Source organism: Kribbella sp. CCNWLW201 (assembly GCF_037203805.1).
Taxonomy (GTDB): domain Bacteria; phylum Actinomycetota; class Actinomycetes; order Propionibacteriales; family Kribbellaceae; genus Kribbella.
In genome coordinates this window covers 341,312-570,009 of record NZ_JBBCBQ010000001.1, presented here as the reverse complement: position 1 = coordinate 570,009, position 228,698 = coordinate 341,312, and the positions used below count along the sequence as shown (strand labels likewise).

Genomic DNA, 228,698 nt, shown 5'->3' with positions numbered 1-228,698 from the left:
ATTGGCCAAGCGAGGGTTGGCCGAGCTGAGCCTGGACAGCGGCGATCCGGCGGCTGCGCGGGCGGTCCTGGACCGGATGTTGCGGCGGTTCCCTGCCGGATCGGTCGGTCGCGCTTGGCCTCTCGAACTGCTCGTGCGAGCCGAGGCGGCGTTGGGTGAGCTGGATGCGGCTGCCGTTCATCTGGAGGAGTTCTGCTCGATCGCCTCAGCGGTCGGGACCCGGCCGCTGCATGCGGCGGCGCGATTCCTGGAGGGCGTGCTCTCGGCTGCTCGCGGTGAGCGGGAGAAGGCCTGTCTTGCCTTCGAGGACACTGTCGAGTTGTACGACGGCCTGGCGCCTTTCGAGGCGGATCGGGCCCGGGCGGAGCTGGCTCGGGTCGAGTTGGCTCAGGTGCCGCCTCAGACGATGCTCACCGCGCGGCAGGTCGCCGTACTTCGGCTGGTGGCTGCTGGTCTCGGCGACCGGGACATCGCCGAGAGGTTGGTGATCAGCGAGCACACAGTGCACCGGCACATGGCCAACATCTACACGCGTTTGGGCTGTTCCACCCGCGCTGCGGCGGTGTCCCGGGCTACTCAGCTGGATCTGATGGCCTGAGCAGGCCATCTCGCTGAACTGGCCTGTTCAGGCGAAGCGGTTCGGGCTTGCGGTGTCGATGCTGAGAGCTATGCAGCAACTGGCGCAGTACAAGGAATCAGTGCGGACGACCTGGTCGACCGGGGACTACGACGCGATGATGCGTCAAGAGGGCTTGTACGACGTGGGGTCGCGGCTCGTGCAGACCGTGGGTGTCCGGACCGGTGAGGACGTGCTCGACGTCGCCTGCGGGACCGGGAACGCCGCGATCCCGGCCGCGGAGACGGGAGCGCGGGTGACCGGGCTGGATCTCACTCCGGCGATGCTTCGAAAAGCACGGGAACGTGCGGCCGGGCTCGCGATCGAGTGGGTCGAGGGTGATGCCGAGGAGCTGCCCTTCGAGGACGAGCGCTTCGACGTGGTGCTCTCGACCTTCGGCTGTATGTTCGCGCCTCGGCACGAGGTGGTCGCCGACGAGATCGCCCGGGTACTGCGGCCGCGCGGGCGGCTGGGCATGTGCACTTGGACGCCGTCCGGGGTGATCGGTGAGTTCTTCAAGATCGTCGGCGGGTACGTTCCGCCTGATCCGTCGTACGTCGATCCGCCGCTGGGCTGGGGCGAGGAGAACCACGTGCGCGAACTGTTCGAGGGGACCGGGATCGAACTCTCGTTCAGTCGCGAGGTGTCACTGATCCGCCACGAGTCCCCTGAGGCTGCGGTCGAGTGCTACGCGACGAAGTTCGGGCCGGTCGTGCTGGCGCGGGAGGCGCTGGACGATCGGTGGCCGGCGCTTCGCTCCGACCTTCTCGAGTTGTTCGCCGCGCACGACGCCGTACTGCCGGCCGAATACCTGGTGATTCAGGGGCGGCGGGCCAGGAGGGCGTAAGAGTTGGGGAGTCGGCCGGACCAGGCGGCGGCGTTGTGGCCGTCGGCGGGGCGCCAGAAGGGCTCGGCGTACTCCTCGAGGGTCTCGACGTGCATGCCGGCGGCGCCGACCGCGGTGACGATCTGGCCGAGGGTCCACTGCCATTCCTGGGCGCCGTTGGCCGGGTACGTGTCGTTGATGTGCGACTCGGCGAAGTAGCTGCGATCCGGCCGGATCCGCGGCTCGTCCTCGTCCCAGGTCCACAGCGGCACGGCCGGGTGAGCTTCGTAGACGAACAGGTGGCCGCCTGGTCGCAGTACCCGCGCGGCATCCCGTGCCCAGGCGTTGATGTCGCGCATCCAGATCAGTGCGCCCTTGCCGGTGTAGACGAGGTCGGCACACCCGTCCTTCACGGGAACGCCGGGAACCTCGGCAACGACGTACTGGCAACGCAGGCCGAGCTCGACCGCCCGCCGCTGAGCCGACCCGGCCGCCACCGCGCTGTAGTCCACCCCCACAACCTGGCGAGCGCCAGCCCGCACCAGCGCGAGATCGTCCAACCCGTGCCCACTCTGAAAGTGCACAACCGTCGGCTGCTCGTCGAGCAGTGGCTGCAGAAGCTCAGTCTCCCGGTCGAACAGCCGCTCCCCCTGCCGAGCCCGCTCCAACAGCTCGTCGTGCTCGTTCACATACTTCGCCGACGCCGCCTCCCAGGCCACCCGATTCCGCTGCACGACTCTGTCCATGCACGAGAGTCTTTCGTACGACGAGGGTCGCGGTCAGCCGGTTTATTCCGATTGGATGATCCAGCCGGCCCGGTGCGCGGCGATTGACACCAGCGCGGCGATTGCCAGCTTGATGCCATGTCGTCTGGCCAACGCGATCAGGCCGGCGCCGTACGTCGTACGCATGGATCGTGGTCCGACCGAGACATCGCCGCTGAGTCCATGCATGACCTTCGCGGCGCGTCCGGCAAGGAACCGTCCGCGGCAGAACCCTTTGATCGTGTAGTTCCCGGCATGGGTGACGATCAGGTCGGCGTCGTACGCAATCGTGTGTCCGGCCAGGACCGCACGCCGGGCGAGCTCGCGATCCTGCGACTTCCGGAACGCGGGGTCGAATCCACCGAGTTCCCGGAACACCTTCGTCCGGAATCCACAGTTGCCACCGTTGACGTAGTCGACCTGCCGGGCGTTGGCGTTGTGAACGTGTCGATGCTCAAAGGCCAACGCCCGCAGGCGATTCAGCACCGCATCCCCGGACTCGACGACCCGTCCCGCCACGGCCGCATCCGTGCCGGACAGGTCGAGCGTCAACCGCCGCAGCCAGTCCGGATCGGGCACCGTTTCGTCATCCAGAAACCCGAGGAACTCTCCCGTCGCCAGCTCCACCGCCCGATTCCTGGCGACGCTCACGCCGTACGACGCGCCCAGTTGCACGAGCTGCACTCGCGCAGGAACCTCTTTGAGCTCAGCCGCGCCATCAACCGCCACGATCACCTCGAACCCCGGCGCCCGCTCCTGCCGAGCCAGAGCCTCGAACACCTTCCCCAAGTCCCGCCCTACCGTGGGCACCACCACTGACACCCGGACCACGTCACTCAGCTCATGCAGCAGGTCGAGATCGTGCTCATCCTGCGGCGTGAGTACGTAACCCTGGTGGGTGTGGAGCTGTGTGCTCAACGGCAGACAGCGCACCTGCCGCTCACCGATGCGGCCGACGACAGGCGGCGGGATGTAGTAGACGTTGTCGTCGAAATCGAGCTGCTCGCTGCCTCCATCCGGATGCGGCGTGCTGGGATGAAGATCAACCCGCTGCCCGTCGACGGTGTGCGTCAGTTGAACAGTGACCTCGCGGTAGCGGTCGTCGCTGACGGCGTACCCAGCACTTGCCAGTGCGGCGATCGCCGCATCGAGGTCAGGCCGGGCGACCCCCAGATCAAGATCCGCATGCACCCTGGTCTGCCGCCCGACCAAGGCATCAACACCCCACCCACCATCCACCCAGACGTCGACCTCCGCCACCGCCAGCAGATCGAGCAAACTCAGCGCCCGCTCTGCTGTCATCACCTGGGCGAGCATAGCCAGACGTCACTCGTTGTGGAGCACCTTGGCGATGGTGGTTTGGGCGGCGGAGCGGGCTGGGATGTAGGCGCCTAGGGCGGCGATGGCAACTCCGGAGAGGACGAAGACGGCGAGCAGGGGGAGCGGGTAGACGTCGAGCATGAAGTCGGGGAAGTCCACCTGGGCGCCGTTGGCCATGGCGGGGACGACGAGACGGTGGGCGATGATGCCGAAGGGGATGCCCAGCAGGCCGCCGAGAGCGCCGAGGGCGGCCATTGACGTCACCACCATCACCGTGACCTGGCCGGGGGTCATCCCGATCGACTTGAGCATCCCGAGGTCGCGGCGTCGCTCTCGCGTGTTCAGTACGACGGTGTTGAAGACGCCGAGCGCGGCCACGGTCCCGAGCATCAGGGTGAGTAGCAGGACGGTCGCCAGCACGATCGCGACGAACGAGCCAGGTTCCTGACCGGGGACCTCCTCCAACCCGGAATCGCCGGCCAGCACGGCTTTGACGTAAGCATCGATGTCGGTGCCGGGCTTCAGCTGGATCTCGTACGTCGTCGCCCGGAGGTTCGGGTCGATCAGCGCCAGCGTCTCCCAGTTGGAGAGCACTTCCTCACTCGAGTTGTAGAGCGCCTTGCCGACGATCGTGGCCTGCGTACGCTTCCCCTTCGACTCCAGCGTGATCGTGTCGCCGATGGACAGACCACGTTGCCGAAGGAACCGTTCGGACACGACCACCTGACCCGGTCCGTCGAACCAATGCCCCTCCAGCACTCGGTAGCCGATCTGGTCCGAATCACCGCGGTAGAAGGTGACCCGGAGGTCCTGGTTCGTCCCGGCGAGCCGCATCAGCATGGTCCGGCTGGGCGTCACATACGCGGCTCCGGCTGTCGACCGCATCAGCGCCTCGTCCGCCGGATCGCTCAGCTTCGCGACCGGTCGGGGCGGTCCCGCACCTTCCGGAGCGAGCTGTGGACCCTCCTCGACCGTGCCCGCGAAGATCGTCACGTCGACAGCGCCGGTACGACTCGCAGCGGTCTGGTAGTTCGTCAGCGACTTCCCGAGCCCCACCGCCAACGTCACACTCGTCACCCCGAGCACGACGGCCGCCAGCGTCAGCGCCGTACGCGCAGGACGAGCGAATGGCAGACCGAGCCCCAGACTGACGGACCGCGGCAGTCGCGTACCGCTCAGCCAGCGCTGAGCCCGTAGCCCTCGACCGGCCCGCGGTGCGCTCCCCGCACTGATCGCCTCAGCTGCCGACAGGCCCCGGGCTCGCAGTGACGGCACCAGAGCGGACAGCGCCACCAGCAGAGGTACGCCGAGCAGTGCAGCCACGTCCACCCAGATCGGAACACTCACACCCTCCGCGCCATAGTTCTCGAAAGCCCTTGCTATCAAGGACTCCGCGAGGACATTGCCCAGCACAGTCCCGAGTGCACACCCCACGATCGCCGGAATGGAGATCATCGCGAGATAGACAGCCATCACCTGCGTCGGCGTGAACCCGAGCGCCTTCAGTACGCCGATGTGCTTGAACCCAGCCACCACCGCACCACTCACCACGTTGGCCACGATCAGTACGGCGACCGCCAGTCCGAGCCACCCGAACACCATCAGGAACGGAACGAACGTGTTCGGCTCACCGGTTGCGACTGCCCGCAACGCAAGGTAGGACTGGGTGCCCAGCAGCGCACCCTTCGGCAGACCCGTCGTCACCGCGGTCTGCCCCGCCGAGACCTGCGCATCGGTCGCGGCCTGCGCGAAGCGGTAGAGCATCTGACTGCCGGTCGGCTTGAACGCCGTCATCTGTTCAGGAGTGACCCAAGCGTCGGCAGACCCGCTGACGCTGTAGGCGAACCCGACGACGGTCACTGTGGTCCCGCCGCTCGTCAGCTTGGTCCCCAAGGTCGCGGCGCCGCGTTGGTTGGTGGACGTGACCGGGTTCCGGTTGAGCACGATCTCACCCGGTTTGTCGGCCCAGCGGCCGTCCCACACATTGAGGCGGTCGACAGCACCACCAGCGTCCGCACGGCCCACCACGACCAGCGGGCGTCCATTCACGTCCAGGTCCACAGTTGCCATGGCGAACGGTCCTGCCACGGCCTGGACCGCCGACTGCTTGGCGGCGTCGGTGAGCTGGCTGTCCGTGGCCTTGCTCCGGTCGTACGACGCCACCAGGTGAGCACCGCTTTGACGCGAGTACGCCTGGTCGAACGGCCCTGACGAGGCTGCCAGGAGTCCTAGCGCCACCACGATCATCGTTGTCGACAATGCGACAACGACACCGATCACGATCGTCTGGAGTCTGCGGCGTCGTACCGCTGCTCGAGAGACCGGCCAGACGGCGCTCACGGGGTGCGCTCCAGAGTGCGCTCGTGGGCGACCTGTCCGTCGACTACCTCGATCACCCGGCTTGCGCACCGGGTGGCGAGCTGTTGGTCGTGGGTGACGAGCAGCAGGGTCTGGCCGATCTGGTTGAGGTCGAGCAGGAGGTCCATCACCTGTTCGCCCGCGCGGGTGTCCAGGGCGCCGGTGGGTTCGTCGGCGAGGAGGATGGCCGGGCGGTTCATCAGCGCCCGGGCCACGGCGACCCGTTGCCGTTCGCCACCGCTGAGCTGGGCCGGGTAGGTGTTGCGTCGTCCGGCGATGCCGAGCTCCTCGAAGAGCTCCAGTGCGCGCTTGCGGGCGGCCGACGCGGAGGTCCCGGTCAGCTGCGCGGCCAGCGCGACGTTGTCGAGGGCCGACAGGTCGTCGAGCAGATTGAAGAACTGGAAGATCATGCCGATCCGACGGCGCCGGTACAGCGCCAGGCCCTTCTCGTCGAGCGAGCCCAGGTCCTCGCCGTGGACCTCGATGGATCCCGACGTCGGCCGGTCCAGACCGGCGACCATGCTGAGCAGCGTCGACTTGCCGCTGCCGGACGGTCCCATCACCGCTACGGCCTCGCCGGCGTGGATCTCCAGCGACACCCCGTCGAGCGCGACGGATTCGCCGTACTCCTTGCGGACTTCGGTGAGCCGCACGACCGCCTGTTCGTTGCCTTCTGCATCCGTCATGCGTTCACGCTAGGGCCGGCGGCGCGCGCCGGACGTCAGTCTGCGGGCGTAACGTTCGCGCCCTGTCATCCTGGGGATGTACCGCGTGCCACCTGCGAATGATGCGGAATCGGTGGCCCCTTGGGACAGTGGTCCTTGTGATCACGATCTGGCTGCTCGTCCTGGCCTGCCTGACGGCCATGGCGCTCGCGGCCGCGCTCATCCGCGCCCGGCGCGCGCATGCCCGGGCGCTCGAGGAACGCGGCTGGTTGCTGGAGCGCGAGCGGGAGAGCGCGGCGCAGAACGCGGTCGACGCCGAGCGGGCCCGGATCGCCCACGATCTGCACGACATCGTCAGTCACAACGTGAGCGTCATGGTGATCCAGGCCGGCGCCGCGCGGCACGTGCTGGCGACGGAACCGGCCGAGGCCGAAGCGGCCCTCCTCGCCGTCGAGGCGGCCGGCCGCGACACGATGGCCGAGCTCCGGCACCTGCTCGGCCTGCTCGCGCCGTCGTCGGACGGCTCGGCCGAGGAACTGTCGCCGCAGCCCAGTCTGAGCCGGTTGAGCCCGCTGATCGACCGGATCGCGTTCGCCGGGCTGCCGGTCGACGTACGCATCTCGGGTGAGCCCCGACCGTTGCCGGCCGGTGTCGACGTGACGGCGTACCGGATCATCCAGGAGGCGCTGACCAACGCGCTCAAGCACGGCGACGGGGTGAAGGCAGAGGTGACGGTCCGGTACGCCGACAACGCATTGCGGGTCGAGGTCCTCAACACCGGGCCGAGCGTGCTGTCCGGTGGACGTTCGCCCAGGCCGGATGGGGAAGGTCGAGGGTTGCTCGGGTTGCGTCAGCGGGTCGCGGTGTACGGCGGTGATCTCGACGCGAGGCGGAGACTGGGCGGCGGGTTCCGCGTGCGGGCCAAGATCCCGCTGGAGCGGCCGTGAGCGAGCCTCGAGTGGTGATCGCGGACGACCAGGCGCTGGTGCGGATCGGGTTCCGGATGATCCTGACCGCGCGCGGCATCGACGTGGTCGGTGAGGCCGGCGACGGCGGCGAGGCGATCGAGGCGGTACGGCGGCTGCGACCGGACGTCGTACTCATGGACATCCGGATGCCGACCATGGACGGTCTGGAAGCCACCCGCCGGATCCTGGCCGAGTCACCGGACTGTCGCGTGCTGATGCTGACGACGTTCGATCTGGATCGGTATGTGTACGCCGCTTTGGCCGCGGGAGCGAGCGGGTTCCTGCTGAAGGACGTGACCCCGGAGCATCTCGCCGCGGCCGTCCGCCTGGTCAACACCGGTGACGCGCTACTCGCTCCGTCGATCACCCGGAGGCTGGTCGAACGGTTCGCGGTCGGTGACCACGGTCCGGTCCAACCCGCCGTACACCGTGATCTCGCCGTGCTGACGCCGCGGGAGCTCGAGGTGCTCACCCTGATGGGCCACGGTCTGTCGAACGGGGAGCTGGCGGCCGAGCTGACCCTCAGTGAGGCGACGGTCAAGACTCATGTCGCCCGGATCTTCGCCAAACTCTCCCTCCGCGACCGCGCCCAGGCCGTCGTCCTCGCCTACGAAACCGGCCTGGTCTCCCCAGGTGACCGCACCCCCGGTGCCTGATTACGCGCGTCCACCGCTGTTCTGGGAAAAAATTCCGCGTCACCTGTAACGCTGACCTGGTCTGGACCGATATGGGTCCGGGGATCGGGCGAGTAAGTCAGGGGAAACGCATACATGTTCCGCAAGCTGATGGCGGCTGCTGCCGCCGTGCTGGTGGCGGCTGCGGCCACACTGTTCGTCGTGCGGTCGGCTGAGGCGGCCGGTGCGGATGTCACCATCACGGCCACCGCGGCTACGAACGGTACGACGACCTTGACGTACCGGGCGACCGTGCTGCGGGCCGGGATGGTGCGGGACATCGTCTTCTCGATTCCGTCCGGCTCGACCGGGTCGATCACGTCGATCAACGGCACAGTGAGCACGGTGTCACCCGGCGTACTGCGGTGGCGGCCGAGCAAGACCGTGGTCGTCGCCGTCGGCGCCCGGTTCGCCATCCCGCTGTACGGGCTGCGGCTGCCGGCCGGCGGACCGTGGACCCTCAGCTTCAAGGCCACCGGCACCACGGGCGCGATCCTGACGTCCGGCACCGGAGTCCTGCAGCCGTTGAAGACCTACACCCCGAACGTGGCGATCACGGCGAGCAACCCGATCCCGGCGCAGAAGACGAACCTGGTGTACGCCGCCACGGTGACCAAGGCCGGCGTGCTGGCCTCCGTACGGATGCAACTCCCGGCCGGCGCGACCGGCGCGGTGACGACCATCAACGGAACCCTGTCGACCTCGCAGGGCTACGCGACCTGGAAGCCCAACGCACCGATCAGCGTCGCGGCCGGAGCCCGGCTGGGGATCCCGATCAACGGCGTCCAGCTGTCCAAGTACGGCGGCGTCCTGACGCTGGCGATGTCCGCCAGCACGTCGACCGGCGTCCTCCTGACGTCCGGCACCGGGACCGTCTCGCTGATCGCGCCGCCGGCTGCGATGCCGGCGGTCACGGCCGCCGGGTTCGCGGCCATCCCGGCCGGCTGCCCCTCGAGCTGGCCTTCCACGAGCACGGAGAACGCGAAGTCCGGCACCGGCGACTGGGTCATCCCGACCTCGATGACCGGGCCGCTCGCGGCCTACCTCACCAAGGTCTCGGCGACCTGCGGGGACACCGTCGACCTCAAGGTGACCTCGGGTAACCCGGTCAGCGTGGTCGCCTACCGGATGGGGTACTACGCCGGTCTCGGCGCGCGTGAGGTCTGGCGACAGGACGACGTACCGACGGTGGTTCAGCCGGCGCCGATCACGGGCGGCACCGCCGACGGCAAGGACCTGCGGATGACGTCCGCGGCGCACTGGACGAAGACGCTGAGCATCCCGGTGGACAAGGACTGGATCCCGGGCACGTACCTGATCAAGGTGAGCGACGGGACCTACGCGTCGTACGCGCCGCTGACGGTCCGGGACGACACCGGGACCAAGCACGACCTGATGATCCAGCAGGCGACGACCACCTGGCAGGCCTACAACAGCTACGGCGGCGTGGGCTTCTACTCCGGTGGGGTGAGCGGAGGCTCCGGCCGGCTGACCTTTGATCGCCCGTACAACGAGGGCCAGGGGTCTGGGCAGTTCCTCTCGCTGGAGCAGGGGCTGGTGTTCTGGGCCGAGTCGAAGGGTCTCGACGTCACCTACTGGACCAACAACGACCTCGACGAGTTCGGCGGCCAACTGCCGGCGCGGGCCGGCACGATCTTCCTGCCGGGGCATGACGAGTACTTCTCACTGGAGATGCGGGCGGCGCTGAGCCAGGCGATCAACCGTGGCGTGAACGTGGCCAACCTCGGCGCCAACACGGCGTACCGAAAGATCACGTTCACCGAGGACGGCCGCGCCTGGGACATCGACCGGTACACCGACGGCTACAACTCCACGACCTGGCGCTACCACGGCGACGCCTACGCCTCGCAGCCGCTGCTCGGGGCGGAGTACATCTGCCCGGTCCTCGGGAACACGTTGACCACCGGGACGAGCTGGATGTTCGACGGCATCCCGGCCGGCACCGCCATCCCAGGGTTCATCGCGGGCGAGATCGACTACGTCTGGCCGGGGCTGTACAAGCACCCGGGCCTGACCACGGTCGCCAGCGGGACCGGCAACTGCCGCTCGAACGGCAACCCGGTGCCGATGCACACGACGACGTACGTCGCTCCGTCCGGCGCGCGGGTGCTGAACGGGTCGACGTTCGCCTACGGCTGCTTCCTGGTCAGTCGCTGTCCGTCCAACTGGACCGTGCCCGCGCCGTCTGCCCAGTCCCGGCAGGCAGTCGGAACCATCGTCGCCAACATCGCCGAGTGGGTCAGCAACGGCGCGATCCAGGTCCCGGCCGACACCACGGTCGCGGCGGCGAAGGTCGCCGTACCGAAGTTCAAGCTGGAGACCGAGCAGCCCTAGCCATTGCCCGCAGCCTTCCGTACCGTCGAGTGAGGGGAATCATCGCTGGCCTTGGGGGGAACCATGGCCCGGAGGGTGTTGGCTGCCGCATTGTCTGTCGTCATCACGGCGGCATCGGTTCTGTTCGTCACGACGTCCGCTTCGGCAGTCGTCCCGAATGTCACGATCACGGCCTCCGCGGCGTCGAACGGTACGACGACGTTGGTCTACCGGGCGTACGCAGTACGGGCCGGGACGCTGCGCGACATCGTCGTCACGATCCCGGCCGGTTCGACCGGATCGGTCACCTCGGTCAACGGCACGGTGACCACCGTGTCGCCCGGCGTACTGCGGTGGCGACCGAGCACGACCGTCGTCGTCGCCGTGGGCGCCCGGTTCACCATCCCGTTCTACGGCTTGCGATTGCCGCTCGGCGGGCCGTGGACGTTGAGGTTCACGGCGACCGGCACCACCGGCGCCATCCTGACGTCCGGCACCGGCGTCCTGCAGCCGCCGGCCAACGTGAGGATCACCGCGACCAATCCGATCCCGGGGCAGAAAACGACCCTGGTGTACGCCGCCACGGTGACCCGGGCCGGTGTGCTGGCCGCCGTACGGATGAAACTGCCGACCGGAGCGAGTGGCCTGGTGACGTCGGTCAACGGAACCCTGACGACCTCGAGCGGGTACGCGACCTGGAGGCCCAGGGCGCCGATCAGTGTCGCGGTCGGGGCCCGGTTGTCCATCCCGATCTACAACCTCGTGCTGTCCAAGTACGGCGGGATCATGGCGCTGACCGTGTCCGCGACGACCTCGACAGGCACGGTCCTGTCCGCGGGCACCGGGACCATCGCGTTCATCGCGCCGCCGGCCCCGATGCCGGCCATCGCCGTCACCGGCTTCCCGGGCATCCCGGCCGGCTGCCCGTCGAGTTGGCCTTCGACCACCGCGGAGAACGCGAAGCCCGGGACCGGCAACTGGGTGATCCCGACCTCGATGACCGGGACGCTGGCGGCGTACCTCACTCGGGTGTCGGCGACCTGTGGCAACACCGTGAGCCTCAAGGTGACGTCGGGCAAGCCGGTCAGCGTGGTCGCTTACCGGATGGGTTACTACCAGGGCCTCGGCGCGCGTGAGGTCTGGCGGCGGGACGGCGTACCGACGGTGGTTCAGCCGGCGCCGGTCACGGGTGGTTCCTCCGGGGGCAATCCCCTGCGGATGACGTCGGCGGCGCATTGGACGAAGACGCTGGACATCCCGGTGACCGCGGCCTGGATTCCGGGCACGTATCTGATCAGGGTGAGCGACGGGCAGTATGCGTCGTTCGCACCGTTGACGGTCCGGGACGACACCGGGACCAAGCACGACCTGATGATCCAGCAGGCGACCACGACCTGGCAGGCTTACAACCGGTACGGCGGCCTCAGTTTCTACTCCGGTGGGGTGACCGGAGGCTCCGGCCGGCTGACCTTCGATCGCCCGTACAACGAGGGCCAAGGCTCCGGACAGTTCCTCACCCTGGAGCAGGGCTTGGTCTTCTGGGCCGAGTCGAAGGGACTCGACGTCACCTACTGGACCAACAACGACCTCGACGAGTTCGGCGGCCAACTGCCCGCGCGGGCCTCGACGATCTTCCTGCCCGGCCACGACGAGTACTACTCGCTGCGGATGCGGGCGGCGTTGAGCCAGGCGATCAACCGTGGGGTGAACGTGGCGAACCTCGGCGCCAACGCGGCGTACCGGCGGATCACGTTCACCGACGCGAGCCGACGGGCATGGGACATCGACCGCTACACCGACGGGTACAACTCGACGACCTGGCGCTATCTCGGTGATGCGTATGCGTCGCAGCCGCTGCTCGGTGCGGAGTACTTCTGCCCGGTCGTGGGGAACACGTTGATCACGGGGACGAGCTTCATGTTCGCGGGCATCCCGGCCGGAACCGCCCTACCGGGCTTCATCGCGGGTGAGGTCGACTACGTCTGGCCCGGGCTGTACAAGCATCCGGGCCTGACCACGATCGCGAGTGGGACCGGCAACTGCCGCTCGAGCGGTGATCCCGTACCGATGCACACGACGGCGTTCGTCGCCCCGTCGGGCGCGCGGGTGGTCAATGGGTCGACGTTCGCCTACGGCTGCTTCCTGGTCAGCCGGTGCCCGTCCAACTGGACCGTGCCCACGCCGTCGGCCGCATCCCGCCAGGCGGTCGGGAAGATCGTCTCCAACCTCACCGAGTGGGTCAGCAGGGGCGGGATCCAGGTCGCGGCCGACACCACGGTCGCTCAGGTGCGGGTCGCCGTACCCAAGTTCGCGCTTCCGACCGAAGAGCCCTAGCCATTGCCACGGACAACGGTACGATCTACAGTCCGCAACTCGCCCACTAGGGACGTGTATTCATGGCTGATGGATCGTGCATCCTGTGCGCGACGAGTGGACCGTTCCGCCCGCGTGGGGCGAAGGACGGCTACGGCATCGAGGAGTGCCCGGCGTGCGGGCTCGTGCAGCTCGTGCCGACGCCGACTCCGGCGACGCTGCGCGCTTTGTACGAAGGCGATTCGTACTTCGACGGTGACGGTGACTCGGGGTACTCGCAGTACGAGAGTCAGGAGGTCGAGTACCTGGCGACCTTCCGCGAGGACGTCAAGCGGATCGCCTCGTTCGTGCCGTCGGGCCGGGTGCTCGAGGTGGGCTGTGGATACGGGTACTTCCTGCAATGTGCGTTGGAAGCCGGATACGACGCCTACGGCATCGACCTGTCACCCGCGGCCGTCAAGTGGGCCGCCGAGCGCCATCCCGGCCGTGTGTTCTGCGGGTTGCTCGAAAAGGTGCCGGAGATCCAGGAGCAGCAGTACGACGTCATCTTCGGCTCGCATCTGATCGAACACCTCACCTCGCCGGGCGAATTCCTGGAGACAGCCAGCCGTCTTCTCCGGCCGGGCGGGCTGATCGTCATGGTCACGCCCAACATCAAGAGCCTGCTGGCGCGGGTCTCCGGTCGCCGCTGGGTTTCGTTCAAGATCCCCGAGCACGTCAGCTACTACGACCCGACCACCATCACCACGCTCCTGACCCGCGCGGGCTTCACCGTCTGCGCCATCGACCCCGCTTACCAGTACTACGCCCTTCCGTTCGTCACCTCCCGGGTGCGAGAACTCCTCGATCCCGTCTCGCGGCTGATCCCGCCTTTCGAACGGTTGAAGTTCCTCCGTGACCGCCGCATCCGGGTCACGAGCGGTTCGATGAGAGTCGTGGCCGCCCTCGACCGGTGACCCCGGCGGGTGGGCACAATCCCCGCATGCTCATCAGCCGTCGCGCTCTCGGGACCCTTGCCGGCGGCGTCGTACTGGGCCTCGTTGCGGGCTGCGGCAAGAAGACTCCTGAGCAGGCGTCTGCGGACCGGCTCGAATGGTTGCGCGGTCTCGACGGTGTCGAGAAGGCAGAGCTGGTGGCGCCGGATGGGGAGCAGATCCGGCTGACCTTGACCAGCCGTCTCCCCGATGCAGACGTCAGCGCGTTGGTCGACAAGATCAAGCGGGAGTTCCGGCCGCACGACGAGGGCTACAACGACAGCATCGAGGTTGCCATTGACGGCTACCACGGTCGGTTCTACCCATCTGCCTCCACGAAGCGCGACCCCGACCTGGAACGGGCGCTCTGGCTGCGTCGTGACGGTCGGGCTACTGGGTCGACGTACGGCGCTTCCGGTCTGATCGTCACCGCTCCGGCAGCCGCGGTGGCTGCGGTGGCCCTCGGGTTCGATCAGGTCGTGCCCAGCGAAGACGCTCGACGTACGCACCGGGTCGAATCCGCCGACCTGCAAGTGGTCGTCGAGTGGACCGACAGCCCCAGCCTCGGCTTTCGCCTCGATCGTTCCGCTACGCAGTACTTCGCCGACCTACAGACGAAGTATCCCCACCTGACCGGCTGGATCGAGGGACCTCAGCGCCGGGCCGGCGTCTATTTCGCCGCCACGGACGTCGCCTTGGACGCAGTGCCGAAGTTGGTGGACGCCAAGCGGTTTGGCGAGCTCACCCTCGGCTGGGGGCCTGTTCGGGCACCGCACGCGGTCTTCGCCAAGGCGCTCACCCCGCAGGTCCGGATGCTGATCGGCCACCTGATGAAGATCCCCGGTGTCACCGGGGTCGAGATCGACGAGGACGGCGAGGTCGCATCGGTCACCGTCAAGGACCGCGCCGGGTACGTCGCCGCCGTCAGCACCCTGCGCAAGGTCTGGGACTATCTGCCGATCCAGCTGATCAGGCGCCCCTCCCGACTCGTCGGGCGGCCGGGCAACGCGGTCTTCCGCAGCTCAGCCTTCGACAGGGACCGCCAGTTCCGGATCTACGCCACGCTCGCCGACCTCACCGGTGTGACCCGGGTCGAGATCGGCCCGGAATCTACCAACCTGACCATCGCGCCGGACATCACCGACGCCGACCTTGTGACAACCCTCCAGGCCATGGCCCAGCTCCCGCCGGCGAACCCGATCCGCCTGTTCGTGAGCGACGGACCAGACGACGTAGGCGTTACCGCCATTGGCAGCATCACCAACCGCAAGTACGTCCCCAGGCAACCCGTCCCGTCGAAGATCGACCCCACCCTGATCACCCGCCTCACCACCACCTGGCCCCGCGCAACCCGCTGATCGGACGCAGCATTGCGCTGCCCTGGCCGCAACCCCGCCGCCACCAATGCCTTCGTCATCACGGACGACCTAACCCGCTGACCAGGGTTCGCGAGGTCAGGCCTCGTCGTGGGTATCGAGTTCGGTGTGGGCGAGAAGGTCCACCAGGTGGCCGACCGTTCGCTGCCCCAGCAGAGCCTCCGGCAGGGGTTTGTCGATCTGGACTTCGTAGCGGTTGCGGCGGCCGTTCTTGCCCTTGACGACATATCCGGCTTCCACCAGGTCGGTGACGATGCCGAACGCCGCGCGCTCCGTGATGCCGAGCGCGGTTGCGATCTCCCGCAGCCGCACGCCCGGATCGTGGGCGATGCACAGCAGTGCCCGCGCGTGGTTCGTCAGGAAGCCCCAAGTCATGAGACGGAACATACCGGATGGCGAAATCTAGGAACTGTATTGCTAGTATTGAAATACTAGCGTAGGTTCAGTGGTGGAACTGGTTTGCGGTTTACGCAAGCCGCTCCGCAACAGGAAGGCACACCATGCGCTGCACGCGCGTCGCTCTCTACGACATCAAGACCGGCACTTTCGACGAGGCCGTCAACCAGGCCAAGTCCGGGATGGTTCCCTTGTTCAAGGACAGCAAGGGCTTCGTGTCCTACGGAGTTGCCCAGGTCGCGAAGAACGCTTTCGTCTCCATCAGCACCTGGGAGACTCGGGCACAGGCTGACGCGGCCGCCGCAAAGGCCGCGGACTGGGTGAAGGCCAACAGTCGGGACCGTTTCACCCTTCGCGACAACTACGTTGGTGACCTCGCCATCGACACCGGCCACCGCGAGCCGGCGCCGACCACCCGCTAGACCGTCCAGGTACCGAGCCCCGCCGCGTCCCGCGGCGGGGCTCGCCCTGCGCCGCCCTCCTCGATCACTCGGGATACGTGAGATCCATCCGGGCGAGCTGAGTGTCCCGGCCCTCGCAGAGGGTTAGATCCATCAAGCTGGAGGCGACGGGTAGCCGAGTCTGCTGGCCAGTGCGGCCACATCGCTTCTGGACGTCGTACCTGTCTTGCGAAGCAGGTTCGAGATGTGCGTGCTGACGGTCTTCTCGCTGATGAACAGGGCCGCTGCGATCTCGGCGTACGTCCGGCCGGCGACCAGGTGGGCGAGGATCTCGCGCTCCCTTCGAGTCAGCGAACGCAAGGCTTCCGGGGCCTCGTCGAGCGTCGCGGGATGCGGCTCGTCGAGGGAGATCCTGGCAACCCTGGCCAGTTTCTCCACCTCGTGCCGGAGCGGCGCGGCAGACATCTCGTCAGCGAGGCGGTACGCCGTTCGCAGCGGTACCGCGACGGCGTCTTTGCTCGCGCCATCGGTCAGTAGGGCCTGCGCCCAACGACGGGAGGCGACTGCCTCGTCCCAGCGCAGCCCGGCAACGGCGCAGCGATGAGCCGCGTCCTCCCAGAGGGTCGAGGCCTCTCGTTGCCCCAGGCAACGAGCGGTCTCGGCTGCGTGGACCGCCTCGATGGCCGGGGTGACCAGATCATCGCTCGTGACGCGAGCGAACGGGGGCGGTTGGAGCTCACGGCGCAGCTTGTCGATGGCGTCCAGCGATCGCTGGGCGCGCGTCACGCCATCGCGGTCTCGACGGTCCCGCGCGCGGTCGGCGAGGTCGGCGGCCGCACGTGCGCTCAGCATGAGCATCTCGTCGGCAATTGGTGGGCGGGCGATGTGGACGTGCATCGTCTGTGCGAGCAGCTCGAGGGCTTGATCCGGCCGGTCCTCGGCGAGCAGGTGTTCCGCGAGGGTCGGGGGCGCCCACAAGCCTGGGCGGTGCGCGAGGTCCGGGATCAGCTCATGGAGACGCCGTATGTGCAAGCGGGCTTGGTCGAGGTCACCTCGGCGTACGGCGAGCAACGTCGCGGCCAGCCGGACGACAGCGCGCATGGTCGCAACCCTGGCGAGAGTCAGGCCTTCACGGACGGCTTGGTCGGCCTCTGCATGGCGTCCGAGCATGAGGAGAAAGCGGGCGAGGTTGCCGGCGTGGAAGCCGGCCACGTTCGTGACCCCTTCGTCGAGTGTCTCGCGCAGCCCGTCGATGTCTACCTGCACGATCTCGGCAAGGCGGCGTCGAGGTGAAAGGTAGCCCGTTGCGGCCCACCGGGCGTTCAGCATGCGGCCTGGGTTGCCCGTGAGCCGAGCGTGGCGAAGGGCTTCAACGGAGTAGGCCTCCGAGCGCTCGTCTCGACCGTAAGCTTCGGACAGAGCCCAGTAGGCCAGTGACAACGCCTCATGCGTTCCTGAGCGATGGGCCGCCCGCGCGGCTTCGTCGGCGTACCGCTGCGCAGCCTCGAACGCCTCGGTCCAGTTGAGGACAATGCTGAGCCGAGCAAGCGCGGCGGCATACTCCTCGCTGTCCGGGAACCGCTCGGAAAGTCTGACGGAGTGCTCGAGGGCCTCGAAGGGTGCGCTGCTGCGCCGGCCCATCCAGAACTCCGCGAAGGCCGTTTCTCGCACGATCCGGCTGGCCCGAAGTGGATCCCGTTGTTCGTCGACGAGCTGCAGCGAGCGACTCCACGCAGCCAGCGTCTCCTCGCCGTCTCCGACCAGATCCGACACGGAGGCCAGGCGCTCGAGCAGATCGAGTTCACCATCCGGCACAGCTGCTGCATGGACGGCCGGCCACAGGCGCGCTGCCCGGCGCAGATGAACCGCCTCCTCGGGCAGCGCTTTCAGCTGTCTGGCGAGGTCCGCGGCGCGCAGCGACGCCGCCAGGCTCGCGGCTCGATCGTGGGCACCCTCGTAGTGACTCGCGAGCTCGCCGACCCGGCGCAGTTCATCAATGGCTGTGCTGGTTCGGCTCTCCAGCACCTCGGCCCAGGCGGCATGGACGGGCACTGCCTCGCCCGGCACGAACGTGGTGTTCAGGACCTCGGCGAGCAGCGGATGGCGGAACCAGCACAGCTCAGCACCAGGAGCCACGCAGATCCCGTTCTTCGTTGCGTCGACGAGCGCAGCGGTCACCTTGTCGGCATCGATGCCACGTGCCGCGGCCACCTCGACCAGATCGTCCACCGAAGCCGGGCGACCGCAGACCGCCAGTAGTCTCACCACCTCGCGGGACGGGTCATCCAATCGGTGCCAAGCGGCCAGCAGCGCGCCGGTGAGCTCCGCGGGCAGATCGGCAGGCAGGTTCTGGTCCGCGGCCGTCAGCCCATGGACCAGCAGCTCCGTGAAATAGGGGTTGCCGTCGGAGCGCCGTACCACCGCGGAGACGAGGTCCGGATCGGCCTGACCGCCGAGCAACAGCGACAGCTGCTCCTCGGTCTCATCGCGGCTCATTCTGGTCAGGCGCAACGAGGACACCGAGGGCAGCCGGAACAGATCGGCCAGCCACACATTCAGCGGATCCCCAGCCGCCAGCTCCTCATCGCGGTACGTCGTCAGTATGGCGAGCCGCTGGCTGCGGAAGCCGGCGATCAGATAGGTGATCGCGTCTCGCGAGGCCAGGTCGGCCCACTGGACGTCGTCCACGACCAGCACCGCGGGCCGCTCCGAAACCAGCGCTTGAAGCAGGCCGTCGATGACTGGAAGCAGCCGGACCGTGCCTCGCGTCGGCTGCCCACCCAAAGAGGGCAGCAGCTCGGAGGCGGCCGGAACCGCCTTGAGCGCCCTGGCCCGCTCCGAGGGTTCGGCCGACTCCAGCCAGCCCTCCAACGCACCGATCAGCGCGACGTACGGCGCGTCGACCGCACCGAATCGAACACCCCGACCCCAAAGGACCGCCGCGCCACTTGCCGCCGCCTTGTCACACACGGCCCGCACCAGGCGCGTCTTTCCCACGCCGGCCTCGCCGTGCACGAACACTGCACCCGGTCGTCGCCCGATGGCAGCGCTGATCGCCCCCGCGAGGACCTTCCCCTCCTCGACGCGGCCAGCGATACCCGGCAGTGGCGGGACTGCGACCCCACCCATCTCAGCAGTCTCCGTCGTCTGCAGGCCGCAGGCCAGCCCGTGCGAGCGATCTAAGGGTCCGCCCACCGCTTCTAAGGATTCGTGCCCGATGTGGCCGTAGCGGCCTGGAGCCGAATCTGAAGCCAGAGCGGCGCTCCCGCCGCCACCACCCACAGGAGGAGTCATGAACCGCACGCACACAACTCTGGCCGTATCGGTACTCGCACTCGGCGCCATCGGGCTGACCGCGACCGAAGCAGCGGCCCGGGTTCCCGACGACGTCCCGCGGGGCACCACGGTCACGCGCCAGGATCCGAAACCGCCGAACTACCCGAAGTACGACCCCAAGTACGAGGTGCCTCAGGGTGTGACGGTCACCCGTGACGACAACGGTGCCGAGGTTTTGCAGGCCAGCGCGTCTGCGCTTGGCGGCGCAGCCATCGCCTTCGGTGCAATGTGGCTACACCGCCGTCGCCAGGCGCCGGCGGTGTAGCCATCTACTGGTGCAGGATGCGGGATCTCAGGGCGAGGTCGTCCATCGTCTCCAGCACCTGGAGACGATGGACCCGCACCTGCATCCGAGCCGGCTGGAAGGTCGCCACCAGGTCGCGGAGCTCGGCGTAGTTCTCGCCGGTCACGTCCGCGGTCAGCTGGAGGTATCCCGCCAGCAGCGGTCGCTCCGCGGCGAGTGCGAGTGCGGATCGTTCGTCGGCCGGTTCCACCGGAAGGTAGATCCGCCCGGTGTTGATCTGCCCGATCCAGGGACCGCGTACGACGAGATCGATAGGCGCGTCGAGGGCCCGAGGCTCGTCGCTGCCGTGCACCAGCGTGGCGTGGACGCGGTCGGCTCTCAGTTCGAGTCCGCGCCACCACACCAAACCAGCCAGGCCCGACTCAGCCAGCGCCGACAGGAACGCTTCCGGCCGCGGGTCGGGCAACGGGACGACCAACGACCGCGCAGGCGGCCAGAATTCTCCCGGCCCACAATCCGGCCCCAGCGGCCCCCGAGCCCGCTCACTCAACAACGGAAGATGCCGCGCCCGATACCGCTCATCCAACCGCAGCGAGTCGTGCCTACCCCACTCATACTCCTGCCCCGCCAACACACTCAGCACATCACCCATCGCGATCTCCCGGGAGTGGTGGAGGATACGAGATTCGGACTCAGGTCGGCTTGACCGCCAGGGTCGCGAAATAGTGGGACATGTATTGAGCGGATGCGTTGGATTGGTGTGGCGCTTCCGCGAAGCCGGTGAGGACGAAACCCGCGGCGAGTTGCCCGCCGATCTGGTCGGTGAGGGTGTGGCTGTATTCAAGAGCGGCGTCCGCGCCGAACTTGATGGCGCGTTCCTCGGCGGAGTACTGCGTGACATCGCTGTAGGGCAGCTTGTGTACGACGATCAGCTCGCCGCGCTCGTCGAGCGCCTCGTGGTCGAACAAGTACGCATCAGGGTTGAGGAAGCCCGCGAGCAGAGTTCCGCCCGGTCGCAGGACGCGGAAGCACTCACGCCACACCGGTGCCAAGTCTGGTACGAACAGGTTGGAGACTGGATGGAACACGACGTCGAAGGTTGCGTCGCCGAAGGCGCTGAGGTCGCGCATGTCGCCTAGGACGGTGCGCAGTTCGAGTCCGTCGCGCGCCGCCACCAGCTGGTCCTGGCCGAGCTGGCGGGGTGAGTTGTCGAATACGGTGACCCGCGCCCCTGCGGCGGCGAGGATGGGACCCTGCTGGCCACCGCCGGAGGCCAGGCACAACACGTCCTTGCCGGTCAGGTCCGTCGGCAGCCAGGACCGGTCGACTGGCTCACGCCCGATGAGAACAATCGACCAGTCGCCCCTGCGGGCGCGTTCGACATCCTCAGCACTCACCGGCGTCGACCACTCGTTGCCCTCTTGGACGTACTTGTCCCACGCGGCCCGATTGTGGGCAGCGGGGTCGACAACATTGTCCTGCACGTTCACTCCCTGCTACAGCCAAGCGGACACCTGCTTCGGTGCCGCCAGCCAACACGATCGCAGGGTGCAGACTCAACGAAATTAGCCGGCAAGAAGCGGAAGAAGGGCCGGCCGCTGAGCGCCCGGCCCCTCTGTCGTTCTCGCCCGCAGGCTCTGAACCACGCTCTGACCTGCGGAAACGTGGTTCCCTGTGCCTCTTGGGAGGTGGCGGAGGATACGAGATTCGAACTCGTGAGGGGTTGCCCCCAACACGCTTTCCAAGCGTGCGCCCTAGGCCTCTAGGCGAATCCTCCAAGCGGAGAGGATACGCGAGGGGGTGGAGGTAGTGGAAATCGGGGCGTGAACCTGGCGGCGGGCTCGGGCGACTGTGCTGTAGGAGGTGAGCGTGGAGCCGGAGTGGGTGGCGGTGGTGGTGCGGGCGCAGGTTGGGGAACGGGAGGCGGTGGCCGAGCTGGTGCGGGGGTGGCATGAGGCGGTGTGGGGGTATGTACGGCGCATGCTCGGTCGGGACGACGTAGCGGACGACGTGTCGCAAGAGGTCTGGCTGGCGGTGGTCCGCGGACTACCCCGGCTGAATGATCCGGAGCGGTTCGCCGCCTGGTTGTTCACCATCGCCCGCCGCAGCGTCGTCAACCAACTCAGAGGCCAGTACGCCGACCAACCGCAGCCACCGTCGTACGACGAACCGGACCCGGCGGATCAGGTGGTCGACCGCGTGGATGTACGGCGCCTGGTCGACAGCGTGCCGGTGGTCGAGCGGGAGGTGCTCGTGCTGTTCCACCTGGAGGATCTGAGTCTCGAGGAGTGCGCCGAGGTACTCGCCGTGCCCGTAGGCACGGTGAAATCGCGGCTGCATCGAGCGCGGCGGATGTTGCGGGAAGGAGCGGGGTCGTGATTTCTGTCGACGAAACGATCGCCGGGCTCCAGGACACGCTGTCGCTGCGACGGCGTGTCCGGTCGGTGGTGCAGCTGTCGGGGGCCGCCGCCGTGGTCGCGCTCGTCACAGGGCTCTGGCTGACCGAGGACGGCTTGCCGGTCCGTACACAGGTCGGTTTCAGCGCCGTCATCATCACCGGACTGCTGACCATGGTCGGAGCGGCCAGTGCGCTCCGCCGCCGAGGCCACCTGTTCGCGCGAGACCGCGTCATCGCAGGCTGGATCGCGACGGGCTTCGCGGTCCTGCTAGCGGTCGGATTCGCCCTTGCCGGTCGCGGCCTCCTCGGGCTGCCGGCCGCGCTGGGGGCCATCGGGTTCCTGGTGTTCACACATCATGCACGGAAGCGATTGGAGCGACGACGATGAAACCGATCGGCCCGTTGGGCATCGCGATGAAGCGCCTCGGCACCAAGAGTGCCGCGTTGGCAGTCGCGGTGGTGTTAATTGTGCTGCTGGTGGTCGGCCTGCTCATCTAGGGTCTCGGACATGGACGGAGCTCCGGATCCGAACGTTGTGCATCCGATGCCTGCGGCTGAGCGGGTGGTGTTGCTGAAGGCGGTGGTGACGTCGCCGCTGATCGAGGTGGGGGACTACTCGTACTACGACGATCCCGACGACCCGACCGCGTTCGAGACCCGGAACGTGCTGTACCACTACGGCCCGGAGTGGCTCCGGATCGGCAAGTACTGCGCTCTCGGTGAGGGCACCACGTTCGTCATGAACGGCGCCAACCACCGGATGGACGGGCCGTCGACGTTCCCGTTCCCGATCATGGGCGGCGCCTGGGCCGAACACTTCGGCCTGATCACCGGGTTGCCGGGCCGCGGCGATACCGTGGTCGGGAACGACGTGTGGTTCGGGTATCGCAGCCTGGTGATGCCCGGGGTGACGATCGGGGACGGCGCGATCATCGCGTCCGGTGCGGTCGTGGTCGACGACGTACCGCCGTACGGGATCGTGGGCGGGAATCCGGCGAAGCTGATCAGGACGAGATTCCCAGCTGAGGACGTCGAACGACTGATGAGGATCGCCTGGTGGGATTGGCCGGTCGAGCGGATCACCGCGAACGTGCGCGCGATCATGGCCGGCAGCATCGAGGAGCTCGAGAGATGAACCTGGTACTGCGGCCGATCGCGCCGGAAGATGTGGATGCCCTGCAGGAGTTGATCGAATCCGATCCGGGCTACACCGAGCGGATCACCGGCTATCCACCCGGATCGTCGGACGCGCAGAGCCTGTTGATGATGCGGCCGGAGCACCTGCCCGAGGACGCCAAGATCGTCCTCGGTGCGTTCCAGGACGATCGCCTGGTCGCCGTGGTCGACCTCCTCCGGGGTTACCCGAACGACCACACCGCGTTCATCGGCCTGCTCGAGGTCCACTGGAACCACCAGGGCCTCGGACTCGGCAAAGCGACGTACGAAGAGGTCCAGCGGTACGTCGAGACGACGTGGACCGAGGTGCGCACACTGCGTCTCGCAGTCGTGGACACGAACGCGCACATCGCGACCCCGTTCTGGCTGCGACAGGGGTTCGAGCCGACGGGCGAGGAGCGGCCGTACCAGTACGACAAGCTGGTGTCGACCGCCCGCCTCTACGAGAAGCAGTTGACCTGAGCAACGACCCCCATCAGGCTAGCAGCGTGCCGGCCAGGGCGCGCCACTGCTCGATCGGCTGTGGGCCGGTGACGCCGGTGATCACGTTGATGCCGACGTGGTCGGCGCCGGCGTCGAGGTGTTCAGTCAGCTTCGCCTTGATGTCGGCCGGCGTACCCCATGCGGCCAGCGCGTCGACCATGTGATCCGGCAGCTCCACGAGGTCAGCGTCGCTGTACCCCTGCCGCTTGAGTGACGCGGCGTACCCAGGGATCCGGGGGAAGAAGCTGATCGTGTCCCGCGCGATCGCCCGGGCCTTGTCCGCGTCCGTCTCCACCACGACCAGGTGGCTCACCGAGAGCAGCTTGTCCGGGCCGAGCACCTTGCGCGCCTCGGCGGAGTACGACGGGGTGATCAGGAACGGGTACGCGCCGGCCGACCGGTCCCGGGCCAGTTCGAGCATCCGCGGGCCGAGTGCGGCGAGCAGACGACGCTCGGTCGGTACGGCGTTCAGTTCGTCGAGGAAAGCGTTGAGCGTGGCGATCGGCTTGGGCCCATGTGCGCCACCAAGGCCCACGGTGAACCGCCCCGGCGCTGATGCTTCCACCGAGGCGTACGTCGTACTGACGTCGGAGGCTCTGTATTGGTCGACGGCGATGATGCCGCTCACGAAGTTGATCGATTTGGTCGCGCCGATCAGGTCGGCGATGGTCTGGAGCCCTGGCAACCGCCCACCGGACAGCCAGATCGCGGGATAGCCGAGCTCCTCGGCCGCCACCGCGGCGGCCAACGACTCGGGGCTGCTGTCAAGGCCCGTGGTGATCCCGAACGGACCGAATTGATGATTCGTCACCTAAACAGCATAGGCACCTCACCAGTCCAATCGTCGTCGGAAGCGGGTCGGGCTGTTGTGCCGGGCGGGGACGATGTTTCACGGGGTCCGGATTTCGGGCCTGGGGATGAGATCACGTACACTTCTGGCTGGTTCCCCGCGTGGCGGTATCTCGCCCAACTCCCCCAGGGCCGGAAGGCAGCAAGGGTAAGTGAGCTCTTCCGGGTGCGCGGGGAATCCTCATGTCCGGGTGTCTACGCTGGTCCAGCCAACACCTGATCGTGAGGGAGCCCGATGAGCGACGAACGCCGCTACCTGCAGGAACTGATCATCGCCGAGCTCGGCGTCACCGCGTCGTTCGATGCGGACACCGAGATCGAGCGGCGGATCGAGTTCCTGGCCGACCAGCTCCGTCGCACCGGCGCGTCGTCGTACGTGCTCGGCATCAGCGGCGGCGTCGACTCGGGTACGGCGGGACGCCTCTGCCAGCTCGCGGTCGAGCGGATCCGCGCTGAGGGCGGTCAGGCGACGTTCGTCGCGATGCGGCTCCCGTACGGCGTCCAGGCCGACGAAGCGGATGCACAGCGGTCGCTGGAGTTCATCCGGCCGGACGAGACGCTCGTGGTCGACGTGAAGCCGGCCACCGACGCGATGGTCGAGTCTGTCCGGCACGCGGGGCTCGGTGAGCACCGCGAGGACTTCCACGTCGGCAACATCAAGGCCCGGCAGCGGATGATCGCGCAGTACGTCGTCGCCGGGGCACGCGGCGGACTCGTGGTCGGGACGGATCACGCAGCCGAGGCGGTGATGGGGTTCTTCACCAAGTACGGCGACGGTGCGTGCGACCTCACGCCACTGTCGGGGCTCACCAAGCGGCGGGTGCGGGCGGTCGCATCGCGGCTGGGTGCGTCCGACGAACTCACCGGCAAGGTGCCGACGGCCGACCTGGAGACCAACAACCCGGGCGTCCCGGACGAGATCGTGCTGGGCGTGACGTACGACGAGATCGACGACTTCCTCGAGGGTCGAGAGGTCGACGACAAGGCCGCGGCCACGATCATCGCGATTCATCGCCGCACCGCCCACAAACGCGCCGTACCCCTGGCGATCTGATCAGTCGAGCACGAACCCGGTAACGAGCCTGGTGTAGTCGCCTGGGGTCTCGGCGTGCACGAAGTGGCCGACGCCGGGAGCGTGGTGGTAGATGCCGCCCGCGACGTCGGCCCGGAAGCGCTCGATCTCCTCGGGGCTCGTGACCGGGTCGTGCTCACCCTTGATCAGCAGGGCCGGCTGGGTGACCCGGGCGAGGTCGGGCAGCAGCGATTCGACGAAGCCCGGTGTCCTGGTGATCTCGGTGGCGAATCGACCGGCGCGGGACTGGATCTCGTCGGAGAGTTCGGTGTCGGCCGGCAGGGCGAGGTCCTGCGTGTGCGGGCCGAGGTAGATCTCCATCTTGCGGTCGCCGAGCCGTCCGACCAGAGCGAGCCGCTCGTCCCACATTTGCTTCGTCGCCGGGCCTTCGTGGGTCGGGAACTCCACGCCTGGCAGGAGTTTCAGCGCCGCGCGTACGAGAGTGTCGGTGACCAGAACCATGTCCCATGGCGGGTTCTCGAAGATCACCTTGTCGACGGTCTCTGGGTGCATCACGGCGTACCGGAGCGCCAGGCGGCCGCCGTACGAGTGACCGAGGATCGACCAGCTGTCCAGGCCGAGCGTGGTCCGAAGGGCTTCGAAGTCCGCGATCAGGTCGTGCTCCGTCACCGGACCGTCGAGCGGGTCGGACTGCTGGACACCACGCTGATCCACGCCGATCAGCCTGAGTCGGTGGGAGAGACGGTCGCCCTGAAACGACATGAAGTCGTAGGAGCCTGAGCCCGGGCCGCCGTGCAGATAGAGGAGTGCGGGTGCGTCGTCGGGGCCGCGCTGGTCGACGTACAGCCGGGTGCCACGGATCTCCACCAACATGGGCGTGAGCCTAGGAGGTGCAGCCGCGTGTTGTCAGGCGCTGTGGGCGAGTTGGCGGACGCGGTTGGTGAGGCGCGCCAGGCGGATGGTGGCGACGTTGCGGTAGGCGGGGCGGAGGACGGCGGCCAGCGGGCCGGTCTGCTCGAAGGTGTGGGTGACCTGGCTGTCCGCGGTCACGGTCCAGGTGCCGACCTCGCGGAAGCCGGGGACCTGCCAGGTGATCTCGATGCGGTCCGGCTCGATCACTGTGTACTGCAACTCGCCGGTGAGACCGGGGCGGACGCGGAGGGCGTAGTGGTCGCCGTCGTGGGGGCCTTCGATGGCGAGGAAGGCCTCGTTCCACTCCGGTAGGGCGAGCGCGTCCAGGAGGACGTGACGGATCGCTGCCTGGCTGGCCGGGATGGTGTCGGTGGCTTGTTCCATGACTATCTCTCCTGGGCGAGGGCGTGGTCGTACTCGGGATCGCGCCGGCGGGCCAGGGCGGCTCCGGCGGGAAAGGCGTCGGCGACGGCTCTCAGCGTCGCGATGGTCTCGTCGAGGGGTTGGCCGGCGACGAGGGTGCTCATGGTCCGGTGCAGCCGGTTCTCCGCGGTGACGATCCGGCGGTGCAGGGCGCGGCCCTCGGCGGTCAGGCTCAGGGCGAGGTAGCGCCGGTCGACCTTGTCGATACCCCGTTTCACCAGGCCCTGCGCGACCAGGCGGTCGACCAGGCGGCTCGGGCTGTTGCCTGTCTCGCAGACCAGGAGTCCGCCGAGCGCGTTCAGGGTCAGCGGTCCGTGGTCGCGGAGGACTCGCAGCACCTCGGCCTGTGACGGCGTGATGCCCAGCGGGCGTAGCTCGGCGGCGAGCAGCCGGTTGCCCTCGCGCTGGATCGCCAGCACGAGATATCGCAGCTCCTCGACGACCTTCATGACCTAAATGTTACACGACACGTATGTCCTGTCATCTGTTTGCGCCGGCAACTGTTCGGGTGGATCTGTGGGCGGACCCTGAGCGCGGTCGGGAGTGCACGAAGAGTGCGTGAGAAAGTCCGGTTTCGGTCATGGTCAAGGTGACATCGCGACTGGCAGAGTGGGCGCATGAAGGGTCTGATGCAGAACTACCAGCTGTCCCTGGACTCCATCTTCCTCCGGGCCGAGCAGTTCTACCCGGACAAGACCGTCCACACGGGAGGTCCGGCGCCATGGACACTGACGTACGGCGAATGGGCCACGCGGACCAGACGATTAGGCGGCGTCCTGGACGCGCTCGGGATCAGCGCGGACGGCCGGGTGGCGACGTTCGCGTGGAACTCGGGGCGTCACCTCGAGCTGTACTTCGGTGTGCCCTGCACCGGTCGCGTCCTGCACACCCTCAGTATCAGGCTCTTCCCCGATCAGGTCGTCTACATCGCCAACCACGCCGAGGACGAGGTGGTCTTCGTCGACCGATCGTTGCTCGGGCTCTTCCTGCCACTGCTCGATCGGTTGCCGTTGCTCAGACACATCGTGGTGATGGACGATCTCCCAGCCGGTGCGCCCGGGGTGGAGGTGCCGGGCGATCCACGGTTCCACGACTACGAGGAGTTGCTGGCCGCTGCGGAGCCGGTCGAGTTCCACGTCGAGGACGAGAACCAGGCGGCCGCGATGTGCTACACGAGCGGTACGACGGGCCATCCGAAGGGCGTCGTGTATTCGCATCGATCCACCTGGCTGCACTCCATCGGCGTGCTGACCAACGCTGGGATCGGGCTGGCCGAGACCGACACCGTGATGCCGGTGGTGCCGATGTTCCACGCGAACGCGTGGGGTCTCGCGCATGCGGCGCCGATGGCCGGTGCGTCGCTGGTGTTCCCCGGGCCGGACATGAGTCCACAGGGGATTCTGAAGCTGCTGCAAGAGCAGGAGGTCACGCTGGCGGCCGGTGTGCCGACGATCTGGCAGGGCCTGTTGCCGTTGCTGGACGGGGTCGAGTTGCCCAAGCTGCGACGGGTTCCGTGTGGTGGGTCCGCCGTACCGATGGCGTTGTCGGAGGCGTTCCGGGAGAAGCTGGGCCGGCCGATCCTGCAGGCGTGGGGGATGACCGAGACCAGCCCGGTGGCGACCGCGGCGCACGTGCCGGCCCGGTATGAGGACCTCCCGGAGGACAAGAAGGCGCGGCTGCGGGCCCGGCAGGGGCAGCCGCTGCCCGGTGTCGAGGTGCGGATCGTCGAGCCGGGATCGATCACGCCATTGCCGTGGGACGACGAGGCGACTGGTGAGTTGCAGGTGCGCGGGCCATGGATCGCGGCCGAGTACTACCGGCCCGACGAAGGCGTCCACTTGAGTACCGAGGACGGCTGGATGAAGACCGGTGACGTGGCGGCGATCGACCAGTTCGGCTCGGTGCGGCTGGTCGACCGGACGAAGGACCTGGTGAAGTCCGGCGGCGAGTGGATCAGCTCGGTCGAGCTGGAGAACCTGCTGATGGCCCACCCCTCGGTCAAGGAGGCCGCCGTCATCGGCGTACCGCATCCGAAGTGGGACGAGCGCCCACTGGCGTGCGTCGTACTCCAGGAGGGCGCTACCGCGACGAGTGACGAGATCCTGGAGTACTTGCGGCCGTTGGTGGCGAAGTGGTGGCTCCCCGACGCGGTCGAGTTCATCGACGAGGTCCCCAAGACCTCGGTCGGCAAGTTCTCCAAGAAAGACCTCCGCACCCGCTTCGCCGACTACCACCTGGAGTAGTGCAGGAGCTCGGCACACCCAAATTACGGAATTTCCGGATTTTCACCCTAGGATTGGCGCATGGTGACGTACACGATGACCGAGGCCAACAGGCGTACCGCGGAGATGGTGAACGAGGCCCGCTACACCAATCAGCCCGTGTTGATCACCGACCACGGCAAGCCGGCGGCGGCCGTGATCTCTCCCAGCCTGCTTGCTCACTACCAGGCACTCGAGGACGCGGCCGACCTGGCCGCGATCGAGCAGATCAAGGCCGACGGCGGCCCGCGCTGGATCCCGAACGACGACGCCCAGCGCAGGATGGACGAGATCGAGACCGCCGCTGACGACTCGGACATCGGTCGGTGATCGAGCGGACCATCCTGTTCGACACCGGCTGGTTCAACGGCTACCGCGATCTGTACGCGAACGACCGCCTGACGGCGAAACGCGTCCGCGCGGCGGTCAACGCACTGGCCCGCGACCCAGAGCCGCCGGGCAACGTCCACCTCACCGGCAGCTCGTTCCAACGCCTCAACATCGGCAACTACCGAGTCCTCTACGAAGTCACCGACAACACCATCCGGGTATGGTCCCTCGGCCACACCCCGGACTGACGGACTACTCAGTTCACCCGAAGTCGACGCCGAAGTGTTGGTGGAGTCAGTTGTGCGTCGTCACTCTGACGGTGGGGTCTGCTGGTCCTGTGACGGTCAGCTGGATTCGAGTCCGGGTGCTCAATCCGTCGCTGATCTTGGGAAACCTGGCTTCCAGTTCGGCCACGGGTGCGGCTTGTTCGGCCTCTGTCGCTGGGTGGTCGAGGTTGCGCACTGCCTTGAGAACGGCGTCGACGACTGGTCGAACCCCGGAGGCGTGGCACGCAAACCCCAGCGTCTGCGCAACGTTGGTATGGGCCAGATGGAGCTCGATCGCCTCGTTTGCGTATGTGGCCGATATGAACTCCTGCACATCGCCGTAGGCCAGTGTCAGCGGTGTCTCGAAGATCAGGTCGTACTCCGGCAATTCCAGCACCGCGCGCACCATCCCGCACCGTCCGACCCGGTGGCCGGAGAGGAATAGGTTGGCGCCCCTGCGCTGGATCAGCTCGCCGATGCCGTCAAGGTTCGCGCGCAGCTGGTCAGACAAGCGCAGCAGGATGGCGGGTCTACCACTCACCCCGACGTAGAGCGGTGCGTCGCACCTGTCCGACAGCAGGTCGAGGTACGGAAAGATCCGAATGTCTTCCCAGCGCTCGACCGGCGAGAGGCGCTCGCGCGCGTCCTCGGCCGTCAGTTCCGTCACGCTGGGCCGGACAACCGGAGGCAACCGTGCCATGAGGTCGCCGCTCGCCGAACTCTTCCTGCCGAACCATGCCATGCCTGCAGGCTAAGACCCGCCCAACTCAGATCGGCGGGCCTGTCATGATCCGGTCACGTGACGGGCGACGCGGCGCAGGCCGGGCACACCGAGCTGGGTGATGCCGCAGTCGGGTGCGACAGCGTAAGGCTTAGGTGTAGAGGGACTCGATTACTGTTGCGTGGTTGTTGGCGACCGCTTGGCGCTTTACTTTCATGCTGGGGGTCAGTTCGCCGGTTTCGACGGTGAGGTCGCGGTCGAGGATCGCGAATCGCTTGATCTGGGACGCTTTCGAGTAGCGGGCGTTGACCGCGTCGACCACCTCGGTGATCACCTTGAGTACCTCGTCGGGTCCGGCCGCTCCGGCGGCGTCCGGATCCACGGTCAGCAGGGCGATCGGGTACGGCCGGCGGTCGCCGTACACGATTGCGTGTGAGATCCACGGCGACTGGCGCAGGTCGTTCTCGAGGTTGGCCGGGCTGAGGTTCTTGCCGCCGGAGGTGATGATGATGTCCTTCGCCCGGCCGGTGATCCGGACGAAGCCGTCGGCGTCGATCTCGCCGAGGTCGCCGGTCCGGATCCAGTCGCCGGTCATGATCGCCTCGGTCGCGGCAGGGTTGTTCCAGTAGCCGGCGAAGACGTGCGGGCCGCGCATCTCGATCTCGCCGTCCACACCGAGCCGCAACTCCACGCCGGGTGTCGGCCGGCCCACGCTGCCCGCCTTGAAGAGGTGGATCTCGTTCACCGTGCCGACGCCGGTGGTCTCGGTCATGCCATAACCCTCCAGCACCGGTACGCCGGCCGCGTGGAAGAACTCCAGCACCTCCTGAGCGATCGGCGCCGCACCGCACAACGCCTGGCGGAGCCGCCCGCCGAAGGCACCGCGGACCTTCGCGAACAGAGGTTCCAGCTCGGTCTGCGCGGCAGCGAGCTCGGTGGGCAGCGGTGTCCCCTCTCGCTGGAGTTGCTGGATCCGCAGGCCGACCGACACCGCCTGGCGGACCGCGGCCGGGTCCATCCCGGTGGTCATTGCCGCGTACAACTTCTCGAAGATCCGCGGTACAGCGGGCAGGAAGGTCGGGCGTACTTCGACCAACTCGGGGACGATCCTGGTGATGTCGCCACCCCAATAGACCAGCGTGGCACCGATGCTCAACGACGCGAACTGGACCATCTGGGCGAACACATGCGCCAGCGGCAGGAACAGGTAGACGACATCGCCGGGGCGGACGTAGTTCAGCTCCTCGGTCAGCTCGCCGATCCGCAACCAGTTCCGATGGGTCAGCACACAGCCCTTGGGTGGTCCGGTCGTCCCGGAGGTGTAGATGATCAGGGCCGGGTCCGTCGGCTGCACGGCCGCGCGCCGGTCCTCCAGGTCTTGACCGGCACCCAGCTGGGCCAATGACTCCAGACCGCTCTCGAGCGAGATGACCTGAGCCGCGAGCCCTTCGATCCGGTCGCGCGCGGCGTCGGTGCAGACCACGATCCGCGCGCCGGAATCGGTGATCACCCAGGCGCACTCCTCCGCCGAACTGGTCGCGTAGATCGGCACGACCACGCCAGCCGCGGACAGGACGCCGAGTGCGGCGAGAGTCCACTCCGGTGTCGTCTCAGCCAGGATGCACACCCGGTCGCCAGGGCCCACGCCGGATGCCGCGAACCCGCGGGCCAGCGCATCGACCAGTACGCCGACCTCGCTGAACGACTGTTGTTGCCAGCCGCCGCCGGACCGGTACTGCAGGGCCGGCCGGTCGCCGAAGCGCTCCGCCGAGACGAACGGCAGCTCGGCGATCGTGCGGATCATGAGGCCTCCTGTGGATCCAGCACAAGCTTGCCCACGGTGCCGCGGCCAAGGATGTCCTGATGCGCGCGAGCCGCCTCCGCCAGCGGATACTCGCCGCCGACCACCGGCCGCAGTACGCCGTCCAGCGTGAGGCGGAACAACTCCTCGAGGGGCTGGGCGATCGTCGCCGGGCGGCGGAAGCAGTGCCCGAGCCAGAACCCGATCACCCCGCGAGACGCGGCCATCAGTTTCACCGGATCGATCGCCTTCGCCGCGGTCCGCGACGCCTGGCCGAACGTCACCAGCCGACCGAACGGCGCCAACGCGCGGAGCGACTGGTCGAACACGGGCCCGCCGATCATCTCCAGAATCACGTCGACCGGCCGGCCTCCATTCGCCTCGATCAGCTGGTCCCTCAGGTTGGCACCGGCTTCCAGAGCGAGGTCGGCGCCAAGCTCTTCCGCAAGCTTCCGCTTCTCCGCGGTCGAGGCAGTGGCGATCACCCGGCCCGCGCCGTAGTGCTTGGCGAGTTGTACGGCGACTGTCCCGACGCCACCCGCGGCGGAGTGAACCACCACGGACTCGCCCGCGGCCAGGTGGGCGCTGGTCTGCAGTAGGTGCCAGGCGGTCACGCCCTGCAGCACCAGTGCGAGCGCCTGTCCGTCAGTGATCCCGTCCGGGATGTCGAAGATCAGATCGTCGCGGGCGACGGCCAACTCGGCGTAGCCGCCACCCGGTACCAACGCGACCACGCGGCGTCCGTCCGGCGTCGTACCGGCGACCTCCCCGCCCGGAACCGCGGGTAACTGGGTTGGAGTGATGTAGGTGTTCTCGGTGGTGTGCGTGTCGGCGTAGTTCACCCCTGCCCGGGTGACGCGGATCAGGGCGTGGCCGGGACGCTCCACGGGCTCCGGCAGATCGACGTACTGCAGGACTTCTGGGCCGCCGTACGCCGAGATCTGGATCGCCTTCATGAGCGGACCTCGGCGGCATCGAGGGCGCGGGCCAGTTCCAGCCGGGACGAGATGCCCAGCTTGTGGTAGATCCGGGACAGGTAGACCTCGACGCTGCGCGGGCTGTAGTGCAGGCTCTCGGCGATCTGCCGGTTGCGGAGGCCCTGCTGGACGAGGCGGGCCATGCGTTCCTCCGCCGGCGTCATCCGGCCGAGCCGCCGGACGGCCGTTTCGACGGGTGTCAGGATCTGGGTCATCGGCGTACCCCTTCGACGGACTGTTGAGGAAACACGACTGTTGCCGCGGCCGCGGCGGTGCTGTGCTGGACAGAGAGCACTCTGAGGAGGCTGGGATGACGACCGACGGCATGTGCGCACCGGAGTTCGCGGCGGTCCGGGAGGCCTTCGAACGCAACTTCACCGAGTACGGCGACGTCGGCGCGGCCGTGCACGCGACGGTGGACGGACAAGCGGTGGTCGACCTGTGGGGCGGACAGCAGGACCCGGTCGCCGGAGCACCGTGGCAACGGGACACGTTGGTGCACATCTGGTCGGGTACGAAGGGTGCGGTCGCGCTCTGTGCGCACCTGCTCGTTGCCCGAGGCAAGCTTGACCTGACCTTGCCGGTGGCCAACTACTGGCCGGAGTTCGCGGCCGAGGGCAAGGGCGGCATCCTGGTGCGGCAGCTGCTCAACCACCAGGCCGGGCTCCCGGCGGTGAGCGAACCGCTGCCGCCAGGCGCCTTCTACGACTGGGACCTGATGGTGGACGCCCTCGCGCGGCAGCGGCCGTGGTGGGAGCCGGGGACCAGGCACGGCTACCACGGTCTGACCTTCGGCTTCCTGATCGGTGAAGTGGTACGGCGAGTTGCCGGGGTGCCACTGGGTGAGTTCTTCCGGACGGAGATCGCCGAACCGCTGGGACTGGACTTCTGGCTCGGCCTGCCGGAGTCGGAGGAGCATCGGGTGGCACACACCATCCCGGCCGACCTGAGCGCCCCGGGTGCGCCGGTGCCGAGCCTGTTCATCGCCGCGATGACGGATCCAGCGTCGGTCGCCGGCCAGATGCTGCTGAACAACGGCGGCTACATGAACCCCGGTGAGGCGGACACCCGTGCCGCACATGCCGCCGTGATCGGGGCGACCGGTGGAATCACCAACGCTCGTGGGCTTTCCGGGCTCTACACGCCGCTCGCCAATGGCGGTGGCGGTCTCGTCGACGAATTCCAGCCCGCGGCTATGGGAGCCGTGAGTTCGGCCAGTTCGGTCGATGCCGTCGTACTGGTGCCGAGCCGGTTCACCCTCGGCTTCGTGAAGGCGATCGACAACAGCCACCTGCCGATCGCCGACGCCGAGGGGATCCTGCTGTCCGAGGAGGCGTTCGGGCACTCCGGTTTCGGTGGCTCGATCGGGTTCGCCGATCCGCGGGCGAGGTTGTCCTTCGCCTACACGATGAGCCGGCAGGGGCCGGGGATCGGCATCAACGAGCGGTGTCAGGCCTTGGTCGACGCGACGTACGCGGCGCTCGGGTATCGGCGGCCGGCCAGTGGCGGACTGTGGGTGCATCCCTAGTCACCGCAGCTCGTAGAGGTCGTAGGTCAAGGTGCTGCCGGTCAACGTGCCCTTGCCTACGGCCTGCAGCTTGTTCAGCCAGCCGTAGCGCGGATCGCCGGTCTCGAACCTCGGCGTCGCGTAGAGCGGGGCGGAGCCGCCGTCGGCGAGATCGACGCGGCCGTTGTACTGCAGGAAGAGCAGTGCGCCGTCGTCGGTCTCCACCAGCGACCTGACGTCCAGAGTGCCGGTGCCGTCCGGTCCGACGAGCATCCAGTCCGCTGACGAGCTGCCGGCGAGCTTCGCGTTCAGCCGGTCGCCGCTGATGTGGCCGGCCGCGACCTCGTAGATCATCCGGGTGCCGGCGGGGGTCCGGGAGAGCACCTTGGGCGGCCGGAGCTCGGCGACCATGGTGGCGAGCGGGACCAAGGTGAGTGCGCTAGACATAGCCGCCGCCACTGACGGACAGCGTGTGACCGGTGACGAACGACGCGTCGTCGGAGGCGAGGAAGGCGACACAGGACGCCACCTCTTCCGGCGTACCGCTGCGTCCGAGCATCGTGCCTGCCACCATCGCCTGCCGGATCTTGCGGCCGAGGCCGGATCCGTCGAGGCCAGCCAGCATCGGGGTGTCGATCGGCCCCGGCGCGACCGCGTTGCAACGGACGCCGTAGTGCGCCGCCTCCCGCGCGATCGCCTTGGTGAACCCGAGGACACCGGCCTTCGCCGCCGAGTACGTCGCTCCGGCCGCCAACCCGGCCCGTCCGGCCTCGCTGGCCATGTTGACGATCGCGCCCCGCCGGCGGTCTTGCATGCCCGGGAGTACGACGTGCGTACAGGCCATCGTTCCGCGCAGATTCACCGCGATCCAGTGGTCCCAGTCGGCGGGGGAGCTGTCGACGAAGTACGCCGTACGGTCGCCGCCCGCGTTGTTCACCAGGACGTCGACCGGCCCGATTGCGGCCACGACTTGTTCGAACGCGGACTGGACCGACGCCAGGTCCGCCACGTCCAGCCGGACGCCGTACCCGTCGATCTTCGCCGCGACCCGGCCGGCGCCGGACTCGTCCAGGTCCGCGACCGCGACGGTCGCGCCCTCGGCGGCGAGTCGCCGGGCCGTGGCGGCGCCGATCCCGGAGGCGCCACCCGTCACCAGGACAGTACGGCCGCTGAAGCGTAGGATTGACATGCCGTCGACGATATTTGACACTCTGTCGACAAACAAGAGGAGGACCGATGATCGACTTCGGACTGTCGGAGGAGCAGCGCGCGATCCGGGACGTGGCCCGCCGGTTCGTCCGCGAGCAGCTGATGCCGCTGGAGTCCGAGGTGCTCCGGCGCGAGCGATCCGGTGGCGTCGGGATCGAGCCGGAAGAGGTCGCGGAGCTGCGGCAGCGGGCCAAGGAGTTCGGCTTCTGGGGCCTCGGCACACCGGACGAGTACGGCGGGATGGACCTGCCGGCCGTCGAGCAGGCGCTGATCACGGCCGAGCTCGGCCGGACCTTCATCCCGTTCAGCTTCGGCGGCGAGGCGGACAACATCCTGTACGAGGCCGACGAACGGCAGACCAAGGACTATCTGCTGCCGACCATCTCCGGTCAGCGGCGATCGTGTTTCGCGATCACCGAGCCGGGCGCCGGGTCGGACACCCGGGCGATCCGCACCAGCGCCCGCCGCGACGGAAGCGAGTGGGTGATCCGCGGTGAGAAGACCTTCATCACCGGCGGCAACGAGGCCGATTTCGCCATCGTCATCGCGGTCACGGATGCGCTGCGCGGTCCCAAGGGCGGGTTCACCGCCTTCCTGGTCGACCGGGACCGTGGCTGGACGTCGAGCCCGATCGTCACGATGGGCAACGGCGGTCCGGCGACGCTGGTGTTCGACGACGTCCGCGTCCCCGACGACCACGTGCTCGGCGAGGTCGGGGCCGGGTACGAGCTGGCGATGCGCTGGATCATGAAGGGCCGCTACCTCATCCCGGCCCGCGGTATCGGCGCGTGCGAACGGCTGCTGGAGATGGCGATCGAGCACGCGAACACCAGGCACACGTTCGGCCAGCCGATCGGCGAGAACCAGGCGATCCAGTGGATGATCGCCGATTCGGAGGTGGACCTGGAGGCCGCCCGCTGGCTGGTGCTGCGGTCCGCCTGGGGTATCGATCAGGGGCAGCCGCCACAGCACGACTCGGCGATCGCCAAGCTGTACGGCACGAACGCGGTGAACCGGGTCGCGGACCGGGTGCTGCAGATCCACGGCGGCATGGGCTACACGAAGGAGCTACCGATCGAGCGGTGGTTCCGCGAGGTCCGGCTGTGGCGGATCTTCGAAGGCACCGACGAGATGCAGCGCCTGATCATCTCCCGCGACCTCCTCCGCGGCTACCGCAAGCCAGGCGGCCACATTTAGCTGCCGTAGATCGAACGCAGCCAGATCGTGGTGAGGGTGTCGACGATCTCGCGGTCCGCGGTGGCCGACCGGCGGGATCTGGAGTGGTGGTAGAAGACCTCGTCGTTCATCGACACCAGCGCCAGCGCCAGCGACTTGGCCGCCGGTGGTCCGGGCAGCGCCCGGCCGGCCGCGCGTTCGGCCTCGATCCGGTCCGCGACCGCGGTGATGAACTTCCGCGCCATGTCGCTCCAGAACTGCGTCATCGGCGGGCTCGTCTCCCGGGCCCGGGTCGCGGCGCGGAGGACCGGGCCGCTGCGACGCCAGATCGCGACCGAACCGGCGGTGGCGTCCCGGAGCGCGTCCGCGGCCGGCGACGCGGAGGACCCGGTCCAGGCGCTGGCGGTGTCGTACAGCTCGGCCACGATCTTCTCCGCGAGCACGTACAGCACGGCTTCGCGGGATTCGAAGTGGAAGTAGAACGCCGAGCGCGAGATCCCGGCGCCGGTGGTCAGATCGTCGATGGTGATCTCGCTGAGATCCCGCTCGGCCAGCAGTTTCTCGGCGGTCTCCAGGATCGCCTGTGAGGTCAGATCACCCTTGCTCGGCTTGCGTCGCCGTACCCCCGGCGTCCCGTTCGACATGTGTCGATTCTCCCCGACACTGCGTCCATCCCGCACGACACCCCGTCGATTTCCGGGCGGCCGCGGGCTTGGGGAGGAAATGTCGGGGGTCGGCGCTAGGGTTGCGGGCGTGGAAGCACCCCTTGCGTTGTACCGCCGGTATCGCCCGGAGACGTTCGCCGAGGTGATCGGGCAGGACCATGTCACGGCGCCGCTGCGGAACGCGCTGAGCAACAACCGGGTCAACCACGCCTATCTGTTCTCCGGCCCGCGCGGGTGTGGCAAGACCACCAGCGCCCGGATCCTGGCCCGCGCGATCAACTGCGAGAAGGGCCCGATCGCCGAGCCGTGCGGGGTGTGCAAGTCCTGTACCGACCTGGCCCGCGGCGGCCCCGGCAGCATCGACGTGATCGAGATCGACGCCGCCTCGCACGGTGGTGTCGACGACGCCCGGGATCTGCGCGAGCGGGCCTTCTTCGCGCCGGTGGAGAGCCGCTACAAGATCTACATCATCGACGAGGCGCACATGGTGACCACGCAGGGCTTCAACGCCCTGCTGAAGCTGGTCGAGGAGCCGCCGCCGCACCTCAAGTTCATCTTCGCCACCACCGAGCCGGACAAGGTGATCGGGACGATCCGGTCCCGGACGCATCACTATCCGTTCCGCCTGGTCCCGCCGAAGGTGCTCGGCGACTACATGGCAACGCTGTGCCAGTCCGAGGGCGTCGCGATCGAGCCGGCTGCGCTGCCGCTGGTCGTGCGGGCCGGTGCCGGTTCGGTCCGTGACTCGCTGAGCGTGCTCGACCAGCTGATCGGTGGGGCGGGGCCGGACGGGGTGACGTACGAGTTGGCCGTCGCGCTGCTCGGGTTCACGCCGGACTCGCTGCTCGACGGGTGTGTGGACGGGTTCGCGGCGCATGACAGCAAGGCCGTGTTCGAGTCGATCGAGCGCGTGATCGAGACCGGCCAGGACCCGAAGCGGTTCGCCGAGGATCTGCTCCGGCGACTGCGTGACCTTGTGGTGCTGTCCGCCGTACCGAACGCGATCGTCTCCGGCCTGATCGAAGCCGCCGAGGACCAGGGCGAGCGGTTGCAGACCCAGGCCGCCGGGATCGGTGCGGCCGAGCTCACTCGGGCCGCGGACATCGTCGCGGCCGGTCTGCTGGAGATGCGCGGGGCCACGGCGCCTCGGCTGCAGCTGGAGCTCATCTGCGCCAAGGTCCTGCTGCCAGGTGCCGACGACTCCACCAACGGCATCCAAGCCCGACTCGACCGAATGGAACGCCGCCTCGCCATCGGAGTCCCCGGAGTCGCCAGTACGGCGGACGCGGGTCAGCCGGCCGGGTCCGCTGGTGCTCCTGTGGGTGGTGCTGGGCCGGACGTGGCGACGAGCCGAGCCGCAGCCCGCGCTGCCGCGGGGGGAGGGTCCACCGCAGACGCCGGTACGGCGCCTTCGTCAGGTGGCTCGGACGCAGGCGGTCCGGCCAGTGGTGCCGCGCCGGGACCTGATGCGGGCTCAGGGCAGGTCGCACGCGGTGATGCTGGTTCAGGCGATGCGCAGCCGGCCGCTCGTGCTGCCGACGCTCCACCAGCTGCTCGTGCTGCCGACGGCCCGCCAGCCGGTGCGGGGGCACGGTCTGGGGCATGGGCGGATGAGTCGGCCTACTCGGTGACCTCTGCGCCTGGGGCTGCAGCTCCCGCGCCGCAAGCCGCCGGCGCTCCGCCTGCCGCGGCCCCTCCGTCGGCCGGATCCGTTGGGTTGGCCGACGTACGGCGGTTGTGGCCTGAGGTGCTCGAGGCGGTGAAGGCGAAGCGGCGGTTCGCGTGGATCATGCTGAGCCAGAACGCGCAGGTCATCGCGGTCGACGATCAGACGCTGACGCTCGGTCTGGTGAACGCGGGGGCTCGGGAGAGCTTCGCCCGGTCCGGGAGTGACGAGATTTTGCGGCAGGCGATGATCGACACCATCGGTCTGAACCGCCGCATCGAGGCAGTCGTCGACCCGTCCACCGACCCGGGTGCCGGAGGTGGCGGCGGTCAGCACGCAGGCGGCCCACGTTCCGGTGGCCCCCAGGGCGGCGGCGCGGGTGGGTCGGGCGGTGGTGCGGGTGCTGGCACGGACGGCGGCAGCTGGGGCGCCGACGGAGCTGGCTCCGCTGGACCCGGCGCAGCTGGTGGGTCCGGTGGTGCGGGCGCTAGTGGAGGGCCCGCAGGTGGTGGGCCGGGTGCGAGCGGAGGTGTCGCAGGCGCCGGTGGGACGGGTGCGGGCGGGGCTGGAGCGAGCGCTGCTGGGGCTGGCGTTAGCGGGGCGGGTGCCGCCGCGGCGGGTTCGGGCGTGCCACAAGGGTCGCCGGGTCAGTCGGGCAACCAGGCACCGGCCGGTGTTGGATCCGGTGGTGACGGCTTCTCGCAGGATGCTGGTCGGGGCGGATCCGGTTCGGGCAACGCCGCGAGCGGGTTCGGTGGGCCGGGTGGCTCGGGAAGTGCCGGGCAGTGGTCTGACGGGCCTGATGCGGCGGTCGCCGTACAGGATCCGCCGCCGGAGTACGACGTACCGCCGGAGCCTGACCCGTGGGACGACGGACCGGCCTCGCCGCCGGGGCCACGAGCAGGGCAGCCGACGGGACCGGCGACCTCAGCCGCACCGGGGGCGCCAGGTGGGGCGGCGCCGGCGGAGGTGGACCGTCGGGAGCAGGCGGCGAGTAAGCGGCGTGCGGCGGAAGCGGCCGTAGCTGCTGAGCAGGCTCGGAAGGCCGCCGCGGCTCCCGCAGCGCCGGAGGTACCGCTGACGCCTGAGGAAGAGGCGGACGCGATCGGCGAGGACGACATGGTGCTGGAGGAGGACTCCCGCTCCCACACCGACCTCCTCCGCGAGACCCTCGGCGCCCAGATCATCACCGAAGAACCCAACTGACGGCATAGTCCCGGCCGGTTTGTCGGTGGCCGGTGGCAGATTGCCGCGTATGGGTTTCCGGGGCTGGACCGACGCGGCGTACGACGTACTGGAGGATCTCGAGGGCGAGCTGAGCCCGGCTCAGCTGGAGACGCACCGCGACGACCTGGAGCGCCACGTCCGCGGGCCGTTGCAAGAGCTCTGCGATGCGCTCAATGAGAAGGACGAGTTCGGGACGTTCTGGCTGAGCGGGCTGTCCGACCGGCCGGCCGCGTGGCAGCACCAGCGCGCGACGTGGTGGATCGCCCGCCGGATCCGGATCACGTTCACGTTCGACCTCGACGGGTTCACGCTCGGCGGCGGTTCGGCGAGCCCGGCCGGCGATCAGGTGGAACTGTTCCGCGCGATGGTCGACGCCGAGGCCAGCGGCGGCGAGCTCGCCGGGGTCGTCGAACGGCTGCGCCGCGACGGATTCGGACTCACCGGGCCGAGCAGGCTTCGGATGCCGGGCAAGTACTCGCCCGACCACCCTCGCGCCGACCTTCTCCGGCTGCGTTCGGTCTACGCGGAGAAGCCGATCGACACCGACGACATCGGCCTCATCACGCAGGCTCTGCGGCCCGTCGTCGAGCTCACGACCTGGTACACGGACTACGTCGTCACCACCGGCTGGGAGAAGCCGTAACCCGGGGGCGGTCCACACGGGGGTGTGGGTGAAAGGGGAGACTGCGGGCGAGGGATATCCACAGGATTCACAGGGTGTGGATAAGTCTGTCCACAAAGCTGTGGAGAGACTGGGGAGACTGGTCGGTTTCTGGTTGCGGGACGGCGGCGCTGGGGTTGTCCGGCGGACCGGCTAGGGTTGAGGCTCGGTAGCAGATGGCGACTCGACGAGGAGATCGCGGTGTTCGACGGTGGCGGTGCTGGCGGCTTCGACATGTCCGACCTGCTCGCGCAGGCGCAGGCGATGCAGAACCAGCTGATGGAGGCCCAGGCCAACCTGGAGAGCCAGGAGATCGAGGGCTCGGCCGGTGGTGGGCTGGTGACCGCGCTGGTGTCGGGGACCGGTGAGCTGCTGAGCCTGACGATCAAGCCGGAAGCCGTCGACCCGGATGACACCGAGACGCTCGCCGATCTGGTCGTCGCCGCCGTGCGGGACGCCTCCGAGAACGCCAAGGAGGCCGCGGCCCGCGCGATGGGCCCGCTGGCCGGTGGCATCCCGGGCTTCGGGTCCGAGGGGCCCGGTTTCGGCGGCGGTTCGTCCGCGCCGGCCGGCTTCACCCTGCCCGGCGCCTCGGCTCCGGGCGGAAGCATCGCGCCCGGCACGGGTGAGACCCCGGATGAGAGAGGCCCAGGCCCGAGTGGCCCGAGCGCCGGCGGAACTGGGTTCGTGAACCCGGGTGGCGGGGCCGGGTCATCCGGTCGGAACCCGGGCTGACGTGTACGAGGGGGCCGTCCAGGACCTCATCGACGAGCTCGGCCGGCTGCCCGGCGTCGGTCCGAAGTCCGCACAACGCATCGCGTTCCATCTGCTGGCCGCTGACGAGACCGACGTACGGCGGCTCGCGCATGTGCTCGTGCAGGTGAAGGAGCGGGTCAAGTTCTGCGAGATCTGCGGCAACGTCTCGGAGGAGGCGCAGTGCCGGATCTGCCGTGACCCGCGCCGCGACCTGAGCCTGATCTGTGTGGTCGAAGAGGCCAAGGACGTGGTCGCGATCGAGCGGACGCGGGAATTCCGGGGCCGGTACCACGTGCTCGGCGGGGCGATCTCGCCGATCGAGGGGATCGGTCCTGACGAGCTGCGGATCAAGGAACTGATGCAGCGGCTGGCGAGCGGTGAGGTGACCGAGATCATTCTGGCCACCGACCCGAACCTCGAGGGCGAGGCGACCGCGACGTACCTGAGCCGGTTGCTCCGGCCCATGGGGTTGCGCGTCACCCGATTGGCTAGTGGACTTCCAGTAGGCGGTGACCTCGAGTATGCCGACGAGGTCACACTCGGACGGGCGTTTGAAGGGCGACGATCGATCGATGACTGAACCAACAGATATTGCAGAGCGCGCGCTGGGCACGGACTCCGAGGATCTCGCCGAGTTCGCCGAGCAGATCGCCGACCAGGTGCAGAGCTTCCTGATCTCGGTGCGCGACATCGCGGCACAGCCGGACGAGGACGGTGTCGACGAGGGGCTCGCCTCGCTGCCGTACCTGCTGCTCGAGGTGAGCCAGTTGCTGCTCGCCGGCGGCCGGCTGGGCGCGTTCGAGGACTTCGTGCCGGAGGAGCGGTTCGAGAGCGACGCCGGCCCCGACCCGGACCTGGACGCGATGCGGGACCGGCTGGCAGTGCTGTTCGAAGGCCTGGACGAGTACGCCGAGGTCTTCGATCCGTACGCCGCTCCACCCGAGATCACCGTGAACCGGCTGTCCGACGACCTCACCGCGATCGCGACCGACCTCGTGCACGGCCTGGCGCACTACGAGGAGGGCCGGATCATCGAGGCCCTGTGGTGGTGGCAGTTCTCCTACGTGTCCACGTGGGGTGCCGCGGCCAGCGCCGTACTGCGAGCCATCCAGTCGCTGATCGCGCACGACCGGCTCGAGCCGGCCCACGACGCCGAAACCGAGGCCACCGACCGCGAACTCGTCGAGGTCGCCGAAGAGGTCGTCCAGCGCCGCTGAGAGTTATCCACAGCCAGCCTCCGACCGGCCCCGCGAGGGGGTCCTCAGCTACTACGGTGAGGATCCGATCCCGGTCAGGAGGCTTGTATGCAAGGGCAATTGGATGTCGGCGGGGACTTGCGGTGGCCGTGGGTGGTGGCCTTCCTGGATCCCAGGTTGCGCGAGGTTCGCGGGGCGATCATGGGGCATCGGCGCCGGTATCTCGACGTGGCCTGATGGGGCCGGTTGAATGGGGCGGTGTCAGTTTTCGACGTCATTCAGCGGTTGCCGGACTTGCAGACCACCAGGCGGGTCAGTCGGGCGTTGGCGGTGCTTGATCTTGTGTTGAACGAGTACGACGACGCCAACTACTTCTCGTTCGACGCTCGGTGGTCGGAGACCGAGGAGGCCGCGTTGATGCGAGACGGGTCGGGGAACGAGTACTCGATCGTGTTCTCGGCCGACGGTGCGTTCGGGTATGGGTTCGATCACGAGTCGCCGATGTCGCCGTACGCGAACGACATGCAACCTTGGCCCGGGCTGATCGATGGAGTGCCGGACGTGTTCCAGCACGCGCGGGACGACAAGGCGTTCTGGGATCCGATGGGTTCGCCGCGCGCGACGGTTGCCTTCTGGCGTACGACGGCCGATACGCAGTGGCGATGTGGTCCGGTCGAAGGTGTCGACAAGGACGGCGCGGACCAGCTCTTCGAGGTGCTCGCGGACGGTCGCCCCGAGGCGTACCTGACGTTCGCCGAGGACTACTACGAGCTGGCGCTCGACCTCGAGCCGATCCGGCACGTCTACGCACTGATGCCACTGACCGAGTACGTCGTGACCTCGCTCAACCGTCAGCGCCGGCTACCGGATCTGGCCGAAGGCATCGCCGAGATCGGTTACCCGCGCTCCTGAATCGCGTTAGCCTGACTCCCCGATGACAACGCACCCAGGGGATCCGGTGACGATCGGGTCGTTCGCGATCCAGGGCCGGCTCGGTCGCGGTGCGATGGGTGCGGTGTACCTCGCCCGATCACCCGGCGGCCGCCTGGTCGCGGTCAAGGTGGTCCGCGACGAACTGGCCGGTGACGAAGGATTCCGGGCCCGGTTCGCGCGCGAGATCGAAGCCGCGCGGAAGGTCAGCGGCGCGTTCACGGCAGCCGTCGTCGATGCCGATCGATCCGGACGCGCAGTATCCGTGGCTGGCCACCGAGTACCTGCCTGGACCGACGCTGCAGAAGGCGATCGACACGTTCGGCCCGCTGGCGCCCGGTGGAGTGCGATCGCTCGCGGGCGGCCTGGCCGAGGCGCTCGACGCGATCCACCGCAGCGGCCTGATCCATCGCGATCTCAAGCCGTCGAACATCGTCCTCACCGACAACGGCCCGCGGGTGATCGACTTCGGCATCGCCCGCGCCCTCGAAGAAGCCAACCTGACGGCAACCGGAGTGGTCATCGGTACCCCGGGCTACCTGTCACCCGAGCAGGTCACCGGTACGGCGATCGGGCCGCCGAGCGACATGTTCGCGCTGGGCGCGGTGCTGGTGTTCGCGGCGTCCGGCCGCGGCCCGTTCGCGACCGGCAACCCGGCCTCGCTGCTGCACCGGATCGTCCACGAGCAGCCCTACATCCCGCCGCTGCCGGATCCGTTGCAGGACCTCGTACGCCGTTGCCTGGCAAGAGATCCCGCTCATCGTCCGACCCCCGCCGAGATGCTCCAGATCGTCGGCTCACCGGCGAACACCGCAGTCATCCCTCCACCGGCCGCCACGATCATCGCCCCCACCAAGCTCCTCCCCGAACCGCCGACACCCGCGCAGCAAGAGCCGCCCGTACAGCACCCGACGCCCATGCAGCACGACATGCCAGTGCCGCACCCAGGAACCCTGCAGCCCCGGCCTCCGCAGCAGACCGGTGCCACCTTCACCACCACCAGGACGAGACCGGCGATCATCGCCGTGATCACCACCCTGCTCGCCGCCATCTGCCTGCCGCGTCAGACCTTCGCAGCCGACCCATCCGGCGTAGTGATCGGCAGCATCGCGACCGCGATCAGCCTGTACTTCGCCATCCGCTACTGGCGCCTGGTCCTCAGGCGTCGCGTCGTACTCCACCTGTCACCGGAAGGCCTGGCGATCACCAGAGCATACGAACAGGCAGCCATCCCGTGGTCGTCGGTGACCCGCATCCGCATCGCCGGCGACGTCCGCAGACCCTGGCTGGTCGCGTGGCTCAACCATGAAGCCACCCTGCCGACGCCAATACGCTCCCACCACGGCGGCCGAAAGCTCTACCCCATCGCCCACGGGCGGTCCGGCAAACGCCGCAACCAACAACTCCACGAGCTGCGAGCCGCCCTGAACTGGTACGCCGGCCACCTCCACGACACCAACTACTAGGGCCGTGCCAGAGAGGTTGGGGTGCTGACCGTCCCCGGACAGCGGCACCGCCGGCAACGCTCCCCGGCAGATGGGTCAGCCCACGAGAAGGGGGGTTGGCCCACCAGATTCCGGTTGGCTAACCCCTCTCCTGGTGGGCGGACCCACCAGAGCGGGGCAAGGGGACGCGCGGGCTGGCGAGCGGTCGGCCTGGTGCACATCGACAGGACGTATACGTCCACTACCGGTCACTCGCCGCCTGGACCCGACCAGGTGTCCGACCCGATCGCCGGACACCACCTGTCGAACTGCACCAACCACCTAGAACTGGTCCGCGCGGAGGCGAGGTGCGGCTCAACTCTTCTAGGCGACGCACTAGTCCGGCAGCATCGGCACCGTCAGGCCCTGGTCGCGGCCGAGCAGGATTCCGCGTGTGATCGCGTTCGTGCCGAACTTCTCCTTCACCTGATCGAGCGCCGAGTCGAGCTCGTCGTTCGACGCCTTGTCGAACGGCAGTGCCAACTGCAAAGCCGCCTCGTTCTCCAGGTTGCCCACCGAGATGCCGATCATGGTGATCCCCTGCGTCGCGATCAACGGGCGCGCCGTGGACAGCAACGCCCGCGCGGTGATCAGGATCGCCCGCGTCTGATCCGTTGCCTGTGGCAACGTGTGCGACCGGGTCGCCCGGCTGAAATCGTCGAACCGCAGCCGCAACGTCACCGTCCGCCCGGCCCGCCCCGCCGTCCGCATACGTCGCGTGACCCGATCGACGAGCCCAGCCAGTACGGCGTCCAGCCGCTCCGGAGACTTCGGCGATCGACCGAGCGCCCGTTGCGACCCGATCGACCGCCGTCGGCGCCCCACCTCGATCGGCCGCGGATCGCGGTTGTGCGCCAATGCATGCAGATGCCGCCCCGATGCTCGCCCGAGCATCGCCACCAACGCGGCCTCGGGCAGCATCGCGACATCGCCGACCTTGGTCAGCCCGCGGTTGCGCAGCTTCTCGGCCGTCACCTCACCCACACCCCAGAGCCGCTCGACATCGAGCGGATGCAGGAAGTCCAGCTCCCGGTCCGGCGGCACCTCCAGCAGTCCGTTCGGCTTCGCGACGCCGCTGGCCACCTTGGCCAGGAACTTCGTCCGCGCCACTCCGACCGTGATCGGCAGCCCGACCTGCGACATCACGTCGGCCCGCAACCGCTGGGCGATCTCCAGCGGCGTCCCGGAGATCCGCCGCAGTCCGCCCACATCGAGGAACGCCTCGTCGATCGACAGCCCCTCCACCAAGGGTGTGGTGTTCTCGAAGACCTTGAACACCGCCTTGCTGGCTTCGGAGTACGCCGACATCCGCGGCTCCACGATGATCGCGCCGGGACAGCGGCGGAGCGCCTGTCCACCGTTCATCGCGGTCCGGACGCCGTACGCCTTGGCCTCGTAGCTGCAGGCGAGGACCACGCCGCCGCCGACGATCACCGGCCGGCCGCGCAGGCGCGGGTCGTCCCGCTGCTCGACCGACGCGTAGAACGCGTCCAGGTCGGCATGCAGGATCGTCGCCGCGCGCTGGTCCGACACGAACATATGTTCGCATACTCGCGTGCCGTCGGGATAGGGAGAATTCCCGAGGCGCCGAACCGGTTTGTCAGGACAGAATGCGCTCTATGGACCTGACGGCGTACCGCGATCTCTGGAAGACCCCCGGGGTGATGGCGCTGCTGGCGGCGGCCCTGGTGGCGCGGATGCCGGTGATGGCGGTGATGGTGCCGCTGGCGTTCCTGGCCAAGGACGCCGGGGGCAACTTCGGCTGGGCCGGGATCGTCGCCGGTGCCTACGCCGTCGGGATGGCGATCGCCAGCGTGGTGTGGTCGCGGCGCGCGGACCGGAAGGGGGCGCGCTGGGTCGTGATCGGGACCGGGATGGCGTGGAGTGTCCTGATGGCCGTGGTCGCGCTGCTGCCGTACAGCTGGTACCGGGTGCTGCCGATCGCCGCCGCGCTGGCCGGCATGTTCGTGGCACCGATCACCTCGGCCTTGCGGGCCAGTTGGCCGCAGCTGGTACAGGGTGCGCGCCTGCGCGCGATCTACGCACTGGACGCGACCGCGCAGGAGTTGCTGTTCGTCATCGGCCCGATGCTCGGTGCTGTGGTGGTCAGCTTCGCCAGTCCGCGAGCCGGCCTACTGGCCTGTGCGGGAACGGCGGCCGTGGCGATCTGGTGGTTCGGTCTCAAGCAGCAGCCGCGCACACAGCGCGTGGAAACCGATGAGCCCCGGCCGACCGCGCGGCAGTTGGTGATCCACCGGCACCGGCTGGGCCTGCTCATCGCATTCGCTTGTCTGGCCACGGGTTTCGCGTCGCTGTCGATCGGCATCGTCGCGTTCGCCGATGAGCACGGCAACCGGCTGATCGCCGGTGTGCTGGAGATGGTCGCCGCGATCGGCAGCCTCATCGGTGGTCTGGTCGGCGGTGCGCTGCCGGGCCGGCGCGCCTCGTACGTCTGGCGGCGGATGCTGGCGCTGGCGGTGCTCGTCACCGGCTGTGTGTTCGCCACCTCGTCCGTGGTCGCACTGACGGTGATGCTGTTCGCGTTCGGCTGCCTGATCGCGCCGACGGTCGGCGCGATCTACGAGCGGCTGGGCGTGATGACGCCGGCCGTGGCGCGGACCGAGATCTTCGGCTGGATGCTCAGCGGCGGCATGATCGGCAACGCGATCGGATCCGCGGTCGCCGGCACAGTGGTCGAGACCTTCGGTGTCCCCTACGCGTGGGTCCTGATGGCCGTCCTGTCGCTGGTCGGGACGCTCTCGGTGCTCCACGTACCGCCCCACCGCCCGGCCGACGCCGACTTGGAAGCGGTCGCGGTCGCCGCATAGTCCACCCGATAGCTCGCCTCCAGTACGCCGGAACCACCTGCGCACATCGAGATCAGTCGCAGCCCGCGCCGGTCCTCGAACAACGGGGTACCGAAGCCGGCCTGGACCGGATGGATGAGCAGCGACACCTCGTCGATCAGCCGCCACCGGAGCAGCGACCGCACCAGCTTGACGCTGCCGACCACGTGGATGTCGGCACCCGGCACGTGCTTCAACGCCCGCAACACCCGGTGCGGATCCCCTTGCAGGACCTCGGTACGAGGCCGCGCGATCACCGGCCTGGACGCGACCACCAGCTTGCGCGCCCGATCAAGCGGTACGACGGCCTCGTCGGGCCGGCCCACCAAGGCGGCGTACCGCTCGAACGTGGTCCGCCCGAGCAGCACCGTCTCCGCGCCGGTCACCAACTGGTCGAACACCCCGGCCAGGCCGGGCTCGGGCATCCAGTACTCCGGCCGGTCCACGATGCCGTCCTCCGACATGCACAGCCTGGCGACGATGTTCCGCATCTCTACTGCTCCTCTGGGTCTCCTTACCAACCCAGATGCAGTCCGCGGCCCGAATGTTTCAGGCCGGATCGGCCTCAGCCGCTTCCCGGCGGCCGCGGCGGATCTCGGTCTCGAGTGCGTCGAGCCGATTGGTCCAGAACTTGCGGTAGCGGTCCAGCCAGCCGTCGATCTCGCGCAGCGGTCCGGGGTCGACGGCGTACAGCCGCCGGGTGCCGTCGACGGTGACGGTGGCGAAGCCGTTGTCGCGCAGCACCTTGAGGTGCTGGGAGACGGCCGGCTGGCTGATGCCGAACTCGGCACCGATCGTCGCGGCGATACTGCCGGCCGGCAACTCGCCGTCGGCCAGCAGTTCCAGGATCCGGCGCCGGACCGGATCGCCGAGGATGTCGAACGCGTGCACGGACCGAAGTATTTCAGTGATGACTTATATGAACAAGAGGCCGGACCGGCCGGACGCTTTCCGGCCGCTCCCGAGCCTGGCCGTGGAACCTACCGGCGGTGTCCGGATCGGCCGGACAGCCGGCCCGGCTGCTGGTCAGCGGGTAGGCAACGATCGAGTCACGGCTAGAATGAGGCCCGAGACTACGCCTGGTGCAACGCCGCACGGCGTACCGCAACCAGTGGTTTGAGGAGACACACCTGTGGGACGCGTCGTGCACAAGTACGGCGGTTCTTCGGTCGCTGACGCCGATTGCATCAAGCGCGTGGCCCAACGGATCGTCGCGACGAAGAAGGCCGGGAACGACGTGGTGGTGGTCATCTCCGCCATGGGCGACACCACCGATGAACTGATGGACCTGGCCCAGCAGGTCTCCCCGCTGCCGCCACCGCGCGAGCTGGACATGCTGCTCACCTCGGGTGAGCGCATCTCGGCCGCACTGCTGGCGATGGCGATCGCGAACCTGGGCTACGAGGCCCGCTCGTTCACCGGCTCGCAGGCCGGTGTCATCACCACCTCCGCGCACGGCAACGCGCGCATCATCGACATCACCCCGGGCCGGATCGAGGAGGCGCTCGGCGAGGGCCACATCGCGATCGTGGCCGGCTTCCAGGGCGTCGCCCAGGACACCAAGGACATCACCACGATGGGCCGCGGCGCCTCCGACACCACCGCGGTCGCGCTGGCCGCCGCGCTGGAGGCGGACTACTGCGAGATCTACACCGACGTGGACGGCATCTTCACCGCGGACCCGCGGATCGTGCCGGCCGCGAAGCAGATCCCGAAGATCTCCTACGAGGAGATGCTCGAGATGGCCGCCTGTGGTGCCAAGGTGCTGCACCTGCGCTGCGTCGAGTACGCGCGGCGCTACAACGTCCCCGTCCATGTGCGCTCCTCCTTCTCGCAGAAGGAAGGCACCTGGGTCGTCGATGCGAAGGAACTGAGTCAAATGGAACAGGCGATCATCTCCGGCGTGGTCCAGGACCGCAACGAGGCCAAGATCACCGTGGTCGGCGTCCCCGACAAGCCCGGTGAGGCGGCCCGGATCTTCGAGACCGTCGCCGGTGCCGAGACCAACATCGACATGATCGTGCAGAACGTGTCGGCGGTGGCCACCAACCGCACCGACATCTCCTTCACGCTGCCCCGCGTCGACGGCGCCCGGGCGATGTCGGCGCTGGCCCGGATGAAGGACGAGATCGGCTACGAGCAGCTGCTGTACGACGACCAGATCGGTAAGGTCTCGGTGGTCGGTGTCGGAATGCGCTCCCACCCGGGCGTGTCCGCGAAATTCTTCTCCGCGCTCGCCGAAGCCGGCGTGAACATCGAGATGATCTCCACCTCGGAGATCCGGATCTCGGTGGTCGTGGACGAGAACCTGGTGGACGTCGCCGTGACCGCGGCGCACACCGCATTCGACCTGGACGACGAGCACACCCAGGCTGTCGTGTACGGAGGAACTGGACGGTGACCCCTGTGAGCGCTTTGGACAACGAGACCGATGACCGGACGGGCCTGCCATCGCTGGCGGTGGTCGGTGCGACCGGCGCCGTCGGAACGGTGATGCTGGCCCTGCTCTCGACCCGGGAGAACGTCTGGGGAGAGATCCGGCTGATCGCGTCCGAGCGCTCCGCGGGCAAGAAGCTCAAGGTCCGCGGCGAGGAGGTCGAGGTCGTCGCGATCAGCGAGCAGGCCTTCGACGGCATCGACGTGGCGATGTTCGACGTACCCGACGCGGTGTCCGCGCAGTGGGCCCCGATCGCGGCCGCCCGCGGCGCCGTCGTGGTGGACAACTCGGGCGCCTTCCGGATGGACCCGGACGTCCCGCTGGTGGTGCCCGAGGTGAACGCCGAGGCGGCCCGCAACCGGCCGAAGGGGATCATCTCCAACCCCAACTGCACGACGCTGTCGATGATCGTCGCGATGGGCGCGCTGCACCACCGCTACGAGCTGGAGCAGTTGGTGGTGGCGTCGTACCAGGCCGCCTCCGGGGCGGGCCAGGACGGGATCGACGCGCTCTACGACCAGCTGATGAAGGTGGCCGGCAATCGCGACCTGGGGACCACGCCGGGCGACGTACGACGGGTGATCGGTAACGACCTCGGTCCGTTCCCGGCGCCGCTGGCGATGAACGTGGTCCCGTGGGCCGGCTCGCTGAAGGACGATGGCTGGTCGTCGGAGGAGCTGAAGGTCCGCAACGAGTCGCGCAAGATCCTCGGGCTGCCCGACCTGAAGGTGTCCGCGACCTGTGTCCGGGTGCCGGTGATCACGACTCACTCACTGTCGGTGCACGCCCGGTTCGCCCAGGAGGTCACCGCCGAGGGTGCCCGGGAGGTACTGCGGGACGCGCCCGGCGTGCTGCTCTTCGACAACCCGGCCGAGGGGGAGTTCCCGACCCCGGCCGACGTGGTCGGCACCGACCCGACCTGGGTCGGCCGGGTGCGCAAGTCGCTGGACGACCCGCACGCGCTCGAGCTGTTCGTCTGCGGCGACAACCTGCGCAAGGGTGCCGCCCTGAACACCGCCCAGATCGCCGAGGTCGTGGCCAAGGAGTTCACTACCGCTGCGTCCTGAAACCCCAACGAACAAAGGGCTCCCGGCACGCGCCGGGAGCCCTTCGTTGTCCTTGGCAACTACAGCCAGTTCTCCCGGGCGGCGTGCAGGGCGAGCTGGAAGCGGGTGCTGGCGCCGGTGCGGTTCATCAGGCGTTCGAGGTAGCGGAAGAAGGTCCGGCGGCTGATCCCCAGGGTGCGCGCGATGGTGTCGTCCGCGGCACCGGTCGCGAGCAGGGCCAGCAGCCGGCGCTCGATCGGCTCGAGCCGATCGTCCTCGGTGCCGACCGAGGCGTGCAGTGGCAGCGCGTTGCGCCAGCACAGCTCGAACATGCCGATCAGCGCCGTCAGCAGGCTGCTCGGCCGGATGATCAGCAGGGACCGGTTCACGTCGGTGTCGCGCACCGACATCGACACGAACGCGATCGAGCCGTCGATGATGGTCAGCTTGGCCGGTACGTCGGGCAGCACCCGAGCCTGCTCACCGGCCTCGACACAGGGCAGGATGTTCTCGGTCAGGTAGCCGGGCACCTCGACCGACTCCGGTGAGTACACGACCCGGTAGGAGACACCCCGCTTGAGGTGCTCGATCTCCTCCTGGTTCGGGCCGCCGATGTAGTACGGCGGGGAGTCGATGGCCAGGATCTCGCGCTGCGCACCGCCCTTGATCTGGCGGATCCGCTCGACGATCGCGTTCCCGGTGACGACCTCGATCAGGTGGGTGGTCGACTCGTTGTGCACGGTCCGGCGGAACTCGTCGTACGCGTTCAGGACCTCGATCCGGGCCTGCTTCAGCTCGGACTCGCGGCGCAGCGTCATCGCCTCCAGACCGGCGTCGGGAGGCACCGGCAGGTACCGGGAGTGGTCCGAGCCGGACCGCCGGGCCAGGCCGGCCTGCACCAGCCCTTTGAGGGTCGCGTCGATACTCTCGTCCCGGTCCGGGACCGCCTCGTCCAGTTCGGTGATCGACGACGGGCCGGTCCGCAGCAGGTGCTGGTAGACCTTGATCTCGTCGTCGTTCAGACCGAGCACACGTAGGTGGTCGGCACGCTCCGTGTCGGTTGTGCTCACCACTGGCCCCTCCCTTCCGAGCGCGGTCACTTTCTGCTACCGCCACTCCAGAGTAGGGCGGTAGTTCCAGCGCAGTATGCACTGTCCGTGTCGTCGTGAATGCACCCAGCGATATTTGTTGTCCTGTCAGCATTCTTGTGCCGTGTCACCATCTGGCCACCATTTCCGCGCAGTTGTGAGCGAGAATTGAGGTCCAGCAGCCCGGCGACGGACCACCTGAGCGCCGCCGGGCTGCTGTTCCAATTCTGGCCCGAGTTCGCTGCTACGTCAGCGGAGCCCGTTTCGGTTGGGTCTCGATCCCGGCGCATCGGTGCCCTCGCACTCCCGTGCCATCACCGGCTGTGCCGGAGGGTGTACAAACTGTGCATCTCCATCGTGAGGCCGATGAGGAGGAGAGTCCGATGCAGGCACCGTCTCGTACTCCTGTTGGCCTTGGCGCGATGACCGCCGCCCTGGTCATCGTGCCGGCCGATCCGGTGTGTGCCACGTCCGCTTCCGCCCATGGCGGACGGGTTCCCGGATCGTCGGTGCGGGCTGCGTTTTCCCGGACGCGGCCTGGGCCCCGGGAGGTGCTGAGCGGAGCTCCGTGGATGGTGAGGCTGTCCATGGGGTGCGGGGACCTGATGTCCCCGGCCCGGCTCGCCCCGGCCAGGAAGCACCCCCTGGGGCCCCACCGGTCACACCAGGCATCAGCGCCCACCGGCTTCACAGTCGCGGTGGGACACGTCACCTCGCGCGCGGCAACTTCCGCCCGGCGGCAGGCGTCGTACCACTGAATTAACCGCGATCTGACCTTGATCGCTGTTGTTCGCACGGCGCTCACGTGAGCATGAAACCGTCCGCGTTTCCGTGCTGTGGCAGGCGTTTTGGCCGACGAAGGCCGTCAAATGTATATTCCAGATAACGATCGGCGAAGGGCGAACCTTCGGCGGAGCCGAGAATGGCACTTCGGGGCCTTGCGCGACGTTTGGTAGCCGTGTGTACGTCGTTGCTCACTATGGAGGACCACTGTGTCGTCGGTATTGACGCCGATCCGCTACTCTGCTTCCCGGTCTGCGTGGCCCGCCGTCGTACCGGGCGGCAGCCGCCGAGCCCCAGTCGGATACCGGGCAAAGAGAGGCGTCGCCTGAATGAACGCGACTAGCGTCGACGAGGAGTTCAACCCGTCGGTGCACGTGTATGAACCGCACAAGGTCGGCCTGCCGGCGCTGCGTCCCTACTTCAAGGCGCTGTGGCAGCGCCGGGAGTTCGCGGCCGAGATGTCCCGGACGAACATCCGGGCGGCCAACACCAACACCTTCTTCGGACAGGTGTGGCTGGTCCTGAACCCGCTGCTGCTGGCGGCGGTGTACTACCTGCTGGTCGACATCATCGCCGGCGGTAGCTCGAAGGTGGACGCCGCGGAGCGGTTCGCCCACATGTGCGGCGGCCTGTTCGCCTTCTACTACTTCTCCGGCGCGATGACCGCCGGTGCGGCCAGCGTGGTCGGCGGCGGCAAGCTGCTGATGAACCAGTCGTTCCCACGGATGCTGCTGCCGCTGTCCGCGGTGCGGACGGCGTTCTTCCGCTTCCTGCCGACCCTGGTCGTGTACCTCGCCATTCACCTGGCGATGCGTCAGCCGCTGGGGTGGCAGATGCTGCTGGCGCCGGCGTTCCTGATCATGCTGACGGTCTTCGCGGCCGGGATGGGGATGATCTTCGCGGCCCTGCAGGTGTACTTCCGCGACACCACCAGCTTCCTGCCGTACTTCGTCCGGATCTGGCTGTACCTGTCCCCGGTGCTCTGGTTCGCCGAGCAGGCGCCGGCGAAGTTCAAGGGCTTCATCCAGTACAACCCGCTCTACTCGCTGATCGGCGGCTGGACCGACCTGCTGGTCCGCGCCGACATCCCGGACCTCAAGATGTGGCTCGGCGCCGGGTTCTGGGCGCTCGCGGCGTTCGTGATCGGCTCGTTGTTCTTCATGTCGAGGGAGCGTGAGTTCGTTGTCCGTCTCTGAGGCAGAGAAGAAGGCCATGCAGAAGAGCACGTCGGGCATGCCGGCCGTCAAGGTCCAGGACGTGTCGATCACCTACCGGACCACGTTCGAGCGGGTGCCGACGTTCAAGAGCGCGCTGGTCCGGTTCGGCCGCGGCGAGCGCGCGGTCCGCGAGGTCAAGGCGGTCCAGAACGTCTCCTTCGACGTCGACCACGGCACCACCATCGGCATCATCGGCGCGAACGGCGCCGGCAAGTCGACGCTGATGCGCGCGGTCGCCGGCATCCTGCCGCCGACCACCGGCCGGATCGAGGTGCACGGCCGGGTCTCCACCCTGCTGTCGCTGGGGGTCGGGTTCAACGCGGCGCTGTCCGGACGGGAGAACGTCGTCCTCGGTGGTCTGGCCGCGGGCTTGAGCCGCAAGGAGATCCAGGCGCGGTACGAGGAGATCGCCGAGTTCGCCGAGCTCGGTGACTTCATGGAGATGCCGATGCGGACGTACTCGTCCGGCATGTTCAGCCGGCTGGCGTTCTCGGTCGCCGTGCACATGGACCCGGACATCCTGCTGATCGACGAGGCGCTGTCGGCCGGTGACGCGTCGTTCAAGACCAAGGCCGCGGCGAAGATGTCGGAGCTGGTCACGAACAGCCGGACCATGTTCCTGGTCAGCCACGCGATGAGCAGCGTCCGCGAGCTGTGCAACGACTGCATCTGGTTGCACAAGGGCAAGCTGATGATGCGGGGCCAGCCCGACGAGGTGATCGCGGCGTACACCAAGTTCCTGCAGGTCGGCGAAGCGGAATCCGTCTCACTCGAGGACCTCTGACCAATGTCACGCAGCACGGCGCCGGACGTGGGGATCATCACGACCGGTCACGACGTGGCCGATGCGCGCCTGCACAAGATCACCGCGGCCCTGCAGCACCGGGGCCTCAACGTCGAGCTCTGGGGCCTGGGCGAGGCTGACGGCGGGCCGGCCGGTGCGGTCGTGCACGCCGGTCCGCGCGGCAACCTGGTCCAGCGGCTGGCCCGGACCGCGGTACTGCCGTGGCGGACCAACGCCAAGGTGGTGATGACGGTCGACCCGGACATGATCCCAGTCACCCGCCTCGTCACCACCCTGCGCCGCCGCAAGATGGTCGCCGACGTGCACGAGGACTACGGCCGGCTGCTCGCCGACCGGGCCTGGGCGAAGGGGCCGGCCGGTCTGCCGGCCCGCCTGATCGTCCGGGCCAGCTCCAAGCTGGCCGCTGGCGCCGACCTGACCGTCGTCGCCGACTCGCATCTCGCCCCGCACGAGGCGAAGCGACGGCTGGTCGTGCAGAACTTCCCCTACGTCCCGTTCCTGGCCCCGACGCCGCCTTCGGGCACGCCGCGGGCCGTGTACGTCGGGGACCTGCGGGCCAGCCGTGGTCTGTTCGACATGGTCGAGACCGTCGCCGCGGCGACGGACTGGTCTCTCGACCTGGTCGGCCCGGTCGCACCCTCGGACCGGGACCAGCTCGAGGCCCGGATCGGGCAGCCCGACCTGGACGGCCGGGTCCGCCTGCACGGGCGCCAGCCACCGGCCGACGCCTGGCGGATCACCCAGGGTGCCTGGGCCAGCCTGGCCATGCTCCAGCCGACACCGGCATTCGTCGAGGCGATGCCGTCCAAGATCTACGAGTACCTCGCCAGCGGTCTTCCCGTCCTCTCGACCCGGCTGCCCCGGCAGACGAGGGTGATCGAGGAGTCCGGTGGCGGAGTCTTGGTGGACTCGGTGACAGAGGCGGCCGAGACGCTGCGGCGCTGGTCCGCGGATCCCGGTGAGCTGGAGAAGCTGCGCGACCACGCGCTGCAGTGGGCGGCCGACCATCTGCCCGCGACCACGCCGTACGACGAACTGGCCGACGCGATTCTCGACCTGCTAAGAGGAAATGAATGACCGACCGCCCACATATGTTGTACGTCGCCTGGGGCTTCCCGCCCTGTCGAGGCGGCGGTGTCTACCGGGCCCTGGCCACGGCCAACCGGTTCGCCGCGCTCGGCTGGAAGGTGACCGTGCTGACGGCCGAACGCGAGACCTTCCACCGGTTCACCGGTGCCGACCTGACCTTGGAGGAGCGGGTCGACCCGTCGGTCGAGGTCGTCCGGGTCCCGTTCGAGTGGCCGATTCTCGAGGCCGACCTGCGCAAGTGGTCCAAGCGCCGCGCTTCGAACCCGAAGCTGTGGAGCAAGTGGCGGACCAAGCAGGACCAGATCCCGTTCCCGGAGACCGGGTACGGGCCGTGGCGCTCGATCATCGAGAAGGCCGCCGAGCGGATCCACCAGGCGCACAAGGTCGACCTGACCGTCGCCACCGCGAACCCGCACGTCGCGTTCACCGCGGCGTACCACCTGCACAAGAAGCACAGCGTGCCGTACGTGATGGACTACCGCGACGCGTGGCTGCTGGACGTCTTCACCGGTGACCGGCTGCACGAGCCGAACAGCCGGGCGGCCAAGTGGGAGAAGAAGCTGGTCGAGTCGGCCCGCGAAGTGTGGTTCGTGAACGACCCGATCAAGGAGTGGCACGAGAAGCTCTACCCGGCCCAGGCCGGCAAGATGCACACCGTCGCCAACGGCTTCGACCCGGACCTGGTCCCGGACACGAACGACCGCGGCCCGGTGACGGATCGCCCGCTGGTGTTCGGGTACGTCGGCACGGTGTCGCCGAAGGTCCCGCTGGCCGAGTTCGTCGAGGGCTGGCAGATCGCCCGCTCGTCGTCGGAGGAGATGGCCGGCGCCAAGGCCAAGATCCACGGCTACCTCGGGTACTACGCCCAGCCGCGAGCCGACATGCTGGCGACGATCAACAACGCCAAGGACGACGGGGTCAGCTACGAGGGCCCGGTCGGCAAGGCCGAGATCGCCAAGGCGTACGACGAGTTCGACGTCCAGCTGCTGATGCTCGGCAAGGGTCGCTACGTGACCAGCGGCAAGGTGTTCGAGTACCTCGCGACCGGATTGCCGGTGGTGTCGGTGCACGACCCGGAGAACGCGGCGTCCGACGTACTGCGCGGGCACCCGTTGTGGTTCCCGGTCACGGAGGTGACGCCGGAGGCCATCTCGGCGGCGCTGATCGAGGCGGCGCACGCGGCCCGGACGGCTGACGAGGGGATCCGGGCCAAGGCGCGGGAGTTCGGTGCGTCCTACCGGCGGGATCTGCAGCTGGATCCGCGGATCGAAGCGCTGGCTGCTGCGGTGAAGGGGGTTCGGGCGTGAAGAACGTCGTACTGCTGAGCACGCGCCGGCTTCCGCCGGCGTACTTCGACACCGTCCGCGAGGACCTGGGCGACCCCAACGTGACGCTGGACGTCGTCGGCTGGGTCGCCCCGGCCGGCCCAGTCGAAGACAAGGTCCACAGCTTCACCCTGATCGGTCCAGGCCGCATGCCGGTCGCCCCGACTCCTGAGCCGGTTGCGGATCCCACCGACGAGGCTCCGGATGCCGTGATTGCTCCTGAGGCCGTCGCGGAGCCGGAAACCGTCGTCGGTGAAGCCGAAGTAGCACCCGCTGCGGCCGAGGTTCCTGCCGATGCGGCGGATGAGGCTGCTTCCACCTCCGCCGCTGCCGCCGAGGAAAGCGCTCAGGCGAAAGCCGCTTCCACCACCACCCCACCTGCGGCTGCGGCGAAGCCGCGGCCTACCGGGGTCAAGCGGGTTGTCAAGGCTGTGCAGTGGCGGGCTCGGAAGGGGAAGAAGATCGCTGGGCGGATGTTGCCTAAGGCAATTAAGACTTCCGCGCCGGTGAAGTTCCTGCGCGGGAACCGGGCCAGCAAGGATCTGGGGAAGACCTACTGGGGTCGGGTTCTGAGCCGGCGGGATGTGATGGCGACGATCGAGAAGGCTGATGTCGTCGTCGCGCTGGACGCCGGTGCGATCTGGGCCGGGTGGAACCTCGGTCAGCGTCGGGCCAGCACCCCGGTGGTGCTAGGTATCCCGGCCGCCCGCCGCGAGCTGGACATGCTGAAGGCACCGGCAGGTAATGGGTGATTCGATGACGGTGTCGCGTTCGATTCGCGAGCACCTGCCGGCGCCGATCGCCCGGACCGCGGGAGCGGTCCGGCGGCGCCTGCGTGGCTTGCGGTACTCGTACGCGCAGCTGCCGGCGTTCCCGCCGGTGGCGACGACCCCGGTGCGGATGCTGGTCGGACCGACCAACTCCGCCGGTCAGGGCTACGCCTGGGCGCAGGCCGCCCGGACCGTGCCCGGGGTCAGCGCCGTCTCGTTCTCCTTGCACCGCAAGGGGCAGTTCCAGTTCAAGACCGACTACGGCGTCCCGCTCGCGTGGTTCGGCCAGCCCCGCTGGCAGCGCGCGCAGGAGCAGCACGTCGTCGGTTCCTACACCCACGTCCTGGTGGAGTCGCTGCGCCCGATCTTCGGTGCGCGCGGCTTCCCGGACGCGTCCGCCGACATCGCCGCGATGCGTGCGGCCGGCGTCAACGTCGGACTGCTGTTCCACGGCTCCGACATCCGGCTGCCCAGTCGCCATGCGAAGCGCGAGCGCTGGTCGCCGTTCACTCCGGGTGACGACCTGACTGAACGTCTCGAGAAGCAGGCTCGGCGGCACGCCGACCTGGTCGAGGGCCTCGGCCTGCCGGTGTTCGTGTCCACGGTCGATCTGCTGGACGACGTACCTGACGCACAGTGGTTGCCGGTGGCGATCGACCCGGCTCCGTGGCGGCAGGCGGCGCGTCCGTTGTTCACGGGTGAGCGTCCGGTCGTCGTACACGTTCCGTCGAACGCGCAGCTCAAGGGCACCGACCGGATCGACGCCGTTCTGACCGAGCTGCACGACCGTGGCGTCATCGAGTACCGGCGCATCACCGGCGTACCGCACAGCGGGATGCCAGGGGTCATCGGCGACGCCGACATCGTTGTAGATCAGCTCAGAATCGGCCTGTACGGCGTGGCGGCGGCCGAGGCACTGGCAGCCGGGCGGATCGTCGTCTCATACGTCGGTGACGCGGTGCGCCAACGGGTGCGTACTCTGACTGGGCGAGAGGTGCCGATCGTGGAGGCAGACCCCGACACCCTGGGTGATGTCGTCACCGGCCTGATCGCCGATCGTGACGCCGCCGCCGAGCGGGCGGCCGCCGGCCCCGGCTACGTGGCGGAGCTGCACGACGGAAGCCGCTCAGCCGTTGCACTCACCAGCTGGCTCACTTCGAAGGAGACCTTGTGACGTCCCGCATCGCAGCATCCGCTGACGTCGACGACAGCGCCCAGATCGGCGACGGTTCGTCGGTCTGGCACCTGGCCCAGATCCGCGAGAACGCGGTCCTGGGGGAGAACTGCATCGTCGGTCGCGGAGCCTATGTCGGGACCGGGGTCCGGATGGGCGACAACTGCAAGATCCAGAACTACGCGCTGGTCTACGAGCCGGCCTCGCTCGAGGACGGCGTGTTCATCGGCCCGGCCGTGGTGCTCACCAACGACTACTTCCCGCGCGCGGTCAACCCGGACGGTTCGCCGAAGAGCGGGCACGACTGGGAGCCGGTCGGGGTGACCATGAAGCAGGGCTGCTCGATCGGTGCGCGCTCGGTCTGCGTGGCGCCGGTCACCATCGGCCGCTGGGCCACCGTCGCCGCGGGTGCGGTGGTGACCAAGGACGTGCCAGACTTCGCGCTGGTCGCCGGTGTTCCGGCCCGCCGGATCAAGTGGGTCGGCAAGGCCGGCGTACCGCTGCTCGACGTCGGGAACGGCGAGTGGAAGTGCCCGAACACGGGCGAGACGTACATCGAAACCGACGGACGGCTGCGGCCGGCCGGTGAAGACATGGAGGAGAACTGATGGTGCAGCCGATTCCGGCCGCGAAGCCGATCATCGGGAAGGAGGAGCGCGAGGCCGTCGACCGGGTCATGCAGTCCGGGATGCTGGCGCAGGGCCCCGAGGTGGCGGCGTTCGAGCAGGAGTTCGGCGCAGCGCTGGTCTCCGGCCGGGCGTGCGTCGCGACGAACTCGGGCACGTCGGGTCTCCACCTCGGCCTGCTGGCCGCGGGCGTCGGCCCGGGTGACGAGGTCATCGTGCCGTCCTTCACCTTCGCCGCGACCGCGAACAGCGTCGCGCTGACCGGCGCCACCCCGGTGTTCGCCGACATCGAGCCGACGTACTTCTGCCTGGACCCGGCCGCGGTCGAGGCCGCGATCACCGAGAAGACCAAGGCCGTCATGCCGGTGCACCTGTTCGGTCACCCGGCCAACATGACCGCGCTGCAGGCGATCGCCGACAAGCACGGCATCCAGATCTACGAGGACGCCGCGCAGGCGCACGGCGCGACCTGGAACGGCGCTCCGGTCGGCACCTTCGGCGAGTTCGCCATGTTCAGCCTCTACCCGACCAAGAACATGACCTCCGGTGAGGGCGGCATGAACTCGGTCGCGAACGCCGACGTCGAGCGCCGGATGCGGCTGCTGCGCAACCAGGGCATGCTCAAGCAGTACGAGAACGAGCTGGTCGGCCTGAACAACCGGATGACCGACCTGCACGCCGCGATCGGCCGGGTGCAGCTGGGCAAGCTGGCCGGCTGGACCAAGCAGCGGCAGGAGAACGCGGCCTTCCTGGACGCGAACCTGCAGGGTGTCGCGGTGCCGGCGGTGGCCGCCGAGGCGACCCACGTGTACCACCAGTACACGATCCGGGTGACCGAGGACCGCGACGGTTTCGCCAACGCGCTGCGCAACGAGTACGGCGTCGGCTGCGGTGTCTACTACCCGATCCCGAACCACCGGCTCCCGTCGTTCCAGCGCGAGCTGGACCTGCCGGAGACCGAGAAGGCCGCGGCCGAGGTGCTCTCGCTGCCGGTCCACCCCTCGCTGTCCGAGGAAGACCTGAACCGGATCGTGGCCGCGGTGAACACCGTGGCGAAGGCTGGTGCGTGAGATGGCGAACCTGAAAGCCGGACTGATCGGCCTGGGCATGATGGGGCGGCACCACGCCCGCGTGCTCGCCTCCCTCGAGGGCGTCGACCTGGTCGCCGTCGCCGACCCGGGTGGTGACAAGTTCGGTGTCGCCGCCGGTCGCCCGGTGCACGAGAACATCGAGCAGTTGATCGCCGAGGGCATCGACTACTGCATGGTCGCGGTCCCGACCCAGTACCACGCCGAGATCGCGAAGGCGCTGGCCGAGGCCGGCGTGCACGCGATGATCGAGAAGCCGCTGGCCGGGTCCTCGGCCGAGGCGACCGAGATCGCCAAGGCGTTCGAGGCGGCCGGTCTGGTCGGCGCGGTCGGTCACATCGAGCGGTACAACCCGGCGCTGCAGGCGCTCCGGGTCCGCTTGGAGGCTGGCGAGTTGGGTGACATCTACCAGATCACCACCCGCCGCCAGGGCCCGTTCCCGGCCCGGATCGCCGACGTCGGCGTGGTGCTCGACCTGGCCACCCACGACATCGACCTGACCGCCTGGGTGACCCAGTCGCCGTTCGTCTCGGTGTCCGCGCAGAGCGCGCACAAGAGCGGCCGCCAGTTCGAGGACCTGATCGCGGTGACCGGCCGGCTGGCCGACGGCACCGTGACCAGCCACCTGGTCAACTGGCTGTCCCCGATGAAGGAGCGGCTCACCGTCGTCACCGGTGAGAAGGGCGCCTTCATCGCCGACACGCTGCTGGCCGACCTGTCCTTCCACGCCAACGGCACGGTGGCCACCGCGTGGGACGACGTCGCGCACTTCCGCGGTGTCAGCGAGGGCGACATGATCCGCTACGCGATCAGCAAGCCGGAGCCGCTGCGCACCGAGCACGAGGCCTTCCGGGACGCCGTGCTGGGCAAGGAAGCCGACATCGTCACGCTGCAGCAGGGTCTGGCCACCGTCGCGGTGGCCGAGGCCGTCATCCAGTCGGCGGCCGAAGATCGCACCATCAAGGTCGCCCAAGGGGAGCCCGCCGCGTCATGAAGGTCCTGAGCGTCGTCGGGGCACGACCGCAGTTCGTCAAGCTGGCACCGGTGGCGGAGGCGTTCGCCGCCACCGAGCACCAGCACGTGATCGTGCACACCGGCCAGCACTACGACAAGAACATGTCCGACGTGTTCTTCGCCGACCTGCGGATCCCGGACCCGGATGTCCACCTGGGTGTCGGGTCCGGCAGCCACGGGGTCCAGACCGGATCGATGCTGTCCGCGATGGACGCCGTACTGGATGAGCACCAGCCCGACTGGGTGCTCGTGTACGGCGACACCAACTCGACGCTGGCCGGGACGCTGTCGGCGGTGAAGATGCACCTGCCGGTGGCGCACCTGGAGGCCGGGCTGCGGTCGTTCAACCGGCGGATGCCGGAGGAGCACAACCGGGTCCTGACCGACCACGCGGCCGACATCCTGCTGGCCCCGACCCAGGTGGCGATGGACCACCTGGCCAACGAGGGCCTGACGGACCGGGCGCGACTGGTCGGCGACGTGATGACGGACGTGTGCTTCCGGGTTCGCGACGCGGTCAAGGACAAGCCGCTGGACGTGCCGTTCAAGCGTGGCGAGTACGTCGTCTCGACCATCCACCGGGCCGAGAACACCGACGACCCGGAGCGGCTGGCCGCGATCGTCGAGGGGCTCGCAGCGGCCGGTTCGCCGGTGCTGCTGCTGGCCCACCCGCGGCTGGTCGCCAAGTGCGCTGAGCACGGGATCAAGCTGGAGCGTCCGGACGGTTCGCTGCACGTCCGGGAGCCGCTGGCCTACCCGGAGATGGTCGCTGCCGTGCTCGGCTCGGCCGGTGTGGTCACCGACTCCGGCGGCCTGCAGAAGGAAGCGTTCCTGCTCGGCCGGGTCTGCACCACGCTGCGCACCGAGACCGAATGGGTCGAGACCCTCGAGGACGGCTGGAACGTCCTCACGTCCGACGTGAGCAAGCTGCCCGAGCTGGCCGCCCGGCCGGTACCGGCAGCCGACCGCCCCATGCCCTACGGAGACGGCCAGGCCGCCGGCCGCGTCGTCGCCGCTCTCGCGGAGTAACTACATGACAAAGGCCGCCGAAGAAGACCAGACGCAGCCGCCGCTCCAGGAAGCCCCTGGGACGGCGGCCGCCGCCGCTGGGTCGGCGGTGGCCGCCGCGGAAAGTACCGCGGCCCCGCGGAAGAGACTGCCGCGGGTGGAGTCGCTCACCGGTCTGCGTTGGTGGGCGGCGTTCTTCGTTTTCGCCCACCACATGACCAACCTGGCGCCGCTGCCGATCTACAAGTTCCTGAAGTACGGCACGTCCGGGGTGACGTTCTTCTTCGTGCTGTCCGGTTTCGTGCTGACCTGGTCGGCCCAGCCGGGGACGAAGATCCGCACCTTCTACCGGCGCCGGTTCGCCCGGATCTTTCCGCTGTACTTCCTCACCCTGATCGCGGCGATCTTCGTCTTCTACCGGTTCGAGCCGCCGGCCGGGATGGCGTGGATCAAGCCGGTCTCGGTGACCGTGCTGGTGCTGTCGGGCCTGCTGCTGCAGGGCTGGTCGAACAACCCGACCACGCTGTACGGCGGCAACCCGGCGGGCTGGACGCTGTCGGTGGAGGCGTTCTTCTACGCGTACTTCCCGTTCGTCTGGCGGGCCACGCAGAGGCTGAAGGCGGCCGGCGGCCTGATCCTGTGTGTCGCGGTGCTGGTCGCGGGCGGGGCCTATCGACTGGCCCTGTTCCACTGGCCGGACGTCGTACCGGTGCTGCCGCAGCCGATCCTGCACTCGGTGGCGTTCCTGTTCGGCATCGGCCTGGCGATCGCGCTGCGGTCCGGCTGGAAGCCGCGGATCCCGGTCTGGTTCGCGTTCCTGGTCACCTCGGTCGGGCTGTACACCCTGTACTACTCCGGTCTGCACCCGGCCAAGGTGCCGTTCGCGATCACCATGGGCCTGTGCCAGAAGGAAGTCCTCACGCTGCTGTACGGCTTCCTGATCTTCGCCGTCGCGTCCCGGGACATCCGGGGCGGCCGGTCCTGGCTGCGCAGCAAGCCGCTGGTCGCGCTCGGCCAGTGGTCGTACGCCTTCTACCTGACGCACGCCACCATCCTGTACGCGATCAAGGAGTACCACGGTGTGGCCGGGCCGATCGGCTGGTCCAACCTGACCTGGTACGCCGGTGTCGGCGCCATCTCGATCCTCGTTTCGTGGCTGTTGTACAAGTTCGTCGAGCACCCACTCGAACGGAAGCTGCGAGGCCCCCGATGAAGAATCACTACCTAGTGGAGTTCCTGTGCGTGTCAGTGTTGTTGCCTTAGGCAAGATCGGACTGCCGTTGGCGGTCCAGTTCGCCGCCAAGGGTCATCAGGTCGTCGGCGTCGACATCAACCCGAAGACGGTCGAGCAGGTGAACGCCGGCCAGGAGCCGTTCCCGGGTGAGGCGCACCTGGCCGAGCTGCTCGCCGAGACCGTGGCCGACGGCCGCCTGCGGGCGACCACCGACTACGCGGACGCCATCCCCGGCAGTGACGCGGTCGTGCTGGTCGTGCCGCTGTTCGTCGACGAGAAGACCGGTGAGCCGGAGTTCGGCTGGATGGAGAGCGCGACCCGCTCGCTGGCCGAGCACCTGAGCCCGGGCACCCTGGTCAGCTACGAGACCACCCTGCCGGTCGGCACCACCCGGAACCGGTGGAAGCCGCTGCTGGAAGAGGTCTCCGGCCTGAAGGAGGGCGAGGACTTCCACCTGGTGTTCTCGCCGGAGCGGGTGCTCACCGGCCGCGTCTTCGCGGACCTGCGCAAGTACCCGAAGCTGGTCGGCGGCCTGTCCGAGGAGGGTGCCAAGCGCGCCACCGCGTTCTACGAGGCCGTGCTGGACTTCGACGACCGTCCGGACCTGGAGCGTGGCAACGGCGTCTGGGACCTGGGTACGGCGGAAGCGGCCGAGCTCGCGAAGCTGGCCGAGACCACCTACCGCGACGTCAACATCGGCCTGGCGAACCAGTTCGCCCGGTTCGCCGGTGAGCACGGGATCGACGTACACCAGGTGATCGAGGCGTCGAACTCGCAGCCCTACAGCCACATCCACCGGCCCGGTATCGCGGTCGGCGGGCACTGCATCCCGGTCTACCCGCGGCTGTACCTGTGGACCGATCCGGAGGCAACCGTTGTCCGGGCCGCCCGCGAGGCGAACCTCGGCATGCCCGACTACACCGTCGGCCTGCTCGAGGGCGCGTACGGCGACCTGGCCGGAGCCAAGGTGGTCGTGCTCGGCGCGGCGTACCGTGGTGGTGTCAAGGAGACTGCTTTCTCCGGTGTCTTCCCGGCCGTGGAGGCGCTGAAGGCCCGTGGTGCGGAGGTATCCGTGCACGACCCGCTGTACACCGACGAGGAGCTCCAGCAGCTCGGCTTCACGCCGTACGCGCTGGGTGCGCCGGTGGACGCGGCTGTGCTGCAGGCGGACCACGCCGAGTACGGGCAGCTGTCCCCGGCCGACCTGCCGGGTGTGAAGGTGCTCGTGGACGGTCGTGACCGTACCGACCCGGCTCGTTGGGCGGGCGTGCGGCGGATTGTGATCGGAAGGTCGGTTCGCCAGTGACAACTGCCGACCTGCGGGTCGTGATGATGGTCGCAAACGACGTCACCAACGACAGTCGGGTCCGCAAGGAGGCCGCAGCACTGGCCGAGACCGGAGCAGAAGTGACTGTGCTCGGTGTCTCGGCCAGCGGTCTGCCGTCGAGGGAGATGCTCGACGGCGCGCTGATCGTCCGGGTGGCGGTTCCGTTCAGCCTGCGGGAGGAACGGAAGCGGAGCCGCAAGGCCCGCCGGGACTGGCGGCCGCCCTTGGTGGGGTATCGCCACCGGTCGACGTACGTCGCTCGCAGCCAGCGGATCCAGGCTGAGCTGAAGGAACTGAAGGCCGACTCCGGCCATGCCATCGCGGCGGCGAAGGCGGGCCAGGGCAATCCGCTCAAGTTCAAGGCCGGCGTGGCCACCCGGTTGCTGCGCAAGTCCCGCTGGCAGGCCGCGAAGAAGGCGACCTGGGTACGCAAGGGTGTCGGCAACAAGGCCGACGCCCCGTTCAAGTTCGGCTGGCGCGCGTACGACGGGGTGATCCACCGGCTGCCCTGGCCGGCGCCGTGGCGCAAGCTGCACCCGGAGGCGCTCGACCTCGAGATCGCCTTCGGTGACTTGATCGATCGACTCGAGCCCGACGTGGTGCACGCGCACGACATGCACGTGATCGGTGTCGCCACCCGCGCCGCCGGCCGGGCCAAGCTGCGCGGCAAGCACCTCAAGGTCGTCTACGACGCGCACGAGTACGTCGCCGGGCTGTCCCGGTACGGCGCTCGCACCCGTCGGTCGATCGCCGCCTGGGCCAACCACGAGGCCGAGTACATCGGCCAGGCGGACCACGTGATCACGGTCAGCCCGGCGATCGCGCAGCGGCTGCAGCAGGAGCATAAGCTCGACCACGAGCCCACGGTGATCATGAACACGCCGAACCCGGCGGACGTGTCGGTCGAGGTGTCCGACATCCGCAGCCGGATCGGCCTGCGTGCCGAGGTGCCGCTGCTGGTCTACAGCGGTGGCGTCACCCGGGCCCGGGGTATCCACACCGCCGTCCAGGCGCTGGTGGATCTGCCGGACGCGCACCTGGCCGTCGTGTGTGTCCCGGGTGTCGGGACCGACGCCGTACGGGAGTTGCAGGCTCAGGCTTCGGCGCTCGAGGTGCAGGACCGGTTGCACTGCCTCGACCCGGTGCAGCCGGACGAGGTGGTCGCGTTCCTGCGTACGGCGGATGTCGGGCTGATCCCGATCCTGCGCTACCCGAGCCACGAGATGTCGCTGCCGAACAAGCTGTTCGAGTACGCATTCGCCGGTCTGCCGGTGGTGGTCAGCGACATGCCGAGCATGAAGGAGTTCGTCGACCGGATCCGGATCGGCGAGGTCTTCGTCGCGGCCGACGCGCACGACCTGGCGTCGAAGGTGCGCACGGTCCTCGGTGACCTGGACACCTATCGCGAGCGCGTGGCTGACCCTGGTTACCAGCAGGAGGTCTCCTGGTCCGGGCAGGCGGACAAGCTGCGCGGTCTGTACGGCGAGCTGGTCGGCCGTCAGCTGGAGATCGTCCAGCCCGGTGGCCGGGTGGTCAAGGAGCAGCGCCGGTTGCTGCTCGGTCCGGTCAACAGTGCCGGGCAGGCCTGGCTGTGGGCGACCGCACTCGAGCGTGAGGTGCCTGCGATCAAGGCCGAGTCGCTGACCACGGGCAGTGGCGCGTTCGACTTCCGGGTGCACCGCACCGGCACGTACCGCCAGTACCGGTCCGACCTGCGCTGGCAGCTGGAGCTGACGGCGTACGCGTTGCGCGAGGTCACCCACGTGCTGTTCGAGGCCGGCCGGCCGATGTTCGGGCAGCAGCGCGGGCAGATGTGGACCACCGACGTACCGATGCTGGACCAGGCGGGGATCAAGCACGGCCTGGTCTTCCACGGCTCGGAGATCCGCGACCCGGCACAGCACCGGGCGCGGTACCAGTGGTCGCCGTTCCGGAACGCCGACGACGAGCTGACCTCCCGCCTGCAGGCCGCGAACGATCTGATGCGGACGCACCTGGAGGACTACGAGGGGACGATCTTCGTCACCACGCCGGACCTGCTGGAGTTCGTCGACAACGGCATCTGGTTGCCGCTGACGGTCGACACCGGGGAGTTCAACTCGACCGCACCGGTGCTGGAGCGGGAGGTGCCGGTGGTGCTGCACGCGCCGTCGGCCAGCGCGTTGAAGGGGTCCGTGTACGTCGACCCGGTGCTCACGGACCTGGATGCGCGGGGCCTGATCAAGTACCAGCGGGTCCAGGGTGTCCCGCACTCCGAGCTCGCCGAGATGGTGCGGAACGCCGACATCGTGGTCGACCAGCTGCTGCTCGGCTCGTACGGCGTCTTCGCCTGCGAGGCGATGGCGGCCGGGCGGGTCACCGTCGGGCACATCGCGGACCCGGTCCGCGACCTGCTGCCGACCAACCTGCCGATCGCGGAGGCGACCCCGGACGACCTGTCCGAGGTGATCGAGCGGCTGGTCGCCGAACGCGACTCGGCCCGCAAGATCGCCGACGCGGGTCCGGAGTACGTCCGCGAGCTGCACGACGGGCGCAAGTCGGTCGAGGTGCTGTTGCCCTTCCTTGGCGGAAGGTGACATGCGGGTTCTGATGATCGCGCAGTCCCCGATCGCCGGGGACTCGCGGATCCTGCGGGAGGCGACGGCTCTGGTCGCGGCCGGTCACGTGGTTCATGTGATCGGCCGGGACGTTCCGGAAGGCTTCGAGGTCGGTCCGGGCGTCACGGTCGAGTCTGTCTCCCGCTCGGCCGGACTGCGGGGCAACAACGGTGGTCCCGCGGTCGGTCACGGCCGGAACGGGCCGAAGGTGCTGGTCCAGCGGTTCGGCCGGTGGCTGCTGCTGCCGGAGCACCGCAACCGGACCGAGAAGCAGTGGCGGATCGCGGCGGCCCCTCGAGTGGCCGCCGCAGGACCGTTCGACGTCGTCCACGCGCACGACTTCAACACCCTCGAGCTCGCCGCTACTTACGCTTCAGAGTGGTCGGCGGCGCTGGTCTACGACACCCATGAGCTGTGGTTCGACCGTGCGTTGCCTGGTCGGCCGACGCCGTTGTGGCGGGCTCGTGGGCGGCGGTCCGAGGTTTCGCTGGCTGGTAAGGCGCGCTTCGTCATCACGGTGTCGGACGGCATCGCGCGCCGGTTGCGCGAACGTGGGTTGGCTGACGTTCGCGTCGTACGCAACACGTTCCCGCAGGCGGACGACGTACCCGAGGCGTTGGATCGGCCGGAGGGTCTGTTGTACGCCGGTCGCGTCGGAGCGGGCCGTGATCTGCCGACGGTGGTGGCCGCGGCGCGTGAGTTGGCGCCGTTCCGGACGGTGCTGATGGGGTCGGTGGATCCCAACTATCGCTTGGATCTCGGGCCGGTGGAGACCGTCGCCGAACGCTCCATCGACGATGTCGACGACACCCTGCGCTCGTACGGCATCTCGCTGGTCACGTTGACGAACACCTGCGAGAACCACCGGTTGGCGCTCCCCAACAAACTCTTCCACGCCGTCCGCGCCGGCGTCCCCGTGGTGGCCGCCGATCTCCCCGAGATGCGGGCAGTCGTCACGCAGTACAAGCTCGGAACCCTTTACACACCAGGTGATTCCGCCTCGCTGGCAGCCGCCGTACGCGAGCTGATCGAGAACTACGGCACCTACGCCGACGGCGTCCGCGCAGCCGCCAAAGACCTCAACTGGGAATCCGACGCAGCCACCCTGGTCGCCGCGTACGCATCCCTCTGAACCCCGCAACGTCCGAAGAAGTGTGGGCTATAACCCTCACTTCTTCGGACGTTGGCGCTTGGGTCAGCGGGATGCTTCTACCATCTGGCGCATCAGTTCGGCCGGGTCCTTCTCCGGCTCGGGTTGGGCCAGCTGGGTCGAGGCGATGCGGGACTGCGGGACCTCGGCGGTCTGCAACCCTGCGGTGTAGCCGGTCAGCGGCAGTGTCAGCGAGGACCGGGACGGGTCCAGCGTGATGGTGGCGCCGGTGAAGGGGATGGACGGGTTGTCCGGTTCGACTGTGAGGACGAGACCGAGGCGGTGGCCGGCGGCGAACACCACGTCGTCCGCGTTCAGCTCGAAGCTCAGGTCGACCCACTTGCCGGACTGCAGCGACTCCTTGGAGTACAAGGACTTGTAGTGCCCGACGTCCGCGAGTGTCCGCACCGCCACCGACGTGTCCGACACGGCCGTGTTGATCTGCGTGTCGGCGTAGCAACCGGTGTCGGCCGCGTTCCCGTCACCCCAGCACACGCGGGTGTCCGGGACGTTGGTGACATTGGTGTAGCGGTTCGCCGTACCGTAGTCCACCAACCGGGCTTTGATGCCTGCAGCAACCTTGTTGACCTTGACCCGGACCGACACCTTCCCGGTGCCGGTGACCCGGACGGCTTTCTCCAGGTCGTCGCTCAAGAACACCGCGCGATCCGGCCGGGCAGTCGTCGGATCGAGTACGACGGTGTCCACGGACGGCTCGTCCGTTCCGGTGAAGCTGACCGGATCACTCGATGCCGCGGCGATCGACAGTCCACCGGTCTTGGCCCCGGACGCCTTGCTGAGCTTCAGCGTGGTCTGTCGCGCGCCGACGGCCGGCCAGCGCGGCTCGTCGTAGAAGGTGCCGTCCTCGCGCTGCACTGTCGCCTGCGGGGTCTGCATCACGCCGTTCTGCAGGCCCTGCAGCCAGTAGTCGAACCACGGGTGCAGGTTGTTCACCCACTCGTCGCGGAAGCTGAAGCCGTCCAGGTGGACGCCCTGGTGCAGGAAGATCTTCCGCGGCACGTTGTAGCGAGCCAGTTGGTCCCACCACTCACCGAAGTGCCGGGTCTTCACGTTCTCATCGCCGAGGCCGTGGACGACGTACACACTGGCGTGCACGTTGCGCGCGTCCAGGTTGTAGTTCCGCGGATCCCACCACTTGCTGTAGCTGCCGGTGCGGGTGTCGGAGTCTTGCTCGATCTCGTTGGTCATCTCGACACAACGTGGTGACGCGTCGTTGCTGACGTAGTCGTGCAGGAAGCCCATGTACTCGTCGTAGAAGGGCACTCCGAAGCCACGGGTGTAGTCGTACCAGCTGGAGATCGCGGCGATCGGGACGATCGTCTCCAGGCCGCGGACCCCGGTGCTGGCGACCGAGTTGGCGATGGTGCCGTTCCAGGAGACGCCGATCATGCCGGCCTTCCCGGTGGACCAGTCGGCCTTCGCGCGGCTGCCGTCGGCGTTGTAGCCGGGCACCCGGTTGTTCAGCCAGTCGATGACAGCCTTGGTGCCGAGCACTTCCAGGTCCGCGCCGACGTCACTGCAACCGGTCGACCGGAACGTGCCGGGCATGTCGACGAACGCGACGGCGTACCCGCGCGGCACGAAGTAGTTGTCCAGCCAGCTGCCGAACACCTGCCGGACGCCGTTGCTGTCGAAGTAGGCCTTGTTGTCACCGGCGTAGTACGGCGACGCCTGGATGATCACCGGGACGTCGACCCCGGCCTGAGCCGCCTCACCCGGCCGGATCACGTCGACGGTGATCCGGTCGATGATGCCGTTGTCGTCGCCGTCGAGCTTGGGTACGTCGACCTCGATCCGCTCGCGGATCGCGTTGTCGTAGTCATAGGCCGCGACGGTGGTCGTGCCCTGGATGAATGGTTTGGCCGGTACGGCGGTAGGTCCGGCGGTCGCGGTCAGCGCGGCCACTGGGGCCAACGCGGCGACGACCAGAAGGGTGATCCCGGTCCGGAACCGAGTTCTGCGCATGCGTGTCTCCCCCTAGGGCGGTAGGTGAAGACCCCATTTTGCGCACAGATCTCATCCGAGCGGTCACTTCCCGTACACAGCACGGGAAAAACTTCGCGCAACTTCTCGTGCACGCGCTGCATCGAGATGAGCGAGACCAGCTACCAAGGGGAGCAACCAGATATGTGGCGACAGATAGTGGGTGTGGGGTGCGGCGCCGTACTGGCACTGGGGATGGCATCCCCGGTCGTGCAAGCGACGGGCACGGGCAGTACGGCCGTGAGTGAAGCCTGCTCGGCCGGGGTAGGGAGCGTGACGGCTGCCGGCGGACACACCGGCCGCACCGTCACCGCGACGGCACCGCCGTCGATCAGCAAGGGTGGGTTGACCGAGGGCGTCTTCAGCCCGGGCAAGGCACGGGTCACGAGCCACTGGGAGAGCTACCCCAAGTCCGGTGCCGGCAGTGTGAATTCCGGTTACGTCATCATCGGGGACTCGCTGTACAGCGCTAGCTACCTGACGAACGGCCTCGGCGAGATCGAGTCGCCGGGTCCGCAGTTCCGGCGGATCGGCGGCGGCTGGTCGAACTTCAGTCTGGTCGAGTGGGCGACTTACGACACGATCGAGGCAGGTGACGTGTCGCGGACCGAGGTGTACGCGCTGCGCAACGACGGTGTGCTGTTCCGCTGGCACGTCACGCAGAACGGCTGGCGTGCGACGGGCTCGTACCCGGGGTTCTCGGCGGTGAAGACGATGGCGGTGATCAGCAAGCGGCCCGGGTACGACACCTTCCTGGCGAACACCAAGGGCGGTGCGCTCTACACGATCCGGATCCCGGTGACGTCGCCGATGAAGCCGGTGGTGAAGCAGGTCCGCAGCCGCAGCTGGCAGGGCTTCGAGACCCTGATCGCGGACCGGTGCGGTCAGTACGGCACTCTGCTGGTGGGCATCGACAAGGACACCAAGACGGGATACCTGTACGCCGTCGGGCACGCGAACGGCACCTCGACGGTGATCAACAGCCTGGGCAAGATCGAGGGCGGCACCTTCGCCGACCCACTCGACTTCCGTTGGTCCATCGTCTCCTACTACGACTTCCTCAACGGCGAGTGAGGACAATCGTAACTGTCAGTTCGGTGATCTCCACGCCCGACGTCTACACACCGCCGCACAGCGTCGGGCAGCCCACCACGTTCACCGCGATCCCGGCGGGCGCGGGCAAGACGACCCGGATCGGCAAGGTCGTGTACGGCGCTTCGGCCCCGCCTACGATCTCCTCAACGGCGCCTGATTCCGCAGTCTTCAAACGGAGTTCACGTGCGGGTGCCTTGGGCAACCTAAGGTCGCGGTCATGATCACGACGCGACGTACGTTGCTCAAGGCCGGTGCGGTCGGAGTCGGTCTGGCTGCGACTCCGGGGTTGTCGTTCGCGGCCCGGCCAAGGCGGACTCGGGTGCTGTTGGCAACGAATGAGCCGTGGGGTACGTACCACGCGCAGCCGTTGCTGGCTGAGGCTGCTCGTCGTGGTTGGGAGTTGGTGCAGCTGGTGCCAGATCGGTCGCGGATCACGCCGACCGACCCGGTGACGGTGGCGACGCTGGACGACGTACCTCCGGCGGATCTGCTGGTCGTCAACGGGGCCGAGCCGTGGCCGGCGGACTGTGCGGCGGCGTTGAAGCGGCTGCCGTTGGTGGCGAGTTCGCTGGCCTATCTGAAGCCGGTGGAAGCGCCACGGGCCAAGGAGTTCCGGTCGCGGCTCGAGCTCGTGACGGCGGCGTCTCCGGCCGAGTCGAAGGTCTTCGCGGCGTACCTCGGCTGGCCTCGTCGGGTCCGGATGGTCGGCTCGGCGCAGACGGACAACTTGCCGGAGTACACGCCGCAGGCCGACCGTGTGCTGGTGCTAACCAGCGTGACTCGTCCGGATCCGACCGGCGGCGCGGCTCCCGGTACGCAACTGCTGCTCGATGCGGCCGCGAAGTTGGAGGCTGCGGGCAAGCACATCGTGGTCGGTCTGCACCCGCGCGAGGACCGGAAGCTGTGGGAGCGGTACGAGATCAGCCCGCTCGGGTCGGTCCCGGCCTCGGCCACGGCGGAGTGTGCGGTCGGCATCCCGGGCACGGTCTTCCCGATCGTGGCGGCGGTCGGCGTACCGCTGGTGGGTTGCGTCGACCCGAAACTGCAAGTGCCGGACTACATCCTCGACGTGTGCTCGTCGACAATCGACAGCCCGGAGGCGGCCATCAACGCCGTGGAGACTGCGCGGCCTGCCAGCCGGGGTGATGTCTTCGCGGCGGTCGGCCCGATCGGCGGCTCGGCTCGGCGGCTGTACTCCGCCTGGCAGGCAACCATCTCGTGCGCTCAACGAGCGGCTTGACCGGAGGTCAGTCGTCGGTGGTCGGGAACGCCGTACCGAGGATCGCGAACACGATCACGAGCAGGCCGACGCCGATTGCCGCGATCGCGACGCGACGGTGAGTTCCGCCCAGGCTCTGGAGGCCGAGAGCGACACCGGCGCCGGCTACGACGACAGGGAATCCCAGCCAGGACAACGGAATCGCCAGTGCGAGGGCGACGCCGCTGTGGATCAGTGCGTCTCGGTGGACCGTCGCCGGGTGGGCGGCGGCGCGCCGTACGGTGATCCCGAAGAGCAGCACAGCGGCGGTCACGATCAGGGCGAGCGAAATGAAGAAAGTTGCCGGGTCGACCGGGAACGAGTCATCCGGACCACGATCATTGCCCCACAGGTGGTCCCACGCCATCAACCCGATCGCGAGGCACGTCGCCCCCGACGCCACGATCACGGTCCGGCGGTGCTGTTGGTCAGGTTCGCTGTCAGCCATCGGCCGATCCCTTCCGTACGCCGATTGTGCCCCGGACGGACGGCGTACAGAAGGGCTCATCTGACCAGGTGGAGACGGGTTTCGGCGACGCTGAGGTCGAGGCGCTGACCCCAGCTGAGGGCGAGGGTGTCGGACTCGATTCCGTCGCCGAAGACGACCAGATCGGATTCGGCGATCACGGTGAGCTGCTGGTCGGTCTTCAACAGGCCTTCGGTGCAGGACGTGCCGGTCGCCGGTGACGGCCAGGCTTCGCGGACGAACCAGCTGAGTGTCGACTCGGTTGCTGTCGGCAACGTGAGTGGACTGTGCCGCTCCTGCCAGGCGGAGCGGCACCAGCCGGTCGAGCCGGTGCCGGTCCCCACCAGCAGGCCGGACGACGACTGGCGTTCTTCCAGCGCGTCCGGCGAACGCAGCCGGTAGCGGGCGGACTGATGCGTTCGATGACCGACGTACACCTCGTTGAGAGCGAGGAGCCGCTGCCCGTCATCGGTGCCGGCGGCCACCATCGTCCTCAGTTCGGCAGCCGCGGACAGGTCCGTACGCAGCAGGTCGGCGATCGCGGCCGGTTCGTGCGGCACGAGTACGCCGGGATTGCGCCCGGGCTCCGGGTCGACCCCGATCACCGGCTGGCCGTCCAGGTACTTCGCCACGTTCGCGACCAGTCCGTCCTGGCCGACCGCGATCACCACGTCCTCCGGCCCGAACCCGAATCGATCCAGGTCGTTGCGCTCAGCAACAGCACGCCGCCAGTCCAGCGGGATCGCGGCCGACACCATCGCCAGCGCGTCCTGCTGGGCCTGATGGCGGGCGTCGAGCTCGGCCAGGTCTCGCCCGCGGCCGGCCAGGAAGAAGCCGGCCTGCTGGCGAGTCCCATGCCGGGCGACCAACTCGGTGAGCTCGGTCGCCCGATGCACCAGCACCGCCCTAGGAGGCAAACTCATCCACGTCCTCGCTTCGCTCCGGGCGCGGATGAGGCACAAGACGCACTGTGCTGTCTGATGAACTCGCTCCGCTCGTTCATGGCGCTTCCGTCAGCCTGGTGAGCAGCGGGGTGATGAGGTCCGGGGTCAGGTTCAGCGTGCCGATCTCCGGCAGCGCACCCTGCTTGATCGCCATCGCGAGGATGGTCCCCTGGTCCAGCTCGGCGTACGCCTCGAGCATCGCCTTCTCCGCGGCGGCTTCGGCGGCGCCGATCACCCGCTTGGCATCCGCTTCGGCCTCGCTCAGCGCCCGCTGGCGACCCGCCGCGGCGGCTGTCTCGATCTGCCCGGCCGCGGCCGCCTCGGTCGCCCGGAGCCGCTCGTTCTGACCGCGCTGGTTGACCAGCTGCTCCTCACGGCGGGCCAGCTCGATCTGGTTCTGCAGCTCGTTCTCCGCGATCGACCGTTCCCGCTCGACCGCCATCGCCCGCCGCTCGTACGTCGCCTTGTCGGCAGCCTGCTGCACCATCTCCCGAGTGGGTGTCTGCAGGGCCTTCTCGACATCCCGTTCTGCCCGTACGGCGACCACGCGGACGTCCTCGACTCCGATGCCCAGACCGGTGAGCCGCTGATCCGCCCGCAGCCCGGTGCCGACCGCCTGGCGAAGCGCGGTCATGCCCTCGGAGAGCGCCTCGGTCAGGCTCATCCGGGCCAGCAGGTCGAGTGCGGTCTGCTGCGCCAGCTCGGTCAGCAGACCGCCGAGCTGCTCGAGCGGCGTGGACCGCCACAGCCCGCTGTCGGGGTCGATACCGAAGTCCAGCCGGGTCGCGGCCAGGCCCGGATCGGTCACCCGGTACGTCACGGTCGCTTGGACCACCACGTCCTGGAAGTCCTGCGTGCGGCCGTGGAACAGCAGCGGCTGCTCGCGGTCGTCGACCGGGATCTCGCTCAGCGACGAGTTCAGCGCGCGGAACCAGAACGCCTGGCCGGCACCGTCGTGCACCAGCTTGCCGTTGCGCAGATGTCGCACGTGGGTGGTCGGGTTGGCCCGCAGGTGGCTGATGAAGCGGAACCGGGTGATGTCTGCCATCTGACTTCTCCTCTTTGTCGTCAGTTTGACGATAAGGGCTCGGATCGCTTTTCGTCAAGGTGACGATTAGAGTGCTGTGTCATGGACTTCGTGCCGCTCGGCCTGGCCGCCGACCTGGTCATCCTGACCGTCCGCGACGGCGCCCTGAAGGTGCTGCTGATCCGCCGCGGCATCGCGCCGTACCAGGGCCGCTGGGCGCTGCCGGGTGGATTCGTGCGGCCGGACGAGGACCTGGAGGAGACCGCCCGCCGCGAGCTCGCCGAGGAGACCGGCCTGTCCTCGGACCGGATCCACCTCGAGCAGGTCGCGACGTACGGCGCTCCCGATCGCGACCCCCGTGGCCGGGTCGTCAGCGTTGCCTACCTGGCGCTGGTGCCCGACCTGCCCGCTCCGGTCGCGGGCACGGACGCGGCGTCAGCCGGCTGGGTCGACGCGGGGGAGGTGCTGGCCGATCCGGGAAGGCTTGCCTTCGACCATCACCGGATCCTGTCCGACGGGGTCGAGCGGGCCCGGGCCAAGCTCGAGTACTCGCCGCTCGCTGCCGCGTTCTGCCCGCCGGAGTTCACCATCTCGGAGCTGCGCGGTGTCTACGAAGCGGTCTGGGGTACGCCGCTGGACCCGCGCAACTTCCATCGCAAGGTCACCAAGACCCAGGACTTCGTCGAGCCCTCCGGCGCCACCACCACCCGCGACGGCGGCCGCCCTGCCCAACTCTTCCGCCGCGGCACGGCGACAACCCTCCACCCCCCGATGACCCGCGGTTGACTTCCAGTCAGCTTGAAGTGGTTCGCCGACCCGGAGTCGGTCGAGCGACCGTCGGTCAGCCGCGCGACTGCTTCATCCGATCGTTTTGCTTCGAACAGCCAGCTCCTCGGCCGTGATCAGGTCGGTGTGGGTGCCAGGGGAGCCGCACGCCCACGCGCCCGCGATGGATCCGGCGAGTGCGGCGTCGTACCAGCTGACGCCGTCGAGCCGGCGGGCCAAGAAGGCCGAGACGTAGGCGTCGCCGGCGCCGTTGGAGTCGACCACCGGCCGGTCGGGGAGCTGGACAGCCGGAATGTGTTGTGGGGCTTGGTCTCTGACGTGCAGGTAGCTGCCGTCGGCGCCGGCCATAGCGATCACGACCTCGGCCCGGCCGTTGGCGAAGATCCAGTCGATGGCGTCGTCCGGCAGGGCGCTGGTGGAGACGAACACAATGTCGGCAGTGGTCGCGAAGTCCTTGTGATAGTCGTTCCGGCCGTCCCAGTCGTGCAGATCGGTGGAGACGGTGCAGCCCGCCGCGAGCGCGTCGGGCAGTGCGTCCCGCGCGAAGTCCATGATCGAGACGTGCACATGCCTGGCGCGTACGACGTTCGTCCGCCAGAGGTCCGGGTCGACCCGCAGTCCGGCCGGGTGCCGGGCGTCGTACATGGACATGCGCCGCCCGTCCGGTGCGACCAGGTTGACCGATCGTCGCGTGCCGCTGGGATGGAAGGCGACGTGCAGTGGCATCCGGAGTTCGTCGTACAGGCGCCGGATGCGGCGGCCCTCGTCGTCGTCACCGATCACGTCCGCGAGACCGGCGCGCAGGCCGAGCAAGTGGCAGCCGAGGGTGACGCCATGCCCGGTGTGGGCGACGTACGACTCGACCGGCTCGACGCGGATCGTCTCGACCGCGGGCAGGGGCAACTCCGGCACCCGCACGATCGTGTCGATCCCGACGCCGCCGATCACGAACACATCCAGTTCCATGAGTCCCGTCATACCCGACTTTCGGCGAGGGCGTCAGGTGCCTTTCGCACATGTGGACACCGCGCGGGCGGCGGCCAGGCGAACAAGGGGTGCTCGCCTGGCCGCCGGGTCGCTACCGGGACGTCTCGACGAACTGGCGGATCAGCTCGGCCGGGTCCTTCTCCGGCTCGGGGTGCGCCTTCTGGCGGGCCGTCACAGTCTCGGCCGGACCGGCGGTCCGAAGGTTCGTCGTCGCGCCGGTCAGCGGCAGCGTGAGCGAGGAGCCCGCCGGGTCGATCGTCAGCGACCTGCGCGTCACGGTGTCGTCCGGGTTGCCCGGCTCGACCGTCAGCACGAGCCCGATCCGATGGCCCGCGGCGAACACCGCGTCGTCGGCGTTGAGCTCGAAGGTCAGGTCGTACCAGACTCCGCGCTGCAACGGCTCCCGTTGGGTCAGCGAACGATAGTGGCCGATGCTCGCCATCGTGCGCGCCACCACGTTGAGATCGGACGTTGCCGTTGCGATCCCGGTGTCGGCGTAGCAACCGGTGTCGGTCGCGTTCCCGTCACCCCAGCAGGTCGACGTCGGCTTGTTGAAGTACGACGTGTAGCGCGTGGCCGGACCGTAGTCCACCAGGCGTGCCTTGATCGCCGCCGACGGCTGGGACGACTGGACGCGGACCTTCACCGTGCCGGTGCCGGACAGTCGCACCGCGCTGGTCAGCTCGTTCGTGAGAAACACGGCTCGGTCGGACCGAAGCGTAGTCGGGTCGAGGACGTAGTCGTCATCGGAGTCCTTCCGGTCTGCGAAGGCGACCGTGCCAGACGTCGTCACCGCATCCGTCGTCAGCGTGCCGGCCGTCCGGTCGGCCGGCGCGGCCAGCGACAGCTTCGTCTGCTGGGCGCTCGCGGCCGGCCAGGTCGCCTCGGTCGTGAAGGTGCCGTCCTCGCGCTGGACCGTCGCCATCGGGGTGTCCATCACGCCGTTGTCGAGACCCTGCAACCAGTGGTCGAACCAGGGGTGCAACCGCTGCACCCAGGTGTCGCGGTAGCCGAACGAGTCGATGTGGACGTCCTGGTGCAGGAAGATCTTGCGGGGTACGCCGTTCTTCGCCAGCTCGTCCCACCACTCGCCGAAGTGCCGCGTCTTGACGTTCTCGTCGTTCAGCCCATGGACGACGTACACGCTGGACTTCACGTTCGCGGCGTCGAGGCGGTAGTTGCGTGGGTCCCACCATGGGCTGTAGCTGCCGGTCGCCGAGTCGGACGCGTCCTCCAACTCCTTGGTCAGTTCCGGGCAGCGAGGGCTGACGTCGTTGCTGACGTAGTCGTGCAGGAAGCCGATGTACTTGCCCCAGAACGGAACGCCGTAGCTGCGGGTGTAGTCGTACCAGCTCGAGATGGCGGCGATCGGCACGATCGTCTCGAGGCCCTCCACGCCGGTGCTGGCGACCGAGTTGGCGATCGTGCCGTTCCAGGAGACGCCGATCATGCCGGCCTTGCCGGTGGACCAGTCGGCCGGCGCGGGCGCGCCGGCGGGTGTGAAGCCGTTGGCCCGGCCGTTCAGCCAGTCGATGACCGCCTTGCCGCCGGCCACCTCGTAGTCCCCGCCGACGTCGTCACAACCGGAGGAGCGGAAGGTACCGATCAGGTCCACGAAGGCCACCGCGTAGCCGCGCGGAACGAAGTAGTTGTCCAGCCAGGTGTTGAACACCTTGCGGGTGCCGTTCGCATCGAAGTAACTCGCCGGGTTCGAGGCGTAGTACGGGGACGCCTGGATGATGACCGGTACGTCGACTCCCGCCTGCGCGGCCTCGCCCGGGCGGATGATGTCGACCATCACCCGGTCGTTGACGCCGTTGTCGTCGGCATCGACCGGCACCTCGACGGAGACCTGTTCGCGGATGGCGTTGTCGTACTCGTAGACGGCTGTCGTCTGCGAACCCGAGACGAACGGCCGGCTCTCGGTGAGCTGGGGTTGTGGTGGTGGCGCCGCAGTGGAACTGAGCGGGCTGACGGCGATCGCGGCGAGGACTGCGGCCGCTGTGGCGACCGTGGTGGTCCGGCGTGGTCGCCGGAACGAGCTGAGCAGCATGGGCGGACTCCTGAGCTTGGCGGACACGCCCAGCGCTGTTCGGCGCAGGACGTGCCCGAACATTAAGCCGTGTCCACGACCCGCGCCAGGGCACGGACGACGTACGTCACTTGATGTCGTCGCTCAGGTCGAGCAGGTCTCCCGGCCGGCAGTCCAGGGCGTCACAGATGGCTGTCAGGGTGGAGAAGCGGATCGCCTTGGCCCGGCCGTTCTTGAGGACCGACAGGTTCACGACGGTGACGTTCATGCGCTTGGCCAGCTCGGTCAGGGTCATGTCCCGCTCGGCCAGCAGGCGACCCAGGTTGACCTGGATGCGGTGGCTGTCCTCCGGTGGCATCAGACCAGCCCTTCGGTGTCCCGGCGGAGCTGGACGCCGACCCGGAACGCCTCGGCGAGCGCGGCGACCAGGAGGGCGATCCCCAGTGGCACGAACGAGATGTGGAGGGAGAACGGCACGTGGCCCTGCAGCGTTGTGCCGGCCACGAGCCGGTTGGTGGTGATCGCCGTCAACAGGCTGTCGCCGACCGAGCCGACGGCGATCAGTACGGCGATCCCGAAGAGGCGCGACGGGTTGCGGCTCGCGAACGGTTCACCCGCGCTCAGTGTCCGGGCCACCAGGATCAGCCAGTAGAGCCCGAGCAGAATCAGCAGGGTGTCGAAGATGGTCGGCAGCATGAACAGGATCCGCTGGCCGAGGTCCGCGTCCGCGATGGCGAGTCTCGCGGTGTCGGAGACGGTGAGTTTCGCCGGGCCGTCCGCGACCAGGCTGGTGCCCACGCCGGCCACCTCGACGTCGCGCTGAATCACGGGATTGGTTCCCACGCCGGCCACGGCGATCAAGGGGAGCATCAGGCCGAGGACGACCTCGATGGCGAAAGCCGCGCCGAGCAGGACCTGCAGCAGGTTGCTGTCGGTGCGGCTCCACCGAACCCGGCCGAGGATCTTCATCGCGGACACCCCATATCGTTTTTCGATAACATCGATAGTCGATGGTAACGATAAACGATATGGTGGTGTCAAGCGGTGCGGCTTACTGCTTGATCGGTGCGCCCGTCTTGGACTGGAGCTCGTCGAAGGTGACGCCGTCGGCGAGCTCGACCAGCTTCAGGCCATCCTCGGTGACGTCGAGTACGGCGAGGTCGGTGATGATCCGGTCGACCACGCCGCGGCCGGTGTAGGGCAGGTCGCACTCCTCCAGGATCTTGTGCGAGCCGTCCTTGGCCACGTGCTCCATCAGCACGATCACCTTCTTGGCGCCGTGCACCAGGTCCATCGCGCCGCCCATGCCCTTGACCATCTTGCCCGGGATCATCCAGTTCGACAGATCGCCGGTGGCCGACACCTGCATGGCGCCCAGGATGGCGGCGTCGATCGCGCCGCCGCGGATCATCCCGAAGGACAGCGACGAGTCGAAGAACGATGCCCCCGGCAACGTCGTGACGGTCTCCTTGCCGGCGTTGATCAGGTCCGGGTCCTCTTCGCCCTCGACCGGGTACGGGCCGACGCCGAGGATGCCGTTCTCGCTCTGCAGGACGACGGTGACGCCGTCCGGGATGTAGTTCGGCACCAGGGTCGGCAGGCCGATACCGAGGTTCACGTACGAGCCGTCCTCGAGCTCGGACGCGGCGCGGGCGGCCATCTGCTCACGGGTGAGTGGCATCTCAGGCCTCCATCTTCTCGCGCTGGGCCTCATAGGCCTCGCGGGGCTGAACCGTGCGCTTCTCGATCCGCTTCTCGATGTTCTTGCCGACGGCAACGACGCGCTGGACGTAGACGCCGGGCAGGTGGATCTCGTCCGGATCCAGCTCACCAGGCTGGACCAGCTCCTCGACCTGCGCGATGGTGACCCGGCCGGCCATCGCGGCCAGCGGGTTGAAGTTGCGCGCGCTCCGGTCGAAGACCAGGTTGCCGTGGGTGTCGCCCTTGAGTGCGTGCACCAGGCCGAAGTCGGTGGTGATCGATTCCTCCAGCACGTACGTCGTACCGTTGATCTCCCGGGTCTCCTTCGGCGCGGAAGCCTTCGCCACCGAGCCGTCCGCGTTGTACTTCTGCGGCAGCCCGCCCTCGGCCACCTGGGTGCCGACACCGGCCAGGGTGAAGAACGCGGCGATCCCGCAGCCGCCGGCCCGCAGCTTCTCGGCCAGCGTGCCCTGCGGGGTCAGCTCGACCTCGAGCTCACCGGACAGGAACTGCCGGGCGAACTCCTTGTTCTCCCCGACGTACGACGACGTCATCTTGGCGATCCGCTTGTCCGCGAGCAGGATCCCCAGACCCCAGTCGTCGACACCGCAGTTGTTCGACACCACGCTCAGCCCGGTCACCCCCTTGTCGTGCAGGGCGCTGATCAGTTCCATCGGGTTGCCGCACAGCCCGAAGCCGCCGACCGCGAGGCTCGCGCCGTCGCCGATGTCGTCGACCGCGGCCTGCGGCGAGTCGTACGTCTTGTCCATCCGGCTGCTCCGTTGCAGTGTCGTGGGCTGGGTCGTCTTGACTCTAACCAGCCAGCCGCGAGTCCGGCGATAGCCACCTCCTGTGGCCACTGCCACAGGTGTTCTGCCGCCCTACACCGAGGTGTGGCGGGGCACTATGCGGAGGCTTCGGAGCTGATCAGCAGGTTCAGCTCGTGCATGGCCTCGTACCGGGCGTCCTCGAGGGCTTCGGAGTCGCGGGACAGCACGATGGCCAGGTGCTCTCTGGCCGTGAGCAGGTCGCCACTGCCGCGGGCGACCCGGGCCAGACCGATGTGTGCGGCGGCAGCGGTTTCCGGCAGGTCGGCGTGCTCAGCGAGAGCCAGCGCCCAGCTGAAGTCCTCACCGGCCGCGTCCAGGTCGCCCTGGTGGCGGTAGAGCTCGCCACGCTGGCACAGGAGCAGCCCGGACTCGTCGTCCGCCCGGAGCTTCTCGGCCAGTTCCAGGGCCTCGCTGATGATGTCCACAGGGTCGTCGACGATCTCTCTGAGCGCTGTCAGCGCCAGGAACATCCCCCAGCGGTCGTCGAGCATCCGGAAGCGTCCCAGCGCCGTACGCAAGGCCTGAGCGGCGTCACCCGGCGTGGCAGAGGTCAGACCTGGGTAGCCGCGGCACAGCTCGACTGCAGCCCTGGTCCAGGCGTCGCCGTCCTCGTTCCGCGCCAGTACCTCCTCCACGGCCGAGGCGGACTCGAACGGCCCGAATACGAGCGACCACAGCAGCACGGTCACCGAGTACCGGAAGGGCCCGGTTGTGGTGGCAACGATCTGCTGAGCCAGCTCTAGCTGCTCCTGCTCGGCTGAGGCTGCTCCGTGGAGCACTGCCAGCAGGTACTCCTCGTCCAGCCCGACAGGCACGGTCCGGCCCAGCATGCTCAGCACACGCTCGGCGGCCGCCGCGGCCTCGTCCTGCAGCCCTTGGGACCACCAATAGCTCGAGTACTCCGCGACCAGTCGCAGGGCGGTCCGGGGGTCGGTGTCACAAGCGCGCTCGATCGCGCTTACGACCTGATCGTCGTACAGGTCGTCACCCCCGAAGTCCACGTACCTCATTGTCTACCGGTCGTGTTAACGCCGCGTCACCGGGTCAGAACCGGAGTACTCCCCAGCGGTCCGGGCGGTGCATGTCGACCACGTACTGCGGCGACCAGACCCAGAAGCTCAGCTCGGTCCCCTTCACGTACGCACCGTCGACGATCTCATGCGGCCACTCGCACCGCATCAGGTTCATCCGCCACTCGTCGCCCGGGTTGGGCGGCGTTGCGCGGCCCTCGTTGTACGAAGCCAGGTCGGCCCACGGTACGGCGATTTCCACTGTCCAACCAGTGTCCGTGTCGGACGGATCGTTCAGCGTGCCGTCGATGTGGAGCGCGGTCCGCAGCCCGGGCAGGTTCGTCGGGTCCACCGGTACGCCGCCGTCGACGTACGGCTTGGGCAGGGTCAGCTCCCAGATCGTGCCGAGCGGGTTGATCTCGAACTCGTAGTAGTTCAGACCGTCGCCGTCGGGGTCGAGGAACAGTTCGAAGTTGTTCTCCTCGAACAGCTTGGTGTTCTTCTCGCTCATCGTCGACCAGACGTGCGGTTCCTCGAGCTGACCGCCGACGTACAGGAACTGGTCGTCGTACATCAGCTTCGCCCGGGTCCGGAACCGCGGCACCGGACCCTCGCCGCCGATGTCGACGAAGTCGGTCGTCCAGGGCGCGATCTCCCAGGCCGGGTCGGTCAGGGTCCCGTCCAGGGCCGGGGCGGTCGGCGTACGCGGGCAGTCGTAGACGGGCAGGTCAGGCATCGGCACGCTCCAGCAGTCGGGCGACGAGGTTGGCGACGAGGAAGGTGATCGCGGTCAGCACCGGTACGACGGCCAGCGTCCAGGGCGACGACAGGTTCTCGGTGAGGAACGCGAGGACGACGATCAGCATGAAGGCGACGCCGAGGAACGCCACCAGTCGGGGATGCGGCATCGCCAGCCGGCTCAGCGCGAGCCCGCCGAGGACGACGGTCACGACGACGATCAGCACCAGCAGCGGGAGGCCGAGGGCGCCGCAGCTCGCGGTGTCGCGGACCCGCTCGCAACCGCGCTCGCTCAGCCAGACCAGCGCGATGGTCGCGAACCCGCACAACAACCCGACGACCCCGAGGATCAAGAACGGCGGCAACGGCGGCGCATCAAAGCGCCCCTCATCCGCCTCCTCGGCCTCTTCCTCGTCCGCAGCTTCCAGAACGGCCTCGAGATCCTCCGGCATCCGCCCGTCCTCGTCCTTCTGGCTCATTGCCGAAGGCTACCGACTCAGGCTGCGCCAAGCGATCGGGCGATCGCGTCCCGTACGTCGGAATCGGTCGGAGGGGTGAGACCGCGCTCAGCCGCCAACTCGGCCAGCGACACCATTGTGACGTCGTGCAGGCCGCAGCTCGTGAACGTGTGAAACACGCTCATGTCCGGGTCCACGTTCACCGAGAAGCCGTGACTGGTCACCCCGCGCCGGATCCGCATCCCGATCGAGCACAGCTTGCGGCCGTCCTCGGTCCACACCCCGACCAGACTGCTCGCGCCCTTCGGCGTGTCCCGTCGTACCAGCGGAAACCCGAGCGACCCGAGCGCCTCGATCAGCCCGTTCTCCACCCACCGCACGACGTCCACCGGCCCGCGCTGCTTGAGGTCGATCACCAGATAGCCGACCAGCTGCCCCGGCCCGTGGTACGTCGCGAACCCGCCCCGATCCACCGCCACCGCCGGAATCCCCGCGGTCTCGGCCGGCAACTCCTCGAGCACAGTCCGCGGCCCATACGTGATCACCGCCGGATGGCTCAACAAGAACAACCGATCCCCAGCCCGCCCCTCGACCCGCTCCTCCACCCACCCCCGCATCTCCTTGGCCGCAACCTCATACTCGACCTCACCCAAATCCACCCGCTGCATACCTTCAGCGTAGGTCGGCGGAAACAGCACGAGGGCGGTGACCGGAGTCACCGCCCTCGATTGGTCGGGCTGACAGGATTTGAACCTGCGACCTCTTCGTCCCGAACGAAGCGCGCTACCAAGCTGCGCCACAGCCCGAAGCCGGAGTTAGCTTACATGCGCGTGCGGCTGGGACGAAATCGGGTTAATTCGCGGGACCAGGGTGAGCAGTGTGGCCTCTGGTCGGCAGGCGAAACGGACCGGGGCGTACGGCGAGGTGCCGAGGCCGGCGGACACGTGCAGAGCCGCCTGGCGGCCGTCGTGGCCCCAGGTGGACAGGCCCTTCACCCGGGAGGTGTCCAGGTCGCAGTTGGTCACCAGGGCGCCGTACAGCGGCACCGCGAGCTGGCCGCCGTGGGTGTGGCCGGCCAGGACCAGCGGGTACCCGTCGCCGACGAAACCGTTCAGGACCCGCTGGTACGGCGCGTGCGTCACGCCGACGGACAGGTCGGCCGTCGGGTCCACCTCGCCGGCGACCTCGTCGTACCGGTCCCGCTTGATGTGCGGGTCGTCGGTGCCGGCGAAGTCCAGCCGGAGGCCGTTCACCTTGAGCGTCGCCTTCGCGTTGTTCAGGTCGGTCCAGCCGGCGTCGGTGAAGGCGCGCCGCATCTCCTCGTACGGGAGGTCCGGGCCGTGTGGCTTGTGCCGCTGCTTGTGTGCGGGCAGTAGGTACTTGCCCGGGTTCTTGAAGTGCGGCTTCCAGTAGTCGTTGGAGCCGAACACGAACACCCCCGGTACGTCGAGCAGGTCGCCGTACGCCCGGATCAGTGGCCGCACCGAGGCCTCGTGGGAGATGTTGTCGCCGGTGTTCACGATCAGGTCGGGCTCGAGCGCGGCCAGATCGTTGACCCAGTTGATCTTGCGCTCCTGGGCCGGCATCAGGTGCAGGTCGGACAGGTGCAGCACCTTCAGCGGCGTGGCGCCTTCCGGCAGCACCGGGACCGTCACTCTGCGCAGCGTGAACCAGCGCACCTCGATGCCGGCCGCGTACGCGACACAGGCGGCGCCCACGGCGCCGACGACCGCCGTGGCTTTGAGGGTGGTGGTGGCAAGCCCGCTCAAACTCATTTCACCAGCCTGCCACAATCGTGGTCATGTCCAACCCCGGTATGAAGCAGCGGCTGCACGACGACATGACCGCGGCCCTCAAGGCGCGCGACGAGATCCGCAAATCGACCCTGCGGATGGCACTCACCGCGGTCACCAAGGCGGAGGTGGCCGGTAAGGAGGCCCGCGAACTCAGCGACGCCGAGATCGTCGACGTACTGAGCGCGGAGGCGAAGAAGCGCCGCGAGTCCGTCACCGCCTACCGCGAGGCGGGCCGCGCCGAGCTCGCCGACAAGGAACAGGCCGAGGCGGACATCCTGGCCGAGTACCTCCCCGAGCAGCTCACCGAGGAGGAGATCGTCGCCCTGGTCACCGAAACCATCGCCGCCACCGGCGCCGCCGAACTCGGCCCCCGCGGCATCGGCAAAGTCATGGGCGCCCTCCAACCCAAAACCAAAGGCAAAGCCGACGGCGCCATCGTCTCCGCCGAGGTGAAGCGCCAACTCGGCGCCTGACGCAACGAACCCCCAACGTCCGAAGATCTGAGGCCTATAGCGCACGGATCTTCGGACGTTGTTGCTTCAGCGGCCGCCGCAGTTGGGGTATTTCGGGTTCCAGGGTGGGCAGTTGGGGTTGATCGTGACCGGTGGGGTGACCGGGGGTTTGGTGGTTGCCGAGGGCTGGCCAGTGGTGGCCGGCGGGGTCGGCTGGTTTTTCTTGCTGCCGTTGGAGATGTGGATGGTGACGGTGGAGCCCTCGGGGGCGCCTTCGCGTTGGCGCGGGGTGGTGTAGGCGACCGTGCCGGCGGTCTCCTCGGAGTTCACCGTGCCGGGGGCGATCGCGACCTCGAAGCCCGCCTGCCGGATCTTGTTGGCGGCGTCCTCGGGGTTCATCCCGTTCACGTACGGCAGGTCCTTCACATCACCGCGAACGGTCTTGTCGGACGGCGCGACGAACTTGGTCGTCGGGTAGCCGCTCAGCGCACCCTGCATCGCGGTCATCCACAGCGGTCCGGCGGTACCTGAGCCGGAGGCGTCGTACATCTTCTTGCCGTCGAGTGTCTGGCCGATCAGCGGGTAGTACGGCGGTGACGCGTCGGCCACCACGGCGGCCGCGGCGAGCTTCGAGGAGTAGCCCGCGTACCACACCGCCTTGGCATCGTTGATCGTTCCGGTCTTGCCGGCCAGGTCGCTCTTGCCGAACTTCAGCTTCGACCCGGTGCCGCCCGGCTCCATGACCTCGTGCAGCACCGCGTTCACGCCGTCAGCGACCTCCGGTGCCAGCGCCTGCTTGCAGTCGGCGCCGGGTGACCCGACCGCCTTGCCGGCTGCGTTCTTGATCGAGGTGACCAGCCAGGGCGTGCAGTACATGCCGCGTGCCGCGAAGGCCGCGTACGCGCCCGCCAACTGCAGCGGACTCACGGTGTCGACGCCCAGGGTCATCGACGGAACCTGCTTGAGCGGCTCGGTGGTCTGCGCGTCGTACAGGCCCAGGCTGGCGGCGATCTTGGCGATCGGGCAGAGGCCGGTCTGCTGCGAGAGCTGCAGGAAGTACGTGTTGGTCGACTTCTGCGCCGCCTGGATCATGGTCGGAACCGGGACGTTCTTGGTTGAGTTGCCCGGGGTGTAGTCGGGGGCGGAGGTCGACCCGTCGCAGGTGCTGAACTTCTTGCCGCTCAGATTGATCGTGTTGGGTGAGTTGATCTTGTAGTTGAGCGGGAAGCCCTTCTGGATCGCTGCCGCGACCGTGAAGGCCTTCATCGTCGAGCCGATCTGGAAGCCGCCGTAGCCGCCGGGGTAGGACTTCACGACGTTGTAGTTGTACGACGACTGACCCCGCTTGTTGCCGTACTTGCGGCTCTGCACCATGGCCTTCACCAGGCCGGTACCTGGCTCGACGATGGTGATCGCGGCGATCGCCTGGTCGGTCGGCTTGGAGTGCTCGTCGATCGACTTCTGCGCGGCCTTCTGCATCTTCGGGTCCAGCGACGTACGGATGGTGAGGCCGGCCGTCTTCAGGTAGTTTTCCCGATCTTTGTCGGTCTTGCCGAAGGCCGGGTTCTTCTCCAGTTCGGAGACGACGAACTCGCAGTAGAACGGGTACGGCCCGTTGGCGCAGCCGAGTTTGTTCGGGCTGACCTTGGCCGGGTCGATCACCGGGGTCTTGAGGGCGGAGTTGGCCTGGCTGACCGAGATGACCTTGAGCTCGAGCATCCGCTTGATGACCACGTCACGGCGGTCCTTGGCGCGCTTCATGTTGTTGGTCGGGTCGTAGCCGGTCGGGTTCTTCACCAGGCCGGCCAGCAGCGCCGCCTGCGGCAGGGTCAGCTGGGACGCGTGCACCTGGAAGTAGTGCAGGGAGGCGGCCTCGATGCCCCAGGCGCCGTCGCCGAAGTTGGCCAGGTTGAGGTACTTCTCGAGGATCTCGTTCTTCGAGTATTCCTTCTCCACCGCGATCGCGTAGCGCAGCTCGGCGACCTTGCGCTGGTACGTCTCGGCGGTCGCGGCCGCGACCTCCTCGGGCGTGTTCGCCTTCTCGACCAGGCTCATCTTCACGTACTGCTGGGTGATGCTCGAACCACCCTGCTGCACCGAGCCCTCGGACTGGTTCCGCAGCAGCGCGCGCAGGGTTCCTTTGAGGTCCAGCGCGCCGTGCTCGTAGAACCGGTCGTCTTCGATCGCGACCATCGCCTTCTGCATGATCGGCGCGACCTGGCTGAGCTTGACCGGAACCCGGTTCTGCTCGGCCAGGGTGGCGATCAGGCTGCCGTCGGCGGCCAGGATGGTGCTCTTCTGCTTGAGCGGCACCTCGTCGAACTGCTGCGGAAGGTCCTGCAGGGTCTCTGAAGTCTTCTCGGTGGTGAAGCCGGCCAGGCCGGCGAACGGGATCGCAAGACCGGCGGCCAACGCGCCCGACAGCACGCTCACCCCGAGGAACAGAACCACAGATTGGACGACTCCCCGGTCGTCCTTTTCCCTGACGCGCATGGTTATAGAGGGTACGGGATCGCGGTGACAGTCCGAATCCGAAAGTGTGAGACACGTCACGTCAACCTGAGCGTCAATCTGCGCGTCAGGAAGGCCCTTTCGCGACCCTTTCAAGCCACTCGGCCGAGCACATTTCATCCAAAAGGACGAGGGCCGGACCGCCCCTGTTTCAAGGGGTGGTCCGGCCCATCCGGTACGACGCTCAGGCGGCGTACTGGTGTGCGTCGACCTGAGCCGGTTCCAGGGCCAGGTCGAGGACCTCACGGACGTCGCTGACCGGGTGAACCGTCAGCTCCGCCAGCACGGACTCCGGCACGTCCTCCAGGTCCGGCTCGTTCCGCTTCGGGATCAGGATCGTGGTCAGCCCGGCCCGGTGTGCGGCGAGCAGTTTCTGCTTCACCCCACCGATCGGGAGGACCCGTCCGGTCAGCGACACCTCACCGGTCATCGCGACCTCCGAGCGGACCGGCCGCCCGGAAAGCAGCGACGCCAGCGCGGTGGTCATGGTGACACCCGCGGACGGCCCGTCCTTCGGGACCGCACCGGCCGGAACGTGGATGTGCGCGTTCCGCTCGGCCAGGTCGCCGACAGGCAGCCCCAGCTCCGCACCGTGCGAGCGCAGGTACGACAGGGCGATCTGTGCCGACTCCTTCATCACGTCACCGAGCTGTCCGGTCAGTGTGACTCCGGTCGGGCCGGTCTCCTTGTCGGCCAGCGACGCCTCGACGAAGAGCACGTCACCACCCGCACCGGTCACCGCCAACCCGGTCGCCACACCTGGAAGCGCCGTACGCTCGCCGGACTCCGGTGTGAACTTCGGAGAGCCCAGGTAGCCCTTCAGGTCGCCGGAGCCGACTACCAGGGAGCCAACCTCTTCACCGAGCGCCAGGCGAGCCGTCACCTTCCGCAGGACGCGGGCGATCGACCGCTCCAGCTGCCGTACGCCGGCCTCACGCGTGTACTCACCAGCCAGCAACCGCAGTGCCGAGTCGTCGACAGTCACCTCGTCCGCCGTCAGGCCCGCCCGCTCCAGCTGACGCGGGAGCAGGTGATCACGGGCGATGACGACCTTCTCGTCCTCGGTGTACCCGTCCAGCTGTACCAGTTCCATCCGGTCCAGCAGTGGCGCCGGGATGGAGTCCAGCACGTTCGCCGTGGCCAGGAAGACCACGTCGGACAGGTCCAGCTCGACCTCCAGGTAGTGGTCCCGGAAGGTGTGGTTCTGCGCCGGGTCGAGGACCTCCAGCAGAGCGGCGGTCGGGTCACCCCGGTAGTCCGCACCCACCTTGTCGATCTCGTCCAGCAGCACCACCGGGTTCATCGACCCGGCCTCGGTGATGGCCCGGACGATCCGGCCCGGCAGTGCGCCGACGTACGTACGCCGGTGACCGCGGATCTCGGCCTCGTCCCGGACACCGCCCAGTGCAACCCGGACGAACTTCCGGCCCATCGCACGGGCCACGGACTCACCCAGCGAGGTCTTACCCACGCCAGGAGGACCGACCAGGGCCAGTACGGCGCCACTCCGGCGTCCACCGACCACACCGAGACCACGGTCCGCACGACGACGCCGTACAGCCAAGTACTCGGTAATGCGCTCCTTCACGTCATCCAGGCCGGCGTGGTCCGCGTCCAGCACGGCCCGGGCCTCCCGGATGTCGTAGCTGTCCTCGGTCCGCTCGTTCCACGGCATCTCCAGGACGGTGTCCAGCCAGGTCCGGATCCAGCCGACCTCGGGGGACTGCTCCGCGGTCCGCTCCAGTTTGTCGACCTCGGCGAGCGCGGCCTTGCGCACGTGCTCGGGCAGGTCGGCCGCCTCGACGCGGGCCCGGTAGTCCTCCTCCTCGGACTCGGCCTTGCCGTCCAGCTCGGCCAGCTCCTTGCGGATCGCGGCCATCTGCTGGCGCAGCAGGAACTCCCGCTGCTGCTTCTCCATGCCCTCCTGGACGTCCTTCTGGATCGTCTCGGACACCTCGAGCTCGGCCAGGTGGTCGCGGACCCAGCCGATCAGCTTCTCCAGCCGCTCGGTCACGTTCGCGTTCTCGACCAGCCAGGACTTCTGCTCGTTGCTCAGGTACGACGCATAGCCTGCCAGGTCAGCCAGCTCCGCCGGGTCGTCCACCTGCTTCACCGAGTCGATCACCTGATAGGCGCCGCGGCGCTGCAGGACCGACGTCACCAGGCTCTTGTACTCCCGCGCCAGCTCGGCCGAGCGGGCGTCGGTGATCTCGTGCAGTACGGTCGCGCCGACCCAGAGGGCGGCACCCGGACCAGTGGTCCCGGCGCCGATCAGGACTCGCGCCGTACCGCGGATGACGGCCGCCTGGGCTCCGCCCGGCAGCCGGCCGATCTGCTCGATCTCGCCGAGCGTCCCGGCCTTGGCATATTTCCCGTCCAGCCGCGGTACCAGCAATACCTGGTCCTGGCCGGAGGCCTGCGCCGCGTCGATCGCGGCCCGGGCCTCGCTGTCGGCCAGTCGGACCGGCACGACCATTCCCGGCAGGACCACGATGTCGTCCAGCGGCAGAACAGGAAGATTCAACGTATCGGTCACGCTGTCACACCCTTTTCAAGATTGAGTCTGACTGGCTCAACCAGGTGTGTAAGCAAGTAATTCCCGACGTTCGCTGAGGGTGAACTCAGGCTGTCAGCAGCTCACCGATCTGGCGTAGACCGGTGAGGTCGTGGACGTCGTCGGCCAGCGCCGGGACCTCGACCGTCGGGATCGAGCGGTGCCCCCGGACGAACCGGTCGGCCCGCTTGCGGTCCCCGACCACCTGCTGCATCTTGTCCGCGTGCAACCGCAGTACGGCGGCCGCCAGTGGAGACTTCTCCGCCTCGTCCAGCCGCTCCGCCGCGGCCAGTGACCGCTCGGCCGACAGTTCCGACGCGTGCGTGATCGTCACCCGGTTCAGTACGACGCCGGCCAGCGGCATGCTCTCCTCACGCAACCGCTCAGCGAAGTACGACGCCTCCCGCAGAGCATCGTTCTGCGGAGCCGCCACCACCAGGAAGGCCGTGTGCGGCTCACGCAACAGGGCCACCGTCTGCTCGGCCCGCTGCCGGAACCCGCCGAACAACGTGTCAAAGGCCGCCACGAACGTCTGTACGTCGGTCAGCACCTGCGCACCGAGTACCTTGTTCAGCACGGACATCGCCATGTTCACGCCGGCAGACATCAACCGGAACGGCCCACGCGCAGGCGCGAGCAGCAGCCGCAGGAACCGTCCCTCCAACAGCGACGCGAGCCGTTCGGGCGCATCCAGGAAGTCGAGCGCCGACCGCGATGGCGGGGTGTCCACGACGATCAGGTCCCAGTCGCCAGTCCGCTCCGCTTGCTTGTGCAGCTGGCCGAGCTTCTCCATCGCCATGTACTCCTGCGTCCCCGCGAACGACGACGACAGCGCCATGTAGAAGGGGTTCGCCAGGATCTGCTCGGCCTTCTCCGGCGTCGCATGGGCGAGCACGACCTCGTCGAAGGTCCGCTTCATGTCCAGCATCATCGCGTCCAGCCGGCCGCCGTTCGCCGCGTTCACCTCGGCGACGGCCCGCGGGGTGTTGTCGAGCTCGGTCAACCCGAGCGACTGCGCCAGCCGCCGGGCCGGATCGATCGTCAGTACGACGACCTTCCGCCCGCGCTCCGCCGCTCGCAACCCCAATGCCGCAGCCGTGGTCGTCTTGCCGACCCCGCCGGCGCCGCACGTAACGATGATGCGCGTGCCCGGGTCGTCGATCAGGGCATCCAGATCCATCGCGCTCATCCGCGTCCTCGCTTCGCTGCGGGCGCGGATGAGCTTTTGGCGCTGCGCTTATTGATGAACTCGCTCCGCTCGTTCATGGGCGCAGCTCCTCGGCCAGGTCGTACAGGGCGCCTTGGTCGATGCCCTCCGGCAGCAGCGGGAGCTGGGTCACGTGCTTGCCCAGGGCATCTATTCGGTCGCGGTTCTCGCGTTCCAGCCCGACCCGGACGGCGTGGTCGTGGGCCTCTGCCGCGAGGGTGGCAGCGAGCTCCTTGGTCACTGTGATGCCCGCCGCCCGCAGCCCCTTGCTGATCTCGGTGACGGGCAGTTTCTCCTTCACCGCAAGGGCGAGCGCGTCGTCGTCGAGCGGGCTGTTGCGGACCATGTTCACCACGACCGACCCGATCCGCAGATCGAGCGCCTCCAGGTGTTCGACCGCGTCGAGGGTCTCCTGGACCGGCATCTCCTCGAGCAGCGTGACCAGGTGGATCCGGGTCACGTCGGAGCGCAGCATGCCCATGATCGCGTCCGCCTGGTTGCGGATCGGCCCGACCTTGGCCAGGTCGGCGACCTCATGGTTCACGTTCAGGAACGGCGCGATCCGCCCGGTCGGCGGGGCGTCCAGCACGACAGCGTCGTACGCGAGCCGCCCGTGCGACTTGCGCCGGGTCGCCTCGTACACCTTGCCGGTGAGCAGTACGTCGCGCAGCCCCGGTGCGATCGTGGTGACGAAGTCGATCGCCCCGACCTTGTCGAGCGCTTTCCCGGCCCGGCCGAGGTGGTAGTACATGTCCAGGTACTCCAGCAGCGCCGCCTCGGCGTCCACGGCCAGCGCGAACACGTCGCCTCCGCCGGGCCCCTGCGCGATCCGGCGTTCGACGTACGGAAGAGGCGGTACGTCGAACAGCTGGGCAAGCCCTTGTCGCCCTTCGACCTCGACGAGCAGGACCCGTTTGCCCTGCTCGGCCAGTGAGAGCGCCATGGCAGCCGCAACAGTCGTCTTCCCGGTGCCCCCTTTACCGGTGACCACGTGCAGCCTCGCCATACGGTCCAGGGTAGGACGTGGCCCACAGCACACTCCCTCAGGCGCCCGTTAGAGTCCATCTCATGAAGAAGTTCGAGTACTTCACCGCGCCGCTGCTGGTCCACTCGACCAAGGAGATCCTGGACAACTTCGGCCAGGACGGCTGGGAGCTGGTCCAGGTCGTCCAGGGCCCGAACCCGGAGTCCCTGGTCGCGTACCTGAAGCGGGAGATCGAAGAGTCATGAGCCACCCCGAGGAGAAGCTCGCCGAGCTCGGCCTGAAGCTGCCCGAGGTGGCCAAGCCGGTCGCCGCGTACGTGCCGGCGGTGCGGACCGGGAACCTCGTCTACACGTCCGGCCAGCTGCCGCTGCGTGAAGGCACCCTGATCGCCACCGGCAAGGTCGGCGACGCCGTCAGCGCCGAGGTCGCCAGCGAGTGCGCCCAGCAGTGCGCGCTGAACGCGCTGGCCGCGGTCAAGGCCGAGATCGGCGACCTGGCGAACATCCGCCGGATCGTCAAGGCGGTCGCGTTCATCGCGTCCACGCCGGACTTCACCGGTCAGCCGCAGGTCGCCAACGGCGCCTCGGAACTGTTCGGCCAGGTGTTCGGCGCGGCCGGTCAGCACGCCCGCAGCGCGGTCGGTGTCCCGGTCCTGCCGCTCGATGCTCCCGTCGAGGTCGAACTGATCGTCGAGGTCGCCTGACCGCCCGCATGGTGCGCAACCTGAAGTCCCAGTTGCTGTCCGGCCGGATGGCGTCGGTCGCGCTGGAGTTCGCCCGTTCGGGCCAGGCGCCGGTCGAGCCGCGCCCGGCCTCGACGGTGATTCTGCTGCGTGACACTGCCGCCGGACCGGAGGTCTACCTCCTCCGGCGGCAGCGCACGATGGCCTTCGCGGCCGGGATGACGGTCTTCCCGGGCGGCCGGGTGGATCCCGGTGACGCTTCGGTCGCCGACTCGTGGGCCGGTCCGTCGGCTGACTGGTTCGCCGACCGGATGGGCTGCTCGGCCGAATCCGCGGCCGCTTACGTCGCGGCCGCCGTACGCGAGACCTTCGAGGAGTCCGGCGTACTGCTGGCCGGTCCGTCGGCGACCTCCGTCGTGGGCGACACGACCGGGGACGACTGGGAAGCGGACCGGGTGGCGCTGGAGGCGGGGGAGTTGCGGTTCGCCGACTTCCTGCATCGGCGGGGCCTCGTGGTGCGGGCCGATCTGCTTGGTGCCTGGGCGCACTGGATCACGCCGGAATTCGAGCCCCGGCGGTACGACACCCGCTTCTTCGTCGCCGCCCTCCCGGCTGGCCAGGTCACCCGCGACGTGACCAGCGAATCCGACCAGGTCGCCTGGATGCGCCCAGCCGACGCGGTCGCCGCGGTCGAGTCGGGCGAGTTGCTGATGCTCCCCCCGACGTACGTCTGCTGCCGCGACCTCACGCCGTACGGCGACATCCCGGCGATCCTGGCCGCCGCAGGCGAACGCGAGATCCGCCCGGTCCTACCCACGGTCCGCGTAGCCGGCAACCAGGCCTACTTGGAGACCACATGACCGTGGTGCTCGCCGACAACCCCGGACCCATGACGCTGGACGGCGCCCGGGCCCACCTGGAGACCACATGACCGCCGTCACGGACTTTGCCACCCTGGTGCGCGCCGACAACCCCGGGGTGATGACGCTGGACGGGACCAACACCTGGATCCTGCGAGCGCCGGGTTCGGACCAGTCGGTCGTCGTCGACCCCGGCCCTCAGTTGGAGGACCATCTCCGGGTCGTGCTCGACGCCGCCGGCGACGTGGCCGTCGTACTGCTGACACACAAGCACCCGGATCACTCCGAAGGAGCAGCCTGGTTCGCGAACCAGGCTGGTTGCGGGGTCCGAGCGGTGGATCCGGAGTTCCGCCTCCCCACCGACCATGCCCACGGCCTCACCGAAGGCGACGTCATCACCGCCGGCAACCTCCGCATCGAGGTCCTCCCGACCCCCGGCCACACCATGGACTCGGTCTGCTTCTGGCTCCCCCAGGACGGCTCCCTCCTCACCGGCGACACCGTCCTAGGCCGCGGCACCTCCGTCGTAGCCCACCCGGACGGCGCCCTCGGCCCGTACCTCGACTCCCTCGACCGCCTCCTCGCCTTCGCCAACTCCCCAGTCGGCGTATCCCGCCTACTCCCCGGCCACGGCCCAGTCATCGAAGACCCCACCGACGTCCTCACCTACTACATAACCCACCGCCAAGACCGCCTGACCCAAGTCAAAGCCGCCCTAGCCGCCGGCCACACCACCCCCGAAGCCATCATCGAACACGTCTACACCGACGTACCCCCCACCCTCCACCCCGCCGCCAAACGCTCAATCCAAGCCCAACTCGACTACCTCAACCACTGACCCCGCCCGGTTGCCCCGTCACATGTGGGGTCGCCCCCTCAGATTTTCAGTGGGCAACCCCCCAACCGAGCAGGCAACCCCCCAACCGAGCAGGCAACCCCCCAACTGAATGGGCAACCCCTCATGTCGGTGGGCAACCCCTCATGTCGGTGGGCAACCCCTCAGATCGGGGGTTGCCCGTCGAGATTCTCAGTGGGCAACCCCCGATCTGGGTGGATGACCCCTGAGATTGGGGGTTGGCTCGTGGTGGAGGTTGTCCACAGGGGTGGGGTTGAGGGCAGCGCGCGGTGGGTGGTTCGGCCGATGCTTGACGGGTGAATCCGAAGTTGAAGTTGCTGGCCGGCCGGCAAGGTGGGGTGTTCAGCCGTGGTCAGGCCGGTGAGTGCGGGTATACGCCGGACCAGATCCGCGAGCGTCTCGCGGACGGCCGTTGGACGCGGGTCCGCTACGGGCAGTACGCCGAAGCGGTCGACCTGAGCCATCTCGCGCCCTGGGACCAGCAGAGTGTGAGACACCGGCGGCTTGTCCACGCGGTGATGAACTCGATGCGTCCTGGCGCCGTTGCCGTCAGCCACCAGTCTGCGCTGGCCTTGTACGACGTACCGCTGTGGGGACCGGATCTCGCGGAGGTTCAGGTCAGCCGTCTGGACCGCAACCGCGGCGGTCGCATCGCCGGCGTACGTCATCATCGAGGGAAGTTGACCGCGGCGGATCTGACAATGGTGGACGGTTTGACGGCGACGACACTGCCGCGGGCTCTGCTCGAAATGGCCTGTACGTCGTCCTTCGAGGCAGCCGTGATCAGCGCGGACGCCGCACGCCGCGACCACCCGATCAGTGTGGACGACGCGCAGCGTTTGCTGGAGGTGACCGAGTTCTGGCCGGGGAGTGCGACGGCGCGGGCCGCCTGGCGATTCAGCGATCCGTTGTCAGAGTCTGTCGGCGAGTCGCGGCTGCGAGTCGTGATGCACAACTACGGCCTTCCGGCGCCCGTACTCCAAGCCTCGTTCGCCGATGCTGGAGGGTTTGTCGGCCGGGTCGACTTCTACTTCGCCTTCCAGCAGACAGTCGTCGAGTTCGACGGTCTGGTGAAGTACTCGGGTGGGACACGGGAGAGCCTGATCCAGGAGAAGCTTCGCGAGGACCGTCTACGCGCACTCGGTTTGCAGGTGGTGCGGATCACCTGGGCCGATCTCGACTACCCCGACCAGGTCATTGCCCGGATCCACCAGGCCTTCGCCCGCTCCCGCCGTACCGCCTGACCACGAGGGTTGCCCCCCGAGGTGAGGGGTTGCCCATCGAGATTCTCAGTGGGCAACCCCCGATCTGAGGGGATAACGACTCAGATCGGGGGTTCGCGCGAAGGCGGGGGTGCCAGCGCCGGCCGGGGCCGGGGCGCGCGGGGTCGCCGGGGCGGGTGCGGCGGTTAGCGGGCGCGGGGGCGCCAGCGCGGAGCCCGGGCCGGGACGCGGCGGCGGGGAGCGGCGGGGGCGCCGGCCGGGGGGTGCGGGGTCGCTCGGGCGGTTGGGGGTGGGGGTTAGCGGGCTCGGCGTTGGAGGCGGTCTACGTCTAGGAGGACTACTGAGCGGGGTTCTAGGCGGACCCAGCCTCGGGAGGCGAAGTCGGCTAGGGCTTTGTTGACGGTTTCGCGGGAGGCGCCGACGAGTTGGGCCAGCTCCTCCTGGGTGAGGTCGTGGTGGACGTGGACGCCGTCGTCGGCGGTGCGGCCGAAGCGGCTGGCCAGGTCGAGGAGGGCCTTGGCGACACGGCCGGGTACGTCGGAGAAGACCAGGTCGGCGACTACGTCGGAGACCTTGCGGAGCCGGGAGGCGAGCTGGAGCAGCAGGCCGCGGGCCACCTCGGGGCGGCCGGCCAGCCAGCGGAGCAGTTCGTCGTGGGTCAGCGACATCAGGGAGGCGTCGGTGACGGCGGTGACGGTGGCGGACCGCGGACCCGGGTCGAACAGCGACAGTTCGCCGAACATCTGGCCCGGGCCGAGGACGGCGATCAGGTTCTCCCGGCCGTCGGCGGAGGTGCGGCCCAGTTTGACCTTGCCCTCGACCACGACGAACAGCCGGTCACCGGAGTCGCCCTCGTGGAACAGGACCTGGCCGCGGCGCAGCCGGTTCTCGGTCATCGACGCGGCCAGCGCGTCGGCCGCCTCGTCGTCGAGCTGACTGAACAGCGGTGCCTGTCGGAGCACTGCGGCATCCACTTGGGCCTCCTAGGACCTTCGACCACGACTTACGGGCGGGGTCCGGCCTCGCCCGGCACCGGGCCGTTACCACCCGGTTGCCCCAAAACCGTAGCCCCTCAGGTGTCGGCACCGCCACGTAGGCCTCCCGAGACTCGCCGGAGCACAGTCCGGGCACGCATTCCCGCACCCTCCGTGAGCGACCCGCCGTCAGCCCGCGCCGGTGGGTCGACGCATGGTCGAGGATTGGCTGTCGGCCGATGAGGGGGAGAGCGTGGACGACGGACAGCGCAGCGGTGAACTCGATGAGCTGGCGGCCAAGGCTGACGGCTACCCGGCCGGCGGCCTGGCCGGCTGCATGTGGTGGGCCACTCTCCTCGCGGGCAGCCAGGACGTGGCGGCCACCGCGGCGCAGCACGAAAAGAACAGCGCCTGGTACGCCGGACGGGACGCGACCGCCCGGGTCATCGATCTCCTGGTCGAGAAGGGTCGCATCGACACCGCCATCGCCTTCGCCCGGCTTCGACTCGACGCCGGTGACGAGTGGGCGATCGCCTGGGTGCCGAGACTCCAGGCTGCCGACCGGGATCAGGTCTCGGAGATCCAGTACTTCCTGACCAGGAGGGCGGACGCGGCCCTCCCGGATCTGCTGAGCGGGGAGGGCAGTACGAAGCTCTGGATCGCTGACGTCGACTACGCGGCGTACGGCGACCTCCGGGTGCGCCAGGTCGAGGCCGGGGCCGAGATCGCACTGGCCTGCTGGCACGTCTACATCGACACCGCCCGCTACTTCGGCGACAACCCGCCGAACGACGCGGAGACCGAGCTGCGGCCGGCGGGTACGGCGATCACGGAGCTCGGGCTGACCGTCGCCATCGTCAATGACCTCGCCGCCCGGTGGAACGCGCTCGACGTACCGCGGCCGCACGCCAACGGCAGCCATCTCGCCATCACCGTTCCGCTGCCCACGACCTAGGTATCTCGACGTGGGTTGTCGGAGGCCGGACGTAGGCTGGCCTCCATGCCGACCCAGCGTGTCGAGGCGCCCGCCTCCGTCGAATCACCCGTGAAGCTGCCCCGGAAGGCGCCCGTCTTCACCGACGAGACGAACACCCAACTGATCCGGCGTGCCCGCAAGATGCACCGGGTGCTCACCGAGACGTATCCGGACGCTCACTGCGAGCTGGACTTCACCAATCCGCTCGAGTTGCTGGTGGCCACCATCCTGTCGGCCCAGACCACCGACGTGATGGTGAACAAGGTGACCCCGACCCTGTTCGCCAAGTACCCGACCGCCCAGGCGTACGCGGAGGCCGACCGCGAGGAGATGGAAACAATCCTCAAGCCGACCGGTTTCTTCCGGGCGAAGACCAACAGTGTGATCAAGCTCGGCCAGGCCTTGGTCGACGAGTACGACGGTGTCGTGCCGGGCAAGCTGGACGAGCTGGTCAAGCTGCCGGGCACCGGCCGCAAGACGGCCAACGTGGTGCTCGGCAACGCGTTCGGTGTCCCCGGCATCACCGTCGACACGCACTTCGGCCGGCTGGTCCGCCGGTTCGGCTGGACCACCGAGGAGGACCCGGTCAAGGTCGAGCACCTCATCGGTGCGCTGTTCCCGAAGAAGGACTGGACGATGCTGTCGCACCGGCTGATCTTCCACGGCCGCCGCCGCTGCCACGCCAAGAAACCGGCCTGTGGCGCCTGCCCGGTGGCCCAGTGGTGCCCGTCGTACGGCGCCGGCCCGACCGACCCCGAGGTCGCCGCGAAGCTGGTGAAGGTCCCGGCGTGAACCACAAGCTCGGATCCCGTACGACGCTGTGCCTGATCGCCGGTCTGGTCGCCCTGACCGGCGTGGTCGCGTGCGGACCCGAGCAGGCAGGAACCGGGCAGTCAGGATCAGGGCAGTCAGGAACCGGGCAGACCGGCGGCTCCCAGGCCCCGAACAGCGCGATCGCCGGTGCCGACAAGTTGGCCGCCTGCCCATCGACACCGTCGAAGCCTCCGGTCAGCAACGCGCTCCCGGACATCACCCTCCCGTGTCTCGGCGAGGGCCCGGACATCCGGCTCGCCGACCTTCGGGGTCCTCTGGTCCTGAACGTCTGGGCCCAGTGGTGCGGTCCGTGCCGCGACGAAGCGCCGTACCTGGCTGAGCTGGCCAAGAGCGGCAAGGTGCAGATGCTCGGGATCGACTACGCCGATCCGCGGCCTGAGCTCGCGGTGAAGTTCGCCACCGACGAAGGGCTGGCCTATCCGCATCTGGTCGACGCGGACAAGACGATCCAGCGGGCGCTGAAGGTCGCCGGTCCGCCGTTGACCGCGTTCGTCGACAAGGATGGCGCGGTGGTCTACGTGCATCGTGGCGTGCTCACCTCGCAGCAACAGCTCGACCAGTTGGTGCGGGACAAACTGGGAGTGACCCGATGACCTTCGGCGATGTGTGGATCCCGGAGTGGCTGAAGCCGTTGGCGAAGGCGTCCGAGGAAGTGGATCCGAGCGAGCTGTCGAGGTTCCTGCCGCCCGACGATCCGTCCGTGCGCAAGTCCGCCGTACTGATTTTGCTTGCTGACGGCAACGACGGACCCGAGGTGCTGCTGACCGAGCGGGCCTGGACGTTGCGCCGGCATGCCGGGCAGATGGCATTCCCCGGTGGCGGTGTGGATCCGGAGGACGGCACCGGGGATGCGGGGTTGGTGCGGACCGCGCTGCGTGAGGCCGAGGAGGAGACCGGGGTCGATCCGGCCGGGATCGTACCGTTCGAGGTCTGGCCGGCCTTGTGGGTGCCGGTGAGCAACTTCGGCGTGTCGCCGGTGCTCGCCTGGTGGCGGGAGCCGTCGCCGGTCGCGGTGGTCGACCCGGCCGAGGTCACGTCGGTCCACACCGTCTCGGTGAACGCACTGGCGGATCCGGCGAACCGGATCAGCTGCCTGCACCCGTCCGGGTTCACCGGGCCGGCCTTCACCATCGGAGAGCTCTACATCTGGGGGTTCACCGCCGGACTGCTGGACAAATTGCTGGTCCTCGGTGGATGGTCGCGCGACTGGGACCCCTCGGTCGTCGTACCGTTGCCCGACCGGCTGGTCGAGGCGGCCTGGCGGAGTGAGGGACGGCGGCCGGAGGACGTGCGGCGGCTGACCGCCATCGAGCACGACCTCGGCCGGTCGAGAGGTCACGAGCCGGAAGGTGTGGAGTGAGCAAGCTCGACTACGCGCTGCTGATCATCACCGGGTTGGTGGCGATATCCGGGTACATCGAGGGCTTCGTGCTGGGCGCGTGCGCGACCCTGGGTCTGCTCGGCGGAGCCGCGGTCGGGGTGTGGGGCGTGCCCCGGATCCTGGACAACTTCTCGCCGAGCGTCTCGGTGTCCTTCGCGGCCCTGGTGCTGGTGGTGATCCTGGCCTCGATCGGCCGGACGATCGGTGCCGTACTCGGCTCCAGACTCAGGAACAAGATCTCCTGGACCCCGGTCAAGGCAGTCGACGCACTCGGCGGCGCCGCGCTGGCAGCGGTGTCGGTGCTGATCGTGTCCTGGGTGCTCGGCGTCGCGGTGAGCGGTGCGCGGATCCCGAGCGTGACGTCCGCGGTGCGCGGCTCGCAGGTGCTGGCGAAGGTCGATCAGGTGCTGCCCAACCGGGCCGATCAGGCGCTGCAGGCGTTCAACGACGTGGTGAACACCGATCTGTTCCCGCGGTTCCTGGACCCATTCGTGCCGGAGCGGATCCGGGAGACGCAGCCGCCGGACGGCGAGATCGCCCGGCAGCGACCGGTCCGCGACGCGTACAGCCGGATCGCCAAGATCACCGGCGTGGCCAACTGCTCGCGTGGTCTCGAGGGCAGCGGGTTCGTCTACGCCCCGCAGCGGGTGATGACGAACGCGCACGTGGTCGCCGGTGTCGGCGCGCCGCAGGTCGAGGTCGACGGGCGGTCGTACGAGGCGACGGTGGTGGTGTTCGACCCCGAGGTCGACATCGCCGTGCTGTACGTCCCCGAGCTGAAACTCACGCCGCTGAGCTTCGACTTCACCGCCAAGGCGGACGACCCGGCCGTCGTCCTCGGCTACCCGGAGAACGGCCCGTTCGACTCCGAGCCGGCCCGGATCCGGTCGGAGGAGCGGCTGCGCGGTCCGGACATCTACGGCGACAAGACGGTCACCCGGGAGGCCTTCTCGATCTGGGCCTCGGTCCGCCCCGGCAACTCCGGCGGCCCGCTGCTGTCCAGCAAGGGCACCGTGTACGGCGTGGTGTTCGCCGCCTCGGTCGAGGACAACCGCACCGGTTACGTGCTCACCGCCGAGCAGGTCTCCGACGACGCCAAGGAAGGCGCGACCGCCACCCAGGAAGTCTCCACCCGAACCTGCACCTGATGCAGCAGAACCCGGGTCCCGTCGCGTTGTAGGGATGTGACGGTGACGACGAGTGGGACGGGGCGGACGTTGTCGTTCGACGAACTCGTGGTGTCGAACGAGCGCCGGCTGCTGCGCCTCGGCCTGATGCTGACCGGTGGCGTGCACAGCGCGGAGGACCTGGTCCAGACGGTGTTCGCCCGGGCGCACCGCAAGTGGGACCGGATCGAGGCGCTGGACAACCCCGAGGCCTACCTGCGGACGATGGTGGTCAACGAGTTCCTCAGCTGGCGCCGCCTGCTGAAGAACCGGGAGCTGCCGGTCGCCGAGCCGGCCGACCTGCCGTCCGCCGAGGACATCGGTGCCCGGCAGGCCCAGCGGGACGCCGCCTGGCGGTTGCTGGCGGAGTTGCCGCGCCAGCAACGCGCCGTCCTGGTACTGCGGTACTACGAAGACCTGCCCGACGACGAGATCGCCGCCGTACTCGGGTGTGCGACCGCCACGGTCAGGTCCAACGCAGCCCGCGGGCTGGCGGCATTACGGAAGAACCTGCCCGCCGAGGAGGATCGCTGAGATGACGGACCAAGACCTCGAGCAGCTGCTCCGGGAAACCTTCGCGGACAAGGAGGACCTGGTCGACAGCTTGCCCCAGGCAACCAAGCGCCGCCGCCCGGTCGGCCCGGTGCTGTTGGCGGCCGCGGCGGTGCTCGTCGTACTCGGCGGCATCCTGTACGGCGTGAACCGCGATGGCGGTGCTGACCCGGCACCACCCCCGGTCGCGGTGGCACCTGCCGGGGACGACGCCGAGATCTGGGGTGCGGCGATCGCGACGATCACGGAGCGGTTCCAGTCGAAGTACGACCTACGGACGGTGGCCTTGTCAGATGGGTTCCGGGCCGCCAGGTTCCAGGAAAACACGGGCACCGTCCGGGCATTCTCCGTGGCGGAGAAGGACCGGATCGCAGACCTGGTCGCCAAGGCAGCCGGCGTCCAGGTGACGTGGTCCGAAGCAGGTCCTGAAACCGCACAGTGCATTCGGACGCTCGCGCGTGTCGGGGTCGGCGACGTGGTCGACAAAGGCGACCACAAGGAGGTCCGTACGAGCATCGCCTACAACTGTGGATACGCCTACCTGCTGACCTACCGCGTCGAAAAGCGGGGTGACACTTGGACCGTGACCGGAACCGTCGGCGTCGCGGAGGGCGTTATGCCGGCCTCGGGCTGTTCCCTCAGCGGACAGACGCCAGCCAGTCCACGACAAGGTTGTTGAACAGGTCGGGTGCTTCCTCGTGGGGGAAGTGGCCGGCCGGGGTGAGGAGTTCGTGGCGGAGGGGAGCCGTGACCAGGTGAGGTGGGGTCACCGCGGTCGGGGACAGCGCCGGATCCTGGGCTCCGTGGATCTGCAGCACCGGTACGGCGACCGGCGTACGCATCCTGGTTGAGTACTTGCGACCGTCAGGGCGCAGCCGGGATCGGGCGAACCAGCGGTGGTACTCCAGTGCGCAGTGGGGAGCCGGCCAGACCTGCAGTGCGGCGCGGTAGCGGCGGGACGACTCGGCGTCCGGGAACGTGCCGCCGGGCGCGGACCAGGCTCGGAGGAGCCGCTCGATGTGGATGCCGTCGTGGGCGAGCAACCGGCGTTCCGGCAGGATCGGCAGCTGGAACCAGGCCGTGTGGATCAGCGCCTTCCGCTGACCGGACCGGGCCAGGAACAACGGGTGCGGCGCGGAGACGACCGCCAGTCCGCGGATCTGTCGTGGCGTGAGTACGGCGGCCGACCAGCCGATGAACCCACCCCAGCCGTGCCCGACGACGACCGCATCGGTGGCGCCGAGGGAGCGGATCACGCCGGAGACGTCCGCGGCGGCGGTGTAGGGGTCGTAACCACGGGGGGTCTTGTCGCTGGCGCCGTACCCGCGCAGGTCCATCGCGACGGCGCGGTAGCCGGCCGCGGCGACGACCGGCAGTTGGTGGCGCCAGGCCCACCAGAACTCGGGGAAGCCGTGCAGGAACAGCACCAGCGGACCGTCCGCCGGTCCGCACTCGGCGACATGGAACCGGGCCCCGTTGGCCGCCACCAGCGAGTGCGACCAGGGCCCGTCGACCAGCAGGTCGACGACACCCGCCGGGCTCAGCGCCGTACGCCTGACTCGGACTCGTCGCCCTTGCCGATCGCCTTCAGCGCCTCGACCGACTCCTTCGAGGTCTCGATCGCACGCTGCGGGCCCTTCGCACTCTTGAGCGCACGCATCCCGACGAACACCAGCACCGCGCCGATCAACAGGTAGAAGCCGGCAACGATCAGGAAGGCCCAGGCCGGGTGCAGCCCGAGCGCAGTGAGCCCGTAGGCAGCCGCAATCGACAGCAGGATGATCGCCAGCAGGGCGAGAAAGGCGGCAGCGGCGAACAGACCGGCGCCGGTCCCGGCCGCCACCGCGGTCTTCTTCAGCTCGGTCTTCGCCAGCTCGAGCTCGCTGCGGACCAGGTTGGACAGATCCTTGCTGGCGTTCGCGACGAGCTGCCCGACCGTGGGCTCACTCCCGTTCGGCCCCATCGACATGGCACTCCTTCCACGCTCCGAACCCCGACACTACCGCCGACGCCACCCAACCACGGGTACCCGGCGCTCAGTCGGCGTACTCGCGATTGCGCCGGGACAGCAACACCGCCGCGATCAGAGCGGCCAGCAAGGACGCGACCAGTACGGCGGCCTTCGCCCGCTCGACCTGGGCGACATCGTCGCCGAAGGCCAGCTGGGCGATCAGCAGCGCGACCGTGAACCCGATCCCGGCCAGCACCGACACCGCGGCGACATCCCGCCACGCCAGGTCGGCGTTCAGCTCGGCTCGGGTGAACCGTGCGGTCAGCCAGGCTCCGCCGAACACGCCGGTCACCTTACCGAGCAGCAGCCCGGCGACGATCCCGATCGCGACCGGATCGGTCAGCGTCTCCCGTAATGCGCTCCCGCTCAGCGTCACCCCGGCCGCGAACAGTGCGAACACCGGTACGGCGACGCCCGCGGACCACGGCCGGAGCCGGTGCTCGATCCGCTCGGCCGGTGCGTGCTCCTCACCCGGATCCGCGACCACCCGGGTGACCAGGCCGAGCGCCACTCCCGCGATGGTGGCGTGGATCCCCGACTCGTGCATGAACCACCATGCGGCGATCGCGATCGGCACGTACAGGAACGGCGTGCGGATCCGGCGCCGCTGCAGGACGTACCAGACCCCGATCAGCGCGACCGCGGCCAGCAGCCAGAGCAGGTGGAACCCGTGGGAGAAGAACACGGCGATGACCAGGATCGCGCCGAAGTCGTCGACCACCGCCAGGGTGAGCAGGAACGCCCGGAGTGCACTCGGCAGCGACGAGCCGACGATCGCCAGCACGGCGAGCGCGAACGCGATGTCCGTTGCCGTCGGCACCGCCCAGCCGCGCGGCCGGCCGTTGTCGGCGGCAAGGTTCACCACCAGGTAGATGATTGCCGGGAGCACCATTCCGGCCAGGGCCGCGACCACCGGGACGACCGCCTCGCTGAGCCGCGACAACGTGCCGACCACGAGTTCGCGCTTCAGCTCGACACCGGCGAGGTAGAAGAACAGGGTGAGCGCTCCGTCGGAGGCCCATGCCTCGAGCGTGAGCGGACCGACCTCGACCTCACGCAGGTGGTGATAGGCGTCCTGCCAGGGGGAGTTCGCCCAGGCCAGCGCGACCACCGCGGCCGCGAGCAGCAGTAGACCACCGGTCGTCTCGGCGCGCAGGGTGTCGGCGAGAAACGCACGCTCGCGCCCCAGGACCCGGGGGAACGCACGCTTCTTCTGCCGGATCCGCGGGGTCTGGCTCATGGTCAGGCGCCCTTCGGTTCGGGGTCGTTCGGACACAACGCCGACCAGGCTTCCCGGCACACCATTCACCACCCGGCGGGCGGCGAATCCAACCCGGCCGATTCTAGCGGTTCTGGATTGCCCGGGCAGGGCCGATTGCGGCAGGGTGGGGCCGGTGCGCCGGGAAGTCTGGTCGGCATGCCCGTGCCCTGACCGGCGCGGGCTTCGCTGCCGCGTCCCCGGAGGTGCCGTGCTCCGTCAGAGCCCTGTGAGAGACGTCACGTGTCCCGGCGATCTCGGCGTACGCTGCAAGCGTGCACGGAGAGCAGATGGCCGAGGACTTCCCGGTGATCAGTCTGGACGACGACGCCCGGCAGGCGGTCGAGCTGCTCGCGTCCCGGCGGTTGCCCGGACTGATCGTGACCCGGCCCGACGGCAGCCCGTACGCCGTACTCCCGGCCTCGCAGGTGGTCCGTTTCCTGGTGCCGAGCTACGTGCAGGACGACCCGTCGCTCGCCCGGGTGATCGACGAGTCGCTGGCCGACCGGGTCGCCGACAAGCTGGCCGGTGTGACCGTGCGCAAGCTGCTGCCGGACGAGTCGTCCGAGATCCCGGTGGTCAATCACGACGACACGATCCTGGAGATCGCCGCGATCATGGCCCGGCTCCGCTGCCCGTTGGTGGTCGTCGTCCGCGACCATCACATCATCGGCGCGATCACCGCCTCCCGCCTGCTCGAGTTCGCCATCACTCCGCACTGACGGACAGCGCGGTGGCCGGATGACGGTCATCGCGATCACCGTCTTCGTCGTCGCGTACGTGCTGATCGCGACCGAGTGGACGCACAAACTGCTCGCCGTACTGGGCGGTGCGGGCATCCTTTTCGCGCTCGGGGTGACGGACTCCGTCCACGCGTTCTACTCGCCCGAGACCGGCGTCGACTGGGATGTCGTCTTCCTGTTGCTCGGGATGATGGTGATCGTCGGCATCCTGCGCCGTACCGGGGTCTTCGAATACATCGCGATCTGGGCCGCCAAACGCGCCAAGGGATCGCCGCTGCGGGTAATGATCCTGCTGACACTGATCACCGCGACCGCGTCGGCGTTCCTCGACAACGTGACCACCGTGCTGCTGATCGCGCCGGTCACGCTGCTGGTCTGCGACCGGCTCGGAATCAACCCGGTGCCGTTCCTGATCGCCGAGGTGATGGCGTCCAACATCGGCGGTGCGGCCACCCTGATCGGCGACCCGCCGAACATCATCATCGCCAGCCGGTCCGGCCTGACCTTCAACGACTTCCTGGTCAACATGACGCCGCTGGTGGTGATCGAGCTGATCGTGTTCACGCTCGTCCTGCCGCGGTTGTTCAAGGGCTCGTTCACAGTCGACCCGGACCGGGTGGACGGCGTGATGCGGCTGAACGAACGGGAGGCGATCGAGGACCGGTCGCTGCTGATCAAGAGCGGGGTCGTGCTGCTGCTCGTGCTCGTCGGCTTCATCGGTCACTCGGTACTGCACCTGGAGCCGTCCGTGGTCGCGCTGCTGGGTGCCGGCGTACTCGTGCTGATCTCGAAAGTGCCCACCAAGGACTACATGGCCGCGGTCGAGTGGCAGACGCTGCTGTTCTTCGCCGGTCTGTTCGTGATGGTCGGCGCGTTGGTGCGGACCGGCGTGATCGCGAAGCTGGCCGGCTGGGTCGGCTCGGCGACCGACGGGCACGCACTGCTCACGGTGATGCTGATCCTGGTCGTCTCCGGGATCCTGTCCGGCATCATCGACAACATCCCGTACGTCGCCACGATGAGCCCGGTCGTCCTCGAACTCAGCAAAGGCCTCGCCGACCCCGCGCACGGGGAGGCGCTCTGGTGGTCCCTGGCGATCGGCGCCGACTTCGGCGGCAACGCGACCGCGGTCGGCGCGAGTGCCAACGTGGTCGTGATCGGCCTGGCGCTGCGAGCCGGTCACCCGATCAGCTTCTGGGAGTTCACCCGCAAGGGCGTGATCATCACCGCGATCACCCTCGCCGTCGCCGCGCCGTACCTGTGGCTGCGTTACTTCGCCTTCGCCTGAACGGTCTTCACGAACTGTGCATGGCTCATAGGGTTCGAGCTACCCCCGGCCCGGGAATCGCCCAGTGTGCCCGGTCACTGGCCGTGAACCGGGAGCTGACGTTACAGTCTGGCTGACAAGGTCGTCCGCGACAGCGGTGTCGCGGGCAGCCGGCACAACCGAACGATCAGGAGCACGCCCCGGCTCGCGTCCCCCGGCAACCGGTTTGCCGGGCACATTCCCAGGGATACTGACCTCATGGCCCGCCCAAGGAACAACCCCGGCGACCTCGCCGAACTCCCCACGGAGCTTCGGACCGATCGGCCGAAGGGTGACCAGATCCGCGAGATTCTGGAGAAGCTCACCCGTTCGCTGGCCGTCGGCACCGTGCTGCCGTCCGAGCGTGTCCTCGCCGAGCGCTTCGGCGTGGCCCGGATGACGGTGCGGCAGGAGGTGGACCGCGTGGTGGCCGAGGGCCTGGCCGCCCGGCGCCCCGGCGGCGGCACCTTCGTGGCCGAACCGCGCCCGTCCCGGATGCTCGCCTCGTCGTTCAGCCAGGACATGATCAACCGCGGCATCAAACCCGGCGCCAAGGTGCTCGAGCACCGCATCGGCACCGCCGACGAGGACCTGGCCCGCGAACTCGAAGAGCCGGTCGGCACCCCGGTCCTGCACCTGATCCGGCTCCGCACCGCCGACGGCGAGCCGATGGCAGTCGAGCGCACCGCGCTGTCCCTGCACCGGTACCCCGGACTCGAGGACGTCGACTTCGCCGAGAACTCCCTGTACGGCGAACTGTCGTCGCGCTGGGGCGTCACCCTCGGCATGGTCTCCGCCTCGATCGTCGCCGCGCCACCGGACCCGGTCGACGCCGAACTCCTCGAGATCGACTCGGCCACCCCGTGCCTGATCATCACCTCAGCCCCCCGAACCGCCTCCGGCGAGGTGATCGAGTTCGGCCGCTCGGTCTACCGCTCAGACCGCTACGACATCACCGTCGCCTACCGAGCCACGTAGCACGCGTGGGATCGACCCGTTCCTACACGTTCAGGCTTCGTAGGACGTTGGGAGTCAGACCGCGCGCGGCCATGCGAGTGACGATTTCCACGGTGAGGGCCTGGACCAGCATCGCACCGACCATCGTTGACGTGGCGCCGGTTCGTTCCGGGCTGCCTTCGACGGCGATCATCGCGTCGCCCGGTTCGCCGCAGTTGTCGATGACCACGTCCGCCACCTCGAAGAGCCGCTGACCACCGGGCGCTCGCGAGCTCACCGCCGTACTGTGTGCCAGCGAAGTCAGCGCGATCACCTTCGCCCCCTTCGCCCGGGCTCCGATCGCGAATTCCACCGGTACGGCGTTCCGCCCCGAGTTCGACACGATCAGTACGACGTCGCCCGGGCCGATGTCATTGGTCTGCAGCAGTACGTCGGCCAACCCGGTCAACCGCTCCAGCAACGAGCTCTTCTCCAACCCCTCGTGCAGCATCAACCCGGGTTCGAGCACCGCCCGCACATCCGCCAACCCGCCGGCCCGTCCGTACATCTCCTCGGCGATTACATGGCTGTGCCCGGTCCCGAACACCCAGAACACCTTGGCGTCCACCACTAACTCGGCGGCCCGCGCGATCGCGTCGCCTTGTGTCTCCGCGGCCCGCGCCGCAACCTCCAACGCCCGCCGCATGAACTCCTCAGCCCCAGCCATGCCCCGAACCTACCGGCACCCGCCACACGCTCCCAGCAACCCGGCTAGACCACTCCGAGGACCTCGCGCTGGTGAGCCGCGCGCTCGTACTCGTCAACCAGCGCGATGGCGAAATCGGCGTACGACGTCAGGGCGGTCAGATCGCCGGGACCGAGGCGGTAGGTGCCGGTGCGGGTGGGGTCGGCGTGGTTGAAGTCGCCGGCGGGGGCGAAGGCGACCCAGTCGAGGGTCGAGGCGGCGAAGGTGTCGAGGGCGGCTCGGTGGGCCAGGGAGAAGGAGCGGTATTGCTCGGGAAAGCCGGGGGTGTCCATCACGAGCGTGCCGTCCGCGGCCGGAATGAGGGACGCCAGGCTCACCCAGATCAGGCGGGTTTCGCCCAAGGCGTCGACCAAGGCCCGGGCGGCGTTCGGGAAGAACTCGGATCCGCCGTCGTACACGGTCGCGATCACCGCGTCGTGCCCGGTGACCAGTTCGGCGGTCCGGGCCACGTCGGTCACGTCTCCCGGGACCGCGCCGGCCGGCGCGCCTTCCGTCGTACGGGCGACCGGTGTCACCTCGTGGCCGCGGCTGCGTGCCTCGTCGACGGCGGCACGGCCGGCTCGTCCGCGTGCGCCGATGACCAGAATCTTGCCCATCACAACCTCCTCGGTTTCGCTGATGCCGTGACCGTAGAAGGCGACCTGGTTACCGATCGGATACCGTGAAAAGCGTGGAGACGTTGCGGGCGGACATGTTCGACGAGATCTGCCCGTCGACGTTGCTGCCGTTCCGGATCGGCGGGGACAAGTGGGCAGCGCTGGTGCTCGTCTGCCTGGAGGACGGTCCGCGCCGGTACTCGGAGCTGCGAGTGCCGCTGGCCCGCGTCACTCCCAAGGTCCTCACCCAGTCGCTGCGCACCCTGGAGCGGGACGGGTTCATCCTTCGGAAGCAGTACGACGAGCCGGTACGACGCGTGACGTACGAGCTGACCGACCTCGGCCGCAGCCTGCTCGAACCGATGCGGGTGATGTGCGACTGGGCCAGCGATCACTGGGACGAGCTCCTGGATGCCCGCGAATCGTAGGTGCGGCCAACGGTAGACTGCCGGTTGTGGACGAGCAGACGCCAAGTGTGTTGTTGCAGACGCCCAGTTGGTTGCTCACCCAGAGCGCGGCCCACGCGGGGCGGATCATCGGCGAGGCGTTCGCCTCCGCGGGCGCCCGGGCGTACCACTTCCGGCTGCTCGCGACCCTGGTCGAGTTCGGCCCGGCCAGTCAGGCGACCCTCGGCCGGCACAGCGGCATCGACCGCAGCGATGTGGTTGCCGCCCTCAACGAGCTCGCCGCCGACGGGTACGTCGAGCGCACTCCGGACCCGGCGGACGGCCGCCGCAACATCATCACCCTGACCGCGTCAGGCCGACGGCACCACAAGCGCCTGGCGGCCCTGGTGGCGCAGGCCCAGGACGAGATCTTCGCCCCCCTCACGCCCACCGATCGAGCCCGCCTGACCACCCTTCTCGGCCGGCTGCTGGCCCATCACCAGACGGGCAATTGAGCCCGCGCGGCCTTCTGAGTACGACGGACGCGGTACTCGCGGGCGTGGACGCGCCGCCGGGCCGCCCGGGAGATCTTCCGCCTGAAACCTTCTGCCGTCTCCACCGGTTGCTGATCCGTCTGCATCGCGTTCACACCCTTACCGATGCACGATCCGCCCGAACGGTTCCGTCGTACCGGAGGGTGGTACCGGGGACGTCGTACCGTGAAATGGTGCCGTTCGGCTGAAAAACCGATCTGTTGGGCGCAGATCGGGTGCTGCTGGGCGATACGGCGGTTCCGTGGCCGGGGCGGCATTGGTAGAAAGGGGACCGGGCGCTCCAGCGCGCCGAAGCTAGCGAGGAGGAGTCCGCGACGTGACGAACGCAGAGTCACCCCAGTCCGAAGCCACCAATTCGGAAGCATTGTCGAACCTCATGCACGAGGAGCGCCGGTTCGAGCCGCCCGCCGACCTGGCCGCGAACGCCAACCTCAAGGCCGACGCCTACGAGGCCGCCGCAGCCGACTTCGAGGGGTTCTGGGCCGAGCAGGCTAAGCGGGTGACCTGGGCGGTCGAGCCGACCCAGACGCTGGACTGGAGCAATCCGCCGTTCGCCAAGTGGTACGCCGACGGCAAGCTGAACGCGGCCTACAACTGCGTCGACCGGCACGTCGAGAACGGTCTCGGCGACAAGGTCGCGTACTACTTCGAGGGCGAGCCCGGCGACACCCGCGAGATCACCTACGCCCAGCTCAAGGACGAGGTGAGCAAGGCAGCCAACGCGCTGCTCGAGCTCGGCGTCCAAGCCGGCGACCGGATCGCGATCTACATGCCGATGATCCCGGAGACCGTGGTCGCGATGCTGGCCTGCGCCCGGATCGGCGCCCCGCACACCGTGGTGTTCGGCGGCTTCTCCGCAGACGCGCTGAAGGGCCGGATCCAGGACTGCGACGCCCGCGTGGTGATCACGTCCGACGGCGGCTACCGCCGTGGTGCTGCCGCCGCGCTCAAGCCGGCCGTCGACACCGCGCTCGAGGAATGCCCCGACGTACGGAACGTCCTGGTGGTACGCCGTACCGGCCAGGGCATCAACATCGTCGAGGGCCGCGACCTGTGGTGGGACGACTTCGTCGGCAAGCAGTCGACTGAGCACACCCCGGAAGCGTTCGACGCCGAGCACCCGCTGTACGTGATGTACACGTCCGGTACGACAGGCAAGCCGAAGGGCATCCTGCACACGACCGGCGGCTACCTCGTCGGTACGGCGTACACCCAGTGGGGCGTGTTCGACCTCAAGGCCGACACCGACGTCTACTGGACGGCCGCCGACATCGGCTGGGTCACCGGCCACAGCTACATCGTGTACGGCGCCCTGGCGAACGCGACCACGTCCGTGCTGTACGAAGGCACCCCGGACACGCCGCACCAGGGCCGCTGGTGGGAGATCGTGCAGAAGTACAAGGTCTCCATCCTGTACTGCGCTCCGACCGCGATCCGCACGTTCATGAAGTGGGGCTCGGACATCCCGGCGAAGTTCGACCTGTCCTCGCTGCGGGTGATCGGGTCGGTCGGTGAGCCGATCAACCCGGAGGCCTACATCTGGTACCGCGAGAACATCGGCGGCAACCAGGCGCCGGTGGTCGACACCTGGTGGCAGACCGAGACCGGGATGCACATGATCTCGCCGCTGCCGGGCGTGACCGCGGGCAAGCCGGGCGCTGCGATGAAGGCGATCCCGGGCGTCAGCGTGGACGTCGTCGACGACGCGGGCAACTCGGTGCCGGACGGTTCCGGCGGGTACCTCGTCATCACCAAGCCGTGGCCGGCGATGCTGCGCACGCTGTGGGGCGACGACCAGCGGTTCGTCGACACCTACTGGTCCCGCTGGCCGGGCGTGTACTTCGCCGGTGACGGGGCCAAGAAGGACGAGGACGGCGACCTGTGGCTGCTCGGCCGGGTCGACGACGTGATGAACGTGTCCGGCCACCGGCTGTCCACCACCGAGATCGAGTCCGCGCTCGTCTCGCACCCGAAGGTCGCCGAGGCCGCGGTCGTCGGCGCCTCCGACCCGACCACCGGTCAGGCGATCGCCGCGTTCGTGATCCTGCGGTCCGAGGCCGGCGACGGTGGTCCCGACGTGGTCCAGGAACTCCGCAACCACGTCGCCAAGGAGATCGGCCCGATCGCCAAGCCACGCCAGATCATGGTCGTGGCCGAACTCCCGAAGACCCGCTCCGGCAAGATCATGCGCCGCCTGCTCCGCGACGTCGCCGAGAACCGCGAAGTCGGCGACGTCACCACCCTCGCCGACTCCACCGTAATGGACCTCATCAAAACCAACCTGGAATCCGGCAAGGCCGACGAGGACTGATCCGCAGTAGCACCTGCACGCACGTGAAGGCCCCGGGAAGAAATCTCTGAACCCCTTCCCGGGGCCTTCGCGTGGATCGGGGATCAGACCTGGTCGGCCTTTTCGAGGGCGGTGCAGCAGGTGTTCACGAGGAGGCGGGTGACGTTGTAGGGGTCGATGTTGGCGTTGGGCCGGCGGTCCTCGATGTAGCCCTTCTTATCGACCTCCACCTGCCAGGGGATGCGGACCGAGGCACCGCGGTTGGAGACGCCGTAGCTGTAGACATCGTGCGGGGCGGTCTCATGCTGGCCGGTGAGGCGATCTTCGATGCCGTCGCCGTAGCCGGCGATGTGCTCCTCGACCTTGCCGGGAGCGCCGAGGGACTCGCAGGCAGTGATGATCGCGTCGTAGCCCTCGCGCATGGCCCTGGTGGAGAAGTTGGTGTGCGCGCCGGCGCCGTTCCAGTCGCCCTTGGCCGGCTTGGCGTCCAGGGTCGCGGCGACGTCGTACTCCTCGGCGATCCGGTAGAGCAGCCAGCGGGCGACCCACAGGTGGTCGGCGACCTCGACCGGGCCGGCCGGGCCGATCTGGAACTCCCACTGACCGGGCATGACCTCGGCGTTGATGCCGGAGATCTGCAGGCCCGCGTCGATGCAGGCGTCCAGGTGCTTCTCGACGATCTCGCGGCCGAAGACCTCGTCGGCGCCGACGCCGCAGTAGTACGGGCCCTGCGGGGCGGGGAAGCCGACGGCGGGGAAGCCGAGCGGGCGGCCCTCCTGGAAGAAGGTGTACTCCTGCTCGATACCGAACCAGGAGTCCTGGTCGGCGAACCGCTCGGCGATCGGGAGCAGCTTGGCCCGGTTGTTGGTCGGGTGCGGGGTGCCGTCGACGAGGTAGACCTCGCACAGCACCAGCTTGTGGTCGCCGCCGCGGATCGGATCGGGACACGAGAAGACCGGCTTGAGCACGCAGTCCGAGTTGTCACCGGGCGCCTGGTTGGTACTCGAACCGTCAAAACCCCAGTCCGGCAGTTCGGCGCCGTCGGCGAGGATCTTCGTCTTCGAGCGAAGCCGTGCGCTCGGCTCGGTACCGTCGATCCAGATGTACTCGGCCTTGTAGGTCACCGTCTGTCCCTTCGTCGTGGCCGTCCCCTCAGGTGGTCCTGAACAGCCGAGACCGACAGTGTCAAGCAGCAATTTCGGTCCTGTTGCTCGTATGTGACGAGCGTGTTAACCGCAGTGTGACTAGGGTTGCGTCGCGTGACGACGATCGATGTGCTGCTGGCGATAGCTCATGCGGGTCTCGCGGCGGCGTGGGTCGGCGGAATGGCCTACTCGCTGTTCGTCGTCCAGCCCAAGCTGAAGAAGTACTTCGGTCCCGATCAGGACGGCCGGGAGGCGCTCACCACGGTGATTGCCTCGGGCAATCGGTGGAAGGTGGTCGGGCTGATCACGGCGATCGCAGTGACCGGGGTGGTGCTGCTGGTGCTCGAGTGGGAGCACTGGTGGGTTCATGCGGTGAAGGGTGCTCTGCTGCTCGGTGCGAGCGGGATCTTCTGGTACGTCTCCTGGCGCCACTGGCCGCGTCGGGTCTTCGCGACCGAGGCCGAACAGGTCGTGCTGCGGCGGCAACTCGTCGTACTGGCCGGCACGATGCTCGGTCTGACCGGTACGGCGTTCGCGCTCGGGGTGGCCGCCGTACGTCTGTGACCGTGGAGATCGGTCCGGACGTGTGCCAGGATGGCGCATCCGCCCCGGAGGAGGTGATCGTGATGGCACAAGACACGCTGCAGCTCCTGGTGAGCATGCACCGGATTGTCAGGCACCTGCGCCGGAGTCGTACGACGACGGTTCTGCACCCGACCCAGTTCCTCGCGCTGATGCTGATCGCCGACGAGCAACCGCTGCGGATCGGCGAGATCGCGACCCGCGTCCCGTGTTCGCAGCCCACCGCGACCACCACCGTCGCCGGACTCGAGGAGGCGGGCCTGGTTCGTCGCGAGCAGGACCCGGTCGACGGTCGCGCGACTGCCGTCGTACTCACCAAGGCGGGCGCGGAGATGGTGGAGGCCTCCGGCCGGCAGGCCGCGGAGGAACTCGCCAAGCTCCTCCGCCGCCTCGACGAGGCCGACCGCGACCTGGTGCTGCGCGCCGGCACCGTCCTCGCCCAGATCGCCGACGACCTCTGATTCAACGGTTACGTTCCTCCGTGTCCATCTATCTCAGGCCGGGGACGACGGAGACCGTGTACGGCGGGGTGCCCGGCGCGGCATCCAGTTGGCTGTTGACCCACAGCAGCCGATCGCGATCGCGAGCAATGGTGGTCGGCGTCGCGGTACTCGGCACCGAGTCGGCGATGATCGTCGCTTGCGTCCAATCCCGGTTGAGCACGGCCAGCCTGGTCACGTACTTGCCGCCGCCCGCGTTGTAGACGGCGTACAGGCGACACCCCTCAAGCAGGTATCCGTCGCCCGACAGGATCCCGTTGGTCACCTCGACAGTGCTGACCTGCTTGCTCCTCAGATCGATCCGGTAGGTCACGTCCTGACCCTGTTCGCCGACCAGGAGGGTCCTGCCGTCGGTGACGATGCCGTTGAGGAAGTACGGCGTCGGCTGGATCTTGTCGCGGGTGAGCCAGGGTTCGAGCTCGCCCAGGCCGTGCTCGGTCAGTGGGGCGCGCCAGATCTGGTTGTGCGCCGAGTCTGTGACGTAGACAGCGTCGCCGGCGAAGGTGAAGTCGTTGAGGAACGAGCCGGGCGCCGCCTGCCGGGTGGCGAGGAGTTTGCCGCGAGCGTCGTACAGGAAGAGCTTGGACGTACTCGCGCCGGCGACGAGGACGCGGCCCCAGCGGTCGACGTGGATGCCGGTCGCGGACGTCCGGCCGTCGCTGCCGGCGGGGAGGAACGGCTTCAGGCGTGGATCACGGGTGCTGCCGCGGTAGACCGCGCCGGTCCCGACGCTGGTCACGTACATCGTGCCGTCACGCGTGACTTCGATGCCTTCGGGAGTGTCACCGGGGGTCGTGGAGACGATGTACTCGGTCGGCCTTTGAGGTACGACGTGAGCCGCGGCGGGCTGGATCGTCGCGATCAGGGTCAGGAGTGAGAGGACTGCCAGGCGTTTCATCGCGCCAGATTGCGGCGCGGGCCCGATCCGTCGCGACCGGATTCGGTCAGAACCGAAGTAGTCGGCGGGATGACCTCCGCGCGGGCACAATCGGGAGATGATCCGGATCCACTTCACCGCGGCGGACCTCGGCCGGGTGGCGTTCCCCGACGAGCCACAGCCGCTGTGGGAGGCGGCGCTCGCGGCGCGGGCGTTGGGTGACCGCGCGATCCCGCCGGTCGCGCGTCGGTGGAGGCGTGAGGCCGGTCGTCGCGTCCGACCGTCGATGCGGCCGCTCTTCAAACTGATCGCCCCGGCCGGTCAGTTCCCCGACTTCCTCACCCCGCCGGTGCCGGCGCCCGGTCTGGAACCGGCCGTCGAGGTGCTGATGAACACCCCGTCGGAGGTGGTCCGCGCCGAACTCGGCCCGTGGCTCCCACCGGAGATCGACAAGTTCATGCAGGGCCTGCTCGCCGGCCGCGCCGGATCACGCCGAGCGCTGGGCAACGCCGTACGCGACTTCCATGTCGAGGTACTCGCGCCGTCGTCGACGGAACTACAGCGACGGTACGGCGCCGACCTCGCACTCAGGTCACGCGCCGTACTGCATGGCGGCGTCGATGCGTTGCTGAGTTCACTCCACCCCGACATCGAGTGGTCCACCCCGGTTCTGACCACCTACGGCCTCACCGCCGGCCCCACCCTCGACGTCCACCTGAACGGCCGCGGCCTCCAGCTCTACCCGTCCTCCCTCACCGCGGAATGCCTGGCCCTCGACGCTCCCGACCGCCGCCCCGTCCTGGTCTACCCGTGCGCTGATCTCCCCACCGACGACCTGGCCGAGGTCGACCCCTTGGCCGACCTCCTCGGCCGCACCCGAGCCACCGTCCTCCGAGCCCTCACCCACTCAGCCACCACCACCCAACTCTCCCGCCGCACCGGCATCTCCCTCCCCTCCACCTCAGACCACACCCGCATCCTCCGCAACGCCGGCCTGATCACCACCCACCGCACCCAGGGCACCGCCCTCCACTCCCTAACCCCCACCGCCCACCACCTCCTAACCGGGGCAACCCGGGGCATCACGGGGCAGATCCCCAAAACAGCTGTGAGAGGCGCCGACAACCGGTAAAGTTCTTCTTGCCGGGGGACACGAGTCCCTCGGAAGTGGACCCGGCAGCCTACCGGACGGTGGACGAGCCGGGTCTCGCGCTTTCACAGCTCTTTCAGCTGGCAGAACGGCGCGACTGCACGCTTCCAGGCGCCGCCCCGCATCCAGCTCCAAGCGACAGCATCCGGCACCCAGAGCAACGGATCCGATTTCGCGACGAGGACATCCCAGCGCAGCGTCTCGTGACAGCCGAAGCGACGCGCGGCTTCACGCAGCCAACGGCGGCCGTGCTCACAGGTCGACTCCTCCATCTCGACCACCAGCCGCTCGGCAGACGTCGCATTGTCCCGGACGATCGCCTCGAGGCATCTCCGACGATCAGCGTGCGTGTCCGCATCTGCCTTGTACAGATCCACCATCAGATGGAGTCCGGCGATGACCTCGATGATCTTCTTGCGGCGTGCCGGCTTCTCATGGTTGAAGTGAAGCCGTTCCTGCCCGGCCAGCAGCAAGCCTCGAAGTGTTTTGCGGGCGACTGCGACGTCACCGGATGGGCAACAGGCTGCGGCCATGAGAAGGCCTCGCACCTTGTTTTCATCGACGAACACGTGGATCGGCATTTCCCCGCCCTGTTGAGTGCGAAGGTTAGACCTTCGCACGCGGGAGGACGGGGCAGATGCTGGAACACCGGGGCATCTCGGGGCAGCTTGGGGCAGATCGCGAAAGACGCAGACAATGCGCCGAAGAAGCCGCTAACTTTGTGTCTGCCTCGGGATAGAAGAATCCCTTGGAAGTTGGTCGGGCAGCCCTCCGGACGGTGGACGAGCCCGGTCCGCGAACTGCCGGGCGCAGAATAGTTTCCGGAAGTGGCTTGGGTAGCTCACCGGACGGTGGACGAGCCCGAGTTGCGATCTTGGCCAGGGGCCGCCCTGAGGATGCTCGGGCGGCCCCTGGGCCGGGTTAGTTGCGGGTGAGGGTGAAGGTTGTGGTGGTGTTTTGGATGTCGACTGCGTTGTTGGTGAGGGTTAGGTTGTTGAAGGTGGCGGTGCCTCTTGCGGGGCCTTCGCCGGGTTCGGGGAGTTCGTTGGCCCAGATGCCGTAGCCGGACTTGGCGTCGAAGGCGTCGCCGGACTTGCGGGCTCCACTGATGGTGGTGTTGGTGAAGATGGTGTCGGCCACCGGGAAGAGTGGTTGGCCGCCCACATAATCGGTCTGGAACATGATTCCCGAGTACGTCGGATCGACGATGTCCAGATCACTCACGCGAATTCCCTGGAAGACCTTCGTGGCGGAATAGATCCACAGGGCGGGGAATGTCTGGTTACCCCAGAAATGCCCACCCGAACGCACCAGGCTGACATTCTCGAAACGGGTCGGCGGGGTCGCGCCGAAACCGTTCATCGGGATACCGAAATCGAGTGACGAGATCGTGACACCGGGATAGGTGAGCATGTCGGCGGCGTACAGGTTCCGGAACACGTTGTTCGTGCCGCCGTACACCGCGAATCCGGCTGCCCGCCACGTCAGTGTCGCGGTCAGGTTCTCGAAGACGTTGTCGCGGACCTCGCCGCCGCCGGAGTCGGTGGCGTTGAAGAGGGCGAAGCTGTCGTCGCCGGTGGCCCGGGCGTCGTTGTTGCTGACCAGGTTGCCGGCCGACCCGTTCGTCATGTTGATGCCGTCGGCAAACATGTTCCGGATGCGCGAGTTCTTGATCACCGAGGTGTCGGTGTTCGCACCCCAGTACAGGCAGACCATGTGCTCGACCCAGATGCCGTCGATGGTCATGTTGGCGGTGTTGGCGAAGTCGAACACCTTGCCCGGACCGTCGATCCGGGACGTGTAGTTCCCGAAGTAAGCGAACCCGGTGAACGACGATCCGTTCGACGACGCCTCGGTGCGGAACCCGACGTCGGTGTTGTCTTGTGTCGCCGGTGCCCGGAACCGGGTGAACCAAGGCCCGGCGCCGACCACGCGAACCGCCTTGCCGTACACCTGGAACTTCGAAGAGGTCTCGTAGTCACCCGGCGGCAGATAGACACCCTGCAGCGCACTGTTCTGCCGCACCTGGTCCAATGCGTTCTGCACATCCTGATGCGTGAAGCCCGTGGGTGTCACGAATCCCGTGCCAGGGTTGGCGATCGGCGCGACCTCTTCGGTGTCGATGAAGTCGATCGCGTACGTCGTACTGTTCGCCGGATCCTTCTGTAGCTTGATCTTCGTGCCGGCCGGGAACGTCGAGTCGAGCATGATGTTCGCCTCGTCGTAGATGTGCCGGGCCGGCCCGGAGCCGGGCGAGTTGTTCGGACTCGCGTCCGCGCCGTACAACCAGGCATAGCGAGAAGTCAGCGGCAGCGCCTTGTGGAAGGTGCCGTTCACGTACACGTTGATGCTCGAGTTGATCCCGCCACCGCCGGCCGAGTCCGGGATGGAGAACCGGGTGACGAGCGTGTTGGTCCGGGCCCGGGTGGTGAACTCGACGAACGAGCCGTTCGAGTTCAGTGTCACCGCGCGCCGCCCGGAGGCCTCGCCGGCCAGGTCGCCGATGGTCCGGTTCGGCCCGACCACCACCGCACCTCCACCGACAGACGCGTCCTCGGCCTCCAGGTGGTCGTACGGCATGTTCGCGCCACGACCCACGAAGAACGGTCGCTCACTCGTGTTGTTCGTCCGCTTCACCGGCAGCTCGTTAGCGTCATCAGCGAGTACGACGCGCACGGTGTACCGCCCGTTGGCCGCCGTCCAGTTGCCGAGGGCAACCGAAGGCGTGGTCGCACCTGCGGCGATCGCACCGCTGTACGAGCCGGTCAGCGTGGCAACGACCGAGCTGCCGTTCAGGATCGTCAGCGTGATCCCGTGTGCACCGGAAGCCGACGCGACACTGCCTTGGTTCTTCAACGCGACCGAGAAGGCGACGCTGTTCCCGGCGGACGGGTTGCTGGGCGTCCAGTTGACCGCTGCCGCGACCAGATCCGAACTCGCAACCGGCGTCACGACCAGGGGACCGCCCGCAACCCCGGTGTTGTTTGCGTCGTTCTGCTCGATCACGGCATTCGACTCGTCGACCTTTGCGCTCAACGCGTAGCTTCCTGCGTCCCGCGCGCCGACCGACGCACTGACCGTGGCCGACGCCCCGGCCGCGAGCGCCCCGACGGCCGCCGTACCGACCTTGGTCGAGCCGAGGTAGAAGTTCACGTCGGTCGCCGCGGATCCGGCCGTACCGGAGTTGCCGACCGTCGCCCGGACCGTGATCGCGTCCGTCTCAACAGGGGATGTGGGCGTCCAGGACACTCCTGACACTGTCAGATCCGGGTTCGGCGCGGGCACGCCCATCACCTGGAGCTCGGCGACCTGTCCGGCCGGGGCGCCGGTGTTGGCGGTGAAGTTCAGCCGTACGTCGGCCACCCGCGCACTGACCGGGATCGTCACCGAGTTGCCACTCGCCGGATCGAAGGGGTACGACGCCGACGCGACGATCGTGGTGAACGCGGAACCGCTCTGCTCCCGGCCGAGGATCGAGAGCGTCTGCGTCCGCGCACCCCAGGCCGGGTCCGGGTTGAGCCGGATCACGATCGAGCTGAGATCCGCGTTCGCGCCGAGCTCCGTGGTCAGCGTGGCCGGGTTGGCGTTGCCTTCCCAGTACGTCGTCACGTTGTCGTCGTTGGCGTTGGTCGCGACGAAGGTGTGCACGAACCCGGATGCGGTGATCGGCTTGCCGAGGGCGAGGTTGCTGCCCGGGCCCGAGCTGCCGCCCCGCGTCACCGTGTTGCTGTTCGCGGATTGGTTGCCTGCAGCATCTTTCGCGCGGACGAAGTACGAGACGGATGCACTGGCCGGCTGGTTGTCGGTGTAGGTGAGGACGTTGCCGGCCAGGCTGGTCCGCAGTTGTCCGTTGGCATAGACGTCGTACCCGGTGACGCCGATGTTGTCGGTCGACGCGGTCCAGGTGAGCCGGATCTGGCCGGCGGCGGGTTCGATGTAGGCCAGGTTGCCCGGGGCGGTGGGAGCCTGGGTGTCACCGGTCGCCGGTCCGTAGACCTCGAGCTCGGACAGCTGCCCGGCCGGCCAACCGGTGTTCGCGGTGATCCGGATCCGGACGTACCGCGTGGTCGCGGTGCCGTAGTCGATCGTCACGGTGTTGTTCGGCGGGTCGAATGCGCGCGCGGCGGAAGCGGAGAGGTCGGTGAAGTTCTGCCCGTCGGTGCTGCCCTGGACCGCGAGGGTCTGGGTACGAGCGCCCCAGTTCGCGGTCGGCAGCTTGAGCACGACCTGGTTGGTGGCGACCGACGAGCCGAGATCCACCTGCACCCACTGCGGGAACGCGTTGTTGGCGCTCTCCCAGTAGGTGCTCTGGTTGCCGTCCGTCACGTTCGGCGCGGCGTAGGTCTGGGTGACCGTGCTGGCCGACGCGGTCTTGCCGGCAGCGAGGTTCGGGCCGGCCAGTACGGCGGCCGTCGCGGTGCTGCCGGGTGGCGAGCTGAGCAGCGGGCCGGTCGACAGTGCCAGGCTGCCGGCCAGCAAGGCGGCGAGCAGCCGCCCTAGCCGGACTCGGTACTGCGGGGGCGGATTTCTCATGGCCTCTCCTGATTGGGCGGGGGTGAGGGCGCAAGGGAGCAGTCGTCGCACGAGAGTCCAGAACTTGCTCAACTCTTGCCAATTTCTTGCGCGACGCTGGCTCATTGTTACGGCATGGCAACGCGAGCGTCAACGGTTCATGACGCCGGGTTGGTGAATGGCTCAGCGGCCGAGGAGCTTGAGGATTTCGGCTCGGGTCGTGTTCCAGATGTCCTCGCCGACCCGGACCGGGTTCGTGTTCGGGTGGTCGATCCCGGGCAGGGTGATCAGCGTCGCCGGATCACCGAGTTGCTTGGCGCGGTCGACGTACCGGCGGGACTGCTCGATCGGGATCACCTGGTCCGCGTCACCGTGCAGGCAGACGACGGGCACACCGGTCGGGAGCAACGCGTACGGCGAAGCGGCCGCATACCGATCGGGGTAGCGCTGGGGCGTGCCGTCGAGCAGGTGGGTCGAGGCGCCGAAGTTGTCGCTGTCGTAGATTGCACCAACAGTCAAACCGCGTGGCGCCGGATGGCTGCGAGTCCGAGCCGCAGCCGGAAAGCAGTCCGGCGGCGGCCGCGGGCATCAGCCCGAGGAACCGCCGCCGACTCTGCATGCAGAAACGCTAAGCCCGGCAAGGGTCGCGGCCCCGACGGGTGCCGCGAACCCTCGACTAGTGCTTCGCCGGGCCCTCGGCGCCGGCGCCGGTGAGGGCGCGGACGGAGAGCTCGTTGTAGCGGGCCTCGCTGGTCCGGTCGCGACCGAGGAAGGTGCCCAGGACGCCGAACAGGAAGCCGAGCGGGATCGACACGATGCCCGGGTTCGACAGCGGGAAGTAGGAGAAGTCCGACCCGGTGATCATCGAGGTCGGCGACCCCGACACGACCGGCGAGAAGACGACCAGTACGACGGCCGAGACCAGACCACCGTAAATACTCCACGCCGCACCGGAAGTGTTGAACCTCTTCCAGAACAGGTTGAACAGCAACGCCGGAAGGTTTGCGGACGCGGCGACGGCGAAAGCCAGCGCGACCAGGAAGGCGATGTTCAACCGCTGCGCCGGGATCGCCAGCCCGATCGCGATCGCTCCGATGCCGATCGCGGCGAACCGGGCCACCCGCAGTTCGCTCTTCTCGCTGACCTTGCCCTTGGCGATCACGTTCGCGTAGAGGTCGTGCGCGAACGACGAGGCGGATGTCAGGGTCAGCCCGGCCACCACCGCGAGGATGGTCGCGAAGGCGACCGCGGCGATCAGTGCCAGCAGGATCGACCCGCCGAGCGAGTCGGCGCCACCGCCCACGGACTCCGCCAGCAGCGGCGATGCCACGTTGCCCTTCGACACCTCCACCGCCGAACCCTTGGCCGTGTCAAGCAGCGCCGCCGCGCCGAACCCGAGCGCCAGCGTCATCAGGTAGAAGGCCCCGATCAGGCCGATCGCCCACTGCACCGACCGGCGCGCGGACCGCGAGTCCGGCACGGTGTAGAAGCGGATCAGGATGTGCGGCAGACCCGCCGTACCGAGAACCAGGGCGAGGCCGAGGGACAGGAAGTCGATCTGGCCGACCAGGTCCTTGCCGTAGAGCAGCCCGGGCTCCAGGAACGCCTCTCCCTTGCCGGACTTCGACGCGGCCGCTCCGAGCAGCTTGGAGATGTTGAAGTCGAACTTCAGCAGTACCAGGAAGGTGATCAGCACCGTGCCGCTCATCAGCAGCACGGCCTTGACGATCTGCACCCAGGTGGTGCCCTTCATACCGCCGATCGTCACGTAGATGATCATCAGCGCGCCGACCAGGATGATCACGCCGGCCTTCACGCCCTCGCTCTTCACGCCGAGCAGCAGCCCGACCAGCGAACCGGCGCCGACCATCTGGGCCAGCAGGTAGAAGATCGACACCACGATCGTGGAGGTCGCGGCGGCGGTCCGGACCGGCTTCTGCTTCATCCGGAACGCCAACTGGTCGGCCATCGTGAACCGGCCCGAGTTCCGCAGCAGCTCGGCGACCAGCAGCAGCGCCACCAGCCAGGCCACCAGGAACCCGATCGAGTAGAGGAAGCCGTCGTACCCGAAGAGGGCGATGGAGCCGGAGATGCCGAGGAAGGACGCCGCCGACATGTAGTCACCGGCGACGGCGAGGCCGTTCTGGGCGCCGCTGAAGGATCGGCCGCCGGCGTAGTAGTCGGCCGCGCTCTTGTTCTGCCGGGACGCCCACCAGGTGATGTACAGCGTCACGGCGACGACCGCGCTGAACAGCGAGATGGTCAGTGCCCGGTTGCCCGGCTCGGCGTCGGCGAGCGGGACCAGACCGGGAACGACGGCGGGGATGGTCAGGACATTCACCGGCGGCGCTCCCTCTTGTACTTGGCGTTCAGCCCGCTGGCCAGCGGATCCAGCTTCCGGTTCGCGAACCGGCCGTACACCGCGGCGATCACGAAGGTCGACACGAACTGCAGCAGGCCGAAGATCAGCGCGATGTTGACGTGCCCGATCACCTTTGTGCCCATGAAGTCGCGGGCCCAGTTGTTACACGCGACATAGGCCAGGTACCAGGCCATGAACGCGATGGTCCACGGCACGACGAAATTCCGGTAGCGCCGCTTCAGTTCGGTGAAGTCGGCCGCCTCGTGCACGGCCTCATACGCGCGGGCGTCACGCTCGCGTACCACTTCCTCGTCCATGAGTTCGAGTTCCCCTCGTACTTAGACACAAACACGTGCACGTTAGCCCCCGGTGGCGCATTTGTGACCTACCGCAACCAAAACGTTTCACGGTCGGACGGGCGTAATTCAGAGATGCGGCGCGATCGGGGCGTCGAGGGTACGGCGGTAATTCGCCAGGTCACTGGGCCGGGCCCGGTAACAGTCGGTGAAATACGGCATCCGCAGCGGCTCCGGCGGCCGGGCGGTGTTGTCGTAGATGGCGTCGATCTGCTCCAGTACCGCCTCCCGGCGGGACTCGGTCAGGATGGCGATCCGCGAATGCGACTGAGCCAGTTGCCGCAGGCCCGCACGGTCCAGGTCGTGCCAATGCCGGAAGCGGGCGGTCTCGACCATCGCGAACAGGTCCGACTGCAGCAGAATCGGCATCGGATCGAACTGGTCACCGCCGAAGCCGTCACCCATGATCGCGCGGTCCAGCCGTCGTACCCAGGGAACGACCCGGTCGGCGTCGTTCCACAGCAGGCCGAGGATGCCGTGCGGACGCAGCACCCGGGCGATCTCGGGCAGTGCGCGGGCGTGGTCGAACCAGTGGAACGCCTGCCCGACCAGCACAGCGTCCACCGAGGCGTGGGCCAGCGGGATGGACTCGGCCGCGCCGACCATGGCGTCGATCCCGGGCCGGCGACGGCAGACGGCGAGCATCTCCTCGGACGGATCGACCGCGACCACGTCGTGCCCGAGCTCGGCCGCGACGGCGGCCAGCTTCCCGGTGCCGGCGCCGAGATCCAGGATCTGCATCCGGCCCGGTCCCAGGATCCAGGTCAGCGCCTCGGCCGGGAAGGTCGGCCGGGCGGCGTCGTACGCGGCCGCGACGGCACCGAACGACGTCGCGCGCGCCGCGTGCACGTTCTGGTCCGCGCTGTGGTCGGGGCCGCCGTTCGGCGTGTCCCGGCCGGTCGCCGGCTCCGGTCCTGGATCATCGGTGGTCATCACCGTAAATCATGCCGTAGCGGCGGGCTGGCGCGTGGTCACTCGCCGAGCTTCTTCTGTTCGATGTGCGCGTTGAGCGTGGCCAGCTCCGGTTGAGTGTCCAAAAGCGCGACCAGTTCGGCGCAGTTCAGCTTGTCCGCGGCGAAATCCTCGATCAGGGTGTGCAGCAACTGCCGGTCGTCCTCGGTGTCCAGCGTCAGCCGGTACTGCGATCCGCCGCCCGACCAGGGCAGGCTCACCAGCCGGATGTCGCCCGGCCGGTTCTGGTGCAGGTACGGCGTGACGTGCTCACGGTCGGCCCGGAGCGTGGCGCGCTCGTCCGCCTCGAACAGGCGGGCCGCCGAGAACACCTCGTAGTCCATTCCGCGCGGATGGGTCCGCTCGAGGCAGTTCGACAGGTAGACGCTCTCGTCGTTCTCGGCCCGCCAGCGTTCGACGCCGGAGGCAACGATGTCCGGGTCGATCAGCGGGCAGTCAGAGGTCACCCGGACGACCCCGTCCAGCCCGAACTCGCGAGCCGCGCCGGCGAACCGGCTCAGCACGTCGTCCTCGCTGCCGCGGAAGTACGGGATCCCGGCGCGTTCGGACAGCTCCACGATCGGGTCGTCGTTGCTGTTCGTGGTCGTTGCCACGATCACCGGAAGGCCGGTACGCCGCAACCGGTCCACGTGGTGCTCGAGATAGGTGCGGCCGCCGGCCTCCAGCAGGACCTTGGCAGGCAGTCGGGTGCTCGTCGCCCGCGCTTGGGTGACGACGGCAACTTTCAGAGGTTCCACCGGAACATCTCCCGGATCTCGGCCGGGCAGGCGACATGGTCGACTCCCAGCTCGGTGTCGGTGAACTCGCGGGCAATCGCGGGCGGGACGAAGGGTTGGTCCATGTCGGGCCACAGCCGCTTGATCCTGGCCTGGCCGCCGAACGAGGGGTGTTCGTTCTCCAGCACCATCGGGTCGCCGTAGACCCCGGGTTGCAGGCCGATCGAGGCGCCGTACAGGACGGCGGAGCTGAGCCGGTTGGACGCGACGCGCCGATGTTTGCGGAGCTCGCGCAGTTGTTTGACCAGGAACTGGGCGTCGGTCCGGCGCCAGTGCAGGCCCCGGTAGCCGTGGGTGATGACCCGGAACCCGGCGTCCTGGTAGACGTTGCGGATGGCCGGCTTCTCGTACTCGTTCCAGTACAGGCAGACGGTCACCGGGCCGGTCTCGTGCTCGTTGATGGAGGCAACGATACGGCCGTGGTCGCCGAGCACGTGCTGGCCCTCCCAGCCGTGGAACGGGTAGAAGATGGTGCCCTCGGCACGTTGCGAAGGACTCGCAAGCTCGGGACGGTTCTTCAGCAGATACAGCCAGACCGAGCCGATCACCGAGTAGTTGCGCAGACCCATCGACCAGCCACGCCGCCGGACGCTGTCCGACCAGACGTACTTCGGCAGCCCCGGTGCGAATGCGGTGCCGTGGGCGAATCCGTCCAGGATGTTCCAGCCGTGCTGGAGGTACCCCCAGATCCGCGGCGGCTTCGCCCTTTGTGGTCGAGTCAGTCCGGCGTACGACGCCATGATGTTCGCGTGCCCGTAGAAGTGATTGGCGTGGTGCATCAGCGCCGTACCTTCCGCAGGACGCGCCGCACCCGTCGACGGATCACGCGAGCCGGATTCAGCACCGCGTGGCCGACCCGGTAAGGGAGCGATCGCCGTATCCCGCTGACCGTTCCCTCGAACAGGATCGCCCGCGCACTCGCCGCGGCCAGCTCCTCGGACAGTCGCGCAACGGTCGCCAATTGCTCGGCACTGCCCAACGGCCTGACTACCTCAGTCGGCATCGAAAGCTCTTCCGGCACAGTGATTCCAGCCATCGAGGCGAGCCGTGCAGTCAACGCGTGCACGTCACCGCCAGCCGGCCACGGTTGCCGTGAGCCACTTTCCAGCGAGCGCCGGACGAAGCGTGCCAGATGCCCGATGACGTCGAGTTCCTGACTTTCCCCGAAGAGCCGGTACGACGTCCCGTCAAGAATCACGTTGTCCGGAGACCCGTTGTGACCGGCCTCCAGCCAGGCCACGTACTCGGGGATGATCCGGCGCAATTCCGCATGGTCGTCGACGCGCAGGGCCGAGAGGAGGTGCTCCTCCAGCAACACCCCGGGCCCGTCAGGGACGATGCCCGCTGGGACGACAGTTGGCAGATCGGTGGCACCGGCAACGAAATACCAGGCGGGTGCCAGATCGAGGGCCATGCCGGCCGCAGCGGCATCCAGCACGAGCCGGTAGGGGTCCATCAGGACGGGACCGGCGTTGCGTTTGGCAACAGCCCGGGCCGCGACCGCACCGGCCAAGCCATCGAGGGAGGTCAGGCCGACCCGGGCCTCGACGAGCGACGGGAACACCCCGTAGGTCTGCGAGATATCGAGGCCGGCTTCCTTCAACTCCGCCTGCAGTGGTTTGAGGCCGGCGGGTGCGCTGTCGGCGACATCGCGCGCCCAGTCCTCGTTGCGCGGGAGCGCCGCGGTGATGTCGGTCTGGATCAAACGCTCGAAACCAAAGGCATTCGTCGCTCCCAAGAGGAAGCGACCGTTGGGCGAGAGCCGGTTGCGCAGCGTGGTGAGAGCGTCTGCCCAGGTCAGCTTGGCCGTGTCGGGACCGACGAGTCGTTCGAGTCCGTCGAGCGCGACGATCACGTCGTACGTCTCGTCGCCGCGGAAGCGATCCAGCGAGCCGCAGTGGACCTCACCCTTGGTGTCGTCGAGCAGCTCGGCGATCTCCTCGGCGTCCGGCGCGGACCGGACCAGGACGTCGACGGAGGTGACTTGTCCGGCGACGTCGGTGATCAGGTCCAGGGCGTGCGGGCCGGCGATCAGCACGGAGTCGCCTGGCTGCAGGGCAGCGGTGAGGAGCTCCGCGGCGGCGGGTCCGGCGGCCGCGGGGCGGGCGTCGACCGGGTGCAGATCCGACCAGTTGAGCATCTCGCCGCCGACCAGATTCGATCGGGTCACAGCAATCACGTTAACGAACCAGCTTCACAAGGGTCTCGATCACCCGGTCGACGTCGGCATCGGTCAGGTCCGGGAAGAGGGGAAGGGACAGTTCTTCGGCGTAGAACGCCTCGGCGTTCGGGCAGAGGCCGCGGCGGTAGCCCTGCTGGGCGAACACCGGGTGCCAGTAGACGGGGATGTAGTTCACCTGGACGCCGATACCGGCTGCGCGCATCCCCTCGAAGACCTCGCGCCGGCGACCGCCGAGGACGCGGACCGGGTAGAGGTGCCAGGCCGGATCCACGCCGGCTCGCTGGGTGGGCGTACGCAGACCGTCCACGTCACGCAGTGCGTCGTTGTAACGCGCGGTGATCTCGGCCCGGCGCCGTTTGAAGTCGGCCAAGCGTTTGAGTTGCGACAAGCCGAGGGCGCTGGCGATGTCGGTGAGCCGGTAGTTCACGCCGTACTCGTGGACCTCCTGGTGCCAAGGTCCCTCGTCGGTGATCTCGAAGCGGTCCGGATCGCGGACCAGCCCGATGAAGTGGAACTCGTGGGCCCGTTGGCCGATCGACGGGTCCTTGCAGACCACCGCGCCGCCTTCGCCGGTGGTCAGGTTCTTGGTGGGGAAGAAGGACAGCGTGGTGACGTCGGCCAGATCGCCGATCGGCTGGCCGTCGGCGGTGCCGCCGATCGAGTGGGCCGCGTCCGCGAGGGTGCGGGCGCCGACGCGATCGGCCAGCGGCTGCAGGGACGCGTAGTCGGCGGCCTGGCCGGCATAGTCGACGGCAGCGATCACCTTCGTGCGCTCGGTCAGCGCTGCCTCTACCGCCGAAGGGTCGATGAGCGCGGTGTCCTCGGAGACGTCGGCGAAGACCACGGAAGCGCCGAGCATCGCGGCGGTCGAGGCCGTGGCGACGAACGTCATCGGTGTGGTGACGACCTCATCGCCCGGCCCGATGCCCAGGGCGGCGTACGCGATGTGCAGCGCAGCCGTGCCCGACGTACAGCTGACGACGCGGTACCCACCGGTCAGCTCGGACACTGCGGTCTCGAAGGCCGTGACTGCAGGCCCGGTGGTCAGCCAGTCACCGCGCAGCACCGCGGTGACCGCTTCGATGTCCTCCGCCGAGATCGACTGGCGTCCGTAGGGCAGCATCGAGCTAGTCACTCTCGAGAATCTTGCGGATCTCGTCGATCGAGTACCACTGGTCGTTGGTGTCCGAGGCGTAGTGGAATCCGTCCACCACCGGGATCCCGTCCGACGGGGGCAGGTAGCCCCAGGTGGCGAGGTCGGGTTGCAGGACGAATCGGTTGCCGATCGCGAGCGCGCGGCGGCCTTCCTCCGGGCTGATCATCTCCTCGTGCAGCTTCTCGCCCGGGCGCAGGCCGACATCGTGCATCTTCGCGCCGGGGGCGATCGCCTCGGCCAGGTCGGTGACCTTCATCGACGGGATCCGCGGCACGTACAGCTCGCCGCCGGTCATCAGCTCGAACGAGTCGACCACGAACTCGACCGCCTGCGGCAGGGTGATCAGGAACCGGGTGCAGCGCAGGTCGGTGATCGGCAGCGACTCGCCGGCCGCGTGCAGCGCCTTGAACTTGGGGATGATCGAGCCCCGGCTGCCCATCACGTTGCCGTACCGGACCACGCTGAAGCGGGTGTCGTACGCCGCCGCGTAGTGGTTGCCGTTGATGAACAGCTTGTCGGCGGTCAGCTTGGTCGCGCCGTACAGGTTGATCGGGCTGGACGCCTTGTCGGTGGACAGCGCCACCACTCGCTTCACGCCCGAGTCGATCGCAGCCTCGATCACGTTCTGCGAGCCGATCACATTGGTCTGGACGAACTCCCACGGGTTGTACTCACCGCTGTCGACCTGTTTCAGCGCTGCCGCGTGGACGACGTAGTCGACCCGGTGCATCGCCCGCAGCAGCCGGGACCGGTCCCGCACGTCACCGAGGAAGAACCGCAGCCGCGGGTCGTCGCCGAACAGCTGCCGGACCTCCCACTGCTTCAGCTCGTCCCGGCTGAACACGATGATCCGGCGCGGGTTCAGCTGGTCGAGGGCATGCCGGACGAAAGCCCGGCCGAAGGACCCGGTGCCGCCGGTGACGAGAATGTCGGAGCCGGTGAGGATGGACACGTCGGCGGACCCTTCTGACGGACAGTTTCCAGCACCACACGCGCAGTGCAGACTCGAACAATAGCTGCCCGTTTCCAGGCCTCCCCAATCCAGACGGCTTTTGGACCAGTTAGTTCGGGGTGATCAAACCGACCCGCGGGAAGTACGTCCGGAAGCGTTTGGTGTCACGGGTGATCACGCGGTAGCGCTGCACCGCGGCGTGCGCGCCGATGTAGAAATCGGGCAGCGGAGAGGTCTTGGCGCCGCCGCGCCGACGGTAGGTGACGAAGGCGTGGGCGGCCAGGAAACCGGCGTGGAAGGGCAGCGGCTCGCGCCGGAAATCCATCACCGGGAGGGCGGCGTCGACGTCCTCGATCCGGTCGAACCCGGCGCACACCTCGGCGTAGATGATCGGGTTGATCACCAGCTCGCCCTCGTCCCGTGCCTGGGCCACTGCCTCCGCCGACCAGCCGCCCCACTCCCGGCTGTCGGTCAGGATGTCGAGCAGCACACAGGTGTCGACCAGAACGGTGGGAAGCTCACTCGCCACGCAGGAGCTCCATCAGCTCCTCGGTGCTCATCGCGGTCGTCGCCCGGCCGCGCATCTCCCGGACCAGCCGCTGGCCGCGGGTCTCGGCCTCCGCCACCCGCACGATCCGCAGCCCGTCCGCCGCCTCGATCACTGTCACTTCGTCCCCCTCGTGGAGATGGTGCTTGCGCCGGAGCTCGGCCGGAATCGTCACCTGGCCCTTGCTGTTCAGCCGCATCCTAGCCTCCTACGTAGTACGTCTCCTACGTATTACCAGTCTATCCACAAGTGCGGATTCTCACCCGGGGCCGGAGCCTCGGTCCGTGGATCCTGCCGCGCTGCGCGGCACTCGGCGGGCACATCGCGGCGTTGGAGGGCGAGGCACGGAGAACCCCACTCCGTGCCTCGCCCTCCGCCTTGCGCTGCACTCCGCCGAGCACCTGCTCGCTGCTGCCAGGATCCACGGACCGAGGCTCAACCCGGAAAGCGATATACGGTCGGGGCGTGGAGCGTGTCGGGGTTCGGTGTGATGTGGGGCCGGGGCGGGGGATCGGGCACGTGATGCGCTGCCTGGCGCTGGCGGAGGAGCTGTTGCGCCGCGGGCTCGAGGTGGTGTTCGTGTGCGACGCGCACACGGTGCCGTGGGCCGCGGCGCAGATCGCGGCGCGGGGGATCGCGCTGGAGCCGGCGGTGTGGACGCCGGCCGAGCACGTCGAGCTGGTCGGGCGGCTGCGGCTGGATGCGGTCGTCTTCGACTCCTACGACCTCGACGCGTCCGTGTACCCGGCCGTCCGTGCGACCGGTGTCCCCACGCTCGCCATCGTCGACGGCGACTTCCGCGGCGCCGAGGCGGACGTCCTGGTGGACCAGAACCTGGCCGCCGAGCTGGACCACCCGGACATTCCGGCCAACACAGTCAGGCTCGCGGGCCTCCGGTACGTGATGATCCGCGACGAGATCCTCGCGCTCCGACCGGCAGATCCGCCAGTACGACGACCGTCCGCCGTACCGAAGGTGTTCGCTTTCTTCGGCGGAACCGATGCGTTCGGAGCCGGTCCGTACGTCGTTCAGGCGCTCGCGGCGACCGGCGTACCGTTCGAGGCCACCGTGGTTGCACCCGGCGCGGAACTGGCCGCGCAGATCGCCGCAACAGAGCTCGCGCCACACCAGCGAGTCGACGTGATCGGCCCGACGGATCGCCTGGCGGCAGAGGTACGCGCGGCCGATCTGACCATCAGTGCGTCAGGTACGTCGACCTGGGAGCTGCTATGTCTCGGTGCGACGGCCGGGCTCGTGTGTGTCGTGGACAACCAGGTGATGGGTTACGAACGCGCGATCGCCACCGGTACGGCGGTGGGCGTCGGCGTGCTGTCCGATCTCAAGGCGGATCCGTCCACTGCGGCCGCCGTACTCAAGCGACTGCTCACCGATCCGGCCGAGCGGTCCCGGCTGGCCACTGCCGGCTGGAAGCTTGTCGACGGCAACGGTCGGACCCGGGTCGCGGACGCGTTGATGGCGCTCACCTGAGCTCGTAGATCGTCGCGTCCAAGGTCGCGTGCCGGAGCCGGACGTAGTTGCGCAACGCGGGTGACACCTTCCCGGCCCGATTGTCGGCGTACAGCCAACGGACGCCGACCTTGCGCAGCCGCTCGATCGCTGCCGGCGTCGGCACGGTGAAGGCTGTGTCGTTGGCGGCCAGTTCTTCCCTGTTCCAGTAAGGGATCAGCGAAGGATTCCCGCCTGTGGTGAGCGCGATCCGGTTGGCCTGGTTGGAATATGACCAGCCTTCGATCAGCACCGGCCGCTCCGACAGCGCGGCGATCCAGAAGTGCCGGCTGTCGCACACCCCCTCGCTCTGGATGATGCAGTGTGCGTTGGTCGCGATCAGATCACCCGGCCGGCTGTTCCGCCGCAACCACATCGCCGCACCGGCCTCTGCCGCCGTCGCCCCACCGCGACCAGGGTGCGCGAAGACCAGGTTCGACGCCTTGTCCGAACCGAACGCCTGCAACGGAACCAGCGCGGCACCGATCATGCTCGCCGCGACCGCACCCGCGAGGAACGCGACCAGAATGTTGCCCGGTCGCCGGAACACCCTCCAGACAAGGGCAACCACCACCGCGACGGATCCAAGCGCAGCGGCCGTCCACAGCCACGGTCCTTTGATCCCAGGAAGGTCAGCCGACTCGACCCGGGCGAAAGCAAGCGCCACCAGCCCCAACGCCCCGGCCGCACCCACGAGCACCACACCGCGTCGATCGCCGAGCCGCCCGACCAGATCGGCCAATCCAACACACGCCAGTACGGCGACCACCGGAAAAGCCGTCCGCAGGAAGTACAGCTGGCTGACCCCCGACTGCGTCGTCAGCAGCGTGCCCAGCAACCCCGCAACCGAGAACCCGACCAGGAACACCGTCGCCGGATCGCGCCACTTCCGGCCGAGAAACAGCAACCCCGATGCCGCGAGACCCCAGCTCAGCAAGGTCGTGGCCGCCGACAACAACTGTGCATGCGGCTCGGCCACGAGCATCGGGTACGGCGCCAACTGCACGAACGTCTGGAACGGCTTCACCTCCGTCCCCCACGTACTGCCGCCGAAGATCGCCACCAGCGCGGCCAGGAAGATCGCGAACGACAGCACGCCGCCGATCAACGCCGTACGCGTGCTCTGCCTAATCATCGCCAGGTGCACGAACGCGAAGGCGAACCCGAATCCCAGCAGCGGAAGGATCGTCGACTTCGCACCGGCCGCGACCAACGCGAGCAGCACCAGCAACACCCAGCGGCTCCGAGGTCGGTCTGACCGGAGCAGGTCGACCACCACGATGCAAAGCGCGAGCGCGATCAGTACGCCGAGGTTCTGCGTCGGACTCAGGTACGCCGCCACCGCGGTCGAGATCCCGCCCAGTCCGGCATCGGACAACGGCTGCACGGCTCCACCAAGACCGGCGATCAGTACGGCGAGCGGCCCGGCCCAGGTCGCACCCGACTCGGCGGTCGGCGTGAACCGCGTGGTCAACGCGAAGACGAGCCCACACCCGGCCAGGAACAACGGCAACCAGGTCAGCGAGTGGATCAGGTCGGTGAGATCGATCCGCGTCGCCCACGCCGTCGCGGCCGTCGACTGGTGGAAGAACGAGTGGTACTTCATCGGCTCGCCGCCGAGCCACAGCGTCGAGATCGGTACGTCGTACTTCGCGCTGGCCGCGAGCGCCTGCTGGAAGGCGAGATCCGGGTACGACCGCAGCGGGTCTGTGTACGCCGGCAGGAACTGCCCCGGACCACGGCGATAGACGACCAGTACGACGACCGCTGTCGCCGCCGCCAGCAACCACGCCTGGAGCGGCCGGATCGGCTGGTCGACCCGGCGCCAGACCCGTGTCCGTACGTCGCTGTCGACGAACGAGATCACCAGTACGACGGGCGCCCAGACCCAGGACCACTCCTGCAGACCGATCGACGCGCTGGCCAGGTAGACCACGATCTGCGCCGCGGTGCCGACCGCGAACCCGGCAGCGAAGTCCTCGACCAGGTTGCGTCCGTAGTGACCGATCAGCCGCCACAGCGTGAACCCGGGCAGCGCGATCCCGAGCCCGGTGAACAGCACGAACCGGCCGACCTCGGTGAGGGTCGAGTGCTGGAACAGGAGGGCGATCGCCAGGATCAGCACGGCGACGCCCGCCAGTAGACCGGAAAGGGAAGGCCCCGCCGTTCTCGGCCCCCGCCGCCTCGCCCTCGCGCGCATGGCTGTAACACTAATGTGAAACCTGTTGCGTCACGAATGCGGAGTGTCACCACGAGTACTGTCCCGATCGGGAGGTTTCATGCGACCCGATCAACCCGTGCTCTCCGTCGTCGTCCCGATGTACGACGAGGAGGAGGTGCTGCCGATCTTCTTCGAGCGGATGCACCCGGTGCTGGACGGGCTCGGGATCACCTACGAGCTGGTCGTGGTGGACGACGGCAGCCGGGATCAGACCGCGGCGCTGCTGCTCAAGGCGACCACGGATTGGCCGCAGTTGCGCGTCGTACGGCTGCTGCGGAACAGCGGGCATCAGGCCGCGCAGTCGGCCGGCTTCCGGCGGGCGCGGGGTGAGTACGTCGTCACGATCGACGCCGACCTGCAGGATCCGCCGGAGGTGATCGCGGAGTTCCTGACGGCGGCGCGCGAGCAGGATGTCGATGTCGTGTACGGCGTCCGGTCGGACCGGTCGAGTGACACCTGGCTGAAGCGGACGACTGCCCGGATGTACTACCGGCTGATGTGCCGGCTGGTCGGCAAGCAGATCCCGTTCGACGCGGGCGACTTCCGGCTCGTCTCACGGCGGGTGGTCGATGCGGTCAACGCGTTGCCGGAGGACGGCCGGGTGTTCCGACTCGTCATCCCGTGGCTCGGGTTTCCCAGCACGGAAGTGCAGTACGTCCGGGCCGAGCGGGCCGCCGGAACGACGAAGTACAACTTCTCGAAGATGCTCCGGCTGGCCTTCGACAGCGTGACCGCGTTCTCGGCCGCGCCGCTCAGGTTGGCGACCTGGCTCGGGCTGCTCGGTGGTCTCATGTCGGGACTGTTCGTGGTCGGCGCGCTGATCATCAAGCTGACCGGCCGCAGTATCCCGGGCTGGACGTCGACCGTGCTGGCGGTCAGCGTGATCGGCGCGATCCAGCTCCTCTGCCTCGGCCTCCTGGGCGAGTACGTCGCGAGGCTCTTCCAGTCGAGTCAGCGCCGCCCGCAGTTCCTCGTCGGCTACGACAGCCTCGAAGACCCCGGACACCACACCTACTCGGAGACCGTCGACGACAGCGACTAAGCTCCCTGCCCTATGAGTTGGTACGACGCGCTCGAGGCCGGTGAGCTGACCGTGCGGCCGTCCGTGGACGCGGCGAAGCGGTTCGGGGTCTCGATCGACCGGATGTCGGTGTCCGCCTCGGCCGGTACGCCGCTGGCCGAAGTGCTGGCCGCGGTCGAGAAGTCGACCGCCGACGTGATCGTGCTGCGCTACCCAGCGCGGGAGACCACCTGGTTCGCCGCGCTGTCGAGCGGACCGCGGCAGGCCTTGCTGGCCGACACGGTCACGTACTGGGCGCTCCCGGTCGGCAAGGGTCGGCGGCCGGCGCCCCTGGCCGGGTTCACCGCGCAGGTGGAGCCGACGGCCGACGACGTACTCGTGGATGACCTGGTCGCGGACGTCTTCGGCGACTCCGGGAACCACTACTGCGCCAACCCGATCTTCGACCGCGGCCTCGCGCTGGCCGGTCGGCAGGAGTGGGCCCGGCGGCGGATCGCCGACGTGGGCGCGGTGGTGCTGCGCGGCCCCGACCGGCGGGTCCTCGCACTGGGGTCGGTCGATCAGCAGCGCTCGTGGACCGAGATCCAGCTGGCCGGCGTCGTACCGGCCGAACAGGGCCGTGGCCGCTACGGTCACCTGCTCGCCTCGATCGAGGACGCCTGCACGACCAGGCGGCTGGTCGTGTCGACTCAGTCACACCACACCGGCATCCAGCGGGTCTGGGCCCGGTACGGATTCGAGCCGGTGCATAACCTTCTGACGGTCCACCTCGTTGCCGCTGGGTAGAGAGTGCTTTGGGGGGCACGCATACCTGAGCGACAGCCGAGGGGAGTTTTGCCGGAGTGACGCCGCGGCTGAGCGTGGTGGTGCCCTTCTACAACGTCGGTGAGTACATCGGAGCCTGTCTGGACTCGATCCGGCGGCAGACCTGGAGCGACTTCGAGGCGATCCTGGTCGACGACGGCTCACCCGACGACAGCGCGGTGGTGGCGAAGGAGTTCTGCGCGCTGGACCCCCGGTTCCGGGTCGTCCAGCAGGAGAACGCCGGTCCCGGGCCGGCCCGGGACACCGGGATCCGCGAGGCGACGGGCGAGTACCTGGCCTTCGTCGACGGCGACGACCTGGTCTCCCGGCACGGCTTCGCGGCGCTGATCCGAACGCTTGACCGGACCGGGTCCGACTTCGCCGGCGGCAACGCGCGGCGGTTCAACAACAGCTTCGGGGTCCGGCCGTCGTGGCTGCACCGGCAACCCTTCGCCCGCGTCCGGCACGCGACCCACGTGACCGAGGTGCCCGATCTCGTCCTGGACCGGATGCTCTGGAACAAGGTGTACCGGCGGTCCTTCTGGACCGAGTACGGGTACCGCTTCCCGGCCATCCGCTACGAGGACTATCCGGTCGCGCTGAAGGCCCACCTGGACGCGGTGACCGTGGACACGATCACCCAGCCGGTCTACTACTGGCGCGAGCGGGAGTCGGGTGAGTCGATCACCCAGCAGAGGTTCCAGCTCGGGAACATCCGCGACCGGGTCGTCTCGGCCGGGATGGTAATCGACCTCGTCGAGGACAGCGTGCCGGTGGTCCGCCGGCGGGTGCACGCGCACCTGGCCCAGATCGACCTCCTCACCCTGGTGTCCGCGTTCGGCTCGGTGCCCGTCGAGGAGGAGCAGCACCTCGTCGAGCTGTCCCGCGAGCTGCTCGATCGGCTCGACGACTCGGTTCTGGCCACCGCCCACCGGTACGACCGGATTCAGCACGCGGCGCTCCGGTCCGGGGACGTCGATTTGCTCCGGCGGCTCGCGGTCTTCCGCAACGACGGCGGACTGCGCGGCGGCGCCCGGGCTGTGCCCCGGCAGCGGCGGCCCCGGCGGCTCGACTACAACTACCCGGGCCTGCGTGCGGCCGTCGTACCGCAGGAGCTGTACCGGGTCTCGGAGAAGAGCCTGACTCTGACGACGAGTGTGCGCGAGGTCGCGTGGGTCGACGGCGCGTTGTCGGTCAAGGGCACTGCGGAGATCCGTCACCTGGAAACCGACCGATCCTCGAGCCTGCAGATCTCCCTGGTCATCGACGACACTGCGTATCCGCTCGAGGTACGGCGGTACGACGCGCTGGACCTGCACGGGGACACGACGATGGTCGGGTTCGAGGTCCAGCTGGATCGCGAGTTGCTCGCCGGTTGCACGGCCGATCCGGCGCACTTCGACGTACAGATGACGTCCGGGCGGCGGCGTCGCCGGGGCCTGCTCGGTGGGCAGGGGCCGGGAAGTCCCGGTTGGCCGCCCGGTGCGTGGATCGACGAGACGAACTGGATTCAGCCTGGCCCGGGCAAGAACGGACGCTTCGCGGTCCGGCGACTGACGGATCCTTGCCGGTTGACCTCGGTCGAGCGGACCCCGGATGCGCTGGTGCTGCACGGCCGGTCGTCGTTCGACGATCCGTCGTTGTTCGTCACCCGGCCGATCCTCGGCGGCGAGGACGAGGTGCCGTTGGAGGTCGACGGTCGCGACTTCACCGCCCGGCTGGAGATCCGGGACATCCTGGCGCAGGCGAATCCGGACGACCCGTTCGGGCAGCGGACGACGCGCGTGTTCCGGCTCCGCGGTCCCGAGGGGGAGCAGCGAGTGTTGCTGTGGACGGCCGGTGACTCCGCGGTCTCGCAGACCATGGGCGGCCGGGTGGTGACGCTGACGCGGTCGACCGGTGGGTACGTGAACCTGCACGAGTCCCCGATCCGGCGGACGGCCACGGCTGCGGTTGCTGCAGGCAACATGTTGGTGGTGCGCGGGGATGGGGGTGACGCCGGGTTTAGCTGGCGGCGGTACCTGGCCGACTCCGACGATCACCTCGATGTGGCCTGTCGCCGTACGTTGTCCGAGGACGGCTGGGAAGCGGCTGTCGACGTGGACGCGTTGATTCCCGAGGCGGCGGACCGGGTCTCCGACGACCCGTTGGCCTCGCTGGCGGACTGGATCCTGTTCGCGACGGCGCCGGACGGCTCGTCGCACGCCGTGCAGTGCGAGCCCTTCCTGTACAGCCGGTTGCCCCTGACGATCTCGCGTGATTCTCACGCTCTCGCCGTACGACCACATGCCGGCACTCTGCACGTGGAGGTGCGCTGATGCATCATCACAATCACTACTACGGTCAGGCGCACATCCTGTCCCGCTATGCGGGTCTGGACTTCGATCACCCGCCCCGGTTGCGCGGATATCTGCAGCACGGCTGGAACATCGGCTGCGGGTGGAACCCGGTGCACGAGTTCTACGACGGCGCCTGGCGGTTCACCTGGAGCGACGCACCGCGGCGGCGCGGGCATTCGCTGGGGCGGCGGAACTACCACAGCATCGGCGCACCCTTCCTTTACCTGCTGGAGTTGGAGCAGGAGACCGAGCCGGTCGAGCGCGAGGGAACGCTGTGGTTCCTCTTCCACGGTTGGGAAGGCGGCAAGATCCACGGTGACCACCAGCGCCTGATCGACGAGATCCGGGAGACCGAACCCGGCCCGGTCACCTTCAGCCTCTACTACACCGAGTACGACCGCCCCGAGGTCCGCGGGTTCTACGAGGACGCGGGCTTCCGGGTGGTGTCGTTCGGGCGGCGCGGGTTCTCCTACGAGGGGACGGACCGGCGCTTCCTGTTCAAGCAGCTGGACGAGCTGCGGCGGCACAAGCGGGTCGCCGCCAACCGGTTGTCGACGGCAATCTTCTACGGCGTCGCGGCCGGTTGCGAACCGGCGGTGTACGGCGACCCGATGGAGATGGACGGCGAGAACCCCTTGTTCGGCGGGCAGAGCCGGATCGAGCGGCTCTGGCCGGAGATGCTCGGTACGTCGATCGACCTGGAAGCCGCCCGGGCCACGACCGACCTGGAACTCGGCAAGCCCTGGATGATGCCGGCCGCGGAGCTGCGGATGCTGTTCGATTGGAGAGAGCGTGTCTGAGGTGCAGGTGGTTCGCGGCGAGATGCAACCGTGGACCGATCGGACGGCGCATCAGCCGGCCCTGGCGGCGCTGCTGACCGAGGTCGTCCCAGCCAACCGCCGGACGCTGATCGTCGGGCCGCACTCGCCACTGCTGATCGAGTCGGTTCTGGAGCACTCCGCCGACGTGACCATCCTGGTTCGCTCCGTCTCGGATGCGCAGCAGTTGGCCGAGGACTTCGGGCCCTGCCTCCAGGTGGTCGCTGGTGCTCTGGACGGGTTGACGTCGGCGCAACCGTTCGAGGTGGTTGTCGCTGCCGACGGTCTCGACCGGGTGCTCGGTTACGACAGTGGCGACCTCAGCTGGACCGAGCGGATGGACGCTTTGGCGGCACTCGCTGCTCCGGATGCGGTGGTCGTGATCGGTCTCGAGAACGAGTTCGCCCTGGTGAATCTGCTGGACAGCCGTCCGGCCGACGAGCGGCATGGGGACGACGAGTGGCGTCCGCTGCACAACGACCCGACCCGCCCGGTGTCGGTCGATCAGCTCGCGTCCGCGCTGCCGTGGACCGCACAGGTGTACGCCGACTTCGGCTCCCGGATGTTCGTCACGGCGGAGGTCGCGGCGGCTGCTCGCCCGGGGGAGTTGCCGACCCGGTTGGCCGCGGAAGCACTCGAAGCCCTGGACGTTCCGCTGCTGTCGCCGATCGATCAAGGCGTCGACTCGGCCGCCCGGGCCGGCCTGCTACCGGCTATTCCCACCGGCTGGCTCGCGATCTCCGGCACCAACGCTACGCATGACCTGTACGCCCAGACCGGCCAGGCAGTCCTCACCGCGGATCGGGTGCCAACTGGTTGGCAAACCACCATCGTCGGGCCGCCGACCACCACCGCGCCTGCGACCACCGCAGTCGCCGCCCCCGACGTTCCGGCCCTCGATGCTCCGGCCTCCGATGCCGCGCCCTCCGCGACCACACCGCGCTTCGACGCGAGCGTCGTACCCGTTGACGTTCCCAGCGGGGTGACCGTCGAGTCCGTGCTCGTCCGGCTGGCCGCCGCCGAAGATGTGCCGGCCTTCCGCAAGCTGGCCGCTCGCCTCGGGGAATGGGCGACTGATTCTTCTGTCGTTCTCCGGTGGGACGACGTCGTGGTTGACGGAGACAGCTTTGCTCACGGGGTTTCGCCGTGGGTGACCGCGGAGCCAACAGGTAAAGAGGACTTGCTCGCGGCCGCCTGGTACAGGTTCCACGACCGGCTGATCGGGCAGCACCATCGCCATCCCTGGCCGCCGTGGATGGTCGGTGATGACTTGGTCTCCGCCTGGCTGGGGATGTCCGGTGTCGAACCGCTGGAATCCGTGCCGGCGACCTCACCTGACACTCCGCCGGCGTCCGCCGTACAAGTTGCTCGTGGCAAGCAACTCGCGGAGGAGCTGGCGCTCGTGCTGGAGACGCGCGAGCGGACCGCGCCCGACGTACGGTCTGCCCTGGCCGCGGCCGAGCGGGCCCAGCAGGAGCTGGTCGAGCTCAAGGGGCATGTCTTCGGTCTGGAGCGCACCCTCGGGTTCCGGAACAAGGCGATGAAGACGCGGGAGAATCGCATCCGCGAACTCCGCACCCAGTTGCAGAAGCTGACCGTGGACCACGATCGCATCCGCGGGTCACGCACGTACGCCGTCTCCCGGGTGATCTTCCACGCCGCTCAGATCCGCCGGCCGCGCGTGGTGGTTCGCAAGGTGTCTCGCCGCCTGCGCAGACGATGATGACGCCGCGATTGAGTGTGGTGGTGCCGTTCTACAACGTCGGTGCCTACATCGGCGACTGTCTGGACTCGATCGCGCGGCAGACCTGGACCGACTTCGAGGCGATCCTGGTCGACGACGGTTCACCGGACGACAGCGCGGTCGTGGCGAAGGAGTTCTGCACCCGCGACTCCCGGTTCCGGATCGTCCAGCAGGACAATGCCGGACTCGGACCAGCCCGCAACACCGGTGTCGAACACGCCGTCGGGGAGTACGTCGCTTTTGTCGACAGCGACGACCTGGTCACCCGGCACGGGTTCGGGATGTTGGTGCGGACGCTGGACCGGACCGGCTCGGACTTCGCCGGCGGCAACGCGCGGCGGTTCAACAACAGCTATGGCGTCCGGCCGTCCTGGCTGCATGGACAGTGCTTCACCACCGACCGGCTCGCCACGCATGTGTCGGAGACACCTGAGCTCGTGCTGGACCGGATGGTCTGGAACAAGGTCTACCGGCGTTCGTTCTGGAACGAGTACGGGTACCGCTTCCCGGCCATCCGCTACGAGGACTACCCGGTCACTCTCAAGGCTCACCTCGACGCGGTCACGGTCGACACCCTCGCTGCGCCGGTGTACTACTGGCGCGAGCGGGAGTCGGGTGACTCGATCACCCAGCAGAAGTTCCAGCTCGGCAACCTCCGTGACCGGGTCGTCTCGGCCGGTCTGGTGCTGGATCTGGTCGAGGATGCCGAGCCGTCGATCCGCCAGGGAGTGCATTCGCATTTCACCCAGATCGACCTGCTCGCCGTGCTGACGGCCTTCGCCACGGTGCCCGAGCAGGACGAGCAGCAACTCCTCGGGCTCGCCCACGACCTTCTTGATCGGCTCGATGAGTCGGTGCTCGGTGCGGCACCTCGGTTCGACCGGCTGCAGTATGCGGCGATCCGGTCCGGGGACCTCGACCTACTCCGGCGGCTCGCGGTGTTCCGCAACGACGGCGGACTGCGTGACGTGCGCGCGGTGGCCCGTCCGTGGGGGCGGTGGCAGCTCGACTATCCGGGCGTCCGTAAGACCGCCGTACCGCAGGAGCTGTTCCAGGCGTCGGAGGACGACCTGACCCTGGCGACGAGTGTGCGCGAGGTGACATGGGTCGACGGTGAGCTGTCGGTCAAGGGCACGGCCGAGATCCGTCACCTGGAGACCGACAGCTCGTCGAGCCTCCGGATCTCGCTCGTCATCGCCGGGCGGCCTTATCCGTTGCGGGTACGGCGATACGCCGCGACGGATGTGCGCGGTGACGAGCGCATGGTCGGGTTCCACGTACGGCTGGATCGCGAGCTGCTCGCCAAGTGCACGGCCGGTCCGGCGTACTTCGACGTACGGATGAAGTCCGGTCGGGTACGGCGGCGGGACCTGCTGCGCGGGCAACAGGCAGGGAGCCCGGGGTGGCCTCCGGGGGCGTGGATCGACGAGACGAGCTGGATCCAGCCCGGTCGCGGCGCGGACGGTTGTTTCGCGATCCGGCGGCTGAAGGATCCGTGCCGGTTGACCTCGGTCGAGCAGACTCCGGATGCGCTGGTCCTGCACGGGCGGTCGTCGTTCGACCGGCCGTCGTTGTTCGTCACCCGGCCGATGTCGGGCGGTGAGGAACAGGTCCCGTTGGAGGTCGACGGGCTGGACTTCACCGCTCGGTTGCCACTCCGGCCCGTCCTCGAGGAGACGAACCCGGACGACCCGTTCAGCCAGCGGACGACGCGGGCGTTCCGGCTGCGCGGTCCCGAGGGGCAGGAGCAGGTGCTGTTGTGGACGGCCGGCGAGCGGCTGGTGTCGCATGCCGAGGGCGGCCGGGTGGTGATGCTGACCCGCTCCACGGGTGGGTACGTGAACCTGCACGAGTCACCGATCCGGATGACGGCCACCGCTGCTGTTGCTGCTGGCAACATGTTGGTGGTGCGGGGTCCTGACTGGGGCGACGTCGAGTTTGGCTGGCGGCGTTACCTGGCCGACTCCGACGACCATGTCGACGTGTCATGCCGCCGTACGGTCTCGGATGACGGCTGGGCGGCCGTCGTGGAGGTGGACGCGTTGACGCGACCGGCGGACTGGATCCTGTTCGCGACGGCGCCGGACGGTTCGTCACACGCCGTGCAGTGCGATCCCTTCCTGTCCAGCCGGTTGCCGTTGACGATCTCGTGCGGCGCGCACACCCTCGCCGTTCGGCCGCAGGCGGGGACGCTGCACGTCGAGGTGCGTTAGCGGCGGGCGACCAGGAGTTGGTGGGTGTCGGGCCAGTCGATCGGGTCGCCGTCCGGGGTGGTGATTGAGGCGACCGGCGCGATCCGGTTGTCGATCACCCAGTCGTTCCGCCACGCCTTCGAGGCCGGGTCGATGGTGAATCCGGCCCGCTCGGCGACCGCGGACCAGCCGGCGAAGTTCAGTCCGCAGAACTGCTCGTGCGTCTCGCTCAGCCAGTTGTCCACGTAGTCCTTCCGGGTCAGGAAGTCCATCGCGTTCGCCAGGCGGAGCACCAGGCCGTCTTTGTGTACGTCGTACTCGAACGGGACACGCGCATTGCGCCGGAAGTCGTGGGCGAACTGGAAGAACCTCGCCCGGGTGGACAGTTGGCGCACGTACGACGCTGGGTCGTCGAGCGACTCGAGTTCGGTGATATCGGCCGGGTTCGTGCCGTCGCTGTCGTCCAGTCGCAGTACGACGGGACGATCGGGCTCGGTGGGTCCGCAGACGTCGGAGTTGACCCAGACGCCGTCGGGCGCGGTGTGGGCGAAGAGGGCCTCGGCGAATCGCTGGACTGTCTCGGGCCGCGAGCCGTCGGCGTACGACCAGATCTCGTGGGTGAGCGCGAGGGTCAGCGTGGTGTGGATCGACCGCGGCGGGAAGACGGTCGAGCCGAGCATGTTGCGCTGGTAGAAGTAGACATTCGGATTGTCGAAGCGACCCTGCTCCTTCTTGTGCACGCATTCGGCGTACAGGTGCCGGGCGACCTCGACCCCGATCAGGTCCGACTCGTGGAAGCGCGGGTCCGCGTCGATCAGTTGCAGCGTCGCGCCGGTCGCGCAGCCGATGTCGAGGATCCGCCCGGGGCGGACGAAGTCCTTGATCTGCTGCCATTTCCGGTCGGCCGCGTCCTCGAAGGCGTCGGCGTACGTCTTGTAGTCCCGGGTCGTGGTGAGCCCGCCGTCGTCGCCGACCACCGGATCGTTCACACACCGGGTGATCTGCGCGTCCAGCCCGTACCGCTCGAACACGTCCACCGTCGCCGGATGCGCCAGCTCCCGCCACCCATCGTTGCCCTCGGCAATCATCAGCAGCACGTCCCACGGCCGCGCGACGCCGGGCGGCTCGACCCCGATCACGTCGTACCCAAGCTGCTCGTACAACTTGCTCACCTCGGGCGTCGAACAAGCCACCACGGTGTTGGCCGGCGTCAACCGGACGAGATCATCGGTCCCCGCCTCGATGGCCTTCACCGTCACCTCGGCGAACTCGTCCGTCGGCCGCGTATCCACCACCCCGACCACGATCGACCGAATCCCCTCGGTCACACTGAACCGCTCGATCGCTGCCTCCCGCCGATCGAACCCCACCGGATTCCGCTTGGTCATATGGTGATTGGCCGAAGTCACCGCCCACACCACGGTCGTGCCCTCGGCACGCTCGCGCAGAAACTCCGCCTGAAACCGAGTCAACACATGATGCCGCCCCGGAAACAACAAGTACTCGCTCACGCCCAAACCTTCCCGCTACCACGCCTCGACACCGCATGATCCCAGCAGGAGGGGGCCTCGGCCCGCACGACACCGCCCCTCCATCTGTCGTGGGCCAGCCCACCTCGGCGTGGGTTGGCCAACCAGATTCCGGTGTGTCAACCCACGCTCTGGTGGGTCGACGACCGAGGCGGTTCGGGCCCACCAGGGTGCGTGACTGGTAGGCCGGATAAGTCCGGTATGCGGGCGGATTGCGGGGTAGAGTCGGGACCTGGGACACCTTCTCGGGACCGGGGACATCTGGTGCGATGTCCCAGCTCCCCATTTGGTGTCCCAGGTCCGGACCGGCACCTGGCTTTCGGTCCGGGAATCCCGCCATGCGGACGAACCTGGCCACATGCCGGGCACACCTCTGCGGCGCACACCGCCACGACACTCACGCAGCCCCGGAGCCGCGCCCCCGGTCAGCCCACCTCAGCGTGGGTTGGCCAACCAGATTCCGGTGTGCCAACCCTCACTCTGGTTGGTCAGCCCACCTCGGGCGGCATCAGTGCCGGCGTAGGTCAGTCTCGAGGCTGGTCAGAGTAGGTCCCAGGTGAGGGGGGTGCCGGCTTTGGTGTCTGTTCGGAAGGGGCGGCCCGCGACCTGCTGGTAGAGGTCGGGGGGCAGGCCGCCGGCGGGGCGGATGGAGCGGACGTTTTCGGGGGTGACGGGGTCGCCGGCTTTGACGTCTTGGGTGACGTAGAGGGAGCGGCGGAAGCGGAGGACGTTCTGTTCGGCTTGTTTGGGGCCGATGACGGGTTCGCCCAGGGCGAGGTGGGCGATGTGGGTGTTCTCGACCAGGGCGGCGAGCTCGGCGGGTTCGAGGGAGAAGGCCGAGTCGACGCCGCCGTCGGCTCGGTCGAGGGTGACGTGCTTCTCGATGACGGTGGCGCCCAGCGCGACGGCGGCGATGGCGGCGCCGATGCCCATGGTGTGGTCGGACAGGCCGACCTGGAGGCCGAGGGCGTCGCGGAGGACCGGGATGGCGCGGAGGTTCGACTGCTCGGCCGGCGCGGGGTAGCTCGCCGTACAGGAGAGGACGATGATCTGCTCGTTGCCGGTGGAGCGGGCGGCGCGGACCGCGGCGTCGATGTCGGTGAGGGTGGCCGAGCCGGTGGAGATGATGATCGGCTTGCCGGTCTCCGCCATCCCGCGGACCAGCGGCAGGTCGCCGATCTCGTTCGAGGCGACCTTGTACGCCGGGACGTCCAGCTTCTCCAGGAAGTCGATGGCCGTCTGGTCGAAGGCCGAGGAGAACGCGACCAGCCCGAGTGAGGACGCCAGCTCGAAGATCGGCTCGTGCCACTCCCACGGCGTGTGTGCCTCGGCGTAGAGGTCGTAGAGCCGGGCGTCACTCCACAGCTCGTGCTCCGACGGCAGCCGGAACGCCGGCAGATCGACGTCGAGCGTCATCGTGTCCGCGGTGTACGTCTGCAGCTTCAGCGCCTGCGCACCCGACTCCGCCACCGCGCGGACGATGTCCTTGGCCCGCTCGAGATCGCCGTTGTGGTTCCCCGACATCTCCGCGATGACGAACGGCTGGTGATCCGGCCCCACCGGCACCGCACCGAAATGGATGGTGCTCATCTCTTCCCCTGTCTGCGGTCCTGCTTGCGCAGGCTGATCGGAATCACGGTCAGCTCGCGGCCGTCGGCGTACCGGATCTCCGGCGTTCCCTCGGTGAAGCGGAAGCGCCGGTTCATCTGCCGGACCACGGTGTTGTGCGCCAGCACCTCGCCGGTGAGCAGCTCGAGGCCGAGCTCGTCGAACGCGTACGACGTCGCCTCGCGCATCACCTCGATCCACGCCGGCAACGTCTCACCCCGCTCGGCCAGCCCGTCCGCGTCGAGGAAGAACCCCCACGAGCCGGTCGATCCTTCGACGTCGAAGAAGTTCACCACTCCGGCCGTCGTACCGTCACGCTCGTAGATCAGCACCCGGCGGGTCGGGTCGACCGAGGTCTTCGCCCACCACGCGGCGTGCTCGTCGGCGCTGATCTCGTGCGCGGTGATGCTGACATCGCGATTGGCCTGCTGGTTTCGCAACCGCCGGATCGTGTCGACATCCTGTTCTGTGGCGCTGCGCAGCATGCACCTAACCTAGCGCCTCGTCAAGGAGCGTTCGGCACGCCTAGCGGCGCCCCAGACGCCCGCTGGCGGCGTTGTCGTCGTCGCGCAATGCTCCGCATTGCTCTCCTCCTCCGCCTTGCCAGCGAACGACTGGACCACCGCTAGTCGCACCAACGCCCCTTGACGAGGCGCAGCGTCTTCTCTACACCCGCCTTGGTGTGTAAACATCTTTCGAGTTCACCAGCGAAGATGGTCGGAGAGTGACATGAGAGTCTGGCGAGTCATGGGCGTCCTCGGGATGACGGCGGGTCTGCTGCTGAGCGGCTTGTCCGGTACGGCGTCCGCCGCGCCGGCTCCTGATGAGCGTTGCGCCCCTAGCGCGACCACACCGCTTCGGCAGTTCCGCGCGTCCTGGGTGGCGTCGGTGGTGAACATCGACTGGCCGTCCAAGACCGGTCTGTCCGCGGCCCAGCAGCAGGCCGAGCTGATCGGCTGGCTCGACGACGCGGTCCGGCAGCGCCACAACGCGGTGATCCTCCAGGTGCGCCCGACCGCGGACGCGTTCTGGCCGTCCACGGTCGAGCCCTGGTCGCAGTACCTGACCGGCAAGCAGGGCGGCAACCCCGGTTACGACCCGCTGGCCTTCGCCGTCGCCGAGGCGCACAAGCGCAACCTCGAGCTGCACGCCTGGTTCAACCCGTACCGGCTCTCGATGGGCACGGACATCAACACCCTCGTGCCCGAGCACCCGGCGCGGCAGCACCCGGACTGGGTCGTCAAGTACGGCGGGAAGCTGTACTACAACCCCGGTATCCCCGCGGCCCGCAAGCTGGTCGAGGACGCGATCATGGACGCGGTGTCGCGCTACGACATCGACGGCGTGCACTTCGACGACTACTTCTACCCGTATCCGGTGGCCGGCCAGGTCTTCGACGACGCGGCGACGTACGCGCAGTACGGCGCCGGCTTCCCGACACTGGCCGAGTGGCGGCGGAACAACATCGACCTGCTGATCCAAGAGATGCAGGACCGGATCAAGGCCGTCAAGCCGTGGGTGAAGTTCGGCATCTCGCCGTTCGCGGTCTGGCGCAACAAGGGCACCGACCCGGAGGGCTCCGACACGACCGCCGGGGTCCAGACGTACGACGACCTGTCCGCGGACACCCGGCGTTGGGTGCGCGAGGAGTGGATCGACTACATCGTCCCGCAGGTGTACTGGGCCGGTGGGTTCGCGCCGGCCGACTACAACAAGATCGTCCCGTGGTGGGCCGAGCAGGTCCGCGGTACCGACGTACACCTGTACATCGGTGAGGCGACGTACAAGGTCGGTACGTCGACCCAGTCGCCGGACTGGTCGGACCCGGCCGAGCTGAGCGACCACCTGGCCTTCGACAGCACGATCCCCGAGGTGAAGGGGAACATCTACTTCTCGGCCAAAGACGTCCGTGCCGACCGCCTCGGTGCGACCAGCCTGCTCAACAGCACCTGGTACACCCGGCCCGCGCTCATCCCGACCATGCCCTCGCTGGACTCGCGTGCACCTCTCCCGGTCCACGCTGTCCGCGCCACTCGCACGACCGACGGTGTCCAGGTCACTTGGCGGCGTACGTCGGCCGACACCACGTCGTACGCCGTCTATCGTCGTGAGCTCACCGGTGGCGACCACTGCCCCGACAACGACGCCCGCAACCTGATTGGCACGGTCCGGTCGACTGAGTCCTACCTGGACACGACGGCAACGCCGGGCACGGCGTACATCTACACAGTCACCGCCCTGGACCGTCTTTCCAACCAGAGCGTGCCGATCCCGGCGGTGTCGCTGCGCTGACGGTCAGGGACTCGGGAAGCCCGGCGTGGTGGTGATCTGCGTCGGGAGAGTGCCGGTGGGGAACGTCGGCGAGGTCGTCGGCGTCTGGAAGCTCTGAGTCGGGAAGGTCTGGCCCGGTGACGACGGAGTCTGCGTCGGGAACCCTGTCGGCGAGGTGGTCGGCGTCGGCGTCGGGAACGGGTTCGACGGCGGCGGTGGGTAGAGCTGGTAGACCCGGACGGTCCCGTACTGGAAGCGGAGCTCGGTGAGCCGGTCCAGGTTCTTCGGCGGTGCACTGACGCGCTCGTCGAGCAGCAGCCACTGCACGCCGTACCGGGTCCGCAGTGTCTCGAGTACCTCGCGCGTCGGGTCGGTGAAGGCTTCGTCGTTGAGACGGAGTTTCTCCTCGTCCCAATAGCTGCTCTGCACCCCGTCCGGGTACGTGTCGTCGACCCTGGCCTTGTACGCCCAGCCCTGGACGAGTACGCGCCGTTCGGCGTACCCGGCGATCCAGTAGGAACCAGTCAGGCAGTGTGAGGCACGGGCACGGTGGCAGTGCAGGTTCGTGGCGATCCGGTCGCCCGAACCCGAGTTCCGCCGGATGAACCGTGCCGCCTCGATCCCACCGGGTGCGATCGACTCGTACTCCGTCAACGACGGCTTGGCGAACTCACGCAACGACACCGCCGTCGGCGAGACCGTCGTACCCAGGAGGACGGCCACTGCGATGACGGCCCAGGTACGACGTGAGCCGCGCAGGACGAGCCCGAAGACGCCGATGCCGAGTACTGCGATGACCAGAGCCACTGCCAGCGGCTGCCCGAAACACTCAGCCCCAGTGCACGAGTCAGGCGACCTGTAGCGACCCCAGTAGATGGCGGCGGCCCCGATCAGCAAGGCGATCCCCGCCACGTAGAACTGACGACGCTCCAGCGACCCGAGTCCCCAGGTGGCGAGCAGAACGCCGTAGATGAAGCCAGTGCGGACGAAGAACAGTTGGGCCTGTCCCTCGTCGTACAACAGGGACGAGGCCGTCAGAGCGGCCAGGAAGCCGACGACGAGGAACACCGGCATCGGGTCGCGTGGCAGGCGTCGCCGGATCAGTAGCGCACCGACCGCAGGCATCAGCCAGCCGATGGCCACCACTGCAGCGATCACAGCGACCGCGGAGCCGCCGCCACCCATCCGGTCAGCCATGTGCTCGAACGTCGCACCGGGGTCGAACAACACGCTGGACTGGGCACCACGCAGTACGAAGAAGAAGGTCAGCGCATAGGCAGCCGCAACGCCCACACCAAGGACCAGTGCGCGCAAGTTGAGCCGACCAGCCCGGACGGTCAGGTAGATCCACGCTGCTGCGAGCCCAGCGGCGTACACGGGCAGTGCGGTCGCCTTCGTCAGTGCGAGCGCAGCAACGAGCACTCCTGCGGCGACGAACAATCCAAACAGCTGTGCACGCGTTTGACCGGGCTTCCGCCGCAGGAGCAACGCAGTGACCGCGATGAGCGGCAGCAACAGCACCGTGGAGAACGCCTGCGGCGGATTGGTCAGCTGGCCAAGTGAGAACGGGCTGTCCGTGAACAGCCGGTCCGACACCGTCCATGGCCAGGCTGCAAGGTCACCCGCGAGCACAGTGAGTCCCGCAGCGATTGGAGCGGCGACAGCCCGCCCAGTGAGCAGCATGCCGACCGCAGCGGCTCCCAGCACAGTCAGCAACAGCAGAGCGAGCGGCACCATCCGGTGCGTCAGTACGTCGAGCGGAATGCTCGTGATCCAGTGTGACGAGGCGATGTGGTCGTACGCGGCCCAGTGGCTGGTCATCCACTTGCCATCGGCGTACGGAACCCTCGGCGGGAAGTGGTGAGTCAGCTCAGCGGCCAGGGCGAGGTTGTGCGGCGCGTCCGAGTTGGGCCGCAACGCGTTCGGCCCGGTCAGCGGGATGAGCTGCGACCCGACCCGCACGAACCACGCGGCGACGACACCGACGACCACCATCACGCCGGCCGTCGCCCACCACGGCGTCGGCCGCTCGGGCAGCTTGCGACGCGGCAACGCGCGATACATCCCGAAGGCGAGCGCCGGCATCAGCAGCGCCGCGAACGGCATGCTGAACACCATCCCGAGCGGGTAGAGCAACGCCTCGACGGCCAGTCCGAACGCCGTACCGAGGACGACGTCGGTCGTGAACCAGCCGGTGCCTCCGGTCAGCCGCCGCCAGAACATCGTGCCCGGTACGACGATGACGACCAGCAGGTAGCCGAGATACGCGCCCGGCATCCAGGGCGGATGCTCCTGCAACGCCACGAACCACGCCATCGGCAGCACCGGCAGGCTGACCATCGCCGCCAGCCGCGCGCCCCGGCCCGGAGCCTTCCGCTTGCCCCGGCCGGCGGACATGCGCTTCGCCCGACGGCCTGGTGTGATCACCGGTGAAGTCTATGAGTCGCCGGAGTCGCGGTCGCAGGCGGCGAGCCGTTTACCGCACGCGAAATCCCTTTTACACTCGGTAATCTCCCAGGTCAGACGGGAGGTCCCATGGTCGCCCTCCACCTCGCCGGGCTGCCGGTCGAGGAGATCCTGCTCGCCGCCATCGCGGCCGCCTCACCGCTGATCGCCCTGATCGGCTGGGAGATCTCCAGCCGGATCAAGCGCCTCAAGTCTCTGGTACGACGTCCGCCACCGGAACCCCCGTGATCCCGCGGGCACACAAGCTAGGCTTTGGCGTCATGGGTTCGGTAGCACGTGGCAGGGTCAGGGAGTTGATGGGCGAGGTGATGACGGCGCAAGGAAGGATGTTGCCAGGCGACGACACCGCCGATCTCCGCGAGATCGGGTTCCGGTCGCTGGACTTCTCCGAGCTGGCCCTCCGGGTGGAGGACGAGCTGGGTGACGAGCTGAACTTCGATGCCCCCGGGCTGCGCCGGATCGCTACTGTCGGCGACGTGCTGGACTTCATCGAGCAACTCCAGTCGGCGTGAGCACGCGGCGCCGGACCACCGCTCTGATCGGTGACGACAACACAGTGGTCGTCGCCGGGAAGAGTCTGACCTGGCGGACCCTGCACAAGCTTCCGCAACTGCCCTCACCCGCCGCCGTTCTGGTCGACAACGGCGCGGACGCGCTGGCCGCCCTGCGTCACCACGCGGTCCACGGCACCGAGCTCCTGGTCGCGACCAGATCCCGCGTCGACGAGCGGATGCGGGAAGAACTCGGCGAGTCCGGTTTCGCCATCGTCCTGCCCGAGGGCGACGTGACGCCGGCAAAGCTCAAGCGGGTCGAAGAATCCGGCCGCGCCTGGCTGCTCACCTCGGGCTCGACCGGCCGCCCCAAGCGCATCGGCCACACCCTCGAGACCCTCACCACCGTCACCGGCGAGCAGCCGCCGCGCACCTGGCTGCTCCCGTACTCCCCGGGCACCTACGCCTGGTGGCAGGTCGTCACGCTCTCGCTGACCCACGCCGATCAGGGCCTAGTCGCGATCGAGCCCGACGAACTGGACAACTGGCCGTCCATCGCCGCCGAGCACGGTGTCACCGCGGCCTCCGGTACGCCGACCTTCTGGCGGCAGGCGATCTACCGCGATGCCGACGCGTTGGCCGCCGTACCGCTGGAGCAGATCACGCTCGGCGGTGAGCCGGTGGACCAGTCGATCCTGGACCAGTTGCGGGACATCTTCCCGACCGCCCGGATCTCGTGGATCTATGCGTCCTCCGAGGTCGGCGCGTCGATCGTCGTCCACGACGGGAAGGCCGGATTCCCGCGCGAATGGCTGGACCGCAAACCCGATCCGGAGCGTCCGATGCTGTCGCTGGACGGCGACGAGCTGGTGATCCGCTCGCCGCATCACGGCGCTGGACTGGTCGGCGCGGTGCACACCGGTGACCGGGTCGAGCTCGACGGCGACCGCGTGCTGATCACCGGCCGGCTCGACTCCGACGAGATCAACGTCGGCGGTTCGAAGGTCTCCGCCGGCATCGTCCGCAACGTCCTGATGGGTCATCCCGGCGTCTCCTGGGCGCGGGTGTTCGCGCGCAAGGCGCCGCTGGTGGGCCGGATGGTCGCCGCCGAAGTGGTGCCGAACCGGGCGCTCGGCCCGATCACCGACGCCGACCTGGTCCAGTGGTGCTCGAGCCGGCTGCCGGACTACGGCGTACCGCGGCGGATCCGGTTCCTCGACGAGATCCCGCAGAAAGAGACGCTCAAGAGTGAAGTCTGAATCCAGCGCGGTCCAGCCCGCGTCGGTCGTGCTGGTGTCGGGTGGTTCCCGCGGTCTCGGGCTGGCGATCGTCACCGATCTGCTCGCCGCCGGGCTGAAGGTCGCCGCCTTCGCCCGGACCGTGACACCGGAGCTGACCTCCCTCGGTGAGAAGTACCCCGACCACCTGTACTACGGCGCCGTCGACGTCAACGACGCCGAGGCCGGACAGGCGTTCGTCCGCACGGTGGAGACGACCCTCGGCCCGATCGACGGCCTGGTCAACAACGCGGCGATCGGCCAGGACTCGTTGCACGTCCACACCTCGGCCGACCAGCTCGCCCAGATCATCCAGACCAACCTGACGTCGCCGCTGATCCTGACCCGCTTCGTCCTGCGCCGGATGCTGGCGAAGGGTCTCAAAGGCCGGATCGTCAACGTCACCTCGATCTGCGCCCAGCGCGGTTACCCGGGCCTGGTCGCCTACTCCGCCACCAAGGGCGGGATGGACGCGGCGACCCGGTCACTCGCGCGCGAACTGGGCGGCCGGGTGCTGGCCAACGCGGTCGCGCCCGGTTTCTTCGCCTCGGAGATGTCCGCCGTACTCGGTCAGACCCAGCTCGACCAGATCGTCCGCCGGACGCCGACCGGCCACCTGACCGAGCCGGACGACGTCGTACCGGTGGTCCGGATGCTGCTGCTCGACCACACCAACATCAACGGCCAGGTCCTGGTCGTCGACGGCGCCGCCTCGATCTGAGCGGCGCCGTCGACGGGTCTCAGGCCGGCCTGATGTTCGCGTTGCGGTGGAACAGGTTGTCCGGGTCGTACTGCGCTTTGATCGCGGCCAGCCGGTCGTACTTCGCGCCGTACGACGCCCGGACCCGATCCTCCCCGGCGTTCTCGTCACCGATCGCGTTGACGTAACTGCCGAGCCCCCGGCTGTAAGGCCGCAGGGCCTCCGCGAACGATCGGACCCAGGCCCGGTCGTGCTCGAGCATCTCCGGCGTCGGGCAGACGGCGATCAGGAAGGCCGCATACCCAGGCGCCCGGGCACCGCTGAACGCGGTGGCATCGTCGTCGACCGCCGTGTAGGCCTGGTCGAGCCGGTAGAACAACAGCACCGACGCGGGCGACTGCTTGAGCGGCATGTGCTCGGTGATCACCTGGATCGCCTCGTCGGACAGGTCGTCGAGGTAGAGGCCCTTGTCGTAGCAGTGGAATCCCCACGCGTTCCCTTCGTCCAGCAACTGCTGCAGCGCCGTGTACGGCATCGGGCTGGCGAACTCGACCAGCGGCGGCAGGGCAGTGCGGAGCTCGGCCAGCACCTGCTCGTGCTCCTCGGGCGATCCGAAGCCGGTAACGACCATCGCGTAGCCGGGCTGGAAGTGATGCTGCTCCGGGACGAACGGCGCGGGCGGAGCGTTCAGTCCGCCGAGGATGATGTTCACGTCGGGTGGCAGCTTCGCGAGCACCTCGCGGGCCAGCCGGAGCACCTCCGGCCCCTGCGCGATATCCCAGAAGAGCAGGCCGAACTGGACCATCGGCCCGGCCTCGTGCAGCCGGAACTCGAACTCGGTGACCACACCGAAGTTGCCACCGCCACCGCGGATGGCCCAGAACAGGTCGGAGTTCTCGTCGTCGGAGACGCGCCGGATTTGCCCGTCCGCGGTGACGAGCTCGGCCGAGATCAGGTTGTCGATACTCAGCCCGTGTTTCCGGGTCAGCCAGCCCATGCCACCGCCCAGGGTCAGGCCCCCGACGCCGGTGTGGCTGACCACGCCGGCCGGCGTCGCCAGGCCGTGCTCCTGCGCCGCTGCGTCGAGATCACCGAGCAGGGCGCCGCCGCCCACCCGGGCCCGCTTGGCCACCGGATCGATCGTCACCCGGTTGAGCATGCTGAGGTCGATCATCAGTCCGTCGTCGACCACACTCGCGCCACTGATGCTGTGGGCGCCGCCCCGGACCGCGATCTCCAGGCCGTGCTCGCGGGCGAACAGGACGGCCTTGGCCACGTCCGCCGCGCTCTGGCAGCGGGCGATCACGCCCGGGCGCCGGTCGATCTCCGCGTTCCACAGCCGGCGCGCGTCGTCGTACCCAGAGTCATCGGGACCGAGGACCGGCCCGCCCATCGTTCGTCGCAGGTCCCCGATGCCGCTGTCGGCAAGTTGAGTCATGCTGCCGCCCTCCCCCTTGGACGCTCTCCCGTTTGAACTTCACCGCGGATCCGGACGATCCGCGGTGACAGCGTCCTCTTCGGCAGCATCATCCTCAACGGGGCTGAAGGCAACCTTCAGGGCTTGATGTTCTGGTTGCGGTGGAACACGTTGTCCGGGTCGTACTTCCGCTTGGTCTCCACCAACCGGTCGTACTTGTCCCCGTACGACGCCCGGACCCGTTCCTCTTCGTAGTCCGCCATTCCGTTGATGTAGCTGCCGATGTTGATCGCGTGCGGCTGCAGCGCGTCCCAGAATCCCCGCACCCAGGCGACCTCGGCCTCCTGCAGCTCCGGCACCGGGCACTGGGCGATCGCGAACACCGCATAGCGGTCGGTCCGGCCGCCGCCGAACGCGGTGGCGTCATCGGCCACCGCCGAGTACGCGTGGTCGAGCCGGTAGAACAGCACGGCCGACAGCGGTGAGGTCTTCTTCGCCACGTGCTCGGTGATGACCTCGACGGCACCTTCGCTGAAGTCCTCGAGATAGGTGCCCTTCTCGTAGCAGTAGTGACCCCAGTCGTTCGCCTCGTCCAGTGACTGCTGCAGCGCGACGAACGGCATCGGCGACGCGAACTCGAACAGCGGCGGCAGCGTGCTGCGGATCTGCTCCAACGCGGCAGCGTGCTCCTCGGGCTCACCGAATCCGACGACGACCAGGCCGTAACCGGGCTGGAAGTGGTGCTGTTCCGGCACGAACGGCGCCGGTGGCGCGTTCAGGCAGGCGACGACCACAGTCAGCTTCACCGGCAGTGTCGGGATCAGGTCGCGCGCCATCCGCAGTACGTCGGCACCCTGGTCCAGCCCCCAGAACAGCAGGCCGTAGTTGACCATCGGCCCGGCCTCGTGCACCCGGAACTCGAACTCGGTCACCACGCCGAAGTTGCCGCCACCACCGCGGACCGCCCAGAACAGGTCCGGGTTCTCGTCCTCGGCGGCGCGCAGGATGCTGCCGTCCGCGGTGACGAGCTGGACCGACACCAGGTTGTCGATACTGAGCCCGTGCTGGCGGGTCAGCCAGCCCATCCCGCCGCCGAGCGTGAGCCCGCCGACGCCGGTGTGACTGACCATCCCGGCCGGTACGGCGAGACCGTGCGGCTGGGTCGCGGCGTCGAGATCGCGCAGCAGCGCGCCGCCGCCCACGCGGGCCAGCCGGGCCTCCGGGTCGACCGTGACCTGGTTCATCCCGCTCAGGTCGATCATCAGGCCGTCGTCGACCGACGACGCGCCGGACATGCTGTGCGAGCCGCCGCGGACGGCGATCTCCAGTCCCCGGGCCACCCCGAACCGGACGGCAGCCGAGACGTCCTCGGCGGTCCGGACCTGGGCGATCGCCGCCGGTCGCCGGTCGTACTGTGCGTTCCACAGCCGCCGGGCGTCGTCGTACCCGGCGTCGTCCGGTCCGAGTACGGTCCCCTCCAGAGCTGTGCGTAGTTCGTCGAAGCCCGCTTCCGCAAGCTGAGTCATGACTTCCCCTCCCCGATTTCGGTGCTGCCCAGGCTAGATACCTGCGCTCCCGCTGACAGCGTCCTTTTGGGCAGATCTTCGCGCGCTGCCTTCAGCCAGGCTTAAGAAACTCCTGGTTTTCCACAAGGGCTGTGCATCGCGGTTGAGTGTCAACTTCATGGAGTGTCAGACTCGACGGCGTGAGTGACGAGGAAATCCTGCGCCTGCTGCCGACCGCGGCGACGATTGTTGCCGTGCGCGACGATCGGGCAGATCAGCAACTGGCCCGCCTCGGTGCGTACGACGAACGCGACCAGGCGCAGGTGGACCGTTGCCTGCAAGGGTTTCTGGCCGGCCTGCTCCGAGCCACCTGGGAGCGTGGCTGGACACCGGCCGACGTCGTCCAGCACGGCCGCAGGCAACTGGACCCGGGGATCGAGCCGTTGCTGCTGGCCGCGATCTCCGCGGAACACACGATGTATCGGCACAGCACCATCGATCCGCGCTGGCTCGACCAGTTGGCGGACTTGGGAGTCTCGCAACCCTTCACCGAGCTGAGCCTGACCGGATGGGCCGCCGCCGCCCGCGTCGGCCGCTACCTGACGCTCCACCACGCCCTCTCGCTGGCCGGCTTCCTCCAAACCCTCCCGATCCTCGCCCGGATCTACCCCTTGCCAGGGACCTCTTCGGTACGACGCCAGACTTCCGCCGTACCGGTGAACGGGAAGATGCTGGCGCGGATCCGGGGACTGCTGGCGAAGGCGGAGGCGACCGAGTTCCCGGAGGAGGCGGAAGCCCTGTCCGGCAAGGCGCAGGAGTTGATGGCGAAGTTCTCCCTCGATCGCGCCCTGGTCGAGGCGGATCCGGCGGTGGAGATCCCGGACGACTCCGCCGCACGTCGCCTCTGGGTCGATACGCCGTACGTCTCGGCCAAGGCACAGTTGGTCGGCGCGGTCGCGTCGGCGAACCGTTGCCGGACGGTCGTGATCGACCAGTTGGCGGTGGTCACCATCGTGGGTGCCGAGCTCGACCTGCAGCTGACCGAGATTCTCAGTACTTCCCTGCTGGTGCAGGCGAACCGGGCAATGCTTGCCGCAGGCAAACACATCGGCCGGCGCGGCGAGTCCCGGACCCGCTCGTTCCGGCAGTCGTTCCTGATGGCGTACGCGCAACGGATCGGGGAGCGGCTGCAGGCGGCCACAGCTGCCACGCAGGACGCCGTACCGGAAGCGGATGCCGGCCGGCTGCTGCCGGTGCTGACGAAACGGGAGGAGCAGGTGGATGCGTTGTTCACCAAGCTGTTCCCGACCACCACGACCCGGCGGACCAGGATCACCAACGGCGCCGGCTGGGAAGCAGGTCTCACCGCGGCCGACCAGGCCCAACTCGACGCCCGCCGCCAGGTTCGCCGGTGAAGACCGGTATCCCCGGCGTACTGCGGTTCGAGCTGGACGTGCAGCCGAACGACGACGGCTGGTTCAAGGAGAACTTCCACGCCGCCAAGCTCGAAGCCGCCGGGATGCCGCGCTTCGAGGTGCGTCAGCACAACGTGCTGTATCTGGCCGAGCCGGGCATCACGCGGGGGATTCACGCCGAGCCGTGGGACAAGTACCTGTCGCCGTCCAACGGCCGGGTGTTCGCAGCGATCGTCGATCTGCGCGACGGCGACACCTTCGGCCGGGTCGAGACGTTCGAGCTCGACGCCGGCCAGGCGCTCTACGTGCCGCGCGGCTGCGGCAACTCGTTTTGCACCCTGGAGCCGCACACCGTCTACAACTTCCTGGTGAACGAGTACTGGTCACCCGAGCGCGTCACCGTCGACTTGTTCGACCCGGAGCTCGCGATCGAGTGGCCGTTCCCGCGAGGCCGGCTCAGCTACACCGACCGGGACGCCGCGAACCCGTCTCTCGACAGTGTCAGGAGCGCGCGGGCCTGAGGCCGCACAGGACGATGTCGAGCAACCGGTTGGCCTCCTCGGGTTCCATGTCGCGACCCATGGTGATGCCCCCGACCAGTCGCATGATGTCCATCAGCTCCAGCTCGGGGCGGACGTCACCGGATGCTTTCGCCTTGTCCAGCAGGAGTTGTCCGGCCTCCTGGACGTTCACCTTGCAGGACTGGAAGAACGGGGAGTCCTTCCCCAGGGCAGCAGTCAATTCACCGGCCAGGCTCTTCTTGGAGACGCCGTAGCCGACGAAGCTGCGCAACCAGGCGGCCAGTGCGTCGAACGGCTCGAGCTTCTCGGCGAAGCCGTACGCGCGGTCGCAGACGGACTGGATCTCGTCGATGTAGACGGCCTCGAGCAGGGCGATCCGGTTCGGGAAGCGACGGTAGAGGGTGCCGATGCCGACGCCGGCCCGGCGGGCGATCTCCTCGAGTGAGGTGTCGGTGCCGTGCTCGGCGAAAGCCTCGCGGGCGGCGGTGACCAGCAGGTCGTAGTTCCGCGCCGCGTCCGCACGGGTCGGCCGCGTGGACGGCAGCGGTGTCGAGCCCATCCGGCCTCCTCACTGTCCGTAGCGGCAAGGCCGCTCAAAGTTTCCGCAGTAATTCGCTTGATAAAGCGGAGGGTGCCTCCGTATTGTATCCGGAGGAGCGCTCCGCTTTTCCTGTTCACAACTGTAGCGCGTCCCGCCCAAGACCGCGCGGGACCGTTTGAAGCTCTAAGGAGCAGTATGTCGGCAACATCCGCGGCGCCGGCCGGCGCCGATACCGGCACGCCCGCGCGGCGGCCGGGAGTCGTCCTCGCAGTCATCCTGATCACCCAGTTGATGGTGATCCTCGACGGCACCGTGGTGAACATCGCGATGCCGAAGATCCAGCAGGCACTCGACTTCAGTCCAGCCAGTCTGTCCTGGGTGCAGAACGCCTACGCGCTCGCGTTCGGCGGTCTGCTCCTGCTCGGCGCCCGCGCCGGTGACCTGCTCGGTCGCCGCCGTGTGTTCGTCACCGGTGTCAGTGTCTTCACGCTTGCCTCGCTGCTCGGCGGTCTCGCGCCGAACGCGGAGCTGCTGCTCGCCGCCCGTGTCCTGCAGGGAATCGGCGGTGCCATCGCAGCGCCGGCGGCCCTGACCCTGCTGATGCTCACCTACCGGGAAGGCCCGGAGCGGATGAAGGCACTCGGCTACTACAGCCTGGTGTCGTCCGGAGGTGGCAGCGTCGGCCTGGTGCTCGGGGGCATGCTGACGGACTGGGTGTCCTGGCGCTGGGGTCTGTTCATCAACGTGCCGATCGGTATCGGCCTCGTCATCGCGGCCCGCCAGGTGCTGACCGAGACAGAGCCGGAGACCGGTCGGTTCGATGTGGCCGGTGCCCTCACCTCGACGCTCGGCATCACCTCACTCGTCTACGGCTTCATCCGGGTTGCCGAGGTCGGCTGGACTTCGGCCGAGGTGCTGGCCTCGTTCACAGCCGGTGTGGTGCTGCTGGTCGCGTTCGTCCTGATCGAGCGCCGGGTCAGCCACCCGATCGTCCCGTTGCGGCTATTCCGGTCGGCTGACCGCTCGGCGTCGTACCTGACCATGTTGCTGGTGGTCGGGACGATGTTCGGGATGTTCTTCTTCCTCACGCAGTACCTGCAGGGTGTGCTCGAGCTCAGTCCGCTGGCGGCCGGTCTTGCCTTCCTGCCGCTGACCGGTCTGCTGTTCGCCTCGTCGCGGATCGTGCCGAGGCTGGTCGCCCGGGTCGACGGCGGCAAGCTGATGCTGACCGGGTCCGTGCTGGTCACCGCGGGCACCGTGTGGCTGACCCAGCTCGATGCTCGCAGCACCTACCTGGCCGATGTGGTCGGGCCGATGCTGCTGTTCGGTCTGGGCGCCGGGATGATCTTCATCCCGCTGGTCGGCCGAGCCATCTCGGGCGTCGCACCGGAGGACTCGGGTGCCGCGTCGGGCATGCTGAACGTGGTCCAGCAGGTCGGTGGCGCGCTCGGCCTCGGCATCCTGGTCACCATCTTCGGTACGGCGAGCCGCAACTCCACCTCGACCGGCCCGCGGGACGTCCTGACCGACGGCGTGCATGCGGCCTTCATCGGAGCCCTGGTCTACGCCGCACTGAGCCTGACGATGATCATCCTCAGCGTCCGCCCGTGGACCTGGTTCAAGCGCACTCCGATCGAGCCGACGCCCGAACCAGTGGTGGTCGACTCACACATCTGAAAACAGCTCCAGCGGTACGCCGGGCCTCCGGCGTACCGCTGGACTGTGTGTGAGTGTGAGCGCAGAATTACTCGTAGCTAGGGGGCTGCGAGTGAACACTGCGGGGGACTACCTGAACGGCGGTGCAGGGGCGAACGTCTGGCGGCTGCCGGATCAGGACATGGTGACGATCGGGCGCGATCCGTCGTCTGACCTCTGCCTGCACGCCGACGATCGGGTGTCGCGCCTGCATGTCGAACTGCAGCGTGCGGACGGCCGATGGTGGATCATCGACCGGTCCAGGAACGGCTCGGAATCTCAGTCAGCGGCATCGCCCTCAGACCCGGCTGATCAGAGCGGCAGGCCGTAGCTGATCCAGTTCGAGGAGATGGTGAAGCCGAGGCGTTCGTAGAGGCCGAGGGCGCCGGTGGGATTGTCCGCGTCCACGCCTAGGGCGGTGCGCTGGTAGCCCGCCTGGGCAGCCTCGGTCAACACCTTCGCCAGTGTTACCCGGGCAAGGCCGCGGCCGCGGTAGGACTTCCTGGTCCCGACCTGGCCGATGTACAGCTCGCGGATCCCAGTCGCCTCCGTGTCGGCCTCGTACTCATAGCCGAGCACGTAGGCGGCGATCGTGTCCCCGTCCAGGACGACGTACGACGATCCGCCGCGGAACGCCCGGCCACCGGTGAACCAGGTCTTCCAGCTGTCGGGGTCTCGCGGTGTCGAGCCCCAGTGGTCGGTGAACACCTCGTTGTGGGTCAGCCGCAGTGCCTCGTCGATCGACATGTCGAACGGCACCAGCCGCAGCCCGTCCTCGAGCGTGACCTCCGGCACCGGCTGGTCCAGCGGCCGCTTCATGTCGAAGAAGTAGCGGCGCTCCTCGAAGCCGAACTTCTGGAACAGCCGCTCCGCGCCGACGTTCGTGCTGATCCGGTTGCTGGTGACCTCGCCCGGTGCCTCCGGGTGCTTGGTCGCGTGGAGCTCGCCGGCCCGCTTGATCAGCCAGGGCATCAGCGCCGTACCGATGCCACGGCGGCGCCACTCCGGATGCACGGTTCCCTCCGTGCTGACCCGGTCCAGGTCGATCACCGCGTCGGCGGCGTACACCTTGCCGTACGCGATCATCCGGCCGTCGGCCCACAGGCCGATGGTGTCCACCGCCGGATCGAGGTGCGGGTCCTCCAGTTCGTCGATCAGGTCCTGGGCGTCGTAGTTCTCGCCCTCCTGGTCGACCTTCTCCCTGGCGGCCAGCAACTCCGCCCACGCGTCCGCGTCACCCTTGTCGATCGGGCGCGCCTCGATCCCCTCCGGCCAGCTCATGGCTCGAAGGTACGACGGACACCGCGATCACGGCACCTGAATTAGGACAGCCTTTCGGCCAGCCACCGGACGGCGAGCGGGTAGCGGTACTCGATCCCGCCGTGCGTCCCCTCGAACAGCTCGAAGTGCATCCGCTCGTCCGGTACGCCGACCTGCTGAGCGGCCCGGTGGAACGCGGTGGCGCCGAGATCGAGGTAGTACTCGTCCTGCTTGCCCGCGTCGATCCACACCGCCCGAAGCGAGCGGAGTGCGTCGGCGTACTGCGGTTCGCGGACCATCTCGACCGGGTCTCGGGAGAGCCAGCGCGCCCAGACCTCCGGGATGACCACGCCCAGCTCGTCGAACGGCAGCAACACCGTGCCGTCCGGTTCGGCGGAGTACGCCGAGGAGTAGCCGTACATCTCGAGTAGGTGCAGATCCTCGTTCGTGGTCTGCCCGGTCCGGGTCGCCACCGACTCGAAGAACTTGTCGTAGCTGCCGTCGTACTTGTCCCGGAGCGTCCGGGCGCGTTGTGGGAACTCGACCCGGTAGCACAGGTCGAAGGACGCGTCGCCGGCATGCGTCGCGAGCGCGCCGAAGACGTCCGGCCGCAGTAGCGGTGTCACCATGGCCGTGTAGCCCCCGCTGGACTTGCCGGTGATGGCGCGGTGGTCGCGATCCGCGATGGTCCGGTACGTCGCGTCGACCCACGGGACGATCTCCTCGCACAGGTACGAGTGGTACTGCCCGGTGCCAGGCGAGTCGAGGCACTGACTGCCGCCGTACCTGGTCCATGAGTCGACGAACACGACGATCGCAGGCGGTACGTCGCCGGTCGCGAAGAGCGCGTCGAGCAACTCCGGGTACGGCTGCCGGAAGGGCGTCCGGTTGAACCACATCCCGATGTGCCCGGTGTACCCCATCGTCACGTAGATCGCCGGGTAGCGCTGGTCCGAGTCGTCGTACCCGGGCGGCAGATAGACGAGCACCGGACGCTCATGCGGATCACCCAGCGGATTCCCGCGCAGCAACTCGCTCTCGTACGTCGTCTGCTCGAGCCGACCGGCCAGATCCGCGGACCACGGCAACATGGGCAACCTCCTACATGGCGTCGGGGGCCTCGATGCCTAGCAGGCCCAGTCCATCCTGCAACACCTTCCGGGTCGCGGTGCAGAGCGCGATCCGGCTGGCTCTGGTGTCGCCTTCGCTCGTCAGCACCGGGCAATGCTCGTAGAACGCGGACAGCGCGGTCGCGACGTCGTACAGATAGGTGCACAGCCGGTGCGGCTGCAGTGTTTCGGCCACCTGTACGACGACGTCCGCGAAACCGGTCAGCAACAAGGCCAGCCGTTCCTCGGCCGGATCCTTGAGCTCCGTGACCTCACCGCCTTGGGTGCCCGCCTTGGAGAGCAGTCTGGTCAACCGGGCGTGCGCGTACTGCAGGTACGGGCCGGTGTTGCCGGTCATCGCGACCATCCGGTCCAGGTCGAAGACGTAGTCGTTGCCCCGATCGCTGGACAGGTCGGCGTACTTGACCGCTCCGATCCCGACCGCCTTCGCGGTGGCCTGCCGATTGATGCCGCGCCGGCCTTCGAGCAGAGCGTCCGCTCGCGCAACTGCCTCGTTGAGCAGGGTGGTCAGCTTGACTGTGCCACCGGCCCTTGTTTTGAAGGGCTTCCCGTTTGGTCCGAGTACGGTGCCGAAGCCGACGTGCTCGGCGGTCGTTGTCGGCGGCAACCAGCCTGCGGTCGCGGCGAGCGTGAAGATCTGCTCGAAGTGGAGCGCTTGCCGGTGGTCGACGACGTACACGATCCGGTCGGCGTGCAGTGTGGAAACCCGGTGCCGTACGGCGGCGAGATCGGTCGCGCTGTAGCCGAAGCCGCCGTCGGACTTCCGCACGATCACCGGCAGCGGCTGGCCGTCCCGGCCCTTGAATCCTGGCAGGAACGCGCACAGCGCACCGTCCGACTCGGTGAGCAGTCCCGCCAGTTCCTCCACGATCCGCGGTAGGTCCTCGTTGTAGGCGCTCTCGCCGACGACGTCCGCCCGGGTCAGGTTGGAGCCCAGGAGTGCGTAGACCTGCTCGAAATCGTCCAGCGAGACGTCGACCATCCGCCGCCAGATCGCCCGCGTCTCCGGATCGCCGGACTGCAGCAGCACGACCCGCGCTCTGGACTTGTCCGCGAAGGTGCCGTCGGCATCGAAATGCTTCCTGCTCCGCTCGTAAAGGACCTGCAAACCCTGTAGATCAAGGGTTTCCGCGTCCAGCCCTTCTTCGAGCAGTTGCTCGATCATCATCCCGTACTGCGTGCCCCAGTCGCCCACATGGTTCTGCCGGATCACGTCGTACCCGACGAACGTCAACACATTGCAGAGCGCGTCGCCGATGACAGTCGACCGGAGATGGCCGACGTGCATCTGCTTGGCGACGTTCGGCTGCGAGTAGTCGACGACGACCCGCTGGTTTCTCTTGGCGAAGGTCTGCGGTTCGTTGACCGCAGCCGTGAGCGTCTCCTGGAGCAGAGTCAGGTTGATGAAGCCCGGCCCGGCGATCTCGACCGGCTCGCAGAGATCGGCCAGGTCGAGCGCCTCGACCAGGCGTGCGGCGACCGCCCGCGGTGGTTGGCCGAGGGCGTTGCCGAGCCGGAGCGCGATATTGCTCTGGTAGTGGCCGAACTCGGGCTTGGTCGCCGACCGGAGCTCAGGGTCCAGGTCGCCGTACGACGAACCGAAGGCGGCCGCGGCTGCGGTGGACAGTCTGGTGGCGAGAACAGGCAGAACAGCGGACATGACAGGTCCTTTGAAGTAGACGCACTGGAACAGGAGGTGTTCAGACAGTGCGTCGTCGTCGCAGGCCGGACCGCAGGCGCAGCGCGCTCACGGACTCCAGGCTGATCGACATGTCAGCCATTATGCATGAAGTACGGCGAGGGTGCCGGCCGCCGGTCCGCCAGCGGCACGATCGGCGGTACGTCGGTCTCGCCGAGGAAGACCCGGCGTACCACTCGCTCGGCCGCGCGTCCGTCGTCGTACTCGCAGAACTTCTCCCGGTACAGCTGCCGGTGCTTGGCCGCCTCCGCCGACGAGAAGGCGCCGGTCTGCAGGATGGTCAGCAGCTCCTCGGGTGACCGCGCGACCAGCCCGGGCGGGAACGCGGTGATGTCGAAGTACGTGCCGCGGCGGCCGTCGTAGAAGCTCTGGTCCTCGACCAGCGACACGATCGGGCGATCCAGGTTCGCGTAGTCGAAGGTGATGGAGGAGTAGTCCGAGATCAGGACGTCGGCCGCCAGCATCAGATCCTCGACCCGCGGATGCTCGGACACGTCGATCACCGTGCCGGCGTGCACCTCCGGTGCCGTCGACAACGAGTAGTGCGTCCGGACCAGCACCCGGCCGTGCTCGCCGACCGATGCGGCCAGCCGGTCCAGGTCGAGGTGGATCCCGGTGCCGCCGAGGTCGACCAGTCCGGTGGGCAGCCGGACCGAGTCCACTCCGTCGCGGAACGTCGGCGCGTACAGCACCACCAGGTGCGAGTCGTCGAAACCGAAGCCGGCCCGGATCGCGCGGACCTCGTCGATGGTCGCGTTGATCAGCCGGTCGTTGCGCGGGTAGCCGTACTCGAGCTCCTCGAAGTACGCCGGATAGGTCCGCTCCCAGATCTCCGAGGAGTACCGGTTCGACGAGATGTTGAAGTCCCACCGATCGGTCTGCCGCATCAGCTCGTCGAGGTCCAGGTCCTTCCCGGCCAGCGGGAAGTGCCGCAGATCGGTCCCCATCGTTTTGAGCGGCGTACCGTGCTGGGTCTGCAGGTGGATCTGCCCCTCCCGCTTCTCCAGCTCCTTCGGCCAGTTCATGTTGCTGATGAAGTACGTCGCCCGGTCCAGCAGCTTCTGGTACGCCGGTGAACCCGCGACGACGTACTCGACACCCTCGGGGACGGCCTTGAGGTGGTCGGCGTCGACGACCCAGACCCCGCGCAGATGCGGCGCCAGCTCGGCCGCCTTCTCGTAGATCGCCCGCGGGTTGCACGCGTACTGCTTGAACCAGTACGAGCAGTACGCGGCCAGGTTCGGGTCGAGCTTGCTCCGGTGCAGCAGCTTGCCGACGGCCTTGCGCGGACTCGTCACGTGCAGCACCTTGGCGCTCAGCTTGAGCGTGGAGTACGTCGCGTAGTCGTCATGGATGAGCATCCACCGTTTGAACCCACGGTTCGTGCGGTCGGCGCCGTACCCCTCCGGCTTCCACCGCTTGGCGAACGCATGGGCGGCGTGGAAGAACTCGGCCCGGTCGTCCGGAGCGACCCGCTCCGGCTTCGCGAGTACGGCGAGGATGTGGTCCAGCGACCGGTCGTACGCGAACCGTCGCCAGCCGGCCAGCTCCGGGTCGGACTGGATGAACGCGTGCACCCGGTCGTACTGGTCGAAGATGTCCCACTGCCGGCGGCCGCCGGTGGCGTGGATGTTGCCGCCGGTCCGGTGCTGGCGGTAGTGCACGACCACCCGGTCCAGCGTGGCGATCCGCTCGGCGGTCAGCATGGTCGAGTACGTCCAGGGCGCGTCCTCGTAGAAACCGGCCGTGAACGCGAACCCGTGCCGGGTCAGGAAGTCCCGCCGGCACGCCTTGTTCCAGACCACCTCGAGGAAGGTGAGGAAGATCGGCCGCTCCGCCGCGGTGAACACCCCGGCGCCGTGCCCGGCGAAGGCGTCGTGCCGCTGGTTGCGGACCACCCGGCCGTCCCAGAAGACCCGCTCGTAGTCGAACAACAGGATGTCCGGCCGGTCGGTCGCGTCGATCCGGGCCGCGATCGCCTCCAGCGAGCCCGGCAGGTACAGGTCGTCGGCGTCCAGGAACAGCACGTAGTCGCCGCGGCACTCCTTCAGCCCGGCGTTCCGGGCGGGACCCAAACCGACGTTCTCGTCCAGGTGCAGCACCCGCACCCGCGGATCAGCCGCCGCGTACTCGTCCAGGATCCGGCCGGAACCGTCCCGGTCGGCATCATCCACCCCGATGATCTCGAAATCGGTGAACGACTGCCCGAGCACCGAGTCCAGACACGGTCGCAGCCACGCACGCGAGGCATGACAGGGGACCACAATGCTGAACCGAGGGACGATGCCGAGCGCCATGCCACGTCATCCTAGGGTGCACCTATGAGTACTGATGTGTTCGAGCCACTGGCTGGGCTGGAAGGGGTCGGATCGGCGGCCCGGGCGGCCCGGGACGCGGTCGACGTACTGCTACGCGACCGGGGCCTGCGGAAGGTCGGCTCGGACGTGACCGCCGAGGCGCTGCTGCGCGGCGCCCACGCCTCCGCCGCCCTGGCCGGCAGCCCGGCAAGCCTCGAGGAGGTACGACGGGGTGCCGCCGACGGACTGGCCACCGGCGCGGTCCGGATGACCGGCGAGCTGATGCGACTCGCTCCCCAGATCGACACCGCCCCGGTGCAGGTCTGGACCAGACTGCACCAGTTGGCCGCCGCCGATCTGGGCCCGGAAGACCAGTTGGGCCATCTGCGGACCAGTCGGGAGCCGGTCCCGGACGACATCCCGGGGCTGCCGCCGGCACCTCCCGCCGACGAGATGTGGGATCGGCTCAGCGCGCTGGCGCAGAACCTGACCCGCCCGACGGCGGCGCCCGGTCTGGTGGTCGCGGCCATCGTGCACGCCGAGCTCGCCATCCTGCGTCCGTTCCCGACCGCCAACGGTCTGGTCGCCCGGGCCGCCGAACGCTGCCTGTTAGTTGCCCGAGGCATCGATCCGGTCGCGGTCACCGTCCCCGAGGTCGGTCACTATGAGTTGGCGGCGACCTATCCGTCCGGGCTCGGCGACTACGCAGCGCAAGGACTGACCGGGGTCCGTGACTGGTTGCTGCGGACCTGCGAGGTGGTGGCACTGGGTGCCGAACGCTCGCCACTGGCACACGTCGGCTGACGTCCGTACACATGCGAACGGCGTTCTCTGCTGAGAACGCCGTCGCTGGCACGTCATCCTGGTTACCATGCGTGCACCTGTCTGCCGCCACAGGACAATGCCTGGGTCACGCTGCCCGGTTGGGATGGGCTGGTCGCCGCGTGGGTGCCTGGATGCCGTGCAATCTCTACCGGACCCGAAGGTCCTTTGTGCTTCCTTTGTACTCCTGAAAACCCTTTCTGTGAAGGGCTTACGAGACCTTCATGGAGTTGAGAACAATGAAGCGACCTTCAGCTTTGGCGGGTCACTGGCCGGTCAGCTCTCGGTGCTGCGGGCGCGCCGACGGGCGGCCAGGAAGAGTACCCCGGCGGCCAGTCCGGCGACGGCCACAGTGGCCAGGGCGGGTCGTCGTACCTCGCGAAAACGGCCTCGCTCGGCCAGGCCGACGGGCTCGCTGAAGTCCAGTATCGGCCAGTCTCGGGCGACCGCGAGCCGGCGTAATGCCTTGTCCGGATTGACCGCGAAGGGGTGACCGACCGCAGCCAGCATCGGCTCGTCGGTGACGGAATCCGAGTAGGCGTAGGAGTTCTCCAGGTCGTAGCCCTCGGCCTCGGCCAGCGCCAGGATCGCGGTCGCCTTGTGCGGTCCGTAGGCGTACTCCTCGATCTCGCCCGTGTACTTGCCGTCGGCAACTACCATCCGGGTGGCGATCACCTTGTCGGCGCCGAGCATGGCCCCGATCGGCTCGACCACCTCGGCCCCGGACGAGGACACGATCACCACGTCTCGGCCGGCCGCGTGGTGCTCGTCGATCAGCTCGACCGCTTCCTCGTGGATCATCGGGGTGACGATGTGGTGCAGGGTGTCGGCGACGATCGCCTTCACCGTCTCCACGTCCCAGCCGGTGCACATCGCGGACAGGTATTCCCGCATCCGTTCCATCTGGTCGTGGTCCGCGCCGCCGAGCAGGTAGACGAACTGCGCGTAGGCACTGCGCAGGACGGTACGGCGGTTGATCAGCCCGCCGGCGTAGAACGGCCGGGAGAACGCCAGCGTGCTGGAACGGGCAATTATGGTCTTGTCCAGATCGAAGAAGGCGGCCGTGCGGGCCGTCCCGGGGTGCGCCATGGGGTCGAGCATAGGCATCTCGAAGAAACGCCGAGGGACCCGGGCTTTTGTGTCGGCCGGTCTCCCGTTAGACTGTTTGACAGTGTGACAGTGACACTGGCCGGAAACGCCTGAATGGGCGGCTTCGGCGCCTGGGAAGACGCGGTCTCGGTTGAAATCGAACTGAGATGTGTTGACTCCGGACTTGGGGGGTACATACCCCCTGACAGTGGCAGACTGTCGCCTCCTGATCGGCCCCCGGCTCCTCCCCCCGAGCCCGTGGCCGAAGACGGCCCCCGGTCACCCCCCCGCCGGGGGCCGTCGCCTTTCCTCCTCCAGGTTGGGAGGAGCCTCCTCCAGGTTCTCTGGTCGTAAATGTAAAAGCTTCCTCAGTTTTCTGGCCGTGGGAGCGCTTTCACTTTATGCAGGGTCTTGACAATGTAGTTACGCAGTCACAGTTTGTAAGTCATGAAAACGCGTGCACTCCGCCCCCAGGCCGCGATCATTCCCGCCCTGACCACGCTTCTCGCCGCCCTCACGGGCCTGCTTCTGGTCCCCGCGACCGGATCCGCCGCCACCAACCTCGTCACCAACGGAACCTTCGAAACCGGCAACCTGTCCGGCTGGACCTGCACCGCCGGCGCCACCACGACCTCGGCCCGCACCGGCAGCTACGCCCTCCAGGGCAGCCCGTCGTCGTCCGACAACGCCCGCTGTACCCAGTCGATTCCGGTGAAGGCCAGTACGTCGTACACCCTGTCCGCCCGGGTCAAAGGCTCCAACGTCTACCTGGGCTTCGAGGGCGGTACGTCGACCTGGAGCACCAGCACCACCTGGAACCAGCTGACGACCACCTTCACCACCAGTGCCTCGGCGACCCGGGTGACCATCTACCTGCACGGTTGGTACGGGCTACCGCCGTACCAGGCGGATGACGTCGTACTGGATGGTCCTGGTGGCACTCCGGACCCGACCACGCCTCCGACCACCCCGCCGACTACGCCGCCCACCACTCCGCCGACGAACGGTGCTCTCCCCAAGCATGTGCTGACGGGCTACTGGCAGAACTTCAACAACGGCGCCACGGTCCAGCGCATCCGGGACGTGCAGGCCGCGTACGACCTGATCGCTGTGGCCTTCGCCGACGCTGACCCGGCCCGGCCGGGTGCCATCACCTTCAACCTGGACTCCGCCGGGCTGGGTGGCTACACGGTCGCCGAGTTCAAGGCCGACATCGCGGCCAAGCAGGCGGCCGGCAAGCGGGTCATCCTGTCGGTGGGCGGTCAGAACGGCACCATCTCGGTCGGCAGCTCCGAGGCCGCGACCAACTTCGCCAACAGCGCTCTGACGGTACTGCGCGAGTACGGCTTCGACGGGATCGACATCGACCTGGAGAACGGGGTCAACGCGCAGTACATGGGTCAGGCGCTGCGCAGCCTGCAGAGCCAGTTCGGCAGCGGCCTGATCATCGCGATGGCGCCGCAGACGATCGACATGCAGAGCACGTCGTTCGAGTACTTCAAGCTCGCGCTGGCGATCAAGGACATCCTGACCGTAGTGAACGTGCAGTACTACAACTCCGGCTCGATGAACGGCTGCGACGGGCAGGTGTACTCGCAGGGCACGGTCGACTTCATCACCGCGCAGGCCTGCATCATGCTGCAGAACGGCCTCCGCCCCGACCAGGTCGGCCTCGGCTTGCCGGCGTCGTCCCGTGCGGCCGGCAGCGGCTACGTCTCGCCGCAGATCGTCAACAACGCTCTGGACTGTCTGACCCGGGGCACGAACTGCGGCAACTTCAAGCCGAGCACCACGTGGCCGTCGCTGCGCGGTGCGATGACTTGGTCGACCAACTGGGACGCGCTGAACGGCAGCGCGTTCGCCAACCAGGTCGGCGCCCACGTCCACTCCCTGCCCTGACATGCACAGTTACCGACCGGCTCCGGTGCTGGAAGCGCTTGGTGTCTGCTCGGAGGACGAGCAGCTCTACCGGGTGCTTCTGGCCCGACCGGAGTCCACTGCGACTGACCTGTCCCACGACACCGGATGGCCTGCCAACCGCATCGGCAGACATCTGAAGTCACTGCTGTCCCTCGGCCTCGCCTCACGTATGACGGGACGACCGGCCAGGTATGTGCCGGCTGTGCCGGAGGCCGCTGTCGAGCTTCTGGCGCTACGGAAACAGGCTGCGATCGTCGAGGCCAGACTCGGTGCCTCGGTGCTCACGACGGAGTTCCGACGACAGGACTCCTTCACTGTGATCCGAGGGACCGAGGCGGTCGCGCAGCGGTTCTATCAGGCACAGCAGAGTGCGCAGACCGAGGTCCTCGTCCTCGATCGGTCGCCGTACGTCGTCCTGCCGATCGAGCCGCGGCGTGCTCATGGAGTGTCCTACCGGACGATCTACGACATGGCCTCGCTGTCCGAGCCGGGTGATCTCGTGGCTGCCCGGTCTGCGGGTTGCCGGATCCTGCGCGACGTACCACTGAAGCTGGTCGTGGTGGATCGCCGTACAGGATTGCTTCCGACCAGTCCGGACGTGGTCGTGGAGCTGGGGGCTTCGAGCCTGCTGGACGCGTTGCTGCGGCTGTTCGAGCTGTTGTGGCAGCAGGCGAGCCCACTGTCTCCTGCGGCGTCGGAGGGGCCGCTGAGCTACGAGGACCGGCAGTTGCTGGCACTGGCCGCTGCCGGGCTGACGGACCAGGCGATAGCTCGGCGGCTCGGAGTGGCTCAGCGGACGGTCGAGCGGCGGATGCAGCGGATCCTGAAGGCACTGGACGCGACCACCCGCTTCCAGGCCGGCCTCCGCGCCGGCCAACGAGGGTTGCTCGTCTAGCCCGTCACATCTTTAGTCCGTCACATCGGCCACGGTGGCGTCGAGGGCTTTGACCAGGTCCTCGGCGTTCACCGTGATGCCGACGCCGTGGTCGCCGCCGCCGAGGGAGATCGTGCCGGTGATGCGTTCGTCGGCGACGACCGGCCAAGCGTGTGTGCTGCCGAGTGGGGTGATCGTGCCCCGGACGTACCCGGTCACGGCGAAGGCGGTGTCCTTGTCCGGCATCGAGATCCGGTTGACGCCGAGCAGCGCCCGCAGCTTCGGCCAGGCGATCTCCCGGTCACCGGGGACCAGGACGAACCGGTAGTCGTCGTCGGACAGCCGGACCACGATCGTCTTGATCAGGCTGGCCGGCTCGATACCTCTGGCCGCCGCGGCCTCCTCCAGTGAGTTGACGGGTCCGTGCCTGGTCACCTCGTAGCTGAGCCCCAGTTGGTCGGCTGCCTCGATCGCTTTGGTCACCCGGCTAGTTTTGCACCTTGCTGGGAACGTTCTTGAGAAGCACAGCCAGCAGGAGAGTGATCAGGAACAGCACTCCGGCCTCGAGCGCCACCCCACTCCAGCCCGCGTGACTCCATGCCGCACCGGCCGCACCGCCGAAGACCGACGAGCCCAGGTAGAACGAGAACAGGTAGAGACTGGCCGCCTGTCCGGTACCGCCACCACCCGCGTGCGCCCGGACAGCCACCCAACCGCTGGCCACGCCGTGTACGGCGAAGAACCCGGCCGTCATCACCGCAAGCCCGACGACGATGAGTGGAAGCGGTGCGGCCAGAGTGATCGCCACTCCGGCAAGAGTGACCAGACAGCCGACCGGAACGACGGTACGACGGCCATACCGGTCAGCGAGCCACCCAGCCGTCGCCGAACCGGCCGACCCGAGCAGATAGACCGTGAACACCAGCCCTGCCGCCCCGGCACTCAGCTCATATGGCGCTCCGGAGAGCCGGAAGACGGCGCCGTTGTAGACGGCGACGAACGCGCCCACTGCGGTGGCGGCGATCCCGTAGAGGGCCAGCAACGCCGGATCGCGCAGTACTCGATCTGTCTGGGTCAGGAGCTGCCGCGGGCTCGCTGGGCTCGGGTGGAAGTTCTGCGACGCGGGGAGCAGTAGCCAGACCACCGCGGCGCACAGCATGCCGACGAGTGCGATGCCGCCGGATGCGACTCGCCAGCCGCCGAGGTCCGCCAGCCCACCTGCGATGAGGCGACCCGCCATTCCGCCGACCGCCGTACCTGCGATGTAGAGGCCGCTGGCACGGGCGTGACTGTCCTGATGCACTTCCTCCCGCAGGTACGCCATCGCAACCGCGGGCAGCCCGGCCATCGCGATGCCCTGGAGACCGCGGAGGGCGAGCAGCGAGTGCCACGTCGGAGCGACTGCACAGAGCAGTGCGATGCCGGACGTGGCTGCGACCGACCAGCGCATCAGAGTGGTGCGTCCGATCACCTCGGAGGCCGGACCGGCGATCAGCAGGGCGATGCCGAGCCCGAGTGTGGCGAGCGACACGGTGAACGCGCTCTGACTGGGTGAGACGTCGAACGCATCCACGAGCTCGGGGAGGAGCGGCTGGGTGCTGTAGAGCAGTGCGAACGTCGCCAGGCCCGCCGCGAAGAGCGCTACGGACAGCCGGCGGTAGCCGGGGTCGCCCGGGCGATAGCCGGGTTGCGCGGCGACGGAGGTGTGCATGCCTTCGACCGTGCCACGCTTCTGGTGATACGTAAAATGTCGATCTCAGCAGTTATCGATACGCTTCTGGTATGAACGTGGAGGATCTGCGCTGGTTCGTCGTACTCGCGGCGACCGAGCACCTGACCGAGGCGGCCGCCTTGCTGGGGACGAGTCAGCCGAACCTGTCCCGGTCGCTGCGCCGGGTCGAGAGCGCGTTCGGTGTCCAGCTCTTCGAGCGTGAGCATCGGGGTGTGCGGCTGAACCCGTACGGCCGAGTCGTCCTGGAGGCTGCCCGGGCCGGCACGGCGGCGGTCGACTCTGCCCAGCAGCGCATCGACGCGTTGCTCGACCCGGAGTCGGGGACGGTTCGGCTCGGGTTCCTGCACTCGGTTGCGACGAGCCTGGTGCCGGACCTGCTGAAGGCGTTCCGCGAGGTGGCGCCGAGTGTGCGGTTCGCGCTGCGGCAGGAGCCGGCCCACGACATCGTCCAGGACCTGGAGAGCGGGGAGGCAGAGATCGGCATCATCGCGCCGCGGCCGGATCGTTCGACCTTCGGATGGCACCTGCTCGAACAGCAGCGGTTGTGCCTCCACGTCCCGCCTGGACATCCGTTGGCCTCGCGGCACCGGGTGGAGCTGGCGGCGGCAGCCGACGAGCCCTTCGTCGGGCTGCGCCCCGGGTTCGGTTTCCGGCGGATCAGTGAGGAGCTGTGCCGCGCGGCCGGCTTCACGCCGCGGCTCGCGTTCGAAGCGACCGACCTCGCCACCATCGACAGCCTGGTCGGTGCTGGACTGGGCGTCGCCGTACTGCCGTCCGGTGCGGTTCGTGGGAACGAGAGCGGGGCGGTGTCGATACCACTCGCCGGGGTGCAGGCTCGCCGTGAGATCGGCATGGCCTGGCGGCTGCGGGCCCAGCTGACACCGGCCGCCGAGCGCTTCCGGACGTTCGTCCGATCCCAGCCCGTCCGGTCTGCCTGAGTGACTTTCGTAGCGTTGGTCCAATTTCCACGGTGTCGACTTGCAGTGAGAGGGCTTTCCACCGCACAGTTTCCTCCGTGAGGAAGCGTCTCAGTTCGATTCGGCCGAGCCGGCGTCTGCTGTTCGCAGCCGGCACGGCCGCTGCCGCGTCGACGGTTGCGTCGGCCGCCACGGCGTCGGCGGCCTCGGTCGGCGAGCTGGCCTCGACCGGTGCCTACGGGTCGGGCGTGCTCGGCGCGTGGGAGCGGCAGGCCCGCGCGATCTCGAGCGAGGCGCAGATCCGCGAGACGCGGGAGACCGACGGCGTCTTCATGTTCGGCGACAGCATCGGCGTCCAGGACGGCCCGTCGCTGGCCAAGCAGCTCGCCCATCACGGCATCAACATGGCGGTGCACAACTGGGCCGGCCGGCCGGTCACCCCGGCCGTCGACGCACTGGACACCTGGGCCCAGGACTACGGCCTGCCGCACCGGATCCTGATGTCGGTCGGTTCGAACGACATCTTCACCCCGCCGGCGGTGGCCGCCCAGGTCGAGCGGACGATGCAGATCGTCGGCGACGAGCGGACGGTCTTCTGGGTGAACATCCAGGCGGCCCGGACCGCGCACGGTCCCCTCGTCCAGGTCTCCGACCAGCGCAACAGCGCCTGGATCAACCTGCAGTTGGCCGAGGCGCAGCGCCGGCACGAGAACCTCCGGGTCGTGCACTGGGCCGAGCACCTCGCCGCCAAGCCGAACCGGCTGGGCAAGTACCTGCGCGACGGACTGCACCCGTCGATCCCGCTCGGTCAGAACGCCCGCAACGCCCTGATCGTCCAGGCGCTGAAGTCGGGCTGAGTACGTCTGGCTGAGTACGGCGACGCACGGGTGGTTGCCCGCACGTCGCCGTACCCCTGTCAGAACCCGGCGGTGATCCGGGTGAACTCCCAGTCGGGTTGTGCGATGCCGGAGCAGTTGGAGACCACTCCGCCGCCGGCACAGCCGCGGTCACGGTTCACCGACCAGAACGCCAGCCGGCCCAGGCCGTTGGACTTGGCCCAGTTGGTGATGTTCTGCCAGGTGGCCGTCGTGGTCATCTCCTGCTGGTCCGACAGGCCGTTCATGCCTGAGATGCCCTGGTGGGCGTAGGCCTGCGCGGTGGTCCAGCCGAAGGTCGCCTTCAGCTTGTTGTTCAGGCCGGTGGAGGCGCCGACCGTGTCGTTGTAGATGTTCGAGCTGCCGAAGTCGAACGGCATCAGCGTGAAGATGTCGATGTTCGCGCCGAGCGCCGCGGACCGCTCGATCAGCCGGTTGCCCCAGTAGTTCGGGCCGGTGGTCGACGTACCGAAGGTGAGGATCGTCTGGATCCCCGGGTTGTTCTGCTTGACGATCTTGAGCGCGTTGAGGATGCGGTCCTGGACCACCTCGTTCTCGAACTCGTCGCTGTTCTCGATGTCGACGTCGATCGCCTTCAGGCCGTACGCGTTGATCACCTTCTGGTACGCCCCGGCCAGTGCTTCCGGCGTACTGCAGTTCGGGCCGAGCTTGTTACCGCTCCAGCCGCCGATCGACGGCACGATGTCGCCGCCGGCCGCGCGGATCTGAGCGATCGCATTGGCGTCCGCGCTGCCCTGCAGTGGCCTGCTGCCGTCCCAGGCCGGGTTGCAGCCGCCGGACGACAGGATGAAGGCCATGGTGAACCACTTGATGCCGGTCGCGTTCATCACCGTGGTCGGGCTCGGCGGGTCACCCCAGCCCATGTAGAGGTACGGCGCTGCCCGCCGAGTGCTGGGCTCACCGCCACCAGTGGTGGTCTTCACCGAGATGGTGCCGCTCTTCGGACCTTCGCCCGCGCTGTTGGACGCACTGACCTGGTAGCTGTACGTCGTGTTCGCGGCCAGACCGGAGTCCGTGTACGACGTACCGGTCGGGGAGCCGACCTTCGTGCCGTTGCGGTACACGCTGTAGCTCGTTGCACCGCTTGGCGCGGACCAGGTGAGGCTCACGGACGACGAGGTCGCCGTACCGGAGAGGCCTGTGGGTGCGCCGGGTGCTGTGCCGCCACCGCCGCCGGTGCAGGAGCCGCCGTTCAGTCGGCAGGCGGCGAGACCGGGGAAGTTGCCCGGGCTGCCGTTGAAGCCGAAGGTGACGGTGGCGCCGGGTGCGAGCGGTCCGGCCCAGCTTGGCGGAGTGAACGTGTGTGTCTGGCCGCTGCTGCTCCTGGTCGCGTCCCACGAGCTGCTGATGGTGTAGCCGGACGGGAAGTCGAGTGCGACCGACCATGTGCTCAGTGAGCTCGTGGTGCCGTTGGTGACAGTCACCTTGCCTTCGAAGCCGCTGCCCCAGTCGGACACCTTCGTAAAGGCTGCGGTGACGGAGGCCGCGTTCGCGGCTGGTGCGGTCAGGAGAGCGAGAACTACTGCGGTGATGGCGGCTAATGCCACCGTGATGCGTTTCATGATGCTCCGATCAGTGGGCGGTACGTGATCAGACCTGGCCCCAGAGTGCGGGGACGTTCGGCGGCTCCCAGCCGGTCAGGGAGGTGTGGCCCTGGATGCACTTGTAGGTGAGGCCGTTGTAGCTCACCAGTGCACCAGTCGCGTACGACGTGTTCGGCGCCCACGGGGTGGCCGTTGGGGGCGTCGGTGTCGGCGTCGGGGTGGGAGTCGGTGTGGGGGTGGGGGTTGGGGTCGGTGTAGGCGTAGGGGTGGGTGTCGGGGTCGGAGTCGGCCCGCTGCAGCCTGGTGTGTCCGCGTTGACCGCGTTGACCACGTGGTTGAAGAGCGTGACGTTGGGGTCAAGTGCCTCGAGGGAGTACATCATCGCGCCGGCCAGACCGTTGCAGTGCTGGTAGTCCGCCTTCGCCTTGATCGACTGGGCGTTGTCACCGGTCCAGAACGTCCCGTTGCGGTAGAACCACGTTGCCTTCGTGGTGTCGTCGAAGTACGTCGCGGACGGGTCGTCGACGAAGCCGACGAGCTCCTTGTAGAACGAGACGCCAGGCACGTTGCCACTCAGCGCATGACCGTCGGCCGGTTCGGTGGCCGGCTGGTACTTGCCGTTGGCGGTGCTGGGAACGCCCTTCCAACCCCTGTAGTAGAAGGGATATCCGATGGTCAGCTTGTTCGCCGGGAAGCCGCCGGGGATGCCGTACGCCGGGTCACCGGTGGTCCACGCCTTGATGGCTCCGTCGACCGAGTACCTGGCCGAGCCGGGCGGGATCGGCGTACTCGGGTCGTCCGGGGCCTGGTAGAGCGGGTCCTGGAAGTTCGTCGGCCCGGTGGCGTCCCAGCCGCCGTGCATGTCGTACGTCATCACGTTGTTGTAGTCGAGGTACTGGCCGATCTTGTCGGTCTCGATCGTGGCGATCTTGTCCTGCCCGGCCGGAGTGGCGGCGGTCAGGTAGTAGCGCTTGCCGGTCTGGTTGCCGTAGGCATTGAGCTGGGCGCGGAACTCGGCCAGCAGCAGGGTGAAGTTCTGCTTGTCGGCCGGACTCCAGTGGTTGCCGACGTGACCGTTCGGCGAACCCGGGTACTCCCAGTCGAGGTCGATACCGTCGAAGATGCCGGCCGCCGTACCAGGGCCGCCGAAGCCGTCGATCACCGGCAGGTCGCCCTTGAGGAACATGTTCACGCAGGAGCTGACGAAGGTCTTCCGCTTGGCGTCGGTGGAGGCCGCGTCGGAGAAGTACTTCGAGTAGGTCCAGCCGCCGATCGAGATGAGGATCTTGAGGCTCGGGTACTGCGACTTCAGCTTCTTCAACTGGTTGAAGTTGCCCTGGATCGGCTGGTTCCAGACGTCGCCGACCCCGTCCACGCTGATGTCCGCGCCGTACGACTTGCCGTAGTCGGCGAACGCGTCGCCGGCGCCGTCACCCGCATTCGGGTTGTTCTCGTCCTGCGAGGCGGCCTTGTTCGCCATGAAGCAGGTGTGGTCGGTCGGGTGGATGTTGGCGAACGCGTAGTTGAGGAAGTCCAGCTTGCCGGCCGCGCCGGTGGTGATCAGGTTCTTCGGGTAGAACGCGTTGGCGTAGATGCCCCACTGGGTGAAGTACGCCGTCTTCACGCCGCCGCTGGTAGCGGCTGCGGCTTGCTGCGTCTCGGGGCTGGCGAGGGAGACTCCTGCGGCGGTGATCAGGGCAGTGGCGGCGACGGTCGCCGTGGCGGTGAGCATGCGTAATCGACTCATGGGTGGTCCTCCGGAGCTGGGACGGAAGCGGTCCGGTGAAATTTAGTTAAAGACGCTTCGAAAGGAACCGTAACCGTTCCCGGCGGGTTGGTCGCGGCCTCACCATGGCGGATTCCCGCTGCTGACGGAAACCCGACAACGCCTTTGTCCACAGGGATTTCAGTGCCCTGCCGGTTGGCGGCCCGACGACTGCATCTTCTAGGCATGGACACTTCATTCCCCACCGACAACGTTTCGGTGCTCATGGCAACAACCGACGAGATGCTGCTCGACGACCTGCTCCGGCTGGCGGCGGCTGCCTCGGTGACCCCACTGGTCGAGCACGACCTGCTCGGCCTCCGACGCAACTGGCAGGCCGGCTCGCTGGTCGTCGTCGGCCACGACCTGGCCGAGCCACTAGCCCACACACAGCCGGTACGACGACCAGGCGTTGTCGTGGCCGGCTTCGCGGATGGTGACGACCTGTATCGCTGTGCCTTCGACATCGGCGCGGAGTCGGTCTTCCGACTACCCACGGACGAATCGGCATTGGGTGACAAGCTGGCCGATGCCTTGGACGGTGGCGTCAGGAGGGCCCTGACACTCGCCTTCGTCGGCGGCTGCGGGGGAGCGGGCGCGACCACGCTCGCGTCGGCGGTCGCGGTGTTCGGGAACCAGCGCGGCTTCCGGACGATGCTGATCGACGGCGACCCACTCGGTGGTGGCATCGAGCTCGCACTGGGGATCGAACACGACGTCGGCGATCGCTGGCCGAAACTGCTGAACGCGTCCGGCCGGGTGAGCGCCGCGGCGCTGCGGTCCGCGCTGCCGTCGGTGAACGGTTTGGCGGTGCTGTCGTGGGATCGGTCCGACGTGACCGTACTGCCACCGGAGACGATGAGTTCGGTGCTGGGTGCGGCGCAACGCAGTAGCGACCTGGTTGTGGTCGATCTGCCGCGACGTGCCGATCCAGCGGTAGAGGAAGGTTTCGTCCGCGCCGGCGCGACGCTGCTCGTCGTACCGTGTGATGTCAGATCGGTCGCCGCCGCCAAGCGACTGGTCGGCCCGCTCCGCGACGTCGCAGGTAACCTCCGCGTGGTGGCCCGCGAGTCCCGCACGAGCTGCCTGTCCGCAGCCGATGTCGCCGCCCATCTTTCATTGCCTCTGGCAACTCGAGTCGGTCACGAACGCGATCTCCCCGCAGCCATGGATCAGGGCCGGTTCGACCCGCGTCCCCGCGGACCCCTCGGCCGCGCTGCGTCCGATCTCCTGAACCTGTTCGGCCTCTACAGCCCGGTCGCGGCATGAACGTCTCCACAACGCTCATCGACCGGGTCCGCGGCACCCTGGCCGTCACCGGTGCCCAGCCGACACCCGCGCACGTCGCCGCCGCCTTGCGTGCCGACGGCGGTGTGTACGGCGACTCCATCGTGCTCGCCGTCGTCGCCGCCCTCCGCCGCGAGGCCCTCGGTGCCGGCCCACTTGACACCCTGCTGTCCGAGCCAGGCATCACCGACATCCTGGTGAACGGCCCCGACGAGGTCTACGTCGACCGAGGCTCCGGCCTCGAACGGGTGGTGACCCGCACCGGCGACGAGCCCGCCATCCGCCGCCTCGCCACGCGGCTGGCCGCAGCCGCCGGTCGCCGCCTCGACGACGCAACGCCGTACGTCGACGTACGCCTCTCCGACGGCACCCGCTTCCACGCCGTCCTCGCACCCGTCGCCGCACCAGGCACCTGCCTGTCCTTACGCGTCCCCTCCCGCAAGGTCTTCACCCTCGACGACTTGGTCGCCGCAGGCGCACTACCACCAGCCGGTACGGCGATCCTGCGCGACCTACTCGACGCGCGACTGGCGTTCCTGATCAGCGGCGGCACGGGAACGGGGAAGACGACCTTGCTCAATTCCCTGCTGTCGTTGGTGGATCCGACCGAACGGCTCGTGCTCGTCGAGGACGCGAGCGAGCTACGCCCAGACCATCCGCACGTCGTCCGCCTGGAGGCCCGACCACCAAACGTCGAGGGCAGCGGCGAGATCAGCCTCCGCGACCTCGTCCGCCAGGCCCTCCGCATGCGCCCTGACCGACTCGTCGTCGGGGAGGTGCGAGGCGCCGAAGTCGTCGATCTCCTTGGCGCTTTGAACACCGGACACGAAGGTGGCTGCGGCACCGTCCACGCGAACTCGGCAGCCGACGTACCCGCACGCCTCGAAGCCCTCGCCGCGCTGGCCGGCCTCTCCAGAGAAGCCGTCCACAGCCAGATCGCCTCAGCCCTCCACGCCGTCATCCACCTGACCCGAACCCCCTCCGGCACCCGCCGAATCGCCGAAATCCAAGTCTTCGACCGCCTACCCACCGGCCAAGTAATCACCCGCCCAGCCCTCGAATTCCACCCCACCGGCACCATCACCCACCACCCCCCATCCCACCGCCTAACCACCCCCCAACCAACCGCCGCCTGATCCCACCCGCCACTTCGCCAAGCTCTCGGAGGTGCTGCGTGAGCCCAGCCTCGCTCTCTTGCCTGTTGGTGCTCGTCACCTTGCATCTGTTGCTACCCACCCGAGGCCGCGGCCTGCATCGCCTCGCCACGCGGCCAACACCGCCCTCGCGCCCCCGCCTACCTCAGCGCTGGCTGCTCGCTCCACTCGCCGTTCTGACCGTGCTGTTGCTCGGGATGCAATTCCTGGTCTCGGCCCTAGCTTTGGCTGTTGTCGCCTCACTCGTGCTCGTACAGCGATCCCAGCACCGCCGTCGCACGACCGCCGCAACCCGCCGCGCCCAGATCATCGAAGCCCTCGACATCCTCGCCGCCGACCTGACAGCCGGCCGCCCACCCATCGACGCCTTGGAAGGTGCAGCAGCCAGCTGCTCCGACTTCCAAGTCGCCTACGCCGCCGCAAAGCTCGGCGGTGATGTCCCCGGTGCTCTCGAGCTAGCAGCAGAATCTCCCGGCGCAGGAGGCCTCCGCGCCCTCTCAGCAGCCTGGCGCGTCGCCGAGGAATCCGGAGCCGCATTCGCCGCCCTCACCGAACGCCTCGCCGAGTCACTCCGCGCCGACGAAGCCATCCATCGCCAAACCGCCGCCAGCCTCGCAGGCGCCCACTCAACCGCCCGCATCTTGGCCTTGCTCCCCGTATTCGGCATAGCCCTCGGCTACTCACTAGGCGCCGAACCGCTGACCTTCCTCACCGCCACCCCAATCGGCTGGCTCTGCCTAACCGCTGGCCTAGCCCTAACCACCCTCGGCCTCCACTGGACCACCCACCTATCCAAGCCCCACCCATGACCCCCTCGGCCGCACTCGGCCCACCCGACCAGCGGAGGCCACGCATGACCACCCTCTGCCCACCCGCCAGCGGACGTCCGCACATCACGCACGCTCGGCGTTCACCGAGCCACCCGACCGGCGAAGGCCGCGCATAACCGCGCTTGGCGTCCACCTGACCACTCCACAGGAGGCTCACGCATGACCGCTGCGTTGGCCGCAGTTGCTGCGGCCATCACGTCGTACCTGGTGATGCCCGCTCACCCGGACCTACGCCGCCTTTCACCCGAGCCCCGCCGTACACGTGCACGTCCACCACGCCTACACCAACTGGCGGCGGGCACCGCCGCGCTTGGCTTGCTCTTCGTCCTCGGGTTCCCGTGGGGCATTCCGCTCGCCGGAGCCGCCCTCTACCTGATCCCCAGAGCCCTAGCCCGCCTGGAACCAGCCGCCACCAGACAACGCGCGGCCCAAATCGCCGCCGACCTTCCCTTGGCGGTCGATCTACTCGCCGCCTGCCTCCGCGCCGGACGCCCACCACAACAAGCCCTCGCCACCGTCGCCACTGCCATCCGCGGTCCGCTCGCCGAACTCTTCACCAAAGTCGCACACCACCTCGCACTCGGTGCGGACCCCATCGACGCCTGGTCGCACCTTCGTTCCGAGCCTGCCTGTGCTCCCTTCGCCAGAGCCATCGACCGCTCTCTCCGCTCGGGCGCACCGCTGTCGAAGACCCTCGAGCACCTAGCCGACGACACCCGCCAAGCCCACCACCACGCCGCCGACCAACGGGCACGCGCCATCGAGTCCCGAACGGCCCTGCCACTCGGTCTCTGCTTCCTGCCCGCCTTCGTCCTCCTGTCCATCGTCCCGACCATCGCGGACGCCCTGGTTCCTTACCTGTCCCGTTGAAGGAGCCCAAGGCAACTAAATTCCATGAAGCCCCAGGAAAGTTGTCCCCAGGTTCGAAACTCCTTCAAAAAAAGGGCTCTGACGACGGCACCTTGTCAGTGAGTGGTCCGGACGAGCCGGACCGCAGATCGGGAGGTATCAGATGTCCAAGGCGCTGGTGGCGGTCAGTCACCGTCTTCGCAACCGTTCCGAGCGTGGAGCCGCCACCGCGGAGTACGCGGTGAGTGTTGTCGCGGTCTGTGGCCTCGGCGGCATCCTCGTCGCGCTGCTGAAGTCCGACGCAATGGTGAACGCACTCAAGGCCCTCATCAACTACGCCCTGCAGCTCGCCGGCGTCGAGGGCGTCCAGCTCTGACCACACCGGGTCGGTCGCGGGAGCCCCTCACCCGCGACCGACCCACCGTCAGCCTCGGCACGCGCCTCCTCGCCACGACTACCCAAGGAGCCCACATATGCCACCCACCAGAACTCAGCGCGGCGCGGTGACCGCCGAGGTGGCCATCGCACTCCCAGTTTTGCTCACGCTGCTCTTCTTGGGCATCTGGCTCATAGGCGTGGTCACAGCCAACATCCGATGCATCGATGCGGCACGAGACGTAGCTCGCGCAGTAGCTCGCGGCGAATCCCCTGAAGCAGCTCAGGAAATAGGCCGCCGCACCGCCCCCGACAACGCAACCATCACGATCACCCGCACCGACTCCGACATCCACGTCACAGTCACCGCAACCCCCAAAGGCAACGCACCCCTCCTGGCTGCCCTCCCAGCCACCCCCATCACAGCCGAGGCCACCCTCCAATCCGAACCGAGCCAGGGAGACCAGCCATGACCCCGCACCCCGACCCGCGATCAGCCGGGAACCCGCACCCCGACCCGCGACAAGCCGACAGCAAGTCCAGACGCGCTCGATCAGTCGACGGCACGTGCAGACGCGGTCGACGGCGCCGCGATCGCTCAACGCGCGGGCAGCCTCGCCGCACCTGTTCTCCGTCCGCGGGGCATGCTCCTTCGAGGCGGCGCGTACGTTCCGAGCAAGGCAGTGGCACCCTCCTCACCCTCTTCATGGGCCTACTCCTCGCAACTGCCCTCGCCATGGCAACCCTCTGGTCAGCCATCTCCATTGCCCGCCACAAACTCGCAGCCGCCGCCGACCTCACCGCCCTGAGCGCCGCACAAGCCCTCACATCCGGCGCCTCGGACCCCTGCACCACAGCCCACCGAATAGCCAGCACCAACCACGTCGACCTGGCCGACTGCCAACCCACGCCAGACTCGATATCCATCCGAGTCACAACCCAACTGAACCTAGTTGGGATCGCCCGCCCAACCCTCACCGCCACCGCCCGAGCCGGCCCCACCTAGCACCAGGTGCACGAGCACGCCTGCATTCAAATGCCGCTGGAGTACAAGCCCGTGGCCGCCGGTCGCGGACCAGTCGCGTCAGGTCGCCCAGCTCCTCCGCGTCGGCCCCAGCCAGCACCGCGGACTGACCGCAGTCGTTGGCGTGCCGGGGTTGGGTGAGTCGTCGTTGGCCTTCGACGTGGTTTCTGCCGAAGCATGTCGCCGGGCTGGACACTCGGCCTAACGGAGGGTCGGCTGTAGTCGCAGGCGGCGTACCAGAGAGTTCTCGAGAGGATATCCGGGAGGCGGTGTCGGATCGGGGTCGGGGGGTTCGTAGCAGGGGTGAGTGAGCGCCACGAGGGCGCCTCAACGTTTCGAGGAGAGCATCATGACTGCTAGCTACACCTTTGACGTCTTTTCTAGTCTCGATGGGTTTGGGGCCCATCGGGGTGACTGGGGTGGGTATTGGGGGAAGCAAGGGCCTGAGTTTTTGGAGCGTCGTGTTGCCTTGTACGGCGGGGAGCAGCGGATGGTTTTCGGGGCCAACACGTATCGGGCGCACGCGGCGATGTTGGCGTCGAGCACCGAGGGGTCCGAGGTGCGGGATCCGTGGGTCACCCGGATGAGGGAACTGCCGGCGACCATCGTGTCGTCCACGCTGCAAGGGCCGCTCGACTGGCCGGATGCGACCGTTGTGAGCGGCGATGTCGTCGAGATCGTTGCCCGGCTCAAGGAGGAGTCCGATGTGCCGTTGCGCTCGCACGGCAGTCTGTCGCTGAACCGGGCTTTGATGGCCGCCGGTCTGGTTGACCGTGTCCAGGTGACGATCTTTCCTGTGATCACCGGTCAGACCGGAGTCGATCCGATCTTCCAGGGTGCGGCCGACTTCGATCTCGAGCTGATCGAGAGCCGGACCCTCGACGGCCACACCCAAGAACTCATCTACCGACCCACCCTGCACGCCTGACCGTCCCGAGGGACGGGCTGGTTCAGACGCGTGAGAGGCCGGACGCCACGAAGACTTGTTCTTGGCCCGTGCATGAGCCACCTCTTAGTACGTGCGCACGTTTCATCATCCACGGGCGGGCTGATGTTTGGAGGGCTTTGGGGGTGGATATGTTGGGCGGTTGTGGTGGGTGGTTCTGAAGCGGTCGCGATCTGGTCGCAATCTGGTAGAGATGCCGCGTTGATGTGGACGAGGGGCGGGTGAGGCTCCATGATCTGGAACCGAAGTCCTGCCCATTCCTCCCGGACGCACTTCCCCGGCGCCCGGACGGTCACCCCGGAGGCCCGTTTGCCCGACCGCATCCGGCTGTTGCTGGTCGACGACCAGATCCTCAGCCGAGGCGTACTCAGAAACGGTCTGGAACGCGAACGCGACCTGGAGATCGTTGCCGAACTCAACCGTTCGGACGATGTGGTGGCCGCCGCGCGACGGCTCCGCGCGAACGTCGCTCTGCTCGACGCCGCCGGGCCGGGGAACGACAGCATCAAGGTCACCACCAAGCTGCGGACATCGATGCCGGAGTGTCGCGTGGTGATGCTCACGACGTACGGGCGGCCGATCCATTTCCGCCGCGGGATCGAGGCCGGCGCCAAAGGGTTCGCCCTCAAAGGCAGCCCGGCTCCGCAATTGGCAGACGCCGTACGACGGGTGCACCTCGGACTCCGCGTAGTCGACGCCAACCTGGCCGCCGAGAACCTCAAGTACTCCGAGACGCCACTCGACGACGACGAGACCGACACTCTGCGCGCGGCCCGCGACGGCGGCTCGATCACCCTGATGGCGCGCAAGCTGGACGTTTCCGAACGCGTCGTCCGCACCCGCCTCTGGTCCGCCATCGGCAAGACCGGTGCCCGCACCCGCTCCGACGCCATCCAAATTGCCGAACGCAACGGCTGGCTCCTCGACTGACATGACCGCCTGAACTGTCAAAACGAGTTGATCGGTCCGGAGCGGGCGGTCATGCTGCCGCGATGACCAGCGAGTGGCACAAGCGATCGCATCGCGCCTTCGAGTTGCTCCGCGCGAAGAGAAGCGCAAGTGAGCGCGCTGATGGCTGCCTGCTCCGATGGGGTGGGCTGACAGCCGGCCTGCCGCTGCTGCTGGCCACCGACTCGACGGAAGGGCTTCGCGAGCTGGTGGGGTGTCTGGTCACGGCCGGTCGTGATGAGGACCTGCACCGGCTGCTGGCTTGCGAGCAGCCCGCAGGGCCGGGGCGTCACGGTGTGGTGAACGTATGGTTCGACGTACACCATCGCCTTGGTGATGTCGCCGGGTACCTTCAGGATCTCGAAGCCGCGCACCAACTGGCACGGGCGGCCACCGACGCCGACCTCGCGGCGGGGCGCGCGCCCTCAGCGCTCGGGCTCGAGTTGCGGTACACGGTGATGAAGTACTGCGCCGAAGCCGCAGGCGAGCCCGTCAGCGACGAACTCGCGGTGATGCTGGCCGAAAGCGGGCTCTGGGAGGTAACTCGAGCCGTCTCCAACGCGTGCCGGAATGACACGGCCAAAGATCGCTGCCGCACCCTCCTCTCGCTGCTGCCGTACGTGCCTGAAGGACAGAAGCGCGACGTGGTGCGCCGAGCGATGGCAGACGCCCTGATCGAGGCCGACAACGGCATCCGGGCCAGTGGCCGCGATCCGCTGGTGGACGAGGTGGCGCCGATGCTCTCGCCCGAGGACTGGCCCGCGATGCTGTCCGGGATCGAGGACGAAGAGGCCGGATACATCAGGACGGGAGCGTTGACGGCGTTGTCGTCGCACCTGCCGGTTGGGCTTCTGCACCGGGCTCTGACGATGGCGGCGGCACTCCCGTCGGACGTCAACCGCACGATCGCCTTGAGGAACCTCGCACCGCGGCTGCCGGCCGAGTTGGCGGTCGCGGCGCTTCCCGCCGCACGAGAGATCTCCGAACCCGAGTACCGCGCCCAAGTTCTGACTGCTCTTCTGCCACAACTCCCTGCGGACGCCGCCGCCGCAGTGTGTCTCGAGGCCCGCGACGCGATCCGTCAGATAGGTCCACCGACGGACCCAGAATTTCCGGTACGGCGTTGGCGCTGGACCGGCCTGATCCCGCTCCTGCCCATCGAGGAGCGTTCGGCTGCCATCACCGAGGCGGCAGGCGGTGAGCAAGACGCCGAGGGTCATGCCGATCTCTTGGTCGACGTGGCGGTGGAGCTGCCTGCCGAGGACCGTGCTCCGCTCCTCGCGGATGCTTTGAGTGTGGCGCGCGGTATCAGCGACCCGTTCGACAGAGCCCAGACGCTGATCGTCATTGCCGAGCAACTCCCACCGGGGACCGAGACGGCGACGCTGATCGAGGCACTGACCTCGGCGCACGCGATCTCCGAGTCGTTCGACCGGGCACAGACCCTCAGCCTCCTTGCCGATCGGCTGCCGGCGACCGATCGGGAGGCGGTGCTGGACGACGCCCTGACGGCCGCGCGAAGCATCACCGACGATGACGATCGCGCCTATCTGCTGACCGAGGTTGCCGGCCTGCTTCCCATCGATCGGCAAGGACCGCCGCTGGCCGAGGCGGTACGCGCGGCGCACGCCGTGAAGGACGACGACCGCCGATTCAGCCTCCTGCTGGAGGCGGCCGAGCTGCTGACCGGAGCGGAACGGCGGGCGGCCTTGTCCAGCGCGCTGGACATCCGGCGGGACGACATCAGCTCCGAGAACTATTTCAACGGCTCCGTCCTCGACGATCTGGCACCGGCCCTGCCCGAGGACTTGATGATCGAGGTGTTGGAGGGCGTCCAGGCCACCGGCCGCCGCGGGTATCTCGCCCGGGTTCTCTACTACCGTGCAAACAACCTCACCGGTACGGCGCTGGAGGCAGGGCTGGCCATGGCTCGTGCCGTCACGGGGAAAGGACGAGCTCACCAGCGTGCCGCGGTGCTGAAGGTCCTCTCCGACCAACTGCCCGCTGAACGACGGGTCGGCGTACTGGAAGAGGCGCTCGCAGCCGCGCGAGAGGCTGGCAGCGATCTGACCGGCATCGCCCGACGCCTCCCGTCGGAGCGGCGAGTGGCGCTGCTGAAGGAACAGCTGACACTGCGGCACCGAAACCGCAGACGCCACACAGTGGAGAAGGCACCCGCCGCGACCGCAAAGTTCGCAGGAGTCCGGATTCCCGAGGGATGGGGCCGAGACAACCGGGCGCGGGAGAGTCTCGTTCGCGCACAACGTGCCCACAGACGCGGAGCGGATCCCACCACGGTCATCGCGCTGATCCGCCAAGCGCTGGCCAGCTACAACGCGATCGCCCCGCCCACCGGCTCACCGCCGCTCGCCAGCGCGGCCCGCGATCTCGGCGGCCCCGAAGCGATGGACCACTACCTGAAAGCCGCCGCCGACATCCACCGCTGGTGGCCCTGACAGGAGCTGCCTGTTACTGAGGCAATTGGTCCAGCAGCCAGCGAGGGCCTACAGCGGTTGCGCCGGTGGCTTCGATGCGTTGGCGTAGGCCGCGGTCGGCGGTGACGACGGTGATGGATGGGTTGTCGGCGCGGGCGGCTGTTTCGGCGGTGACTGCGGTGATGGTGTCGTCGCCGGAGCCGTCGGCAAGGACTACGCGGAGCGTGCCGACTTCTGGGGCGTCAGGGCCGGACACTGCCGCGCGTGCGGCGCCTTCGAGGATGACCACCACGTCCGTTTCCTGCAGGCGTTCTTGCAGGGACGCGAGTTTCAGCAGCAACTTGCGGGCGGCGCCGGCGCGGTCACGCCACCACCCGTCCGGCCGCGACCCGACCACGTTCGCAGCATCCACCACGATCACTTGCGCTCGCCCGGTCGTCATGCCCCCAGTCTGCCCTTATCCCACTCGCAGCAGCCCAACGGTGGGTCAAGCGCAGAGCGAGAGGAACTGGCCGGTGTGGGTTATCAGGTAGTGGGGGCCCGGAGTGGCGGGGAGGTGGACCTTGGGGGTGCGGATGGGGTGGCGGGTGCCGTCGGGGGAGATGACCAGGGTGTTGGGCGCGTCCAGGGCGATGAGTTCGTCGCCGGTGCGGACGAGGATGGGGGCGGTGTAGGAGGTGGAGATCGCGGTGCGGCCGGCGGCCAGGGCGTCGAAGGCCGCGGTTGGGAGTTCGTCGGGGCCTTCGGCCGCGGCGTCGACGGCTACCCACGTGGTCGGGGAACCGATCGGGGCGAGTGAGGTCGGGTTGTGCCAGTCGCTGCCGCCGATGGGTGTGCTGTCGAGGCCCCAGGCTTGCCACCAGGCGATGGGGCCGCCCCACGTGTGGAGGACCCAGGACGAGTTCCAGACCTCGGCGAGTGGTGGGTGTACCGGTAGTGGTTGACGCCACGAGCAGTCGCCGCCGAGTGGGTGATTGATCGACAACAATCCGCCTCGCTGCGCCACCTCAGTGACCCAGGTGGCAGCAGGTTGGCGGAAGTCGATCACGCCGATCCCACCGAAGGCGTTCGCGTGCCCGGACTCGGTCGTCACCTCTTGGCCGGGGATCAGCCCGATGCCGTACTTCTTCCCAACCGAAGGCAGTTCAGCGTGATGGGCGATCGTGTTGTGGTCCGTGACCGCCAGCACGTCCAGCCCGGCCGCGACACCGAGTGCTGCGAGGTTGGCGACCGGTGTGGAGCCGTCGGAGTGCAGTGAGTGCGCATGGAAGTCACCAGCCACCCACTTCAGCCCAGGAGCCGCAGGCAGAGTACGGCGCGGAGGACGAGGCGGTACGGCGATAGCAGCAGTAGCGTCGGCGTACTCCGCCAGACCGGGCACAACCTCCACCGGACCAGTGACTGCCTCGACGATGAGCTCGACCCCATCGACGGGCAGCCGGTGCAGGCCGAGTACGACCCACCAGGTACCCGACTCGAGCTCACCGGCGACGTACCCGGGTGTCGCCGCAGTCGGAGTGATGGCGAACGTACGGCGCGCGCCACCGGACCACCCACGCCACCCTGCCGCTCCCTCGCACCCGATATCGATGACGGCACCCTCGACCGGCGGGATGGTCAGAGTGACGAGCAGGCCAGGACAGCCGGCCGGGATCTCCACCGGTAGCGAGTGCCAGACCGACTCGGCGCGGTCGTCGAGGGTCCAGCGCCGGCGGTACGACGTGACTGCCATCAGCCGACTGTGGCCGGTTGGCGGGCGAGGAGGTCGCCGGACTCCTTGTCGTACAGGAGAACCCGCGACGCCGGTGCCGTGAGCACGACCGGCGTACCAGGCTCCGGCTCGTCCTCCTCGGGCACGGTCACGCCGATCAAGGTGCCGGCGCAGTCGACGCTCACCAGCGACTGGGTGCCGAGGTTCTCCGCCACCACGACCTGCCCGCGGAGGGATGGTCCGGTGACGTCGCCGGTCGTGAGAGTGAGGTACTCCGGCCGAATCCCGACCGTCACCTCGGCACCGGCCGGGGCCGAACCGGTTGCTGCAGGCAATGAGCCGCCCGCGACCGCGACAGCGCCGAGCGGTCCGGAGTCCGGCTGGGAACCATTGGAGCCCGGGCCGGGGACGACCGTGCCCGGAAGGAGGTTCATCGGCGTGGAGCCGATGAAGTTGGCGACGAAGGTGTTGACGGGTCGGGCGAAGACCTCGCGCGGGCTGCCGAGCTGGCGGAGTTTGCCGGCCTCCATGACAGCGATGCGGTCCGCCAGGGCCAGAGCCTCGGCCTGGTCGTGGGTCACGAAGACGGTGGTGATGCCCAGGTCCCGCTGCAGCTTCTTCAGGAACGTCCGCGCTTCCAGGCGCAGCCGTGCGTCCAGGTTGGACAGCGGCTCGTCCAGCAGTAGCACCTTGCCTTCAGAGGCGATCGCCCGGGCGAGTGCTACCCGCTGCTGCTGTCCACCAGACAGTTGACCGGGCTTGCGCTCCAGGAGTCCCTGCAGCGACAGCTCAGCAGCAGTCCGCTCCGCTGTCGCCGTACGGGTGGCCATGGCAACCCGTCGTACCTTCAGCGGGTAGGTGATGTTCTCGGCCACGTTCATGTGCGGGAACAGGGCGTAGTCCTGGAAGACCATCGCCACCCCACGCTTGCCGGGCTCGGTGCGGGTCACGTCCGCGGCGTCGATCCGGACCGTCCCCTCGGTCGCCTGTTCCAGGCCCGCGATCGTCCGCAGCAGCGTGGTCTTGCCGCACCCGGACGGGCCGAGCAAGGCGAAGAACTCACCGTCCTCCACATGCAGGTCGAGACCGTCGACGGCGCGGACGCCGTTCGGGTAGACAGTCGCGAGGCCCTCGATGTCGATGCCCGCCATCAGCTCTTGATCCCTCCGTGGAAGCGGAACCCGTAGCGCGAGTTCACCAGCAGGTACAGCACGACGACCGGGATCGAGAACAGCAGCGAGAAGACCGGGATCACCGAGAGGTTGGCGCTGCCGCCCTCGTCGGTGAAGGTCTGCAACAGCACCGCGCCGGGCTGCTTGTCGATCGACCGGATGAGCAGGAAGGGCACCAGGAAGTTGCCCCAGGAGTTCACGAACGCCCAGACCATGATGGTGGCCAGGCCGGGTCGTGCCACCGGCAGTACGACGTCGCGCAGGATCTGACCGGTGGACGCGCCGAAGACGCGGGCCGACTCCTCGTACGACTTCGGCACCGCGTCGACGAAGTCCTTCAGGATGAAGATTGCCGCTGGCAACAGCCCGCCGGTCATCACCAGCGCGACCCCGAACCGCGAGTCGATCAGGCCGAGCTGGAACATCATCACGAAGATCGGCACCATCGCCGCCGTCCCGGTGACGACCGATGACAGCAGCAACAGTCCGTACAGCAACGCGTCCCGGCCGGGGATCCGGACCCGCGACAACGCGTAGCTGGCCAGCGCCGCGAACGCGGTCACGGCCACCGCGGTGGTCACACAGATGATCAGCGAGTTCACCATCGAGTGCATCGCGTACGGATGGTCGAGCGTCTTGCGGACGTTGTCGAGCGTCCAGTCCGGCCAGTGCACGCCGAGGCCGGGTGACGCGTCGAACGGCGCCGACGCGATCCACAGCATGGGTACGGCGAAGAACAGCGTGATCGCGCAGATCAGTACGCAGAAGCCAATCCGCCGTACGGCGAAAGCCGGCGTCATTGGGCCTCCCGGCCTGGACTGAGGAGTGGAGGGAGCGAAGCGACTGGAGCGACGAGGGAAGGCCGGGAGTCAAAGCCCCATGACCCCGCCGGCGCCGAAGGCCCGGCCAAAAGCACAGTCCTCACGAGCGCCTCCTCAAGAGTCGGAGGTAGATCAGCGAGACCAGCAGGTTCGCGATCAGCAGCAGGAACGAGATGGCCGAGGAGTAGCCGAGCTCACCGCCCTGCAACGCGACGTTGTAGATGTAGACCGGGACCGTCTCTGACTCGTGGTTCGGCCCGCCCTTGGTGAGCAGGAACGGCGAGAAGTCGTTCGCCGTCCACAGCGAGATCAGCAACGTGTTGGTGAGCACGTGGCCCCGGATGTGCGGGAACACCACATCACGCAGCGTCTGCCACCCCGATGCCCCGACCATCCGGGCCGACTCCAGCTGCGACGGTGGGACCGCCTGCAGCGCGGAGGAGTAGAGCATCATCGAGAACGCCGTACCGCGCCAAGTGTTGAACACGACCAGGCAGGCCATCGGGTAGTCGATCAGCCAGGCGGTCCCCGGCGTACCGAGGATGCTGTTCAGCGTGCCGCCGTCGCGGTCGAAGAACGCGACCCACAGGTACGCGACCACCGTCGAGGGCAGGATCCAGGCCAGCAGCACGAATCCTTCGACGGTACGACGGACGCCGGGACGCGTACGACGCATCACCCAGGCCAACGTGAAGCCGAGGATGTTCTGGCCGATGATCGCGGAGCCGAGGACGAACAGCAGCGTCAGCCACAGGGCGTTGTGGAAGAGCGCGTCGTTCAGCGCCGCCGTGTAGTTGGACAGGCCGACGATCGACGGCGACACCGCCTCGACACCGGTGAGCCGGTAGTTGGTGACGCCGATGTAGATCGTCCAGAGCGCCGGGAAGACCAGGAACGCGCCGATCAGCAGCAGGGCCGGCGCGACGAAGCCGAGGGCCCGGCCGACACCGAGCCCCGCGACATCGCTCGCCGGACCACGCCGCCCGGCCGGCCCGGAAGGCCGCGCCGGTGCAGGTGTGGAAGCGGTGGTCATCAGTTGCCGGCGACCTTGTCCTTGCTGCCGGCCGCCGCCTCGACGGCCTTCTGGTAGGCCCTCGCAGCGGCATCGGTGGTCTTGCCGCCGACCACGTCCGCGGTCGCCTGCTGCAGCGCGGCCGAGATCTTCGGGTACTCCGCCAGGCCGGGCCGGTACTGCGTGATCGGCAGGACCTTGGTGGCGACGAAGTTCAGCATCGGGTCACCGGCCAGCACCTCGCTGTTGACGTCGGTGCGCTGGGTGATCTTGGCCGCGCCGTTCAGGGACTCCTTCACCATGCCGGCGGAGTTCATGAACTGCATCAGCTCCCACGCCTGCTGCGGGAACTTGGTGTTCGGGTTGATCACGGTCGCGCCGCCACCGGACATCGAGACGAAGTCCTGGCCGTTGACCCCGCCGCCCGGCCTGGCGGCCGGGATCAGCGCGTAGCCGACGGCGGTGTCGCGGTCGGCCATCTTGGCCACGCCCTCCTTCGGCTCGACCACGCTGCGCCAGAAGTAGTCGCCCTCGAGCAGGATGCCGATCTTGTTCGCGGCGAACTGGGCGAACGACTTGTCCCGGCCCTTCGCCTCGCGCTGCAGCACCGGGTCACCGAGGCCGGTCGTGTAGATCTGGTGGTAGAAGTCGAGCACCTGGCGCAGCTTCGGGGTGTCGCCCAGCCACTTGCCGTCGGGGTAGACGGTCGTGCCGGTGCCCACCAGGAGCGGCAGCACGCCCTGCATCGTGGTCGCCTCGCCCATCGCCGTACCGGCGTTGATCTGGATCGGGGTAACGCCGGGCAGCTTCTTCAGCGCCTGGCCGGCCGAGATGATGTCGTCCCACGACTTCGGCTGCCAGTCGGCCGGCAGCCCGGCCTGCTGGAACAGCTTCTTGTTGAAGTAGAGCACCCGGCCGTCGGTGCCACCCGGGACGCCGTACCGCTTGCCCTCGAAGCTGCCGAGCTGCTGCACCGACTCCGGGATCTGCTTCCAGCCGTCCCAGTCGTCCACCTTGCTCGCGTCGCCGACGGTGTCGGTCAGCGGCTTGATGTAGCCGGCCTGGGCGAACTCGCCGACCCAGATGCCGTCGATGCTGAACAGGTCCGGGCCGGACTTGTTCTGCAGGTCCAGCGACAGCTTCTGCTTGTAGACCTCGTCGTCGGAGCCGTCACCCTGGAACTTGACCGTGACGTCGACGCCCTTGCCCTTCTGCTCCGCGACGAACTTCGGGATCAGCACGTCCTCGGTGAACGTCGCGCCCGCGCTGTTCTTGCCGCCTTTGACCGAGTTCGAGCCGATGGTCAGCTCCACCTTCTTGGCGTCGGCGTTGCGGTTCGCGTCCTGGTCGCCGCTGCCGGCGTCGGACGAGCCGAGGCAGCCGGTGAGCAGCGCGAGGGCCACGGCGCCGAGCGCGGCGGTGGTGGACAACCGCGTGATTGATCGCATCAGGGGTCTCCTTGCGAGGTCGGTGCAGCGAGTGCCGGTCAAACATTGGCACTCCTCGGCGACTATGTGAAGACTTTTACCCAACTCCCGGGAAAACGTTGTCAATCATTGCCCGGATGCCGTCGGCAACCGCATGGTGGCTGCCGGCAACCGATCGGGCGGGAAACCCCGGTACGACGGGTGATGGCCGGTTATCGGTGATCCAGGGGCGGCGTCAAATCCGGCTCAGGCGGGGCGCATTGCGGGACGGTTAAAGTGTCCTCAAGGTTCTGTGGCAACCGGTATCTGACTAGATACAGAACGTGACAACAGGTTGTAGCGTCCATGCCGATCGGTTCAGTGGATCGGAGGTGAAAGACATGCTGTTGCACGGACTGGCTTGCCTTCTCGACGACCTGTTCTGGCACTGCCACCACCACTGCTGGTGGTGACAGGCGGGGTCGACTGGTGACGGCCGCGGACGAGACGGGCGGACGGTGACAGCGACGCGAGACTCCCGCTGACGCGCAAGCAGCGGGGATCCGGAAGTCGAACCCCGAGCACCGGTTCCGAACCGAAGAGGATCACCAGAAAACACAACTGAAGGAGTGTCGATCACCGAAGGAGTGAGAAAACAGCCGGCCCCGACATCGTCGGGGCCGGCTGTCCTCTGTCTGGCTGAGGATCCTCCTTGGAGATCAGCGTTGGGCGAGCTGCATCATCTGCTTCGGCAGTACCGACATCTGAGCCGGGACCGGTGCCTTCGGCCGAACCAGCTCGAGCAGACTGGATGCGGCGTTCGCGACCGGCAGCGGCAGGGCCAGGCCCAGGGAAGCCAGCAGCGCGTTCACGAGTGCCAGTACCGCACCCAGGATGTCCAGGCCCGGCAGCGGCAACGCGCTCCAGCCCTGGATCGGTGAGCCGGACGCGGACATGCTGCCGGTCGGCTGTGCCTGCTTGGCCTTCCCCTTGCCGAGCAGGGACGTCAGGGCGAGACCGCTGGCGGCGTTCACGAACGTGCCCGCGCTCTCGTCGTAGCTCCACTTCTGCCCGTCACCGGTCCGGCAGGGCAGTACCAGCAGTGGGGCGTTGGCCGGAACCTTGGCCAGGTCCGCACCGCTGTCCAGGCAGGCGCCGGTCTTGGCAAGGGCGCCACCGACGCTCTTGCTCATCGCGACCTGCAGCTGGCCGGAGTCGGTGTAGATCCACTCCTGGGTCTTGCCCTCCTTGCCCGGCGCGCAGGCCATCATGACCGCCATCGGGACCTTGGCGGCCGCGACGAAGGTGAGGCAGTACCGCGTGTCGGAGCGGGTGGCGATCTGCTTCGCCACGCCGACCTCGACGCCCGGAGGTGCCGACCGGGCCGGTTCCAGGTTCGCGGCCTGCGCCGGTACGGCGGTGGCCAGAGCGACGCTGACGGCGAGAACCGTCACGCCGGTACGGCTCAACAACTTACGGATGATCAAGACAACCTCCAGAGGTCGTGCCATCTCGCGGCGTCAGGTCGTCGGGACCGCGACCGCGTGAGCCGGATCCGGCCCCGGGAACCGCGACGACACCCCTTGCGCGAAGGGTGAGCTGCGGGTCGATCCCCCGTGAGGAGGCGGTGTGGCCCGGAAGGCCGATAGTGACTCAACGCGACGTTGACGCCACAACCAGTAAGGCACAGGAGGCTGGCGGGTGGTTATGGCAAGACGGTGGAACTTGATGCCAATGGCAACTAACTGCCAGCGCAAAGTCGTTGCGTAGGGCATCGAAATCGCCCTGCAGAACCGTCGTGCTGTCGCTGAGCGGCGGCTGAGCGCTGATCGAGATGTTACAGCAATCTCTGCGAACGCGGGAGTATCCGTGAGCTAGTTGATGCCCTGGGCAACAGTGTGCTCAGTGGGGCTGTTTGTGGTCGGTGGGATCGGTGGCGGTGTGCCGATCGAGCGCCAGGCGCTCCTCCGAGGTGAGCTCTTGGGTGTCCGGCGCCTTCGTGTCCACGTCACTCTCGGTAGCGGGCGTGGTGTCGGTCGTCGCAGCCTGTGCGCGCAGTTCGCGCATCTCCTTGCGCCGGCGGTAGCCGCGGCCGAGCCCCTTCTTCGTCAGCCAGAGGCCGGACATCAGCGCGACCCCGGCCAGCGCGCCGAGGATGAACACGGTCGGTACCGAGACGCCGAAGTCGACGCCGAAGACCTCCATGGTGGTGGACGCGGCCGACGACACCGAGACTCCGAGGCCGAACAGGACGGCGAGAACGATCAGAACGATTCCGAGGACGGCCATGGCGAGCTGCCTCTCCGCCAGCCGGGGCTGGCTCTTCAGGCCTCACTGCTGAGTAAAGCGGTGAGCAGCGCGACCGCGCCGCTCTTGTCGAGTGGGTTGTTCTGGTTCCCACACTTCGGCGACTGTACGCAGGACGGGCATCCGTCCGTGCACTCACAGTGTGCAATCGCCTCACGTGTCGCGGTCAACCACTCGCGCGCCTCGGCGTAGCCGTGTTCCGCGAAACCGGCCCCGCCCGGGTGGCCGTCGTACACGAAGACGGTGAGGCAGCCGGTGTCGGCGTGCCGGGCGGTCGAGACGCCGCCGATGTCCCAGCGGTCGCAGGTCGCGAACAGCGGCAGCAGGCCGATCGACGCGTGCTCGGCCGCGTGCGCGGCACCTGGTACGTCGGACAGCCCGAGTGCAGCGACCGCGGAGTCAGGCATGGTCCACCAGACCGCCTTGGTCCGCAGTGTCCGCTCGGGCAGGTCGAGCGGCTGCTCATCCAGTACGTCGCCAGTCGTGATGAGCTTGCGCTGGAACGAGATCACCTGGCTCGTCACCTGGACCCAGCCGCGCGACAACTCCGCCGTACCCCAGGAGCAGGTCTCCTCGTTCGCAAGGATGCTGATCTCCGTCACGTCCCGGGCGAAGGTGGTGTAGTCGGGAGCGGCCGGCTCCACGACAGCGGCGTACCCCTCGAGGTCGAGGGTCTTGACCAGGTAGGACTCACCGGCGTGCACGTAGACGGCGCCCTCGTGGACCGACGAGTGAGCCGAGCCGCCGTCGACCGTGCCGAGCAGCCGACCAGTCTGGTCCTCCACGATCTGCACTGTCTTGCCGCCGGCCGAGCGGATGTCGATGGCGTCCACGGCCCGCTCCCGCCGCGTCCAGAACCATCCATGCGGTCGCTCCCGCAGGAGGCCCTGCCGCACGAGCTGCGCGATGACGGCTGGCGTCGTACTGCCGAAGATCTCGTAGTCGGCGGCGGTCAGTGGGAGCTCTTGGGCGGCAGCGCAGAGCTGAGGACCCAGCACATACGGGTTCTCTGGGTTGAACACCGTCGCCTCGACAGGGCGTCCGAAGATCGCGGCAGGGTGGCGGACTAGATAGGTATCCAGTGGGTCGTCACGCGCGACCAGCAAGGCCAGTGCGTCTCCACCGGCGCGGCCAGCCCGTCCGGCCTGCTGCCAGAGTGACGCGCGGGTGCCAGGCCAGCCAGACAGCAGTACGGCGTCCAGGCCGGCGATGTCGATGCCCAGCTCCAGCGCGTTCGTCGCGGCGACTCCGGTCAGCTCACCGCTCTGCAACATGCTCTCGAGCCGTCGGCGCTCTTCTGGCAGGTAGCCCGCCCGGTACGCCGACACCTGGTCGATCAACCCCGGATCCACCTCGGCAAGGTTCTCCCGCGCGGTCATGGCGACTGTCTCGGCTCCACGCCTCGACCGGACGAAGGCCACCGTCCTGACCCCGGTCACCACCAGGTCGGTCAGCAGGTCGGCCACCTCGGCTGTGGCAGAGCGTCGTACCGGAGCTCCGTTCTCGCCGCGCAGTGAGGTCATCGGCGGCTCCCACAGACCGAACGAGATACCGCCACGTGGAGAGCCGTCGTCGACCACCTCCACCATCGGCAGGCCGGTCAGCCGTTCACCGGACACGGCCGGCTCGGCCACTGTCGCGGATGCGCAGACGAAGATCGGATGGGCGCCGTATTGCGCACAGACCCGGCGCAGCCGCCTCAGTACGCCGGCCACATGCGCGCCGAACACACCGCGATAGTGATGACACTCGTCGACCACGACGTACTGCAGACAGCCCAGGAAGCGCGCCCAGCGCTGGTGGTTCGGCAGGACAGAGCGGTGCAGCATGTCCGGGTTGCTCAGCACGTACGTCGCATGGTCGCGAGCCCAGTCGCGTTCGGTCCGCTCCGAGTCGCCGTCCAGCGTCGTCGCCCGTAGACCGGGCACTGTGTACGACGAGACCGCGCGGAGCTGGTCATGCGCGAGGGCCTTCGTGGGAGACAAGTACAGAACAGAGGCGGTCCGGCGATTGGGCGAGGCTGCCTGCGCGATGCTCAACGTGGCAAAGGCGGGCAGCAGGTAGCCGAGCGACTTGCCCGATGCGGTCCCGGTCGCGACCACCACGTGCTTCCCGGCGTACGCCGCTTCCGCCGTCGCCACCTGATGAGTCCAGGGCGCGGTGATGCCGGCGTCCGCTAGTTGACCGAGCACCTCGGCGGGCACCCAGCGAGGCCAGGCACAGGTTTGCCCGGGCCGGGCCGGCACGGACTCGACATGGGTGAGCCGGTCGTCCCGGCCCACGGCAAGGCGCTTCAGCACAGCCGCCGCCTCACCACCTGCACGCATGACAGTGAGCCTAGTGCCGGTCTCGGACAGTGCCTGAATCCGTGCACGAGGCAGTTGCAGGTGCGGATGCACCGGGCTTTTTCGGGACGGAGATCGACTTCGGTGTAACGAGATGAAAGAGTTTTCGGCAACGGCCCTTCTCACGGTCCGTACATGGTTGAATGCAGCAGTTCACGGGATCGGAGGCCGAAGTGGATCTGTCGCTCAACGCGCGCGCCGAGGGCGGGCGTACCGTCATCGAGGTGGCGGGGGAGATCGACGTCTACACCGCACCGAAGCTCCGCGAGAAGATCGCCGCGCTCGTCGACGAGGGTGTCCATCACCTGGTGATCGACCTGGAACGCGTGGAGTTCCTGGACTCCACCGGCCTCGGCGTTCTCGTCGGCGGACTGAAACGGGTGCGCACCCACGACGGATCCCTGTCCCTGGTCTGCACCCAGGAACGGCTGCTGAAGATCTTCCGGATCACCGGCCTGACCAAGGTCTTCGACATCCACCCGGATGTCGCGTCGGCGATCTGAGCCAAGCGAAAAGGTATCCGCGTTGCTACGAAGGGTGACCGGGGCGGTGGGACGGGGGGAGCAATGGAATGGAGGTCCTTGCCTGAAGCTGCGGGTATGGCGTAGACCACCCTGTCGTCAGGTCTGGTCGGATACCCGTTAGAGTGACCCACCGCGCCAGTCATTGGCGCTGTGTCGTATTTCCCCAACCCTTCGGTTGCGGCAAACGGGGGCCGTCAAGTCCTGAGGGGTTGCCTACAAGGAGGACGGATGTCCGCGCTGCTTGCACAAGCGGTGGATCTTTCGTCGAGCAACACCACACTGGTGATCGTCGTCGGAGTGATCGCGATCCTCGCGGTCGCCATTGCGATGGTCTTCCGGGGCCAGGTGCTTGCCGCGAACGATGGCACCGAGAACATGAAGACGATCGCTGCGGCGGTCCAGGAAGGCGCATCGGCCTACCTGAACCGGCAGTTCCGCACGCTGTCGATCTTCGCCGTGGTCGCGTTCCTGTTGCTGTTCCTGCTGCCCGCGCACAGTGACGGCGACAACGAGACCACGCTGAAGATCTTCCGGTCCGTCTTCTTCCTGATCGGTGCGGGCTTCTCCGCCCTGATCGGCTACCTGGGCATGTGGCTCGCGACACGCGCCAACGTCCGGGTCGCCGCGGCGGCCCGGGACGAGGGCCGCGACCCCGCGATGCGGGTGGCGTTCCGGACCGGCGGCACCGTCGGCATGGCGACCGTGGGCTTCGGCCTGTTCGGCGCCGCGCTGGTCGTGCTGCTGTTCAAGGGTGACGCCCCGACCGTGCTCGAGGGCTTCGGTTTCGGTGCCGCCATGCTCGCCATGTTCATGCGTGTCGGCGGCGGTATCTTCACCAAGGCCGCCGATGTCGGTGCCGACCTGGTCGGCAAGGTCGAGCAGAACATCCCCGAGGACGACCCGCGCAACGCGGCCACCATCGCCGACAACGTCGGTGACAACGTGGGTGACTGTGCCGGTATGGCGGCCGACCTGTTCGAGTCGTACGCCGTGATGCTGGTGGCATCGCTGATCCTGGGCAAGGCCGCCTTCGGCGAGCAGGGCCTGATCTTCCCGCTGATCGTGCCGGCCATCGGCGCCGTCACCGCGGTCATCGGCGTCTTCCTGACCCGCCCGCGCACCGGTGAGAACGGCCTGCGGACGATCAACCGGGCGTTCTACATCTCCGCGGTCATCTCCGCGGTGCTCTGTACGGTGGCCGCGTTCGTCTACCTCCCGAGCAGCTTCGGGGACCTGACCGGCGCCACCGAGGCGATCGCCGCCCACGACGGCGACCCGCGGCTGATCGCGACCGTGTCGGTGCTCATCGGCATCGTGCTGGCCGCCGTCATCCTGGCCCTCACCGGGTACTTCACCGGCACCGAGGACAAGCCGGTCAAGGACGTCGGCAAGACCTCGCTGACCGGCGCCGCGACGGTCATCCTGTCCGGTATCTCGGTCGGCTTCGAGTCCGCCGTCTACACCGCGCTGGTGATCGCGGCCGCCGTGTACGGCGCCTTCCTGGTCGGCGGCTCCGGCGTCGTCGCGCTGTTCGCGATCGCGCTGGCCGGTTGTGGTCTGCTCACCACCGTCGGCGTCATCGTCGCGATGGACACCTTCGGCCCGGTCTCCGACAACGCCCAGGGCATCGCCGAGATGTCCGGTGACGTGGACGGCGAGGCGGCCCAGATCCTGACCGAGCTGGACGCCGTCGGCAACACCACCAAGGCGATCACCAAGGGCATCGCGATCGCGACCGCCGTACTGGCCGCGACCGCGCTGTTCGGCTCCTACACGGACTCGATCTACTCGGTGCTGGACGAAGCCGGCGACCGGGCGTTCAACGCGGACGCGCTCGTCTTCGACCCGGCCACCCTGGTCGGCATCATCATCGGTGCCGCCGTCGTGTTCATGTTCTCCGGTCTCGCGATCAACGCCGTCGGCCGCGCCGCCGGTGCGGTCGTCTACGAGGTACGTCGCCAGTTCCGCGACATCCCCGGGATCATGGAGGGCACCGGCAAGCCGGAGTACGGCAAGGTCGTCGACATCTGCACCCGCGACTCGCTGCGTGAGCTGGCCACCCCGGGTCTGCTCGCGATCACCGCGCCGATCGCCGTCGGCTTCGGCCTCGGTGCCTCGGCGCTGGCCGGTTACCTGGCCGGCGCGATCGCGTCCGGCACCCTGATGGCGGTCTTCCTGGCCAACTCCGGTGGTGCCTGGGACAACGCCAAGAAGCTGGTCGAGGACGGCAACCACGGCGGCAAGGGTTCGCCCGCGCATGAGGCCACCGTCATCGGTGACACCGTCGGCGACCCGTTCAAGGACACCGCCGGTCCGGCCATCAACCCGCTGATCAAGGTGATGAACCTGGTCTCGGTGCTGATCGCTCCGGCCGTCGTCGGCATGTCGTCGATCGGCGAGGACACGAACACCCCGCTGCGGATCGGTATCGCCCTCGTGGCGGTCGCGATCCTGACCGCGGCCGTGATCGTCTCCAAGCGCCGGGAGTCGGTCATCTCCGAAACTCCGGCCGAGGTCAACACCGCCGCCTGATCCAGGCAAGCAGCAGAAACGGCCCGCCGGTTCTCCGGCGGGCCGTTTCGCATGCTCGGATACCCCTTTACTCTCGTTGTACGAGAAATGACGCTCGAGGGAGGTCAGAGTGCCTCGGCTGCCGGCGTTCTTGCTTCTTGTCGTGGCGGGGATGCTGGCAGCGGTGCAGCCGGCCGACGCGACGACGACACAACCGGATGTCGACTACCTCAACGCTGCCCACCAGATCAATCTGACGATCATCCAGGCCGGCCAGGCGGCCAAGACCCAGGGCCGGACTTCGTGCGTGCGGCGCGTCGGCGCCCTGATGGAACGTGATCACCGCAGGCTCGCCGCGCAGGAGCTCGAGCTCGCCGGCCGACTCGGCATCGGGCTGGTCACGATCCCTTCGCAGGCACAGCGTCAGCGGCTCGACGCCCTCGCGGCCAAAGCCGGGACGTCCGGGTACGACGCCGCCTGGCTGGTGTTGCAGCGCCAGGAGCACCGGGATTACCTGACGCTGATCGGGAGCGATCTGGTGAAAGGCAGTGCGCCGGCCGTCGAGTCAGTGGCCAACGGCGCCAAGCCGGTGATCCAGATGCACCTGCGCATGGTGGAAGGTCGCTGTCGCTTCACGTCCGTCCCTCCGACAGTGCCCACTGGCTACGGCGGCCAGGTGGCCGACGCCCAGCGGACGCGCTCGAAGACAGGGCTGGTCGTGTTCGGCCTAGGAGTGCTCCTCCTCGCCGGCAAGCAGATCCGGATACGGCGGCGCCTGCTCGGCGTCGCGGCGCTGGGAATGGGGGTCGTCCTGGTGGTCGGCGGGCAGCCCGGCGATACCGGAAAGGTTCCGGAAGCCGGCCGTTCAGCCGCCGAACGGGAAGCCGCAGTTCCGCCGGTCCGGCTGGCGCTGCCCGGCCTCGTGGACGCGCCGGTGATGCCGGTCGCGACCGGCGGCGACAGCCGGCTGCAGATGCCGAAGTCGCCGGCCGACGTGGGTTGGTGGGCGGCGGGTGCGGCGCCGGGCTCGGCCGGTGGCACCGTGCTGCTGGCCGGCCACGTGGACTCCGCCCGGTACGGGCGCGCGGTGTTCGCCGCGCTGTCGGAAGTGCAGATCGGCGCCAAAGTCACGGTGACCGCCGGGGACGGCGAAGTGCACCGGTACCGCATCGTGGCTCGCCGGATCTACCGGCAGGAAAGCTTGCCCGCCGATCTTTTCCACGGTGCCGTGAAGCCGCGGTTGGCGCTGGTCACCTGCACCGGCACGTACGACCACGTGGCCCGCCGCTACACCCATAACCTGGTGCTCTACGGCGTACCGGTGGATTGAAACCTCCAGTGGCCGCCATTTGGTCGTGACTGCCAATTTCCCGGCGTTCGTACGGCGCGTATCCCGAAGTACCGGCGTACGTCGACTTTCGGCTGATGTGGACTCCTGCCTGGATAGGGGATCGTCGGGGTCGTGGTCAGGGCTTTAACCGATGGCAGTGCGGTCGGACCGGGCGGCAGAATCAACCCACGGGTGGACACACCGGATCCGCCCCGGGTCCGATGATCTGGACCGGTCAGCCCTCGATACTGAATGTGACACAGCCCGCCACGACCAATGGCGCGCCACCGAACGAGGAGTACGGCGATGATCGAGGCACTAGGCCTCACCAAGCGATACGGCGCAACCGTTGCCGTTGACAACCTGTCTTTCGAGGTGAAGCCCGGCAAGGTGACCGGCTTCCTCGGCCCGAACGGGGCCGGCAAGTCCACCACCATGCGGATGATCCTCGGCCTGGACACGCCGACCTCCGGCGACGTCCGGATCGACGGCCAGCACTACCGCGACCTGCGCCAGCCACTGACCAAGATCGGTGCGCTGCTGGACGCCAAGTGGGTGCACCCGAACCGCTCCGCGCGGTCCCACCTGGCCTGGATGGCCGCGTCCAACAAGCTGCCCAAGTCGAGTGTCGACAAGGCGCTGGAGATGGTCGGCCTGACCTCGGTCGCGAACAAGCGGGCCGGTGCCTACTCGCTGGGTATGTCGCAGCGGCTCGGTATCGCCGGCGCCCTGCTCGGGGACCCGGAGATCCTGCTGTTCGACGAGCCGGTCAACGGCCTCGACCCCGAGGGCATCCTCTGGATCCGGAACTTCATGCACCGGCTGGCCGACGAGGGCCGGACCGTGCTGGTCTCCAGCCACCTGCTGTCCGAGATGGCCCAGACCGCCGAGGAACTGATCGTCATCGGCCGCGGCAAGCTGATCGCGCAGAGCTCCACCACGGAGTTCGTCGACCGGGCCAGCGGGACCACGGTCAAGGTGCGGACACCACAGCTCGACCAGCTGGCCGGCGTACTGCAGCAACAGCAGCTGGTCACCCGGATCGAGGACATCGAGAACCAGGGCAAGGTGCTGTTCGTCGAGGGCGACCTGACCACCGACCAGATCGGTGAGGCGGCCGCCGCGCACGGCATCGTGCTGCACGAGCTGACGCTGCAGCGCGGTTCGCTGGAGCAGGCGTTCATGCAGATGACCGGCGACTCGGTCCAGTACCACGCACACGACGAGCTCGCCCATGTCGGCGACGTGAACCTCGAGCCGCCGTCGGGCGTCGAGGTCGTCTCGGGTCCGAAGGAGGACAACTGACATGTCGCTGATCACCGTCGAGCGGATCAAGCTCTTCTCCACCCGGTCGCCGTGGTGGTGCATGATCGTCGCCGCCGTGCTGTCCATCGGCCTGGCCGCGCTCTTCACCGGCCTGGCTCCCGACGACGCGGACGTGACTCCGGCGATGTCGCAGTTCGGCGTCAACCTGGGCCAGATGGTCATCATCGTGATGGCCGCGCTGGCGGTCACCACCGAGTACCGGTTCGGCACCATCCGGACCAGCTTCCAGGCCGTCCCGCAGCGCGCGGCACTGCTGCTGAACAAGACCGTCGTGGTCGCCACGCTGGCCGCCGTCGTCGGTCTGGTCGCCTCGGTCGGCTCCTGGGGGATCGGGTACCTGCTGGCCGGCAGCAACTCGGACATGGCGATCAACACCTCGAACGAGTACCGACTGATCTTCGGTCAGGGCCTGGTCTACGGGATCGCCGCGATCTTCGCCATCGCGGTCGGCATCCTGATCCGGCAGAGCGCGGGCGCGATCGCCATCCTGATCATCTGGCCGCTGCTGCTCGAGAACCTGGTGGTGCTGATCCCGAAGATCGGCGACGACCTGCAGAAGTGGGCGCCGTTCGCGAACGCGAACCAGTTCATCAACGGCGGCCAGGACATGGGGGCGGCCGGCGCTGACGGCGCAGGTCCCCTGACCGCACTGTCGCCCTGGTGGGCGCTGGCCTACTTCGCCGCCTGGGGTGCCGGTCTGCTGATCATCGCCCTGTTCACCGCGAGCAGGCGCGACGCCTGACACGATCCACCCCGGCCGTGGTTGAGGGGCCCTGGCCGGGGCGTGGGGCCCGGCCGGGCTGAGGGGTCCTGGCCGCTTCGGCCCGTGGAACATCCGGGAGATCGGATGAACCACGGGCCGTTCCCCGTTCCGGCGTTGGCCGGGGCTGGTCGTCGTACCTGGGGTGCACGTTCCGGAAGCGGGGGTGGGCTGGCGGGTCGGGTGGGAAAGCGTTTAGCCTGCCGCGCATGACCGACTGGGCGCGGGTGCGCGCCGACGGCTACGCCGTCCCGACTGATCGTCCGCTCACCGATCTCGTCGCCGAGCTGTCCGGCATGCTGCGTTCACCGGATCCGCTGGTCCGTGACACGCACGCGTACGCCGTGCTCGCCACCTGGATCGGCCGCGGTGTCCTGTCCACCGACCAGCTCCGCGAGCTCGGGAACGAGATGATCCCCCGGTTCGCCGACCCGGAGCTCCCGGCCCGCACGTTCGCGCCGCTGATCCTCGACTCGATCGTCACCGCCGGGGTCTTCGAGGCGAGCTGGGTGCCGCCGTTCGAGCGCTGGTACGTCGCCGAGGAGGATCTCCGCGGGTACGACGCCAAACTCGGCTGGCTGCACGCGGTGGCGCACGGCGCCGACCTGCTCGGCACCCTCGGCCTGCATTCCGCGGTCGAGCCGGTGCAGATGCTCCGCCTCGGCATCGGCCGGCTGCTCACGCCCACGTCGTACGTCCTGCGCGACATGGAGGACGACCGCCTCGGCTACGCCCTGGCCGCGACCCTCACCCGCGCCGACCTCACCGAGACGGACGTCGTCGAGTGGCTCGATCCCGCGATCCGCGCGCTGTCGAACCCACCCGTCGAAGGCATCACCCCCGAGGTCACCAACACCATCCGCACCCTCCGGGCCCTCTACGTCCTCGTCGACCACGGCATCCGCCTACCGGGCATCGCCACGCTCACCGAGATCCCGCACCGCGACCAGGTGAAGTCCAGACTCATCGAGGTCATCCGCATCGTCACGCCGTACTACCTGTGACGTACGAGGCCGAGGAGCGGTGAGGCTACGCTTGCTCGATGCGTCGGGATGGTTGCCATGGTCCACCGAACAGGACATCGGATGACCGGCGCATCCGACTTTCGGATGGGGTTTCCCTGAACTGTCCCCGAGGGTCGGCGTGCCGTGGTCCAGGGCGCGGTACAGGTGGTATCCGGTGGTAGCCGAACCCTTGTCCATGGGATCGTCTGAGCTGGCAATGCCGTGGCCCCCTCCCATGGTGGTGCCAACGCCACTACCGCAGTAGTGCAAACACCATCGGATCTGGTCCCGGGCGACGTTAGCTTTTCTGCTGACGCTGAGTTTGTCGGCGAGTTGGCCCGTCGGGGACAGCAGTTCAGAGAGGGCGCGTGGAAGTCATGGTTGCGACATACCTGAAGAAATGGGTCGGCAGCCGGATCTTGAACAGGACCACCCGCAAGGGTGGTCTTGACTTGTCGAAGATGCGGATGTTCCCACGTCAGGTTTCGATGCCGCTCCGTCGGGAGGGAGTGGACCCGGTCCCGGAGCTCGGGCAGGTGCGCGAGGTCGAGCCGGTGCACAAATTGGCCCATCTGTTCGGGCTGAACGTGTGGGTGGTGAGCGGGCATGCCGAGGCGAAGGCCGTCCTCGCCGACACGGCGAACTTCAGCAACGACATCCGGCCGCTGGTCGGCTCGGACCCGAACAAGCCGTCGGAGGGCATCGGCGGCCTGGGGTTCACCGATCCGCCGGACCACACCAGGCTGCGCAAGCTGCTGACGCCGGAGTTCACCAAACGCCGGCTGGCCCGGCTGGAGCCGGCGATCGAGAAGATCGTGAACGACCAGCTGGACCTGATGGAGGCCAAGGGCCCGGTCGTCGACATCGTCGCCGACTTCGCCTTCAACGTGCCGTTCCTGCTGATCGCCGACCTGCTCGGCGTCGAGGAATCCGACCGCGACCGGTTCAGGGCGCTCGGACCGGCCCGGTTCGACTTGTCCGGCGGCGGGATCGGGGTGTTCGGGTCGGCGAGCGAGTCGCGCGACTTCCTGTTCGAGATCGTCCGCAAGCAGCGCAAGGACCCCGGCGACGGGCTGATCGGGTCGATCATCCGCGAGCAGGGTGACGACATCGACGACATCGAGCTGGGCGGGCTGGCCGACGGGGTCTTCCTGGGCGGCTACGAGACGTCGGCGAGCATGCTCGCGCTCGGCACGCTGGTGCTGCTGCGCGACCCGGAGAACTTCGAGCGGATCCGGAACGAGCCGGGTGCGGTCGACGCCATCGTCGAGGAGTTGCTGCGGTATCTGACCGTCGTACAGGTCGCGTTCCCGCGGTTCGCGCGGCACGACCTGGAGCTGTTCGGCCAGCAGGTGAAGAAGGGCGACCTGGTCGCGGTGTCGCTGTCCGGGGCCGACCGGGACAAGCAGGTGTTCGGCCTCGACGCCGAGGACTTCTACCCGAAGCGCGCGGCCCCCGCCGCCCACCTCGCCTTCGGTCACGGCATGCACCGCTGCGTCGGCGCCGAACTCGCCCGGATGGAACTCCGCGCAGCCTTCACCGCCCTCGCCCACCGCTTCCCCGACCTGGCGCTCGCAGTTCCAGAGGAGCAACTCCGCTTCCGCGACTTCTCGATCGTGTACGGCGTAGAAACCCTCCCCGTCCAACTCCACGCCAACCCCGCCGAACAAGCCGCCGGCTGACGTCTGGCGGAGCCCAGCAGGTTGTCGAGTCGTGGATTTCAGCTGCTGGTCGCGGTGTGTCGCGAGCAGAAATCCGCGACTCGGCGACGCCGGGATTATGCGGCGGTGCGGTAGACGGCGCAGCCGCGGGCGGTGAGGGCGTGGACCCATTCGGGGACTGCGGGGAGGTTTAGCCAGCGGAGGTCGAGTTTTTCCAGGGCGGGGAAGGCGGTTGGGGGGAGGTCGGGTAGGTGGGTTAGGTGGTTGGCTCGTAGGTCTAGGTGTCGTAGGTGTGGGAGGCGGCTTAGCTGGACCGGGAAGTCGGTCAGGGCGTTGGAGCGGAGGCTGAGGACGCGGAGCTCGGTGAGTTGGTCGAAGGTGGCGGGCAGGCGTTCGATCGCGTTGCGGTCCAGGTGAAGCTCCCGCAGTGCCCGCAGGTCGCCGTACGCGTCAGGGAGCTCGCTCAACCGGTTGCCGTACAGCCGGAGCTCGATCAGCTGACTGAGCCGGCCAAGCGACGCGGGCACCGAGCTCAGCCCGTTGTCCGTGGCGCCGAGGTAGATGAGGGACGACAGGTCGCCGAGCGAGTCAGGCAGCTCGGTGATGGCCAGATCGCTCACGTAGAGGAACTCGAGCTGCTTCAGGGCGCCAAGAGAGTCGGGCAGGGACTCCAGCGGTTGGTGGCTGAGGTCGAGGATGCGCAGCTCGGCGAACTCACCCAACCAGTCGGGCAGGTCCGTGAGCTGGTTCTCGTGCAGGTAGAGCTCACGCAGCCCGCCGTACTCGCGAACTGCAGCATCCAAGCTGCTGAGACCAGTTCCACCCAGGTTCATGGCTTGGGGTTAGTGCGATGGGTGGCGTTGAAGCGCGCTTTCTTCTGGCGATTCCCGCACGTGTTCATGTCACACCATCTGCGGGTGCGACTTTGGCTGGTGTCGAAGAAGGCGGCTTGGCAGGTCGGTGATGCACACAAGGCCAATCTTCCGTCTCGTTCGCCGGCGATGATGCTGATCGCGTCGGCGGCGATCACGCTGAGGGCGTCTTCCACGCAGGAAGCCGAGCTGAGCTGCCATCGCCGCTTGCCCTCGGGCGTCAGGATGGCCGCGGCTCGACCCTGAGCGCTGCAGTCATTGATGACTTGGACAGCAGCTGCAGGGAGAGCGTCCTGGATCGCGGCCGCTGTCGCGGCGGCGTGAATCGACTCCCTCAGTTCCCGGGCGAGGTCGAGCTGGGCAGGGGTGCAGGAGTCCACGGCGAGGCCGCTCACTGCCAGCCAGTCGACGAGCCGCTGCGGCGTGGGAATGCGCTCGACAGCGTTGCCATGACGCTCCGACAGAGTCCCCGTGAAGCTGGTCGCCAGCACGTTACCGAGGCGGAAGTCAGGGAACCCAGCAGGCATGGAACCACCTTAGCCGGTTGCGCGCCGGCAGGAAGACGTGACATGTTGGAACCGTCTTAGCCGGTTCCACGATGGCCAGGAGGTCTCATGCCCCGTCCAGCCAACGACGTGCAAGCATTCGAAGCCCACGCAACCGACGCCGACCTCGACGATCTGCGCGCGCGATTGGCCGCGGCGCGACTACCGGAGGCCGAGACGGTCTATCGCTCCGGGCCTGACCCGCGCCGATGGGAACAGGGCGTTCCTCTCGCCGACCTCGTCGAGGTCGTGAACTACTGGCGCACCGGGTACGACTGGAGGTCGTTCGAAGCGAGCCTTGATCGGATCGGCCAGTTCCGCACGACCATTGACGAGCTGGGAATCCACTTCCTGCACCGCCGATCCGCGCGCGCGGATGCCACTCCGCTGATCTTGACGCACGGCTGGCCGGGCAGCATTGCCGAGTTCGTCGATGTCGTCGACGAGTTGGCAGATCCGAAAGACGCAGACGTGCCGGCGTTCCACGTCGTGGTCCCGTCATTGCCAGGCTTTGGTTACAGCGACAAGCCGGCCACCACCGGGTGGGGAACCGAAAAGATCGCGGCCGCCTGGGTGGAACTGATGGGAAGGCTCGGCTACCGCAAGTTCGTAGCCCACGGCGGCGACTGGGGAGGTGTGATCACCACGGTCCTCGGCGGCAGGTTCCCGGAGCACGTTCTCGGCATCCACACAACGTTCGCGGAGGCGCCACCCGGGTTGACCACGGACGGGCTGACGGCGGTCGAGCGCCAGTGGACCGAGGAAACTCGCGATTTCTGGCACCACCGCGCGGCCTACGCGAAGCAGCAGGCGACCCGGCCGCAGACCATCGGCTACTCGCTGGTCGACTCACCGATCGGACTTCTTGCCTGGATCCTTGACAAGTTCGCCGAGTGGTCGGACACCGAAGACAGCCCGTTCGAGACGATGGCCAGAGATCGCATTCTTGACGACGTCACGCTGTATTGGCTGACGCGGACCGGCGCGTCGTCGGCCCGCATTTACTACGAAAGCCACAACTCGCTCGATCCCGAGCTTCGGGTCGACGTCCCGTCGGCAATCACCATGTATCCCCGCGACATCGAGAAGTATCCGCGCGCCTGGGCACAGGAGCGGTACCGGCAGATCGTCCGCTGGAGGTCGCCCGAAAACGGGGGACATTTCCCGTCGCTGGAGGTTCCCGAGTATTTCGTCAAAGACCTCCAGGAAGGCCTCGCAGCAGTGCTGGCCGCCAATCGGTGAACGCGACTGGGGGCCGACCGGGAGGTGGCGCGTAGCGCTCCGTGGGGATGTTCGGATGGCACTAGGTGGACTGTGGCGGGTTCGGGTCGTGACAGAGGTGGGGGTAGGTGGTCACAATGGGCGGTCCGGCCCGAGGTGCGGGTCAGGATCAGGGAAGGCCGCCGGCGGGTTATGGGTAGTGGCGAGATGGCGACGGGTGACGCGCTGACCGCCCGGATCGCCGCCGCGATGACGTCAGCCCAGTCGGGTGGGCATGCGACCGCGGCGGCTGAGATCGAGGCGATTCGGGCTGAGCTCGGTGAGGTGCCGAGTTATCAGTTGGCCGCGGCCGAGTACGTCCGTGGTGTCACCGCCCACCACGCGAGTGACGCGGACGAGGCCTTGAAGGCGGTCGATGCGTGCGTCTCGGTGGCAAAGGCGATCGACGAGCCGGGGTGGGAAGCGAACGCGCTGCCGATCCGGATCATCAACCTGGCCCGCAGCGGCCGCGGCGGGGACACGGTGAAGGACCTGGTCACCGCCGAGCACGCGCTGAGCCGGACCAAGGACGCCGGCCTGACCTCCTGGGCGCACACCGGCCTCGGTTACGCGTACGACGTCCTACGCCTTTACGAACTGTGCATTCCGCATTACGAGCGTGCCACTCAGCTGGATGTGGACGTGTTCGAGCTGGCGGAGTCGCTGGCGATCGACCGGCTGAACCTGGCCGAGACCTATCTGCGCTGGGCGCACGAACTCGAGCGGCTGGGCGATCCGTCGTACCAGCAGGAGATCCAGGAGAGGCTTGCGTCGGCGGCGTACTGGGCGCGTGAGGCCGAGCGGGTGGTCGTCGACGACGAGAGCCAGGAGTTCTGGCGGTTGAGCGCCCGACTGTGGCTCGCTGCCGCGGCGACGACCGAGGACCCGGCTGCGGCGGTCACCGAGCTGAAGGAGTGCCGGGACGAGATTTCCAAGCTGGGTGAGACCGAGCGGCTCGCGATCGCAGGCTCCTACCTGGCCAGGGCTTTGCAGGCCGCGGGCAAGTCCGACGAGGCCAAGGCGGCGGCCGATCGGGCTGCGGATGACCTTATTCCGTTGGCGGATCCGGCCACCCACCTGCTGGTGCTGCAGACCCGGTCGGAGATCGCGGCGGCCGATGGTGGGCCGGGAGCCCTTGCAGGGTTGGAGTATGCGCGTTCGGTCGCGCGGGGCTGGTGGAAGGAGCGGCAGCGGGCGCTGAACGCGGTACGGCATGCGCTTGCCACGCACGATCTTTCGGCCCGGCACGACGCCGAGTGGCATGCGGCGCGGCAGGATCCGCTGACCGGGATCGGCAACCGGCGGGCGCTGGACGAACGGCTGACCGCTGCACGCGACTCGGGTCGTGCGGTCACGGTTCTTGTCATCGATGTAGACGATCTGAAGGTGGTCAACGACACCTATGGGCACGCCTGCGGGGACGAATTGCTGCAGGTTGTGGCAAATCTCCTGGTAGAACAGGCGCGAGCGACCGATGCCGTGATTCGATCGGGTGGCGACGAGTTCATCGTGGTTCTCGACCAGCCGGATGCCAAGGGTGGTGCGCAACTGGCGCTGCGGATCCGGACAGCGGTCGTGGCCATCGCGGCGGCGACAGCGAAACCGTGGCTCGGGCGGCTCGGACTGAGCATCGGGTACGCCGCGACGGCCGAAGGTGTCGGTGTGGACCAGTTGATCGCGACGGCGGACCGGCGCTTGTACGACGACAAGCGCCGCAGGCGGTGAGGCGACAGGGGGTGGTCAGGTGCGCGACACGTCGGGGGTGACCGCGCGGATCGCGGCGGCGATGACGCGCGCCCAGTCGGGCAATCCGGCCGAGGCCGCGATCGAGCTCAACCGCATCCTGGCCGAGCTCGCCGCCGAGCCGAGTCCCGAGCGCGCCGCCGCCGAGTACGTGCGTGCCGTCGCGGCGCACCACGCGACCGACGCGGTCGAGGCGCTGGACGCGGTCGACTCCTGTATCCGGGTCGCCCGCGCGATCGACGAGCCCGGCTGGGAGGCGAACGCGATCGCGATCCGGATCGTCACCCTGATCCGGACCGGCGAGGGCGGTGACTCGGTCGCCGACCTGGTCGCCGCCGAGAACGCGTTGTCCCGCACCCGCGATCTCGGCCTGGCCGGCTGGGCGCACACCGGCCTCGGCTACGCGTACGACCTGCTCCGGCTGTACGAGCTGTGCATCCCGCACTTCGAGCTCGCGGCCGAGGGCGATCACGACCCGCTCGGGCTGCCCGAGGCGCCGGCGATCAACCGGCTCAACCTGGCCGAGTCGAACCTGCGCTGGGCACACGAACTCGAGCGGCTGGGCGATACGTCGTACGACGAGGAGATTCGTGAGCGTCGGCGTGATGCGCATAGGTGGGCGGGCGAGGCGGTCGAGGTGATCGTCGGCGCCGACCTGCTCGGGTACTGGCCGATCGCCGGGCGGATGTGGCTGGCCGCCAGCAACGACGACAGTGACGCCGCCGAGGCCGTGGTGATCCTCAAGGACTGCAGGGACCAGCTGGCCAAGCTGGGTGACATGGAGTTGGCTGCGATCGCGGGTGCCTACCTCGCCAAGGCGTACGCCACTCTGGGCCGGCTCGAGGACGCCATTGAAGCCGCACACCGGGCTGGGAGCGACCTGCCACCGACATCTGATCCACCAGTCGAGGCACTCGTTCGCCACACTGCTGTGCAGATCGTGGCGGCGTCAGGCGACGCTGGAGCGGCTACTGGGCTGCAGTACGCGCGTGCGATCACCAGGGGCTGGTGGGCCGAGCGGCTGCGCGGTCTGTACGCCGTACGTAGCGCACTAGCCAATCACGAGCTCTCGATCAGGCACGACGCCGAGTGGCGAGCTGCACGCGAGGATCCGCTGACCGGTGTGGGCAACCGCCGGGCGTTGGACGAGCGGATGTCCGTCGCGCATGACGCGAGCAGGTCGGTGGCGGTGATCGCTATCGACGTGGACAACCTCAAGGTGATCAACGACAGCTACGGGCATGCCCGCGGTGATGAGGTACTGCGACGAGTCGGGCACCTGTTGACCGAGCAGTGCCGGGCCGAGGACGTGGTCGCTCGAGCCGGGGGTGACGAGTTCGTCGTCGTACTGGACAAGCCGGACGAGCGTGGATCGCGGGAGCTGGTGGAGCGGATCAAGCTCGCCGCTGACCGGGTTGCGGCGATGTCGGACGAGCCGTGGTTCGCGATGCTGCGACTCAGCATCGGACAGGCGAGCAGCACCGACGGTACGGCGGTCAACGAGCTGCTGGCCGAGGCGGACCGGCGCATGTACGCCGACAAGCGCCGCCGCCGGGCCTAGTAGTTCAAGAACCCCTCTACTACAAGGCGTTTGACCTGTGGGAGGTAGTCCCGCAGTACGTCCTCCAGTGGTCGGTCGAGCAGGTCCGCGAGCGCTGCGAGGATCTGTCCGACACTCAGGTCGCCGTCACACGCGCCGACGAAGCCGGCCAGCACAGTGTCCGCCTGCTCGGCCCGCCGCATCCCGCGCTGCCGCCGCAACACGATGGAGGCCGGGTCCTCGGCGCCCGGCTGCCCACTGGTCTCCTGGACCACGTCGTCGGCCACCACCAGGTGCAGGCCGGTCAGGTCGTCCGGCAGCCCCTCCAAGCGTTCGAACCGCCGCAGTACATGCGGACCGATCGGCCGCTCGATCTCATACGGCCACTCCTCGGCCTCGAGCGTCCCTGCCACGTTGTGCAAGGTGATCCAGCCCATGCCGATCGCCTCGACACTCTGCTCGTCCAGCCACCGCAGCCAAGCGTCGTACCGGGCTGTGTACTCCGGGGACCCGTGCAGACCCGCATCTCGCAGCCACAGCTCGACGTACTCGGACGGATCGAGCTGCTCGCGCTGCACCACCCACGCGGACCTGTCACCCGTCCACCCGGCAATCCGGTCGCGCCAGTCCTCACCACGGACGCAGGTCCAGTTGGCCAGCAGCTGACACCAGCCGCCCTCAGTCAAGTGGCATGGCGCCTGCCGGACCAACTGTTCGACGACGGAGTCACCGGCGAACCCGGTCTCGCGATACGTCAGCCGGCCGTCACCAGGCGAGATCACGTACGGCGGATTGCTGACAATAAGATCGAATCGCTCGTCGCGGACCGGCTCGAACAGACTGCCCTCGCGGACGTCGAGGTCGACCCGGTTCAGCGCGGCCGTCCACCGGGCCAGCTGCAGGGCTCGCGGGTTCACGTCGGTGGCGACAACCTGGTTGACCCGGTCGGCCAGATGCAGCGACTGGATCCCGCAACCGGTACCGATGTCGAGGGCCCGCTCGGCCTTGATCGGCACGGTCAGGTGGATGAGGCTCAGACTGGCCGGCGCGATCCCCAGCACGTAGTCGGACCGCATCGGCTCACGCCGCCCGTCCAAGCCGGGAGTGAGGTCCGCGACGACCCACCATTCCCGGTCGTCCTCGGCGTACGGCCGGATGTCGAGCACCGCTCGCGCCTGACCGTCGTACGCCTTGATGATGCCTAGAGCAACCAGATCCAGGTCCGGAAAAGCCTGTGTGACAAGGGATTCCGGTACGGCGTGTTGGAGCAGGAACAACCGGATCATCGTGTCGAGCGCGTCCCCGGAATCGGTACGCCGACTCGCAAGAGTCGTCTCGTTACGAGCCAGCGCACCATTGGCCTGACTCCCCAACCGCTGAGCCACGCCCTCAACCGTGTACCCAGCCGCCGCAAACGCCCGCCGCAGCCCGTCCACCCCGCTCCCCGCCAACTCACTCATACGCCCATCCTCGCACCGCCGCCCCACGTCAGCAGGCAACCCCCAATCTGAGCGGGCAACCCCCCACTCCAACGGGCAACCCCCGACCCGCGGGGTTGTCCCCTCGGATCGGGGGTTGCCTGTCGAGTTTCTGAGGGGGCAACCCCCGATCTCGGGGGATAACCACTGAGATCGGGGGTTGTGCGGGCGGAGGGGGGCGGGTGCGGGTGGGTTAGGGGTTGCAGGTGAGCTTGGCGTTGGCCCAGTCGGCGTGGTCGCTCGTTATGCCGTCGCCGCCGTCGGTGACCTGGAGGGTGAGGGTTTGGCCGCCGGTCACGTTCACCGATACGTCGGCTGTGGGGGACGTGCCGGTGAGGAGGTCTGAGGTGTGTTTGGCGACTCCGTCGACCAGGACCTTGAAGCTGACCTTGCCGCGGTCCTCCATCTCGTCGTCCACGCCGACCTTCGCGGTGAAGGTGTTGCAGTTCCCGCCGATCCGGACGCTGACCGCCGACGGCGCGTGCGTGCCCAGGCCCTTCGCGTACTGCACGCCGTCGAGGGTGATCGGCCCACCGTCACCAGCGCCGTCCTCCCCGTTGCTGCGATCCCGTTCGACCGGACCCCAGCCGTTGGTCGAGTCGAGGAACTCCAGATCGCTCACCCACTTCTCACCGGTAGGTGCTGGCGGCAACGGTTTGTCGGCGATCGTGGCGGCGAAGAAGCCGAGTCCACCGCCGGGCAGCTTGATCGCCTTGACGGTCTTCCCTGGATCGAGCGGTACGGCGGTGTAGAAGACCCGGTAGTCGGTCGTCGTGTTGCTCAGACCCGCTTGGGTATAGCGACCCTTCACCGACACCGCCAGCTTCGCGCCACCGGTGGTCGGGTCTTGGCAACACCAGTTCGGCAATTGGAACGTGCCCTGGGACTGCGAGCCGTCGGTGTAGATGATCGTCACCGATCCGCGCGCGTTCAGGCTCGCGCCGGCACCCAGGAGGGCGAGGTGCGAACCGGTGCCGGAGACCAGGATCGGTGCCGGCTGGTTCTTCACCAGGTTGGGCGTGCCAGGTGCACCGGACGGCCAGGTGAACGACGCGTCCTGAACGGTCACCGTCGCGCCGGGGGTGTACCCGGCCGCCGCTAGTGCCTCACCGTTGAAGCTGTTGCCGGAGCCGTCGAAGTTGCCTTTGGCATAGGTCGCTGCGTCGCTGATGCCGACCACGTTGGCCGCCTGGGACAACGACGCGTACGGCAACTGGGCTGTGGCGGATGCGGTGTTCGTGTAGCTCTTGCCCTGAGCAACATAAGTTGCGGCCAACTTCAAGGTGAACGATGCGGGCTTCACGTCGGCTCCCGGCGTGACCTGCAGCTTGGTCGTGACCGTCTTGCCCGGATCCACGGTGGCAAAGGCGTTCTGGCCGGAGACACTCCAGCCGGCGGGGACAGCGACGTCCAGACGGACGTTGCGCATGGTCGTCGTACCGGCGTTGCGGAAGGTGGCGGTCACCTCCGTGGCTTGGCCGGGTGCGTTCCACAGCGAGGGTGTGGTGAGTTCCGGCGTGCCGAACGTGTTCGCCACATCTGGTCCACCGACCGAGGACGTGCCGACGAGCCGGACTATTGCGGTCTGTGCGGTCGAGATCGGTGCGGTGTTGATCCGTACGACGCCCTTCTCGTAGGTGAACGCGGTCCGGCGACCGTCCACCGTGACCTCGCGCGGGGCGCTGCCGGTATGGACGGTGAGCTCGTACGGACGGGTCGCCGGCTTGCCGGTGTACGTGCCGACGCTGGCACCGATCTTCACGGTCACATCGCCACTGGACTGGATCGGCGCCTCGACAGCGAAGACCTGCTGAGCGGACTTCGGAGTGCGGGTGACCCGGTCGTCCTCGTACAAGGTGAACGACGACTTGCCCTGCGGGTAGATGTCGACGGTGAGCCGGTCGCCGAAGCCGTGCTCGGCCGCGGTGTTGATGCCCGCCTTCCACATCGGTACGACGGCGCCGGCCTTCACGAACAGCGGGAGGGTGTCCAGCGGTGCGCGGTAGCCGTTCACCGTGGTCGGGCCCTGGTAGACGCGGCCGGTCCAGTAGTCGACCCAGTTGCCCTTGGGCAGGTAGATGCCGCTCTTCACCTCGTCGGCACCCCACATCGGCGCGACCAGGAACTCCTTGCCGGCCAGGAACTCGTACTTCGTCGTGTCGTCCCAGGTCTTCGGGTCGTTCGGGTACTCCAGGACCAGCGACCGGTTCAGCGGTGCACCGGTCCGGTGGGCCTCGGCGGCGTACGTGTAGAAGTACGGCAGCAGGCGCTCACGCAGCTTGAGGTACTTGCGGTTGATCGAGGTGTACGGGTCGCCGTACGCCCACGGCTGCTTGAACGCCGGGGTGGCCCAGCCGGACATGGTCATGAAGGCCGGGTTGAACACCTTCCACTGCATGTCCCGGACATACGAAGTGGGCGAGCCGCCGAAGATGCCGTCGACGTCACCGGCGCTGTAGGCGATACCGGAGTTGCCGGAGCCGGCGATGGCCGGGATCTGCCACTTGATCGCGTCCAGCGAGCCGCTGTGGTCGCCGGTCCACTGCACCGCGCACCGCTGGGCGCCGGCCCAGCCCTCCACCATCCAGGCGAAGCCGCGGGCGTTGCTGTACTGCTCTATACCGTCGTGCGCGGTGTCACAGGCGCTGAGTGCGTGCCGGTAGCCCGGTCCGACCCAGGCGACGTCCAGCTTGCGTACCCGGACCCCTGCCTCGCCGACCTCGGCCGGCTGCCGGTCCAGCGAGGACTGGGTCCACAGCCCCATCTGGATGTTGCGCTGCCGCAGCTCGTCACCGGTCTGCTTGAGCGGCGGGATCTCCCGCTTGCCCCACCAGGTGCCGTCGACCTGCTCGAAGTCGGTGTCGTCGGAGTAGCCGCAGCCGTAGTCGTCGTTGACCAGCATCCAGCCGCCGGGCATGTCCTCGTCCTTGAACCGCTGTGCGACCTTCACCGCGTCCAGCGTGGTCACCTTGTCCGGGTGCACCTTCCAGTCGTTGCTGGGGTCCGGGTCCTTCGCGTAGTGACCGCGGTTGTAGCAGTCGGAGTCGCCGTACTCGAGTCCGTAGATCGGTGGCATGAACGGGCGGCCGGTGAGCTCGGTGTAGCGGTCCAGCGAGATCTTGAGGTCGCCGACGAAGTAGTACGCGTCGAACCGCTTCTCGTCGTGCTTGGTGACGACGGGCTCGGTGAAGCTGTAGCTACCCGGGCTGAACGTGTTCCGCAGTACGCCGTACCCCGCGGTGCTCATGTAGTAGGGAGAGGCGTTCGGGTTGCCGCCGTCCTCCCAGTTGAAGTCGCGGGTGATCTTGATGGTCTGGTCGCGGTGCGAGAACCGGCCGTTCTGCATGCCGCCGCCGAAGAACTGCTCACTCGGCCCACGACCGAGCGACTGGGTGGTGGAGGTGTCGCTCCACGACAGCGGTGCCGTCTCGGCCCACACCAGCTGACCGTTCGAGCGGTAGAGCGAGAACCGCAGTGGTGACTTCTGCGCCCGGACCTCGATCTTGCCGGTCGTCAGCGAGTAGTAGCTGCCGCGATCCCGCCAGGACGTCTGCGGGGTGCCGTAGTCGGTCTTGGTGACGATCGTCGACGACGGTTCGTTCGGGTCGGCGGGCGGCGTACTGGCCGGGTCGGTGAAGTTCCCGTCCGGCGCCAGCCAGAGCCGGAACACGTCGTCCTTCAGGAAGACGACGCGGACCTTCGCCGGACCGGCGGTCAGTGTGTACGTCGCTTTGTCGGCGGCGAACCCGCTGACGTCGCCTAACGCTGTGTCACCGGCGGCGGGCTCGGCCGACGCCGGACTGCCCGCGCTGAGCAAGGCACCGGCGACCAAGGCCAGCGTTGAGCCGGCAATGGTTACTGAACGTTTCATGCGGATAAAGATGCTCACGAGTGCCTCACTTCACGCATCAATGAACAAGATGCGGTCATTGAAGCGCACAGCGGGCGGCTTGTCATCAGGTCGGCCGTCATGAAGTTGAGACGCCGCTGCCATCACGGGGTGAAGCCGGGCCGTGACGATGTTTCGCATGGCGAACAGTCGACACATCAGCCACACCGGTCACAGAGTCACCAGGCGTCGTGTGCTGACCACGGGGTTGGCCGCGGGACTCGCGCTGACCGCTCCCGGCTTCGCCCAGGCTGTTCCGGTCGAGCCAGACCGGGTCCGGGCCGCCGGCGACCCCGACTTCCACCCGGTCACGTTCCGGCTGCCGGCGCCGTCCGGCCGCAAGGCGCTCGGGACGACCGCACTGCACCTGATCGACCAGTCCCGGCCGGACCCGACGATGCCGAGCGGCCGGCGCGAGCTGATGATCAGCCTCTGGTACCCCGCCTCGATGATGGGCGACGCCCCACTCGCCAAGTACATGCCGAAGCGGACCGCCGTCGAGGTCGACGAGGCCTGGACCGGGGAGTACGGGCTGGCGCTGCCGACCGGTTCGTTCGACTTCGCCAACACCGAGACGAACTCCCGGGTCGACGCGCCGATGCAGCCGATCCCGCACCCCGTCGTACTGTTCTCTCCCGGTTATCAGTACAGCCGGTTCGTGAACACGGCTCAGGTCGAGGATCTGGCCAGTCGCGGGTACGTCGTCGTCACCATGGACCACACGCACGAGACGCCGACCGAGTTTCCCGGCGGGCGGTTTCTCCCCGGCGTACCGGCAGATCAGCTGCCCGATCCGGTGTTCACCCGCAAGGCGGTCGAGACCCGGACCGCCGACGCGCGGTTCGTGCTCGACCAGCTCGAGCGGATCGCCGGCGGCCAGAACCCGGACATGGACGGCAAGGGTCTTCCGCCCGGACTCGCGGCCGGTCTCGATCTGCAGCAGGTCGGCATGTTCGGCTTCTCACTCGGCGGCTACGCGACCGCGAACACGCTGCTCGAGGACCAGCGGTTCGCAGCCGGCCTCGACCTGGACGGCACTCTCCAGGACGATCCGGTGAAGGGTCCGCTCGGCGAGGTCGCCCGGAAGGGACTCGACCAGCCGTTCCTGCTGTTCGGCTCCGACGGCAGCCAGCGGACCGACGCGGGGAAGGAGTACTACGACAAGTCGTGGGCCGAGTTCTGGGACGCGCAGCGCGGCTGGAAGCTGAACCTGGGACTAGCCGGTGCCAAGCAGAAGGCGTTCACCGACTACCAGTTCGTCTTCGACCAGTTGTTCCGCGAGATCTACGGCCAGGACGAGATCATCACCTCGGTGATGACGGCGCTCGTCGGCTCGGTCGATCCGGCTCGCAGCGTGCTCGCCCAGCGCCGCTACATCAGCGCGTTCTTCGACCAGACGCTGCGCCGCCGGCCCGAGTTCCTCCTCCGCGGCGACTCGCCGAAGTTCCCCGAAGTGCACTTCGCCCGCTGATCCCACGTTGTGATGCTTGCCACCCCTGGCCGTGGCCGGACGGCGTACCCTCGGGGTCGAGAGGGCGGGATGGGGACGGGGGTCCGGCGCGCTCGGTGGCCACGGCGCGACGCGCGGTGAGCAGGGTTGACGGATACTTTCTGAAACCCTGTGACGTGTAAGCACGGCGAGACCGGTTACCGTGCGTTGAGAAATGCGTTGCCGTCGGCCGTACCCTGTCCTCGGACGGGGTCGGTCTGTGCCCGGGGGAACAGACGTCCGATCACGGGCGTTGTCGGCAAGACGTTGAGAGTGCTAGGGCGAGGAGCGCAGTGGCAGGGGCATCAGGGACGAAGACAGCAACAGCGGCGCCACGCCGTCTGGTGATCGTCGAGTCGCCGAAGAAGGCGCGGATGATCGCCGGTTTCCTGGGGTCCGGGTACGTGGTGGAGTCCAGTTTCGGCCACATCCGGGACCTGCCGAAGGGTGCGGACGAGATCCCGGCGAAGTACAAAGGACTCCCGTGGGCCCGGCTCGGCGTCAACATCGAGGACCACTTCGACCCCCTGTACGTCGTCCCGGCCGACAAGAAGGCCCAGATCCGCAAACTGAAGGATCTGCTCAAGTCCGCCGACGAGCTCTACCTGGCCACCGATGAGGACCGCGAGGGCGAGGCGATCGCCTGGCACCTGCTGGACGAGCTGAAGCCGAAGGTCCCGGTCAAGCGGATGGTCTTCCACGAGATCACCCCGAAGGCGATCCAGGACGCGGTCGGCAGCGCCCGCGACATCAACGAGTCCCTGGTCGACGCCCAGGAGGCGCGCCGGATCCTGGACCGGCTGTACGGCTACGAGGTCTCGCCGGTGCTGTGGAAGAAGGTCATGCCGAAGCTGTCGGCGGGCCGGGTCCAGTCGGTCGCGATCCGGATGGTGGTCGACCGGGAGCGTGAGCGGATCGCCTTCCGCAGCGCGTCGTACTGGGACCTGGACGCCACCCTGGACGCCGGTGAGGGCCGGTCGCCCCGGCAGTTCCCCTCCCGGCTCGTCTCGGTGGACAGCCGGCGGGTCGCCCAGGGCCGCGACTTCGGCGCCAACGGTGAGCTGAAGGGCCAGAACACGGTCCACCTGAACGAGGAGACCGCGACCGCGCTGGCCACGGCGTTGCGCGACTCGCAGTTCACCGTCCGGTCGATCGAGTCCAAGCCGTACACCCGCAAGCCGTATGCGCCGTTCCGGACCACCACGCTGCAGCAGGAGGCCGGCCGCAAGCTCGGCATGTCCGCCTCACAGACGATGCAGATCGCCCAGCGGCTGTACGAGAACGGCAACATCACCTATATGCGTACGGACAGCGTGACGCTGTCCGACACCGCGATCACCGCGGCCCGGTCCCAGGTCCGGGAGCTGTACGGCGCGTCGTACCTGCCGGACAAGCCGCGGGTCTACACCTCCAAGGTGAAGAACGCCCAGGAGGCGCACGAGGCGATCCGGCCGGCCGGCGAGGTCTTCCAGACCCCGGCGCAGACCGGGCTGAGCGGCGCCGAGTACCGGCTGTACGAGCTGATCTGGATGCGGACGATCGCGTCCCAGATGAAGGACGCCGAGGGCCGCAGCGTCTCGATCAAGATCGACGCCAAGGCCTCCACCGGGGAGAACTGCGAGTTCACCTCGTCCGGCCGGGTGATCACCTTCCACGGCTTCCTCAAGGCGTACGTCGAGGGCGCGGACGACCCGTCCGCCGGGACGGACGACCAGGAGACGCGGCTGCCGGACGTGGCCGAGGGCGACGTCCTGCCCGCAGTCGAGGTGCTCGCTTCCGGGCACGAGACCAAGCCGCCGGCCCGCTACACCGAGGCGACGCTGATCCGTGAGCTGGAAGAGCGCGAGATCGGGCGGCCGTCGACGTACGCCTCTATCATCGGCACGATCCAGGCCCGCGGGTACGTCTACAAGAAGGGCACCGCGCTGGTGCCGGCCTGGCTGGCGTTCGCCGTGGTCCGGCTGCTGGAGGAGCACTTCACCCGGCTGGTCGACTACGCGTTCACCGCGACGATGGAGGACGTCCTCGACGAGGTCGCCGCCGGGGACCTGCAGCGCGAGGGCGTGCTGTCCCGGTTCTACTTCGGCGACGACGACCTCGAGGGCCTGCACTCGATGGTGAACGACCTCGGCGACATCGACGCCCGGGAGATGTCCACCTTCCCGGTCGGCGGTGACGACACCGGCATCGTGGTCCGGGTCGGCCGCTACGGGCCGTACGTCGAGGACAAGGACGAGCGGCGCGCGAACGTGCCGGAGGACCTGCCGCCGGACGAGCTGACGGTCGACAAGGCCCAGGAGCTGCTGGCCCAGCCGTCGGGTGTCGAGCACGAGCTCGGTACGGCGCCGGACACCGGGCACAAGGTGGTCGCGAAGGCCGGCCGCTTCGGTCCGTACGTGACCGAGGTGCTGCCGGAGGACGCGCCGAAGAGCGCCAAGCCGCGGACCGGGTCGCTGCTCAAGTCGATGACGCTGGACAGTGTCAGCCTCGAGGACGCGATGAAGCTGCTGTCGCTGCCCCGGGTGGTCGGCAAGGACCCGGAGAGCGGTGACGAGATCACCGCGCAGAACGGCCGCTACGGGCCGTACCTGAAGAAGGGCACCGACTCGCGGTCGCTGTCGTCCGAGGAGCAGATGTTCGACATCACCCTCGAGGAAGCGCTGGCGATCTACTCCGAGCCGAAGCAGCGCGGTCGCCGGGCGGCCGCGCCGCCGCTGAAGGAGCTGGGCGAGGACCCGGAGTCCGGCAAGCCGGTGGTGGTGAAGGAGGGTCGCTTCGGTCCGTACGTGACCGACGGCGAGACGAACGCGACGCTGCGCAAGGACGACTCGGTCGAGACGATCTCGCTGCTCCGGGCGGCCGAGCTGCTGGCGGACAAGCGGGCCCGCGGTCCGGTGAAGAAGACCGCCAAGAAGTCCGCCACGAAGAAGACGGCGGCCAAGAAGACGGCCGCGAAGAAGACCACGACGAAGAAGGCCACCACCAAGAAGGCCGCGGCGAAGAAGACGACCGCCAAGAAGGCGGCAGCCAAGAAGTCCTGAGAGAGGGGCTGACGTGACGAGTGCTGTCGAGGTCTCCGCGCAGCGGCTGCGGGACCGGGGCGAGCGGGTCACGCCGGCCCGTCTCGCGGTGGTCGAGGTGCTCGCGGGCACCGAGGAACACCTGAGCGCCGAGCAGATCGGCGAGCGGGCCGAGCAGTTGCGCCCCGGCATCCACCGCGCCACCGTCTACCGCGCCCTGGACGCGCTCGGCGAGTTCGGCCTGGTCACCCACGTCCACCTCGGCCGGGCCGGGACGACGTACCACCTGGCCGGTGATCTCGCGCCTCGCCACCTGCACCTGCGCTGCTCCGAGTGCGGGACGGTGTACGACGCTCCCGGCGACATCCTCGAGACCGCGCGGAAGAAGGTCCAGCGCGAGCTCGGCTTCCAGCTCGCCCCGGAGCAGGTCGCCTTGATCGGGGTGTGCAAGCAGTGCTCCAGCTGACCTGATCCGGTCACCGTGCTGTCCATATCTGTTGATAGGTGTGGATTCGTGAACAACTTGGGCTTAGGCTCGATGCCTGTGACCCATGACCACAGCTACGTCGAGGACTTTGCTCCCGGCGCCAACGTGCTTCCCCCGCGTGCCTGGCTGGATGACGACTCGGCCAAGCTCCCGCTGACCGGCGACTGGAACTTCCGGCTGTCGGCGAGCGTGGCCGACGCCCCCGACGACCTGAAGGACCCGGACACGTCCGGGTGGGACACCATCGCGGTCCCGGGTCACTGGCAGCTCAGTGGGTACGGCGCTCCGGCGTACACGAACATCGTGTACCCGTTCCCGCTCGAGCCGCCGTACGTGCCGACCGACAACCCGACCGGTGACTACGTCCGGACCGTGACGATCCCGGCCGACTGGGCCGGCGCCAAGATCGTGCTGCGGTTCGAGGGCGTCGACTCCCGGTTCGCGGTGCACGTGAACGGCGAGCTGCTCGGCTGGTCGTCCGGCTCCCGGCTGCCGTCCGAGTTCGACCTGACCGACGTGGTTGCCCCCGGCAAGGAGGCCCGGATCGCGGTCCGGGTGCACCAGTGGTCGACCGGCAGCTACGTCGAGGACCAGGACATGTGGTGGCTGTCCGGGATCTTCCGCGAGGTCAACCTGCTGGCGCTGAAGCCGACCGCCCCGACCGACGTCTTCGTGCACGCGTCGTACGCCGATGGGACCGGCACCCTGTCGGTGGACTCGGATGTCGCGGGCACGGTCGTCGTACCCGAGCTGGACCTGGAGTTCGCGACCGGTGACGAGGTCACCGCGGCCGTCGAGCCGTGGTCGGCCGAGAGCCCGCGCCTGTACGACGGTGTGGTCCGGACCGAGGGCGGCGACGTACGGCTGCGGATCGGCTTCCGCACGGTCGCGATCGCCGACGGTGTGCTGACCGTGAACGGGAACCGGGTGCTGTTCAACGGGGTCAACCGGCACGAGTTCCACCCTGACCGCGGTCGCGCGCTGACCGAGCAGGACATGCTGGACGACGTACTGCTGATGAAGCAGGCCGGGATCAACGCGGTCCGCACCAGCCA

General features: G+C 68.2%; 206 protein-coding genes, 2 tRNA genes, 1 other RNA gene and 1 pseudogene (2 of these 210 running past the window's edge). 115 read left to right on the top strand and 95 right to left on the bottom strand.

The window, feature by feature from the left end; genetic code table 11:
* Both V9K99_RS02550 and V9K99_RS02545 read left to right on the top strand, forming a co-directional pair.
* Positions 1-598, top strand: the 3' end of a protein-coding gene (locus V9K99_RS02550; protein ID WP_337007555.1) for a LuxR C-terminal-related transcriptional regulator. The gene continues 917 nt to the left of window position 1, outside the view; only the last 598 of its 1,515 coding nucleotides appear in the window; its start codon lies beyond the left edge, outside the window; the stop codon is at positions 596-598.
* A gap of 70 nt (positions 599-668) precedes the next feature.
* Positions 669-1,463, top strand: coding sequence for a class I SAM-dependent methyltransferase (locus V9K99_RS02545; RefSeq protein WP_337007554.1), 795 nt, complete (start codon positions 669-671; stop codon positions 1,461-1,463).
* On the opposite strand, the gene V9K99_RS02540 is transcribed toward V9K99_RS02545, so the two are convergent.
* Genes V9K99_RS02540 through V9K99_RS02525 form a run of 4 tightly spaced genes read right to left on the bottom strand, consistent with a single transcriptional unit; the run spans position 1,436 to position 6,570 of the window.
* Positions 1,436-2,188, bottom strand: coding sequence for a class I SAM-dependent methyltransferase (locus V9K99_RS02540; protein WP_337007553.1), 753 nt, complete (start codon positions 2,186-2,188; stop codon positions 1,436-1,438). The genes V9K99_RS02545 and V9K99_RS02540 overlap by 28 nt on opposite strands.
* A gap of 42 nt (positions 2,189-2,230) precedes the next feature.
* Complete coding sequence (locus V9K99_RS02535; RefSeq protein ID WP_337007710.1) at positions 2,231-3,508, bottom strand: glycosyltransferase; 1,278 nt, start codon at positions 3,506-3,508, stop codon at positions 2,231-2,233.
* Between the two features lie 24 nt (positions 3,509-3,532).
* On the bottom strand, positions 3,533-5,866 hold the full coding sequence (locus tag V9K99_RS02530; RefSeq protein WP_337007552.1) for an ABC transporter permease: 2,334 nt from the start codon (positions 5,864-5,866) through the stop codon (positions 3,533-3,535).
* On the bottom strand, positions 5,863-6,570 hold the full coding sequence (locus tag V9K99_RS02525; protein ID WP_337007551.1) for an ABC transporter ATP-binding protein: 708 nt from the start codon (positions 6,568-6,570) through the stop codon (positions 5,863-5,865). The genes V9K99_RS02530 and V9K99_RS02525 overlap by 4 nt, the downstream gene beginning before the upstream one ends.
* A 137-nt stretch (positions 6,571-6,707) precedes the next feature.
* Between V9K99_RS02525 and V9K99_RS02520 the strand changes: the two genes are divergently transcribed.
* The 6 genes from V9K99_RS02520 (at position 6,708) to V9K99_RS02495 (ending at position 15,170) form a co-directional block, all read left to right on the top strand.
* Positions 6,708-7,496, top strand: coding sequence for a sensor histidine kinase (locus V9K99_RS02520; RefSeq protein ID WP_337007550.1), 789 nt, complete (start codon positions 6,708-6,710; stop codon positions 7,494-7,496).
* Entirely contained in the window at positions 7,493-8,173 is a 681-nt protein-coding gene (locus V9K99_RS02515) for a response regulator transcription factor (protein ID WP_337007549.1), read from the top strand. The genes V9K99_RS02520 and V9K99_RS02515 overlap by 4 nt, the downstream gene beginning before the upstream one ends.
* A 114-nt stretch (positions 8,174-8,287) precedes the next feature.
* Positions 8,288-10,546, top strand: coding sequence for a N,N-dimethylformamidase beta subunit family domain-containing protein (locus V9K99_RS02510; RefSeq protein WP_337007548.1), 2,259 nt, complete (start codon positions 8,288-8,290; stop codon positions 10,544-10,546).
* Between the two features lie 90 nt (positions 10,547-10,636).
* Positions 10,637-12,859 carry a N,N-dimethylformamidase beta subunit family domain-containing protein gene (locus V9K99_RS02505; RefSeq protein ID WP_337007547.1) on the top strand — a complete coding sequence of 741 codons (2,223 nt, stop codon included), beginning with the start codon at positions 10,637-10,639 and terminating at the stop codon, positions 12,857-12,859.
* 62 nt (positions 12,860-12,921) lie between these two features.
* Positions 12,922-13,794, top strand: coding sequence for a class I SAM-dependent methyltransferase (locus V9K99_RS02500; protein WP_337007546.1), 873 nt, complete (start codon positions 12,922-12,924; stop codon positions 13,792-13,794).
* 26 nt (positions 13,795-13,820) lie between these two features.
* On the top strand, positions 13,821-15,170 hold the full coding sequence (locus V9K99_RS02495; RefSeq protein ID WP_337007545.1) for a hypothetical protein: 1,350 nt from the start codon (positions 13,821-13,823) through the stop codon (positions 15,168-15,170).
* 96 nt (positions 15,171-15,266) lie between these two features.
* Here V9K99_RS02495 and V9K99_RS02490 read toward each other — a convergent pair whose 3' ends face one another.
* On the bottom strand, positions 15,267-15,563 hold the full coding sequence (locus tag V9K99_RS02490; RefSeq protein ID WP_337007544.1) for a helix-turn-helix transcriptional regulator: 297 nt from the start codon (positions 15,561-15,563) through the stop codon (positions 15,267-15,269).
* A gap of 125 nt (positions 15,564-15,688) precedes the next feature.
* On the opposite strand from V9K99_RS02490, the gene V9K99_RS02485 reads away from it, so the two are divergent.
* On the top strand, positions 15,689-16,006 hold the full coding sequence (locus V9K99_RS02485) for a hypothetical protein (protein WP_337007543.1): 318 nt from the start codon (positions 15,689-15,691) through the stop codon (positions 16,004-16,006).
* Between the two features lie 132 nt (positions 16,007-16,138).
* Here V9K99_RS02485 and V9K99_RS02480 read toward each other — a convergent pair whose 3' ends face one another.
* Positions 16,139-19,114: a helix-turn-helix transcriptional regulator gene (locus V9K99_RS02480; protein ID WP_337007542.1), complete on the bottom strand. Its 2,976-nt coding sequence runs from the start codon at positions 19,112-19,114 to the stop codon at positions 16,139-16,141.
* 163 nt (positions 19,115-19,277) lie between these two features.
* On the opposite strand from V9K99_RS02480, the gene V9K99_RS02475 reads away from it, so the two are divergent.
* On the top strand, positions 19,278-19,586 hold the full coding sequence (locus V9K99_RS02475; RefSeq protein ID WP_337007541.1) for a hypothetical protein: 309 nt from the start codon (positions 19,278-19,280) through the stop codon (positions 19,584-19,586).
* Positions 19,587-19,590: 4 nt separating this feature from the next.
* Here the strand turns inward: V9K99_RS02475 and V9K99_RS02470 are convergent, their stop codons facing one another.
* The 3 genes from V9K99_RS02470 to V9K99_RS02460 form a co-directional block, all read right to left on the bottom strand.
* Positions 19,591-20,217, bottom strand: a complete 627-nt coding sequence (locus V9K99_RS02470) for a hypothetical protein (RefSeq protein ID WP_337007540.1) — start codon at positions 20,215-20,217, stop codon at positions 19,591-19,593.
* A 40-nt stretch (positions 20,218-20,257) separates the two neighbouring features.
* Complete coding sequence (locus tag V9K99_RS02465; RefSeq protein ID WP_337007539.1) at positions 20,258-21,049, bottom strand: class I SAM-dependent methyltransferase; 792 nt, start codon at positions 21,047-21,049, stop codon at positions 20,258-20,260.
* Between the two features lie 205 nt (positions 21,050-21,254).
* A tRNA-Ser gene (locus V9K99_RS02460) sits at positions 21,255-21,342 on the bottom strand.
* A 92-nt stretch (positions 21,343-21,434) separates the two neighbouring features.
* Between V9K99_RS02460 and V9K99_RS02455 the strand changes: the two genes are divergently transcribed.
* The 4 genes from V9K99_RS02455 (at position 21,435) to V9K99_RS02440 (ending at position 23,601) form a co-directional block, all read left to right on the top strand.
* A complete protein-coding gene (locus V9K99_RS02455) occupies positions 21,435-21,944 on the top strand; it encodes an RNA polymerase sigma factor (RefSeq protein WP_337007538.1) in 510 nt (169 codons plus the stop codon).
* The gene (locus V9K99_RS02450; RefSeq protein ID WP_337007537.1) at positions 21,941-22,351 is read left to right on the top strand and encodes a hypothetical protein; all 411 of its coding nucleotides are present in this window, start codon (positions 21,941-21,943) and stop codon (positions 22,349-22,351) included. Before V9K99_RS02455 ends, V9K99_RS02450 begins: the two co-directional genes overlap by 4 nt.
* 120 nt (positions 22,352-22,471) lie before the next feature.
* Complete coding sequence (locus V9K99_RS02445; protein WP_337007536.1) at positions 22,472-23,098, top strand: CatB-related O-acetyltransferase; 627 nt, start codon at positions 22,472-22,474, stop codon at positions 23,096-23,098.
* Positions 23,095-23,601, top strand: a complete 507-nt coding sequence (locus V9K99_RS02440) for a GNAT family N-acetyltransferase (protein ID WP_337007535.1) — start codon at positions 23,095-23,097, stop codon at positions 23,599-23,601. The genes V9K99_RS02445 and V9K99_RS02440 overlap by 4 nt, the downstream gene beginning before the upstream one ends.
* Positions 23,602-23,614: 13 nt before the next feature.
* Here the strand turns inward: V9K99_RS02440 and V9K99_RS02435 are convergent, their stop codons facing one another.
* On the bottom strand, positions 23,615-24,433 hold the full coding sequence (locus tag V9K99_RS02435) for a TIGR03620 family F420-dependent LLM class oxidoreductase (RefSeq protein WP_337007534.1): 819 nt from the start codon (positions 24,431-24,433) through the stop codon (positions 23,615-23,617).
* A gap of 127 nt (positions 24,434-24,560) precedes the next feature.
* Here V9K99_RS02435 and ffs point away from each other — a divergent pair.
* Positions 24,561-24,657, top strand: an RNA gene (gene ffs / locus V9K99_RS02430) — signal recognition particle sRNA small type.
* A 49-nt stretch (positions 24,658-24,706) separates the two neighbouring features.
* A complete protein-coding gene (nadE, locus tag V9K99_RS02425) occupies positions 24,707-25,525 on the top strand; it encodes an ammonia-dependent NAD(+) synthetase (protein WP_337007533.1) in 819 nt (272 codons plus the stop codon).
* On the opposite strand, the gene V9K99_RS02420 is transcribed toward nadE, so the two are convergent.
* The 3 genes from V9K99_RS02420 to V9K99_RS02410 are packed head-to-tail and all read right to left on the bottom strand — an operon-like array spanning position 25,526 to position 27,288.
* A complete protein-coding gene (locus V9K99_RS02420; protein ID WP_337007532.1) occupies positions 25,526-26,377 on the bottom strand; it encodes an alpha/beta fold hydrolase in 852 nt (283 codons plus the stop codon).
* 33 nt (positions 26,378-26,410) lie between these two features.
* Positions 26,411-26,800, bottom strand: a complete 390-nt coding sequence (locus V9K99_RS02415; RefSeq protein ID WP_337007531.1) for an SRPBCC family protein — start codon at positions 26,798-26,800, stop codon at positions 26,411-26,413.
* Between the two features lie 2 nt (positions 26,801-26,802).
* Positions 26,803-27,288, bottom strand: a complete 486-nt coding sequence (locus V9K99_RS02410; RefSeq protein ID WP_337007530.1) for a MarR family winged helix-turn-helix transcriptional regulator — start codon at positions 27,286-27,288, stop codon at positions 26,803-26,805.
* 168 nt (positions 27,289-27,456) lie between these two features.
* Here V9K99_RS02410 and V9K99_RS02405 point away from each other — a divergent pair, with 168 nt between their 5' ends.
* From V9K99_RS02405 to V9K99_RS02395, 3 genes are read left to right on the top strand one after another with little or no spacing between them, the layout of a single operon-like run.
* On the top strand, positions 27,457-29,082 hold the full coding sequence (locus V9K99_RS02405; RefSeq protein ID WP_337007529.1) for a long-chain fatty acid--CoA ligase: 1,626 nt from the start codon (positions 27,457-27,459) through the stop codon (positions 29,080-29,082).
* A 60-nt stretch (positions 29,083-29,142) separates the two neighbouring features.
* On the top strand, positions 29,143-29,430 hold the full coding sequence (locus tag V9K99_RS02400) for a type II toxin-antitoxin system prevent-host-death family antitoxin (RefSeq protein WP_337007528.1): 288 nt from the start codon (positions 29,143-29,145) through the stop codon (positions 29,428-29,430).
* Positions 29,427-29,678, top strand: coding sequence for a type II toxin-antitoxin system RelE family toxin (locus tag V9K99_RS02395; protein ID WP_337007527.1), 252 nt, complete (start codon positions 29,427-29,429; stop codon positions 29,676-29,678). The genes V9K99_RS02400 and V9K99_RS02395 overlap by 4 nt, the downstream gene beginning before the upstream one ends.
* Positions 29,679-29,724: 46 nt before the next feature.
* Here the strand turns inward: V9K99_RS02395 and V9K99_RS02390 are convergent, their stop codons facing one another.
* The 4 genes from V9K99_RS02390 to V9K99_RS02375 all read right to left on the bottom strand — a co-directional run bounded on the left by V9K99_RS02390 (position 29,725) and on the right by V9K99_RS02375 (position 33,410).
* Entirely contained in the window at positions 29,725-30,438 is a 714-nt protein-coding gene (locus V9K99_RS02390) for a hypothetical protein (protein ID WP_337007526.1), read from the bottom strand.
* A gap of 130 nt (positions 30,439-30,568) precedes the next feature.
* Positions 30,569-32,221 (bottom strand): AMP-dependent synthetase/ligase, encoded by a 1,653-nt coding sequence (locus tag V9K99_RS02385; RefSeq protein ID WP_337007525.1) that lies wholly within the window; start codon positions 32,219-32,221, stop codon positions 30,569-30,571.
* Positions 32,218-33,174 carry a quinone oxidoreductase family protein gene (locus V9K99_RS02380; RefSeq protein ID WP_337007524.1) on the bottom strand — a complete coding sequence of 319 codons (957 nt, stop codon included), beginning with the start codon at positions 33,172-33,174 and terminating at the stop codon, positions 32,218-32,220. The genes V9K99_RS02385 and V9K99_RS02380 overlap by 4 nt, the downstream gene beginning before the upstream one ends.
* Positions 33,171-33,410 carry a helix-turn-helix domain-containing protein gene (locus V9K99_RS02375; protein ID WP_337007523.1) on the bottom strand — a complete coding sequence of 80 codons (240 nt, stop codon included), beginning with the start codon at positions 33,408-33,410 and terminating at the stop codon, positions 33,171-33,173. Before V9K99_RS02375 ends, V9K99_RS02380 begins: the two co-directional genes overlap by 4 nt.
* Before the next feature lie 95 nt (positions 33,411-33,505).
* On the opposite strand from V9K99_RS02375, the gene V9K99_RS02370 reads away from it, so the two are divergent.
* Entirely contained in the window at positions 33,506-34,723 is a 1,218-nt protein-coding gene (locus V9K99_RS02370) for a serine hydrolase domain-containing protein (RefSeq protein WP_337007522.1), read from the top strand.
* Here V9K99_RS02370 and V9K99_RS02365 read toward each other — a convergent pair whose 3' ends face one another.
* Together V9K99_RS02365 and V9K99_RS02360 are read right to left on the bottom strand one after the other, a co-directional pair.
* The gene (locus V9K99_RS02365) at positions 34,724-35,149 is read right to left on the bottom strand and encodes a DUF3237 domain-containing protein (RefSeq protein ID WP_337007521.1); all 426 of its coding nucleotides are present in this window, start codon (positions 35,147-35,149) and stop codon (positions 34,724-34,726) included.
* Positions 35,142-35,891: an SDR family NAD(P)-dependent oxidoreductase gene (locus V9K99_RS02360; protein ID WP_337007520.1), complete on the bottom strand. Its 750-nt coding sequence runs from the start codon at positions 35,889-35,891 to the stop codon at positions 35,142-35,144. Before V9K99_RS02360 ends, V9K99_RS02365 begins: the two co-directional genes overlap by 8 nt.
* A gap of 47 nt (positions 35,892-35,938) precedes the next feature.
* On the opposite strand from V9K99_RS02360, the gene V9K99_RS02355 reads away from it, so the two are divergent.
* Positions 35,939-37,108, top strand: coding sequence for an acyl-CoA dehydrogenase family protein (locus V9K99_RS02355; RefSeq protein ID WP_337007519.1), 1,170 nt, complete (start codon positions 35,939-35,941; stop codon positions 37,106-37,108).
* Here the strand turns inward: V9K99_RS02355 and V9K99_RS02350 are convergent.
* Positions 37,105-37,731: a TetR/AcrR family transcriptional regulator gene (locus V9K99_RS02350; protein ID WP_337007518.1), complete on the bottom strand. Its 627-nt coding sequence runs from the start codon at positions 37,729-37,731 to the stop codon at positions 37,105-37,107. The genes V9K99_RS02355 and V9K99_RS02350 overlap by 4 nt on opposite strands.
* Positions 37,732-37,810: 79 nt before the next feature.
* On the opposite strand from V9K99_RS02350, the gene V9K99_RS02345 reads away from it, so the two are divergent.
* The 7 genes and pseudogenes from V9K99_RS02345 to V9K99_RS02315 all read left to right on the top strand — a co-directional run bounded on the left by V9K99_RS02345 (position 37,811) and on the right by V9K99_RS02315 (position 45,654).
* Entirely contained in the window at positions 37,811-40,624 is a 2,814-nt protein-coding gene (locus V9K99_RS02345; protein WP_442914753.1) for a DNA polymerase III subunit gamma and tau, read from the top strand.
* Positions 40,625-40,673: 49 nt separating this feature from the next.
* On the top strand, positions 40,674-41,288 hold the full coding sequence (locus tag V9K99_RS02340) for a DUF2461 family protein (RefSeq protein WP_337007516.1): 615 nt from the start codon (positions 40,674-40,676) through the stop codon (positions 41,286-41,288).
* Between the two features lie 252 nt (positions 41,289-41,540).
* A pseudogene (locus tag V9K99_RS02335) lies at positions 41,541-41,810 on the top strand (YbaB/EbfC family nucleoid-associated protein); the annotation flags it as partial.
* A gap of 232 nt (positions 41,811-42,042) precedes the next feature.
* On the top strand, positions 42,043-42,642 hold the full coding sequence (gene recR / locus V9K99_RS02330) for a recombination mediator RecR (RefSeq protein ID WP_337007515.1): 600 nt from the start codon (positions 42,043-42,045) through the stop codon (positions 42,640-42,642).
* A complete protein-coding gene (locus V9K99_RS02325; protein WP_132214275.1) occupies positions 42,635-43,279 on the top strand; it encodes a DUF5063 domain-containing protein in 645 nt (214 codons plus the stop codon). Before recR ends, V9K99_RS02325 begins: the two co-directional genes overlap by 8 nt.
* Positions 43,280-43,516: 237 nt before the next feature.
* Positions 43,517-44,170 carry a hypothetical protein gene (locus tag V9K99_RS02320; RefSeq protein WP_337007514.1) on the top strand — a complete coding sequence of 218 codons (654 nt, stop codon included), beginning with the start codon at positions 43,517-43,519 and terminating at the stop codon, positions 44,168-44,170.
* A 254-nt stretch (positions 44,171-44,424) separates the two neighbouring features.
* A complete protein-coding gene (locus tag V9K99_RS02315) occupies positions 44,425-45,654 on the top strand; it encodes a serine/threonine-protein kinase (protein ID WP_337007513.1) in 1,230 nt (409 codons plus the stop codon).
* Between the two features lie 354 nt (positions 45,655-46,008).
* Here the strand turns inward: V9K99_RS02315 and dinB are convergent, their stop codons facing one another.
* Complete coding sequence (dinB, locus tag V9K99_RS02310) at positions 46,009-47,211, bottom strand: DNA polymerase IV (protein ID WP_337007512.1); 1,203 nt, start codon at positions 47,209-47,211, stop codon at positions 46,009-46,011.
* 80 nt (positions 47,212-47,291) lie between these two features.
* Here dinB and V9K99_RS02305 point away from each other — a divergent pair, with 80 nt between their 5' ends.
* Positions 47,292-48,500 carry an MFS transporter gene (locus V9K99_RS02305; protein WP_337007511.1) on the top strand — a complete coding sequence of 403 codons (1,209 nt, stop codon included), beginning with the start codon at positions 47,292-47,294 and terminating at the stop codon, positions 48,498-48,500.
* On the opposite strand, the gene V9K99_RS02300 is transcribed toward V9K99_RS02305, so the two are convergent.
* Positions 48,386-49,009, bottom strand: coding sequence for a dihydrofolate reductase family protein (locus V9K99_RS02300; RefSeq protein WP_337007510.1), 624 nt, complete (start codon positions 49,007-49,009; stop codon positions 48,386-48,388). The two genes, V9K99_RS02305 and V9K99_RS02300, sit on opposite strands and share 115 nt — an antisense overlap.
* 58 nt (positions 49,010-49,067) lie before the next feature.
* Positions 49,068-49,409, bottom strand: a complete 342-nt coding sequence (locus tag V9K99_RS02295; RefSeq protein WP_337007509.1) for an ArsR/SmtB family transcription factor — start codon at positions 49,407-49,409, stop codon at positions 49,068-49,070.
* Between the two features lie 241 nt (positions 49,410-49,650).
* On the opposite strand from V9K99_RS02295, the gene V9K99_RS02290 reads away from it, so the two are divergent.
* Complete coding sequence (locus V9K99_RS02290; RefSeq protein WP_337007508.1) at positions 49,651-50,919, top strand: aspartate kinase; 1,269 nt, start codon at positions 49,651-49,653, stop codon at positions 50,917-50,919.
* Positions 50,916-52,022 carry an aspartate-semialdehyde dehydrogenase gene (locus V9K99_RS02285; protein ID WP_337007507.1) on the top strand — a complete coding sequence of 369 codons (1,107 nt, stop codon included), beginning with the start codon at positions 50,916-50,918 and terminating at the stop codon, positions 52,020-52,022. Before V9K99_RS02290 ends, V9K99_RS02285 begins: the two co-directional genes overlap by 4 nt.
* A gap of 59 nt (positions 52,023-52,081) precedes the next feature.
* Here the strand turns inward: V9K99_RS02285 and V9K99_RS02280 are convergent, their stop codons facing one another.
* The gene (locus V9K99_RS02280; RefSeq protein ID WP_337007506.1) at positions 52,082-53,071 is read right to left on the bottom strand and encodes a helix-turn-helix domain-containing protein; all 990 of its coding nucleotides are present in this window, start codon (positions 53,069-53,071) and stop codon (positions 52,082-52,084) included.
* A 1,130-nt stretch (positions 53,072-54,201) separates the two neighbouring features.
* Here V9K99_RS02280 and V9K99_RS02275 point away from each other — a divergent pair.
* The 14 genes from V9K99_RS02275 to V9K99_RS02210 are packed head-to-tail and all read left to right on the top strand — an operon-like array spanning position 54,202 to position 70,278.
* Positions 54,202-55,068: an ABC transporter permease gene (locus tag V9K99_RS02275; RefSeq protein ID WP_337007505.1), complete on the top strand. Its 867-nt coding sequence runs from the start codon at positions 54,202-54,204 to the stop codon at positions 55,066-55,068.
* Entirely contained in the window at positions 55,055-55,873 is an 819-nt protein-coding gene (locus tag V9K99_RS02270; RefSeq protein WP_337007504.1) for an ABC transporter ATP-binding protein, read from the top strand. Before V9K99_RS02275 ends, V9K99_RS02270 begins: the two co-directional genes overlap by 14 nt.
* A 3-nt stretch (positions 55,874-55,876) precedes the next feature.
* Positions 55,877-56,971: a glycosyltransferase family 4 protein gene (locus tag V9K99_RS02265; RefSeq protein ID WP_337007503.1), complete on the top strand. Its 1,095-nt coding sequence runs from the start codon at positions 55,877-55,879 to the stop codon at positions 56,969-56,971.
* On the top strand, positions 56,968-58,290 hold the full coding sequence (locus V9K99_RS02260) for a glycosyltransferase (protein ID WP_337007502.1): 1,323 nt from the start codon (positions 56,968-56,970) through the stop codon (positions 58,288-58,290). Before V9K99_RS02265 ends, V9K99_RS02260 begins: the two co-directional genes overlap by 4 nt.
* A complete protein-coding gene (locus tag V9K99_RS02255; RefSeq protein WP_337007501.1) occupies positions 58,287-59,060 on the top strand; it encodes a hypothetical protein in 774 nt (257 codons plus the stop codon). The genes V9K99_RS02260 and V9K99_RS02255 overlap by 4 nt, the downstream gene beginning before the upstream one ends.
* Positions 59,061-59,064: 4 nt before the next feature.
* A complete protein-coding gene (locus V9K99_RS02250) occupies positions 59,065-60,252 on the top strand; it encodes a hypothetical protein (RefSeq protein WP_337007500.1) in 1,188 nt (395 codons plus the stop codon).
* Positions 60,249-60,860, top strand: coding sequence for an acyltransferase (locus V9K99_RS02245; protein ID WP_442914752.1), 612 nt, complete (start codon positions 60,249-60,251; stop codon positions 60,858-60,860). Before V9K99_RS02250 ends, V9K99_RS02245 begins: the two co-directional genes overlap by 4 nt.
* Complete coding sequence (locus V9K99_RS02240) at positions 60,857-61,948, top strand: DegT/DnrJ/EryC1/StrS family aminotransferase (protein ID WP_337007708.1); 1,092 nt, start codon at positions 60,857-60,859, stop codon at positions 61,946-61,948. The genes V9K99_RS02245 and V9K99_RS02240 overlap by 4 nt, the downstream gene beginning before the upstream one ends.
* Before the next feature lies 1 nt (position 61,949).
* A complete protein-coding gene (locus V9K99_RS02235; RefSeq protein WP_337007499.1) occupies positions 61,950-62,960 on the top strand; it encodes a Gfo/Idh/MocA family protein in 1,011 nt (336 codons plus the stop codon).
* Positions 62,957-64,009, top strand: a complete 1,053-nt coding sequence (gene wecB, locus V9K99_RS02230; RefSeq protein ID WP_337007498.1) for a non-hydrolyzing UDP-N-acetylglucosamine 2-epimerase — start codon at positions 62,957-62,959, stop codon at positions 64,007-64,009. Before V9K99_RS02235 ends, wecB begins: the two co-directional genes overlap by 4 nt.
* A gap of 4 nt (positions 64,010-64,013) precedes the next feature.
* Positions 64,014-65,201, top strand: coding sequence for an acyltransferase family protein (locus V9K99_RS02225; RefSeq protein WP_337007497.1), 1,188 nt, complete (start codon positions 64,014-64,016; stop codon positions 65,199-65,201).
* Positions 65,202-65,226: 25 nt separating this feature from the next.
* The gene (locus V9K99_RS02220) at positions 65,227-66,528 is read left to right on the top strand and encodes a nucleotide sugar dehydrogenase (protein ID WP_337007496.1); all 1,302 of its coding nucleotides are present in this window, start codon (positions 65,227-65,229) and stop codon (positions 66,526-66,528) included.
* Complete coding sequence (locus V9K99_RS02215; RefSeq protein ID WP_337007495.1) at positions 66,525-69,125, top strand: glycosyltransferase family 4 protein; 2,601 nt, start codon at positions 66,525-66,527, stop codon at positions 69,123-69,125. Before V9K99_RS02220 ends, V9K99_RS02215 begins: the two co-directional genes overlap by 4 nt.
* Before the next feature lies 1 nt (position 69,126).
* A complete protein-coding gene (locus V9K99_RS02210; RefSeq protein WP_337322871.1) occupies positions 69,127-70,278 on the top strand; it encodes a glycosyltransferase in 1,152 nt (383 codons plus the stop codon).
* 63 nt (positions 70,279-70,341) lie between these two features.
* On the opposite strand, the gene V9K99_RS02205 is transcribed toward V9K99_RS02210, so the two are convergent.
* Positions 70,342-72,282, bottom strand: a complete 1,941-nt coding sequence (locus tag V9K99_RS02205) for a CocE/NonD family hydrolase (RefSeq protein ID WP_337007493.1) — start codon at positions 72,280-72,282, stop codon at positions 70,342-70,344.
* Positions 72,283-72,573: 291 nt separating this feature from the next.
* Here V9K99_RS02205 and V9K99_RS02200 point away from each other — a divergent pair, with 291 nt between their 5' ends.
* Together V9K99_RS02200 and V9K99_RS02195 are read left to right on the top strand one after the other, a co-directional pair.
* Positions 72,574-73,374: a hypothetical protein gene (locus V9K99_RS02200; protein ID WP_337007492.1), complete on the top strand. Its 801-nt coding sequence runs from the start codon at positions 72,574-72,576 to the stop codon at positions 73,372-73,374.
* Positions 73,375-73,612: 238 nt separating this feature from the next.
* A complete protein-coding gene (locus V9K99_RS02195) occupies positions 73,613-74,635 on the top strand; it encodes a hypothetical protein (RefSeq protein WP_337007491.1) in 1,023 nt (340 codons plus the stop codon).
* A 7-nt stretch (positions 74,636-74,642) separates the two neighbouring features.
* On the opposite strand, the gene V9K99_RS02190 is transcribed toward V9K99_RS02195, so the two are convergent.
* From V9K99_RS02190 to V9K99_RS02180, 3 genes are all read right to left on the bottom strand, one after another.
* Positions 74,643-75,101, bottom strand: a complete 459-nt coding sequence (locus V9K99_RS02190) for a hypothetical protein (protein ID WP_337007490.1) — start codon at positions 75,099-75,101, stop codon at positions 74,643-74,645.
* Positions 75,102-75,157: 56 nt separating this feature from the next.
* Positions 75,158-76,042, bottom strand: coding sequence for a hypothetical protein (locus V9K99_RS02185; protein ID WP_337007489.1), 885 nt, complete (start codon positions 76,040-76,042; stop codon positions 75,158-75,160).
* Between the two features lie 76 nt (positions 76,043-76,118).
* A complete protein-coding gene (locus V9K99_RS02180; RefSeq protein ID WP_337007488.1) occupies positions 76,119-77,111 on the bottom strand; it encodes an SPFH domain-containing protein in 993 nt (330 codons plus the stop codon).
* Positions 77,112-77,192: 81 nt separating this feature from the next.
* Between V9K99_RS02180 and V9K99_RS02175 the strand changes: the two genes are divergently transcribed.
* Positions 77,193-77,876, top strand: coding sequence for an NUDIX hydrolase (locus V9K99_RS02175; RefSeq protein ID WP_337007487.1), 684 nt, complete (start codon positions 77,193-77,195; stop codon positions 77,874-77,876).
* Positions 77,877-77,948: 72 nt separating this feature from the next.
* Here the strand turns inward: V9K99_RS02175 and V9K99_RS02170 are convergent, their stop codons facing one another.
* From V9K99_RS02170 to V9K99_RS02115, 12 genes are all read right to left on the bottom strand, one after another.
* Positions 77,949-78,842 (bottom strand): carbohydrate kinase family protein, encoded by an 894-nt coding sequence (locus V9K99_RS02170; RefSeq protein ID WP_337007486.1) that lies wholly within the window; start codon positions 78,840-78,842, stop codon positions 77,949-77,951.
* 112 nt (positions 78,843-78,954) lie between these two features.
* Positions 78,955-80,916 carry a CocE/NonD family hydrolase gene (locus tag V9K99_RS02165; protein WP_337002727.1) on the bottom strand — a complete coding sequence of 654 codons (1,962 nt, stop codon included), beginning with the start codon at positions 80,914-80,916 and terminating at the stop codon, positions 78,955-78,957.
* 106 nt (positions 80,917-81,022) lie between these two features.
* Positions 81,023-81,253: a helix-turn-helix domain-containing protein gene (locus tag V9K99_RS02160; protein ID WP_337002729.1), complete on the bottom strand. Its 231-nt coding sequence runs from the start codon at positions 81,251-81,253 to the stop codon at positions 81,023-81,025.
* Positions 81,253-81,864: a DUF2975 domain-containing protein gene (locus V9K99_RS02155; RefSeq protein ID WP_337002731.1), complete on the bottom strand. Its 612-nt coding sequence runs from the start codon at positions 81,862-81,864 to the stop codon at positions 81,253-81,255. The genes V9K99_RS02160 and V9K99_RS02155 overlap by 1 nt, the downstream gene beginning before the upstream one ends.
* Positions 81,865-81,946: 82 nt before the next feature.
* Positions 81,947-82,576 carry a CoA transferase subunit B gene (locus V9K99_RS02150; RefSeq protein WP_337002733.1) on the bottom strand — a complete coding sequence of 210 codons (630 nt, stop codon included), beginning with the start codon at positions 82,574-82,576 and terminating at the stop codon, positions 81,947-81,949.
* Position 82,577: 1 nt separating this feature from the next.
* Positions 82,578-83,366, bottom strand: a complete 789-nt coding sequence (locus tag V9K99_RS02145) for a CoA transferase subunit A (protein WP_337002735.1) — start codon at positions 83,364-83,366, stop codon at positions 82,578-82,580.
* Between the two features lie 134 nt (positions 83,367-83,500).
* On the bottom strand, positions 83,501-84,427 hold the full coding sequence (locus tag V9K99_RS02140) for a tetratricopeptide repeat protein (RefSeq protein WP_337002737.1): 927 nt from the start codon (positions 84,425-84,427) through the stop codon (positions 83,501-83,503).
* A gap of 43 nt (positions 84,428-84,470) precedes the next feature.
* Positions 84,471-85,172 (bottom strand): carbohydrate-binding family 9-like protein, encoded by a 702-nt coding sequence (locus V9K99_RS02135; RefSeq protein WP_337002739.1) that lies wholly within the window; start codon positions 85,170-85,172, stop codon positions 84,471-84,473.
* Complete coding sequence (locus tag V9K99_RS02130; protein ID WP_337002740.1) at positions 85,165-85,653, bottom strand: hypothetical protein; 489 nt, start codon at positions 85,651-85,653, stop codon at positions 85,165-85,167. The genes V9K99_RS02135 and V9K99_RS02130 overlap by 8 nt, the downstream gene beginning before the upstream one ends.
* Before the next feature lie 17 nt (positions 85,654-85,670).
* Positions 85,671-86,300: a lipoyl(octanoyl) transferase LipB gene (gene lipB, locus V9K99_RS02125; protein WP_337002742.1), complete on the bottom strand. Its 630-nt coding sequence runs from the start codon at positions 86,298-86,300 to the stop codon at positions 85,671-85,673.
* 61 nt (positions 86,301-86,361) lie between these two features.
* A tRNA-Pro gene (locus V9K99_RS02120) sits at positions 86,362-86,438 on the bottom strand.
* Positions 86,439-86,447: 9 nt separating this feature from the next.
* A complete protein-coding gene (locus tag V9K99_RS02115) occupies positions 86,448-87,407 on the bottom strand; it encodes a metallophosphoesterase (RefSeq protein ID WP_337002744.1) in 960 nt (319 codons plus the stop codon).
* A gap of 26 nt (positions 87,408-87,433) precedes the next feature.
* Between V9K99_RS02115 and V9K99_RS02110 the strand changes: the two genes are divergently transcribed.
* Positions 87,434-87,901 (top strand): GatB/YqeY domain-containing protein, encoded by a 468-nt coding sequence (locus tag V9K99_RS02110; RefSeq protein ID WP_337002746.1) that lies wholly within the window; start codon positions 87,434-87,436, stop codon positions 87,899-87,901.
* Between the two features lie 66 nt (positions 87,902-87,967).
* Here V9K99_RS02110 and V9K99_RS02105 read toward each other — a convergent pair whose 3' ends face one another.
* The 4 genes from V9K99_RS02105 to V9K99_RS02090 all read right to left on the bottom strand — a co-directional run bounded on the left by V9K99_RS02105 (position 87,968) and on the right by V9K99_RS02090 (position 95,158).
* On the bottom strand, positions 87,968-90,373 hold the full coding sequence (locus V9K99_RS02105) for a penicillin-binding protein (protein ID WP_337002748.1): 2,406 nt from the start codon (positions 90,371-90,373) through the stop codon (positions 87,968-87,970).
* 202 nt (positions 90,374-90,575) lie between these two features.
* Positions 90,576-92,927, bottom strand: coding sequence for an endopeptidase La (gene lon, locus V9K99_RS02100; protein ID WP_337002750.1), 2,352 nt, complete (start codon positions 92,925-92,927; stop codon positions 90,576-90,578).
* An 85-nt stretch (positions 92,928-93,012) separates the two neighbouring features.
* Entirely contained in the window at positions 93,013-94,134 is a 1,122-nt protein-coding gene (locus V9K99_RS02095) for an ArsA family ATPase (RefSeq protein ID WP_337002752.1), read from the bottom strand.
* Positions 94,135-94,207: 73 nt separating this feature from the next.
* Complete coding sequence (locus V9K99_RS02090; protein WP_337002754.1) at positions 94,208-95,158, bottom strand: ArsA-related P-loop ATPase; 951 nt, start codon at positions 95,156-95,158, stop codon at positions 94,208-94,210.
* A gap of 62 nt (positions 95,159-95,220) precedes the next feature.
* On the opposite strand from V9K99_RS02090, the gene V9K99_RS02085 reads away from it, so the two are divergent.
* The 5 genes from V9K99_RS02085 to V9K99_RS02065 all read left to right on the top strand — a co-directional run bounded on the left by V9K99_RS02085 (position 95,221) and on the right by V9K99_RS02065 (position 98,779).
* Positions 95,221-95,382 carry a hypothetical protein gene (locus V9K99_RS02085; protein WP_132214365.1) on the top strand — a complete coding sequence of 54 codons (162 nt, stop codon included), beginning with the start codon at positions 95,221-95,223 and terminating at the stop codon, positions 95,380-95,382.
* Positions 95,379-95,840, top strand: coding sequence for a RidA family protein (locus V9K99_RS02080; RefSeq protein WP_337002757.1), 462 nt, complete (start codon positions 95,379-95,381; stop codon positions 95,838-95,840). The genes V9K99_RS02085 and V9K99_RS02080 overlap by 4 nt, the downstream gene beginning before the upstream one ends.
* An 8-nt stretch (positions 95,841-95,848) precedes the next feature.
* Complete coding sequence (locus tag V9K99_RS02075) at positions 95,849-96,679, top strand: NUDIX hydrolase (protein ID WP_337002759.1); 831 nt, start codon at positions 95,849-95,851, stop codon at positions 96,677-96,679.
* Between the two features lie 67 nt (positions 96,680-96,746).
* Positions 96,747-97,517 (top strand): MBL fold metallo-hydrolase, encoded by a 771-nt coding sequence (locus tag V9K99_RS02070; RefSeq protein ID WP_337002761.1) that lies wholly within the window; start codon positions 96,747-96,749, stop codon positions 97,515-97,517.
* 314 nt (positions 97,518-97,831) lie between these two features.
* Positions 97,832-98,779 (top strand): type IV toxin-antitoxin system AbiEi family antitoxin domain-containing protein, encoded by a 948-nt coding sequence (locus V9K99_RS02065; RefSeq protein ID WP_337002763.1) that lies wholly within the window; start codon positions 97,832-97,834, stop codon positions 98,777-98,779.
* A gap of 275 nt (positions 98,780-99,054) precedes the next feature.
* On the opposite strand, the gene V9K99_RS02060 is transcribed toward V9K99_RS02065, so the two are convergent.
* Positions 99,055-99,732 (bottom strand): Crp/Fnr family transcriptional regulator, encoded by a 678-nt coding sequence (locus V9K99_RS02060; protein WP_131361434.1) that lies wholly within the window; start codon positions 99,730-99,732, stop codon positions 99,055-99,057.
* A gap of 214 nt (positions 99,733-99,946) precedes the next feature.
* Between V9K99_RS02060 and V9K99_RS02055 the strand changes: the two genes are divergently transcribed.
* Genes V9K99_RS02055 through V9K99_RS02025 form a run of 7 tightly spaced genes read left to right on the top strand, consistent with a single transcriptional unit; the run spans position 99,947 to position 105,320 of the window.
* Complete coding sequence (locus tag V9K99_RS02055) at positions 99,947-100,687, top strand: hypothetical protein (RefSeq protein ID WP_337002769.1); 741 nt, start codon at positions 99,947-99,949, stop codon at positions 100,685-100,687.
* A gap of 45 nt (positions 100,688-100,732) precedes the next feature.
* Complete coding sequence (nth, locus tag V9K99_RS02050) at positions 100,733-101,500, top strand: endonuclease III (protein WP_337002771.1); 768 nt, start codon at positions 100,733-100,735, stop codon at positions 101,498-101,500.
* Positions 101,497-102,135: a TlpA family protein disulfide reductase gene (locus tag V9K99_RS02045; protein WP_337002773.1), complete on the top strand. Its 639-nt coding sequence runs from the start codon at positions 101,497-101,499 to the stop codon at positions 102,133-102,135. Before nth ends, V9K99_RS02045 begins: the two co-directional genes overlap by 4 nt.
* Complete coding sequence (locus V9K99_RS02040; RefSeq protein ID WP_337002775.1) at positions 102,132-102,902, top strand: NUDIX hydrolase; 771 nt, start codon at positions 102,132-102,134, stop codon at positions 102,900-102,902. The genes V9K99_RS02045 and V9K99_RS02040 overlap by 4 nt, the downstream gene beginning before the upstream one ends.
* Entirely contained in the window at positions 102,899-104,071 is a 1,173-nt protein-coding gene (locus V9K99_RS02035) for a MarP family serine protease (RefSeq protein ID WP_337002777.1), read from the top strand. Before V9K99_RS02040 ends, V9K99_RS02035 begins: the two co-directional genes overlap by 4 nt.
* A gap of 42 nt (positions 104,072-104,113) precedes the next feature.
* On the top strand, positions 104,114-104,623 hold the full coding sequence (locus tag V9K99_RS02030; RefSeq protein ID WP_337002779.1) for a SigE family RNA polymerase sigma factor: 510 nt from the start codon (positions 104,114-104,116) through the stop codon (positions 104,621-104,623).
* 1 nt (position 104,624) lies between these two features.
* Positions 104,625-105,320 (top strand): hypothetical protein, encoded by a 696-nt coding sequence (locus V9K99_RS02025; protein WP_337002781.1) that lies wholly within the window; start codon positions 104,625-104,627, stop codon positions 105,318-105,320.
* On the opposite strand, the gene V9K99_RS02020 is transcribed toward V9K99_RS02025, so the two are convergent.
* The 3 genes from V9K99_RS02020 to nhaA form a co-directional block, all read right to left on the bottom strand.
* On the bottom strand, positions 105,280-106,128 hold the full coding sequence (locus V9K99_RS02020; protein ID WP_337002783.1) for an alpha/beta fold hydrolase: 849 nt from the start codon (positions 106,126-106,128) through the stop codon (positions 105,280-105,282). The genes V9K99_RS02025 and V9K99_RS02020 overlap by 41 nt on opposite strands.
* Positions 106,129-106,181: 53 nt before the next feature.
* The gene (locus V9K99_RS02015) at positions 106,182-106,610 is read right to left on the bottom strand and encodes a phage holin family protein (RefSeq protein WP_337002785.1); all 429 of its coding nucleotides are present in this window, start codon (positions 106,608-106,610) and stop codon (positions 106,182-106,184) included.
* Positions 106,611-106,677: 67 nt separating this feature from the next.
* Entirely contained in the window at positions 106,678-107,892 is a 1,215-nt protein-coding gene (gene nhaA / locus V9K99_RS02010; protein ID WP_337002787.1) for a Na+/H+ antiporter NhaA, read from the bottom strand.
* A gap of 293 nt (positions 107,893-108,185) precedes the next feature.
* Here nhaA and V9K99_RS02005 point away from each other — a divergent pair, with 293 nt between their 5' ends.
* The 3 genes from V9K99_RS02005 (at position 108,186) to V9K99_RS01995 (ending at position 110,937) form a co-directional block, all read left to right on the top strand.
* Positions 108,186-108,632, top strand: coding sequence for a CBS domain-containing protein (locus V9K99_RS02005; RefSeq protein ID WP_337002789.1), 447 nt, complete (start codon positions 108,186-108,188; stop codon positions 108,630-108,632).
* Between the two features lie 19 nt (positions 108,633-108,651).
* Complete coding sequence (locus V9K99_RS02000) at positions 108,652-109,941, top strand: ArsB/NhaD family transporter (RefSeq protein ID WP_337002791.1); 1,290 nt, start codon at positions 108,652-108,654, stop codon at positions 109,939-109,941.
* A 237-nt stretch (positions 109,942-110,178) separates the two neighbouring features.
* Positions 110,179-110,937, top strand: a complete 759-nt coding sequence (locus V9K99_RS01995) for a GntR family transcriptional regulator (protein ID WP_337002793.1) — start codon at positions 110,179-110,181, stop codon at positions 110,935-110,937.
* A gap of 22 nt (positions 110,938-110,959) precedes the next feature.
* Here V9K99_RS01995 and V9K99_RS01990 read toward each other — a convergent pair whose 3' ends face one another.
* Both V9K99_RS01990 and V9K99_RS01985 read right to left on the bottom strand, forming a co-directional pair.
* A complete protein-coding gene (locus tag V9K99_RS01990; protein ID WP_337002795.1) occupies positions 110,960-111,622 on the bottom strand; it encodes an SIS domain-containing protein in 663 nt (220 codons plus the stop codon).
* Between the two features lie 44 nt (positions 111,623-111,666).
* A complete protein-coding gene (locus V9K99_RS01985) occupies positions 111,667-112,257 on the bottom strand; it encodes an NAD(P)-dependent oxidoreductase (protein ID WP_337002797.1) in 591 nt (196 codons plus the stop codon).
* A 74-nt stretch (positions 112,258-112,331) separates the two neighbouring features.
* Here V9K99_RS01985 and V9K99_RS01980 point away from each other — a divergent pair, with 74 nt between their 5' ends.
* From V9K99_RS01980 to acs, 3 genes are all read left to right on the top strand, one after another.
* On the top strand, positions 112,332-112,685 hold the full coding sequence (locus V9K99_RS01980) for a winged helix-turn-helix transcriptional regulator (RefSeq protein ID WP_337002799.1): 354 nt from the start codon (positions 112,332-112,334) through the stop codon (positions 112,683-112,685).
* Positions 112,686-112,711: 26 nt separating this feature from the next.
* Positions 112,712-113,158, top strand: a complete 447-nt coding sequence (locus V9K99_RS01975) for a MarR family winged helix-turn-helix transcriptional regulator (RefSeq protein ID WP_337002801.1) — start codon at positions 112,712-112,714, stop codon at positions 113,156-113,158.
* A 415-nt stretch (positions 113,159-113,573) separates the two neighbouring features.
* Positions 113,574-115,508 carry an acetate--CoA ligase gene (acs, locus tag V9K99_RS01970; protein ID WP_337003258.1) on the top strand — a complete coding sequence of 645 codons (1,935 nt, stop codon included), beginning with the start codon at positions 113,574-113,576 and terminating at the stop codon, positions 115,506-115,508.
* 83 nt (positions 115,509-115,591) lie between these two features.
* On the opposite strand, the gene glnII is transcribed toward acs, so the two are convergent.
* Positions 115,592-116,611 (bottom strand): glutamine synthetase, encoded by a 1,020-nt coding sequence (gene glnII / locus V9K99_RS01965; RefSeq protein ID WP_337002803.1) that lies wholly within the window; start codon positions 116,609-116,611, stop codon positions 115,592-115,594.
* 135 nt (positions 116,612-116,746) lie between these two features.
* On the opposite strand from glnII, the gene V9K99_RS01960 reads away from it, so the two are divergent.
* A complete protein-coding gene (locus tag V9K99_RS01960) occupies positions 116,747-117,196 on the top strand; it encodes a hypothetical protein (RefSeq protein WP_337002805.1) in 450 nt (149 codons plus the stop codon).
* Positions 117,197-117,258: 62 nt separating this feature from the next.
* Positions 117,259-117,675, top strand: coding sequence for a MarR family winged helix-turn-helix transcriptional regulator (locus V9K99_RS01955; RefSeq protein ID WP_337003260.1), 417 nt, complete (start codon positions 117,259-117,261; stop codon positions 117,673-117,675).
* A 28-nt stretch (positions 117,676-117,703) separates the two neighbouring features.
* On the opposite strand, the gene V9K99_RS01950 is transcribed toward V9K99_RS01955, so the two are convergent.
* Positions 117,704-118,612, bottom strand: coding sequence for an SMP-30/gluconolactonase/LRE family protein (locus V9K99_RS01950; protein ID WP_337002807.1), 909 nt, complete (start codon positions 118,610-118,612; stop codon positions 117,704-117,706).
* 97 nt (positions 118,613-118,709) lie between these two features.
* On the opposite strand from V9K99_RS01950, the gene V9K99_RS01945 reads away from it, so the two are divergent.
* Entirely contained in the window at positions 118,710-119,723 is a 1,014-nt protein-coding gene (locus V9K99_RS01945) for an ArsR/SmtB family transcription factor (RefSeq protein ID WP_337002809.1), read from the top strand.
* Positions 119,724-119,806: 83 nt separating this feature from the next.
* Here V9K99_RS01945 and V9K99_RS01940 read toward each other — a convergent pair whose 3' ends face one another.
* From V9K99_RS01940 to V9K99_RS01880, 13 genes are all read right to left on the bottom strand, one after another.
* Entirely contained in the window at positions 119,807-120,322 is a 516-nt protein-coding gene (locus V9K99_RS01940; RefSeq protein WP_337002811.1) for a hypothetical protein, read from the bottom strand.
* A gap of 340 nt (positions 120,323-120,662) precedes the next feature.
* Positions 120,663-124,274 carry a discoidin domain-containing protein gene (locus V9K99_RS01935; RefSeq protein ID WP_337002813.1) on the bottom strand — a complete coding sequence of 1,204 codons (3,612 nt, stop codon included), beginning with the start codon at positions 124,272-124,274 and terminating at the stop codon, positions 120,663-120,665.
* 162 nt (positions 124,275-124,436) lie between these two features.
* The gene (locus V9K99_RS01930; protein ID WP_337002815.1) at positions 124,437-124,772 is read right to left on the bottom strand and encodes an alpha/beta hydrolase family protein; all 336 of its coding nucleotides are present in this window, start codon (positions 124,770-124,772) and stop codon (positions 124,437-124,439) included.
* A 157-nt stretch (positions 124,773-124,929) separates the two neighbouring features.
* The gene (locus V9K99_RS01925) at positions 124,930-126,585 is read right to left on the bottom strand and encodes a solute symporter family protein (protein ID WP_442914721.1); all 1,656 of its coding nucleotides are present in this window, start codon (positions 126,583-126,585) and stop codon (positions 124,930-124,932) included.
* Positions 126,586-126,590: 5 nt separating this feature from the next.
* Positions 126,591-126,932: a DUF485 domain-containing protein gene (locus V9K99_RS01920; RefSeq protein ID WP_337002817.1), complete on the bottom strand. Its 342-nt coding sequence runs from the start codon at positions 126,930-126,932 to the stop codon at positions 126,591-126,593.
* 108 nt (positions 126,933-127,040) lie between these two features.
* On the bottom strand, positions 127,041-127,904 hold the full coding sequence (locus tag V9K99_RS01915) for a class I SAM-dependent methyltransferase (RefSeq protein ID WP_337002819.1): 864 nt from the start codon (positions 127,902-127,904) through the stop codon (positions 127,041-127,043).
* A 38-nt stretch (positions 127,905-127,942) separates the two neighbouring features.
* Positions 127,943-128,680 (bottom strand): glycosyltransferase family protein, encoded by a 738-nt coding sequence (locus V9K99_RS01910; protein WP_337002821.1) that lies wholly within the window; start codon positions 128,678-128,680, stop codon positions 127,943-127,945.
* Positions 128,668-129,498: a hypothetical protein gene (locus V9K99_RS01905; protein WP_337002823.1), complete on the bottom strand. Its 831-nt coding sequence runs from the start codon at positions 129,496-129,498 to the stop codon at positions 128,668-128,670. Before V9K99_RS01905 ends, V9K99_RS01910 begins: the two co-directional genes overlap by 13 nt.
* Positions 129,498-130,889: a hypothetical protein gene (locus V9K99_RS01900; protein ID WP_337002825.1), complete on the bottom strand. Its 1,392-nt coding sequence runs from the start codon at positions 130,887-130,889 to the stop codon at positions 129,498-129,500. The genes V9K99_RS01905 and V9K99_RS01900 overlap by 1 nt, the downstream gene beginning before the upstream one ends.
* Before the next feature lie 10 nt (positions 130,890-130,899).
* Entirely contained in the window at positions 130,900-132,036 is a 1,137-nt protein-coding gene (locus tag V9K99_RS01895; protein WP_337002827.1) for a DegT/DnrJ/EryC1/StrS family aminotransferase, read from the bottom strand.
* Positions 132,029-133,009, bottom strand: a complete 981-nt coding sequence (pseB, locus tag V9K99_RS01890) for a UDP-N-acetylglucosamine 4,6-dehydratase (inverting) (RefSeq protein ID WP_337002829.1) — start codon at positions 133,007-133,009, stop codon at positions 132,029-132,031. The genes V9K99_RS01895 and pseB overlap by 8 nt, the downstream gene beginning before the upstream one ends.
* Before the next feature lie 109 nt (positions 133,010-133,118).
* Positions 133,119-133,538, bottom strand: coding sequence for a type II toxin-antitoxin system VapC family toxin (locus V9K99_RS01885; RefSeq protein ID WP_337002831.1), 420 nt, complete (start codon positions 133,536-133,538; stop codon positions 133,119-133,121).
* On the bottom strand, positions 133,528-133,755 hold the full coding sequence (locus V9K99_RS01880; RefSeq protein ID WP_337002833.1) for an AbrB/MazE/SpoVT family DNA-binding domain-containing protein: 228 nt from the start codon (positions 133,753-133,755) through the stop codon (positions 133,528-133,530). The genes V9K99_RS01885 and V9K99_RS01880 overlap by 11 nt, the downstream gene beginning before the upstream one ends.
* Positions 133,756-134,021: 266 nt before the next feature.
* On the opposite strand from V9K99_RS01880, the gene V9K99_RS01875 reads away from it, so the two are divergent.
* Entirely contained in the window at positions 134,022-135,044 is a 1,023-nt protein-coding gene (locus V9K99_RS01875; RefSeq protein WP_337002835.1) for a PseG/SpsG family protein, read from the top strand.
* Here V9K99_RS01875 and V9K99_RS01870 read toward each other — a convergent pair.
* Positions 135,037-137,187, bottom strand: a complete 2,151-nt coding sequence (locus V9K99_RS01870) for a hypothetical protein (protein WP_337002837.1) — start codon at positions 137,185-137,187, stop codon at positions 135,037-135,039. The genes V9K99_RS01875 and V9K99_RS01870 overlap by 8 nt on opposite strands.
* Positions 137,188-137,341: 154 nt before the next feature.
* Between V9K99_RS01870 and V9K99_RS01865 the strand changes: the two genes are divergently transcribed.
* Genes V9K99_RS01865 through V9K99_RS01840 form a run of 6 tightly spaced genes read left to right on the top strand, consistent with a single transcriptional unit; the run spans position 137,342 to position 146,222 of the window.
* Positions 137,342-138,325, top strand: coding sequence for a glycosyltransferase family 2 protein (locus V9K99_RS01865; protein ID WP_337002839.1), 984 nt, complete (start codon positions 137,342-137,344; stop codon positions 138,323-138,325).
* Between the two features lie 12 nt (positions 138,326-138,337).
* Positions 138,338-139,090 carry an N-acetyltransferase gene (locus V9K99_RS01860; RefSeq protein WP_337002841.1) on the top strand — a complete coding sequence of 251 codons (753 nt, stop codon included), beginning with the start codon at positions 138,338-138,340 and terminating at the stop codon, positions 139,088-139,090.
* A 56-nt stretch (positions 139,091-139,146) separates the two neighbouring features.
* Positions 139,147-141,426 (top strand): glycosyltransferase family 2 protein, encoded by a 2,280-nt coding sequence (locus tag V9K99_RS01855; RefSeq protein ID WP_337002843.1) that lies wholly within the window; start codon positions 139,147-139,149, stop codon positions 141,424-141,426.
* Positions 141,426-142,247, top strand: a complete 822-nt coding sequence (locus V9K99_RS01850) for a hypothetical protein (RefSeq protein ID WP_337002845.1) — start codon at positions 141,426-141,428, stop codon at positions 142,245-142,247. Before V9K99_RS01855 ends, V9K99_RS01850 begins: the two co-directional genes overlap by 1 nt.
* On the top strand, positions 142,240-143,988 hold the full coding sequence (locus tag V9K99_RS01845; protein WP_337002847.1) for a hypothetical protein: 1,749 nt from the start codon (positions 142,240-142,242) through the stop codon (positions 143,986-143,988). Before V9K99_RS01850 ends, V9K99_RS01845 begins: the two co-directional genes overlap by 8 nt.
* The gene (locus tag V9K99_RS01840; RefSeq protein ID WP_337002849.1) at positions 143,988-146,222 is read left to right on the top strand and encodes a glycosyltransferase family 2 protein; all 2,235 of its coding nucleotides are present in this window, start codon (positions 143,988-143,990) and stop codon (positions 146,220-146,222) included. Before V9K99_RS01845 ends, V9K99_RS01840 begins: the two co-directional genes overlap by 1 nt.
* Here the strand turns inward: V9K99_RS01840 and V9K99_RS01835 are convergent.
* The 3 genes from V9K99_RS01835 to V9K99_RS01825 form a co-directional block, all read right to left on the bottom strand.
* Positions 146,219-147,589, bottom strand: a complete 1,371-nt coding sequence (locus V9K99_RS01835) for a class I SAM-dependent methyltransferase (protein ID WP_337323618.1) — start codon at positions 147,587-147,589, stop codon at positions 146,219-146,221. The genes V9K99_RS01840 and V9K99_RS01835 overlap by 4 nt on opposite strands.
* 681 nt (positions 147,590-148,270) lie before the next feature.
* Positions 148,271-149,320, bottom strand: coding sequence for a pseudaminic acid synthase (gene pseI, locus V9K99_RS01830; protein WP_337002854.1), 1,050 nt, complete (start codon positions 149,318-149,320; stop codon positions 148,271-148,273).
* Positions 149,317-149,823 carry a GNAT family N-acetyltransferase gene (locus V9K99_RS01825; protein WP_337002856.1) on the bottom strand — a complete coding sequence of 169 codons (507 nt, stop codon included), beginning with the start codon at positions 149,821-149,823 and terminating at the stop codon, positions 149,317-149,319. Before V9K99_RS01825 ends, pseI begins: the two co-directional genes overlap by 4 nt.
* Before the next feature lie 244 nt (positions 149,824-150,067).
* On the opposite strand from V9K99_RS01825, the gene V9K99_RS01820 reads away from it, so the two are divergent.
* Entirely contained in the window at positions 150,068-151,630 is a 1,563-nt protein-coding gene (locus tag V9K99_RS01820; RefSeq protein WP_337002858.1) for a glycoside hydrolase family 10 protein, read from the top strand.
* Positions 151,631-151,633: 3 nt separating this feature from the next.
* Here V9K99_RS01820 and V9K99_RS01815 read toward each other — a convergent pair whose 3' ends face one another.
* Positions 151,634-154,036, bottom strand: a complete 2,403-nt coding sequence (locus V9K99_RS01815) for a hypothetical protein (protein WP_337002860.1) — start codon at positions 154,034-154,036, stop codon at positions 151,634-151,636.
* Positions 154,037-154,144: 108 nt separating this feature from the next.
* On the opposite strand from V9K99_RS01815, the gene V9K99_RS01810 reads away from it, so the two are divergent.
* The 4 genes from V9K99_RS01810 to V9K99_RS01795 are packed head-to-tail and all read left to right on the top strand — an operon-like array spanning position 154,145 to position 156,564.
* Positions 154,145-154,303 (top strand): hypothetical protein, encoded by a 159-nt coding sequence (locus V9K99_RS01810; RefSeq protein ID WP_337002862.1) that lies wholly within the window; start codon positions 154,145-154,147, stop codon positions 154,301-154,303.
* Positions 154,304-154,335: 32 nt separating this feature from the next.
* Entirely contained in the window at positions 154,336-154,587 is a 252-nt protein-coding gene (locus V9K99_RS01805) for an acyl carrier protein (RefSeq protein ID WP_337002864.1), read from the top strand.
* Positions 154,584-155,825 carry a class I adenylate-forming enzyme family protein gene (locus tag V9K99_RS01800; protein ID WP_337002866.1) on the top strand — a complete coding sequence of 414 codons (1,242 nt, stop codon included), beginning with the start codon at positions 154,584-154,586 and terminating at the stop codon, positions 155,823-155,825. The genes V9K99_RS01805 and V9K99_RS01800 overlap by 4 nt, the downstream gene beginning before the upstream one ends.
* On the top strand, positions 155,815-156,564 hold the full coding sequence (locus V9K99_RS01795; protein WP_337002868.1) for an SDR family NAD(P)-dependent oxidoreductase: 750 nt from the start codon (positions 155,815-155,817) through the stop codon (positions 156,562-156,564). The genes V9K99_RS01800 and V9K99_RS01795 overlap by 11 nt, the downstream gene beginning before the upstream one ends.
* Before the next feature lie 19 nt (positions 156,565-156,583).
* Here V9K99_RS01795 and V9K99_RS01790 read toward each other — a convergent pair whose 3' ends face one another.
* Together V9K99_RS01790 and V9K99_RS01785 are read right to left on the bottom strand one after the other, a co-directional pair.
* Positions 156,584-157,981, bottom strand: coding sequence for an FAD-binding oxidoreductase (locus V9K99_RS01790; RefSeq protein WP_337002870.1), 1,398 nt, complete (start codon positions 157,979-157,981; stop codon positions 156,584-156,586).
* A gap of 116 nt (positions 157,982-158,097) precedes the next feature.
* On the bottom strand, positions 158,098-159,486 hold the full coding sequence (locus tag V9K99_RS01785) for an FAD-binding oxidoreductase (protein WP_337002872.1): 1,389 nt from the start codon (positions 159,484-159,486) through the stop codon (positions 158,098-158,100).
* Positions 159,487-159,665: 179 nt separating this feature from the next.
* Here V9K99_RS01785 and V9K99_RS01780 point away from each other — a divergent pair, with 179 nt between their 5' ends.
* Positions 159,666-160,880, top strand: a complete 1,215-nt coding sequence (locus V9K99_RS01780) for a DUF2786 domain-containing protein (protein ID WP_337002874.1) — start codon at positions 159,666-159,668, stop codon at positions 160,878-160,880.
* Positions 160,877-161,401, top strand: a complete 525-nt coding sequence (locus V9K99_RS01775) for a dTDP-4-dehydrorhamnose 3,5-epimerase family protein (RefSeq protein WP_337002876.1) — start codon at positions 160,877-160,879, stop codon at positions 161,399-161,401. Before V9K99_RS01780 ends, V9K99_RS01775 begins: the two co-directional genes overlap by 4 nt.
* Here the strand turns inward: V9K99_RS01775 and V9K99_RS01770 are convergent.
* Entirely contained in the window at positions 161,382-161,960 is a 579-nt protein-coding gene (locus tag V9K99_RS01770) for a TetR/AcrR family transcriptional regulator (protein ID WP_337002878.1), read from the bottom strand. The two genes, V9K99_RS01775 and V9K99_RS01770, sit on opposite strands and share 20 nt — an antisense overlap.
* A 177-nt stretch (positions 161,961-162,137) precedes the next feature.
* Between V9K99_RS01770 and V9K99_RS01765 the strand changes: the two genes are divergently transcribed.
* Both V9K99_RS01765 and V9K99_RS42695 read left to right on the top strand, forming a co-directional pair.
* Positions 162,138-163,619: an MFS transporter gene (locus tag V9K99_RS01765; protein ID WP_337002880.1), complete on the top strand. Its 1,482-nt coding sequence runs from the start codon at positions 162,138-162,140 to the stop codon at positions 163,617-163,619.
* Positions 163,620-163,779: 160 nt separating this feature from the next.
* Positions 163,780-163,968, top strand: coding sequence for an FHA domain-containing protein (locus V9K99_RS42695; protein ID WP_442914722.1), 189 nt, complete (start codon positions 163,780-163,782; stop codon positions 163,966-163,968).
* Here V9K99_RS42695 and V9K99_RS01760 read toward each other — a convergent pair.
* The 4 genes from V9K99_RS01760 to V9K99_RS01745 form a co-directional block, all read right to left on the bottom strand.
* The gene (locus V9K99_RS01760) at positions 163,950-164,918 is read right to left on the bottom strand and encodes a GNAT family N-acetyltransferase (protein ID WP_337002882.1); all 969 of its coding nucleotides are present in this window, start codon (positions 164,916-164,918) and stop codon (positions 163,950-163,952) included. The two genes, V9K99_RS42695 and V9K99_RS01760, sit on opposite strands and share 19 nt — an antisense overlap.
* A 41-nt stretch (positions 164,919-164,959) precedes the next feature.
* Positions 164,960-165,988: an alpha/beta hydrolase-fold protein gene (locus tag V9K99_RS01755; protein WP_337002884.1), complete on the bottom strand. Its 1,029-nt coding sequence runs from the start codon at positions 165,986-165,988 to the stop codon at positions 164,960-164,962.
* A 10-nt stretch (positions 165,989-165,998) separates the two neighbouring features.
* Complete coding sequence (gene argS, locus V9K99_RS01750) at positions 165,999-167,687, bottom strand: arginine--tRNA ligase (RefSeq protein ID WP_337002886.1); 1,689 nt, start codon at positions 167,685-167,687, stop codon at positions 165,999-166,001.
* Between the two features lie 113 nt (positions 167,688-167,800).
* The gene (locus V9K99_RS01745; RefSeq protein ID WP_337002888.1) at positions 167,801-170,023 is read right to left on the bottom strand and encodes a bifunctional glycosyltransferase/CDP-glycerol:glycerophosphate glycerophosphotransferase; all 2,223 of its coding nucleotides are present in this window, start codon (positions 170,021-170,023) and stop codon (positions 167,801-167,803) included.
* Between the two features lie 24 nt (positions 170,024-170,047).
* Here V9K99_RS01745 and V9K99_RS01740 point away from each other — a divergent pair, with 24 nt between their 5' ends.
* Positions 170,048-170,827, top strand: a complete 780-nt coding sequence (locus tag V9K99_RS01740; RefSeq protein WP_337002890.1) for a Fic family protein — start codon at positions 170,048-170,050, stop codon at positions 170,825-170,827.
* A gap of 294 nt (positions 170,828-171,121) precedes the next feature.
* Here V9K99_RS01740 and V9K99_RS01735 read toward each other — a convergent pair whose 3' ends face one another.
* Positions 171,122-171,946 (bottom strand): HAD family hydrolase, encoded by an 825-nt coding sequence (locus V9K99_RS01735; protein WP_337002892.1) that lies wholly within the window; start codon positions 171,944-171,946, stop codon positions 171,122-171,124.
* A gap of 435 nt (positions 171,947-172,381) precedes the next feature.
* On the opposite strand from V9K99_RS01735, the gene V9K99_RS01730 reads away from it, so the two are divergent.
* Together V9K99_RS01730 and V9K99_RS01725 are read left to right on the top strand one after the other, a co-directional pair.
* Positions 172,382-173,833, top strand: a complete 1,452-nt coding sequence (locus V9K99_RS01730; protein ID WP_337002894.1) for a chitinase — start codon at positions 172,382-172,384, stop codon at positions 173,831-173,833.
* Between the two features lies 1 nt (position 173,834).
* Complete coding sequence (locus V9K99_RS01725; protein WP_337002895.1) at positions 173,835-174,749, top strand: helix-turn-helix domain-containing protein; 915 nt, start codon at positions 173,835-173,837, stop codon at positions 174,747-174,749.
* A gap of 12 nt (positions 174,750-174,761) precedes the next feature.
* On the opposite strand, the gene V9K99_RS01720 is transcribed toward V9K99_RS01725, so the two are convergent.
* Both V9K99_RS01720 and V9K99_RS01715 read right to left on the bottom strand, forming a co-directional pair.
* Positions 174,762-175,211 (bottom strand): aminoacyl-tRNA deacylase, encoded by a 450-nt coding sequence (locus tag V9K99_RS01720; RefSeq protein ID WP_337002898.1) that lies wholly within the window; start codon positions 175,209-175,211, stop codon positions 174,762-174,764.
* A gap of 4 nt (positions 175,212-175,215) precedes the next feature.
* Complete coding sequence (locus tag V9K99_RS01715) at positions 175,216-176,439, bottom strand: MFS transporter (protein WP_337002900.1); 1,224 nt, start codon at positions 176,437-176,439, stop codon at positions 175,216-175,218.
* Positions 176,440-176,510: 71 nt separating this feature from the next.
* Here V9K99_RS01715 and V9K99_RS01710 point away from each other — a divergent pair, with 71 nt between their 5' ends.
* Together V9K99_RS01710 and V9K99_RS01705 are read left to right on the top strand one after the other, a co-directional pair.
* Positions 176,511-177,398 (top strand): LysR family transcriptional regulator, encoded by an 888-nt coding sequence (locus V9K99_RS01710; protein WP_337002902.1) that lies wholly within the window; start codon positions 176,511-176,513, stop codon positions 177,396-177,398.
* Positions 177,399-177,475: 77 nt separating this feature from the next.
* Positions 177,476-178,234 carry a hypothetical protein gene (locus tag V9K99_RS01705; RefSeq protein WP_337002903.1) on the top strand — a complete coding sequence of 253 codons (759 nt, stop codon included), beginning with the start codon at positions 177,476-177,478 and terminating at the stop codon, positions 178,232-178,234.
* A gap of 59 nt (positions 178,235-178,293) precedes the next feature.
* Here the strand turns inward: V9K99_RS01705 and V9K99_RS01700 are convergent, their stop codons facing one another.
* Both V9K99_RS01700 and V9K99_RS01695 read right to left on the bottom strand, forming a co-directional pair.
* Positions 178,294-179,835, bottom strand: a complete 1,542-nt coding sequence (locus tag V9K99_RS01700) for a cellulose binding domain-containing protein (protein WP_337002905.1) — start codon at positions 179,833-179,835, stop codon at positions 178,294-178,296.
* Between the two features lie 28 nt (positions 179,836-179,863).
* The gene (locus tag V9K99_RS01695) at positions 179,864-181,564 is read right to left on the bottom strand and encodes a glycosyl hydrolase family 18 protein (protein ID WP_337002907.1); all 1,701 of its coding nucleotides are present in this window, start codon (positions 181,562-181,564) and stop codon (positions 179,864-179,866) included.
* Between the two features lie 204 nt (positions 181,565-181,768).
* Between V9K99_RS01695 and ssd the strand changes: the two genes are divergently transcribed.
* From ssd to V9K99_RS01655, 10 genes are all read left to right on the top strand, one after another.
* Positions 181,769-182,851, top strand: coding sequence for a septum site-determining protein Ssd (ssd, locus tag V9K99_RS01690; RefSeq protein ID WP_337002909.1), 1,083 nt, complete (start codon positions 181,769-181,771; stop codon positions 182,849-182,851).
* Entirely contained in the window at positions 182,848-184,005 is a 1,158-nt protein-coding gene (locus V9K99_RS01685) for a TadA family conjugal transfer-associated ATPase (RefSeq protein WP_337002911.1), read from the top strand. Before ssd ends, V9K99_RS01685 begins: the two co-directional genes overlap by 4 nt.
* A gap of 200 nt (positions 184,006-184,205) precedes the next feature.
* Positions 184,206-184,832: a type II secretion system F family protein gene (locus tag V9K99_RS01680; RefSeq protein ID WP_337002913.1), complete on the top strand. Its 627-nt coding sequence runs from the start codon at positions 184,206-184,208 to the stop codon at positions 184,830-184,832.
* Positions 184,833-185,012: 180 nt separating this feature from the next.
* Entirely contained in the window at positions 185,013-185,723 is a 711-nt protein-coding gene (locus V9K99_RS01675; protein ID WP_337002914.1) for a type II secretion system F family protein, read from the top strand.
* A gap of 142 nt (positions 185,724-185,865) precedes the next feature.
* On the top strand, positions 185,866-186,078 hold the full coding sequence (locus tag V9K99_RS01670; RefSeq protein WP_337002916.1) for a DUF4244 domain-containing protein: 213 nt from the start codon (positions 185,866-185,868) through the stop codon (positions 186,076-186,078).
* A gap of 97 nt (positions 186,079-186,175) precedes the next feature.
* Positions 186,176-186,550 carry a TadE family type IV pilus minor pilin gene (locus tag V9K99_RS42690; protein WP_442914717.1) on the top strand — a complete coding sequence of 125 codons (375 nt, stop codon included), beginning with the start codon at positions 186,176-186,178 and terminating at the stop codon, positions 186,548-186,550.
* Positions 186,547-187,083, top strand: a complete 537-nt coding sequence (locus V9K99_RS42685) for an Rv3654c family TadE-like protein (protein WP_442914718.1) — start codon at positions 186,547-186,549, stop codon at positions 187,081-187,083. Before V9K99_RS42690 ends, V9K99_RS42685 begins: the two co-directional genes overlap by 4 nt.
* A 367-nt stretch (positions 187,084-187,450) precedes the next feature.
* Complete coding sequence (locus V9K99_RS01665) at positions 187,451-188,029, top strand: dihydrofolate reductase family protein (RefSeq protein WP_337002918.1); 579 nt, start codon at positions 187,451-187,453, stop codon at positions 188,027-188,029.
* Between the two features lie 249 nt (positions 188,030-188,278).
* On the top strand, positions 188,279-188,977 hold the full coding sequence (locus V9K99_RS01660) for a response regulator transcription factor (protein ID WP_337002920.1): 699 nt from the start codon (positions 188,279-188,281) through the stop codon (positions 188,975-188,977).
* A 62-nt stretch (positions 188,978-189,039) separates the two neighbouring features.
* Positions 189,040-191,451, top strand: coding sequence for a hypothetical protein (locus V9K99_RS01655; protein WP_337002922.1), 2,412 nt, complete (start codon positions 189,040-189,042; stop codon positions 191,449-191,451).
* Between the two features lie 13 nt (positions 191,452-191,464).
* Here the strand turns inward: V9K99_RS01655 and V9K99_RS01650 are convergent, their stop codons facing one another.
* From V9K99_RS01650 to V9K99_RS01610, 9 genes are all read right to left on the bottom strand, one after another.
* A complete protein-coding gene (locus tag V9K99_RS01650; protein WP_337002924.1) occupies positions 191,465-191,872 on the bottom strand; it encodes an NYN domain-containing protein in 408 nt (135 codons plus the stop codon).
* 45 nt (positions 191,873-191,917) lie between these two features.
* Positions 191,918-193,162: a CehA/McbA family metallohydrolase gene (locus V9K99_RS01645; RefSeq protein ID WP_337002926.1), complete on the bottom strand. Its 1,245-nt coding sequence runs from the start codon at positions 193,160-193,162 to the stop codon at positions 191,918-191,920.
* Positions 193,162-194,292 (bottom strand): ABC transporter ATP-binding protein, encoded by a 1,131-nt coding sequence (locus tag V9K99_RS01640; protein WP_337002928.1) that lies wholly within the window; start codon positions 194,290-194,292, stop codon positions 193,162-193,164. Before V9K99_RS01640 ends, V9K99_RS01645 begins: the two co-directional genes overlap by 1 nt.
* Positions 194,292-195,113, bottom strand: coding sequence for a carbohydrate ABC transporter permease (locus V9K99_RS01635; RefSeq protein WP_337002930.1), 822 nt, complete (start codon positions 195,111-195,113; stop codon positions 194,292-194,294). The genes V9K99_RS01640 and V9K99_RS01635 overlap by 1 nt, the downstream gene beginning before the upstream one ends.
* A 121-nt stretch (positions 195,114-195,234) precedes the next feature.
* Complete coding sequence (locus V9K99_RS01630; protein ID WP_337002932.1) at positions 195,235-196,167, bottom strand: carbohydrate ABC transporter permease; 933 nt, start codon at positions 196,165-196,167, stop codon at positions 195,235-195,237.
* Positions 196,167-197,594: an extracellular solute-binding protein gene (locus V9K99_RS01625; protein ID WP_337002934.1), complete on the bottom strand. Its 1,428-nt coding sequence runs from the start codon at positions 197,592-197,594 to the stop codon at positions 196,167-196,169. Before V9K99_RS01625 ends, V9K99_RS01630 begins: the two co-directional genes overlap by 1 nt.
* 677 nt (positions 197,595-198,271) lie before the next feature.
* Entirely contained in the window at positions 198,272-199,039 is a 768-nt protein-coding gene (locus tag V9K99_RS01620) for a hypothetical protein (RefSeq protein WP_337002936.1), read from the bottom strand.
* Between the two features lie 415 nt (positions 199,040-199,454).
* On the bottom strand, positions 199,455-199,841 hold the full coding sequence (locus V9K99_RS01615; RefSeq protein WP_337002938.1) for a hypothetical protein: 387 nt from the start codon (positions 199,839-199,841) through the stop codon (positions 199,455-199,457).
* A gap of 35 nt (positions 199,842-199,876) precedes the next feature.
* A complete protein-coding gene (locus tag V9K99_RS01610) occupies positions 199,877-202,186 on the bottom strand; it encodes a DEAD/DEAH box helicase (RefSeq protein WP_337002940.1) in 2,310 nt (769 codons plus the stop codon).
* A gap of 161 nt (positions 202,187-202,347) precedes the next feature.
* On the opposite strand from V9K99_RS01610, the gene V9K99_RS01605 reads away from it, so the two are divergent.
* From V9K99_RS01605 to V9K99_RS01575, 7 genes are all read left to right on the top strand, one after another.
* On the top strand, positions 202,348-202,707 hold the full coding sequence (locus V9K99_RS01605) for an STAS domain-containing protein (RefSeq protein ID WP_439649119.1): 360 nt from the start codon (positions 202,348-202,350) through the stop codon (positions 202,705-202,707).
* A gap of 249 nt (positions 202,708-202,956) precedes the next feature.
* A complete protein-coding gene (locus tag V9K99_RS01600; protein WP_337002942.1) occupies positions 202,957-205,260 on the top strand; it encodes a sodium-translocating pyrophosphatase in 2,304 nt (767 codons plus the stop codon).
* A gap of 109 nt (positions 205,261-205,369) precedes the next feature.
* Positions 205,370-206,569 (top strand): DUF4142 domain-containing protein, encoded by a 1,200-nt coding sequence (locus V9K99_RS01595; protein ID WP_337002944.1) that lies wholly within the window; start codon positions 205,370-205,372, stop codon positions 206,567-206,569.
* Positions 206,570-206,875: 306 nt separating this feature from the next.
* A complete protein-coding gene (locus V9K99_RS01590) occupies positions 206,876-207,874 on the top strand; it encodes an ABC transporter ATP-binding protein (RefSeq protein WP_337002946.1) in 999 nt (332 codons plus the stop codon).
* A 1-nt stretch (position 207,875) separates the two neighbouring features.
* The gene (locus V9K99_RS01585) at positions 207,876-208,637 is read left to right on the top strand and encodes an ABC transporter permease (RefSeq protein WP_337002948.1); all 762 of its coding nucleotides are present in this window, start codon (positions 207,876-207,878) and stop codon (positions 208,635-208,637) included.
* Positions 208,638-208,864: 227 nt separating this feature from the next.
* Entirely contained in the window at positions 208,865-209,659 is a 795-nt protein-coding gene (locus V9K99_RS01580) for a DUF2785 domain-containing protein (protein ID WP_337002950.1), read from the top strand.
* A gap of 377 nt (positions 209,660-210,036) precedes the next feature.
* On the top strand, positions 210,037-211,341 hold the full coding sequence (locus tag V9K99_RS01575; RefSeq protein WP_337336383.1) for a cytochrome P450: 1,305 nt from the start codon (positions 210,037-210,039) through the stop codon (positions 211,339-211,341).
* A gap of 95 nt (positions 211,342-211,436) precedes the next feature.
* Here V9K99_RS01575 and V9K99_RS01570 read toward each other — a convergent pair whose 3' ends face one another.
* Complete coding sequence (locus V9K99_RS01570; RefSeq protein WP_337002954.1) at positions 211,437-212,123, bottom strand: leucine-rich repeat domain-containing protein; 687 nt, start codon at positions 212,121-212,123, stop codon at positions 211,437-211,439.
* A 26-nt stretch (positions 212,124-212,149) separates the two neighbouring features.
* Entirely contained in the window at positions 212,150-212,719 is a 570-nt protein-coding gene (locus V9K99_RS01565) for a CGNR zinc finger domain-containing protein (protein ID WP_337002956.1), read from the bottom strand.
* Between the two features lie 87 nt (positions 212,720-212,806).
* On the opposite strand from V9K99_RS01565, the gene V9K99_RS01560 reads away from it, so the two are divergent.
* The 3 genes from V9K99_RS01560 to V9K99_RS01550 all read left to right on the top strand — a co-directional run bounded on the left by V9K99_RS01560 (position 212,807) and on the right by V9K99_RS01550 (position 217,301).
* Positions 212,807-213,979 (top strand): epoxide hydrolase family protein, encoded by a 1,173-nt coding sequence (locus V9K99_RS01560; protein ID WP_337002958.1) that lies wholly within the window; start codon positions 212,807-212,809, stop codon positions 213,977-213,979.
* A gap of 186 nt (positions 213,980-214,165) precedes the next feature.
* A complete protein-coding gene (locus V9K99_RS01555; RefSeq protein WP_337002960.1) occupies positions 214,166-215,722 on the top strand; it encodes a GGDEF domain-containing protein in 1,557 nt (518 codons plus the stop codon).
* A 19-nt stretch (positions 215,723-215,741) separates the two neighbouring features.
* Positions 215,742-217,301, top strand: coding sequence for a GGDEF domain-containing protein (locus V9K99_RS01550; RefSeq protein WP_337002962.1), 1,560 nt, complete (start codon positions 215,742-215,744; stop codon positions 217,299-217,301).
* On the opposite strand, the gene V9K99_RS01545 is transcribed toward V9K99_RS01550, so the two are convergent.
* Positions 217,298-218,740: a class I SAM-dependent methyltransferase gene (locus V9K99_RS01545; RefSeq protein ID WP_337002964.1), complete on the bottom strand. Its 1,443-nt coding sequence runs from the start codon at positions 218,738-218,740 to the stop codon at positions 217,298-217,300. The genes V9K99_RS01550 and V9K99_RS01545 overlap by 4 nt on opposite strands.
* Positions 218,741-218,951: 211 nt before the next feature.
* Complete coding sequence (locus tag V9K99_RS01540; protein ID WP_337002966.1) at positions 218,952-222,629, bottom strand: NPCBM/NEW2 domain-containing protein; 3,678 nt, start codon at positions 222,627-222,629, stop codon at positions 218,952-218,954.
* Between the two features lie 157 nt (positions 222,630-222,786).
* On the opposite strand from V9K99_RS01540, the gene V9K99_RS01535 reads away from it, so the two are divergent.
* From V9K99_RS01535 to V9K99_RS01520, 4 genes are all read left to right on the top strand, one after another.
* Positions 222,787-224,118, top strand: a complete 1,332-nt coding sequence (locus tag V9K99_RS01535) for an alpha/beta hydrolase family protein (protein ID WP_337002968.1) — start codon at positions 222,787-222,789, stop codon at positions 224,116-224,118.
* A 311-nt stretch (positions 224,119-224,429) separates the two neighbouring features.
* Complete coding sequence (topA, locus tag V9K99_RS01530; RefSeq protein ID WP_337002970.1) at positions 224,430-227,177, top strand: type I DNA topoisomerase; 2,748 nt, start codon at positions 224,430-224,432, stop codon at positions 227,175-227,177.
* Positions 227,178-227,190: 13 nt separating this feature from the next.
* The gene (locus V9K99_RS01525) at positions 227,191-227,622 is read left to right on the top strand and encodes a Fur family transcriptional regulator (RefSeq protein WP_337002972.1); all 432 of its coding nucleotides are present in this window, start codon (positions 227,191-227,193) and stop codon (positions 227,620-227,622) included.
* A 72-nt stretch (positions 227,623-227,694) separates the two neighbouring features.
* Positions 227,695-228,698, top strand: partial view of a glycoside hydrolase family 2 TIM barrel-domain containing protein gene (locus V9K99_RS01520; RefSeq protein WP_337002974.1) — the 5' end (the start) only. 1,774 nt of this gene lie beyond the right edge of the window; only the first 1,004 of its 2,778 coding nucleotides appear in the window; its start codon is at positions 227,695-227,697; its stop codon lies beyond the right edge, outside the window.

What these genes read in the sequence shown, in the direction of transcription:
- V9K99_RS01935 (WP_337002813.1), bottom strand. Translation starts at nt 124,274, where the DNA reads ATGAGAAATCCGCCCCCGCAGTACCGAGTCCGGCTAGGGCGGCTGCTC.
- V9K99_RS01835 (WP_337323618.1), bottom strand. Translation starts at nt 147,589, where the DNA reads ATGACCAAGCGGAATCCGGTGGGGTTCGATCGGCGGGAGGCAGCGATC.
- V9K99_RS02495 (WP_337007545.1), top strand. Translation starts at nt 13,821, where the DNA reads ATGCTCATCAGCCGTCGCGCTCTCGGGACCCTTGCCGGCGGCGTCGTA.
- V9K99_RS02400 (WP_337007528.1), top strand. Translation starts at nt 29,143, where the DNA reads ATGGTGACGTACACGATGACCGAGGCCAACAGGCGTACCGCGGAGATG.
- V9K99_RS02485 (WP_337007543.1), top strand. Translation starts at nt 15,689, where the DNA reads ATGCGCTGCACGCGCGTCGCTCTCTACGACATCAAGACCGGCACTTTC.
- V9K99_RS02235 (WP_337007499.1), top strand. Translation starts at nt 61,950, where the DNA reads ATGGCGAACCTGAAAGCCGGACTGATCGGCCTGGGCATGATGGGGCGG.
- V9K99_RS01725 (WP_337002895.1), top strand. Translation starts at nt 173,835, where the DNA reads ATGCACAGTTACCGACCGGCTCCGGTGCTGGAAGCGCTTGGTGTCTGC.
- V9K99_RS02175 (WP_337007487.1), top strand. Translation starts at nt 77,193, where the DNA reads ATGGACTTCGTGCCGCTCGGCCTGGCCGCCGACCTGGTCATCCTGACC.
- V9K99_RS42690 (WP_442914717.1), top strand. Translation starts at nt 186,176, where the DNA reads ATGCCACCCACCAGAACTCAGCGCGGCGCGGTGACCGCCGAGGTGGCC.
- acs (WP_337003258.1), top strand. Translation starts at nt 113,574, where the DNA reads ATGCACGAGGAGCGCCGGTTCGAGCCGCCCGCCGACCTGGCCGCGAAC.
- V9K99_RS02345 (WP_442914753.1), top strand. Translation starts at nt 37,811, where the DNA reads ATGTCGGGGGTCGGCGCTAGGGTTGCGGGCGTGGAAGCACCCCTTGCG.
- V9K99_RS01805 (WP_337002864.1), top strand. Translation starts at nt 154,336, where the DNA reads ATGGGTTCGGTAGCACGTGGCAGGGTCAGGGAGTTGATGGGCGAGGTG.
- V9K99_RS01540 (WP_337002966.1), bottom strand. Translation starts at nt 222,629, where the DNA reads ATGAAACGTTCAGTAACCATTGCCGGCTCAACGCTGGCCTTGGTCGCC.
- wecB (WP_337007498.1), top strand. Translation starts at nt 62,957, where the DNA reads ATGAAGGTCCTGAGCGTCGTCGGGGCACGACCGCAGTTCGTCAAGCTG.
- V9K99_RS02480 (WP_337007542.1), bottom strand. Translation starts at nt 19,114, where the DNA reads ATGGGTGGGGTCGCAGTCCCGCCACTGCCGGGTATCGCTGGCCGCGTC.
- V9K99_RS01710 (WP_337002902.1), top strand. Translation starts at nt 176,511, where the DNA reads ATGAACGTGGAGGATCTGCGCTGGTTCGTCGTACTCGCGGCGACCGAG.
- V9K99_RS02225 (WP_337007497.1), top strand. Translation starts at nt 64,014, where the DNA reads ATGACAAAGGCCGCCGAAGAAGACCAGACGCAGCCGCCGCTCCAGGAA.
- V9K99_RS01740 (WP_337002890.1), top strand. Translation starts at nt 170,048, where the DNA reads ATGAGTACTGATGTGTTCGAGCCACTGGCTGGGCTGGAAGGGGTCGGA.
- V9K99_RS02510 (WP_337007548.1), top strand. Translation starts at nt 8,288, where the DNA reads ATGTTCCGCAAGCTGATGGCGGCTGCTGCCGCCGTGCTGGTGGCGGCT.
- V9K99_RS01700 (WP_337002905.1), bottom strand. Translation starts at nt 179,835, where the DNA reads ATGAAACGCATCACGGTGGCATTAGCCGCCATCACCGCAGTAGTTCTC.
- V9K99_RS01735 (WP_337002892.1), bottom strand. Translation starts at nt 171,946, where the DNA reads ATGCTCGACCCCATGGCGCACCCCGGGACGGCCCGCACGGCCGCCTTC.
- V9K99_RS02470 (WP_337007540.1), bottom strand. Translation starts at nt 20,217, where the DNA reads ATGGGTGATGTGCTGAGTGTGTTGGCGGGGCAGGAGTATGAGTGGGGT.
- V9K99_RS01675 (WP_337002914.1), top strand. Translation starts at nt 185,013, where the DNA reads ATGACCGCTGCGTTGGCCGCAGTTGCTGCGGCCATCACGTCGTACCTG.
- V9K99_RS42685 (WP_442914718.1), top strand. Translation starts at nt 186,547, where the DNA reads ATGACCCCGCACCCCGACCCGCGATCAGCCGGGAACCCGCACCCCGAC.
- V9K99_RS01600 (WP_337002942.1), top strand. Translation starts at nt 202,957, where the DNA reads ATGTCCGCGCTGCTTGCACAAGCGGTGGATCTTTCGTCGAGCAACACC.
- V9K99_RS02415 (WP_337007531.1), bottom strand. Translation starts at nt 26,800, where the DNA reads ATGGAACAAGCCACCGACACCATCCCGGCCAGCCAGGCAGCGATCCGT.
- V9K99_RS01995 (WP_337002793.1), top strand. Translation starts at nt 110,179, where the DNA reads ATGGCCCGCCCAAGGAACAACCCCGGCGACCTCGCCGAACTCCCCACG.
- V9K99_RS01810 (WP_337002862.1), top strand. Translation starts at nt 154,145, where the DNA reads ATGGTCGCCCTCCACCTCGCCGGGCTGCCGGTCGAGGAGATCCTGCTC.
- V9K99_RS42695 (WP_442914722.1), top strand. Translation starts at nt 163,780, where the DNA reads ATGGTGACGATCGGGCGCGATCCGTCGTCTGACCTCTGCCTGCACGCC.
- ssd (WP_337002909.1), top strand. Translation starts at nt 181,769, where the DNA reads ATGGACACTTCATTCCCCACCGACAACGTTTCGGTGCTCATGGCAACA.
- V9K99_RS02370 (WP_337007522.1), top strand. Translation starts at nt 33,506, where the DNA reads ATGACGACCGACGGCATGTGCGCACCGGAGTTCGCGGCGGTCCGGGAG.
- V9K99_RS01565 (WP_337002956.1), bottom strand. Translation starts at nt 212,719, where the DNA reads ATGCCTGCTGGGTTCCCTGACTTCCGCCTCGGTAACGTGCTGGCGACC.
- V9K99_RS01765 (WP_337002880.1), top strand. Translation starts at nt 162,138, where the DNA reads ATGTCGGCAACATCCGCGGCGCCGGCCGGCGCCGATACCGGCACGCCC.
- V9K99_RS01665 (WP_337002918.1), top strand. Translation starts at nt 187,451, where the DNA reads ATGACTGCTAGCTACACCTTTGACGTCTTTTCTAGTCTCGATGGGTTT.
- V9K99_RS02180 (WP_337007488.1), bottom strand. Translation starts at nt 77,111, where the DNA reads ATGGCAGACATCACCCGGTTCCGCTTCATCAGCCACCTGCGGGCCAAC.
- V9K99_RS02350 (WP_337007518.1), bottom strand. Translation starts at nt 37,731, where the DNA reads ATGTCGAACGGGACGCCGGGGGTACGGCGACGCAAGCCGAGCAAGGGT.
- V9K99_RS02360 (WP_337007520.1), bottom strand. Translation starts at nt 35,891, where the DNA reads ATGTCAATCCTACGCTTCAGCGGCCGTACTGTCCTGGTGACGGGTGGC.
- V9K99_RS01950 (WP_337002807.1), bottom strand. Translation starts at nt 118,612, where the DNA reads ATGAAACGCCTGGCAGTCCTCTCACTCCTGACCCTGATCGCGACGATC.
- V9K99_RS02130 (WP_337002740.1), bottom strand. Translation starts at nt 85,653, where the DNA reads ATGAGCCAGAAGGACGAGGACGGGCGGATGCCGGAGGATCTCGAGGCC.
- V9K99_RS01575 (WP_337336383.1), top strand. Translation starts at nt 210,037, where the DNA reads ATGGTTGCGACATACCTGAAGAAATGGGTCGGCAGCCGGATCTTGAAC.
- V9K99_RS01760 (WP_337002882.1), bottom strand. Translation starts at nt 164,918, where the DNA reads ATGAGCTGGCCGGAGGGGATCGAGGCGCGCCCGATCGACAAGGGTGAC.
- V9K99_RS01985 (WP_337002797.1), bottom strand. Translation starts at nt 112,257, where the DNA reads ATGGGCAAGATTCTGGTCATCGGCGCACGCGGACGAGCCGGCCGTGCC.
- V9K99_RS02385 (WP_337007525.1), bottom strand. Translation starts at nt 32,221, where the DNA reads ATGATCCGCACGATCGCCGAGCTGCCGTTCGTCTCGGCGGAGCGCTTC.
- V9K99_RS02160 (WP_337002729.1), bottom strand. Translation starts at nt 81,253, where the DNA reads ATGCCACCGGAGGACAGCCACCGCATCCAGGTCAACCTGGGTCGCCTG.
- V9K99_RS02025 (WP_337002781.1), top strand. Translation starts at nt 104,625, where the DNA reads ATGACGGACCAAGACCTCGAGCAGCTGCTCCGGGAAACCTTCGCGGAC.
- V9K99_RS02410 (WP_337007530.1), bottom strand. Translation starts at nt 27,288, where the DNA reads ATGAAGGTCGTCGAGGAGCTGCGATATCTCGTGCTGGCGATCCAGCGC.
- V9K99_RS01940 (WP_337002811.1), bottom strand. Translation starts at nt 120,322, where the DNA reads ATGCCGATCCACGTGTTCGTCGATGAAAACAAGGTGCGAGGCCTTCTC.
- V9K99_RS01955 (WP_337003260.1), top strand. Translation starts at nt 117,259, where the DNA reads ATGGCACAAGACACGCTGCAGCTCCTGGTGAGCATGCACCGGATTGTC.
- V9K99_RS01610 (WP_337002940.1), bottom strand. Translation starts at nt 202,186, where the DNA reads ATGCGTGCAGGTGGTGAGGCGGCGGCTGTGCTGAAGCGCCTTGCCGTG.
- V9K99_RS01850 (WP_337002845.1), top strand. Translation starts at nt 141,426, where the DNA reads ATGCATCATCACAATCACTACTACGGTCAGGCGCACATCCTGTCCCGC.
- pseI (WP_337002854.1), bottom strand. Translation starts at nt 149,320, where the DNA reads ATGAGCACCATCCATTTCGGTGCGGTGCCGGTGGGGCCGGATCACCAG.
- V9K99_RS02315 (WP_337007513.1), top strand. Translation starts at nt 44,425, where the DNA reads ATGCCGATCGATCCGGACGCGCAGTATCCGTGGCTGGCCACCGAGTAC.
- V9K99_RS02105 (WP_337002748.1), bottom strand. Translation starts at nt 90,373, where the DNA reads ATGCGCGTCAGGGAAAAGGACGACCGGGGAGTCGTCCAATCTGTGGTT.
- V9K99_RS01685 (WP_337002911.1), top strand. Translation starts at nt 182,848, where the DNA reads ATGAACGTCTCCACAACGCTCATCGACCGGGTCCGCGGCACCCTGGCC.
- V9K99_RS02110 (WP_337002746.1), top strand. Translation starts at nt 87,434, where the DNA reads ATGTCCAACCCCGGTATGAAGCAGCGGCTGCACGACGACATGACCGCG.
- V9K99_RS01755 (WP_337002884.1), bottom strand. Translation starts at nt 165,988, where the DNA reads ATGTTGCCGTGGTCCGCGGATCTGGCCGGTCGGCTCGAGCAGACGACG.
- V9K99_RS02000 (WP_337002791.1), top strand. Translation starts at nt 108,652, where the DNA reads ATGACGGTCATCGCGATCACCGTCTTCGTCGTCGCGTACGTGCTGATC.
- V9K99_RS01745 (WP_337002888.1), bottom strand. Translation starts at nt 170,023, where the DNA reads ATGGCGCTCGGCATCGTCCCTCGGTTCAGCATTGTGGTCCCCTGTCAT.
- V9K99_RS02475 (WP_337007541.1), top strand. Translation starts at nt 19,278, where the DNA reads ATGAACCGCACGCACACAACTCTGGCCGTATCGGTACTCGCACTCGGC.
- V9K99_RS02275 (WP_337007505.1), top strand. Translation starts at nt 54,202, where the DNA reads ATGAACGCGACTAGCGTCGACGAGGAGTTCAACCCGTCGGTGCACGTG.
- V9K99_RS02405 (WP_337007529.1), top strand. Translation starts at nt 27,457, where the DNA reads ATGAAGGGTCTGATGCAGAACTACCAGCTGTCCCTGGACTCCATCTTC.
- V9K99_RS01640 (WP_337002928.1), bottom strand. Translation starts at nt 194,292, where the DNA reads ATGGCGGGCATCGACATCGAGGGCCTCGCGACTGTCTACCCGAACGGC.
- V9K99_RS02525 (WP_337007551.1), bottom strand. Translation starts at nt 6,570, where the DNA reads ATGACGGATGCAGAAGGCAACGAACAGGCGGTCGTGCGGCTCACCGAA.
- V9K99_RS02070 (WP_337002761.1), top strand. Translation starts at nt 96,747, where the DNA reads ATGACCGCCGTCACGGACTTTGCCACCCTGGTGCGCGCCGACAACCCC.
- V9K99_RS01555 (WP_337002960.1), top strand. Translation starts at nt 214,166, where the DNA reads ATGGCGACGGGTGACGCGCTGACCGCCCGGATCGCCGCCGCGATGACG.
- V9K99_RS01945 (WP_337002809.1), top strand. Translation starts at nt 118,710, where the DNA reads ATGATCCGGATCCACTTCACCGCGGCGGACCTCGGCCGGGTGGCGTTC.
- V9K99_RS02500 (WP_337007546.1), top strand. Translation starts at nt 12,922, where the DNA reads ATGGCTGATGGATCGTGCATCCTGTGCGCGACGAGTGGACCGTTCCGC.
- V9K99_RS01905 (WP_337002823.1), bottom strand. Translation starts at nt 129,498, where the DNA reads ATGCACCACGCCAATCACTTCTACGGGCACGCGAACATCATGGCGTCG.
- V9K99_RS02265 (WP_337007503.1), top strand. Translation starts at nt 55,877, where the DNA reads ATGTCACGCAGCACGGCGCCGGACGTGGGGATCATCACGACCGGTCAC.
- V9K99_RS02095 (WP_337002752.1), bottom strand. Translation starts at nt 94,134, where the DNA reads ATGAGCGCGATGGATCTGGATGCCCTGATCGACGACCCGGGCACGCGC.
- V9K99_RS02150 (WP_337002733.1), bottom strand. Translation starts at nt 82,576, where the DNA reads ATGCCACTCACCCGTGAGCAGATGGCCGCCCGCGCCGCGTCCGAGCTC.
- V9K99_RS01990 (WP_337002795.1), bottom strand. Translation starts at nt 111,622, where the DNA reads ATGGCTGGGGCTGAGGAGTTCATGCGGCGGGCGTTGGAGGTTGCGGCG.
- V9K99_RS01580 (WP_337002950.1), top strand. Translation starts at nt 208,865, where the DNA reads ATGACCGACTGGGCGCGGGTGCGCGCCGACGGCTACGCCGTCCCGACT.
- dinB (WP_337007512.1), bottom strand. Translation starts at nt 47,211, where the DNA reads ATGTTCGTGTCGGACCAGCGCGCGGCGACGATCCTGCATGCCGACCTG.
- V9K99_RS01785 (WP_337002872.1), bottom strand. Translation starts at nt 159,486, where the DNA reads ATGACTCAGCTTGCGGAAGCGGGCTTCGACGAACTACGCACAGCTCTG.
- nth (WP_337002771.1), top strand. Translation starts at nt 100,733, where the DNA reads ATGCCGACCCAGCGTGTCGAGGCGCCCGCCTCCGTCGAATCACCCGTG.
- V9K99_RS01730 (WP_337002894.1), top strand. Translation starts at nt 172,382, where the DNA reads ATGAAAACGCGTGCACTCCGCCCCCAGGCCGCGATCATTCCCGCCCTG.
- V9K99_RS01630 (WP_337002932.1), bottom strand. Translation starts at nt 196,167, where the DNA reads ATGACCACCGCTTCCACACCTGCACCGGCGCGGCCTTCCGGGCCGGCC.
- V9K99_RS01650 (WP_337002924.1), bottom strand. Translation starts at nt 191,872, where the DNA reads ATGACGACCGGGCGAGCGCAAGTGATCGTGGTGGATGCTGCGAACGTG.
- V9K99_RS01825 (WP_337002856.1), bottom strand. Translation starts at nt 149,823, where the DNA reads ATGCTGCGCAGCGCCACAGAACAGGATGTCGACACGATCCGGCGGTTG.
- nhaA (WP_337002787.1), bottom strand. Translation starts at nt 107,892, where the DNA reads ATGAGCCAGACCCCGCGGATCCGGCAGAAGAAGCGTGCGTTCCCCCGG.
- V9K99_RS02365 (WP_337007521.1), bottom strand. Translation starts at nt 35,149, where the DNA reads ATGTCTAGCGCACTCACCTTGGTCCCGCTCGCCACCATGGTCGCCGAG.
- V9K99_RS02145 (WP_337002735.1), bottom strand. Translation starts at nt 83,366, where the DNA reads ATGGACAAGACGTACGACTCGCCGCAGGCCGCGGTCGACGACATCGGC.
- V9K99_RS01820 (WP_337002858.1), top strand. Translation starts at nt 150,068, where the DNA reads ATGAGAGTCTGGCGAGTCATGGGCGTCCTCGGGATGACGGCGGGTCTG.
- V9K99_RS01770 (WP_337002878.1), bottom strand. Translation starts at nt 161,960, where the DNA reads ATGGGCTCGACACCGCTGCCGTCCACGCGGCCGACCCGTGCGGACGCG.
- V9K99_RS02440 (WP_337007535.1), top strand. Translation starts at nt 23,095, where the DNA reads ATGAACCTGGTACTGCGGCCGATCGCGCCGGAAGATGTGGATGCCCTG.
- V9K99_RS01635 (WP_337002930.1), bottom strand. Translation starts at nt 195,113, where the DNA reads ATGACGCCGGCTTTCGCCGTACGGCGGATTGGCTTCTGCGTACTGATC.
- V9K99_RS02210 (WP_337322871.1), top strand. Translation starts at nt 69,127, where the DNA reads ATGCGGGTTCTGATGATCGCGCAGTCCCCGATCGCCGGGGACTCGCGG.
- V9K99_RS01645 (WP_337002926.1), bottom strand. Translation starts at nt 193,162, where the DNA reads ATGGCAGTCACGTCGTACCGCCGGCGCTGGACCCTCGACGACCGCGCC.
- V9K99_RS02195 (WP_337007491.1), top strand. Translation starts at nt 73,613, where the DNA reads ATGATCACGACGCGACGTACGTTGCTCAAGGCCGGTGCGGTCGGAGTC.
- V9K99_RS02185 (WP_337007489.1), bottom strand. Translation starts at nt 76,042, where the DNA reads ATGAGTTTGCCTCCTAGGGCGGTGCTGGTGCATCGGGCGACCGAGCTC.
- V9K99_RS02260 (WP_337007502.1), top strand. Translation starts at nt 56,968, where the DNA reads ATGACCGACCGCCCACATATGTTGTACGTCGCCTGGGGCTTCCCGCCC.
- V9K99_RS02540 (WP_337007553.1), bottom strand. Translation starts at nt 2,188, where the DNA reads ATGGACAGAGTCGTGCAGCGGAATCGGGTGGCCTGGGAGGCGGCGTCG.
- V9K99_RS02325 (WP_132214275.1), top strand. Translation starts at nt 42,635, where the DNA reads ATGACTGAACCAACAGATATTGCAGAGCGCGCGCTGGGCACGGACTCC.
- V9K99_RS01625 (WP_337002934.1), bottom strand. Translation starts at nt 197,594, where the DNA reads ATGCGATCAATCACGCGGTTGTCCACCACCGCCGCGCTCGGCGCCGTG.
- V9K99_RS01915 (WP_337002819.1), bottom strand. Translation starts at nt 127,904, where the DNA reads ATGACCACCGATGATCCAGGACCGGAGCCGGCGACCGGCCGGGACACG.
- V9K99_RS02075 (WP_337002759.1), top strand. Translation starts at nt 95,849, where the DNA reads ATGGTGCGCAACCTGAAGTCCCAGTTGCTGTCCGGCCGGATGGCGTCG.
- V9K99_RS02190 (WP_337007490.1), bottom strand. Translation starts at nt 75,101, where the DNA reads ATGGCTGACAGCGAACCTGACCAACAGCACCGCCGGACCGTGATCGTG.
- V9K99_RS01880 (WP_337002833.1), bottom strand. Translation starts at nt 133,755, where the DNA reads ATGCGGCTGAACAGCAAGGGCCAGGTGACGATTCCGGCCGAGCTCCGG.
- V9K99_RS02535 (WP_337007710.1), bottom strand. Translation starts at nt 3,508, where the DNA reads ATGACAGCAGAGCGGGCGCTGAGTTTGCTCGATCTGCTGGCGGTGGCG.
- V9K99_RS02090 (WP_337002754.1), bottom strand. Translation starts at nt 95,158, where the DNA reads ATGGCGAGGCTGCACGTGGTCACCGGTAAAGGGGGCACCGGGAAGACG.
- V9K99_RS02420 (WP_337007532.1), bottom strand. Translation starts at nt 26,377, where the DNA reads ATGTTGGTGGAGATCCGTGGCACCCGGCTGTACGTCGACCAGCGCGGC.
- V9K99_RS01790 (WP_337002870.1), bottom strand. Translation starts at nt 157,981, where the DNA reads ATGACTCAACTTGCCGACAGCGGCATCGGGGACCTGCGACGAACGATG.
- V9K99_RS02055 (WP_337002769.1), top strand. Translation starts at nt 99,947, where the DNA reads ATGGTCGAGGATTGGCTGTCGGCCGATGAGGGGGAGAGCGTGGACGAC.
- V9K99_RS02250 (WP_337007500.1), top strand. Translation starts at nt 59,065, where the DNA reads ATGACGGTGTCGCGTTCGATTCGCGAGCACCTGCCGGCGCCGATCGCC.
- V9K99_RS02155 (WP_337002731.1), bottom strand. Translation starts at nt 81,864, where the DNA reads ATGAAGATCCTCGGCCGGGTTCGGTGGAGCCGCACCGACAGCAACCTG.
- argS (WP_337002886.1), bottom strand. Translation starts at nt 167,687, where the DNA reads ATGTCCGCTGTTCTGCCTGTTCTCGCCACCAGACTGTCCACCGCAGCC.
- V9K99_RS01560 (WP_337002958.1), top strand. Translation starts at nt 212,807, where the DNA reads ATGCCCCGTCCAGCCAACGACGTGCAAGCATTCGAAGCCCACGCAACC.
- V9K99_RS02080 (WP_337002757.1), top strand. Translation starts at nt 95,379, where the DNA reads ATGAGCCACCCCGAGGAGAAGCTCGCCGAGCTCGGCCTGAAGCTGCCC.
- V9K99_RS01670 (WP_337002916.1), top strand. Translation starts at nt 185,866, where the DNA reads ATGTCCAAGGCGCTGGTGGCGGTCAGTCACCGTCTTCGCAACCGTTCC.
- V9K99_RS02115 (WP_337002744.1), bottom strand. Translation starts at nt 87,407, where the DNA reads ATGAGTTTGAGCGGGCTTGCCACCACCACCCTCAAAGCCACGGCGGTC.
- V9K99_RS02205 (WP_337007493.1), bottom strand. Translation starts at nt 72,282, where the DNA reads ATGCGCAGAACTCGGTTCCGGACCGGGATCACCCTTCTGGTCGTCGCC.
- V9K99_RS02490 (WP_337007544.1), bottom strand. Translation starts at nt 15,563, where the DNA reads ATGACTTGGGGCTTCCTGACGAACCACGCGCGGGCACTGCTGTGCATC.
- V9K99_RS02390 (WP_337007526.1), bottom strand. Translation starts at nt 30,438, where the DNA reads ATGGCATGGTTCGGCAGGAAGAGTTCGGCGAGCGGCGACCTCATGGCA.
- V9K99_RS01605 (WP_439649119.1), top strand. Translation starts at nt 202,348, where the DNA reads ATGCAGCAGTTCACGGGATCGGAGGCCGAAGTGGATCTGTCGCTCAAC.
- V9K99_RS02305 (WP_337007511.1), top strand. Translation starts at nt 47,292, where the DNA reads ATGGACCTGACGGCGTACCGCGATCTCTGGAAGACCCCCGGGGTGATG.
- V9K99_RS02355 (WP_337007519.1), top strand. Translation starts at nt 35,939, where the DNA reads ATGATCGACTTCGGACTGTCGGAGGAGCAGCGCGCGATCCGGGACGTG.
- V9K99_RS02300 (WP_337007510.1), bottom strand. Translation starts at nt 49,009, where the DNA reads ATGCGGAACATCGTCGCCAGGCTGTGCATGTCGGAGGACGGCATCGTG.
- lipB (WP_337002742.1), bottom strand. Translation starts at nt 86,300, where the DNA reads ATGCAGCGGGTGGATTTGGGTGAGGTCGAGTATGAGGTTGCGGCCAAG.
- V9K99_RS02165 (WP_337002727.1), bottom strand. Translation starts at nt 80,916, where the DNA reads ATGCTGCTCAGCTCGTTCCGGCGACCACGCCGGACCACCACGGTCGCC.
- V9K99_RS01865 (WP_337002839.1), top strand. Translation starts at nt 137,342, where the DNA reads ATGCGACCCGATCAACCCGTGCTCTCCGTCGTCGTCCCGATGTACGAC.
- V9K99_RS01660 (WP_337002920.1), top strand. Translation starts at nt 188,279, where the DNA reads ATGATCTGGAACCGAAGTCCTGCCCATTCCTCCCGGACGCACTTCCCC.
- V9K99_RS01695 (WP_337002907.1), bottom strand. Translation starts at nt 181,564, where the DNA reads ATGAGTCGATTACGCATGCTCACCGCCACGGCGACCGTCGCCGCCACT.
- V9K99_RS02545 (WP_337007554.1), top strand. Translation starts at nt 669, where the DNA reads ATGCAGCAACTGGCGCAGTACAAGGAATCAGTGCGGACGACCTGGTCG.
- V9K99_RS02170 (WP_337007486.1), bottom strand. Translation starts at nt 78,842, where the DNA reads ATGGAACTGGATGTGTTCGTGATCGGCGGCGTCGGGATCGACACGATC.
- V9K99_RS01655 (WP_337002922.1), top strand. Translation starts at nt 189,040, where the DNA reads ATGACCAGCGAGTGGCACAAGCGATCGCATCGCGCCTTCGAGTTGCTC.
- V9K99_RS01615 (WP_337002938.1), bottom strand. Translation starts at nt 199,841, where the DNA reads ATGGCCGTCCTCGGAATCGTTCTGATCGTTCTCGCCGTCCTGTTCGGC.
- V9K99_RS01860 (WP_337002841.1), top strand. Translation starts at nt 138,338, where the DNA reads ATGAGTTGGTACGACGCGCTCGAGGCCGGTGAGCTGACCGTGCGGCCG.
- V9K99_RS02015 (WP_337002785.1), bottom strand. Translation starts at nt 106,610, where the DNA reads ATGTCGATGGGGCCGAACGGGAGTGAGCCCACGGTCGGGCAGCTCGTC.
- nadE (WP_337007533.1), top strand. Translation starts at nt 24,707, where the DNA reads ATGAGCGACGAACGCCGCTACCTGCAGGAACTGATCATCGCCGAGCTC.
- V9K99_RS01535 (WP_337002968.1), top strand. Translation starts at nt 222,787, where the DNA reads ATGGCGAACAGTCGACACATCAGCCACACCGGTCACAGAGTCACCAGG.
- V9K99_RS02375 (WP_337007523.1), bottom strand. Translation starts at nt 33,410, where the DNA reads ATGACCCAGATCCTGACACCCGTCGAAACGGCCGTCCGGCGGCTCGGC.
- V9K99_RS02380 (WP_337007524.1), bottom strand. Translation starts at nt 33,174, where the DNA reads ATGAAGGCGATCCAGATCTCGGCGTACGGCGGCCCAGAAGTCCTGCAG.
- V9K99_RS01590 (WP_337002946.1), top strand. Translation starts at nt 206,876, where the DNA reads ATGATCGAGGCACTAGGCCTCACCAAGCGATACGGCGCAACCGTTGCC.
- V9K99_RS02340 (WP_337007516.1), top strand. Translation starts at nt 40,674, where the DNA reads ATGGGTTTCCGGGGCTGGACCGACGCGGCGTACGACGTACTGGAGGAT.
- V9K99_RS02040 (WP_337002775.1), top strand. Translation starts at nt 102,132, where the DNA reads ATGACCTTCGGCGATGTGTGGATCCCGGAGTGGCTGAAGCCGTTGGCG.
- V9K99_RS01840 (WP_337002849.1), top strand. Translation starts at nt 143,988, where the DNA reads ATGACGCCGCGATTGAGTGTGGTGGTGCCGTTCTACAACGTCGGTGCC.
- V9K99_RS02445 (WP_337007536.1), top strand. Translation starts at nt 22,472, where the DNA reads ATGGACGGAGCTCCGGATCCGAACGTTGTGCATCCGATGCCTGCGGCT.
- V9K99_RS02085 (WP_132214365.1), top strand. Translation starts at nt 95,221, where the DNA reads ATGAAGAAGTTCGAGTACTTCACCGCGCCGCTGCTGGTCCACTCGACC.
- V9K99_RS01545 (WP_337002964.1), bottom strand. Translation starts at nt 218,740, where the DNA reads ATGAGTGAGTTGGCGGGGAGCGGGGTGGACGGGCTGCGGCGGGCGTTT.
- V9K99_RS01585 (WP_337002948.1), top strand. Translation starts at nt 207,876, where the DNA reads ATGTCGCTGATCACCGTCGAGCGGATCAAGCTCTTCTCCACCCGGTCG.
- V9K99_RS01715 (WP_337002900.1), bottom strand. Translation starts at nt 176,439, where the DNA reads ATGCACACCTCCGTCGCCGCGCAACCCGGCTATCGCCCGGGCGACCCC.
- V9K99_RS02135 (WP_337002739.1), bottom strand. Translation starts at nt 85,172, where the DNA reads ATGCCTGACCTGCCCGTCTACGACTGCCCGCGTACGCCGACCGCCCCG.
- V9K99_RS01920 (WP_337002817.1), bottom strand. Translation starts at nt 126,932, where the DNA reads ATGGACGAGGAAGTGGTACGCGAGCGTGACGCCCGCGCGTATGAGGCC.